The following is a 230,686-nucleotide window of genomic DNA, read 5'->3' on the forward strand; positions in this document are numbered from 1 at the left end:
TTATGTTTTTACAACAAGAATTTATTAATGTTAGTAGTTTTTTACAAACACAAAAAATGGATTTTTATGGGGTATCAATTACGAAAAGTTTTAGGTTTTCAGCATTTCAAACAGAACGATTTTTAAAACACATTAAAGGGGAAACAATTAAACTAATAATTGATGGCGAAGAATATTCTGATGTTAAAATTAGTGTTGATCAATATCAACCAGCCTTATCTATTCAACAAGAAGATAATGTTATTCAAATTATTAATAAAAAAGAAAATCCAATTATTTTAACAGCAACGCAACAAAGTCTCTTTGATACTAAACAAATTTTTTTATTAAACGATAAAGATACTTTTTTATTAGGACCAATTTATCAAACAATGGCATTAACAAAACACAACAAAATTTTCTTTAATCCACAGCAAACTAATGATGTTATTAAAGAAATTGTTTCCTTATTAGATTATCCAGATAATGCAGTTCAAATTGACCCTATAATTTTAAATTCATTAGAAAAAACACCATTAGTTATTGAAAGTTATTTTGATTTTAAAAACAAATAAATTATGTTACGACCTCTTTTTCGCTATGGAAAAATAACATTTGATTTACTAAATAAATCCAATAATGACAATAAAATTGTTTTACGAAATGTTTATCATGAGCAAGAATATTTAACATTTTGTAAACAAATTGGTTTTGTTCAAAAAGGGAATTATTTTGTCTTAAATGAATTGGAACATGTTTTAAAATTATTATCAAAAGATATTTTAACATTAGAAACGCTTTCACAAATTTTTTATACTGATAATTTTAAAAATGTACGTTTAATTGATTTTAAAGTAACAAGTACTACAATTAATGTTAATCAAAAAAATGACTGGTTAGAATTTGATTTTAAACTTTCAAAACTTGATTATTCAGATTTAGGGGAAATTTTAAATGCAATTAATCGTAACCAGAAATATTATCAGGTAACAAATGGTAGCATTATTGATTTGCAAGAACAAACATTACAAAAATTTGCAACTTTAATTAATCAGTTTAATTTTAAACAAGAACAATTTATGCAAGGAAAATTACAAGTTCCAAAATATCATGCTTTAACAGTGTATAATAACTTAACTTTATGAGCTGAGTTTAATTGCTGTTTTAATGTTGATTTTGTGAATTTAATTACAAAAATTAAGCATTTAGAAGAAAATGAATTTAGTGTTCCAGCATCATTAGCATCTATGATGTGTGATTTTCAAAAAAGGTTATTTTTGATAAAAAACCTTAGCTTCGTTAGGGTTTGGCGGCATTTTAGCAGATGAAATGGGATTAGGAAAAACATTACAAACAATTAGCTTTATTTTAAAGGAATATGAATTAAATCGAGAAATGGCACCGGTTTTAATTATTGTTCCAGCAGCATTAATCTATAATTAAAAAAAAGAAATTGATCGGTTTGCACCAATGTTACAAACATTAGTTATTGCTGGTGAACGAAAAACACGGGAAATGTTATTTACCAAAATTAAGCATGGGCAAGTGGTTATTACCTCTTATCCATTATTACGCCGTGATATTCATTATTATCAACAAATTTTTTTAATATTGTTTTTTAGATGAAGCACAACATATTAAAAACCCACAATCAATTAATGCAAAAGTGGTGAATACTTTAAAAACAGGGATTCGGTTTGCCTTAACAGGAACGCCAATTGAAAATAATTTAACTGAATTATGGTCAATTTTTAATTTTATTTTACCTGGCTTTTTATTACAACATCAACAATTTCAAAAGCGATATGAAATTCCAATTGTTCGTGAACAAAACGAAGCAGTTAAAAAAGAATTATTACAAAAAATTGCACCATTTATTTTGCGACGTTTAAAACAAGGGGTAATGAGTGAATTACCACCAAAAATTGAAAATAAAATTTTAGTGGAAATGACAACACGATAAAAAAATTTATGCTGCATATGCTAATGCTGCTCGAGAAGAAATTAATAAAATTTTAACAGCTGGACAATATCAGCAAAATCGTTTAAAAATTTTTACTACCTTAACTAAGTTACGGCAAATTTGTTGTGACCCAAGTATTTTGGATAAAAAATATCAAAATGAAAGTGTTAAATTAGATGCATTACGTGATATTTTTGGTGATCTTGCTGGTAGTAGTCATAAAATATTAATTTTTTCACAATTTACTACTGTTTTAAAACGAATTAAAGCAATTGTTGAAGAAATCGGTTTACAATACTTTTATTTAGATAAGAAAACTCGTTCGGAAAGTCGTGTGCTAATGACACAAAAGTTTAATGAGGATACAACAGAACAGTTAATGTTTTTTTAATTTCTTTAAAAGCTGGTGGGGTTGGTTTAAATTTAACAGCAGCGGATGTTGTTATCCATTTTGATCCATGATGAAATCCTTCCGTAGAAAACCAAGCAACAGATCGTGCTCATCGTTTTGGACAGCAGAATACTGTTCAAGTAATTAAGTTAATTGCAAAAGGAACTATTGAAGAAAAAATTTTAACAATTCAAGATAATAAACAAGCTGTAATTGATGCTGTTTTAAATAATAATTCAGAAAATGCTAATTTTACAAAATTCTCAGAAGCAGAATTACGAAATATTCTTGAGTTATAAAAATAAAGGAAATAACAAAAAAGTATAATAATTTTTAAAAATATTTTTACATAGCAAAAAAGTTGTTAAAAGCACGAAGGTGCTTTTTTTTATTCAATATAATGATAAGTATTTTATTGAAGGAAGGTGACATATTAATGAAAAAGTTATTAACGCTTTTTAGTGCTTTTGTGTTAGGTAGTGGTAGTGTGTTTACGGTGGCTAGTTGTAGAACACGGCCAAAGCACAATATTGATGATGAAGAAGTAAATGATAATAAAGATATTGAAATTTTAAATCAGATCAAAGTCAAAGTACGCCAAACGTTGACAGCATTGTGGGATACAAAGACAACAATTGATATTAATGATTACTCGGATCAAGAAAAACTTAGAAATAGGACACATTGGTGGAATTTTTACTCCCATTTTTTTAATAAGAGAACATCAGATTTACAAGGTACGCTTAAAGGTGCCGACGTTGTGAGCAACAATCTAAAGTATAAAGTTAATTATACTAAGAATGAAAAATCTTTGACTATAAAATTATTACATAAAGGTTGAGTCTACTCATATAATGATATTAGTTTAAGTTACTTCACCTTTATGAATAATGAATTTAACTTTTACTATAGTTTTTTTATCAATGTAATGTGAAAAGATATTAATGTTGATAATAATAAATATTCTTTTTTACAAATAATAGAGTTTCAAGTTATTTAAATATTTAAACTAATTATTTATAGTCTAATCATTACCTTTTTAGAGGTTTTAAAATAATGGCAATTTACAAAAAGGATGTTATCCTATTCTTTGCTTTTTCTAAGATAACAAATAAAGAATATTTGAAAATGTGATATAATAATAAGTGATTTACAACATAATAGAATATGATTGGACTATAGGAAGTATAAACAATGCAAAATGATATGCGCGCTATATATGATGAAATGTGTGATACTTGTAAAAAAACCTTTAAAAAAATTATTTTAGCAATTCGTAGTGACTGAACAAAAGATGTTAATAATTTACTTCTTTTTGTTTGTAAAATTAATCCAACATTTACTCTTAAAGATGATGCAGGAATAATGCCAATTGCATTAATTGTAAGGATAATAAGTATACCTTTTTTGAAAAACTAATTTTTTAGATGTCTCGGGCAATCCAAAAGTTCCTGTTGTTAACCAAACAATTCAATTATCAAAAGAAACAATTGACAAAATTCCAACTCATCGTCGTTCGTTGCCAATTAAGTCTAAACCACCGATTGAAAAAGTTCCTGTAGTTCAAGAAAAGAAAGTTGAAACATTAAAACCAATTCCTGAAGCAACAACTAAATTAGAATTAGAGGCGGCAAGTAAAATTGAAATGCCAGATATAATGATAAAAAAAGGATAATAATGATATTAAAGAAAAACCTATTGATTTGCCAACTGAATTAGTGATACCATCACCTTCAATTGACGGTGAAGCAATTGCTTTGGCAAAAAAATGGAACCCGATTCTATGACATCAATGCGTAAAATTTTACATACTATTAACCGAAAAATGCAATTCAAAATTTGAAGTTTAGTTGTTATTTTAGTAATATCACTTGTTGGTTTTGGCATTGGTGGATGACAATTATGACAACACTTTGCAAACACTGCAAATAATGAAAATAGTGGTGGAGGTGTTAGTGAACGAACTAATATTACTTTATTAGGTGGTGATTTAAGTAAACAAGTTATTGAAATTGAAGATTCAAATAATTGGATGGATTTATACGGTGCTTTATTAACCTTAGAAATTGGTTCCAAAAATGATGGGAAATTAGAGCCACAACTGTTAGAAGCAATTAAAGATCCAGCTACTACTTTAACTTTTAGTAGTGAACGTTTTCACGAAGATAAAACAGTCTATGCAGCTAAAATTATTATTAATGCAGATAAGGGCAACTAATTTTTATGGTATTACTAATATTGCAATCCAAGCTAAGTCAAAACGAATTAATATTATTAATTTGGGTACAAATTTAGCATATACTCCTGCTGATATTTCAAGTGATATACCTAAAGATATTTTATCAGCTATGATAGCAAATTCAGAAATTTCAAATAAGTTATCACCAGAATCATTAGCGTTGTTACAAACGGCGCAAAAAGATGAAAATTTATTTCTATTAGGAATAAATTTTTCTATTTCTGGTGGTATACATTCAATTTGTAAATTATTAAGATTAAGATTATTAAATTGAATTGATGAATAAGCATTTAAAAATTGCGATAAAGTAGTAATTGTTAAGTCAATTTTTTTAAATCAATTTCAATTTCATAATAGACTTCGTAAAATTTATTGTTAAATAAATTATAAAAATTATTTAATCTAATTATTGAAATAGTATTAGTACATTGCACTGGTGCTGTAATTCTTGTTTTTAATGGTTTAATTGTTTTAGCATCTAATATATTTACAGTATAAGGTAAATAAGTAAATGGGTCTGGTGGTAAAACTGCTTTTGGATAAAAGAAAGTTGTATCTTCTGATAAGTCATAGTCTAAGGCACTTGTTTTAATAATACCATTTCATGCTTGTACATTTCCATTTGGTTTAATAAATTTAGCCATTGTTTGTCATTCACCTTGAAAGTTTTGAAATGCAGTAATATTATCATTTAAAGTAAATGGATTTTCACTATAAGTTGTAATCTTAAAATTAGTTTTACCAATAGTTTGTAAATTAATTAAATCAATAACATAACTTTCTAATGTTCCATCAGCAGTAGGATTAAAATCTAATTTATTATCTAAATTAGTTAATGCGGTATCTTTATCTAATGCTTCAAAATCTTGTGAAAGAATTACAATTTCATCAGTTCCACCATTAACATTAATTCTATTTTGCCCTAAATCAATAGTTGAATAAACTTTGGTACCTAAATTTTGACCAGTTGAAGAATAATAATGGGTTCTAATTTTATCTGTTAGTTTTAACATACAACCAAATGTTAATGAATTACTTCCTAATAAACCACCAACTTGGTCTTCTGTTTCATAACGAAACATATCATATGGAATATTACCTTTTCCTTTTGATGTATTACTTCATAAACTATTTTGAATAATTTCATAACTTAAATAATCAATAAAAGCATTTAGTTGTGCTATTTTGGAATTAATTTAGTATTTTTTTGACTCATTAATTTAACTGGTAAACCTAAATCAAAAAATGAAATTATTTTACCTACAATAGGCAAGTTATTAATACTAAATTTAGTAAATTCATTAATATCTCATGGTAATAATGAAATTGATGAATGTGTATAACGATTAGCATTTAAAATATCATGAAATGATGATGATTTTAAAGATGAATAATCAAATGAAGCAACACCAAATGGAACCTTTTTATATTCTGGGTCTTGATAAATAAATTTACGAATTTGTCTAGTATCATATACACCTGATGGTTTAAATTGTAATCCACTATCTCAAAAAGGTATTTTATTTGGATTTGTTTTTCTAGTAGCTTCTAAATTACTTCCTAATACTCCCTCAGCATTTTTCTTTGCTAATGGGTCTGCTAAATTATTAAAAACATTAGTTCATTCACCATATGTTGTTTGATTAACTGGTATTAATCCTTGTAGATTATATAAAACATTAGCAGGGTTTGAATTTGTTAATAAAGTATCAGGCATTCCACTTAATTCATCAGAAAATAATAAATCTCGTGGCTGATATACTCTTGTATTAATTTGTCCTGCTTTTACAGGGCGACCAATAATTGTTAAAGATGTAAATGCTGTTAAACCTAATACTTTTAAATCAATTCATTTAACACCAATATCTTTTGCTAATTCAGGATTATAATCAACAACACCATTAATAATTCTTGGGAAAAAATATCCTTCTCCAATTGCTCCATGTTGTATTTTTTGTCATATTGCCATCCCAGATTTAGATAATTGGTCATTAACACTACTAAATGTAATTTCTTGAAATAAAAACTTTTTATTATCAAATGGGTCATAGTAGTCTGTAATATTAGAAATATATAATCATTAAATAGATTGATTATATTCGTAAGTATTAATAGTTTCTCCACCAATATTTTAATTATTACTATTTAAAACAATATATAAATTTAACTCATCATTTTGATTAAATTGTTTTTCAGTAGATAATAAAGTATATTGTCTTTGAGTTGATATGCCTTGAAATACTGGGTCAGGGTGTACCTTGCAATGAAAAATATGCTCCAGTAGTTGAATTTTGTAAATATGCTTCATACATATCACCACGATTAGTAGGATAATTCATTGGATTAATAATTTTAGTATAAAAATTATCAGCATCTTTAAAATTATTTTCTTTTGTTCCTTTATTAACTTGTTTTAATTTAAATGCATTTCTTCATTGAGCAATAATAGTTGCATTACCAGTAATTGCTAATGTAAAATCTGAATAATCTTTGGGAATACTATTAATTGGTTTATATCCACTTGTAGTCATTGGAATAACTCCGTTTGTAATAACAAAAGGAAAGATAAATCATTTATCTAATTCTTGTATTTTTCTTTTAATAACTTTTGAATCAGTAGAGGCCATTCTCATTGCTGTATGTAATACTTGGTTATTAATTTGTATTGCTTCTTTTGAATTATTTTTGTTTAAATTCATCTTTTATGCCTCCTGTATTATTGTTTTCGTTTTGTTCATCTTCATTTTCTAAATCAAATTTAGAATTAGTTTCTAATTGTTCTTTATCAATTTTTTCAACCTCTTTTATAGCAAATGTCATAGGAATACTATCAACAGTATGAATATATTTAGTACGAGACATAGTTGCATTTTCTAATCTTGTGTTATTAATATCTACTAAACGCATTTGGTCAATAATTCCTGCTTGTTTAAATTTTAATGAGTAGGGGCGTTCACTTTTATCTCAATTGTTATTTTCAACTTTTCAATATTTATGAAATATTCATCAACAATCAAATAAACGATATAAATAATCTAATAAGAACTCTTGTCATACTGCTTGCGATTCAATATCTTCTGCTTGCATAATTAATGTTTGATTTTGATTAGTATAAGTTCCTTGTTCATCTGCTTGTCATGATAAACCAATACCACGAAATACAATTTTTAAAATATGGTCAGTATCTAGATTATAATCACTAGAATTATATTGTCCTTGCGTATAATTAACAGTTGCATTACCACTTTTTTTCATCATAATTATTATTTACATTTTGAATAACAAAATCACTTTCATAATCATCTCAGGTTTTTTTCTTATCTTTTACATTACTAATTTCAGCAGCAGTTGCTTGAATATATCCTCTTGCTCTTGAAAATCTTCTTGTTTTCTTTTTAATAAATAAATTATCTTGTAAATCTTCAATTAATCACATAGTAGGGTAAATATCTGGATAAGCATTTAACATTGTACTACTTGTTTGTCCTTGTTAATTAACACGAATAAAGTTAGGAATTTGTATTAATGGAAAACGACCTAATTTATTAATATATGTTCTTTTTTTAATTCTTAAACTTTCATTTATTTTTCCACTAACTGCTCCTGCTTGGGTATTTTCATCATTAGGATATGAATCAATTTGAATATATTTATCATTAATAATTACATGAAATATATAACCAGTATCATCTTGATTAGGTAATATTCAAATATCTGCTGCTTGTTCTTCTTCATTAATTTTAGATGCAGTACCTAACATAATATCTAAATCACCATCGCGTGTTTCATATATAAACATAACAGCAACACCTAATAATGATTTAGATCATGACATTTTAATTAATTTTTCATAAACTTTTCTTTTATGATATCAATTTTGTCAATGTATTAATGCTTGTTCATTTTCACTATCACATAATAATCCACGACCAATTTTCATTCTTACTTTTCTTTGAGCAACAATTAATGGAACATTTAATTTTCAATTACGATTATTAAATTCTAATCATCTATTAATATTTTTATTCATTTTCATTTACTCCTAATCTAGCAAGATGACAAATTAATAACTTACTTTCTTTTTCTACTTTATTCATTTTTAAGACTCTATATTCATTTTTATACTTATAAACAAAAATATTATTTTTAAAAACATTCTTTTTATATTTTCCAATAATCTTATCTAAATCAATTAAATATATATACATTTTAAATATACTCCCTTATTAATTTGTTATTTGATAATTGAACAATATCTCTAATATATTCACTTAATGCATAATAATCAGCATCAAATTCATCATCATATAAATCAATTATTTCTTCTTTACCACCATTTGGTTTTTCTTTTCACTGAATCATTGGATATTCAGTATTAGTTTCTTCTAAAATTAAATCATGTGTCATTTTTTCACTAATCATAGCACCAATAAATGCATTAACACGGTCAGCAACTAATCACACACTTTTATCAACTTCTTCAAATCTTAATAATTTACCATACCGATATTTTATTTTTTCACTATTAAGAACATCAATAAATGCTCTATCACCAGCACCATAATCAACATTAATAGTTAAACCACATTCAATAAAGATAATACTATTTTTTAAACTAGATAAGTAAAATTGAATAATATCATTTGCCTGTTCAAAAACATCTTTATATTTTATTGTTGCATTTGAATGAGTATATTTACCTATTTTATGTACTTTTTTTAAAGTTGAATTATATACCCATAAACTAGCACTTGTTTTATAATCATTAGGACTATCTGCTTGTGCATAATCAACACCAGCCAGTAATTTGTCAAAATTTCATGTTAATTTAGTAAATTTAAGATATCTAGCAAATACAGCACCTTTTAATTGTCCAGGCAATCCTCAACTTCATACTCTTGATCTAATTGGGTCTAATTTTTCTAACTCTAATTGATTACGAATTACATCATCATCTAAATAAGTATTAAGTCTTCAACTAGAATAATGAATAATAACTGTTTTAGTAAATTTCTTATTCTTTTCATAATAATTAATTTTAAACTTTCCAATTTGATTATATTTTAATCGCATTAATTGTTCATCAAATGGCATTATTTCATTACAATATTTAATAATATATCTTCCTAATGATTCAGGGTTAGATGAATTAATAACAAACTTTCTTTTAGCACCACGAACAGCAAAGGTTAATTCACTAATATCTTCTTTTGTTAACTGGTCTGCTTCTTCTCTTCATTCAATAGCAAATTCATATTTACCTAAATCAGCAAAGGCTTTTAACTTTTCTCTTTTAGCAGCAGAATGTAGTCCTTTATAAATAATATAAGTACCATTATCTAATGTAAAAGAATGTTCTGATAAATTAACTTTATAATTAATATTCATAGCATTAAGAGTATTTTGTATATTTTCAAATACTCCTTTTCTAATATCTTTATTCATTTTCATAACAGCAATAATAAATATTGGTTTATTTACTAATAACGATATAGCACATGATTTACCAATCGGATTATCTTTAATCATAAATGTTTTAGCACTATAACGACTTCCTATTTCATTATATTCATCAGCAGGATTATATTTTTCTTTTCAAGGTGCATTAGGAACATTTTGCTGATAAAATCATCTTGGTATTTCATCAAGATGTAAAAAATGTTTAAGCATCTTTTATCACCTCTTTTATTTTAGGTAAATCAACATTATCAAAATTAATAACAATATTTGCATTATTTATATTTGTATCCTTAACATATTTCTCAACATATATCTTCTTACCCCCGCCATATTGGTCATTTAATAAAGCCAATTCCAATTCTATTTCTAATTTATTTATCGTATCCTTAATAAAATCAGCAGTTTCTGGATTAACTTTATCTTGTCAATTATCAAGTGGGAGTTTTAAATAGTATAAATATGCTCTTTTACTGCTTAATTTGGTGCCTTTTTGTTCCAAAAATGCTGTAGTTTTGTCAATAATTGTTCTATTTTTGGCTATTTTTTACTCCTTTTTGCATATTAAAATTGCTATTATTTAAACAATATGATTAAATAAAAGAGTAAAAAACTGTATTAAAATGTATAAAAGAACTCTCACAAGTTCTTTTTTTATTATCTATATTTTACATAAAAAAAGACTTTTGCAAGTCTATATTTTTGTAATTTTCTAAAACAGGTTAAGAGTAGGAAAATTCTGCCTTTTTAGATTTACAATATTATCTTATCATCATTAAATTTAATGTCAATAATTTACTTTTTTTTATTGTATTATGTAAATATTTTAAGAAAGGGTAGGAAAAAATGAAAAAGTTTAAACATTTAAGTTTTATTGAAAGATGTAATTTAAAAGAAGCGTTAAAATCTGATATTTTTAAGAAAAAAATGGCACTCTTAATATATCAAAAATAGCAAGATATATGAGTCGTAGTAAAAGTACTATTAAATATCACTTAAAGCATTATAAACATATTAAACGATATCATCCTATGCAAGAACATAAACGATATTTAGAAAATCGTAAAAATTGTAAAAAGAAAACTACTTTAACTTTTAAACAATTATTATGATTAGATGAAAAATTTAATAAATTTCATTATACACCTAAACAAATATGTATTATAGGCTGTATGTAATATTTAAGGGTTTTAATTAATATCTTAGAAATTGTGGAATAAAAATACCACTTACTTATATTTACAAAATTATTAACTGAATAATTAATTCTATTTTCTTCTAATGGTTCATTAGTATTAAATAAATTAATTTTATTTTTTAAATTCATCATACTAGTATTTAATTTATTTTTAAGAGTTTTTTCATGATAAGTTGCTTTTTTAACCAAAACACCTTTACAGTAATGTGATATATCACCCTCAATATGACAACCAATATTATTTCATAATGTTTGATTTCTGACACCTTCTTCATTATTTTTAATTAATTTAATTGTCTCTTTTAAGAATTTCATTTTTGATTCTTTTATAAAAGAAGCACTGTTTTCTAAGCGTTCTAATAATTCTTCATATTTACCATTAAAAAAAATCGACTGCTTTATGGTATGTTTCTCTGTTTTCTTTGTTTTTACTTTGATAAGGATATAATTTTTTAAATCTACTTGTAAGGTGAAATTTATCTATCGTGTAATGTATTTTATTTTTAGGAAAATATTTTTGAATAAATTTTGCCATATTTTTAATTCAAGGTGCACCATCTCCTAATACCATAAATTCAATATTGTCATTAATATCATAATAACTTGTAATTAATGTAAGTAATTTACTAACAAAATTAATTAATTTACTATTTTTTTTAATATATTCTGGAATATTATCTAGTTCTATAACTCCTAATTTATTTGCAATTACAGGTCTTTTTTTTTTAGTTGATTTTGTTTTATCAAAACCAGTATGAACAGTTGAAAATATACTATGTTTTTTTATTTTTTCTTTCCCCTTTTTATTTTCATTTCACATTTTTAAATAAGTTCCATCAATTTGAATATATAAAGTATGAGGTACCTTTATTTTTTTATCAGTTTTATTAATATAATATTCTTTATCAATTTTTGCATTTTTCATAATATTTGAAATTGTTTTTATACAAATTTTTACATGTTCCATAGTATCTAAAATATCTTGATATGTTTTTTTATTGCCAATAAATGATAATATTTTTTCTTTAACAGAATTATCTATTCTTTGTCATTTTTTAATTCCTAAAAGTTTATCCAAAGGAAAAATATATTCTTCTTTACCTGTTTTTTGATTAATTTTATAATATTTTCTTCTTTTAAAAGTTATTTTCCCATTTAAAATAGTTAATTTTCTTGGTTTTATTTCTTTTACTTTATAATTTTTAAATTCTTTTAAAGTTTCATCAATTTTATAATTTTTAAAAATTCATTCATCACAATCTTCTAAACTTTGTTGAATAATTTCAATACTTTGTATATTTAATAAATTAATAAAATTCTTTTAAAAATTGTTATCAACATTTATCATTTTTATACCCTCTTTTCTATAGTTTAGGACTTTAGCACAAAAATAATGAAAATGCAAAAAAAGATATTATTTTTTATTTATTGTGTTATAATTAAAGTGTTAATTACTAGCAAATTAATTTAACTGAAAAAAGTAAAATAATTTACTTTTTTTTATTTTGATGTAAAATATAGGTAATAAAAAAAGAACCAAGTTGGTTCTTTTGTTATATTTTCAGGATTAATTACTCTTTTATTTAATCATATTGTTTAAATAATAGCAATTTTAATATGCAAAAAGGAGTAAAAAATGAAAGAATTTAATCCAAAAACAGCAAGTTTGGCAACTTTTTATCGTAAAATAGAGCAATTTTGAGAAAATAAATCACCTAATAAACCCTATACTTTGAATGATTTAACCAATGAATTCAACCTTTCTCGCAAGTGAAGATATGATACTTATGCGAGCGAAAAGATAGTTCCTTTGCTTGAAAAACAAGTTGATAAAATTGAAAGTGAAATAATTAACTTTATGATAAAATCACCAGATGGTGCTAAATTATATTGACAACGAGCATTTAATTATAAATATTCACTACAAGAAAAAGAACTTGAAAAAGAATTAAACTTAAATAATCAACAACCAATAATTGTTAATTTACAAACGGATATTAGAGATATTAAAAAAGAAAATGATAATAATTCTTAATCATTTTACTTATTTGTTAGAAATTCCTTATTGGTTATTTCAAAATAGTAGTATTGGTAAAAAATATCCATTTGCTAAAAATATGAGTTAGTTAATGAAATTAATCAAATTGGGACACGATATAGTGGTAAGACTATTTCAAATATAAAAATGTTTGGTGAATTATTAAAAATTAGTTTATTAATTAAAGAACCAATTTGTATTATTGCTAGTATGTATTGGAGTAAAGATTTAAAAGATAGTGTATTTCAAAATATATGAAATATGTTAGATGAAAATAATATACCTTATACTATTAATTTATCAAATTTTACTTTTACTTTATCAAATGGTAGCAAAATATATTGTAAAGGTTTACATTCACCAAGTCGGAAAGAAAAATTAAAAGCTTTTGCTGATTTGAATAAATATAAATTAGTTATTGATTGAAGAGAAGAATGTGATCAATTTCAACAAAAAGATTTAAGTGATTTAGAATTTGCTATTCGTGGTTATCAAAATAAAATAACAATTAATACATGTAATCCTGAAAGTTTAAAAAGATATATTGTTGGTTATTGTAATGAATTAATGCCTTTTGATGAAGAAATAATGCGTAGTAAATATGAGCAAATTAAGTATATTGAAAAATGAAATATGAAAATTATTATTCATTATTCTAGTTGAAGATTAAATTATGAATTACCACAAGATAAAGTTAATGAACAATTAAGATTAGAACAGTTAAATATTGAAAGAGCAAGAGTATGAAGTTGAGGTTTACCAGGCAATACTAGTGGGTCAATATTTGCAAGATATATTGATATTATGCAAGCAACAGATATTATTCAATTAACTAAATTATTAGGTGGTGTTGATTTAGCAAACTCTACTAGTCCTAAGGGACATACAACAGCAGCGAGTTTTTGAATATATAATTCATTTGATAAAAAAGCATATAAAGTAGCAGAATATACACACTCAAATGCTACACAACAATTTAAAGGACCATTAGAACAAGTAAAAGATATTTTAGAGTTTTACAACAATCAATTAAATCAATATTTTAATTTAATACAGCAAGGTATATCAATCAATGTTGATGATAGTGCTTATGCAACATTAGAAAGTTTAAACCGAGAAAAATATAATTATTCTTTTGGTCAATATATGCATTTTAAACCAGCACAAAAGCAGAAATTTAAAATAAAGCATCGTATTGAAGCATTCACAATGTTAATAAATACTAATCAATTAAAATGATTTTGAGAAAAATGTCCTGTAAGTAAAACTCAATATGAATTAATTCAATGAGAAGATAAACCAGATGCCAGAGAAGAACGAATGTTGGACTTATACGATGATACATTTGATAGTGATTTTTATGCTTTACACTTTGAATTAGTACCAATGGTTAAACATAATAGTTCAGCAGATTATAAATTATGACAACAAAGGGAGTGATTAACTTAATGAAAAAAAAGATATTTATGTAATACATGATGAGCGTGTAATAAATGCAAAAAGACCTTATATGTCTGTTTGTGGACAAGTTAAAAAAAGACTTTGTTAAGAATTAAAAAAAGATAATATCGCAATATGTAATTTAAATTTATATAACGAATATATTAAAAAATATCAAAAAGTTAAAGTATGTGTACAAGTTTTATCAAATGAACCAAATTTATTAACAGTAAATATAATTAATTATGCACTTATCTTAAATTTAAAGGAGCAAAATAACAATGAATAATACTTTCCCTAGTTTACCAAACTTAAATGATATTAATAGTGTTTTAAAATTTTATAATTATGATTGAACAATTAATTTAGCCAATATTATTGCTCGCCATCAAATGCGATTAGTAAATGGTAAAGATATTTTATTTAAGTCTCATCGTAAAGACATTTTAGAAAAATTAAATTGATGATATGAAACTTATAAAATAAAAGAAAAATTAGATAAAAATGAATTAACAGCAAGTTTAATGGGTAAAACTATCTTTGGTTTATTAGAAACTAGTGATAGCAATATTGATTTATGAATTAATCCTTTTAACTTTACATCACGCGTAAGTAAAATAAATGAATTAAAACAATGTGCCGATATTTGATTAAATTATCATCAATCAGATAGTGGTTTTATTTTAAATTTAATTTGTGCCAAAGATAAAATAGTTATTAAAGGTTGACCTAAAAATAATGAAGTAGTTGTTGGGCAAAGTAAAACACAAATTAAAGATGATGTTAAACCTGTTTTAGTACAAGAATTTAAAAATAAATTAGGTATAGTACCTTTTTGATAAATGATAAATGAACCTAATCCTTTATTTTTATCAACATCAACTACATTAAACCCATGACCTACAATGGCAAATTGTTATAAATTACAATTTGATTTAGAAGATAGTTTTAATATTAAATCAAAAGAAAGATATGCAAATCGTACACATTGATATGGAATACTAAGTGATGATTTAATGACTGCTTATAACAAAGGTAATAAAAAAGTACTGCAAGATGTATTCGATGATATTTTTGTTCAATCAAGTTCATCAACAGTAGATGGTCAATTATCTCAATCTTTACAAGTAGTACAAGGGACACCAACCTTAGAAACATATACACAAGACCAAAAAGCAATTATTGAACAAGTATATATAGCATGTAATTTTTCTAGTCCTTTTGGTGATGCCTCAGATAGTGAAGAAAATAAAACCCAATCATTAATAAAAAAACAAAAGACTTAGAAAAACAAGCATATTTACAAGCATATCGTAAACAATATTATACTAAGATGTTTGATACTGTTTTAAAATATTATGGTTTATGAGATGGTGTTGGTGAACGCCCGTATGGTTTTGATTTTGTTAGTGCTAGTTTAATAGACCAAATGCGACAAAATGAATTAATTACTGCTAGATTAGAAAATGGCACAATGGAGCCAATAAGAGCAATAACTGAATATGATAATATTGATGAATTAGAAGCAACCAAATATTTTGAAAAAGTAGAAAAATGACAAGATAAAATGCAAGCCAAAGAAATTGAACATAATAATAAATTACTAGAATATGATGAAACTGGTAATAATCAAAATGCCGTACAAGGTAGAACAGAAATTAAGAAGAATTAACAAATGCAAAAAATTAGTCCAGCGCTATGCAATGATTAAGAACAGGAGCAGGTGCTACTGCAATAGATATAAAAGAAAGTATAAAAGAACATAGACATTGAATGGTATTTCCTTTTAATGTTTATAGTTCATATATTCCTGGTACTGAAACAGGTTGAAAACCTAATAATGCTAAACCAAGTGATTATGGTAGTTATTCAAGAATATTTGATAATATGGAAAGTACGATTGCTCAATGACAAGGCAGTTTAAAAATAGTTCAAAAATATAAAGGTGAAGAAATTAATATATTAACAATTGATGATTTTAAAAATCAACCTATTAATTCCACTATATGAGCCAATAATGAAACACCTTTTGCTATAAAATTAAAAGATGAAAATAATAATGTTTATTGAAAATTAATTGATGGTGAAAACATTTATGATATTAGTGTAACTATTAATAATATTATTAGTACCCAAGCCTTATCATATTTTAGAAGAAAAGATGAATTTGGTAATACTGTTGGTCAAGTTCAAATTGAATATAATAAAATGGGTAAATGTAATGTTTGAGATATTTTAAATATGAATAATTTTATTAATCGCCAAATTACAGTATTACCTTTAAACTATACGCAAAAACTAGTATTTAATCCTTTTACGATACCTGCTATTGGAAAGTTTTTAAACTTTGTTTCGTTTGGTATTCCTTGGGACTGAATTGGTAATTTAACAATTACACAAGATGATAAATGACCTAATTTCCCATGACTTAATGGTTTTATGAGTGCTAATGTTTATAGTTTTTATAATGATGCCTTTTGAGGTGATAAGGCTGTTGGTAAAGGTTATTTACCATTTGAAATATTTAGAGAACAAGGAAATGATAAAATTGGTGCTATGATTGGTGCTAATGCTTCTAGTTTTAGTTTTACTACTTTATTAACTGATAAAATACAAGGCAATGTTTTTGAAAAAGATGGTAAACCAACAGAACGAATAACTTATTCAACTTACAATTTAAAACAATTAAACCCTAAAACTAATCGTATTTATTTAATTAATGAATTAGTAAGAGCAGTTGATGCTCAAACACCAGTTAGTGATAGTGAAAAAGATAATGATTGCGAATTCTTACAAACACCTGATGGGGCAAATTGTAGTTATATAATTGATATGTTTTCAATTCAAGCCTTATATAAAGGTAATTTTGAAATTATCTTTTATGCTGATAACCCATATACTAATAATGAAGAAGATTATTTAAAATTATCAGTATGGAGTTTCAGAGGTAAAACAAAAAGTACTTTAAATAATTATTTACGCGATATGACAACTAATTATAAAACTAGTTTCTTATTACCACATAACTATGAAATACCAACATTTAATTATCCAAAATATGTATTACCACCAGTACCATATAACTATCAACCTTATACCAAAGATATTATGCCTGCTGGTGTAGTACAAACATTAAAAACTAAAATTACAGCACAAGCACAATGTAAAGAAAACTTTCCTTCCGTTAATTTATTTGATAATACAGCAGAATATAAAGGTTATTATGAGATAGAAATTGATTTAAAACAAATTGACCCAACAATTCAAAGTATAAGTAAATTTCAAGATGCTTATAAAACAATTGAAATAAATAATCTAGGTAATTTACAAGTTGAATGTGGTCAACCTGATATAGAGAATTTTATTCCTAATAGAAATGTTGATATTTTAGGTGGTTTAAACTGTAATAGTAATTTAGGTTCATTAGCAAATATAATTTTGCAACAAAGTGGTCGTTCACAAACTGATAAAGTTAATTTTGATAATATAATAACTTTATATACTGATAATATCAGAGTAAATGATATTCAAACATTTTCTACTGGATATACTAATGAATTAACGGGTGATGATTACGAAAATAGATATTTTGCTTCTGATAAAAGAATAGTTTTAAATTTTTTACTTCAAATAACAAAATTATCTAATAATGATAGCGGTAAAATAACAGAAACATATTTACAAGCATATTATACTAATGATTTAAAATTAAAAATTAGAATATCAAAAATTATAAACATAAATTTATTATTAGATAGCACAATGCATTGAAAATATTTTGGTAATAATAAAGAAATTGTATTAGATGTTTCTAACCCAAATGTACTAGGCATTAGAAACAAAAGTGAAAACCCAGTCAAAATTACATTTATACCAAGATAAAAAAAGAGATTTAATAGAATGCACCCATTTTAGTAAGTACTAATAAAAAGTATTTACTTTTTTTTAATTATATCTTTTTCTTTACGATTTGAATATCATGTATTTCATTTTATAACATCTTGTATATATTCTTCATGTGAATTATATATTTTATTATGGATTGTAGCTTTCTTAAGTAATGAATGAAAACTTTCTATAACAATATTATCTGCACAGTGGTAATTTTTTCCCATTTAAATTGTAATACCGTTAGATAAACATTTATCGTGATAAATAGTGGATGTATATTGATATCCGTGATCTGAGTGAATTATTATTCCATTCAGATCTTTTTTTATTAATTTTATTTTATTAATTGCATCATTTAAATTATCCATTACTAATTTATTGTCATTATATTTAGATCACTTTACATCAACTATTTCTTTAGTATATCCATCAATAATTGTTGATTGATAATATCTTTCTCCTTTTCAAATTAAATATGTTACATCAGTATATAGTACTGAAAACCTTGTTTTTATATCATTGAATTTACGATTAATTAAATCAGGATATTGTAATAAGCTTTTTTCTTTATTCTGTTTATATTTCATTTTTCTTTTCATTTTTCTTACATATTCAGGTTGTATTTGATTATCACGCATAATTCTTAAAACTTTTTTTGAATTATATTTTATACCATAATCTTCCTTTAAATATTTAGTAATTCTTCGATAACCAAATTGTTTTAAATTTTCTTCATAGACTTTTACAATATCATTTATTGCTTTTTTATCTTTTTTGCTACTGTCATAATTTTTATATTTATCTCAATAACTATGTTTTAACCCTGTTACTTCTAGTAATAATTTTATTGAATATTCACAAAAATTTTGTTTAATAAAAGAGACAATTCTTAGTTTGCTTAATTGTAAAAGTCATGGAGCTTTTTTAATAATTCATACCTTGTTTTATAATATTCTAAATTTCTTTTGGCAAAAGAAATTTTAGGTCCTTTAGGATTGTTTAATTTTCCTTTTTTATGATTTGCTCATCAAGATTCTACTGTATTTGCATTTATATTATATTGTTTTGCTACTATTCAACAACTTTTTTGTTTAATTTCCTCAATGATTTTTGTTCTAAATTCTGATGTATATTTGTTATATTTTTGTCCTTTTTTTGCCATATAAAAATGCACCCCCTATAAAAATTTAGCAAAATCTTTTTTTATTTTACTTACTTTTTGGGGTGCACTCTATAATAATCTCTTTTTATTATTTATTATTCTTTAACTTTTAAATTACCCTCTTTATCAATTTTAGGTAAATTGGGTTCATCATTACCTAAATATTGATAAATTCCTTTAAAGTTGCTAACTCCTCTTTCTCACGATGAAACATTATTTCAATCTCCATTAGAATTAATAAGTCCTATTGTATAGTATTTTCTTTTAATATCATTTACATTATTTGTTAATCAACATACTATACTTATTTTTGAATTCGATGTTCCAAAAATATAATTTGTCTTAATTTCTTTATTTTGAAATTTAAATATTTCTCAATTATCTTCTAAATTTAATTTAGCAATAATAATATATCACTTATTATCAGCTACATTAAATTTTTCTTCTCTGTAACATATTCTTTCAAAATCACCAATAGTTTCTTTATGACATTGTTCTATATTGGGATTACAACTAATTAAATTAAAAGTTGGTGTTCCTATTAAACTAATTGCACCAATAATACTTAAAATCTTTTTCATTTAATATTTCTTTTTTATTATTATCAATTAAGTGATTCTACTGAAACAATATAATCAACAATTATATATCCTGTATAAGTATTTGTATCAGAAGAATTAATACGTGCTCTGTAATTACTAATACTTTCAACTTTGATTTTTGTGATATCTAACTGTGGATTTAATTGTTTTATTTTTTCTTTGATTTGTTGTTCTGTTGGATTAGATAAATTTTCAGTTATAAATTCACCTAGATTACTATTTGTAATAATTTTATTTAAATTAATATTAGATATAAAATTAAAAACTACTTCACCGCTTAAAATATCTTTTCTTATAAAAGATATTTTTGCATTTCTTGAAGTTATATCTTTAACTTCAAAATCATTTATACTATTTTCTAAATCAGGATTTAATTCTTTTATTTTATCTTTAATTTGTTGTTCTGTTGGTAAATTTAAATCATTAACTCTAATTGAGCCTAATTCAAAATTTTTAAAAATTGATTTTATTGGCCTACTATAAGTAATATTTATTTCACCAGTATAAATACTTGTATCATTTGAATTAACTTTAGCGGTATATGTTGTAATATCTATGACATTAATTTTATTAATATCTAACTGTGGATTTAATTCTAATAATCTAAGATTAATTTGTTCTTTCAAACTATTATTTAATTTTGATCCATCTATTTCTCCTAAATTAGTATTTGTAATAACATTGTTTATTGGTACAGATTTATCAACTGTAAAATTAATTGTTTTTTTACTACTATAACCAGTTATAGTGATTACTGCACTATTTTCAGTAATATTTGTAACATTAATATTATTAATATTTACTTGGGGATTTAATTCCTTTACTTTTTCTTTAATTTGTTGTTTTGTTGGTTTGTTAGACCCATTAGTTTTAAATACATGTTGATATTTATTATTTATTATTGCATTTCTTCTTACTCTATTTATTTTTTCTATACCTAGATTTCCTCAATTTAATTTATTAATATCATTTTCATCATCTTTTTTTATTTTTTTTTCATTATTTTTATTAGTACAAGAACAAGAACTTTCAATCAAAGGTGCACCCCCACTAATTGTTAACAAACTTAATAAACTTACTAATTTTTTCATACTTGTATTTCTCCTTTTCATATCTTGAAACTTTTTATCAAGATTTACTTGCATTATATATATATATATATATATAATCAAGACTAAATTAGTTAATAAAAATAAAAAAGTGCCAATAATAAACACTTTTTTTGATATTTTGATAAATAATTATTCATAGAAAAGATTACTACTAATATTTTACAAGAAGGATAAGTAATTTATTTAATTTAATAAATTACTTAGATGAATTATACAATAAAAAAGAGAACTATAGAGTGCACCCCAAAAAGTAAGTAAAATAAAAAAAGATTTTGCTAAATTTTTATAGGGGGTGCATTTTTATATGGCAAAAAAAGGACAAAAATATAACAAATATACATCAGAATTTAGAACAAAAATCATTGAGGAAATTAAACAAAAAAGTTGTTGAATAGTAGCAAAACAATATAATATAAATGCAAATACAGTAGAATCTTGATGAGCAAATCATAAAAAAGGAAAATTAAACAATCCTAAAGGACCTAAAATTTCTTTTGCCAAAAGAAATTTAGAATATTATAAAACAAGGTATGAATTATTTAAAAAGCTCCATGACTTTTACAATTAAGCAAACTAAGAATTGTCTCTTTTATTAAACAAAATTTTTGTGAATATTCAATAAAATTATTACTAGAAGTAACAGGGTTAAAACGTAGTTATTGAGATAAATATAAAAATTATGACAGTAGCAAAAAAGATAAAAAAGCAATAAATGATATTGTAAAAGTCTATGAAGAAAATTTAAAACAATTTGGTTATCGAAGAATTACTAAATATTTAAAGGAAGATTATGGTATAAAATATAATTCAAAAAAAGTTTTAAGAATTATGCGTGATAATCAAATACAACCTGAATATGTAAGAAAAATGAAAAGAAAAATGAAATATAAACAGAATAAAGAAAAAAGCTTATTGCAATATCCTGATTTAATTAATCGTAAATTCAATGATATAAAAACAAGGTTTTCAGTACTATATACTGATGTAACATATTTAATTTGAAAAGGAGAAAGATATTATCAATCAACAATTATTGATGGATATACTAAAGAAATAGTTGATGTAAAGTGATCTAAATATAATGACAATAAATTAGTAATGGATAATTTAAATGATGCAATTAATAAAATAAAATTAATAAAAAAAGATCTGAATGGAATAATAATTCACTCAGATCACGGATATCAATATACATCCACTATTTATCACGATAAATGTTTATCTAACGGTATTACAATTTAAATGGGAAAAAATTACCACTGTGCAGATAATATTGTTATAGAAAGTTTTCATTCATTACTTAAGAAAGCTACAATCCATAATAAAATATATAATTCACATGAAGAATATATACAAGATGTTATAAAATGAAATACATGATATTCAAATCGTAAAGAAAAAGATATAATTAAAAAAAAGTAAATACTTTTTATTAGTACTTACTAAAATGGGTGCACTCTAAACTGGTGATAATTTTTCAACATTTAATTCTTCTTTTAATCAATTTTTACCTTTTGAAATAATATCTTGTTCTATTTTTGTGTTTGTAATAAAATTTTTAATATTATTGAAATGCTGTTCACTCATTCAATTTGGATTTGAATTGTTAATAATTTCTGTTTGTTCTTTTTCTTGTTTAGAATTAATTTTACTTACTTCACTATTATCGGGGTCTAATTCTTCGGTTGGTAAACCTAATAGTTTGCTTAAAACATATTTAACTCCATAAGTTAATGCTGACCCAATACTTTTAGCGGGGTCAGTATTTTTCCCTGTAAAAGGTCAATAAGTTTTAATTTCTTCTGTTTCTTTACATAAAGTTAATTCCATTTCAAAATATGGTATATCATTAATTACTTTTAAAGTATCTTTCACATAACTCCAAATATATGTAATATGATGCTTTTTAAATTCTTTTTTAACTAATTCTAATACTTGTGCTTCACCAAAATAGTTATAAATTGTTCTACCATTCATTTGCATTGTTTGGTTTTTTTCTAAATATAATGATAAATCGTGTTGTATTTCACCAATACTTGCTATTAATGTTTTTTTAGTTTCTTGTGGCATTTTCTCATTCCTTTCTTTCTTGTCATATTAAAATTGCTTCTTTAATTTGTTCTAAATTTTGTTTAGTAATATCAACTTTTTCTTTAATTACTATTTTTAATTTTGGATTTATAATTATCATTAATATTTTTTTATTATCTATACAAAAGTCTTTTTCTAATAAATAATAAAGTTTTAATTGCCAAATATAGCGTTCAATATCTGTTTTCTCATTAGAACTAGTAATTTTTCAATCACATATTATATATTCATTATCAGTTGTTATTCCAATAAAATCAGTTGTCCCACACATTAAAGGACTATAAAGTGTTTTTTCAGTTTCATAATATTTAAATTTAATATCTTTAAAAGTTTCTTGATATAGTTTTGTAAAATTTTTAAATAATTCACGATGTGATTTTATTTCACAATCAATAAATTTAATTAATTCATCATCAAAATTATTTTTTATTCAAACATCAATCATATTATGTAAACATATTCCACGATTTTGTGCTAATTTTAAAATATTCTCATCAATTTGTGAAAAATCTTTTGGCACTAAAATATTAACAATTTTACTTACACTAGGTATTAAAATACTATACTTATGTAATTCATCATTAAAAATATATAAAGGTTTTAAATCTAATCTCATAAAATTGTTTCATCATTACCAATATTTTGATTATCATTATTAAATAATTCTTTTGTCTCAGATGAATTAAATTCTATTTTTTCTTGTGGTTTATCAGATTTTTTTAAATCATTATTTGTATGTAAAAATTCATAATTAGATACTTGAACTATTCATTCAGTTTTATTATCTTTATTTTTAAAAGATTGTAAAACACCAGTAATTGCTATTTGACTACCTTTTTGACAATATTTTTGTAAAGTAATTGCTTGTTTATTTCAAACTTGACAAGGAATAAAATCAGTTTCTTTTTGTTTTGAATATGGGCGAGTAATTGCTAAATTAAAAATAGTATATTCTTTTCCATTACTTGTTTTCTTAATTTCAATATCTTTTGTTGTTATACCAATTCCAATAAATTTATTCATTATTAAATTTCCTCCAAATTCTTTTCTTCAATTAAACTATCAATATAGTAATAAGCACTTTCTTCTGAATGACATTCTTCTAATGCTTCATTAAATAAATCTTCTTCGGTATAAACTTTGCCATTTTCATCTTTTCACATATTATTCACATCCTTGTCATTTAATATTTTCATTTTCTAAATCAATAATAGTTGTTAATCATTCTTGTTGATTTTCAACATTAGCAGTAGTTTTTGCTTCTTCTAATGTATAAAAACAGCTCGTTTTAAAATCACTATATTTACTTTTCATTACCAATAAGTATCTTTTATTCATAATTTAATTCCTCCTAATTCTTTTTAGTATTTAATGCTCAATGTTCATCTGTAATATCTTCAAATGATACTGAATAACTTTTAAGCATTAATTCACTTAATTTATTTTCTTGATTGCATTCTTTATGAAAACAATAACCTCAATATCTTTGTTTAAGACAAGTTTTATTTAACTTTTTCATATTTATTTAATTTCTTACTATTTTCTATTCTTGCTCTTTCATTAGCACGCTCAATTTTTTTCTTTTGTAATTGCTTTTTACTTAAAAACTTTCAAGGTTTTTTATTTAACTTTTTCATATATACCTCCTAAATTATTCCTTTGATTTTTTTCTCAAATTGCAATATTTTTCAACCATCAGAAGCTAAATCTAAAATATCGTTAATTTTGTAATATTGTATATAAGAAGCAATAACATCTCATTTATCTTTAAATAAATTTAAGTACATTTTGGCTCATTCTAAACATTGCAAATCATAATGTTTTTTATGATGTGAAATACGACAATTAATAGGTTGACAATTAACTCAATAAAATGATGTTGTTATTTCATTTCAAGTTTTATTAATATATTTACTTTTATATTCTGTCATTTATTTTTTCCTCCTAGTTTTAACTCGCTGGCACTCACTCCCAAGTGAAAGTGCCAAGCGAGAATTAGTTATATAAGTATTTATCTATTTATTTACTACGCCATCCGCCTCACTGGGGTGAGCGGTGGCGATATGTTAATTGTTTGAATGTTTAATAATCCACAGTTGTTTTTTAATATTGACGCCAGACATATATATGTCTTCCTTTATCCGTGCCCATTTGTGCTTTTGCTCTGGGATTTGACGTTCAGTTTTTAAATTAAAAATTCACTCGCATTTTAAAGGACCAAATGCTATAAAACTCCAACCAACCACACTTTTCGCAAATTTAATTGTAAAGTCACTATCTCTATTTTTATTGTCGTTTGATATTAACCTTGGACTTATCACGACTATCGCTTAGTTCTAATGAACCAGCGCCGATTTACATTTTTCCTCATACACTATTTCAGTACTTGCCTCGGCCGGCTGTGGAATAAAAACACTTAGTTATTTAAAATAACCGTTCCGCTCTGCATTAAGTTGTTTTATAAAATTTAAGTTTTAATAAACCAGTTTCATAATCAAAGATAATTTTTGAATTTTCTAAGCGTCTATAAAACCGCTTTTGTGTTTTATCTTTTACTTTATTCAATAAATCTTTATGTTTTTCACAAGTTCATAAAACTTTATTTGATAAAAATTCTTCGGTAATGAATGATATTGCTTTATAGCAATTATCAACATCACATATTGTTTGTTGCTTATTAATTTTCATTACCTACTCCTTCCTTTATTAAGTTTTTTTATTAGCAAATTAATTAACTGAAACAGAGAAAGGACAACACCTTAAAATTGGAGAAAAAACAGGTACACTTTATAAAGATTTCTAAGATATTTAATAAATATGTAAACAACTTAAAGAGGGTATCAAAAAGTTGTAATAAAAAGTTTCTATTTTAAGAATTTAAGATGCTGTCCTTTCTCTGAATCAATTAATAATTTTGGTTTTACAAATAAAAAAACCATTTTAGTAAATGGTTTATTATTTTTATTCAATTTTTATGTATTTGTTAAAACCCTTCTTTTTTTTATGCGATCAAATTATATGAAATTGAATTTAATGATAAATTCCCTATGTGTTTTAAAACACTTTATAAATATATTTATTTAGGTTTATTTGGTTTAAATAAACGTAATTTGTATTTTCATAGTAAAAAAAAGATACATAAAGGGAAAAAATATAAACGTGGTAATTTAAGCAATGATTTTAAAACTATTAAACAAGCAAAACATGAAAAAGGTACTTTTGGTTGATTTCAAATGGATACTATTGTTGGTAAAGATAAGAAATCAGCATGTTTAACATTAACAGAAGAATTAACTAAATTTACCTTTTTTTAAAAAAAGAAAAAAATTCAACAGAAGTATTAGAAACTTTAAAACAAATTTTTAAAAATAAACTTTTAAAAAAACATTTAAAGGGAATTATAACTGATCAAGGAAAAGAATTTTGAAATTGAAAAGATATTGAAAAACATCTTAAAACAAATGTATATTTTTGTGATAAAGGTAGTCCTACACAAAAACCAATAATGATAAGATAAGACCTTGTTTAAATTGAGAAACACCAACACAGTTATTTAATAAATATATTAAATAAATTTATTAAATAAAAAAACTTAATAAATTATTTTTTAGTGTGCCCAAATATACTAATTTTAAATAAATTAAAAAAATAATTTAAAAATACTTGCAAACTTATTTTTAAGTGCTATTATTTTAATTAATAAGAGTAGGAAATAACTAATTGCATTTACACTATACAAGTTTGATAATCTTCAATTATTACAATAACTTTATTTAAATAAGAACAAATTTTATTTTTAAACTCATTTAATATTAAATACATATTATTTATTGCTTCTTCTTCATTTTTGGAATTAAAAGTAATATTATTAATTATTTTCTTTTGCAAAACATTATAAATAATAATACCAGTTTGTCCAATTCCAGCAGGGTCAATTGCAATAATATATTTTAATTTATTTGTTTTATTTTTTTGTCAATTTGTAATATTTTTCATCCATCGGATGCTAAATCTAAAATATCGTTAATTTTATAATATTGCATATATGAAACAATAACATCTCACTTGTCTTTAAATAAATTTAAGTACATTTTGGCTCATTCTAAACATTGCAAATCATAATGATTTTTATGATGTGAAATACGACAATTAATAGGTTGACAATTAACTCAATCAAATGACGTTGTTATTTCATTTCAAGTTTTATTAATATACAAACTTTTATATTCTGTCATTTATCTATACTCCTTAATTCTTTTTATTTGTTGCTCAAATTTCATCATTAATATCATTTACTGTTACCAGATAAGCTTGTATCATTAATTCTTGTAATTTATTTTTAATTTTTTTATTTCATTTTTTCATTAAATATTTTCCTTTCTGTAAAAAAACATAATATTCCTTTATTGGTTAATATTTTGATATTTAGTAAATAATTTATTTTAGTATTTAATTACTTCGCCCCCGCTCCACTTTGAAGGCGAGCGGGGGCGGATAGGATATTTTGATAGAGTTTACCCCCATACGGAAATAAACAAAAAACAGTTTACCCAGTTATTAATTACGCTTCATCCATCCCTACACAACTTTATATAAAGAAAATAACCTTTTGGAGTTCCAACCCTCTTGTTTTTTAGTGTCCGATATTGTTTTTTTCGGTTTAACAACACTCTTTTTATGAAAACAAGCCAAAAAACACATGCTCTGACATTTCGCAAGTGATTAATCTTGCCGAGAATTAAAGAAATAAATAGGAGTAGTAAATCCAATCGCTTTCACACTTTTTTTAAGGCTTCGTGCCATAGATGAGTTATCCATCTTTAAGCATCAAAAAATATTAAGTTTTAAAGATTGAATTTTGGATTAATCGTTAGATAGTATCTTTATTTTTTTTATCTCATTATCTTTTTTAATTCTTTGTTTATTAAATATATTTTTTAGTAATTATATTTAACAATTAACTAACAACTAAATAAAACAATTATTCAAAATTTTTTAAGAAAAGAAAGGATGGATTTTTCTGAAAAAACATATTTTATTAAGTGTAAAAGATACTATTTAACGATTAATCCAATAAATATAAGTATTTTTTACAAAATAAAAAGCACTTTATTCTTTTTCAATAAAGTGCTACATTTGCATTTACAATTTACAATTCTTTAAAATTTTTTATTAATTCTAATGGTTCTCTAAAAATATAATCAATTTTTGAAACTACTAATTTTAAATCTTTTAATGATTGTGATTTATATTCTCCATTTATTAATCAAGCTTGTTGTCGATATATAAATTCTGCTAATTCTTGTCCATTTTCATCAATTCATTTTTTAATTGTTAATGCTTTTAAACTTAATTCTTTAAAATCAGAACCTTTTATATAAAACGGAAATGTAATATTATTTACTGTATTTTTTACAATTTCACAGTTTTTTATTAAAATTAATTTTACATTAATTTAGAAATAATGTTATAATAATATGAGCAAAATATAATGAAAGCTATAAAGGTGATGGTAATGAAAATATATGTTCTAAAAAAATATCAAAAATTTATTAATATTTTCTTTATTATTTTTCTTGCTTATATTTTATTTTCATCATCGTTTTCAATTATTGATATTGCTGGTAATTATAGTTTTTTAAATATTACATTTGGGAATTTTAGTTCAAATTTTGATTAATTTTAAACAATTAAAAAAGACAACAATTTCAGCGTGGAAATTAATTTTATTTTCTAATTGACAAATTATTATTTTATGACTTTGTAATATTGTTTTAATTTCATATATATTATTTTTGGTTATACTTCAATAATTTTTCAATTGCAAAATATAATTGCATATGAAACAATATATTCTTTTTTAGTTATTTTATGCTATGTTTTTTATGCAATTTTTACTATTAGTTTTATTGTAATGCTAATATTGTTTCGCTTATATATAGGTTATTTAAAAAAACATTAATGATGTGATTGCTTTTAGTTACTATACATTTTGTAAATGTACTTTAACTAGTATTGTTATTCCCCAACAAAGTCAATTAACAATGTCAATTTTATTAATAATTTATCCAAATTATAATTTTAATCAATGATTTATTAAAAAAACTAGTATTGTTGATAATCTTCGTAAAACAGAATTATTAACACAATTTAAAAAACAAGCAACACCACCTAATCTTTATTTTAACTAAATTCAAATATTAACAAAAGAGAAGAAGAAAGAATGTGGAAAAATGACAGGTTTTAAGTTATTATTTAAAAACAATTTTAAAAACACGGTTAAAAATAAAATTCAATTTTTTGGTTTAGTTGTTTTAGTATTTTTGACTAGTTTTATTTTTTCAATTATTGAAGTTTCTAAACAACGAGTAGAGAATAATTATAATACTTTTATTTCTGAACAATTAAGTAATCAACATGATTTTGTTGTTAGTTTTACTAATACTACTTATGTTAAAAATTCAAATGGGGAACCAGATCAGTTTGAAAAAATTACAGATAGTGGGGTTCGTCAAAATGCAATTTTAGAATATATTAAAGAACAATTAAAAAATCGAAATGAACATTTTATTTATAATCGTGTTGAAGCACGAACATTTAGTTTGGGAAAAAAAAAAGTTATTAAAGCAGTAACATTAAATCCTTATCAAGAAATTGATAAATTTATTGTTGCTAATGGAATGCCGTTAAGTTTTTATATAAAATATTTATTATCAATTAATGAAGAAACAATGCATTGGATTTATTTGACGCCTGAGTTTGCTCGTAAAAATAATATTAAAATTAATGATATTATTCGATTACAACCCGATAGATATGGAACAACAATTAAAGTTGCTGATAGTGAATTAAAAGGTGTTGATTTAATTTCATATGAAAAAGAAGATATTAATAAATGATTGCCCAAATCACCATATTCAAATGAAAATTGGTTTCGAGTGGTTGGATTTGGACAATCAGCGGATTATGTTACACCAATTATTGATGCAGGGCATCCGTTTCCAAATATGAAAAATGAAGGAATTGCATATTTAGATCCGCGATTATTTGGCTTAGTTGAAGATACAGTTGAAGATACAGCTGGTAATAAATATCCTGTAACAAAGTTAGATTTAACAAAACAAATTTTAATTCCAGAAAGTCAATTAGAACGAGAAATTTATTATGTTGGAAAATTTCAACAGACAAAAGTTGACCAAATGCGAAGTAATTATAGCCAAACAATTAATAATTATTTAAATACTGACCAGGGAAAACATATTGGTTTAAATGGATATTATGTTAAAACACTATCAACTGGTTTACCAATTGCTACGTTTCGAACAGATAATCGTTATGAATTTGCAAAACGAATTACATATTTTACGTCAACATTAAGTGCTTTTATTAGTGGTTCTTATATTTTAATTACAATTTTACTAATTATTTCGTTCTTTGTATTAATTCTAGTTGTTCGTCGACAAATTGATGCAACTGGCCCACAAAATGGATTGTTACGAGCATTAGGATATCGTCGTCGTGTATTAACCTTTAGTTATATTTCCTATCCATTAATGATTGCATTAATTGGGGGAATAGTTGGTTATGGAACGGGAATTAGTGGCCAATTTACTGTTAAATATTTATTTGGTTCATATTTTAATTTACCATATGGAAATTTTGTATTTGCACCATTAGCATTAGTAACTTGTGTTTTATTTATTTTCGCTTTACTAACTTGTGTCACAATGATTAGTGGAACAATTATGATGGTTTCAAGAACACCACTACAATTAATTCGTAAAGAAAAAACAGTTTCACATGGTCGTTTTAAAAAAATTGTTTATAAAATGTTTGCAATTCGTAAAACATTTGATGCACGATTTCAAGCAGTACAATTATCTAATTCAATTGGAAAAATGGTAGGAGTATCTTTAACAATGATTATTAGTACCATTATGATTACAATGTCAACAACAATTCCAATTATCTTACAAAATAATATTCGTTATTCATACGAAGGAGATAATTATAAAATCCTAGTTGAATATAATAGTCCGATTTATAATTTACCAACAAGTTTTTTGCGAACATATGATCCAAGTCAAAAACCATGAGATAGTAAAAACAGTCTTTTAACTAAGACAAATATGACAAGAGATGTTAATCAATATCTTACTGATTTTGAAACAGGGCAAATTAATTCTGAAAATTTTGCTCCAACTTATCAAGCAGATGATATGCGATCATTGTTATATCGTAATATTTCAAAAGAATTTTTGCAAAGTAATAAATTAACTTCAAGTGATCCGGGTTTATCCATAGCAATTTGTAGTACGACATGAGGTGATTACAATGATTTTGCTCTAAATCTTTTAAAAAAATCAACCATTGAACAATATTTAAGAACAACAGAAACAGCTCGCGAACATATTGATATTTTAGAAAAATCTCGATTATTTTATTGAAAATATCGGGAAACTGTTGGTTTAAACATTAAACGTGCAGATTATTTTGATTCACGAGGGAATTTAAATTTAAATGATAATTTAAGAAACAATATTTTTACCCAAAGTGATTATAAACGAGATTTTGGAGAAGGAAATCCAACGATTACATTAGCTAATAATCATTTTCGTCCAGCATTAGAACAACCATTGTCTGTATCGTTTTATGATGTTTTAAATTCAGCAACAGGAAATGAGTTTAATACACGTTTTAAAAAACCAATGTATGATTTATATAATTGAATTTATGCTTACTTTGTAGAAAATGTTAATCAATGTTTTATTCAAGGAGTATATTCACGTTCTCCGCAAACTGTTCGGTTAAAAATGCAAAAAGCATTTAATCAAAACAATGGTAATTTTAATTTAACCTTCGGAGTAATTCCGTTTAATCCATTAACAGATGATCGAGGAACAATGATTAATGCTGAATTAAATAGTATTGAGTTTAAGATTTACGGAATTAATCGTACATTTAAAAACCAAGCATTAACTAATAAAAATGGTGCGAATTTAAATGAAAAATTATTTACAGCAAGTAATAATATTGTTTTAAATGAATTATTAGCTAAACGCTTAAATGTTACAGTTGGAAATCAAATTAGTCCATATTTGATTCGCAAAGCATTAGTTGATGGTAATCAAGGTGTTACTTCTGATCAAATTTTACAAGGTTGAGATGGAAGTGATGTAACAGGTGATGATGCTCAAGCACAAGGGCGAGTTGGTAAATTAATGTTTAATGGTGATAATAAATATAAAAATAAGGTTATAGATGAAAATAATGAATATGTTTTAGAAAGTAAAATTGATTCACTTGACCCAAATTTTACAAAACCATCAATTTTAAACGATAAAATTGTTGATGGAAGTTATCGAGTAAGTAATCAAATGAACAATCAAACTTTTACAGTTGTTGGTATTACTAATCAATATGGTTCACCACGAGCTTGAATTAATGAAGATAGGACACAACAATTACTAGGATATGATAAAACACGGAATTATTTATTGCAATTGTTTTTAAATGAATGAATGAATTCATTTATCAGGAAGAATCCTGAATTAACACCATCAAGAAAAGAGAATTTAAACTTGTTAGAAAAATTTATTAAAGATCATTCAAGTACGCCTGTTAATAACTTATGAAATAAGTTTGTTGAATATTGAAGCGTACATCAAAGTGCAGTTAATTGAATTGCTGTCTTTGAAAATGAATATCCGATTTTTAATTATAAAATTTCTAATAGTGCTAAAATTGATGATATTGAAACAGGACTAGGAACAAGTCAATTATTTGGTGACTATAGTTTTTATGGTTTAAATGGTGGTATTAAAAGTGAAATTTCTTATCCACCATATGCAAATAGTACTTTTGGTAGTTTAATGCCAATTGCTGAAGCACAATCAATTTTAGGAAATATTTCAAAAGCAGTTAATGGGATTATCTTCTTTATTATTGGAATTTCGTTTGTATTAAGTTTTATGATTATTATTTTAACAAGTAATATTGTTATTGCAGAAAACCAAACAATTATTGCAACAATGAAAGTATTAGGATATCGAAATCGTTATATCACAAAATTAGTTATTGGAATGTATATTCTTATTATTGTAATAATGACAATTGCCGGTTTTGGCTTTGGATGATTATTCTTAATTATTTCTAATATGATATTAATTCGAATTGGAATAGTTTTACCACTGTTTATGAATGTCATGATTCCATTTATTGCAATTGGAAGTGGATTATTATTATACTTTATTGCATATTTAATTAGTTGATTCAATATGAATCGAATTAATCCATTGATTGCAATTATGAATGCGGATTAAGGAGGAATTAAAATGATAAAATTATTAGCAACTATTGTTGTTGGAATTCTAGTTTCAGGACCAGTAATGTCTGTAGTTAGTTGTACTAAAAATGATAATTGAAATAATATTCCAGTTGATCCACCAGTTTTGCCAGTTGAAGTAACTGGTTTTGTTGGAGTTGATTTTAAAACAATTAATCCACAAAATAATAAACAAACTATTCCTGAATTATTCCAGCAATTAGCGCAATTGTTTCAAGGAACAAAATGAAACTTTGATCAGTTAATAAAAAATTATAAATTTAATAATCAATCAAAACCAATTGATAAAATTGATTTGTATCGTAATGGTCAATATGAATTGAACTTTAGTTATGGAACAAATTTAAATACAATAAAAATTAATAAAACAGTAACAACTTCAAACCATTTAGCTGATAAAGTAAAAAGTATTGATTTAGGACAAATTACTGATGCACGACCAAAAACAATTTTAATTGCCACTATTTTTAACAATATGCAACTTATTTCAGAATTAGATAAGTTTGGTGAGTATTTTATTGGACCACAAACATCAGAAATATGAAACCGACAAATTGATAAAGTTGATAAAATTATGATTGAACCTAATCAAACTGAAGCAACTTTAATTTCAGGAAAAGACCATTGGTCAGAAGATAATAACCCAAGAACAGATTATTATGGTTCAGTTAAAGTGTCTTTTTCTGTTGTCCCACCTGAACCTCCAATAGTAAAAGAGAATTTAAGACAAATGAAGTTAACAACAAATTTAGGTAAATTACCAAAAGTAACTATTTTACAAGTAATGATGATGTTTATTAGTGTTAATTTTGTTAGCCAGTTAAATCGACTAAGTGCTTTATTAAATGATTTATATTTAGAAATTAACCCTGATAACAAAGGTGGAACAATTACTGCTTATCATAAATCAGAATACTATATTGGTAGTGCTAACATAAGTTTTAGTTAATTACATATTAATAAAAACCGCTAATTAGCGGTTTTTATTTGTGATTTTTATTTTAGTGGTTAATAAAAATTATTTGCAGTAATTTTATAATTATACAATATTATTTTAAATTAATTATGTAAGGAGTTTTTATGTTGAAAGATATTTTTTATATTGCCGAAGAAGAAATGTGCAATAAATGTTGAAATCAATTAGCACAAGCAATAAAAGAAGTTAAAAATAATAACTCGCAAGAAATTAATAATTTAATGTTTTTCAAATATTATTTGAAAGATCAAATTACTGCACTTGCTTCAAAGGTTATTATAATTATTAAATGTAATAATAATTTTTATACATTATTTTGAAAACAAGATTTATTAAAATCAGAGATTAATAGTGATAACGTGGAGTCAGAGTATCTTCCACAAGGTTTAATATTAAGTGAAGAAATTGTTGATGATGTTATATTAAGTTTAAGGAATAAGAATAATCAACGTTATAAGTTAAATGATAGTAGTTAAATATTCATTTTTAATAATTAATAAGTATCTTTTAGTCATAATTTATTCCTCCGAATTCTTTTTATTTACAATTAAATTTTCTAATTGATAAATTTTTAATCAATGTTCTTCACATAATATAATTTCTTTTTTATAACCTAAATTTCACTCTAATTTATCACCAATTTTTTCAATATAATTATTTCCAAAATAAGCATTTTTATTATTACAATTAATTTTTTGACATTTCATAGGTTAGTTTCTCCTAATTTTGTTTTCCTAATGCTCAATGCTCATCAGTCATATCTTCAAATGATACTGGATAACTTTTAAGCATTAATTCTTGTAATTTATTTTTTTGATCGCATTTTGAACAATAACCTCAATATCTTTGTTTAAGACAAGTTTTATTTAACTTTTTCATATTTATTTAATTCCTTACTATTTTCTATTCTTGCTCTTTCATTAGCACGCTCATTTTTTTCTTATGTAATTTCTTTTTACTTAAAAACTTTCAAGGTTTTTTATTTAACTTTTTCATATAAACCTCCTAAATTACTCCTTTAATTTTTTGGTCAATTTGTAATATTTTTCATCTATCTGATGCTAAATCTAAAATATCGTTAATTTTATAATATTGCATATATGAAACAATAACATCTCATCTATTTTTAAATAAATTTAAGTACATTTTTGCTCATTCTAAACATTGTAAATCATAATGATTTTTATGATGTGAAATACGACAATTAATAGGTTGACAATTAACTCAATCAAATGATGTTGTTATTTCATTCCAAGTTTTATTAATATATTTACTTTTATATTCTGTCATTATAATTCCTCCTAGTTTTAACTCGCTGGCACTCACTCCCAAGTGAAAGTGCCAAGCGAGAATTAGTTATATAAGTATTTATCTATTTATTTACTACGCCATCCGCTTCACTGGGGTGAGCGGTGGCGGTATGTTAATTATTTGAATGTTTAATAATACACAGTTTTTTTAATATTAACGCCAGACATATATATGTCTTCCTTTATCCGTGCCCATTTGTGCTTTCGCTCTGGGATTTGACGCTCAGTTTTTGAAATTAAATTTACTCGCACCCATGCAAAGGACCGAATGCTAAACGCAAATTTAATTGTTTGTGTCACCATCTCAATATTTATTGTCGTTTGATGTTAGCCTTGTACGCATCACGACTATCGCTTAGTTCTAATGAACCAGCGCCGATTTACATATTTCCTCATACACTGTTTCAGTACTCGCCTCGGCTGGCTGTGGGAATGAGTATAAACTCATGTTCTTATGGAAGCACTTAGTTATTTAAAATAACCGTCCCACTCTGCATTAAGTTGTTTTGTAAAATTTAAGTTTTAAAAACCCAGTTTTTCAATCAAAGATAATTTTTGAATTTTCTAAACGTTTATAAAACCGCTTTTGTGTTTTTTCTTTTACTTTATTCAATAAATCTTTATGTTTTTCACAAGTTCATAAAACTTTATTTGATAAAAATTCTTCGGTAATGAATGATATTACTTTATAACAATCATTAACATCACATATTTTTTGTTGCTTAATTATCATTACCTCCTTTTAGGAGTTGTTTTATTTCAAATAAAAAAACAACCCTTTAATAATAGTTGTTTTGTTCTAATTGGTTTACACTATACATGTTAATAATATTTCAAAAGGAACAATTATTGCTGGTTTAAAGTTTTTAAATGCAAAAGCAAAGCTGGAAACAACATTTTTAGGTTGCTATGACGGAATTAGTCAAACTAGTGCTTTAGCATTTATTTATTTAGTTGCAAATAACATTATTCCACCATTAGCATTTGAAAAAGCAATAACGCATTTTTTAACTAATCATTATGCTTTAATGAAAATAAATCAGGGAATTTATGATTTTTTAAAGCAACATTATTTTTAAAAGAAACTTAATGCATTAACACAGCAAAAGTGAGAGCATTTACATGGCTAATCTTCGACTTGAATTAGGCAATTATACTGTTAAAATGTATTATCGTAGTAAATGTCTTTTTAATAATCCTAATTTAATTGTTTATGATTTGGATACATTATATTATTTATGAATGGGAAATTTTGCACAAGAACAAATGGAAGGAAATTTAAATATTGTTAAAACTCGTTTAATTGAACATAATAAATTAATTTGTTTAAAAAGCTTATTAATTTATTTAAATAATTTAGAATTAGATTTTAGTACAAATCAGATTTCACTTGTTCAAAATTTTGTTTGTAGTGTTTCGGAACGAATAGCAATTATGACTAATTTTCCTAAATTAAAATGAATAACAATTAAGCAACATTATGGTTTATTAGTTCAAAGAAATGATTTTTATGTTGATGTTAAAAGTAAAACAACGATAATTTACCAGCGTAGTACAAAAGACCTTTTTAAATTAAATTATGGTTGGATTAATTGTCAAAATATCTTTCAACAATATCTTAATCATAATTTTAATGTTATGTTATCTGTTTCAGATTTAATAACATTAATTCCAAATTTATGTCAAAGGATATGAACATCATATAAAATAAAAGCACTTTGCCTTGAAAAAGGTCTTTTTTCAGAAGTTGTTATAACAGATTATGAAAAAGCAATGGCAGGATTTCTTTTTTTTATCGCGAAAAATTAAAACAGTTGTCCAAGAAAAATTAACAATCGGGAATAATAATTATGAAATTTTAGGTAGTCGGAAAAAAGTTGAGGTTTTATAAAAATTATAAATAAAGTAATTAAATACAAATTAAAGTAATCGCTTATTAGAGCGATTTTTTTATTTGCATTATTCATCAGATAGTATCTTTAAAATTAAAAATTAACCTATTTTTTCCCTACAAATTAGTTAATTTTTATAATTTCCTTTCTGTGATTTATTATATTTTTTCGGTTTAACAACTAATAATATCATTTTTAATAAAGGTACTATCTGATGAATAATGCAATCTAAAACTTAATATTTTTTGTTGCTTAAAGATGGATAACTCATCTATGGCACGAAGCCTTAAAGAAAGTGTGAAAGCGATTGGATTTACTACTCCTATTTATTTCTTTAATTCTCGGCAAGATTAATCACTTGCGAAATGTCAGAGCATGTGTTTTTTGGCTTGTTTTCATAAAAAAAGTGCTGTTAAACCGAAAAAAACAATATCGGACACTAAAAAAACAAGAGGGTTGGAACTCCAAAAGGTTATTTTCTTTATATAAAGTTGTGTAGGGATGGATGAAGCGTAATTAATAACTGGATAAACTGTTTTTTGTTTATTTCCGTATGGGGGATAAACTCTATCAAAATATCCTATCCGCCCCCGCTCACTCCCCAAAGTGAAGCGGGCGGCGAAGTAATTAAATACTAAAATAAATTATTTACTAAATATCAAAATATTAACCAATAAAGGAATATTATGTTTTTTTACAGAAGGAAAAATATTTGATGAAAAAATGAAATAAAAAAATTAAAAATAAATTACAAGAATTAATGATACGAGCTTATCCAGTAACGGTAAATGATATTAATAATGAAATTTGAGCAACAAATAAAAAGAATTAAGGAGTATAGATAAAATGACAGAATATAAAAGCAAATATATTAATAAAACTTGAAATGAAATAACAACATCATTTGATTGAGTTAATTGTCAACCTATTAATTGTCGTATTTCACATCATAAAAAGCATTATGATTTGCAATGTTTAGAATGAGCCAAAATGTACTTAAATTTATTTAAAAACAAGTGAGATGTTATTGTTTCATATATGCAATATTATAAAATTAACGATATTTTAGATTTAGCATCCGATGGATGAAAAATATTACAAATTGACAAAAAAAATAAAACAAATAAATTAAAATATATTATTGCAATTGACCCTGCTGGAGTTGGTCAAACTGGTATTATTATTTATAATGTTTTGCAAAATAAAATAATTAATAATATTACTTTTAATTCCAAAAATGAAGAAGAAGCAATAAATAATATATATTTAATATTAAATCAATTTAAAAATAAAATTTGTTCTTATTTAAATAAAGTTGTTGTAATAATTGAAGATTATCAACTTCATAAAGGTTTAAAAATAAAAAATCCATTATCTACTCCTAAATTCATTGGTGGTTTAAAAGTTTTATGTAAATATCTATTTAATTTAAATTATGTTTTACAATCGCCAGTTGTTAAAAAAATTATATTTATAAAGGAAATATTAAAATGTCAGAGCACGAATTAGATGCTTGAAAACATTTACAATATTTTTTTAAAAAAGGAAGTGATAAATAATGACTATAACAGAATCAATTAAATTTAACAAAATTAAAGAAGAAAATGAAACACTTAAAAAAGAACTTGCTGAAAAAGATAAAGAAATATCTAAATTAAAACAAGATGTGGCAGATTTAGAATGTAATCAATATACTTTAGAAGCAAAACAATTATATAAAGAAGATTTTTACAAAAATCCATATTCAACAGGTTCTATCGATTGAATATTAGTTGACAGTTCAAAATATGACAAATTATCTAATAAGGATGTTAAATAATGTCTCAAACAAAAAGTAATTTACCTAAAAATTCTAATAACTGTAAACCTAAAATAAAAAATAAAAAAGTTAATAAGTTAGAATTAACTGTTAGATTACATGAAAATCCTATTAAAACAAAAATTAAGGCTCTTGTTGCTGGTGGTGTTGAAGTTGATGCTTGTTCGGCTAAATGTCAGTGAGAAGGATTAAATTACTCAACATTATCAATATATAACCCATCTGTTTTAACTGAGTTTTTGAAATTAAAAAAAGATGATGAGATAAAAATTAAAGGCTCAGTATTTAATCAGTTAAATATAAAAACTAAGCGCTATTTTTTGTCTTTTAGAGTAGATAGTTTTGAAATTATACAAAAAGCAATTAGAAAAAGAATAAATACAAATATTAAAAAATAGGAGGAAAAACAATGGCATTAAAAAATGTAAAATATGTTCTTATTGATGAAAATAATGAACCTATTAAAAATGAAGATGGTAGTTTAGATATTAAAACTGCTGAAATTATTTTAGAAAATACTGCTGAAGTTGAAGAATTTAATGCAAGTAATTTAGAAAATAATAATCAGCAAATCAACGAACTACAAACAAAAAATACTGAATTAACTTCACAAATTGAACAACAAACAATTCAATTAAAACAAATTGAAATAATTGACTTTATTAATTCTTTAACTGATAATGAAGAATTTAAAAATGTTTTATTAAAGTCTTATGATATTACTGATGATATTGAAATCATTAAAGCACAATTGCAAAGTGTTTATGATGAATTAATTAAGGTACAAATAGTTAATACTGGTGGCGTACCAAAAGCAGAAAACAAAGAAAACAATATTTTAGATACAGACAATGTATTTAATAAATAAGAAAGAAGGAGATAATTGTGGCACAAAATCCACAAAGAATTTTCGGAGATATTGCTAATCAAGCAACACAAAGAGACCGAGAAACATTTGAACAATGATATTTACAAACTTATCAACAAAAATTTAGTTGAGAAGCACTATTTGCGTGAAAAGAAGCCAATAAGTTTGGTTTAACATATAAAAGAAAGAAAAATATTAAATACAATGAAGGTCTAGGAAACGAAGGACAAGTATTTAATACTGATGATAACCTACTAAAATATTCAACAGTGGAATTTGAAGATGGAATTGTTGAATTAGATACAATTTTAACTTTTGCTCGTAAATTAGATCCCATAGAAAGTGATTTTAATCCTAATCTTTGAGCAGCTGATATTGAACAAGCAATGGATACTGAAGTTGCTTATAAACGTAATAAAATTTTAGAAATTATTAATAAAGGAACAGTTACAACTATTCAAGGCAAAAAAGCAGATGATACAAATGCTTTACAAATTCATGATGAAATTATGGATAAAATATATGAAAACGGCTTTACTCCATCAGAAACAATTGTTTTAGGTTCGGCTGATTTTATTCGTGGAATTCGTAATAAATTACAGTTACAACTTGGAGCAAACGACCAAATAAATAGTGTAATCACAACAAGTGGAGCAATGAAAACTGTTGAAGGAACAACATACTATATGGTTCCTAAAAAATTACCAATTATTAATAAAGATGGTTCAGAAGGAACAATTGAATTATTACCAAATGGAGTTAATGCAATTGCCTTTAAGTTTAGCAAAAAATATGACCCTCTTATTTTACGCAAAAAAGACCATACTCCGTTAAGAGTTGGTGCTGCTGCGTTAGGTACTGGTATGGGTAATACTTTGATTATGGAAAGAGTTTTATATTTAGGTGGAGCAGTAGTTGAACCTAAGGGAATTATTAAACATATTGTTGCAAAAATTGATATTAGTAAAATTAATAAAATAGATAAACCAACTATACATGTTACAGACCCAACAAAAGCAACAGCCGAACAGTTAAAACCACAATTTAAAGATGTTGTTTTAAAAGCAGTAAAAGCAGTAAATAGTTCTTTAACTGAAAGTGATTTTGATTACTTTATTGAAAGTAAAGGTGAAGACTGACCAATTAATATTACAAATGATAAAACAGTTGCAGTTCAAATTGAAGGTAAAAACAACGCTACTGGTCAAACAAATCCGATTGATGTTAAAATTAAAAATTCTTAATAGTACTAAAAAATAGTACTTTTTCGTTTGATAAATGATATGCCAATTGGAACATCTAAAACAGCCCTTATTTATGCTGTTAAAAAAAATCCAACTAGATTGTCAATCCAACAACAAGAAAAAAGTTTTGGTTTACAGTTATTAGAATTTTTAGGAATTCAAGTTTTAGCTCTTGGTTTATCAGTTTTAACTGGTGGTATTGCTTCGGCTGTTGGTCTTGGTGCGGGATTATCTAATTTTGCCGCAGCATTTATCTCGTTTGGAGTAGAAACAGCAACCGATTTTGCCGTAAATCAAATATATGATAAATTAACATCAGAAGTAACAGCAAAAAGTACCGCCTTAAATTTGTTACCAGCAATTGGTGGAATTGGTAAATTAACGCGTGCTGTTCGAACAACTAGAATTTTAAAATTAGCAAAAGAAACTAAACTACTTGAAAAATTAGGTGTAATAACTGCTAATAATTTAGAAGATGTTGTAAGGCAAGTTACAGATAAAAAGATTTTATCTTCTAAATTAATATTTGATTTTACAAAGCATGCTAATAATGAAACTTTATTATATACAATTGGAAAATTAGCCCGAAATGATTTTTATAAAGGTTTTAAAGTTTCTAATTTAGAAACAATTAATAATTTATTAAAAATTGAGAAAAATATTCAAAAAATAAGTCCTAAATTAGTTCAAAAAATACCACGCGTGAATGAAAAAAATGCTAATAAATGATTGTCTGAATATGGATTAAATATTGATAAAATAAGTAAAATTAATACTAATGAGTGATATAACATTATGACTAATCTTTATAAAAAAGGTGTTGGTAAAAATCTACTATTAAATGCTAATTTAATGAGGGGAAGTAAAATATATAATAATAAATTATTAAATATTTTTCATCAAACACCAATTAAATTAAATAAAATTTTAAATCATTTAAACCCAAATTTTTATATTCAAAAAGTAACTAAAAAATTATTAGCCCCTATTGAAAAACAAATAATTACTATTAAACAAAAAGTAATTAGTAAAATTACTGATAAAACTAAAAAAATATTATCTAAATTTGAAACTAAGGCTATTAAAAAAGGTCAATTATTACCTTTTGCTTATGGTTCTGATGTTTTTTTAGCAGTTAAAATTGTTCCTTTATCAGTTGCGGGTGAAGTTGCTTTAACAATATATTACAAAAATCCTAAATATGCCCCTATTGTCGTTATGACAACTTTAATCAAAGCAGAACAGTTTGTTTTGGCTCCTGAACCGTTTAAATTCTATATGAACAGTGAGTGGTTTATTGGTTGGGGATTTAAAAAAACAAGTTTGTTTAATTTAGTTTCTATTGCCCCACTTGCTTATCAGCAAGTAGTAAAAGATAGTTTTAAAATATATCGGACAATTGCTAAGATATTAAAAATGCAAGAACAATTTAAAAATAACTTTAATAAAGATAAATTGTTAAATACGCTAGAAGATAGTGCAATTACTAGTTTATTGGGTAATGGACTAGTATTTCAAGCATATAAACAACTCAGAACAAAACAAGATTTAAACAAAAAAATTAAAACAAAAACACTATCAAGTAGTAAAAAGTTTATCTTAAATAAAATCAAATCAAAAAGAAATAAATGATAAGGAGATGATTAAATGTTAAATGAATTATGACAAAATGTTACTTTGGAAAATTATAATAATTTTATTCCAATGACAGGTAAAATTACACAAGTTCCAGTTCGTTATAATAAGTTCTTTAAAGGTGATGTAGAATTATGATTTAAAACATTTGCTTTAAGAGCCCAAAATATGATTAATTCTTACTTAAACTATCCATTTTCAAAGCTAAAATTTGAAACATTTAAAGACCCATTATTAAAGAAAATTTGTATTAATATGGTGTTTATTACGATTGAACATTGAACATTTAATCGCATTCCAATTGAATTTTTTACTTCGGCAAATATGAGTGTTGGTGATATTAATTATTCTTCACAAAATGACCCTATGGCAACATGACAAGGTCTATTGCCTAGCTATGCAAAATCATTGGCTAATCTAACAACTTTAAAAAAATGTTTCGTACTTTTCAAAAAGAAGGTATTGATTTAACAATGATAGATTTAGAAGCATATTATACCCAATTTGAAGTTGATGTTTTAATAGAAAAAGAAAAAACTAAGATTGATAATAAAAGTATTATTAAAAATAATAATGGAGAAATTGCGGTTTCAGATTTAAAACAAAATAAAATTACTTTAATGCCAAATGTTAGTAAGCGTAATAATGCTGATTTTAGTGCTGAAACTGGTGAATTAAGAATATGAGACCCAAGCTTCCAAAATAATGACCAAGTTGCAGATTTTAGTGTTGTTAAAACAAACAAAACGCTCGGACTAGAAGCAACAGATGACACATTACCAACCACTAAATACATTAATGAACATTATGCTTTAAAAAAAGTATTGGGCAGTGAAAAGAAGTTGGAGAAAGAGTAAACGAAAAAGTAATTAAATATAAATTTATTTTAGGGAAAAAATATAAAGTTCATTTTATTTGAGAACGACCAACCGCAGATTTTGTTATAACAACTTGTTTTGAATGTAAAAATAATGGTGGTGGTTTGCAAACTATTTCAACTAGTTTGGCCTTGGGAAAAGGCGGGGCAACAAGAATTGGTTTTTTAAATGTAGATAATTCTTCTAATAATCATAAAGTAGTAATTTCAATGACGGGTGATGAATATTCGCCAACAATTCTAAAATTAGAAGAGTTACAATAAATTAACGAAGATAATTATGTTTAATAAAAATATTACAATTAAAAATAATAATGAATTAATTACAAATTAATGCTAATTTATTAAAATAAAAAAATAATTTAGAAAGAAAGTAGAGTGTTATAAATGAATTTAAAAGATTATAAATCAGAAATTTTATTATTAATTCGTAAAATATTTATTTGGGGATTAGGGGCAATTTTAATAATAAGTGCAATTGTGTTATTTTTTTGCAAAGCATTTAAAGTAATTGAAATTTCATGACCAGAATATTTTTATATTGGTTTATCATTACTTATTAGTGGTGTTTTAGTCTATTTAATTGATAAAATTTTTGAATTTTTTAAGAAAGATAAAAAACAAGATAGTATTGAAGATGTTATTAAAAAAGAAGAAACAAAATAAAGAGGTGTTATAAATGGGATTGTTACCAGCCAAAAAGAAATTAAAAAAAGAATATGATATTGATAGTTATTATCTTAATTTAGCATCAACAATTACTAATCGTAAAAATGTTACTGTTCAAAAACATAATGAGATTTTAGAAAAAAGAATTTGTGAAGATAATGCTAATTTTTTAAATCCACGAGATTTAGAAATTAGCATTTATAATTTTATTACTAATCAACAAATAAACTCTAAATTAATTAATATCTTTTTAAAAATGCAAGACTTTACTAATAAGAATTGATATAACAAATATAAAATTAATAAAAATGGTAAGGGTGCATATTTTATTTTTGCTAATAATTCAAAACTTAATTTTATTACTATTGATTTTTACAATGACCATTATGATGAATTAGGTAATTTAGTATCTTGCACTTTTGATTATGACCCTTATATTAAAAATGACCAGAGTATTTTTATTACTGAAAAATTAGAGATTGATTCTGTAACTAAACAAGTTAAAGTTATTAGAAAGTTAAAAACACGATTATATAGTACTATTACCGACTTATATATTGATGATGTTAAATGAAATAACTATACAACTTTACAAAGAAAAGAAATATTGCCACTTAATTTTATTCCAATTGAAATAATTCCTAATAACTCTAATTTTGAACCTTCTGCTCGCTATGGTAAGCAATTTGCTAGTATTTTAGATATTATTGCTGAAAAGATAATGTTAGACCCATTGTTAAATAGTGGTAAATTTACCATTAATACTAATGGAGTTACTGGTGTGGTTGACCAAGAAATTAGTAAAATGCTGACATCATTTATTGAAAATGACTTGTTATTAGTTGAAGGAGACCCTGATAGTAATTTTCAACCAGTAGACTATATCGCTGGTAATTTTAAAGGTGAACAATTAACTAAAATATATGATTGATTGTTAACTAATTACTATAAAATAAATCGCCATCATGTTCCCGCAATCGCTAAGGGAGCACAACAAACGCAAGCAGAAGTTGCTGGTGTAAATATTCAAACAAATGCATCATACGAACAAATGATATACATTAGAGAGATTAAATTAACTGAATTTATTATTAAGTTAATTAAATATGATAATGCTGTTTTAAATAGTAGAACATTCAATATTAAAAATATTGATGAGTTAATTGTTGATGTTCGCTTACCAGTAAATGCTACTTTAAACAAACAATTAAAAAACAACGAAACTATTATCAATATTCCTAATGAAGAAGGAGAACAAGAATAATGTTAAAACCATCTGAAAAAATGTTAGCAAAATTAGCAGAAAATGATGAACCAATTGATTATTCAATTGATAGTATTCCGTTAGATTTTGCTATTCAATCACAGTATAGCGACCCCGATTTAGAACAATTATTTAGTGAAGACCGTGCTAGAACCCTTTATATTTATAAAATTAATAATCTTGTTAAGACAAAGCAAAAACCAATCTTAAACTACTCTCAAAATAGCGTTAAAATAGGTTTTATTGACAAAGATGAATATATTAAAATAACTGGTTATGAAATTAGTGATTTTAATTTTAAATTACAAATTCAACAAAATACCACAGTCCAAGATAATAGCACAAGTTATGTAATGATTGATGAAAAAGATATTTTAATTAATGATATTTCAAAAAAAGACAAAAAATTTTTAGAATCCTATGACTTAAAAATAGTATCTATTAATGAACCAATTACCGAAGACAACAAAAATGAATGTTATATCATTGAAGAATACAAACGCCCTTATTCACCTGATGGTGTTGATATTATTAAATCTACTCATTTAGTTAAAATAACTGACTTTAAATGAAAAAATCAAAATAGTATTCATTTAGTATTACATAAATCATTACCCGAAGATACTGTCTTTACTGGAATTGAAATTAAATATCCTAAATCAATGTTATTTGGAAATATTAAATGCTGAGGCAATGTGAATGGTGTTTATTCTTATCCACAATCAATTATTCAAAATGCTAACTTAGTACCCTTACTATCAATGCCAATTGAAACAAAACCTAATGTACGAATATTTCAATATTGATTAGGATATAGTTTTTTATCATGAGTAATTGCATTAAATTATATTGAGGAAAAGGATTGTTTAATTTTAACTAGTATAGATGATTTACCATCTAATAAACAAAAAAAAGTATTTAATAATGTTAGAATTGCTAGTGGAAAAATAAATTTTGCTGGAACTAGTGCAACATTTCCTTCAGAAGCCCCAAAACCAAACTGACCAGAAGGTAATCAAATAACTATAAAAGATAATGATTATGTTCAAGTAGCAAATTATTCATTAGGTATTGGTATTGGTACTCGTGATGTTGCAAAATGAGTATCAACAATTGGAAATAATAATAATAATAATTATGGTAATGTTGTTTTAGAATTTAAACAAGCACCTGTAAAAGGTAATTTAGCAGATGTATTGAAAAAAATGCTAACTTATAGATATAATTATGATAGAAAATTTGAAGGTGCTAAATATGATGAAAAAAGAAATCCTATAAATAAAATTGCTGAATTACGCCAAAAATTTGAAGGACAAAAACCAGAAAATGTTATTGATGGTTTATTTGAAGAATGAAAATTTAGAAACCCATCTTATCTTAATGATAGGGCAGTAAAAAGATTTAAACAAATTGTATACATGTTGTCAAATTATGTATATAGTAATATGGCAGTAAATAAAGGTTATAATGATGATATTAAATTAATTGCTCCGTATTATTTTGAACTAGTTTCAATATCAAATGAATCAGAAAAAGATTACTGAATATTTGAAGATTGCAGAGTTAAATTAAAATCATCATATTTTAATTTTTCTGATTTAAAAAATATTAATATAGAAAATATAAAATTAAATAATTTAAAAAATATAAATAATAATATTTCAGAAAATAAAGTTTATCAATTAGAAACAAATTTTTTTAATTGATTATCAATAACAAACGAATTAGAAACAAATAATATTCCTTCACTTATTCCGGCAGAAATTAAACTATCAGATGGAGAATATGGCAAATACTTAACTAATTTAATTATTTCTAATAATAAATTAGAAATATGTTTAGAAAAACTATTTGATTTTCATAAAGAAAGCATTATATATTCAAAATCAGAATGATTAAATTTAATTAATAATTTTGTTGAAAATAATATTAAAATACTTTTTTCACAAAATATTAATTTTTTAAGCAAAATTGAAATATCAGGAATATGAGGTTATGGAGATTATGATATTACAATTTTTACTGAAAAAGAACAAATTAATATTAATAATTTAGAATTATTTAATAAAAACAATGAAAAATTATCATTAGTTACAATAGAAATGTAAAAAAAGTCATTTATTAAAATGACTTTTTTAATTTATGAAATAATCATCAGGATATTTTCTATCTCATTCTTTTGAATAAACATCTGAATTTCATGTATCTATATTAAAACTATATAAATTCATTTTTTTTTCAAATTTATTGAAAAATCCTCCTAAGGCAATAGAATATAATTTATCAGGATAACTTCCTTCAACAATTGGATTGTTTGTACAATAAAGTTTTATTGCATATTTTTGTAAATTTTTATTATCTTTTGTTTTGTATCTTATTTTCATTTTTCCAATTTTTTCACCTTTATTACAAACTATTGTAGTATTATCTCTTTCAAAAAAAGTTCTATATTTTTTGTCTTTTTCATGAGTAATTGCAGTAAGTGTAACTAATACAATCATGCATAAAATTAAAATGGTAGATAATATTATATATATTGATATTATTTTATGTTTTTTAACTAATTTCAACAACTTCATAATAATTATCCTTTCAATATTATTTAAAGTTTTTAATCAATCTGGGCTCGCGGGATTTTCATAAGTTTTGCGAAAAATGCCTTAAAGTTTAAAAAAACTTTTGCCGCGCTTTTCAAAATACTTGGGAAAAATTCTAAGCGTTAAGCGAAGAATTTTATAAAGGTTCCCAAATTTATTTGAAAGAATCTCAAAATCTTTTTTAACTTGTAAGTCATTTTATCACAAAAATTTAAGAAAATCAACCGCTCGCCCAATTCCTGCAAATGATTTTTATAGTCTTAATGATATAATTAAAGCATTTAAAGAAAGGAAGTATATTTAATTTTATGTATAAAAAAGGAAATAAAGTTAATGTTAAAATAACAAACATTACACCTTATGGTGCTTTTTGTAGAGCAGAAAAGGCTGGTGGTTTAATTCATATTAGTGAGATTTCAGATTACTTTGTTAGAGATATTAGAGGTTTTTTGATGTTGGTGATGAAATTGAAGTTGAGATACTAGATTTTAATTTAGTTAGAAAACATCTTAAATTAAGTTATAAAAATTGTCATCTTGAACTATTGAAAAATGATGATGGTAATAAAATACAAGAAAAATCACCTAGTTTAGAAAAATCATTAAATACTAATTATTTAATAAATAAAAAGTAAATAAAATTTATAAATTTTAGAAGGTTTTTAAAACCTTTTTTATATTTTCATTTTAAAACGATATGGATAAGAACCATAAAACAAAGCATCATATGGGTCATGGTACATTTTACTATCGGGTGTGTTTGTTTTGGTATCACTAAATCTTAGTTCACTAATGCACTTATCTAAAAATGGAAAATTATTTAAAATGCCATATATTTTGCCTTGGACAAACATTTTTCTTATTCATGTTACACGATTGATTATACCCGCTTCTTTATTCAACGAAGTTTGATGTTTTTTAGCTTTAAACATTTTAATTTTATAACCCAAATAAGGGTAAATATCTTCTTGCAATTTTTGCATAAAATCGTGGGCATTAATATCATAATGAAATGTAGCATATTCAAAACCATAAAATTTATCAAAAGTATTGATTATTCATTGTCCGTAATGTTCAACTATTTCATTTAAATTCATTGCGTTTTTTGGGGGTAACAACATTTTCTTCAATTAAATATTTATCATATTCATTATTTTCATTAATTTTATAACCACTAAATAAAAACACCGTGTGGTCTTCACTACCATTAGCATAATCCACACCAATTGAATAACTATCAAATTGATACTGTTTTGTATTGGAATTATAAAAATCTTGTAAATTATACTCTTTAATATATTTACGATAATTTCGTAAAACATAAATACTGGGGTCATTATCGTTATATTCAAAACCGTAGTATTCAAGTTCAAATAAATCAGGTCGTTCTTGTTTGTTTGTTAAAACAAGTTTTTTAGTAATATTAGGTATTTTATTTCAAACAGCACCCATTGTTAATCGTAAATTAAAAATACCCAAACCATTAAATGCTTTTTTGTTTTCTGAATATACTTGATTGTGTTCTTTTAAAATATTTTTAATTCTTTCATTTAAGGGTAAATATGGGGTTACAAATTTTTCATAAAAGACATGGTACTTATCAAAAGGATTAAAAGTAAATTGATTAGAATATGTTTTATGAAAATATGTTGTTACTGTTATGTATTGTTTTGCTATGTTGTCTCATTCTTGAAATGTCCAAGATAATTCTGTTACTGGAATAGGATTATCTAAATTATATTGTTCATTATCATTTTCGTCTATATATTTTTCATAAGATACTTTTAAACTTTTTGAACGAAACATTGAAACTCTTAAATTATTATATCTTTTATCTAGTTCTTTGTCCGTTAAAATTTCTTTTTCTTCAGCATGTATCATTTCATCTGTTCACGCCGATATAATACCACTACCTTTACCAACTTTTCCCATAATTTTATTACCATTAGCATAACCCGCAAAAGCAATGCGAACACCACTAGGAAAAACAATTTCGCCACCTTCTTTAACATTTTTAGGTCAAACAATGCCATTTTCATTGTTAGGTCCTATATCAATCCCATATTTATCATATAGATAGTTGCAGACATTAATTGTATCGCCAAATGTAGTATCTTCGTGAGTGTTGGCATATCTTCGTAGAATATTAGATGAAGCATTGGTAAAATTACAAGCAAAAAATAATTTTTCTGCTAAATGATTTCATGTTTTATTAGTACCACGCCCCGCTGAAACAAACTTAAAAAAAGTTGGCGAAGTAAAATATCGGGCATAACTATCACCAACAAAATCTTTAAATACTTTTCAATCAAAGCCAAAATTATAGTCACTGAAATTTAAATCATATTTTTTATTTAAATGTTCATAACTAGTAATTCGTTTTTTGTTATTAATTTTTGTAAAATCTTGCATTTTTAATTAGCCTCCTTTTTTTTGATAAGATTATATGAAGTATTAAGTATCAATTAAGTATCATAATTTAAAAAAATTGTTTAATTACGAAAGGAAATTATAAAATGGAATTTAAACAAAATTTATTAGGAAATTATAAAGAAAATAAAAGAATAGAAACAAAAAATGAAACTAAAAATTTCTTGATTGAAAGAGATAATGAGATATTTAAATTATATCAACAAGGACAAATATTACAAGGATATAAGGTTGTATCAAAAATACCAAAAACAATTAGAACAGAAGATGGAGATATACCTTTAAAAAGAAGAAGATATGTTAAATATGATGAAGAAAAAAATGAATATATAAATCGCTATCCTTTGGATGAAGAATTAGGTTTAAAAAAATACCAAAGAAATGAACAAAATTTAATAAATAAAATTACTTCATTTATGGGTGATGGAAAAAGATATAAAGATATTTTAGATACTGTCGAAAACGCTAATATTAGTGAAAGAACAATATCTAATATTTTTAAAAATGCAGATTTAGAAGAAACCGATTACATTAGTAATAAAAATAACAATAAAATTAAAATTCCAAATAATGTTTTATATATTCAAGTTGACGGGGCTTTTGTGCCAATGCGAGAAAATAAAAAAAGAGTTGAAAATAAAATATTTCTTTCAACTATGCATGTTGGTGTTGATGAAGAAAAGTCAACAAAAACCAGAAAAAAAACGAAAAAGAAAAAAGGCGTTTTTCAAATGATGAATAAAAATCATAAGAATAAAAATGATAAATCTAATATTGATAATTTTATTGATAAAATTTTTAAATCAATGGATACTTATGATATTAATGAAGATAATAAAATATTAATATTAAGTGATGGTGAAAAACAAATTAAAAAAATTTATAGAGCAGTAAAAGCAAAATATAAAAATAACACTGTATCATATAGTTTAGATAAATTTCATTTATCAAATAGATTTAAACAATTATTCCCAAATCGAAATAGAATCAAAATTCATAGAATAAAATATAAATTAGCAAAAATATATTTCTTTACTGGAAATTATAAATTATTATTAGATTTTTTAATATGTCATTTACCATATGTTAATGGTAATAAAAAAATATTTTTATTAGAAACTATTGAATTAATTAAAAATAATAAAGAAGGAATTGAAAATCAAGCGTTAGAATATAATATTGGTTGTCATGTTGAAGGTGATGTATCACATTATATTAAGGCTGTTAAAGGGCGTGGCGCGAAAATATATTGTAAAGAAACATTTATCAATATGTTAATTGCTTCTATGTTAAAACTTAATAATCAAATTAATGATGAGAAAGTTGATAAAACTAATAAAAATAATAAAGAAAAAATTGAATTTAATATATTTAATTTAAATCAATCTCAAAATCAATTTTTATCTTTATAAAAAATAAAAAACCTGTTAAAATTACAATTAAACCAAGATAAAAAAGAAAAAAGTGGAGTAGGCTGTAAACCACCGAGCCTATTACTTTTAAAATAGATACCAACTCCACTTTGATTAATTATAATTATAACATTTTTATTTAATTGGTCAATAAATCATATTAATTGTTTTTTCTGTACTATTTTCAAAAGTATTTTTTAGTGTGTCAAAATTTATAATTTTATAAATTATTTCTTCAAATAAAAATTATGCTTTAAAAAAAGTTGAATTTTTTATAAATTTTGTTACAATTTAGTTATAAGCGAAACTTAATTTGTTTCTAATTACTTAATTTTATTAAAAACCTCAAAATAATGTATACTACCAAATTTTAACAAAGGTTAAAAAAAGAATAAAAATATGGTATTAAGTTTAAGATATGGTAGGAAATTTAAAGAAATTAATTAAAATATTTATATTCCAATAAATATTTTAATTTTATGCATACATAAAATTAGAAAAGTTTGTTTTGTTAAAAAAGTGTGATAAGATGATATTGTTAATTTATATAGTTTTAGGAGTTGAAATATTATGGCTACTGTTGTTGTCAAAGCAGGAGAACCGCTAGACAAAGCGTTAAAACGATTTAACAAGGTTTCTTCAGTTAAAAGAAAAGAAGCCCGAAAACGTGAACACTGAATGAGCAAAAAAGAAAAAAGACGTTATAAACAAGAACAATCACGTAGTTTTCGTTAAAAAAATCCCATTTTAAATGGGATTTTTTTTAAAAATTACTATCTTTTAAAATTACATAATCAACTTTTTTAATGGCCGAAAGATCTTTATCACCAGCATATGAAATTGATGATTGTAAATCTTCTGTCATTTCACGTAATGTTTCAAAAATGCTGCCACGAATTTCAATTAACTCTTTTTTACCTTCAACATAACGTTTTTCACCTTTATTATATTCACTTGCTGATCCAAAATATTCTTTATATTTAATACCATTATTTTCAACTTGTTTTCCAGGTGATTCTTGGTGCGCAGCAAATAAACTACCAATCATGCATATTGTTGCGCCCATTCGAATTGATTTCGCAATATCACCGTTAACTCGTAATCCACCATCTGCAATAATTGGTTTTGAACTACCTTTACTACATCATTTAACAGCCGATAATTGTCATCCACCATTACCAAAACCAGTCTTTAATTTAGTAATACAGACTTTTCCGGGTCCAATGCCAACTTTTGTTGCATCAGCGCCTCATTGTTCTAAATCACGAACAGCTTTTGGTGTTCCAACATTACCTGCAATAATAAATGTTTCATGACCTAAATGGCTGCGAATATGTTCAATCATTTTTTTTACACTAAAAGCATGACCGTGAGCAATATCTATTGTGATATAGTCAGGTACTAATTGTTCTTTTTTTAATGTTTCAATTAGTGCAAAATCATCTGGTTTAACACCAACTGAAATTGATGTAACCAAGTTTTTACTTTTCATATGTTTAATAAACTTAACTTGATCTACGTTAAAGCGATGCATAATGTAAAAATAATTTTTTTCTGCTAATTTTTCACATAATTCTTCATTCACTACCGTTGCCATATTTGAAGGTACGACAGGTAAATTAAAAGTATGTTTTCCTAATTTAACGGTTGTATCACATTCTTTTCGAGAATTAACAACACATAATTTTGGAATTAATTGAATGTCTTCATAATCAAATGCTTTCATTTTTTTAATTTCACCTCACTTATTTAATGTACCATAAAATAAGGGAAAAACCCGAGTTTTCTTTTTAAAAAAGAATAAAAAAATATCTTGTAATCATATTAAAACCAGCATATAATTAATTATGTAATTGTAGAAAGGAATAGTGATTATACAAATGATGACAAGAAATTTTGGTTTTACTAGATTTTGAATTGTGTTATCAAGTATTGTGGGTATTGCGGGAATGGCAATAGCAGGAGGGGCTTACTTTTATTACTTAGGCCGATATAACAATGGGACTTTTCCTGGTGATATCAACGCTGCAAATACTTGATTAATGAATTCATATGCTGATTTAACAAGTGTTAAAGTTGTACTTTTACTAGTAGTGATTTTTTCATTTTTCACAACAATAATTTGTAATATTGGATTGATTCGTTATGCAATTAGCAGTACTGATGCCGAATTATGTGCAAACAAATGAAGTTTAGCGGTATTATCGTTATCAATTGGTGGTTTTTTTGCACCATTTGCATTAACATGATTATCAGATACTGATGTTAAAGCAACAAAAAATGCTCGCGTTGTTATTGTCCGTTATTTAGGGACTGCTTGATTAGTATCAGCTCTTGCTAGTATTGTTGCAATTATGATTTTTTATAACAAGGCAACAGATAAAACTTGAGTTGGAGACTCAAAACAAAATTTTTCCATTATGATGGGAGTTTTAGCTGTTGTTAGTGTTTTAAGTTTAATTTTTGTCCCTGGTTTTTATAGTAATAAAGTTGTTGCTAATATGATGGCTGAAACTTCTTATGGAAAATGATTACGTTTCGTTTCAACTGTTTATACTATTTTAGTAACAATAATGTTAGTGATCCAAATTATTACGGCGTTATTAAAACTAATTGAAGCATTTGGACGTATCTTCCAAAAAGGACAAAATGGACTAGCAATTTTCGCTAATATTTTAAATTTTACTGCAACATTAATTGGAACAATCTTTATGATTTATCTAATTACAAAAGTAATTAAAGGATTATGACGTCGTGAAGATGGTTATATGATTAACATTCCACAATATAAAGCATCTGACCATATGCAACGTCGTTATTAATAAGATTTTTAAAATGGATTTTATAATATTAAAATCCATTTTTATTAGTGATTTTAGATAATGTAATCTTCTTAAAAAAAATATTTTAATTGACAAAAATTATTGTTTTATATAAAATTAAAAAGGTTTCAACACAATACTTACATTGTGTCATCGGGTGTTAGCTCAGTTGGGAGAGCGCCTGCCTTACAAGCAGGTGGTCAGCGGTTCAAGTCCGTTACACCCGACCATTAATGATTCCTGCTGGCTTAGCTCAATAGGTAGAGCAACTGACTTGTAATCAGTAGGTTGGGAGTTCGATTCTTCTAGCCAGCACCATTCTTTGGAGGGGTAGTGAAGTGGCCAAACACATCTGACTGTAACTCAGCTCCTTCGGGTTCGGGGGTTCGAATCCCTCCCCCTCCACCATCTTTATGTATATTTTGGGCTATAGCCAAGCGGTAAGGCAAAGGACTTTGACTCCTTCATGCGCTGGTTCAAATCCAGCTAGCCCAGCCATTGTCTCCTGTTAGCTCAGTCGGTAGAGCAACTGGCTTTTAACCAGTGGGTCAAAGGTTCAAGTCCTTTACAGGAGACCATTTATAAAAAATATATGCCCGAGTGGCGGAATAGGTAGACGCAACGGACTTAAAATCCGTCGGTTTTACAACTGTACCGGTTCAAGTCCGGTCTCGGGTACCATTTATTTTATTTTTAAAAAATTGACATTATGTTAAGACAGTGGTATATATATTACTGTAGTTTAGGATAAAATTTAAAATTAAAATGCAGGTGTAGTTTAATGGTAGAACTTCAGCCTTCCAAGCTGACTGTGAGGGTTCGATTCCCTTCACCTGCTCCATGATATTAATTGTTAGTTTAACAATTTTTTTATGTTAAAATAAAAAGGCAAGGAGCAAAAGAGGAGTTAGTGATTGTTATGAAAGTCATTAAAAATGATAATAAAAAAGAATCTACTAGTAATTGAGAACATTTACCACCAGAAATGCAACATGATTTAGAATTTCATGCTTCACGCACAGCATTTTGAAAAAGTCTTCTATTTTTAATCATTGAAGCTGTAGGACCATTTTTATTATTGTTTTTTTTAACTTCGCCTGACTTAAGTTTTGCCTACCATTATGATGTTGGCATTGGAATTGGTTTTGGTTTAACAATGGTTTTTAGTGTTTTTTTATTAACTTGTTTAGGGTTTTATTTTCATTTTTATCAAGCTGACCAGTTTACCTATACTATTGCATTATCTTGAATGTTATATGGAATTTATTTAACTGGATATTGATGAGGATGAGATAAGATTTTATATCGTTGCTTAGTATCATTTCTTTTTCTCTTAATTGCTATTTTTGTTGGTACATTTATGACCGTATGAATGCGTAATCTTCGTGGATATTTTCAAATAAAAAAAAGTAAGAAACAATTAGAGCCACCAGTTATTAATAAAAAAGAAACAATTAGAGTGCACCCAAAAAAGTAAGTAAAATAAAAAAAGATTTTGCTAAATTTTTATAGGGGGTGCATTTTTATATGGCAAAAAAAGGACAAAAATATAACAAATATACATCAGAATTTAGAACAAAAATCATTGAGGAAATTAAACAAAAAAGTTGTTGAATAGTAGCAAAACAATATAATATAAATGCAAATACAGTAGAATCTTGATGAGCAAATCATAAAAAAGGAAAATTAAACAATCCTAAAGGACCTAAAATTTCTTTTGGCAAAAGAAATTTAGAATATTATAAAACAAGGTATGAATTATTAAAAAAGCTCCATGACTTTTACAATTAAGCAAACTAAGAATTGTCTCTTTTATTAAACAAAATTTTTGTGAATATTCAATAAAATTATTACTAGAAGTAACAGGGTTAAAACGTAGTTATTGAGATAAATATAAAAATTATGACAGTAGCAAAAAAGATAAAAAAGCAATAAATGATATTGTAAAAGTCTATGAAGAAAATTTAAAACAATTTGGTTATCGAAGAATTACTAAATATATAATTCACTTAGATCACGGATATCAATATACATCCACTATTTATCACGATAAATGTTTATCTAACGGTATTACAATTTCAATGGGAAAAAATTACCACTGTGCAGATAATATTGTTATAGAAAGTTTTCATTCATTACTTAAGAAAGCTACAATCCATAATAAAATATATAATTCACATGAAGAATATATACAAGATGTTATAAAATGAAATACATGATATTCAAATCGTAAAGAAAAAGATATAATTAAAAAAATAGTAAATACTTTTTTATTAGTACTTACTAAAATGGGTGCACTCTACAATAATTCACCAGTTGATTTATCAGTAACAAAGAAAGAACCTTAATTATTTTTTTGTAAATTAGTTAATTTTAAATTAATAATTGTTAAGAAAATATTTTGTTTTGTCTGTTCATACATGTAATTAGCTCAGTAAATTCATAGAATGTTTTGGTAATACATTCATGCTACTACTTTTTCTTGTTGTTGTGATGTTAAATTAAAAAGATTAAATCAATAAGTTCGTTCAGCTTTTGTTGTTAATGTTTCAGAAGCAAATGAAGCAATATCAAAAAATTTATCATTTAGCATAGCATATTCAAAATCAATTAAATAAAGCTTTTGGTTTAAAAAAACTAAATTACCATGATTTAAGTCATTATGACATAAAACAAGTTCTGTTGGTTGCAATTTTAAATAATCAAGTTTCTCTTCATATGGAGCTAAATTTATCAATTGTTTACAAATTGCTGTTTTTAATGTTATTAAAAATTGCTTAGGATTAAATGTTTTAATTTGATTATTTGGATTAATTTTAGTTTCTCATAATTGTTTAATTATTGTAGCAACTTGGTTTAAGACTTGGTTTGTAAGTTTAACCGTACTAAGTGATTGTAAAGTTGGGTAGTATGGTGTAACCAAAAAGAAATGATCACCATCATAGCCATAATCTACAATTGGTAATGTTAAATCGGCATTTTTAATTTGTTCTAAAACAAAAATTTCATTTTGATGATCAATGAATAAATTAGTAAAAGGATTACTATAACGGATAAAAAGATTATCAATACTTTGATAATTTTGGTTAGTAATACCTAAATTTAATTTTGCTTTAATTTGGTATTTCATCATATTTCTGACTTCCATTCTGTCTGTTATATATTATTAATTTTATTATACAATATATATAGTTAAGAAAAGCGGGGAAATAAAAAAATGAATGAAATTTGAATTGCTACTAGTAATAAGAACAAAGTACGAGAATTTAAAGAAATGTTTGAAGGTATTAATATAATTGTTAAATCATTGTTAGATTTAATAGTACCTGTGCCTGAAATTCCTGAAACAGGAACAACCTTTGAAGAAAATGCATTTTTAAAAGCTGATTATTTAAGCAAAATGTTAAATAAGCCAGTATTAGCGGATGATTCTGGATTAGAAATTATTGGTTTAGGAAATTTTCCTGGTGTTAATACTCGCCGTTGAGCAGAACCAATTACGGATAATAATATTATTAATAATTTATTAATTGAAAAATGTCGTTCACTAGAAGAACGTGATGCACAAGCAGTTTGTGTTTTATGTTATATTAATCCAAGTACAAACGAAACAAGGTATTTTCAAGGAATAACAAAAGGTCTTATTACTGAAAAACCAGTTGGTAATAATGTTTTTGGTTATGATGCAATTTTTTTCTTACCAGAAATTGGTCAAACTTATGCTGAATTAACTGTAGAAGAGAAAAATAAGTATTCGCATCGTTCAAAGGCTTTTCAAATGTTTAAAAAATGATGACTAGGAGGAAAAGATGAAGACAACAAAAAAAATTAACATTATTTTATTTGAACCAGAAATTGCACAAAATGTTGGAGCCATTATGCGAACTTGTGTTGCAATTAATGCTAAGTTTCATTTAATTGAACCATTTGGATTTATTTTTGATGAACGATTTATTGCTCGCAGTAGTGCAAATTATGTTGAGTTTGCTGATTATGAAACATATAATGATTGAAATCATTTTTCACAATTAAATCCAAATCTTAAATTATATTGTGCAACTCGTTATGCACAACAACCACATAGTGCAATTGATTTTACAAAGGAAGAAAAAGTTTTTATTTTATTTGGGCGTGAATCAACTGGTATTCCAACAACAATTTTGAAAGAACATTTATCACGAACTTTTCGTATTCCAATGTCAGAAAAAGTCCGTAGTTTAAATGTTGCTAATACAGTTGGGATTGTTGGTTATGAAATTATGCGACAATGAGATTATCCTGGTTTATCAAAAGTTGAAATTCAAAAAGGGGCTGATTTTTTAAAATAAAAATAACAATGCTTTTTGTGAATTTTTTCTTACTTTTGAAAAAAGTTTTTTATAATTTTTTTAGTATTGAGTTATATTGATTGTTTTTAGAAAGGATGATAAAGAATGAATCAAGTAATATTGGTTGGGCAAGTAGAAGAAACTTATGAAATTATTTATGATAAAAAAGAAGCAGAACGAAAACTAATGAAATTTTTACTAAAGATTCAGCGCCCTTTTAAAAATAAAGATGGTAACTATGATAATGATTTAGTTAATGTTAAAGTATGAACAAATAATATCGATGATTTATATATTAGTTTACGTGATAAAGCAATTATTGCTGTTAAAGGGCGAATTCAATCATTTCGTTTCAATAATTTTGATGAAGAAAATTATTATAACGATATAATTGCTGACCGTGTTACGTATTTAAGCAGTTTTAACTAACATTACTTAATATTATTAACTTAATACCAATTAGCCATTTCTTTTGAAGTGGCTTTTTATATAAATAAATTAAAATTTAATAGCAAGGAAAACAATAATTTTAAGAAAAAGATGTTAAAATAAGGTCTTTTTAAGTAATTATTTTTGGGGAGTGTTGCATATAAATGGATATTATTTAATTTATTTAAAAACAAGAAACTTTTTTCTTTTATAAAAAAATAATAACAAAAAAAAATACAAAAAATAATTTCATATTTTAAAATACTAAAAAATAGTTTAAAAACTAAAATTAAATTATTTTAAATTAACTAAAATTAAATCTCATAATTTTTAAATCTGTAAATTGTACTATGAAGTGTAGCACCCTACTTAATTTTATTATAACACCAATAAAATAAATGTTCAATATAATTTATTTTAAAAAAATTTAGTAGTTTTGTTTTAAATTTATGAATTTTGGCACACTGAAAAATAAAATGATTAAAATTTTTATAGGTAATTATATTAAAAATTAAACATTTGTATAAAAACTTCTTTTGAAGATAGTCAATGTAAAGATTTTTTAAGTTTAGAGTTTATTATATTAGCAACTTCTTGATAATAATTTCTTGAATAAATACTTAAATCAATTCCTTTGGAAAATCAATGTCTAAAATCACGAATTGCTCTTTCAACTTTGGGTTTTTGAGTTGGAGTTCTAGCATCACAAAAATATACTTTAGCATTTGTTATTTTTTCATTTTTTTCTCAATCAGCAAATTCTTTGCCTTGATCTGTTATTATTCCTTTGCATCTATCTTTAAAAAATCTGTTAGAAAAAATTCGTTTTAATGCGTTTGTAACTTCTTTTGTTGTTTTTTCTTTTAATGGTTCAATGATTTTAAATTGGGTTAATTCTTCGATTAAAACTAAACAAACACTATTATTTTTACCAACCATAGTGTCCATTTGAAATCAACCAAATTCATATTTATCATGTTTTGCTTCTTCAATAGTTCTAAAATTTCTTATTTTTCCACGGTTATCAATCCTATTTTTTGTTTTATATTTTCTACCATGAAAATACAAATTATCTTTCTTGAAATTTAAAAATCCCAAATGAATATATTTATATAAAGTTTTAAAACATACCGGAAATTTAATACCAAACTCTTTTTCATATTTTTTACAGATTTGTTCTGGTGAATCATGAAATTTGTTATATTTTTTATCTAGTCATTCTAAAATATTTAGCAATAATGATGATTTTTTAAAACATTTTTGTCGTTTTTGTAAATAATTTTCGTGTGCTAATTTAGCGTCATATTCATTATTTTTTAACCTTTTTATTTCTCGTCTAATTGTATTGCGATTTTTATGCAATATTTTTGCTATTTTAGATATATTGGATTTACCATTTTTTCTTTTTAAAGAATCAAGTTCTAATAAATCTTTTAACATTACTCTTTCTTTAAAAGTAAAATGATGCTTTGTTTTATCCATTTTAAAAAATCTTTTCTTTTATATACAAAGTTAATTATATAGTTTTTTGAGTTTTTGGGCGAGCGATTGATTTTCTTAAATTTTTGTGATAAAATGACTTACAAGTTAAAAAAGTTTTTGAGATTCTTTCAAACAAATTTGGGAACCTTTATAAAATTCTTCGCTTAACGCTTAGAATTTTTCCCAAGTATTTTGAAAAGCGCGGCAAAAGTTTTTTTAAATTTTAAGTAATTTTTCACAAAACTATAGAAAATCACCGCGAGCCCAGATTTAGTACAATATAATCAAAATAATAACCATTATAATTCATCTCCTTTCTAAAATAGACTTCTTGCGATACCTGGTTATTTATGCTTAAAAATTAATTAAAATTTTTAAAAATGCTTATTTTAAAGTTTAATTTAAATTTTTTAATTTGTAATTATCTTTATTTTTGTTAGTATCGCAAGAAGTCTAATATATTTAAAAGCGCTTGTATATATATAATGTCAATAGATCTTGATAAAAATTTTCAAGATGAAAGAAAGGAAATTATGCAAAATGAAAAAACTTTTAAGTTTATTAAGTGTATTAACTATTAGTGGAACTGCTGCACCAACAACAATTGCCGCTAGTCCTTATGAAAAAGAAGAAAAATTAAATAATAACATTGATTATTTACAAATAGATAATTCAGAAAATTTAATTAGAAATAAAAGACAAAATAGATCATTTAAAAATTATAATAATAAATTAACTATTGATAGAAATGATATAAATAAATATAAATTATCTATTAATGAATTAATTATTTAATAAATGAAAATATTATTGAAATCATATTTGAAAGTAACAACAATAATATATATCAAATAAAAAGAAATTATAATAGTAATATTAATAATTATTTAATAATACCTGTTGAAATTATTGACGGTAATGTAACAAGAAATATAGAATTAGTTATAAGATTAAGTAATTTTTATTTAGTTGGATTTATTGTTGGTACTGGAACTTTTCAAGGAAATACTATTAGAAATTATTATTATTTTACAGAAAACAATAATATGGATTTAACACATATAGACAATACTATTGCAGCTGATTTTAGTTTAAATTATAATGGAAATTATAATACCCTTATTAATACAAATAATTTTTCACTTAGTTGAGGTAATATTTTTGATGCATTTATTATTTTATCTAAAACAAATGCAAGTAATCGAAATTGAAATAATTTATGACCACATTTAGCGCGTGTTATTGTAACTACATCTGAGTCAATAAGATTTAGAAGTATATTTAATTTAATTTCAAATGAAATTCAAACTTATAGTAATGAATTATCTTGAAATAATGATATTAGTAATATTGTAACTAATTGACAAAGTAGAAGTAATAATATTATTGATGCAATTAATAATATTCAATCAAGATTTGGTAATAACAACGGGGTTATTAATGAATGATTTTATAATTTATTATCACAATTACCATTAAATACAATTGCTCAAGCTCTTGCAAATACAGATGTTAGAGTTATTCTTGGATTACTTTTACAACCAACATTAAATTGTAATAAAAAAACAAGAAGTATAAATAATAACATAAAAAATGAATATTGTGATGCAATTAAAGATAAAAATGAAGGTTATAATTTAGGTAACAGAAAAGTAACTGTAATTAAAATATTAAATGAAAATACAAAAGTAGGAAAATTACAAGCTGGTGATATTTATATTGGAACTACAAGCGGTGTATTTCTTTGATTTAAAAGAGATAATCAAATTAATGTTCATAAATTTAATGGCTTGGATTCTAATATAGAAGATATGTGATTTGATGGACAGGGAAGTATTTTTGTTAAAACAAATAACTTAAAATATCATTTAAATTTACATGGATGAGATAATCAAGCAGTATGTACAAGTGCTGAAGCACTTGGAATTGTTGGAAAAAATACTGCAAAAGGCGCTATAACAGGAGCTCTTATCGGCGCGTCTGTAGGTACAGCTATTTTTCCAATTATTGGTACTGGAATTGGTACGTTTATTGGTTCTGTTTTTGGATCGGGTGCAGGCGCTAGTTATTCTATTGTAGATAGAATAAGTCATGATAAATGTTATTAAATATTTTAAAAAATAAATATGAAAAAAATATTAAGTCTTTTAAGTTCAAGCGTATTAATTGGAACAAGTACAACCAGTTTAGTTGCTTGTAATACATCACAATATACAGAAAAAGAATTATCAGATTTAAAAGAAAAAAATAATATAAAAACAAACGATGGTATTTTAGAATGAATAGCACCACAAGAAAAACCTTTTAAACAATTAGATAATAAATATTATTTTGTAATATGACGTGGTGATGAAAATTTTGATTGACGTATTATTAAATTTAAAAATGATACAGATGTAGGTTCTTCACAAAAGACAATTGATAATTTAAAAGATCAATATTATTTAATTTTAGGCAGTTATTTAGGTGTACGTGCCGTTAATTTATATATACACCAACCGGGATTTACTGGTTTTACACATTTATGAGTTAAAAATGATAATTATTTTAAATTTGTTTATTGTTGAAATGATGATAAAGAACCAAATACACCACTTATTTCACCTAAAACAGGGCAAATTATAGACTAAAATTTAAAGCAACAAAATAATATTAATGGTAATGATGAAATTAAAGTAACTATTAAAAACAAAGATATTTCAGAAAACCCTATTTATCAATTAGAAACAAATTATTTTAATTGATTATCAATAACAAATGAATTAGAAACAAATAATATTCCTTCTCTTATTCCGGCAGAAATTAAACTATCAGATGGTGAATACGGCAAATATTTAACAAATTTAATTATCTCTAATGACAAAATAGAAGAATATTTAAACTATTTTTCTCAATGATATAGATTACTTTATTCTAAGGCAATTTGAATGCGTATGACTAAAAATTTAGTTGAAGATAATATTAAAATAACTTATGATGAAAAACTTTTTACTTTAAATCAAATTGAAATATCGGGTATATGGGGTTATGGAAATTATGATATTACAATTTTTATTGAAAAACCAAATGAAAAAATTATTGAAGGAAAAGATATTAACTTAGAATTAATTCAAAATACTACTATTGGAACTAAAGTCAGCGGAAAAAATAGAAATACATACTTGCAATCATTTTTAACTCATAAATGTGTAAAACCAGTAAATCCCGGTTGGTGTATATATAAATTAACGGCACGTACACCTAAATAACTGCCTAAAATTAAATAATATTGATCTTTTAAATTATCAATTGTCTTTTGTGAAGAACCTACATCTGTATCATTTTTAAATTTAATAATACGTCAATCAAAATTTTCATCACCACGTCATATTACAAAATAATATTTATTATCTAATTGTTTAAAAGGTTTTTCTTGTGGTGCTATTCATTCTAAAATACCATCGTTTGTTTTTATATTATTTTTTTCTTTTAAATCTGATAATTCTTTTTCTGTATATTGTGATGTATTACAAGCAACTAAACTGGTTGTACTTGTTCCAATTAATACGCTTGAACTTAAAAGACTTAATATTTTTTTCATATTTATTTTTTAAAATATTTAATAACATTTATCATGACTTATTCTATCTACAATAGAATAACTAGCGCCTGCACCCGATCCAAAAACAGAACCAATAAACGTACCAATTCCAGTACCAATAACTGGAAAAATAGCTGTACCTACAGACGCGCCGATAAGAGCTCCTGTTATAGCGCCTTTTGCAGTATTTTTTCCAACAATTCCAAGTGCTTCAGCACTTGTACATACTGCTTGATTATCTCATCCATGTAAATTTAAATGATATTTTAAGTTATTTGTTTTAACAAAAATACTTCCCTGTCCATCAAATCACATATCTTCTATATTAGAATCCAAGCCATTAAATTTATGAACATTAATTTGATTATCTCTTTTAAATCAAAGAAATACACCGCTTGTAGTTCCAATATAAATATCACCAGCTTGTAATTTTCCTACTTTTGTATTTTCATTTAATATTTTAATTACAGTTACTTTTCTGTTACCTAAATTATAACCTTCATTTTTATCTTTAATTGCATCACAATATTCATTTTTTATGTTATTATTTATACTTCTTGTTTTTTTATTACAATTTAATGTTGGTTGTAAAAGTAATCCAAGAATAACTCTAACATCTGTATTTGCAAGAGCTTGAGCAATTGTATTTAATGGTAATTGTGATAATAAATTATAAAATCATTCATTAATAACCCCGTTGTTATTACCAAATCTTGATTGAATATTATTAATTGCATCAATAATATTATTACTTCTACTTTGTCAATTAGTTACAATATTACTAATATCATTATTTCAAGATAATTCATTACTATAAGTTTGAATTTCATTTGAAATTAAATTAAATATACTTCTAAATCTTATTGACTCAGATGTAGTTACAATAACACGCGCTAAATGTGGTCATAAATTATTTCAATTTCGATTACTTGCATTTGTTTTAGATAAAATAATAAATGCATCAAAAATATTACCTCAACTAAGTGAAAAATTATTTGTATTAATAAGGGTATTATAATTTCCATTATAATTTAAACTAAAATCAGCTGCAATAGTATTGTCTATATGTGTTAAATCCATATTATTGTTTTCTGTAAAATAATAATAATTTCTAATAGTATTTCCTTGAAAAGTTCCAGTACCAACAATAAATCCAACTAAATAAAAATTACTTAATCTTATAACTAATTCTATATTTCTTGTTACATTACCGTCAATAATTTCAACAGGTATTATTAAATAATTATTAATATTACTATTATAATTTCTTTTTATTTGATATATATTATTGTTGTTACTTTCAAATATGATTTCAATAATATTTTCATTTATTAAATAATTAATTCATTAATAGATAATTTATATTTATTTATATCATTTCTATCAATAGTTAATTTATTATTATAATTTTTAAATGATCTATTTTGTCTTTTATTTCTAATTAAATTTTCTGAATTATCTATTTGTAAATAATCAATGTTATTATTTAATTTTTCTTCTTTTTCATAAGGACTAGCGGCAATTGTTGTTGGTGCAGCAGTTCCACTAATAGTTAATACACTTAATAAACTTAAAAGTTTTTTCATTTTGCATAATTTCCTTTCTTTCATCTTGAAAATTTTTATCAAGATCTATTGACATTATATATATACAAGCGCTTTTAAATATATTAGACTTCTTGCGATACTAACAAAAATAAAGATAATTACAAATTAAAAAATTTAAATTAAACTTTAAAATAAGCATTTTTAAAAATTTTAATTAATTTTTAAGCATAAATAACCAGGTATCGCAAGAAGTCTATTTTAGAAAGGAGATGAATTATAATGGTTATTATTTTGATTATATTGTACTAAATCTGGGCTCGCGGTGATTTTCTATAGTTTTGTGAAAAATTACTTAAAATTTAAAAAAACTTTTGCCGCGCTTTTCAAAATACTTGGGAAAAATTCTAAGCGTTAAGCGAAGAATTTTATAAAGGTTCCCAAATTTGTTTGAAAGAATCTCAAAAACTTTTTTAACTTGTAAGTCATTTTATCACAAAAATTTAAGAAAATCAATCGCTCGCCCAAAAACTCAAAAAACTATATAATTAACTTTGTATATAAAAGAAAAGATTTTTTAAAATGGATAAAACAAAGCATCATTTTACTTTTAAAGAAAGAGTAATGTTAAAAGATTTATTAGAACTTGATTCTTTAAAAAGAAAAAATGGTAAATCCAATATATCTAAAATAGCAAAAATATTGCATAAAAATCGCAATACAATTAGACGAGAAATAAAAAGGTTAAAAAATAATGAATATGACGCTAAATTAGCACACGAAAATTATTTACAAAAACGACAAAAATGTTTTAAAAAATCATCATTATTGCTAAATATTTTAGAATGACTAGATAAAAAATATAACAAATTTCATGATTCACCAGAACAAATCTGTAAAAAATATGAAAAAGAGTTTGGTATTAAATTTCCGGTATGTTTTAAAACTTTATATAAATATATTCATTTGGGATTTTTAAATTTCAAGAAAGATAATTTGTATTTTCATGGTAGAAAATATAAAACAAAAAATAGGATTGATAACCGTGGAAAAATAAGAAATTTTAGAACTATTGAAGAAGCAAAACATGATAAATATGAATTTGGTTGATTTCAAATGGACACTATGGTTGGTAAAAATAATAGTGTTTGTTTAGTTTTAATCGAAGAATTAACCCAATTTAAAATCATTGAACCATTAAAAGAAAAAACAACAAAAGAAGTTACAAACGCATTAAAACGAATTTTTTCTAACAGATTTTTTAAAGATAGATGCAAAGGAATAATAACAGATCAAGGCAAAGAATTTGCTGATTGAGAAAAAAATGAAAAAATAACAAATGCTAAAGTATATTTTTGTGATGCTAGAACTCCAACTCAAAAACCCAAAGTTGAAAGAGCAATTCGTGATTTTAGACATTGATTTTCCAAAGGAATTGATTTAAGTATTTATTCAAGAAATTATTATCAAGAAGTTGCTAATATAATAAACTCTAAACTTAAAAAATCTTTACATTGACTATCTTCAAAAGAAGTTTTTATACAAATGTTTAATTTTTAATATAATTACCTATAAAAATTTTAATCATTTTATTTTTCAGTGTGCCAAAATTCATAAATTTAAAACAAAACTACTAAATTTTTTTAAAATAAATTATATTGAACATTTATTTTATTGGTGTTATAATAAAATTAAGTAGGGTGCTACACTTCATAGTACAATTTACAACATAAAAGAAAAAACAAGATATAATCTTGTTTTTAACTAACAACCCGTATCTTTGCAACGGTCCTTATTTTTTATAAAAAAAATTAATATTTTTGCTAAAAACACTTGCAAAAAAAATGAGGATTTTATATACTTATAAAGGTGTCAGTTGGTAGTAATTTATTACTTAATTGTAAATAAAATACTTACTTACATTATTAAAAACAATACTAAAAATATGAAAAAAAGAGTCAAAAGTTATTGACAATAAACGCATAATTTTGTATGATTTAAAAGGTGCTTTTCTGACACAAGAACGATCTTTGAAAACTAAACATAACAACAAAAGATAATCATTTAATCAATGAATATCCGTCATTAAAGCTAGGAACAAAAACGATATTTTTTTAATGAGAGTTTGATCCTGGCTCAGGATGAACGCTGGCGGCATGCCTAATACATGCAAGTCGAACGGGGTGCTTGCACCCAGTGGCGAACGGGTGAGTAACACGTATCTAATCTACCCATTAGCGGGGGATAACAGTTGGAAACGACTGCTAATACCGCATACGACATTTTCTGGCATCAGAGAATGTTAAAAGGTCCGTTTGGATCACTAATGGATGAGGATGCGGCGTATTAGTTAGTTGGTGGGGTAATGGCCTACCAAGACAATGATACGTAGCCGAACTGAGAGGTTGATCGGCCACATCGGGACTGAGACACGGCCCGAACTCCTACGGGAGGCAGCAGTAGGGAATTTTTCACAATGGGCGAAAGCCTGATGGAGCAATGCCGCGTGACTGAAGACGGTCTTCGGATTGTAAAGGTCTGTTGTAAGGGAAGAACAGTAAGTATAGGAAATGATACTTATTTGACGGTACCTTACCAGAAAGCCACGGCTAACTATGTGCCAGCAGCCGCGGTAATACATAGGTGGCAAGCGTTATCCGGATTTATTGGGCGTAAAGCGTGCGCAGACGGTTTAACAAGTTTGGGGTCAAATCCTGGAGCTCAACTCCAGTTCGCCTTGAAAACTGTTAAGCTAGAGTGTAGGAGAGGTCGATGGAATTCCATGTGTAGCGGTGAAATGCGTAGATATATGGAGGAACACCAGTGGCGAAGGCGGTCGACTGGCCTATCACTGACGTTTAGGCACGAAAGCGTAGGGAGCAAATAGGATTAGATACCCTAGTAGTCTACGCCGTAAACGATGAGTACTAAGTGTCGGGCTAAGTTCGGTGCTGCAGCTAACGCATTAAGTACTCCGCCTGAGTAGTATGCTCGCAAGAGTGAAACTCAAAGGAATTGACGGGGACCCGCACAAGCGGTGGAGCATGTGGTTTAATTCGAAGCAACGCGAAGAACCTTACCAAGGCTTGACATCCAGTGCAAAGCTGTAGAAATACAGTGGAGGTTAACATTGAGACAGGTGGTGCATGGTTGTCGTCAGCTCGTGCCGTGAGGTGTTTGGTTAAGTCCAGTAACGAGCGCAACCCTTGCCGTTAGTTACTCCATTAAGTTGAGATACTCTAACGGGACTGCTAGTGTAAGCTAGAGGAAGGTGGGGATGACGTCAAATCAGCATGCCCCTTATGTCTTGGGCTACACACGTGCTACAATGGTCGGTACAAACAGTTGCGATCTCGTAAGAGGGAGCTAATCTGAAAAAACCGATCTCAGTTCGGATTGAGGGCTGCAACTCGCCCTCATGAAGCCGGAATCGCTAGTAATCGCGAATCAGCAATGTCGCGGTGAATACGTTCTCGGGTCTTGTACACACCGCCCGTCACACCATGAGAGTTGATAATACCAGAAGTCGGTATTCTAACCGCAAGGAGGAAGCCGCCCAAGGTAGGATTGATGATTAGGGTGAAGTCGTAACAAGGTATCCGTACGAGAACGTGCGGATGGATCACCTCCTTTCTATGGAGTTAATACTTTATAGTAATTAACTAGTTTTAATGACCGTTATGTTTAGTTTTCAGAGATTAGTTTCTCTGACAATAACAAGTAAATGTTATTGGAATTGTTCTTTGAAAACTGGATAATAGACATCTTGTTATTTTAATCACTTGATTAAAATAACAATAATTCAAAATTTCTGTTATTTTTAAAAAATAACTAAAATTTCACAGTTATATTTGTAAATGATTCTCAAAAAACTGATTTAAAATCAGGTCAAATAATTTATAAAACTTTGAAGTTACAAAGGGCGTATGGTGAATGCCTTGGGAATAGGAGACGATGAAGGACGTGACTACCTGCGATAAGGTTCGGGGAGCTGGAAGTAAGCTTTGATCCGGACATGTCCGAATGGGGAAACCCGGTGAGATTAATCTCTCATCATCCTATAATGAATAAATAGTTATAGTGAAGGTATACCTAGGGAATTGAAACATCTTAGTACCTAGAGGAAAAGAAAGCGAAAGCGATTCTCTTAGTAGCGGCGAGCGAACGGGGAACAGCCCAAACCAGATTTATCTGGGGTTGTAGGACCATAATAGTAGAGTTACAAAACTTGTTTATAGTAGAAATGGTTGGGAAACCATGCCACAGAGGGTGATAGCCCCGTATACGAAATAGACAAGACTCGAAATGGTATCCTGAGTACGGCGAGACACGTGAAATCTTGTCGGAATCAACGCGGACCACCGCGTAAGGCTAAATACTACCTATTCACCGATAGTGAACCAGAGTACCGTGAGGGAAAGGTGAAAAGCACCCCGGGAGGGGAGTGAAAGAGTACCTGAAACCATATGCCTACAAGAAGTCGGAGCCCGTTAATGGGTGACGGCGTGCCTTTTGTAGAATGAGCCGGCGAGTTATGATAGCATGCAAGGTTAAGTAGAAAATACGGAGCCGTAGTGAAAGCGAGCCTTAATAGGGCGTTTAGTATGTTGTTATAGACCCGAAACCAGGTGATCTAGCCATGAGCAGGTTGAAGTTGAGGTAAAACTTAATGGAGGACCGAACCGACGTTCGTTGAAAAGACCGCGGATGACTTGTGGCTAGGGGTGAAATTCCAATCGAACCTGGAGATAGCTGGTTCTCCCCGATATAGCTTTAGGGCTAGCGTCGAGGTTAGCAAGTTGGAGGTAGAGCACTAAATGTATGATGGCCCCACCTAGGGGTACTGAATGCAATTAAACTCCGAATGCCAATTTTGTATACTCGGCAGTCAGTACATGGGTGATAAGGTCCATGCACGTAAGGGAAACAGCCCAGATCATCAGCTAAGGTCCCAAAATTTATGCTAAGTGTGTAAGGATGTGAAGTCGCTTAGACAGCTAGGAGGTTGGCTTAGAAGCAGCCACCCTTTAAAGAGTGCGTAACAGCTCACTAGTCGAGTAACTTTGCGCCGAAAATGTACCGGGGCTAAGCATAATACCGAAGCTATGGGTTTTGTATTTATATACAGGGCGGTAGGGGAGCGTTCTAACAGGGATGAAGGTAGACCGTGAGGACTGCTGGACTGGTTAGAAGTGAGAATGCCGGCATGAGTAACGTTTGAGGGTGAGAATCCCTCATGCCGTTTGACCAAGGTTTCCTGGGCAAGGTTCGTCCACCCAGGGTTAGTCAGGACCTAAGGCGAGGCCGAAAGGCGTAGTCGATGGACAACAGGTTGATATTCCTGTACCACCATATAGAGCGATGGAGTGACGGAGAAGGATAGTATATCCCGGTTATTGGATTCCGGGCTAAGCACAAAGAGGGTAAGGTTGGCAAATCCGCCTTGCATAACCTTGAAGCGTGATGGGGAGCGAAAACGGTTCGCCTAGTAGCGAAGTATATGACTCCATGCTTCCAAGAAAAGCTTCTAGTACTATTTATATGGTGCCTGTACCTAGAACGAACACACGTGGTCAAGGAGAGAATCCTAAGGCAAGCGAGATAACTGTAGCTAAGGAACTCTGCAAAATAACCCCGTAAGTTAGCGAGAAGGGGTGCTCATAGTAATATGAGCCGCAGTGAAGAGGAAGGGGCAACTGTTTAGCAAAAACACAGCTCTCTGCAAAGTCGTAAGACGACGTATAGGGGGTGACGCCTGCCCAGTGCTGGAAGGTTAAGGGGATTATAGTTAGCATTAGCGAAGCTTTGAACCGAAGCCCCAGTGAACGGCGGCCGTAACTATAACGGTCCTAAGGTAGCGAAATTCCTTGTCAGGTAAGTTCTGACCCGCACGAAAGGCGTAATGATCCCTTCGCTGTCTCGGCTGCAGACTCGGTGAAATTTTAGTACCTGTGAAGATGCAGGTTACCCGCAACTAGACGGAAAGACCCCATGGAGCTTTACTATAGCTTGATATTGGGTTTTGATATAGCATGTATAGGATAGGTGGGAGACTTTGAAGCAGTAACGCTAGTTGTTGTGGAGTCATCCTTGGAATACCACCCTTGTTATGTCGGAATCCTAACCTAGATCTGTAAGCCAGATCAGAGACAGTGTCAGGTGGGTAGTTTGACTGGGGCGGTCGCCTCCTAAAATGTAACGGAGGCGCCCAAAGGTACCCTCAGTATGGTCGGAAATCATACATAGAGCGCAAAGGTAGAAGGGTGCTTGACTGTGAGACTTACAAGTCGAACAGGAGCGAAAGCTGGGCTTAGTGATCCGGCGGTCCCGTGTGGAAGGGCCGTCGCTCAACGGATAAAAGTTACCCTGGGGATAACAGGCTGATCTCCCCCAAGAGTTCACATCGACGGGGAGGTTTGGCACCTCGATGTCGGCTCATCGCATCCTGGAGCTGAAGTTGGTTCCAAGGGTTGGGCTGTTCGCCCATTAAAGCGGTACGCGAGCTGGGTTCAGAACGTCGTGAGACAGTTTGGTCCCTATCTGTTGTGGGCGTAGGAAATTTGAAGAGATCTGTCCCTAGTACGAGAGGACCGGGATGGACACACCTCTGGTGCTCCAGTTGTCACGCCAGTGGCACAGCTGGGTAGCTATGTGTGGAAATGATAATCGCTGAAGGCATCTAAGCGAGAAGCATACTTTAAGATGAGATTTCCCATCCTTTATGGAGTAAGACCCCTTGAAGACGACAAGGTTGATAGGTTGGATGTGTAAGCACGGCGACGTGTTCAGCTAACCAATACTAATAGGTCGAGGACTTCAAAAAAGCGAGAGCTTATTTACAAATTTTAGACAGTTTATTATCTAGTTTTGAGCGGATAATTTCCCTCAGATATAATCTGGTGCTTATGGCATAGTGGATACACCCGTTCCCATCCCGAACACGGAAGTTAAGCACTATTACGCCGACGATAGCCGCAAGGTGAAAATAGGGCAGTGCCAGGTTGAAAAAAGGTTTTGACCTTTTTTAAAATATTTTTACTTTCTTAGTATTTTACAAATATGTTATAATGAAAAACATCTCACACCCACTATAAATTATTAAATATCTTAAGTGCAGTAACTTTAGTTAGTGCAGGAACAAGTAGCGCTGTTGCTTGTAAAAATAATGATGTTATAAATAAAGTTAATGATATTTCATTAGCCCAAGATTTAATTGATAATTTAGGAAATAGTGTGGCTATTATTGCGATTAATAATTCTAATCAAGATAATATTATTTCAGCCATTAAAAATTATTCTGTATTTACTGATTTTTATGAAATATATGGTAATAATATAAAACAAGTTATTGATTCAGAGATAAAGTTTACTGCGGCTGATTTTAAAATTGGTAAAATTTTCAAAGCGGATAAAAGAACAGTTGCAAGTAATAAAGATTTACAAGATAAAGGGATCTTTTTTGTTGAAGTTAATGGAGTAAATCAATTAGCAGGAACAGTTTTTCTTGAAATTGAAATTATCTAATTTTTATGTGAGTATTCTTTCCAATGTTTTATTGTATATTCGTGAATTTAATCTAAAAAAAATAATATTAATTTAAAATTAATATTATTTTTTTAGATAATTTATAATAATTCTAGTATCAATTTTAACATTTGTTAACTAATATTTCTGGTATAGAACCAGATTTAAGGAGAAGTTTTTATGAAAAAATGATTATCAATGTTAGATTCAATTGGATTATTTACTTCAACAATTTCACCTATTGTAAGTTGTGTTACAAATGAAAATGTTGATAAGCCAATACGTCCTGACATTTTTAGGAATTATGTAAAAACAAATAGTGAATCTAATAATTCACTTAAACAAGCGAAATCATCAGACCAACCATTTAAATGATATACGCACCAAAAAACACAGAAGATGGTAGTTTAAATGCTTGGGCAAATGACCCTTGTACAATTTTGCATGATGATGAAGGAATATACTACAATTGAATTTTATTTAGAAACGGAAAAGATTTTCCAGCCGAATGAGTTGAAATGACATCACCTGATATGAATTCTTGAACTCAAACTGAAATACGTATTAAACGAGGAAGAGAATTTTCTCAAACATCTTATATACCTTCTGCTTTAGGAGGCTCAGTTTGACGAGATGATGAAGGAGATATCGTATTTGTAATTTCAATGCAACCATGTAAGTTAATGGATGGTAGTGAAATAACAAGAGACAGTGGAATTGCATATTTTGTTTTGCATGGTTTGGGGCAACCAATTTATAAAACTGGTGTTCTAGCACCAGAAAAGCCAGCAGGTATAAACGATTGAAGAGATACTTTCATATATCAAACAGATGATGGCTTACATTTTGCAATCTCAACAGGTAATCGTGTTGAATTTTGAAAAATTAACAGTTTTGAAACAAATGATATTGAAAAAGTAGATGAGTTATATGTTCGTGGTTTTGGCGTTGAAGTGCCAAAAGTTATTAGATTTGGTGAAAATAAATGATACATATCTTGTTCGGTTCAAGATGCTCCTGATCCTACAAAGGGGCCCTTTCAATCAAGCTATTGATATTTGTGTAAATTAGTTGATGGCAAATTTGAAGTTTATTCTCAAGGTCAACATGAGTATGGACCTGAGGGTTATGCACAAAGAGTTTCAGATCCTTATCAAACCAAAATTACCAAAAAGGCCTATGTAAGAGCAATGCTGGGTAATTGAAATTACAATACCGATATTTGAGCTTGAAAAGGTGGATGTTATGGTACTGATGAATTATCACTTTCAGAATACTGGGTTGGATTAACACCTAATGATCTATTCACAGATTATTACGATAATGGGACAGCAGTCTATATATTGAAAGGTAAGAATTTGATTAAAGGTTATAAGTTAAGTTTTAATAAGGGAGATATTACTTTTTACTTAGAAGCAGATAAGTTTTTTGGAATAATCAAATTGATACTGGATTGAAAAAGTGAACAGAACAAGGAGGACAAACAGATGTAGAGGATGTTATTTGTATGATTTGAAATAAAACAACATTAACAGTTTATAATATTACTAAAGGTTGAAATGCACATTTCATGTTACTAGAAAAAACAACTCACACTCTAAATAAAGGTGCTAAGTCTCTAGCACTTGATGATGATGTAAAAAAGAATTAGACTAATCTATATTTAAAATAAATATTTGATATTTATGTTATATTATTAGATATATAAAAATATATTAAAAAAGAGCAATATAGAGTGCACCCCAAAAAGTAAGTAAAATAAAAAAAGATTTTGCTAAATTTTTATAGGGGGTGCATTTTTATATAACAAAAAAAAGGACAAAAATATAACAAATATACATCAGAATTTAGAACAAAAATCATTGAGGAAATTAAACAAAAAAGTTGTTGAATAGTAGCAAAACAATATAATATAAATGCAAATACAGTAGAATCTTGATGAGCAAATCATAAAAAAGGAAAATTAAACAATCCTAAAGGACCTAAAATTTCTTTTGGCAAAAGAAATTTAGAATATTATAAAACAAGGTATGAATTATTAAAAAAGCTCCATGACTTTTACAATTAAGCAAACTAAGAATTGTCTCTTTTATTAAACAAAATTTTTGTGAATATTCAATAAAATTATTACTAGAAGTAACAGGGTTAAAACGTAGTTATTGAGATAAATATAAAAATTATGACAGTAGCAAAAAAGATAAAAAAGCAATAAATGATATTGTAAAAGTCTATGAAGAAAATTTAAAACAATTTGGTTATCGAAGAATTACTAAATATTTAAAGGAAGATTATGGTATAAAATATAATTCAAAAAAAGTTTTAAGAATTATGCGTGATAATCAAATACAATCTGAATATGTAAGAAAAATGAGAAGAAAAATGAAATATAAACAGAATAAAGAAAAAAGCTTATTGCAATATCCTGATTTAATTAATCGTAAATTCAATGATATAAAAACAAGGTTTTCAGTACTATATACTGATGTAATATATTTAATTTGAAAAGGAGAAAGATATTATCAATCAACAATTATTGATGGATATACTAAAGAAATAGTTGATGTAAAGTGATCTAAATATAATGACAATAAATTAGTAATGGATAATTTAAATGATGCAATTAATAAAATAAAATTAATAAAAAAAGATCTGAATGGAATAATAATTCACTCAGATCACGGATATCAATATACATCCACTATTTATCACGATAAATGTTTATCTAACGGTATTACAATTTCAATGGGAAAAAATTACCACTGTGCAGATAATATTGTTATAGAAAGTTTTCATTCATTACTTAAGAAAGCTACAATCCATAATAAAATATATAATTCACATGAAGAATATATACAAGATGTTATAAAATGAAATACATGATATTCAAATCGTAAAGAAAAAGATATAATTAAAAAAATAGTAAATACTTTTTTATTAGTACTTACTAAAATGGGTGCACTTTAATTTAACAATGTCAATTTAAAATTGACAAAAAAAAAGAGACAAATATTTTTTGTTATATAATTTTATTGAAAGGATGTTCTTTTCTTATGGCAAAACAATGAAACAAAAATGAAAAACTAGAAATTTTAACATTTGCTGAGTTAAATGGCATTAAACTAACAGTTCAAAAATATAACATAGCCAAATCTATTATACAAAGATGACGTGTAGACGCACAAAACAATTTTGATAACCTAGAATGATGTCATGGATCTCAAAGTAAACAAAAAACAAAAAAAGAATTAGTATTTCAGCAATTGACTCAAATGATGCCCAAAAAATGTCACGTTCTGAATTAGAAGAGATTGCTAAATTATATTTTGCATTAAAATTTTGTCAGACCTAAAGTTAAACAAAGAAAAACTCTATTCGAACAACGAATGGAGTTTCAAAATAAAAATGTCTCTTTTTTTGTCAATTTTAAATTGACATTGTTAAATTAAAGTGCACCCATTTTAGTAAGTACTAATAAAAAAGTATTTACTATTTTTTTAATTATATCTTTTTCTTTACGATTTGAATATCATGTATTTCATTTTATAACATCTTGTATATATTCTTCATGTGAATTATATATTTTATTATGGATTGTAGCTTTCTTAAGTAATGAATGAAAACTTTCTATAACAATATTATCTGCACAGTGGTAATTTTTTCCCATTGAAATTGTAATACCGTTAGATAAACATTTATCGTGATAAATAGTGGATGTATATTGATATCCGTGATCTGAGTGAATTATTATTCCATTCAGATCTTTTTTTATTAATTTTATTTTATTAATTGCATCATTTAAATTATCCATTACTAATTTATTGTCATTATATTTAGATCACTTTACATCAACTATTTCTTTAGTATATCCATCAATAATTGTTGATTGATAATATCTTTCTCCTTTTCAAATTAAATATGTTACATCAGTATATAGTACTGAAAACCTTGTTTTTATATCATTGAATTTACGATTAATTAAATCAGGATATTGCAATAAGCTTTTTTCTTTATTCTGTTTATATTTCATTTTTCTTCTCATTTTTCTTACATATTCAGATTGTATTTGATTATCACGCATAATTCTTAAAACTTTTTTTGAATTATATTTTATACCATAATCTTCCTTTAAATATTTAGTAATTCTTCGATAACCAAATTGTTTTAAATTTTCTTCATAGACTTTTACAATATCATTTATTGCTTTTTTATCTTTTTTGCTACTGTCATAATTTTTATATTTATCTCAATAACTACGTTTTAACCTTGTTACTTCTAGTAATAATTTTATTGAATATTCACAAAAATTTTGTTTAATAAAAGAGACAATTCTTAGTTTGCTTAATTGTAAAAGTCATGGAGCTTTTTTAATAATTCATACCTTGTTTTATAATATTCTAAATTTCTTTTGCCAAAAGAAATTTTAGGTCCTTTAGGATTGTTTAATTTTCCTTTTTTATGATTTGCTCATCAAGATTCTACTGTATTTGCATTTATATTATATTGTTTTGCTACTATTCAACAACTTTTTTGTTTAATTTCCTCAATGATTTTTGTTCTAAATTCTGATGTATATTTGTTATATTTTTGTCCTTTTTTTTGTTATATAAAAATGCACCCCCTATAAAAATTTAGCAAAATCTTTTTTTATTTTACTTACTTTTTGGGGTGCACTCTAAATTGCTCTTTTTCTTTTTAGCATTCGTTAAGTTTATACTTCTAATAGAATAAAAAAATTAAATGTGAAAATTGTAATAAAAAGCAAATTCCATTTAAGAAAAAAATCTTTTTCTTTTTGTCCTAACTGTCTAAATAATATTGCTGAAAATTATATAAATTATGTAAATAAGTTATATAAAAATTTATAGAATTTATAAAAGATTAAATAAATATAATAATATTTTATGTTATTACTTAATTAATAGATTTGTTGCACTTGTATTTACAAATTACAATATGATAAAAAATAATTTTCTTTTAATACAAGATATAATATTAATTAATAAAAAAGAAAGGAATTTTTAAAAATGAAAAAATTTTTAGTTTTCTTAGGGATAAGTTCATTTTTCCCTAATATCACATGTGGTATAACTGGAATTACCGAATATAACAACTTAAAACAAAATAGTAGTTTAGTGAACAATTCAACAATGAGAATACAAACAAAGCAGCCAGTTATTGCATTTCAGAATGAAATAAAAGTTTATCAAATTACAACTGATGTCCTACCAAATGAAGAAAAATTTGATATTATTATTAAAACTAAACCTAACTTATGAAAAGAAATTAAAAATTTATGAGAAACTGCTAATAATAGTAGCTTTACCAACGAAAATGATAAAAAGAATAAATTTATCCATGATGTAAAAACTAAACTATTGGATTCTATGACGATTGATTCATCAATTGAAACAGAGTCATTTCTTTTGATGTTAGTTAATCAAATTTGAAGTGGTTGAGATTTAATTAATGATTTTTGAGTTGAATATCTTCAAGAAAACTACCGTATGTTTATGCATTTTACATTAAAATATGAACCAACAAATATTGAACGATATAGCAATATTGAAGTTAAACTTTGTTCAATATATTCAGATCATAAATCATAAATAGGATAACAAAAAAATGCATTATTATTTTGAATAATGCATTGTGTAAACAATAAAATATAGTTGTTGTGATTCAAATCCCAGTTTCTTATATAAAGGTAAACCATCTGGTGTTGCAACTAAACCAGCATAGTGGTAATTTGCTTTTTTTGCTTGGTTTAATAAATGAATTAACATTTCCTTAGCATAACCTTGTTTTTGATGTTCAGGATGAGTAGCAATGTCGTCAATAATTGCTAATTCTGACTCAAAATATAAGTTTCCTGTTGAAACAGGGACTTGATTTTTCATTAAAGTTGTAAAATAACTAATTTTTTGTTCTTGATTTAATTCTCAAATTGATTGATATTTTGCTAAATCAATTAATGATAAATCAAAGGCTTTTTTAATGATTTCAACAACATTAAGAACATTTGTTTTTGTTGTTACTTCTTGAAATTGCTCATTATCACTTGCCCGATTAGCAATGTTAAAAGTTGTTAAGTCAATTAGCATTCCAATGGCTGTTTCAAAATGTTGAAGGTCAGTTTTTTCAAAAAATGTTTTTTCAAATTGATTATTATCATTGGTAATAGTACATCAAGTAAAAGGTGTTTTAGTTTGATGATATTGTTCAATAATTTCACTAGCTTTTGCAAATTGTTCAGCTGTTATGAGATGTGAACTAATAACAACATTTAAATTACTCTTTGAATTACGTGAATCAATATGATGAAAAAAATTCTTATAATCACTTTCAATTAGATGTTTACCATTGTCATGTTTAGGGTCAACCATATAATGAATAAAGTTTGCAACCAATTGATCTAATTTTTTATTGTTAAATGTTAGCATGATATTACTCCTTTTTACCACTTTTTAATTTTACCATTTTTTTGCCTTTGAATCAAAATATATGGAATACACAAAAGGAATATTTTAATTTTTTTTGATATAATGACAATAGTCTATGCAGAAATATCAATAAATATTCTTATATAAGAAACGAAACATAAAAAGATGAGGAGTTTATTTATGGCAATAAAAAAGAAAATTGTTATGCAAGAAGAATTATCAGTAGTTAATTTAATAAATCAAATTATTGAGGAAGGAAAAGAGTTAACTACTAAAACTGATATAAAAGCAGCAAAAAAAACTAATGCATGAAGAATGAATTAAAAAAAATAATGAAGCATGTGCTATTGCAGCAAAAAAATGAGAAGAAAAAATTAAATTAGCAAAGGAAAAAGAACTTAAAGCAGCATCAAAACTTAAAGATGTTGATAAGATTGAACAAGAAAAAATTGCTTTATTAGAACAAAAACGGAAAGAAGAAATTGCTAAAAATAATGCTTTATATGAAGAACGTGTTAAAAAACAAGCTCGTTTGACAAATATTTCACGTGTTAAAAAAGCAATGCGTGAGCGAAAAATGATTTTATCAAAAGAATCATGAGAAAAAGAGTCACAAAAATGACAAAAATTATTAGATCAAGTTTCACGTTAATTAAATAACTTGCACTGATGTTTATCAGTGTTTTTTTAATTTAAAATAAAATTGTTAAGTCACTTAATTTAGTTTTAAATAAAAATAAAATTATCTTAAACTTGGCAAATAAAAAGTTAAAAACTCATGTCAAAATTCTCATGCTTTGGTTTTTAATGTATCATTTGTTAAAAATCAGTATGAAAATCCTTCGGCAAAAAAATTCAAAAGAACTTTTAAAAGAATATTCGCTAAGATGAAATAATTGAAAATTTTTTCTCTATCCAAATTGTGGGAATTTTTTTACTAAAAATTGGGAGTGTTGCATATAAACGGGTATTATTTAATTTATTTAAAAACAAGAAACTTTTTTCTTTTATAAAAAGGCGTCCTGTATGATGAACCGGCAAAAAACAATTCTTGTGAGATTGTTTTTTTATTTTTATATTAAAAACATAAATTTATTTGCATTATTCATCGGATAGTATCTTTAAATTTAGAATTTTTATCATAAAAACAGATGTTATTCTGTTTTCCCTACACAAAATAAACGATATTTTTTTATAAATTTCCTTTCAAATAAAGGTATTATCCGATGAATAATGCAACCCCTAAAACTTAATATTTTTTGATGCTTAAAGATGGATAACTCATCTATGGCACAAAAGCTTTAAAGAAAGTGTGAAAGCGATTGGATTTACTACTCCTATTTATTTTTTTAATTCTCGGCAAGATTAATCACTTGTGAAATGTCAGAGCATGTGTTTTTTGGCTTGTTTTCATAAAAAAAGTGCTGTTAAACCAAAAAAACAATATCGGACACTAAAAAAACAAGAGGGTTGGAACTCCAAAAGGTTATTTTCTTTATATAAAGTTGTCTAGGGATGAATGAAGCGTAATTAATAACTGGGTAAATTTGTTTTACTTCCGTCGGGGGATAAACTCTGTCAAAATATCCTACCGCCACCCGCTTCACTTCGGGGGTGAAATAAATAAATACTAAAATACAATACATTATTTACTAAATATCAAAATATTAACCAACAAAGGATTTTTCTGTTTATTTAAAAAATATAAATAAAAAGAAAGGAAAAAAATATTATGCAAGAATATAAAAGTAAATATATCAATAAAACTTGAAATGAAATAACAACATCATTTGATTGAGTTAATTGTAAGCCCGTTGATTGTCGTATTTCGCACCATAAAAATCATTATGATTTACAGTGTTTAGAATGAGCAAAAATGTATTTAAATTTATTTGAAGATAAATGAGATGTTATTAATTCATATATGCAACATTACAAAATTAATAATATTTTAGATTTGGCTAAAGATGGTTGAAAGATATTACAAATTGAGAAAAAAATAAAACAAATAAATTAAAATATATTATTGCAATTGACTCTGCTGGAATTGGACAAACTGGTATTATTATCTATAATGTTTTGCAAAAGAAAATAATTAATAATATTACTTTTAATTCCAAAAATGAAGAAGAAGCAATAAATAATGTGTATTTAATATTAAATCAATTTAAAAATAAAATTTGTTATTATTTAAATAAAGTTATTGTAATAATTGAAGATTATCAACTTCACAAAGGTTTAAAAATAAAAAATCCATTATCTACCCCTAAATTCATTGGTGGTTTAAAAGTTTTATGCAAATATCTATTTAATTTAAATTATGTTTTACAATCGCCAGTTGTTAAGAAAAATTATGTTTATAAAGGAAATATCAAAATGACAGAGCACGAATTAGATGCTTGAAAACATTTGCAATATTTTTTTAAAAAAGGAAGTGATAAATAATGGTAAAAACAAAAAGTAATTTATCTAAAACAACAATCACTACTAATAAGACAAAAATAAAAAATAAAAGAGTTAATAAGTTAGAATTAACTGTTAGATTACATGAAAATCCTATTAAAACAAAAATTAAGGCTCTGGTTGCTGGTGGTGTTGAAGTTGATGCTTGTTCGGCTAAATGTCAGTGAGAAGGATTAAATTACTCAACATTATCAATATATAACCCATCTGTTTTAACTGAGTTTTTGAAATTAAAAAAAGATGATGAGATAAAAATTAAAGGCTCAGTATTTAATCAGTTAAATATAAAAACTAAACGCTATTTTTTGTCTTTTAGAGTAGATAGTTTTGAAATTATACAAAAAGCGATTAGAAAAAGAACAAATACAAATATTAAAAAATAGGAGGAAAAACAATGGCATTAAAAAATGTAAAATATGTTCTTATAAATGAAAATAATGAACCTATTAAAAATGAAGATGGTAGTTTAGATATTAAAACTGCTGAAGTTGAAGAATTTAATGCAAGTAATTTAGAAAATAATAATCAGCAAATCAACGAACTACAAGCAAAAAATACTGAGTTAACTTCACAAATTGAACAACAAACAATTCAACTAAAACAAATTGAAGTAATTGACTTTATTAATTCTTTAACTGATAATGAAGAATTTAAAAATGTTTTATTAAAATCTTATGATATTACTGATGATATTGAAATCATTAAAACACAATTGCAAAGTGTTTATGATGAATTAATTAAGGTACAAACAGTTAATACTGGGGGCGTACCAAAAGTAGTAAACAAAGAAAACAATATTTTAGATGCAGACAATGTATTTAATAAATAGAAAGAAGGAAGTAAATTATGGTACAAAACCCACAAAGAATTTTCGGAGATATTGCTAATCAAGCAACAAAACGAGATCGAGAAACATTTGAACAATGATATTTACAAACTTATCAACAAAAATTTAGTTGAGAAGCATTATTTGCATAAAAAGATGCAAGTAAATTTAGTTTAGCATATAAAAGAAAGAAAAATATTAAATATAATGAAGGTTCTGGTAAAGATGGGAAAGTATTTAATACTGATGATAAATTATTAAATTATTCAGAAGTAGAATTTGATGATGGAATTGTTGAATTAGATACAATTTTAACTTTTGCTCGTAAATTAGACCCTGTAGAAAGTGATTTTAACCCTAATCTTTGGGCTGCTGATATTGAACAAGCAATGGAGTTAAAAATATGGAAAATTTAAGTAAGCATAATGATGGTTGTATTCAAGAATTTAGTAAAGATGAAAATTTAACTTATGAATATGGTAAAGGTTGATTTTATAATAATGAAAAAATAAGTAATCATTTACGCGATGCAATTATTATTGCTCATTATAAGGGTTAATATTATGAAACATTCATTTAATCAAAAAACAGGAAAATATTATTCTAAATTAATTCGTAATGTTAATATTTACTTAAATGAAAATGAAGAAAAAGTTTGAAATGAATTTAATGACTTTACTTATTCACAAAAAATAGAATATCTTATTAATTTTTATATAAAACACAATAAAAAAGACAAGGAAAAACATGAATAAATATATTTTATGTTATAAAACACAACAAGGTAATCATCCATGCAAAACTGTCCTTGGTGAATATATAACTGGTAATGATACAGAAGATGTAAATATAAATTCAACTTGAGACTGAGAATATTTAATCAATAAATATGGTGAAAATAATTTAATTATTTTAAAAATAAAGGAGAAATATAATGGAAAAAACAGTTAAAGAATTAATTGTAAAAATAAAACAAGAAATTAAATTATGTAATAGTGTTTTATCACTAAGAACATTAGAAGATTTAATAAATAAATATGAAGATTCACTTGCTGAAAAAGATAGAAAAATTGATTTGTTATTAACAGCAAATAAACAAATTACTTATTCAAGTAAAAGTAAAGAATATAATCAACCAAAATTATATAAAGAAGATTTAAAAGTAATTAGTCAAACAAGAACAAAGATTTTAGTACAAATGAATTTAGATAAATATAATCAATTAAATAAAAAATAACCTTAATGGGTTATTTTTTTTAAATACTATTCGTTAGTTGTCTAATAGCATCTTTTTGTGCTTGTTTTTTGTTGTTTACTTTAACTTGTTTTTTAACATTTTTAATTTGACCTGTTTTTAATGCTAATTCTGTTGCATATTCAGATCCTCGTAAATGTTTTTCATGAGAAATAACAGCAGTTCTTAATTCTCTAATTTCTGCTTTATATTTTTTTAGCAGATAAGCCTAGAATACCAAGACTACCCATTCCACCTGCACCTGCTAAAACAAGTAAAGTAATCATTAATGTTTCATTCATTTTATTTAATTCCTTTCTTATCCTTACTCAAACAGTGGCCATCCATCCTTTCAGAACAAAATAATTTATAAATTAAACTATATAACCACCCAAAAATATCAACCGCCCCTAATAATATAGTTTATTTTAAATTTAATTCTTTGTTAATTTCATTTTGTATATTTTTTAATTTTTCTTCTGTTATACCATCTAAATTATTTCATTGTTTTGCTACTCTTGGTTGAATAACACGCGGATTAATCCGACAATCTAAACAATGTCGTAAATGGTCTTTTTTTTCATTTTGATTTATCAATCCAAATAATAATTAAAGAAATTATTAAAGTAATTAAAGGTAATATTGTAAATACTAATCCTATTTTAGATATTTTTAACCTTGGTATATCAATTTTCATATCTACCTTTGGTTTACTACTAGCAACAAATATACCCTGAATTCCATGAGTAAATAAAGGTGTTAATAATATAGCAATTCCATTACCTCAATATTGACCATAATTATATCAATTAATTTCATCTTTAATGCCATTAATCATCCCATATTCTAACCAACCATTAATTAATAAAAATAATATTGTATAAAAACTAACTATTCAACTACGAATTTTATATTTTCTTTCTCATTCTCTAATATCTTTATGAGTTCAATTATAAGTCGGAATAGGGTCTTTTTTAAATCAATTTCAAGGTAAAGCACCCTTTAATCAAGTTGTTTTATCTTGTTTCATAATTATTTACCTCATTTAATTTTTTATTCATTTTTATTTAATTCTAATTATTTTTTATTGAATAGTTTTTTAATATCATTTCTATTATTTAAAATAATTCTTCATATTGGATGTTTTTCAAGTAAATTTAATTCATTAATAGTTGTTGCACTATTTATTTTTCTTATCAATATATCATAAGAATCCGATGTTTCTTTTGGTAAATCAATATCCATATCACGATTATAAATAGAATGTGGTTCATTTGACATTAATTCGCTATTATTTATTAATTTTCTTTTAATTGTTGGTCGCATGGAAAAAAGAAGGGTTTTAACAAATACATAGAAATTGAATAGAAATAATAAATTAAACCATTTACTAAAATGGTTTTTTTATTTGTTAAACCAAAATTATTAATTGATTCAGAGAAAGGACAGCATCTTAAATTCTTAAAATAGAAACTTTTATTACAACTTTTTGATACCCTCTTTAAGTTGTTTACACATTTATTAAATATCTTAGAAATCTTTATAAAGTGTACCTGTTTTTTCTCCAATTTTAAGGTGTTGTCCTTTCTCTGTTTCAGTTAATTAATTTGCTAATAAAAAAACTTAATAAAGGAAGGAGTAGGTAATGAAAATTAATAAGCAACAAACAATATGTGATGTTGATAATTGCTATAAAGCAATATCATTCATTATCGAAGAATTTTTATCAAATAAAGTTTTATGAACTTGTGAAAAACATAAAGATTTATTGAATAAAGTAAAAGATAAAACACAAAAGCGGTTTTATAAACGCTTAGAAAATTCAAAAATTATCTTTGATTATGAAACTGGTTTATTAAAACTTAAATTTTATAAAACAACTTAATGCAGAGCGGAACGGTTATTTTAAATAACTAAGTGTTTTTATTCCACCGCCGGCCGAGGCAAGTACTGAAATAGTGTATGAGGAAAAATGTAAATCGGCGCTGGTTCATTAGAACTAAGCGATAGTCGTGATAAGTCCAAGGTTAATATCAAACGACAATAAAAATAGAGATAGTGACTTTACAATTAAATTTGCGAAAAGTGTGGTTGGTTGGAGTTTTATAGCATTTGGTCCTTTAAAATGCGAGTGAATTTTTAATTTAAAAACTGAACGTCAAATCCCAGAGCAAAAGCACAAATGGGCACGGATAAAGGAAGACATATATATGTCTGGCGTCAATATTAAAAAACAACTGTGGATTATTAAACATTCAAACAATTAACATATCGCCACCGCTCACCCCCAGTGAGGCGGATGGCGTAGTAAGTAAATAGATAAATACTTATATAACTAATTCTCGCTTGGCACTTTCACTTGGTAGTGAGTGCCAGCGAGTTAAAACTAGGAGGAATTATAATGACAGAATATAAAAGTAAATATATTAATAAAACTTGAAATGAAATAACAACATCATTTTATTGAGTTAATTGTCAACCTATTAATTGTCGTATTTCACATCATAAAAAACATTATGATTTGCAATGTTTAGAATGAGCCAAAATGTACTTAAATTTATTTAAAGATAAATGAGATGTTATTGCTTCTTATATGCAATATTACAAAATTAACGATATTTTAGATTTAGCTTCTGATGGTTGAAAAATATTGCAAATTGACCAAAAAATCAAAGGAATAATTTAGGAGGTATATATGAAAAAGTTAAATAAAACTTGTATTAAAAAAAGATATTGAGGTTATTGTTTTCATAAAGAATGCAATCAAGAAAATAAATTAAGTGAATTAATGCTTAAAAGTTATTCAGTATCATTTGAAAATATTGCAGATGAACATTGAGCATTAAATACTAAAAAGAATTAGGAGGAATTAAATTATGAATAAAAGATACTTATTGGTAATGAAAAGTAAATATAGTGATTTTAAAACGAGCTGTTTTTATACATTAAAAGAAGCAAAAACTACTGCTAATGTTGAAAATCAACAAGAATGATTAACAACTATTATTGATTTAGAAAATGAAAATATTAAATGACAAGGATGTGAATAATATGTGAAAAGATGAAAATGGCAAAGTTTATACCGAAGAAGATTTATTTAATGAAGCATTAGAAGAATGTCATTCAGAAGAAAGTGCTTATGAATATATTGATACTTTAATTATGGAAAAGAATTTGGAGGAAATTTAATAATGAATAAATTTATTGGAATTGGTATAACAACAAAAGATATTGAAATTAAGAAAACAAGTAATGGAAAAGAATATACTATTTTTAATTTAGCAATTACTCGCCCATATTCAAAACAAAAAGAAACTGATTTTATTCCTTGTCAAGTTTGAAATAAACAAGCAATTACTTTACAAAAATATTGTCAAAAAGGTAGTCAAATAGCAATTACTGGTGTTTTAAAATCTTTTAAAAATAAAGATAATAAAACTGAATGAATAGTTCAAGTATCTAATTATAAATTTTTACATACAAATAATGATTTAAAAAAATCTGATAAACCACAAGAAAAAATAGAATTTAATTCATCTGAGACAAAAGAATTATTTAATAATGATAATCAAAATATTGGTAATGATGAAACAATTTTATGAGATTAGATTTAAAACCTTTATATATTTTTAATGATGAATTACATAAGTATAGTATTTTAATACCTAGTGTAAGTAAAATTGTTAATATTTTAGTGCCAAAAGATTTTTCACAAATTGATGAGAATATTTTAAAATTAGCACAAAATCGTGGAATATGTTTACATAATATGATTGATGTTTGAATAAAAAATAATTTTGATGATGAATTAATTGAATTTATTGATTGTGAAATAAAATCACATCGTGAATTATTTAAAAATTTTACAAAACTATATCAAGAAACTTTAAAAGATATTAAATTTAAATATTATGAAACTGAAAAAACACTTTATAGTCCTTTAATGTGTGGGACAACTGATTTTATTGGAATAACAACTGATAATGAATATATAATATGTGATTGAAAAATTACTAGTTCTAATGAGAAAACAGATATTGAACGCTATATTTGGCAATTAAAACTTTATTATTTATTAGAAAAAGACTTTTGTATAGATAATAAAAAAATATTAATGATAATTATAAATCCAAAATTAAAAATAGTAATTAAAGAAAAAGTTGATATTACTAAACAAAATTTAGAACAAATTAAAGAAGCAATTTTAATATGACAAGAAAGAGAGGAATGAGAAAATGCCACAAGAAACTAAAAAAACATTAATAGCAAGTATTGGTGAAATACAACACGATTTATCATTATATTTAGAAAAAAACCAAACAATGCAAATGAATGGTAGAACAATTTATAACTATTTTGGTGAAGCACAAGTATTAGAATTAGTTAAAAAAGAATTTAAAAAGCATCATATTACATATATTTGGAGTTATGTGAAAGATACTTTAAAAGTAATTAATGATATACCATATTTTGAAATGGAATTAACTTTATGTAAAGAAACAGAAGAAATTAAAACTTATTGACCTTTTACAGGGAAAAATACTGACCCCGCTAAAAGTATTGGGTCAGCATTAACTTATGGAGTTAAATATGTTTTAAGCAAACTATTAGGTTTACCAACCGAAGAATTAGACCCCGATAATAGTGAAATAAGTAAAATTAATTCTAAACAAGAAAAAGAACAAACAGAAATTATTAACAACTCAAATCCAAATTGAATGAGTGAACAGCATTTCAATAATATTAAAAATTTTATTACAAATACAAAAATAGAACAAGATATTATTTCAAAAGGTAAAAATTGATTAAAAGAAGAATTAAATGTTGAAAAATTATCACCAGTTCTGATTAGAAAACAAAGCGAAGATTTTTATTATCAATTTAAAGAAAGATTTTTAAGATAATGATAAAAATAGGTATTGACCCATCAGGAACTGGTACTACCGCTATTGTTGTTTATGAAGATAATAAATTAAAGGAAAAATTAGAATTTACTAATTATTTATGAATAAAACAAGTTGATTTTATTAAAGATATATTATTTAAACACTGCAATAGTGTTTGTCTTGTAAACATTGAAAATTGCTTATATACAAATGCTAATGGTTCAAAAGACCGTGATGATTTATTAAAAATAATTGGAGTAATTAAATATGATACACACGAATTAAATAATGTTAATTGAATATCACCCCGTTATACTAAATCAGTGGTTAAAAATATGGAAAATTTAAGTAAATATAATGATAGTTATTTATGAAAATTTGATAAAGATACTAATTTAACTTATCAATATGGTAAGGGTTGATTTTATAATAATGATAAAATAAGTAATCATTTACGCGATGCAATTATTATTGCTCATTATGAGAGGTAATATATTATGAAACAATCATACAATCAAAAAACAAGAAAATATTATTCTTGTAAAATTCGTAATATAAATGTTTACTTAAATGAAAATGAAGAAAAAGTTTGAAATAAATTAAATTTTGATACTTATTCACAACGAATCGAACATCTTATTAATTTTTATATAAAACACAATAAAGAAAAATAAAAAATAACCAATTAAGGTTATTTTTTAAAATACTATTTGTTAGTTGTCTAATAGCATCTTTTTGTTCTTGTTTTTTGTTGTTTACTTTAACTTGTTTTTTAACATTTTTAATTTGACCTGTTTTAAGTGCTAATTCTGTTGCATATTCAGGTCCTCGTAAATGTTTTTCGTGTGCAATAACAGCTGTTCTTAATTCTCTAATTTCTGCTTTATATTTTTTAATTTTCTTAGCAGATAATCCAAGAATACCAAGACTACCCATTCCACCAGCACCCGCTAATACAAGTAAAGCAATCATTAATGTATCATTTAACATTTTTTTACTTCCTTTCTCATCCTTACTCAAACAGTGGCCATCCATCCTTTCAGAACAAAATAATTTATAAATTAAACTATATAACCACCCAAAAATATCAACCACCCCTATAAATATAGTCTATTTTAATAAAATTTAATTATTTGTTTATATTTAATTCTTGTTTATTTTCTTCTTGTTTTTGTTTTTTAATATTTTCATTTTGTATATTTTTTAATTTTTCTTCTGTTATGCCATCTAAATTATTTCATTGTTTAGCTATTCGTGGTTGAACGACACGCGGATTAATACGGCAGTCAAAACAATGTCTTAAATGGTCTTTTTTTCATTTTGATTTATCAATTCAAATAATAATTAAAGAAATTATTAAAGTAATTAAAGGTAATATTGTAAATACTAATCCCATTTTAGATATTTTTAATCTTGGTATATCAATTTTCATATCTACTTTTGGTTTACTACTAGCAACAAATATACCTTGAATTCCGTGTGTAAATAAAGGTGTTATCAAAATAGCAATTCCATTACCTCAATATTGTCCATAATTATACCAATTAATTTGGTCTTTAATGCCATTAATCATCCCATACTCTAATCAACAATTTAATGCTAAAAATATCAATGTATAAAAACTAACTACTCAACTACGAATTTTATATTTTCTTTCTCATTCTCTAATATCTTTATGAGTTCAATTATAAGTCGGAATAGGGTCTTTTTTAAATCAATTTCAAGGTAAGGCACCCTTTAATCAAGTTGTTTTATCTTGTTTCATAATTATTTACCTCATTTAATTTTTTATTCATTTTTATTTAATTCTAATCATTTTTTATTGAATAATTCTTTAATATCATTTCTATTATTTGAAATAATTCTTCATATTGGATGTTTTTCAAATAAATTTAATTCATTAATAGTTGTTGCACTATTTATTTTTCTTATCACTATATCATAAGAGTCCGATGTTTCTTCTTGATACTTGGGTAAATCAATATCCATATCACGATTATAAATAGAATGTGGTTCATTTGACATTAATTCGCTATTATTTATTAATTTTCTTTTAATTGTTAAATCTTTAATAACAATATTATTTGTTTCATTTTTAATTGATCCATCTTGCTTAATTATTATGCTTTCATAAGAATTAGCTGCTAAAAATGAAAAAATTGATTTTTGTGATATTGTTTCAAAATAATGTGTTACAAATTTATTAGCAGATGCATAATCTGTTATTGAAATTGATATTTTATAGTAATATTTTGTTAAATCATAATCTGGAATTTTAAATGTTAATTTTTCGTTTGCTTCTGGATAATTAATTAATTCTCAATCATTGCCACCACTAATAGATATATCACCACTGCCTAATAATGAAGAACCATTAATAGTTTTAATATTTGTACCGCTTACTAATTTATCTTGTTTAGTATTAATATCTTGTGATGTTTTTACAATATATTTATCATCAACTTTTTCAATATAATTTTTATTTAAATAACTATCTTTAATAACATCCGATGGAATTTCATTACTTTGTTTTGCTTTTCAAACACCATTTTCTTCATAAATAGTATCATTATCAAACGGAACGACTAATTTAATATATTCATTATAATCAATTTTACTAAAATCATTTTTTGTAGGATAACTAATATTAATACTATTATCTTTAACAATTCTATCTTTTAATCAAAATAATAATGTTGGATAAAAAGTTTTTTTACTAATATGTTTATATTCTTCTTCTCATGGATGAGCATAATTATCTAAACTATAATTATAAGGTCTAGATACTGTTTTACTAGATATAATATCAATTATTTCACCGGCTAATTTTAAAGCATTTTTAACATCACGAGTAATATTTTCATTTGCCTCAGGATCATTAGTTTGTGAATAAGCAACACCACCTTGTGAAAATGAAGCACTACCAGTTAAATCATTAACTCCTTTTGGTAAATATCAATTTATAACTGCTAATAAACAAGCAGATTGAATATAACTTAATCATTTATCATTTTCAATTAAACCAGTATTATCTTTTTTTACTCATGGAAATAAATCTTTTTTATTTATTTTATTGGAAATTGTCCCACCTGATAATCTATCCATTCATAAACTAGTTTTTAAAATAGCATTATAAATTAAATTATCATTATAAGCAGATTGTTTTCTATCATTAATAGGCTGTCAAAGTTTACTTTCTTTAACATCTTCAACTGTTATAAATAACAAATTACTTAAATTATTTTCCATATAAAACACCTCTTAATTGATTACGATATTTTTTTTTAAAATTACTTGGCTTATAACTATTAACTTTTGTTTTTGTTTTCTTAATTGTTTTAATAGTTTGATTAGTTTTGTAAAACATATTTTTAACTGGTGTTTTATATAAATTCTTAATATTTTTAACATCACTTCGGCGTTCACAATATCATTTTTTATTATTAATTTCACCAGCAAAATTAAAATTAAAATGTCCAATTTTTAAATTATTAATAAACTTTTTAATTTGTTGTAATTTTTGAACTGTTGGTAATGTTAATTTAGTAGTTCCTTTGGGATATTTTTCTTTTAATGCTTGTGGTAATCGTTTTTTAATATAATTTCTTAAATGACTAGGTAATCATTTTCTTAATCAATAACGCCAAAATAAAGTTCCTGCATTAGATACAGCATTACTTAATAATTTTCAAATTTCAACTGGAACACTAGGATAAACATATGGACCATAAAATTTCGGATGTTTTGCTGTTTTTGTATATATTAAAATAGTTAAATTACCTGTTAAAGTTAACTTATTTGTAATATTAAACATACCACTATCAAGCCAACTACTATTTAAAGGTTGTCAATTAGTATTTAAATAATTTTCATTTTTAAATTGTTCTCTATTTTTAATATTATAGAGTGCACCCATTTTAGTAAGTACTAATAAAAAGTATTTACTTTTTTTAAATTATATCTTTTTCTTTACGATTTGAATATCATGTATTTCATTTTATAACATCTTGTATATATTCTTCATGTGAATTATATATTTTATTATGGATTGTAGCTTTCTTAAGTAATGAATGAAAACTTTCTATAACAATATTATCTGCACAGTGGTAATTTTTTCCCATTGAAATTGTAATACCGTTAGATAAACATTTATCGTGATAAATAGTGGATGTATATTGATATCCGTGATCTGAGTGAATTATTATTCCATTCAGATCTTTTTTTATTAATTTTATTTTATTAATTGCATCATTTAAATTATCCATTACTAATTTATTGTCATTATATTTAGATCACTTTACATCAACTATTTCTTTAGTATATCCATCAATAATTGTTGATTGATAATATCTTTCTCCTTTTCAAATTAAATATGTTACATCAGTATATAGTACTGAAAACCTTGTTTTTATATCATTGAATTTACGATTAATTAAATCAGGATATTGCAATAAGCTTTTTTCTTTATTCTGTTTATATTTCATTTTTCTTCTCATTTTTCTTACATATTCAGGTTGTATTTGATTATCACGCATAATTCTTAAAACTTTTTTTGAATTATATTTTATACCATAATCTTCCTTTAAATATTTAGTAATTCTTCGATAACCAAATTGTTTTAAATTTTCTTCATAGACTTTTACAATATCATTTATTGCTTTTTTATCTTTTTTGCTACTGTCATAATTTTTATATTTATTTCAATAACTACGTTTTAACCCTGTTACTTCTAGTAATAATTTTATTGAATATTCACAAAAATTTTGTTTAATAAAAGAGACAATTCTTAGTTTGCTTAATTGTAAAAGTCATGGAGCTTTTTTAATAATTCATACCTTGTTTTATAATATTCTAAATTTCTTTTGCCAAAAGAAATTTTAGGTCCTTTAGGATTGTTTAATTTTCCTTTTTTATGATTTGCTCATCAAGATTCTACTGTATTTGCATTTATATTATATTGTTTTGCTACTATTCAACAACTTTTTTGTTTAATTTCCTCAATGATTTTTGTTCTAAATTCTGATGTATATTTGTTATATTTTTGTCCTTTTTTTGCCATATAAAAATGCACCCCCTATAAAAATTTAGCAAAATCTTTTTTTATTTTACTTACTTTTTGGGGTGCACTCTATTATTATCTTTTTCTAATTGACTTAATATTTGTTGTATTTCTTTTTTATGACCTTTTTTAATTAAATCTAAATAAGTAAATGGATTTAATCACTGATAAATATCTTCAACTTTATTTGTAATTTTATTATATTTATCACTAATATAATTAATTGGCTTTAATATTTTATTTTTAACTTGATTAACTCTATTAATTAAATTTACAAATTTACTTATTAAAGGTTTATTTTCTAAATTAGATACTAATAAAGTTAAAACGCGTAATATTAGTAAATTCATTTTATATTAACCTTGATTATTTGGTTTTGATTCTGGTTTTGATGCTGAAATTAGATAATCAACTGGAACTCTAAAAGTTTTATTTAGATTACTTTTAGCGGCAGTAATTTCATCTTGGCTTGGTTGTTTTTCCAAAATAATTTTACATGTTTTTGGATATAAAATTGTTGGTGTTGCATATTGTACTTTACCAATTCATTTAGGATTAGCAGTATCATTATCTAAAACTTGTTGAATAGTATCCATATTAATTGGATATGCTCATACTTGTTTATTAATAATTAAACCATTTACATTAGTAAAATTATAACCTTTATCACGGTTAACTTGTCCTTTTGTATATGTTTTTTCTAAATGAAAGCTTTTTGATACTGGAATACCCATTGCAGTATTTTCATATAATTCACCATTAACCATTGCTTTTAATTGAGCTTGTGAACCAATTACTTTTAAATAAGCAGGTGTTAATCCTAAATATGCTCTTCGTCCTAAAACCATAAACATTTTATCTGTTGGTAAACCAAAATATAAATTACTAATTTGATTTGTTAATTCAATCAAAGTTTCATTTAATGTAAAGAATGCTTTATTTGCATCATCAGCATTTTCAGCTGTATAACTCCGAAATGGAATTACTTCATATTGACCATCTGCTAAACAATAATCATAAATACCCTGAATTAATTCACATTCTAAATTAACAAATTTATTCTGCACAACACTAGAAATAGCATCAGCAATAACACCATTTTTAATATTTTGTTCTATTAATGCTAAATCAAAAGCCTCATTCATTAATTTTAAATTAAATCTTTTATCAATAGGAACTGGAATTCTTGTTAATCCCATTGTTTGAGTTGTCCCACCATTTGGTAATGAATAATCATCTTGTCATACTACACGATGAGTTAAATTATATAGTGCTTGTCCTGCATTTGGTAATCAAGCAACTTGTTCTGCAGTTGCAGTAGCATACTGCATAATACTTGCATATTCACTATATAAAGGTCCACGCAATAAAGCATTAACCATATCAACATAGGCTTTTTGTCCTGTTGTATTACCTTGTAATATAAAAGGTACTTGTGGCAAATTAATTGTTGCCATAATTTTCACTCCTTATTATCTAAGTTTTTTAAGTGTATAATCAGTTATTTTTTTAATTTCATCAGGAGTATATGCTCCTTTTTCTTTAATATTTTCAATTTCATCATTCTTATTTTCACTAGACTTTTCAATCATATCTTTAATAAAATTAGTTGGTGAAACTGATGGTTGTTCTTCAACAAACAAATCAGGTTTTAATTCTTTTAAAGTTTGCATTTTTTCAGATAAAGAACTACCACTAACTTTATTTAAATTAGTTTTAATATCTTCAATTTTAGTAGATGGAACATTTTTAAATGCTTTTAATTCATCTAATTCATTAGATAATTTAATAAAGTCTTCTTTTTATATAACATCTTCGCGTTTTTGCACACTTTCTCTAATTTGCTTTGCTTCATTATTAAACTGATTTAAGATATTTTCTGCAATCTCTTCACTTAAACCTTGTTCGATTAATTGTTCTTTTGTAAGTGCCATTTTATAAACCTCTCTTTTTTTATTCTTGTCCGATTAACAAGTCAGCATATAGAGTGCACCCCAAAAAAGTAAGTAAAATAAAAAAAGATTTTGCTAAATTTTTATAGGGGGTGCATTTTTATATGGCAAAAAAAGGACAAAAATATAACAAATATACATCAGAATTTAGAACAAAAATCATTGAGGAAATTAAACAAAAAAGTTGTTGAATAGTAGCAAAACAATATAATATAAATGCAAATACAGTAGAATCTTGATGAGCAAATCATAAAAAAGGAAAATTAAACAATCCTAAAGGACCTAAAATTTCTTTTGGCAAAAGAAATTTAGAATATTATAAAACAAGGTATGAATTATTAAAAAAGCTCCATGACTTTTACAATTAAGCAAACTAAGAATTGTCTCTTTTATTAAACAAAATTTTTGTGAATATTCAATAAAATTATTACTAGAAGTAACAGGGTTAAAACGTAGTTATTGAGATAAATATAAAAATTATGACAGTAGCAAAAAAGATAAAAAAGCAATAAATGATATTGTAAAAGTCTATGAAGAAAATTTAAAACAATTTGGTTATCGAAGAATTACTAAATATTTAAAGGAAGATTATGGTATAAAATATAATTCAAAAAAAGTTTTAAGAATTATGCGTGATAATCAAATACAATCTGAATATGTAAGAAAAATGAGAAGAAAAATGAAATATAAACAGAATAAAGAAAAAAGCTTATTGCAATATCCTGATTTAATTAATCGTAAATTCAATGATATAAAAACAAGGTTTTCAGTACTATATACTGATGTAACATATTTAATTTGAAAAGGAGAAAGATATTATCAATCAACAATTATTGATGGATATACTAAAGAAATAGTTGATGTAAAGTGATCTAAATATAATGACAATAAATTAGTAATGGATAATTTAAATGATGCAATTAATAAAATAAAATTAATAAAAAAAGATCTGAATGGAATAATAATTCACTCAGATCACGGATATCAATATACATCCACTATTTATCACGATAAATGTTTATCTAACGGTATTACAATTTCAATGGGAAAAAATTACCACTGTGCAGATAATATTGTTATAGAAAGTTTTCATTCATTACTTAAGAAAGCTACAATCCATAATAAAATATATAATTCACATGAAGAATATATACAAGATGTTATAAAATGAAATACATGATATTCAAATCGTAAAGAAAAAGATATAATTAAAAAAAAGTAAATACTTTTTATTAGTACTTACTAAAATGGGTGCACTCTAATAAACTCTTTTTTAATATAAAAAGATTAAAACATAATTTAATTATATATCAATAGTTAACAATTACAATATATTTTGTATACAAATACTAAACAAATAATATAAAAATGTTATAATGAAATTGAAATAATTATTTATTAATATATAATAGTCAGTAAGAATGATGTCGGGTCATTCTCTTTTTTATTTAATTGAAATAATAATATAATACTATTTTACCAATAAAATACTTTTATATATTTATATAAACTTAATATATTTCATTGCTAATTTAGCCCTTAAAACGCGTAATAATGTGTATTTAACAAGATAAATTATTAAAATAATTTCTAATTTTGCTTGTGTATATATATATATATATATATAATGAGGATAAATCTTGATAAAAAGTTTCGAGATTTAGAAAAGGAGAAATACAAGTAATGAAAAAATTGTTAAGTTTATTAAGTGTACTAACAATTAGTGGAACTGCTGTACCAACAATTGTTGCAAATAAACCATATGTAATAACAGCTTATACTAATGATGTTATAAATTTAAATAACCTAAAAGTAAAAAATTTAAGTATTGATCTTAATTATTTATATAATAAAAATCCAGCACCAACCGAAGATGATATTAAAGAAGCTATTTTAATTGCAATAGCATCAAATAATGATAGTACAATTTATGAAGTTATAATATCAATATTGACAGAAATAGAAAAATGAAAAATATCTGGTATAAATTTTGAAATTCCAAAATTAGGAGAATCATCAACTTATGATTCTAAATTTTTATCATTAGATAGCTCAAAATATATTGGAGTATTATCTGCAAAAGTTACAGTATCTAATTTAAATAATATAAAAGACTTAAATGATGTTATTACAAATAAAAATCTAAATACTATTGTAAATCCAGATAAAAATGAAATATTAAAAGTTTTAAAAGAAAAAAATTCTGATTTAGATATTAGTGAAATAGATATACAAGATTGAACTTATAAAAATGCCAATATTAAAGCTAAAGAAAATTCTTCAAAATATTTTAGTTCAGTTATAGTTAGTTTTACTTCTGTAATACAATTAAACGGTGCTAATTGAGAAAGTGAATACATATCATTAAGCAGCTATAGTGGTCCAGAAACCAAAACCTCAGAGCATGAATTTAATTATAAACTTACATTTGGAAAAGAAGAATTTATAAAAAGTTTTAATAAAATAAATATTATATTTAGTGGTGATGCAATTACATCTAGACCTCAATGAGTAGAAAAATATTTTAAAGATGAAACTAAATCATTTAGTATACCTTCAGATTCTAATAAAGAAAACTTTTGATATGAAGAGCAACAATGATATGGAAATTATGATGCTTCTGCTGCGTGATTAGAAACATATTGAAAAGATGATAATACTTTTGTTTTAAAAGCAGTAGCTTACGTTAAAGTTGATTCTTCTGCTATATCAACTGATCACAGTAGGGCAAAGACTCAATTAATAATAAAGGGAATTAGTTTTAAATAAAACCAATAAATTATTATTTGGAATAAATTTAAATTTATTCCTTTTTGTTTAAAAAATAGAAAGGATATAAATACATGAAAAAAATATTAACTATTTTAGGCACAATCACTTTAATAGGAACAAGTACAACAAGTTTAGTGGCTTGTAATACACTACAAGAATATTCACCAGAAAAATTAAAAGAACTTAAAGAAAAGAAAAAAATAGATACTAAAAACCAAGAAATCAGAGATAACCTAGAATGAATAACACCACAAGAAAAACCATTCAAAGAAGTAAACAATAAGTATTTTTATATTGTTTGTAGAAATAGTTTAAATAATGCATGAAAAGTATTTAAATTAAAAAACGATGGTAAAAAAGGCAGCGGTTTAAAAATAGATTGAGGTGAAAGACCTGTTGGTTTTATTTTTGCTACTAATAATGAAATTTTATTAGCAACTGGTAATTTATTAGATTCTTCAACAGAATATATATGAGGAAAAGGAAAATATTATGAAGACTATATTAAATCAGTTTATCGTTGAAATGGCGAAGAACAAAAATTACCTGACTTAATTGCTGATAATGATGGTAATGTAAAAGTTAAAGAAGAATAAAAAAGAGATTTTTAGAGTGCACCCCAAAAAGTAAGTAAAATAAAAAAAGATTTTGCTAAATTTTTATAGGGGGTGCATTTTTATATGGCAAAAAAAGGACAAAAATATAACAAATATACATCAGAATTTAGAACAAAAATCATTGAGGAAATTAAACAAAAAAGTTGTTGAATAGTAGCAAAACAATATAATATAAATGCAAATACAGTAGAATCTTGATGAGCAAATCATAAAAAAGGAAAATTAAACAATCCTAAAGGACCTAAAATTTCTTTTGGCAAAAGAAATTTAGAATATTATAAAACAAGGTATGAATTATTAAAAAAGCTCCATGACTTTTACAATTAAGCAAACTAAGAATTGTCTCTTTTATTAAACAAAATTTTTGTAAATATTCAATAAAATTATTACTAGAAGTAACAGGGTTAAAACGTAGTTATTGAGATAAATATAAAAATTATGACAGTAGCAAAAAAGATAAAAAAGCAATAAATGATATTGTAAAAGTCTATAAAGAAAATTTAAAACAATTTGGTTATCGAAGAATTACTAAATATTTAAAGGAAGATTATGGTATAAAATATAATTCAAAAAAAGTTTTAAGAATTATGCGTGATAATCAAATACAACCTGAATATGTAAGAAAAATGAGAAGAAAAATGAAATATAAACAGAATAAAGAAAAAAGCTTATTGCAATATCCTGATTTAATTAATCGTAAATTCAATGATATAAAAACAAGGTTTTCAGTACTATATACTGATGTAACATATTTAATTTGAAAAGGAGAAAGATATTATCAATCAACAATTATTGATGGATATACTAAAGAAATAGTTGATGTAAAGTGATCTAAATATAATGACAATAAATTAGTAATGGATAATTTAAATGATGCAATTAATAAAATAAAATTAATAAAAAAAGATCTGAATGGAATAATAATTCACTCAGATCACGGATATCAATATACATCCACTATTTATCACGATAAATGTTTATCTAACGGTATTACAATTTCAATGGGAAAAAATTACCACTGTGCAGATAATATTGTTATAGAAAGTTTTCATTCATTACTTAAGAAAGCTACAATCCATAATAAAATATATAATTCACATGAAGAATATATACAAGATGTTATAAAATGAAATACATGATATTCAAATCGTAAAGAAAAAGATATAATTAAAAAAAGTAAATACTTTTTTATTAGTACTTACTAAAATGGGTGCACTCTATTTACATCTCTTTTTATTTTTATCTTGGTTTAATTGTAATTTTAACTGGACTATCGCCTTTATTTCTAATTCCTAAAACATTCGGATTATTAACATCTATTGTTATGTTTTTATCATTGCTAAGATGTGTCCATTTTGAAGGTTCTAATCCTTTACCTGATAATATTGCAAGAAATGTTTTTGAAAATCCAATTTTTAATTTTACATCATTAGTATAATATGCTTGTAAATAAATTTCTTTAATTTTATCATTAACTTTATTAGATAATGATGTTATTTGAAGTAAAAATATAATATTTGCTTCTTTATTATTAATTTTATAATTACTTTGATAATTTCCAATAGGCAAACCATTAGTAAAAGCAGTAGCAAATGTTTTAATTTCATTATTTATATTATCAGTATATAAAGTTATTGTATTATCAAAATTAACTTTATCAGTTTGTGAACGACCACTTTCTTTCAAAGTCACATTAGATAATGAACCTATATTAAATTCACAATTTTTACCCTCTGATAAATTAACATTTCTATCAGGAATAAAATTTTCTATATTTGGTGGTACACATTCAACTTGTAAATTATCTAGATTGCTTATTTCTATTGTTTTATATGAACTAATAAATTTATCAATACTTTGAATTGTGGAGTCAATTAATTTTAAATCAATTTCAGTTTCATAATAACCAGCATTAAATTTATTAGAAAATAAAGTTGCTGGATATTCAATTATATTTTTACACTGTGATGGTGCAGTAATTTTAGTTTTTAATGGGTAAATTGTATCAGCATCTCATATATCTTTGGTATAAGGTTTATAGTTATATGGTACTGGTGGGAGAACATATTGCGGGTAATTAAAGGTTGGTATTTCATAATCATGTGGTAATAGAAAACTTGTTTTATAATTAGTTGTCATATCTCGTAAATAGTTGTTTAATACACTTTTTGTTTTACCACGAAAACTTCATACTGATAATTTTAAATAATCTTCTTCATTGTTAGTATATGGGTTATCAGCATAAAAGATAATTTCAAAATTACCTTTATATAATGCTTGTATTGAAAACATATCAATTATATAACTACAATTTGTCCCATCAGGTGTTTGTAAGAATTCGCAATCATTATCTTTTTCACTATCACTAACTGGTGTTTGTGCATCAACTGCTCTTACTAATTCATTAATTAAATATATACGATTAGTTTTAGGGTTTAATTGTTTTAAATTATAAGTTGAATAAGTTATTCGTTCTGTTGGTTTACCATCTTTTTCTAAAACATTACCTTGTATTTTATCAGTTAATAAAGTTGTAAACCCTAAACTAGTAGCATTTGCTCCAAATATAGCACCAACTTTATCATTTCCTTGTTCTCTAAATATTTCAAATGGTAAATAACCTTTACCTTTTGCATTATCACCTCAAAATGCATCATTATAAAAACTATAAACATTAGCACTCATAAAACCATTAAGTCATTGAAAATTAGGTCAAGTTTTTTCATCTTGGTTAATTACTCAACCCCAAGGAATACCAAAACTAATTTGATTTAAAAATTTACCAAGAACAGGAATTGTAAAAGGATTAAATACTAGTTTTTGCGTATAGTTTAAAGGTAATATGGTAATTTGACGATTAATAAAATTATTCATATTTAAAATATCTCAAACATTACATGCACCCATTTTATTATATTCAATTTGAACTTGTCCTACGGTATTGCCAAATTCATCTTTTCTTTTAAAATATGATGATGCTTGGGTACTAATTATATTATTAACTGTGCCGCCATTTGTTTTTATTTTTGCTGGGGGTGTTATTTTTCAATCTTTAGACCAGTAAAATTTAGAATCTTTATCTTCTTTATAAATATTTCGACCAACAGTAGAATTGGATGATGATGTGGTAGTGGGGTCAGTTATAACAATGCCCTCACTATTTTTCTGTTTTCAAAAGTCGTATCTACTTTCCATATCTTTTTTTCAATCTTCATAACCCGTTATCATTGTTGGTTGAATACCTTGAATGTTATATCAACTTACTTCGGGTGAAGCATAAGTATTTATTTTATCAGGTGGTGCAGGAAACATGTTATACATTAATAAATCTCTTGAATTCATTACTTTTTTATTAAATTCACCTTTAATAATTGGTCGCCCAATAACAGGCATATCAAAAAAGATAGGATTACCATAAAATTTAACTGCCATTGCTCTAACACCTGGGTCTTTTAATAAAATCTCATCTAATTCAACAATACCTTTATTTAGTTTTTCATCATAAGTTATTTTTGGAAAACAATAACCTTCACCTGGGGCACTTGTTTGAATAAATTGTCGTACTGATAAACCACTATTACTAATTTTGTCATTAATACTTGAAAAAGTAATTTCTTGTCATAAGAAATCACCATCTTCTACGGAATAATAATTAATAACATTTGATGGATATAATCATTGTCTATCTTGGGGTGCAGAATTAATATTACCACCACCAATATTTAAACCACGGTCATTAAATACAGTATAAAAATTATAATAATCATTAATATTTAATTTAGTAATATCTTCATCTAAAATTAATAAAGTATATTGTCGTTCTGTTGATTGTTGAGTAAATACTTGTTCAAATTTAGCATCACCAAATTTAATAGAACTTACATCATCAACCATATAAGCATCTCAATATTTACCAACTTTAACCTCTTTTGTATAAAAGTTATCAGCTTTATTATCATTATTAATAAAATAACTTAATTTATATTGATTTAAGTATTCTAACATTCTATTAATATCATAAATGTTTTCACCATCAATTAATTTTCAATAAACATTATTATTTTCATCTTTTAATTTTATAGCAAAAGGTGTTTTATTATTGGCTCATATAGTGGAATTAATAGGTTGATTTTTAAAATCATCAATTGTTAATATATTAATTTCTTCACCTTTATATTTTTGAACTATTTTTAAACTGCCTTGTCATTGAGCAATCGTACTTTCCATATTATCAAATATTCTTGAATAACTACCATAATCACTTGGTTTAGCATTATTAGGTTTTCAACCTGTTTCAGTATCAGGAATATATGAACTATAAACATTAAAAGGAAATACCATTCAATGTCTATGTTCTTTTATACTTTCTCTTATATCTATTGCAGTAGCACCTGCTCCTGTTCTTAATCATTGCATAGCTGCTGGACTAATTTTTTGCATTTGTTAATTCTCCTTAATTTCTGTTCTACCTTGTAAGGCATTTTGGTTATTACCAGTTTCATCATATTCTAGTAATTTATTATTATGTTCGATTTCTTTATTTTGCATTTTATCTTGTCATTTTTCTACTTTTTCAAAATATTTGGTTGCTTCTAATTCATCAATATTATCATATTCAGTTATTGCTCTTATTGGCTCCATTGTGCCATTTTCTAATCTAGCAGTAATTAATTCATTTTGTCGCATTTGGTCAACTAAACTAGCACTAATAAAATCAAATCCATAAGGACGTTCACCAGTACCATCTCATAAACCATAATATTTTAAAACAGTATCAAACATCTTGGTATAATATTGTTTACGATATGTCTGTAAATATGCTTGTTTTTCTAAGTCTTTTGTTTTAGTTAATAATGACTGTGTTTTATTTTGATCATTATCTGATTTATCACCAAAAGGACTAGAAAAATGACATGCTAAATATACTTGTTCAATAATAGATTTTTGGTCTTCAGTATATGTTTCTAAGGTTGGTGTACCTTGTACTACTTGTAAAGATTGAGATAATTGACCATCAACCGCCGATTGACCTGATTGAATAAAAATATCATCAAAAGCATCTTGTAATACTTTTTTATTGCCTTTGTTATAAGCAGTCATTAAATCATCATCTAATACCCCATATCAATGTGTACGATTTGCTCATCGTTCTTTTGATTTAATATTAAAACTATCTTCTAAATCAAATTGTAATTTATAACAATTTGACATAGTAGGTCATGGATTTAATGTGGTTGATGTTGATAAAAATAAAGGATTAGGTTCATTTATCATTTCTCAAAAAGGTACTATACCTAATTTATTTTTAAATTCTTGTATTAAAATAGGTTTAACATCATCTTTAATTTGTGTTTTACTTTGTCCAACAACTACTTCATTATTTTTAGGTCAACCTTTAATAACTATTTTATCTTTGGTACAAATTAAATTTAAAATAAATTCACTATCTGATTGATGATAATTTAATCAAATATCAGCACCTTGTTCAATTTCATTTATTTTACTTACGCGTGATGTAAAGTTAAAAGGGTTAATTCATAAATCAATATTTCCATCACTAGTTTCTAATAAACCAAAGATAGTTTTACCCATTAAACTTGCTGTTAATTCATTTTTATCTAATTTTTCTTTTATTTTATAAGTTTCATATCATCAATTTAATTTTTCTAAAATATCTTTACGATGCGACTTAAATAAAATATCTTTACCATTTATTAATCGCATTTGATGACGAGCGATAATATTTGCTAAATTAATAGTTCAATCATAATTATAAAATTTTAAAACACTATTAATATCATTTAAGTTTGGTAAACTAGGGAAAGTATTATTCATTGTTATTTTGCTCCTTTAATTTTAAAATAAGTGCATAATTAATTATATTTACAGTTAATAAATTTGGTTCATTTGATAAAACTTGAACACATACTTTAACTTTTTGATATCTTTTAATATATTCGTTATATAAATTTAATTTACATATTGCGATATTATCTTTTTTTAATTCTTGACAAAGTCTTTTTTTAACTTGTCCACAAACAGACATATAAGGTCTTTTTGCATTTATTACACGCTCATCATGTATTACATAAATATCTTTTTTCATTAAGTTAATCACTCCCTTTGTTGTCATAATTTATAATCTGCTGAACTATTATGTTTAACCATTGGTACTAATTCAAAGTGTAAAGCATAAAAATCACTATCAAATGTATCATCGTATAAGTCCAACATTCGTTCTTCTCTGGCATCTGGTTTATCTTCTCATTGAATTAATTCATATTGAGTTTTACTTACAGGACATTTTTCTCATAATCATTTTAATTGATTAGTATTTATTAACATTGTGAATGCTTCAATACGATGCTTTATTTTAAATTTCTGCTTTTGTGCTGGTTTAAAATGCATATATTGACCAAAAGAATAATTATATTTTTCTCGGTTTAAACTTTCTAATGTTGCATAAGCACTATCATCAACATTGATTGATATACCTTGCTGTATTAAATTAAAATATTGATTTAATTGATTGTTGTAAAACTCTAAAATATCTTTTACTTGTTCTAATGGTCCTTTAAATTGTTGTGTAGCATTTGAGTGTGTATATTCTGCTACTTTATATGCTTTTTTATCAAATGAATTATATATTCAAAAACTCGCTGCTGTTGTATGTCCCTTAGGACTAGTAGAGTTTGCTAAATCAACTCCACCTAATAATTTAGTTGGTTGAATAATATCTGTTGCTTGCATAATATCAATATATCTTGCAAATATTGACCCACTAGTATTGCCTGGTAAACCTCAACTCCATACTCTTGCTCTTTCAATATCTAACTGTTCTAATCTTAATTGTTCATTAACTTTATCTTGTGGTAATTCATAATTTAATCTTCAACTAGAATAATGAATAATAATTTTCATATTTCATTTTTCAATATACTTAATTTGCTCATATTTACTACGCATTATTTTTTCATCAAAAAGCATTAATTCATTACAATAACCAACAATATATCTTTTTAAACTTTCAGGATTACATGTATTAATTGTTATTTTATTTTGATAACCACGAATAGCAAATTCTAAATCACTTAAATCTTTTTGTTGAAATTGATCACATTCTTCTCTTCAATCAATAACTAATTTATATTTATTTAAATCAGCAAAGGCTTTTAATTTTTCTTTTCGACTTGGTGAATGTAAACCTTTACAATATATTTTGCTACCATTTGATAAAGTAAAAGTAAAATTTGATAAATTAATAGTATAAGGAATATGATTTTCATCTAACATATTTCATATATTTTGAAATACACTATCTTTTAAATCTTTACTCCAATACATACTAGCAATAATACAAATTGGTTCTTTAATTAATAAACTAATTTTTAATAATTCACCAAACATTTTTATATTTGAAATAGTCTTACCACTATATCGTGCCCCAATTTGATTAATTTCATTAACTAACTCATATTTTTTAGCAAATAGATATTTATTACCAATACTACTATTTTGTAATAACCAATAAGGAGTTTCTAACAAATAAGTAAAATGATTAAGCATTATTATCACTTTCTTTTTTAATATCTCTAATATCCGTTTGTAAATTAACTATTATTGGTTGTTGATTATTTAAGTTTAATTCTTGTTCTAACTGTTTTTCTTGTAGTGAATATTTATAATTAAATGCTCGTTGTCAATATAATTTAGCACCATCTGGTGATTTCATCATAAAGTTAATTATTTCACTTTCAATTTTATTAACTTGTTTTTCAAGCAAAGGAACTATCTTTTCGCTCGCATAAGTATCATATCTTCACTTACGAGAAAGGTTGAATTCATTGGTTAAATCATTCAAAGTATAGGGTTTATTAGGTGATTTATTTTCTCAAAATTGCTCTATTTTACGATAAAAAGTTGCCAAACTTGCTGTTTTTGGATTAAATTTAGAGTGCACCCATTTTAGTAAGTACTAATAAAAAAGTATTTACTATTTTTTTAATTATATCTTTTTCTTTACGATTTGAATATCATGTATTTCATTTTATAACATCTTGTATATATTCTTCATGTGAATTATATATTTTATTATGGATTGTAGCTTTCTTAAGTAATGAATGAAAACTTTCTATAACAATATTATCTGCACAGTGGTAATTTTTTCCCATTGAAATTGTAATACCGTTAGATAAACATTTATCGTGATAAATAGTGGATGTATATTGATATCCGTGATCTGAGTGAATTATTATTCCATTCAGATCTTTTTTTATTAATTTTATTTTATTAATTGCATCATTTAAATTATCCATTACTAATTTATTGTCATTATATTTAGATCACTTTACATCAACTATTTCTTTAGTATATCCATCAATAATTGTTGATTGATAATATCTTTCTCCTTTTCAAATTAAATATGTTACATCAGTATATAGTACTGAAAACCTTGTTTTTATATCATTGAATTTACGATTAATTAAATCAGGATATTGCAATAAGCTTTTTTCTTTATTCTGTTTATATTTCATTTTTCTTCTCATTTTTCTTACATATTCAGGTTGTATTTGATTATCACGCATAATTCTTAAAACTTTTTTTGAATTATATTTTATACCATAATCTTCCTTTAAATATTTAGTAATTCTTCGATAACCAAATTGTTTTAAATTTTCTTCATAGACTTTTACAATATCATTTATTGCTTTTTTATCTTTTTTGCTACTGTCATAATTTTTATATTTATCTCAATAACTACGTTTTAACCCTGTTACTTCTAGTAATAATTTTATTGAATATTCACAAAAATTTTGTTTAATAAAAGAGACAATTCTTAGTTTGCTTAATTGTAAAAGTCATGGAGCTTTTTTAATAATTCATACCTTGTTTTATAATATTCTAAATTTCTTTTGCCAAAAGAAATTTTAGGTCCTTTAGGATTGTTTAATTTTCCTTTTTTATGATTTGCTCATCAAGATTCTACTGTATTTGCATTTATATTATATTGTTTTGCTACTATTCAACAACTTTTTTGTTTAATTTCCTCAATGATTTTTGTTCTAAATTCTGATGTATATTTGTTATATTTTTGTCCTTTTTTTGCCATATAAAAATGCACCCCCTATAAAAATTTAGCAAAATCTTTTTTTATTTTACTTACTTTTTGGGGTGCACTCTAATTCTTTCATTTTTTACTCCTTTTTGCATATTAAAATTGCTATTATTTAATAAATATGATTAAATAAAAGAGTAAAAAAGTCCTGTTAAATATACAAAAGAACTCTCACAAGTTCTTTTTTATTATTTATATTTTACATCAAAATAAAAAAAGTAAAGTAATTTACTTTTTTCAGTTAAATTAATTTGCTAATAATTAACACTTAAATTATAACATACTAAATAAAAAGTGCTATCTTTTTTGCATTTTTATTATTTTTATGTTAATGTGTGAAATTAAGAAAGAGGGTAAAAAATGATAAATATTGATGAAAACTTTTTTAACAACTTTAATATTTTATTAGATAAACAAAGTATTGAAATTATTCAACAAAATTTAGAAAATTCTGATGAATGAATTTTTAAAAATTATAAAATTGATGAAACTTTAAAAGAATTTAAAGATTATAAAGTAAAAGAAATAAAACCAAGAACATTAACTATTTTAAATGGAAAAGTAACTTTTAAAAGAAGAAAATATTATAAAATTAATCCAGAAACAGGTAAAAAAGAATATATTTTTCCTTTGGATAAACTTTTAGGCATTGAAAAATGACAAAGAATAGATAATACTGTTAAAGAAAAAATATTATCATTTATTGGTAATAAAAAAACATATCAAGATATTTTAGATACTATGGAACATGTAAAAATTTGTATAAAAACAATTTCAAATATTATGAAAAATGCAAAAACTGATAAAGAATATTACCTTAATAAAACTGATAAAAAAATAAAGATACCTCATACTTTATATATTCAAATTGATGGAACTTATTTAAAAATGTGAAATGAAAAGAAAAAAGGAAAAGAAAAAATAAAAAAACATAGTATATTTTCAACTGTTCATACTGGTTTTGATAAAACAAAATCAACTAAAAAAAGACCTGGTATAGAGTGCACCCCAAAAAGTAAGTAAAATAAAAAAAGATTTTGCTAAATTTTTATAGGGGGTGCATTTTTATATGGCAAAAAAAGGACAAAAATATAACAAATATACATCAGAATTTAGAACAAAAATCATTGAGGAAATTAAACAAAAAAGTTGTTGAATAGTAGCAAAACAATATAATATAAATGCAAATACAGTAGAATCTTGATGAGCAAATCATAAAAAAGGAAAATTAAACAATCCTAAAGGACCTAAAATTTCTTTTGCCAAAAGAAATTTAGAATATTATAAAACAAGGTATGAATTATTAAAAAAGCTCCATGACTTTTACAATTAAGCAAACTAAGAATTGTCTCTTTTATTAAACAAAATTTTTGTGAATATTCAATAAAATTATTACTAGAAGTAACAGGGTTAAAACGTAGTTATTGAGATAAATATAAAAATTATGACAGTAGCAAAAAAGATAAAAAAGCAATAAATGATATTGTAAAAGTCTATGAAGAAAATTTAAAACAATTTGGTTATCGAAGAATTACTAAATATTTAAAGGAAGATTATGGTATAAAATATAATTCAAAAAAAGTTTTAAGAATTATGCGTGATAATCAAATACAATCTGAATATGTAAGAAAAATGAGAAGAAAAATGAAATATAAACAGAATAAAGAAAAAAGCTTATTGCAATATCTTGATTTAATTAATCGTAAATTCAATGATATAAAAACAAGGTTTTCAGTACTATATACTGATGTAACATATTTAATTTGAAAAGGAGAAAGATATTATCAATCAACAATTATTGATGGATATACTAAAGAAATAGTTGATGTAAAGTGATCTAAATATAATGACAATAAATTAGTAATGGATAATTTAAATGATGCAATTAATAAAATAAAATTAATAAAAAAAGATCTGAATGGAATAATAATTCACTCAGATCACGGATATCAATATACATCCACTATTTATCACGATAAATGTTTATCTAACGGTATTACAATTTCAATGGGAAAAAATTACCACTGTGCAGATAATATTGTTATAGAAAGTTTTCATTCATTACTTAAGAAAGCTACAATCCATAATAAAATATATAATTCACATGAAGAATATATACAAGATGTTATAAAATGAAATACATGATATTCAAATCGTAAAGAAAAAGATATAATTAAAAAAAGTAAATACTTTTTATTAGTACTTACTAAAATGGGTGCACTCTAGTAATTGCAAATAAATTAGGAGTTATAGAACTAGATAATATTCCAGAATATATTAAAAAAATAGTAAATTAATTAATTTTGTTAGTAAATTACTTACATTAATTACAAGTTATTATGATATTAATGACAATATTGAATTTATGGTATTAGGAGATGGTGCACCTTGAATTAAAAATATGGCAAAATTTATTCAAGAATATTTTCCTAAAAATAAAGTACATTACACGATAGATAAATTTCATTTTACAAGTAGATTTAAAAAATTATATCCTTATCAAAGTAAAAACAAAGAAAACAGAGAAACGTATTATAAAGCAATCGATTATTTTTTTAATGCTAAATATGAAGAATTATTAGAATGTTTAGAAAACAGTGCTTCTTTTATAAAAGAAGCAAAAATGAAATTCTTAAAAGAGACAATTAAATTAATTAAAAATAATGAAGAAGGTGTCAGAAATCAAACATTATGAAATAATATTGGTTGTCATATTGAGGGTGATATATCACATTACTGTAAAGGTGTTTTGGCTAAAAAAGCAACTTATCATGAAAAAACCCTTAAAAATAAATTAAATACTAGTATGATGAATTTTAAAAATACAATTAATTTATTTAATACTAATGAACCTTCCAAAGAAAGAATTAATTATTCAGTTAATAATTTTGCAAATAATAATTTACAACCAAACTTATATTTTTATTAATTTTATCTAATAAATTAAATAACTTTAATAAAAATGTATTTTTGTCGTGAAAAAATTTTAAAAAAATATAAAAATATATTGACATTAAAATTAAAAGTAATAAAATTTAAAAAAGTAAGTGGTATTTTTATTCCACAATTTCTAAGATATTAATTAAAACCCTTAAATAATACATACAGCCTAATTGTTAAATCTTTAATAACAATATTATTTGTTTCATTTTTAATTGATTCATCTTGCTTAATTGTTATGCTTTCATAAGAATTAGCTGCTAAAAATGAAAAAATTGATTTTTGTGATATTATTTCAAAATATAATGTGTTACAAATTTATTAGCAGATGCATAATCTGTTATTGAAATTGATATTTTATAGTAATATTTTGTTAAATCATAATCTGGAATTTTAAATGTTAATTTTTCGTTTGCTTCTGGATAATTAATTAATTCTCAATCATTGCCACTACTAATAGATATATCACCACTACCAAATAATGAATTACCATTAATAGTTTTAATATTTGTTCCACTTATTAATTTATCTTGTTTATTTCCTAGAAAATTATCAACTGCATTTTTATTATAATAATTACTTTTTAAATCTTGTGATGTTTTTACAATATATTTACCATCAACTTTTTCAATATAATCTTTATTTAAATCACTATCTTTAATAACATCTGATGGAATTTCACCACTTTGTTTTGCTTTTCAAACATTATTTTCATAATAAATAGTGTCATTATCAAACGGAACAATAATTTTAATATATTCGTTATAATCAATTTTAGAAAAATCATTAACAGTTGGATAAAAAATATTTATTGAATTATCTGTTTGTAATCGTTCTTTTAATCAAAATAATAATGTTGGATAAAAAGTTTTTTTACTAATATGCTTATATTCTTCTTCTCATGGATGAGCATAATTATCTAAACTATAATTATATGGTCTAGATACTGTTTTACTAGATATAATATCAATTATTTCACCGGCTAATTTTAAAGCATTTTTAACATCTCTGGTAATATTTTCATTTGCTTCAGGGTCATTAGTTTGTGAATAAGCAACTCCACCTTGTGAAAATGAAGCACTACCAGTTAAATCATTAACTCCTTTTGGTAAATATCAATTTATAACTGCTAATAAACAAGCAGATTGAATATAACTTAATCATTTATCATATTCAATTAAACCAGTATTATCTTTTTTTACTCATAGAAGTAAATCTTTTTTATTAATTTTATCGGAAATTGTCCCACCTGATAATCTATCCATTCATAAACTAGTTTTTAAAATAGCATTATAAATTAAATTATCATTATAAGCAGATTGTTTTCTATCATTAATAGGTTGTCAAAGTTTACTTTCTTTAACATCTTCAACTGTTATAAATAACAAATTACTTAAATTATTTTCCATATAAAACACCTCTTAATTGATTACGATATTTTTTTTAAATTACTTGGCTTATAACTATTAACTCTTGTTTTTGTTTTCTTAATTGTTTTAATAGTTTGATTAGTTTTGTAAAACATATTTTTAACTGGTGTTTTATATAAATTCTTAATATTTTTAACATCACTTCGACGTTCACGATACCATTTTTTATTATTAATTTCACCAGCAAAATTAAAATTAAAATGTCCAATTTTTAAATTATTAATAAACTTTTTAATTTGTTGTAATTTTTGAACTGTTGGTAATGTTAATTTAGTAGTTCCTTTGGGATATTTTTCTTTTAATGCTTGTGGTAATCGTTTTTTAATATAATCTCTTAAATGACTAGGTAATCATTTTCTTAATCAATAACGCCAAAATAAAGTTCCTGCATTAGATACAGCATTACTTAATAATTTTCAAATTTCAACTGGAACACTAGGATAAACATATGGACCATAAAATTTTGGATGTTTTGCTGTTTTTGTATATATTAAAATAGTTAAATTATCTGTTAAAGTTAACTTATTTGTAATATTAAACATACCACTATCAAGTCAACTACTATTTAAAGGTTGTCAATTAGTATTTAAATAATTTTCATTTTTAAATTGTTCTCTATTTTTAATATTATTATCTTTTTCTAATTGACTTAATATTTGTTGTATTTCTTTTTTATGACCTTTTTTAATTAAATCTAAATAAGTAAATGGATTTAATCACTGATAAATATCTTCAACTTTATTTGTAATTTTATTATATTTATCACTAATATAATTAATTGGCTTTAATATTTTATTTTTAACTTGATTAACTCTATTAATTAAATTTACAAATTTACTTATTAAAGGTTTATTTTTTAAATTAGATACTAATAAAGTTAAAACGCGTAATATTAGTAAATTCATTTTATATTAACCTTGATTATTTGGTTTTGATTCTGGTTTTGATGCTGAAATTAGATAATCAACTGGAACTCTAAAAGTTTTATTTAGATTACTTTTAGCGGCAGTAATTTCATCTTGGCTTGGTTGTTTTTCCAAAATAATTTTACATGTTTTTGGATATAAAATAGTTGGTGTTGCATATTGAACTTTACCAATTCATTTAGGGTTAGCAGTATCATTATCTAAAACTTGTTGAATAATATCCATATTAATTGGATATGCTCATACTTGTTTATTTAAAAATAAACCATTTACATTAGTAAAATTATAACCTTTATCACGGTTAACTTGTCCTTTTGTATATGTTTTTTCTAAATGAAAACTTTTTGATACAGGAATACCCATTGCTGTATTTTCATATAATTCACCATTAACCATTGCTTTTAATTGAGCTTGTGAACCAATTACTTTTAAATAAGCAGGTGTTAATCCTAAATATGATCTTCGACCTAAAACCATAAACATTTTATCTGTTGGTAAACCAAAATATAAATTACTAATTTGATTTGTTAATTCAATCAAAGTTTCATTTAATGTAAAGAATGCTTTATTTGCATCATCTGCATTTTCGGCTGTATAACTACGAAATGGAATTACTTCATATTGACCATCTGCTAAACAATAATCATAAATAGCCTGAATTAATTCACATTCTAAATTAACAAATTTATTTTGCACAACACTAGAAATAGCATCAGCAATAACGCCATTTCAAAAAAGCAGATACAACTGACGGATTATAAATTGATAATGTTGAGTAATTTAATCCTTCTCACTGACATTTAGCCGAACAAGCATCAACTTCAACACCCCCAGCAACCAGTGCCTTAATTTTAGTTTTAATTGGGTTTTCATGTAATCTAACAGTTAATTCTAATTTATTAACTTTTTTATTTTAGATTTATTAGTTATTGATTTTTTAAGTAAATTACTTTTTGTTTGTGCCATTTTTATCAACTCCTTCTGTTATAAAATATTGTAAATGTTTTCAAGCATCGTGTTCGTGCTCTGTCATTTTAATATTTCCTTTATAAATATAATTTTTCTTAACAACTGGCGATTGTAAAACATAATTTAAATTAAATAGATATTTACATAAAACTTTTAAACCACCAATAAATTTAGGAGTAGATAATGGATTTTTTATTTTTAAACCCTTATGAAGTTGATAATCTTCAATTATTACAATAACTTTATTTAAATAAGAACAAATTTTATTTTTAAACTCATTTAATATTAAATACATATTATTTATTGCTTCTTCTTCATTTTTAGAATTAAAAGTAATATTATTAATTATTTTCTTTTGCAAAACATTATAAATAATCATACCAGTTTGTCCAATTCCAGCAGGGTCAATTGCAATAATATATTTTAATTTATTTGTTTTATTTTTTTGTCAATTTGTAATATTTTTCATCCATCGGATGCTAAATCTAAAATATCGTTAATTTTGTAATGTTGCATATAAGAAGCAATTACATCTCAATTGTTTTCAAATAAAATTAAGTACATTTTGGCTCATTCTAAACATTGCAAATCATAATGCTTTTTATGATGTGAAATACGACAATTAACAGGCTGACAATTAACTCAATCAAATGACGTTGTTATTTCATTTCAAGTTTTATTAATATACAAACTTTTATATTCTGTCATTTATCTATACTCCTTAATTATTTTTATTTGTTGCTCAAATTTCATCATTAATATCATTTACCGTTACTAGATAAGCTCGTATCATTAATTCTTGTAATTTATTTTTAATTTTTTTATTTCATTTTTTCATCAAATATTTTCCTTTTTGTAAAAAAACATAATATTCCTTTATTGGTTAATATTTTGATATTTAGTAAATAATTTATTTTAGTATTTAATTACTTCGCCGCCCGCTTCACTTTGAAGGTGAGCGGGGGCGGGATAAGATATTTTGATAGAGTTTACCCCATACGGAAATAAACAAAGAAACAGTTTGCCCAGTTATTAATTACGCTTCATCCATCCCTAGACAACTTTATATAAAGAAAATAACCTTTTGGAGTTCCAACCCTCTTGTTTTTTTAGTGTCCGATATTATTTTTTTCGGTTTAACAGCACTCTTTTTATGAAAACAAGCAAAAAACACGCGCTCTGACATTTCGCAAGTGATTAATCTTGCCGAGAATTAAAGAAATAAATAGGAGTAGTAAATCCAATCGCTTTCACACTTTCTTTAAGGATTCGTGCCATAGATGAGTTATTCATCTTTAAGCATCAAAATATTAAATTTTAAGTGCCGCATTATTCATCGGATAATACCTTTATTGAAAGGATTTATAAAAATATCGTTTATTTTGTGTAGGGAAAACAGAATTTAATCTGTTTTTTTATGATAAAAGTTCTAAATTTAAAGATACTATCCGATGAATAATGCAAATAAATTTATGTTTTTTAATATAAAATAAAAAAAACAATCTCACAAGAGTTGTTTTTTGCCGGTTCATCGTACAGGACGCCATACAATTGGAGCAATTGCAATTAATGTCTTATTTTCTTCTTGTTTTTGTAAAATATGGTCGAATGTTGTTAGAAGGTACAATGTTAGGAACAATTATTTCATGAATTTTTATTATTGTTTCATTAATTTGTATTTATTATAATAAAAATTCTTATTTACGATTTCATTGGCGTGATCTTTTTTATTTACATAAAACAACAATTAAAGAAATTTTTCGATTAGGTTTTTCATCTTTTATTAATAATTTAGGTGCTGTTTTAGTTTCAATTTTATCATCAACAATTATTTCATCATTACCAGGACAATTTATTCAACGCTAGCAATATGGTTTAGCATCCTTCCAATTATTTGATAGTGCGATAAGTCCTTGAATTGCTTTTTTTACTGCAATTGCATTAGGGATTGCACAAGGGATGAAAACAATTATTGGGTATAATTATGGAGCAAAAAAATATTTACGAATGTATCAAACTTGTTGATATGGATTAGTAATTATTAGTGGTTGATTACTTTTTACTTTATTATTATTTATTGCTCTTGGGCCACAATTGTTAATGGCTTTTGCTTTTCCTGCTGATTTAGTTGATGAATATCGGTGAATAGCAGTTTTAATGTTAATGAGTTATCCTTGTGCTGCTATTTCATTTTTAGGTGTTTCGTTATTTCAAGGGATGAATAACGCACGAAAAGCAGCATTATGCTCTTAATTTCGTGCTTTTATTGTGTTACCAATTTTAATGTTATGTGGATATTTTTTAGCACATGAATTATCGGATGGCACAGGCCAAAGTAATATTTATTATTTTATATTATTTAGGGTTAAATGATTTAATTTCAGCTATCATTGTAGGTATTATTTTATATTTATTTTGATACAAACATCGTTATCATATTTTTAATGAAGTTGATGAAAAAGATCAAGAATATTTGCAAAGTAAAAAACAACAAACAAGGTATTAAACTTAAATAAAATGGTAAACAATTATATACCTTTCTAATAATTATGACAATAGTTTATTTTAATTTTACTTAAATATGTGATATAATTTATCTATAAGAAAAGTGGGCATATTGATATGGAGGGGTATAGCATGAATAATAATGATCCAAAATTTAGTGGTGGAAATGAAAATCATTTTAATTCGTTTGAAAATAACAATAGTTTTGGCAATGATAATTTATTAAACCAAAATGCACCAGTAACACCACTAACAAAACCAATTAGAGTTTCTGGTAATCCAAACGATTTTAAAACAAAAACTAATCCACCTTTTAATTCTTCTTACATTTCAAAAGCTTTGGGAATTAATGGAACAGAAGTTAAACCGCAACATAATAAACCAATTTATCAACCAATTATTTATCAACCATTTGTTATGCCTATTATGCCTAATCCAATGAATGCGATGGGAATGGGGGCATATAATCCGATGATGGGTTATCCGCAAATGTTCCTTTATCCAATGATGCCACAATTTCCAATGATGATGGGTTATCCGCAAATGTCACAATATCCCGGAATGTTAACTTATCCTCCAATGGCAGGACCAGAAGTAGAACAACAATTTGCTGGTCAAGATTCTAATTTTAATAAAAGACAGTATTCGCAAGATTCAGGTCGTCATTACGCAATTATGAATCCAGATTTGATGAAACAACAACAGGGAATCAATAACGATTTTGATGATAATTTTGATGATACGTTTAATGAGGAAACTCCTTTTGGGGCAAACCATGATTTTAATCAAACAAATGACTTTGGTAGTGCTAATTTTTCTGGTCAAAATGATTTTGGCCAAGGAAATTCAAATTTTGGACCAACACCAGATTTTAATGCAGCACCAAGCTTTAGTTCATCACCTGATTTTGCTCCATCAGATGGTTTTAATAATAGCAATGTTTTGGGTAAAATTGATGCAACAAAAATGCCATTTCAATATGATGAAGAAACAAGCAAGCGAAAATTACCAGTTTGAGCAATAGTTTTAATTGTTGTGCTAGTACTTTTAGTTTTAGCAGTTATAACAATTGCAATGTTGTATTTTAATATAGAAGCAGTTCATGACTTAATTAATGGTTGATTTGGCTTTGATGTACCATTTGAGCCGTGGTTTTAAAAATGTTATTTAATAACATTTTTTATTTATTTTAATAAAATAAAAAAAATCTAGACAAGGGTTAAAATCTAGATTTTTAACTATTATTTAAAATTTGAAAGGTTTTTTAAAACGATTAATTTTTTTAATAATTTGTTTATCATATTGACAATTATTATCTTTTTCTTTTAATATAATTTTAGTTTTATCAATAACATTTTGTTGATGAATTGAATTGCTTAAAATATATGCATAATCAAATTCGGCTTCATTTTCATATTTGCTTCGTAGAGGATTAAATGTGCCAGGAATAAATAAACTTAATGAAAATTTAATTTTTTTAATTATTTTTTTAAAAAATTTATTCATTACTGCTCACCTCTTTTAATTAGTAATATGATAACATAAAAAAATAATCTTGTTAAGATTTTTTTTTGATGATTTTATTTTTAAATAAGGTAAGATTTAAGTATATGAGAATAGAAAATAGGGTGAAAATGATGGAACAATATCTTAATATGGCTCGTTTTATTTTAGAACACGGGCAAGAAAAAAATGATCGAACAAATACGGGAACAATTTCTTTTTTTGGTTATCAAATGCGTTTTAATTTAAGCAAAGGATTTCCACTTTTAACAACAAAAAAAGTTCATTTTAAGTCAGTAGTTTATGAATTATTATGATTTATTAAAGGCGATACTAATATTAAATATTTAGTAGATCATGATGTTCGAATTTGAAATGAATGATCATATGAAAAATATCAAGCATCAGCAAAATATAATAATGAAACATTAGCTAAATTTGTTGAAAAAATTAAAACTGATGCAAATTTTGCTGCTGAATTTGGTGATTTAGGACCAGTATATGGGAAACAATGACGAAACTTTAACGGAGTTGATCAGTTAGCAAAATTATTAGAAAATTTAAAAAAGAATCCATATTCACGTCGTCATATTATTAGTGCCTGAAATCCAGCAGAAGTTGATGAGATGGTTTTACCACCATGTCATACTTTAATTCAGTTTTATGTTTCAAAAGATAAAAAATTAAGTTGTCAATTATATCAACGTAGTGCGGATGTTTTTTTAGGAGTCCCTTTTAATATAGCAAGTTATGCTTTATTAACCCATTTAATTGCCCAAGTTGTTGGTTTAGATGTTGGCGATTTTGTCCATACTTTAGGAGATTGTCATATTTATAAAAATCATTTTAATCAAATTAAAGAACAATTAACACGTTCTCCGCGAAAATTACCAACTTTGAAGTTAAATCAAACCATTACTTCGTTATTTGATTTTAAATTTGAAGATATTATGTTGGAAAATTATGACTCAGCCCCATTAATTAAAGGAACTGTCGCAGTATAATGATTAAGTTATTATGAGCAATGGATGAAAATAATTTAATTGGTCAAAATAACCAATTACCATGACATTTAAGAGAAGAATTACAGCATTTTAAAGAAACAACATTAGGGCAAACAATTTTATTTGGTCGATTAACTTATAAAGGAATTGGACGACCATTATCGAAACGAAAAACATTAGTTTTAACAAGACAACTTGATTATCAAATTAATCATCCGGATGTGGAAGTAGTAACTGATTTAACAGCAATTATTAATTTTTATCATCAAAATCCAAACGAAGATATTTATATTTGTGGGGGGAAAAAAATTTATGAGGCAACATTACCATATGCTGATGAATTAATCATTAGTTATATTAAGGGAAAATATCAAGGTGATACTTATTTTCCTTCGTTTGATTTAAACCAATTTACTTTAATTAAATCAAACGAATATCAGCAATTTGTAATAAAATATTATAAAAGAAAGGAACAAAGTTAAAATGTTAAATATTTGAAAAATTCTTCTGACATGACCACGATTTTTACGAACAATTACTAAGGCAAGGAGTATTAGTAAAAAAATTAAACGAGATCCAAATATTGTTTCAGAAGAATATCGTTATCATTGATTTCAAAAACAAACACGCTATATGTTATGAGTGCACGATGTTAAAATAATTGTTCATGATCGTGATAATTGAATTGATAAGGGTTGTTTAATGATTGCAAATCATCAATCGAATGTGGATCCGGCATTATTATTTGCTCTAAATGATTTTAATAAAACGGCACCTTGTGCATTTATTGCTAAAAAAGAATTACAAGATAACCGAACATATCGAAATTTCTTAACATTAATTGATGTTTTATTTTTAGATCGGGAAAACCCTCGCCAGGCCTTAGAAATTATTAAAGAGGCAAATGATTTAATTCGTGTACCACGAACAATGGTTGTTTTTCCGGAAGGAACACGAAGTCGCAGGCAAGAAATGGGAGAATTTCATGCTGGAAGTTTTAAAATTGCCCAGAAAGCACATGTTCCAATTATTCCTGTTTCAATTGTTAACTCTTATCCAATTTTTAATAAAGAATTTAAAAAAAGAGGGAAAAAGTATGTTCATGTTGTGTTTCATAAGCCAATTAAGCCAGATACGTTTATGACCAAATCAACTGAATTAATTGCAAATAATGTTAAACAAATTATTCAAAAAGGAATTGATCAATATCAAGATGTTGATCATAAAAAAGATTATGAAGAATATAAAACTTCATTAAAGAAAAAAACGACTTAAAAAAGGAAGGTATCGAATAGTGAATATTTTAAAATTAATTGATAAAAAGAAAAATGGACAAGAGTTATCACGAGAAGAAATTAACTTTATTGTCAAAGGATATACATCGGGGATTATTCCAGATTATCAAATGTCAGCTTTTTTAATGGCAATTTATTTTCAATCAATGTCAGTTACAGAAATTTCGTTTTTAACTGAAGCAATGATTAATTCAGGGAAAGTATATGATTTAACTACGATTCCTGGTTTTAAAGTTGATAAACATTCTTCTGGTGGAGTTGGTGATAAGGTTAGTTTAATTTATGTGCCTTTAGTTGCTTCATTTGGTTTAAAAGTGGCAAAAATGTCAGGACGAGGATTAGGCCAAACAGGAGGAACAATTGATAAGCTGGAAAGTATTCCCGGTTTTAAAGTTGAACTTTCTTTTAATGAATTTAAGGATGTTATTAATAAAACAAATTTATCAATTATGGCTCAATCTGATAATCTTGTTCCTGCTGATAAAAAGATTTATGCCTTACGGGATGTGACGGCAACAGTTGATTCATTACCATTAGTGGCAGCAAGTATTATGTGTAAAAAAATTGCGACTGGTAGTGATGGAATTGTGTTAGATGTTAAATGTGGTAGTGGCGCTTTTATGAAAACAATATCTGATGCACGGAAATTAGCACAAATTATGGTTGAACTTGGAATTAAATTTAATAAGAAGATTGCTGCTGAAATTACTAATATGACAGAACCATTAGGCCGTACTATCGGTAATGCAATTGAAATTTATGAAGCATTACAAACATTACGAGGGAAAGGACCTGATGATTTGACTTACATTGTATGTGAAGCAGCAGCTTTAAGTTTATGCCAAGCAGGGCTTTTTAAAGATTTAGCAATGGCAGTTAAATCTTGTGAAGAAAAATTACAAACGGAAGAACCGTTAAATTACTTCCGTGCTTTTGTGAACGAGCAAGGTGGAGATTTAAGTTTTATTGATAATGATTTAACTTTAAAAGAAGTATTAAAAGTAAAAAATATAGTTGAAATTAAAGCAACCCAAGCGGGATTTATGGAAATTATTGATACTAATGAGTTAGGATTATTAGCTGTTCGTTTAGGAGCTGGCCGTAATACAAAAGATGAAACAATTGATTATCATGCTGGTATTTATTTAAACAAAAAAACTGGTGAAAAAGTTGCAAAAAATGATGTTGTAATGACTTTATATACTAACCGTTATGTTACTGCCCCAGTTTATGATTGAGCACAACGAACTTTTCGAATTGTTTCAACAAAACCACCACAAGAAAAATTAGTTTATGAGATAATTCAATAAAAGTGATGCTTTAAGTTAGAGTGCACCCATTTTAGTAAGTACTAATAAAAAAGTATTTACTATTTTTTTAATTATATCTTTTTCTTTACGATTTGAATATCATGTATTTCATTTTATAACATCTTGTATATATTCTTCATGTGAATTATATATTTTATTATGGATTGTAGCTTTCTTAAGTAATGAATGAAAACTTTCTATAACAATATTATCTGCACAGTGGTAATTTTTTCCCATTGAAATTGTAATACCGTTAGATAAACATTTATCGTGATAAATAGTGGATGTATATTGATATCCGTGATCTGAGTGAATTATTATTCCATTCAGATCTTTTTTTATTAATTTTATTTTATTAATTGCATCATTTAAATTATCTATTACTAATTTATTGTCATTATATTTAGATCACTTTACATCAACTATTTCTTTAGTATATCCATCAATAATTGTTGATTGATAATATCTTTCTCCTTTTCAAATTAAATATGTTACATCAGTATATAGTAGGTTGTATGTATTATTTAAGGGTTTTAATTAATATCTTAAAAATTGTGGAATAAAAATACCACTTACTTATTTAAATTTTATTACTTTTAATTTTAATGTCAATATATTTTTATATTTTTTTTAAATTTTTTCACGACAAAAATACATTTTTATTAAAGTTATTTAATTTATTAGATAAAATTAATAAAAATATAAGTTTGGTTGTAAATTATTATTTGCAAAATTATTAACTGAATAATTAATTCTTTCTTTGGAAGGTTCATTGGTATTAAATAAATTAATTTTATTTTTAAAATTCATCATACTAGTATTTAATTTATTTTTAAGAGTTTTTTCATGATAAGTTGCTTTTTTAACCAAAACACCTTTACAGTAATGTGATATATCACCCTCAATATGACAACCAATATTATTTCATAATGTTTGATTTCTGACACCTTCTTCATTATTTTTAATTAATTTAATTGTCTCTTTTAAGAATTTCATTTTTGATTCTTTTATAAAAGAAGCACTGTTTTCTAAACATTCTAATAATTCTTCATATTTAGCATTAAAAAAATAATCGATTGCTTTATGGTACGTTTCTCTGTTTTCTTTGTTTTTACTTTGATAAGGATATAATTTTTTAAATCTACTTGTAAGGTGAAATTTATCTATCGTGTAATGTACTTTATTTTTAGGAAAATATTCTTGAATAAATTTTACAATATTTTTAATTCAAGGTGCGCCATCGCCTAATACCATAAATTCAATATTGTCATTAATATCATAATAACTGGTAATTAATGTAAATAATTTATTAACAAAATTAGTTAATTTACTATTTTTTTTAATATATTTTGGAATATTATCAAGTTCTATAACACCTAATTTATTTGCAATTACAGGTCTTTTTTTCGTTGATTTTACCTTATCAAAACCAGTATGAACAGTTGAAAATATACTATGTTTTTTTATTTTTTCTTTTCCTTTTTTTCTTTTCATTTCACATTTTTAAATAAGTTCCATCAATTTGAATATATAAAGTATGAGGTATCTTTATTTTTTTATCAGTTTTATTAAGATAATATTCTTTATCAGTTTTTGCATTTTTCATAATATTTGAAATTGTTTTTATACAAATTTTTACATGTTCCATAGTATCTAAAATATCTTGATATGTTTTTTTCTTGCCAATAAATGATAATATTTTTTCTTTAACAGAATTATTTATTCTTTGTCATTTTTCAATTCCTAAAAGTTTATCCAAAGGAAAAATATATTCTTCTTTACCTGTTTCTGGATTAATTTTATAATATTTTCTTCTTTTAAAAGTTATTTTCCCATTTAAAATAGTTAATGTTCTTGGTTTTATTTCTTTTACTTTATAATCTTTAAATTCTTTTAAAGTTTCATCAATTTTATAATTTTTAAAAATTCATTCATCAGAATTTTCTAAATTTTGTTGAATAATTTCAATACTTTGTATATATAACAAATTATTAAAATTCTTAAAAAAGTTGTTATCAATATTTATCATTTTTTACCCCCTTTTCTTAGTTCTACACATTAACACAAAAATAATAAAAATGCAAAAAAAAAAAAAGATATTATTTTTTATTTATTGTGCGTAAGGTCGCATGGAAAAAAGAAGGGTTTTAACAAATACATAAAAATTGAATAGAAATAATAAATTAAACCATTTACTAAAATGGTTTTTTTATTTGTTAAACCAAAATTATTAATTGATTCAGAGAAAGGACAGCATCTTAAATTCTTAAAATAGAAACTTTTATTACAACTTTTTGATACCCTCTTTAAGTTGTTTACACATTTATTAAATATCTTAGAAATCTTTATAAAGTGTACCTGTTTTTTCTCCAATTTTAAGGTGTTGTCCTTTCTCTGTTTCAGTTAATTAATTTGCTAATAAAAAAACTTAATAAAGGAAGGAGTAGGTAATGAAAATTAATAAGCAACAAACAATATGTGATGTTGATAATTGCTATAAAGCAATATCATTCATTATCGAAGAATTTTTATCAAATAAAGTTTTATGAACTTGTGAAAAACATAAAGATTTATTGAATAAAGTAAAAGATAAAACACAAAAGCGGTTTTATAAACGCTTAGAAAATTCAAAAATTATCTTTGATTATGAAACTGGTTTATTAAAACTTAAATTTTATAAAACAACTTAATGCAGAGCGGAACGGTTATTTTAAATAACTAAGTGTTTTTATTCCACCGCCGGCCGAGGCAAGTACTGAAATAGTGTATGAGGAAAAATGTAAATCGGCGCTGGTTCATTAGAACTAAGCGATAGTCGTGATAAGTCCAAGGTTAATATCAAACGACAATAAAAATAGAGATAGTGACTTTACAATTAAATTTGCGAAAAGTGTGGTTGGTTGGAGTTTTATAGCATTTGGTCCTTTAAAATGCGAGTGAATTTTTAATTTAAAAACTGAACGTCAAATCCCAGAGCAAAAGCACAAATGGGCACGGATAAAGGAAGACATATATGTCTGGCGTCAATATTAAAAAACAACTGTGGATTATTAAACATTCAAACAATTAACATATCGCCACCGCTCACCCCCAGTGAGGCGGATGACGTAGTAAGTAAATAGATAAATACTTATATAACTAATTCTCGCTTGGCACTTTCACTTGGGAGTGAGTGCCAGCGAGTTAAAACTAGGAGGAAAAAATAAATGACAGAATATAAAAGTAAATATATTAATAAAACTTGAAATGAAATAACAACATCATTTTATTGAGTTAATTGTCAACCTATTAATTGTCGTATTTCACATGGCGCTGTGTATATATAAACGGCAAATTTATATCTTGTTAAGTTAATAATAAAATATTTTTAATAAATTGCAACAACTTTTTCAGAAAAAATTAAATTTTTGTAATTTTATCTTATTTTATTCATATTTAAGCGCACTAAAAATAATTTATTAAATTTTAACTAATAAATTTATTTAAAATTTTGTAAAAACATTGTCTTTGCACTTAATCAATTTAAACATGGTCGGAGTTTATCATTTATAACATTAACTACTCAATCTATCATTTTTTGACTAATATTATTAAAATCAATTCCCTTAGAAAGGCAATATCTAAATTCACCGTTCATATGCTCAATTAATGGTTTTTGTTGTGGTTTACCGGGGTCACAAAAATAAACTTGTGTTTCAGCAAATATTTTCATTTCTCTTCATTTACTAAATTCTTTTCCTCTATCAGTTATTATTCCTTTAATTTTCCCAATTAAATTATTATTTTTAACAATATCTTTAAATTTTTCTAAAACTTCATTAGCAGTATTATTTTTTAATTTCATTACAAAATAATTTTTACTTGATTGTTCTACTAAAACTAAATTACTAGATTGATGGTCTTTTCCTACAACAGTATCCATTTCAAATCATCCAACATTAGAAACTTTATTTTCAATATCTCAAATTGATTTAAAGTTAGTTAATTTACCACGATTATCAGTTTTTCCTTTTGTTTTGTATTTTTTACCACGATGGGGTAAATTTTCTTTTTTTAATCCAAATTCACCTAAGCGAATTCATTTATACAATGTTTTAACACAAACAGGAAATTTAACACCAAATTCCAAGAAATAACGATAAATTAATTGTTCGGGTGTATCGTGGTATTTATTAAATCTTATTTTAATAAAATCTAACTGCTCTTTTGTAAATTTAGGTAGTTTTTTAATGAATTTTTTACGTTTTTGTTTATAATCTTTTTGTGCTTGATATGGATTATAATATTGTATATTTTTAAATCGCTTAATTTCTCTTTTAACAGTATTAACTCCACGACCCGTTTGTCGTGATATTTCAGATAAATTAATTGTGCCATTTTTCTTTTTACAAGTATCAGATAATAATAAATCTTTAAATAAATCTCGTTCATCAAATGTTAAATGTTTAAATTTTCTCATTTTTATACAAATTCCTTTCATTTTTTCTTATAATGTATTATATATAAAATAAAGAGGTCAATAAATATGCAAGAATTTAGTAAAATTAATAATAAAAAACGAATTACTAGTTATGAACATTTAAATAAAAAATATAATTTAAATTTTAGTGACTATAATTTTGGTTTTGATTGAGAAGTATTTAAAGATTTTGTTGGTGATAGTTATGCCCGATATTTTACTTCGCCATGTTTTTTTAAGTTTGTCTCAGCGGGGCGTGGTACTAATAAGACATGAAATCACCTAGCAGAAAAATTATTTTTTGCTTGTAATTTTACCGATGCTTCATCTAACATTTTACGAAGATATGCCAATACCCACGAAGATACTACATTTGGCGATACAATTAATGTCTGCAACTATCTATATGATAAATATGGGATTGATATAGGGTATGACAATGAAAATGGTATTGTTTGACCTAAAAATGTTAAAGAAGGTGGCGAAATTGTTTTTCCTAGTGGTGTTCGCATTGCTTTTGCTAGTTATGCTAATGGTAATAAAATTATGGGGAAAGTTGGTAAAGGTAGTGGTATTATATCAGCATGAACTGACGAAATGATACATGCTGAAGAAAAAGAAATCTTAACTGATAAAGAACTAGATAAAAGATATAATAATTTAAGAGTTTCAATGTTTCGTTCTAAAAGTTTAAAAGTGTCTTACGAAAAATACACGGATGAAAATGATAATGAACAATATAATTTAGATAATCCTATTCCAGTAAAAGAATTATCTTGGACATTTCAAGAATGAGACAACATAGCAAAACAATATATAACAGTTACAACATATTTTTATAAAACATATTCTAATCAATTTACCTTTAATCCTTTTGATAAATACCATATCTTTTATGAAAAATTTGTAACGCCATATTTACCTTTAAATGAAAGAATTAAAAATATTTTAAAAGAACACAATCAGGTATATTCAGAAAACAAACAAGCATTTAATGGTTTGGGTATTTTTAATTTGCGTTTAACTATGGGGGCTGTTTGAAATAAAATACCTGATATTACCAAAAAAATTGTTTTAGCAAATAAAGAAGAACGACCCGATTTATTTGAACTTGAATATTACGGTTTTGAATATAACGATAATGACCCCAGTATTTATGTTTTACGAAATTATCGTAAATATATTAAAGAGTATAATTTACAAGATTTTTATAATACAAATACAAAACAATATCAATTTGATAGTTATTCAATTGGTGTTGATTATGCTAATGGTAGTGAAGACCATACAGTATTTTTATTTAGTGGTTATAAAATTAATGAAAATAATGAATATGATAAATATTTAATTAAAGAAAATGTTGTTACCCCAAAAAACGCAATGAATTTAAATGAAATAGTTGAACATTACGGACAATGAATAATTAACTGTTTTGATAAATTTGATGGTTTTGAATATGCTACATTTTATTATGATATTAATGCTCATGACTTTATGCAAAAATTACAAGAAGATATTTACCCTTATTTAGGTTATAAAATTAAGATGTTTAAAGCCAAAAAACATCAGACATCCCTTAATAAAGAAGCGGGAATAATTAATCGTGTAACATGAATAAGAAAAATGTTTGTTCAAGGCAAAATATATGGTATATTATATAACTTCCCATTTTTAGATAAGTGTATTAGTGAATTAAGATTTAGCGATACCAAAACAAACACACCCGACAGTAAAATGTACCACGATCCATATGATGCTTTGTTTTATGGTTCTTATCCGTATCGCTTTAAAATGGGTATATAAAATGTATTATAATATTATTGAAATAAAATTAGAGAATATTTCAATTAATTTTTATCTATATTTTTATTAAATCTGTAATAGCAGATTTTTTAGGTTTTGGGCGAGCGGTTGATTTTCTTAAATTTTTGTGATAGAATGACTTACAAGTTAAAAAAGATTTTGAGGTTCTTTCAAACAAATTTGGGAACCTTTATAAAATTCTTCGCTTAACGCTTAGAATTTTTCCAAGTATTTTGAAAAGCGCGGCAAAAGTTTTTTTAAACTTTAAGGCATTTTTCGCAAGACTTATGAAAATCACCGCGAGCCCAGATTAGTACAATATAATCACAATAATAATCATTAAAATAACTTCCTTTCTCAAATATGTTTAAAAAGTGCTTGTATATATATATATATATATAATGTCAATAGATCTTGATAAAAATTTTCAAGATAAAAGAAAGGAAATAATAAAATGAAAAAACTTTTAAGTTTATTAAGTCTATTAACTATTGGTGGAACCGCTGTACCAACAACAATTGCTGCTAGCCCCTATCAAAAAGAAGAAACTAAATTAGAAATTAGTAAAGTTAATTATTCACAAAAAAATAATTTAGAAAAATTAAATAGAGTAAAAAGACAAGATAATAAAAAAAATAATATTGTTGGAATTTCAGAAATTGTTATTATAACAAATAAAAGTATTATTTCTTCCGGTGTAGTTTTAAATAATAAATTATACTTTGGTTCTTTTGATCATAATGTTTATGAATATAATCCTGAAACTGAACAACAAAAAGTTGTAATTACAACAAATGGAAGTATTTTATCTTCTGGAGTAGCTTTAAATAATAAATTATACTTTGGTTCAGAAGATAATAAAGTTTATGAATATAATCCTGAAACTGGACAACAAAAAGTTGTAATTACAACAAATGGTGGTATTTGATCTTCTGGGGTAGCTTTAAATAACAAATTATACTTTGGTTCAAAAGATAATAAAGTTTATGAATATGATACATTGCAATTAATTGAATCTAAAATTATTAATATGAGAGATCAAGTAAAAAGAGGGTTATATTTATATCATAAAAAACAAAATCCTAATTCTGAAATTAAACAGATTTTAAATATTAATTTAAAAAATTTAACAGAATCTGAACTTGTTTTAGAAGAAACACAAAAAAATAAATCATATAATTTAGAACAAGATCTTAATGATATTTGTAAAGATTCTAACTCAACATTTATAAATAATAGTAGTATTGAACAAATTCAAAATACAGTTTCTTGTTCTAAACAATTAACAGAAACAAATACATTTCAAAAAATAAATGGATTTTCTAAATCAGAAACAACATCAAATACTGATAATTGAAGTACAAATGTAAATACTAAAGTTACAGCAAAAGCTAGTAGTAATGCTGGTGTCCCTGTTGTTTTTGGTGCAAAACTTGAAGTTGCAGTTGAAGCTGGTGGTGGTTATACATGAGGGAAGTCAAAAACTTATACTATAACAGATACTTCAAATTCTTCTGAAACAGAAATTAAAACAACCACAAACACTACAACAATAACTGTTCCATCTCAACCAGTAAAGGTGCCACCACATAGTAAAATTTCAGTTTATGTTACTTCTTTACAAAATAATATAGAGCTTATTTTAAATTATTATCAAAAAATTGAAGGTATGGTTAGTGCAAAATTAATTGATAAAAATAATAATGAAATAATAGTTAATATTTCAATTAAAGATGCTATGCTTAGTTTATTTGAAAATGAAATTTTACCCTCAAAAATAAAAATAAATAATGATAATAGTATAAATTTTTACTATGATATTAAAAGTAAAAAAGAAATAATTATGCATCAGACTGAGATTGGGGAAGCTATTCCCTTAAATTCGGAAGAAAAAAATGTAACATTTAAAAATAAAAAAACAGATATAGTGGTAGTAAAGAATTAATTATAAACACGATATGAAAAAGAAATTAAGTCTTTTGGGAACAATCACTTTAATAGGAACAAGTACAGCCAGTTTAGTTGCCTGTAATACACCACAATATATCGAGGAACAATTAAATAAACTAAAAGAAAAAAATAATATAAAAACAAAAAATGGTATTTTAGAATGAATAGCATATCAAGAAAAACCATTTAATCAAGTGGATAATAAATGATATTTTGCTATATGGAAACCTAATAATTCTATTTATTGAAAAATATCAAAATTTAAACACGATACAAATAAAGGAAAAAAATGAGGATTGAGATCCATTAAAACCATATTATATTGATCTCTTTTTATGGGTTTTTGAAACAAAAGAACAAGATTTATTAATAGATGATCAATCAGAAGGTAAAATAGAACGAATTTTTTGAAATGAAGATAAGGGACGAAATTTTAAAGCAGTTTATCGTTGAAATTTAGAAGATACTAATGTACCTAATTTAATTATTGATAAAACCGGTAATGTAAAAGTTAATGAATAATAAAAAGTCATTTTAATAAATGACTTTTTATATTTCTAATATAATTAATGATAATTTTTCATTATTTTTATTAAATAGTTGTAAATTATTAATATTAATTTGTTCTTTTTCAGTAAAAATTGTAATTTCATAATTACCATAACCTCATATACCTGATATTTCAATTTGATTTAAATTAAATAGTTTTTTATCAAAAGTTATTTTAATACTTGTAAATTGTAAATGCAAATGTAGCACTTTATTGAAAAAGAATAAAGTGCTTTTTATTTTGTAAAAAATACTTATATTTATTGGATTAATCGTTAGATAGTATCTTTTACACTTAATAAAATATGTTTTTTCAGAAAAATCCATCCTTTCTTTTCTTAAAAAATTTTGAATAATTGTTTTATTTAGTTGTTAGTTAATTGTTAAATATAATTACTAAAAAATATATTTAATAAACAAAGAATTAAAAAAGATAATGAGATAAAAAAATAAAGATACTATCTAACGATTAATCCAAAATTCAATCTTTAAAACTTAATATTTTTTGATGCTTAAAGATGGATAACTCATCTATGGCACGAAGCCTTAAAGAAAGTGTGAAAGCGATTGGATTTACTACTCCTATTTATTTCTTTAATTCTCGGCAAGATTAATCACTTGCGAAATGTCAGAGCATGTGTTTTTTGGCTTGTTTTCATAAAAAGAGTGTTGTTAAACCGAAAAAAACAATATCGGACACTAAAAAAACAAGAGGGTTGGAACTCCAAAAGGTTATTTTCTTTATATAAAGTTGTGTAGGGATGGATGAAGCGTAATTAATAACTGGGTAAACTGTTTTTGTTTATTTCCGTATGGGGGTAAACTCTATCAAAATATCCTATCCGCCCCCGCTCACCTTCAAAGTGGAGCGGGCGGCGAAGTAATTAAATATTAAAATAAATTATTTACTAAATATCAAAATATTAACCAATAAAGGAATATTATGTTTTTTTACAGAAAGGAAATATTTGATGAAAAAATGAAATAAAAAAATTAAAAATAAATTACAAGAATTAATGATACGAGCTTATCTGGTAACAGTAAATGATATTAATGATGAAATTTGAGCAACAAATAAAAAGAATTAAGGAGTATAGATAAATGACAGAATATAAAAGTAAATATATTAATAAAACTTGAAATGAAATAACAACATCATTTGATTGAGTTAATTGTCAACCTATTAATTGTCGTATTTCACATCATAAAAAGCATTATGATTTGCAATGTTTAGAATGAGCCAAAATGTACTTAAATTTATTTAAAGACAAGTGAGATGTTATTGTTTCATATATGCAATATTATAAAATTAACGATATTTTAGATTTAGCATCCGATGGATGAAAAATATTACAAATTGACAAAAAAATAAAACAAATAAATTAAAATATATTATTGCAATTGACCCTGCTGGAATTGGACAAACTGGTATTATTATTTATAATGTTTTGCAAAAGAAAATAATTAATAATATTACTTTTAATTCCAAAAATGAAGAAGAAGCAATAAATAATATGTATTTAATATTAAATGAGTTTAAAAATAAAATTTGTTCTTATTTAAATAAAGTTATTGTAATAATTGAAGATTATCAACTTCATAAGGGTTTAAAAATAAAAAATCCATTATCTACTCCTAAATTTATTGGTGGTTTAAAAGTTTTATGCAAATATCTATTTAATTTAAAATATATTTTACAATCACCAGTCATTAAGAAAAATTATATTTATAAAGGAAATATTAAAATGTCAGAGCACGAACACGATGCTTGAAAACATTTACAGTATTTTTTAGCAAAAGGAGTTGATAAAAATGGCACAAACAAAAAGTAATTTACCTAAAAAATCAATAACTAATAAACCTAAAATAAAAAATAAAAAAGTTAATAAGTTAGAATTAACTGTTAGATTACATGAAAATCCGATTAAAACTAAGATTAAGGCACTGGTTGCTGGTGGTGTTGAAGTTGATGCTTGTTCGGCTAAATGTCAGTGAGAAGGATTAAATTACTCAACATTATCAATATATAACCCATCTATTTTAACTGAGTTTTTGAAATTAAAAAAAGATGATGAGATAAAAATTAAAGGCTCAGTATTTAATCAGTTAAATATAAAAACTAAACGCTATTTTTTGTCTTTTAGAGTAGACAGTTTTGAAATTATACAAAAAGCGATTAGAAAAAGAACAAATACAAATATTAAAAAATAGGAGGAAAAACAATGGCATTAAAAAATGTAAAATATGTTCTTATTAATGAAAATAGTGAACCTATTAAAAATGAAGATGGTAGTTTAGATATTAAAACTGCTGAAATTATTTTAGAAAATACTGCTGAAGTTGAAGAATTTAATGCAATTAATTTAGAAAATAGTAATCAGCAAATCAACGAACTACAAACAAAAAATACTGAATTAACTTCACAAATTGAACAACAAACAATTCAATTAAAACAAATTGAAGTAATTGACTTTATTAATTCTTTAACTGATAATGAAGAATTTAAAAATGTTTTATTAAAGTCTTATGATATTACTGATGATATTGAAATCATTAAAACACAATTGCAAAGTGTTTATGATGAATTAATTAAGGTACAAACAGTTAATACTGGTGGCGTACCAAAAGTAGAAAACAAAGAAAACAATATTTTAGATACAGACAATGTATTTAATAAATAGAAAGAAGGAAGTAAATTATGGCACAAAACCCACAAAGAATTTTCGGAGATATTGCTAATCAAGCAACAAAACGAGATCGAGAAACATTTGAACAATGATATTTACAAACTTATCAACAAAAATTTAGTTGAGAAGCATTATTTGCATGAAAAGATGCAAGTAAATTTAGTTTAGCATATAAAAGAAAGAAAAATATTAAATATAATGAAGGTTCTGGTAAAGATGGGAAAGTATTTAATACTGATGATAAATTATTAAATTATTCAGAAGTAGAATTTGATGATGGAATTGTTGAATTAGATACAATTTTAACTTTTGCTCGTAAATTAGACCCTGTAGAAAGTGATTTTAACCCTAATCTTTGGGCTGCTGATATTGAACAAGCAATGGATACTGAGGTTGCTTATAAACGTAATAAAATTTTAGAAATTATTAATAAAGGAGTAGTTACAACCATTCAAGGCCAAAAAGCAGATGATACTAATGCTTTACAAATTCACGATGAAATTATGGATAAAATATATGAAAATGGATTTACCCCATCAGAAACAGTTGTCTTGGGCTCGGCTGATTTTATTCGTGGAATTCGTAATAAATTACAGTTACAACTTGGAGCAAATGACCAAATAAACAATGTAATTGAAACAAGCGGAGCAATGAAAACTGTTGAAGGAACAACATATTATATGGTTCCTAAAAAATTACCAATTATTAATAAAGATGGTTCAGAAGGAACAATTACTCTATTACCAGATGGTGTTAATGCAATTGCCTTTAAATTTAGTAAAAAATATGACCCTCTTATCTTACGCAAAAAAGACCATACTCCATTAAGAGTTGGTGCAGCTGCATTGGGTACTGGAATGGGTAATACTTTGATTATGGAAAGAGTTTTATATTTAGGTGGGGCAGTAGTTGAACCTAAGGGAATTATTAAACATATTGTTTCAAAAATTGATATTAGTAAAATTAATAAAATAGATAAACCAAATATTCATGTTACAGACCCAACAAAAGCAACAGCCGAACAGTTAAAATCACAATTTAAAGATGTTGTTTTAAAAGCAGTAAAAGCAGTAAATAGTTCTTTAACTGAAAGTGATTTTGATTACTTTATTGAAAGTAAAGGTGAAGACTGACCAATTAATATTACAAATGATAAAACTGTTGAAGTTCAAATTGAAGGTAAAAACAACGCTACTGGTCAAACAAATCCGATTGATGTTAAAATTAAAAATTCTTAATAGTACTAAAAAATAGTACTTTTTCGTTTGATATATATGCCAATTGGAACATCTAAAACAGCCCTTATTTATGCTGTTAAAAAAAATCCAACTAGATTGTCAATCCAACAACAAGAAAAAAATTTTGGTTTACAGTTATTAGAATTTTTAGGAATTCAAGTTTTAGCACTTGGTTTATCAGTTTTAACTGGTGGTATTGCTTCGGCTGTTGGTCTTGGTGCGGGATTATCTAATTTTGCCGCAGCATTTATCTCATTTGGAGTAGAAACAGCAACCGATTTTGCCGTAAATCAAATATACGATAAATTAACATCAGAAGTGACAGTAAAAAGTACTGCCTTAAATTTGCTACCAGCAATTGGTGGTATTGGAAAATTAACGCGTGCTGCTCGAACAACTAAAATTTTAAAATTAGCGAAAGAAACTAAACTACTTGAAAAATTAGGTGTAATAACTGCTAATAATTTAGAAGATGTTGTAAGGCAAGTTACAGGTAAAAAGATTTTATCTGATAAATTAATATTTGATTTTACAAAACAAGCTAATAATGAAACTTTATTATATACAATTGGAAAATTAGCCCGAAATGATTTTTATAAGGGTTTTAAAGTTTCTAAATTAGAAACAATTAATAATTTATTAAAAATTGAAAAAAATATTCAAAAAATAAGTCCTACATTAGTTCAAAAAATACCACGCATAAATGAAATAAATGCTAATAAATGATTGTCTGAATATGGATTAAATATTGATAAAATAAGCAAAATTAATACTAATGAGTGATATAACATAATGACTAATCTTCATAAAAAAGGTGTTGGTAAAAACCTAATATTAAATGCTAATTTAATGCGGGGCAGTAAAATATATAATAATAAATTATTAAATATTTTTCATCAAACACCAATTAAATTAAATAAAATTTTAAATCATTTAAACCCAAATTTTTATATTCAAAAAGTAACTAAAAAATTATTAGCCCCAATTGAAAAACAAATAATTACTATTAAACAAAAAGTAATTAGTAAAATTACTGATAAAACTAAAAAAATATTATCTAAATTTGAAACTAAGGCTATTAAAAAAGGTCAATTATTACCTTTTGCTTATGGTTCTGATGTTTTTTTAACAGTTAAAATTGTTCCATTATCAGTTGCGGGTGAAGTTGCTTTAACAATATATTATAAAAATCCTAAATATGCCCCTATTGTCGTTATGACAACTTTAATCAAAGCAGAACAGTTTGTTTTAGCTCCTGAACCGTTTAAATTCTATATGAACAGTGAATGGTTTATTGGTTGGGGATTTAAAAAAACAAGTTTGTTTAATTTAGTTTCTTTTGCCCCACTTGTTTATCAGCAAGTAGTAAAAGATAGTTTTAAAATATATCGGACAATTGCTAAGATATTAAAAATGCAAGAACAATTTAAAAATAACTTTAATAAATATAAATTGTTAAATACGCTAGAAGATAGTGCGGTTACTAGTTTGTTAGGTAATGGACTAGTATTTCAAGCATATAAACAACTCAGAACAAAACAAGATTTAAACAAAACAATTAAAACAAAAACATTACTAAATAGTAAAAAATTTATATTAAAGAAAATATATTCTAAAAAAAGTAAATGATAAGGAGATGATTAAATGTTAAATGAATTATGACAAAATGTTACTTTGGAAAATTATAATAATTTTATTCCAATGACAGGTAAAATTACACAAGCTCCAGTTCGTTATAATAAGTTTTTTAAAGGTGATGTAGAATTATGATTTAAAACATTTGCTTTAAGAGCCCAAAATATGATTAATTCTTACTTAAACTATCCATTTTCAAAACTAAAGTTTGAAACATTTAAAGATCCATTATTAAAGAAAATTTGTATTAATATGGTGTTTATTACGATTGAGCATTGAACATTTAACCGCATTCCAATTGAATTTTTTACTTCGGCAAATATGAGTGTTGGTGATATTAATTATTCATCGCAAAATGACCCTATGATTACTTGACAAGGTCTATTGCCTACCTATGCAAAATCATTGGCTAATTTAACAACTTTAAAGAAAATGTTTCGTACTTTTCAAGAAGAAGGTATTGATTTAACAATGATTGATTTAGAAGCATATTATACTCAATTAGAAGTTGATGCTTTAATAGAAAAAGAAAAAACTAAGATTGACAATAAAACTATTGTTAAAAATAACAATAATGAAATAAATGTTCCCTTTGATAATGATACTATTTATGAAAAAAATGGTGTCTGAAAAGCAAAACAAAGTGGCGGTAGTGATATTAAAATTGATAATAAAACAATTATTAAAAATACTGCTGATGAATTAATGGTTTCAGATTTAAAACAAAATAAAATAACTTTATTACCTAATAGTAGTGGTCGTGTTAATGCTGATTTTAATGCTGAAAACGGGGAATTAAGAATTTGAGACCCTAGTTTTGAAGGTGGTAAAAATACTGCTGATTATATGATTATTGATAGTACAGTTGCGGGAATTGAAAGTACTGATGATACATTTGGTACTACTAAATATTTAGATAAATTTTATTTACAGAAAAAAGATTTACCTAAAATATCAAATGATTGAAAAGTTGTTGATACTAGTGATTTTGTTCAAGATTCTAAAGGATATAAAATTAAAAATTTTAATAAGTCAGAATATTATTATCGTTTATGGTGTTATACAACGCTTGAGATAGAACTATATATAATTACGCATATAAACTTTAAAGGTCAATTAGCAAGTGGAATATCATATGGAAATAATCCAAGTCGTTGAATTACCATTCAATTATTTTCCAACGGTGAGTTTAAATTATCATCAATATCAAATAGTGTTGAAATTAAAGGATTGTATATTGAAAGAAAAAAAGTAAGTTAGGAAGGAGATGGTATTATGCCAAAAGTAACTATTAAAGATATGATTATGTTTTTGAAAATCTTTGGAGTTTCATCATTGTTTTTTATTTCCGGAATTATTATTTGTTTTATCGGAGAAAAAACATTGGGTATTTCTTGACCAGCATATGTTATTGTTTCAGCAATGCTTATTGGAGCAGGAATTATAGTTTTAATTATTGAAACTATTAGATTTATCAAAACTCATAACAAACAACAAAAACAAGATAGTATTGAAGATGTTATTAAAAAAGAAGATACGAAATAAAGAGGTGATATAAATGGGATTGTTACCAGCAAAAAAGAAATTAAAAAAAGAATATGATATTGATAGTTATTATCTTAATTTAGCATCAACGATTACTAATCGTAAAAATGTTACTGTTCAAAAACATAATGAAATTTTAGAAAAAAGAATTTGTGAAGATAATGCTAATTTTTTAAATCCACGTGATTTAGAAATTAGCATTTATAATCCAATTAATAATAAACAGATAGATACTAAATTAATTAATAACTTTTTAAAAATGCAAGACTTTACTAATAAGAATTGATATAACGAATATAAAATTAATAAGAATGGTAAAGGTGCATATTTTATTTTTGCTAATAATTCAAAACTTAATTTTATTACGATTGATTTTTACAATGACCAATATGACGAATTAGGTAATTTAGTTTCGTGTACTTTTGATTATGACCCTTATCTTAAAAATGACCAGAGTGTTTTTATTACTGAAAAATTAGAAATTAATTATGTAACTAAACAAGTAAAAAAGTTATTAGAAAGTTAAAAACACGATTATACAGTACTATTACCGACTTATATATTGATGATACTAAATGAAATAACTATACAACATTACAAAGAGAGGAAATATTGCCACTTAATTTTATTCCGATTGAAATTATTCCTAATAACCCTAATTTTGAACCTTCTGCTCGTTATGGTAAACAATTTGCTAGTATTTTAGATATTATTGCGGAAAAGATTATGTTAGACCCATTATTAAATAGTGGTAAATTTACCATTAATACTAATGGAGTTACTGGTGTTGTTGACCAAGAAATTAGTAAAATGTTAGCTTCGTTTATTGAAAATGACTTGTTATTAGTTGAAGGAGACCCCGATAGTAATTTTCAACCAGTAGACTATATTGCTGGTAATTTTAAAGGTGAACAATTAACCAAAATATATGATTGATTATTAACTAATTACTATAAAATAAATCGCCACCATGTTCCCGCAATCGCTAAGGGGGCTCAACAAACACAAGCGGAAGTTGCTGGTGTTAATATTCAAACAAACGCTTCGTATGAACAAATGATATATATCAGAGAAATTAAATTAACTGAATTCATTATTAAGTTAATTAAATATGATAATGCTATTTTAAATAGTAGAACATTTAATATTAAAAATATTGATGATTTAATTGTTGATGTTCGCTTACCAGTAAATGCTACTTTAAACAGACAATTAAATAACAATGAAACTATTATAAATATGCCTAATGAAGAACAAGGAGAACAAAAATAATGTTAAAACCATCAGAAAAAATGTTAGCACAATTAGCAGAAAATGATGAACCAATTGATTATTCAATTGATAGTATTCCGCTAGATTTTGCTAATCAATCACAATATAGCGACCCTGATTTAGAACAATTATTTACCGAAGACCGTGCAAGAACCTTATATATTTATAAAATTAATAATCTTGTTAAGACAAAACAAAAACCAACCTTAAACTACTCTCAAAATAGTGTTAAAATAGGTTTTGTTGACAAAGATGAATATATTAAGATTATTGGTTATGAAATCAGTGATTTTAATTTTAAATTACAAATTCAACAAAATACCACAGTTCAAGATAATAGTACAAGTTATGTAATGATTGATGAAAAAGATATTTTAATTAATGATATTTCAAAACAAGACAAAGAATTTTTAGAAACATTAGACTTAAAAATAGTATCTATTAATGAACAAATTACAGAAGACAATAAAAATGAATGTTACATCATTGAAGAATATAAACGCCCTTATTCACCCGATGGTGTTAATATTATTAAATCTATGCATTTAGTTAAAATAACTGATTTTAAGTGAAAAAACCAAAATAGTATTCATTTAGTATTGCAAAAATCATTACCCGAAGACACAGTATTTACTGGGATTGAAATTAAATACCCTAAATCAATGTTATTTGGAAATATTAAGTGTTGAGGCAATGTTAATGGTGTTTATTCTTATCCATCATCAATAGTTGAAAACGCTAGTTTAGTACCTTTACTATCAATGCCAATAGAAACCAACCCTAATGTACGAATATTTCAATATTGATTTACGGAAAGTTTTTTGCCATGAAGTATCGCTAAAAACTATATTCAAGGTGCTGATATTTTAGGTTTAATAAATAAAAATGGTTTAGAAAAAGTTTTATTAAATTTTTTAACATATCGTTATAATTATGATCGAAAATTTCAAGGGGCAAAATACGATGAAAAAGGTAACCCTACAAATAAAGTGGCTGAATTACGCCAAAAATTCGAAGGACAAAAACCAGAAGATGTTATTGATGGTCTATTTGAAGAATGAAAATTCAAAAACCCAACTCTTATTAATGATAAAGTTATAAAAATATTTAAACAAATTATTTATATGCTTTCAAATTATACATATAGCAAATATGCAATTAATAAAGGCTATAATGATGATATTAAGTTAATTGCCCCCTATTATTTTGAATTATTATCAATACCTGAACCTGATAAAAAAGATGAAAATTATTGAAAATTTAAAAAATGTATAATTGAGTTAAATTCATTGTATTTTAATTTTTCTGGTGGTCCAATTCCACCATCGCCATTAAATTATTGAGAAAAAGTTTATGCAGATGGTAAACCGTTTAATGAAGTTGATAATAAATATTATTTTGTTGTGTGAAAGGGCAAAACAGAATGATATATAACAAAGTTTCTTAATAATGAAAAAATAAATCAACATGGCAGAAAAGTATTAAAAGAAGAAGACGGATATGAGATTGGTTTATATCATTATAGTAATTTTAAATATGAAGTTGATTTATTTAATTATGAACCATCTAAAATGACAAACTGACCTTGAAGAATTGACAAAGGAACTTATTTTAAATCTGTTTATCGTTGTGAAATAAAGGGTGAACCAAATATACCAAGTATTGACCCAACAACAGGACAAATTATAGAATGAAATTTAAAACATCAGAATAATAACAACAAAAATGATGAAATTAAAGCAATTATAAAAAATAAAGATATTTCAGAAAACTCCATTTATCAATTAGAAGCAAATTATTTTAATTGACTATCAATAACAAGTGAATTAGAAACAAATAACATTCCGTCTTTAATTCCTGCTGAAATTAAACTATCAGATGGAGAATATGGTAAGTATTTAACTAATTTAATTGTTTCTAATCAAAAAATAGAAGATTATTTAAATTATTTTTCACAATGATATAAATTGCTTTATTCTAAGGCAGATTGAGGGGGAATAACTAAAAAATTAGTTGTAGATAATATTAAAATAACTTTTGATAAGCATCCAAAACTATTTAATTTAAATGAAATTGAAATATCTGGTATATGGGGTTATGGAAATTATGATATAAATATTTATGTTGATAAATCAAATGAAAAAACTATTGAAGGAAAAGATATAAATTTAAAATTAATTAAAAGTTGTCCTATTGGAACCAAAGTTAGTGGAGTTAAGGATAGAAATACATATCTTATATTAATTGAAAATGATGTCTGATATCTTTAAAAAAATGGTGTTGAAGATGAAAAATCTTATTCAAATATTGCGGTTGCTGATTTTTTAAAAAAATCAAATAATATAATATTTTTTTATCCACCCATAAAAGAAGAAATTAATATTAATAATTTAGAATTATTTAATAAAAACAATGAAAAACTATCATTAATTACATTAGAAATATAAAAAGTCATTTTAATAAATGACTTTTTATTATTAATTAACTTTTATATTACCATCATTATTAACAACTAAATCAGGTAAATTTTGTTCATCACCATTTCAACGATAAACAGATTTAAAATAAGTTCCTTTGTCAATTCTTCAAGGTCAGTTTGTCATTTTAGATGGTTCATAATTAAATAAATCAACTTCATATTTAAAATTACTATAACGATATAAACCAATCTCATATCCGTCTTCTTCTTTTAATACTTTTCTGCCATGTTGATTTATTTTTTCATTATTAAGAAACTTTGTTATATATCATTCTGTTTTGCCCTTTCACACAACAAAATAATATTTATTATCAACTTCATTAAACGGTTTTTCTTGTGGTACCATTCATTCTAAGTTGTTTTTAATTTCTTGGTTATCAGTATTTATTTTGTTTTTTTCTTTTAATTTTGTTAATTCTTCAGTTGTATATTCTTTTTCTTGTGGTGTATTACTATTACAAGCAACTAAACTTGTTGTACTTGTTCCAATTAAAGTGATTGTTCCTAAAATACCTAATATCTTTTTCATATTTTAATTCTATTATACTATAGCTGCCATTAGTTCTGGTTCTGCCATTTCTCAAATTGATGAAAAAATACTAATAGCTTTTTCACAAAATAATTGAAAAACATCTTCATGTATTAATAATTCACCGTTTTCTATTTGATTAAATAAAATATTAAAAATTTTTTCCCCCGTAATTGAAATTTCTGTAGTTTGATCTGGAATAAATTCACCTTCACTGTCTCTTCATGGATCTCTAACATAATAAATATCTTCAAGTATATTTTCTTTATTTGGTTTGATTCCAACAATTAATGCAGAATGAGAAGAGTTATTAAATATTTGGCCATAATGTTCTAATTCAAAAAAACCACCAAACATAACAGGAGATTGTCTAGAAAGAGATTCCCATATTAAATGTCTTATCCACATTCTTTTTTCTATATCATTTAATCTATTTCAAAATAATCGAGTTAAATCAATTTCCTTTAAATTATATCCCAAACTTTCTTTAATTATCGGGTTTGTGTTAAATAATTCAATTACATTTGATAACGAAACACCCCCATCATTTATAATGTCTGAAAAAAAACTTATAATTTCTTCTTGTTCCATTTCTTTAAGATCTTTATTATTAAGAATATTATTATCAAATATATTTTTTAAAACTGCAATAACACATCATGAATTAGTTGTTTGAAATTGCATTGGTTTTTTCATGCTAGTTTTTCTTAAATCAATTAACACATCTTCTAATATTGGATATGTTATTTCTTGTCTTTTAACTCTATTTAAATTTTTTAAATTATTTATTTGTTGAAAATTAATATCACTATTTAACGTTTCTTCTTTTTGATAAGGACTAGCGGCAATTGTTGTTGGGACAGCAGTTCCACTAATAATTAATACACTTAATAAACTTAAAAGTTTTTTCATTTTGTATAATTTCCTTTCTTTTATCTTGAAATTTTTTATCAAGATCTATTGACATTATATATATATATATATATATATACAAGCGCTTTTAAATATATTTTAGAAAGGAGATGAATTATAATGGTTATTATTTTGATTATATTGTACTAAATCTGGGCTCGCGGTAATTTTCATAAGTTTGTGAAAAATGCCTTAAAGTTTAAAAAAACTTTTGCCGCGCTTTTCAAAATACTTGGGAAAAATTCTAAGCGTTAAGCGAAGAATTTTATAAAGGTTCCCAAATTTGTTTGAAAGAACCTCAAAACTTTTTTTAACTTGTAAGTTATTTTATCACAAAAATTTAAGAAAATCAACCGCTCGCCCAAAACCTCAAAAAACTATATAATTAACTTTGTATATAAAAGAAAGGATTTTTTAAAATGGATAAAACAAAGCATCATTTTACTTTTAAAGAAAGAGTAATGTTAAAAGATTTATTAGAACTTGATTCTTTAAAAAGAAAAAATGGTAAACCCAATATATCTAAAATAGCAAAAATATTGCATAAAAATCGCAATACAATTAGACGAGAAATAAAAAGGTTAAAAGATAATGAATATGACGCTAAATTAGCACACGAAGATTATTTACAAAAACAACAAAAATGTTTTAAAAAATCATCATTATTGCTAAATATTTTAGAATGACTAGATGAAAAATATAACAAATTTCATGATTCACCAGAACAAATCTGTAAAAAATATGAAAAAGAGTTTGGTATTAAATTTCCAGTATGTTTTAAAACTTTATATAAATATATTCATTTGGGATTTTTAAATTTCAAGAAATATAATTTGTATTTTCATGGTAGAAAATATAAAACAAAAAATAGGATTGATAATCGCGGTAAAATAAGAAATTTTAGAACTATTGAAGAAGCAAAACATGATAAATATGAATTTGGTTGATTTCAAATGGACACTATGGTTGGTAAAAATAATAGTGTTTGTTTAGTTTTAATCGAAGAATTAACGCAATTTAAAATCATTGAACCATTAAAAGAAAAAACAACAAAAGAAGTTACAAACGCATTAAAACGAATTTTTTCTAACAGATTTTTTAAAGATAGATGCAAAGGAATAATAACAGATCAAGGCAAAGAATTTGCTGATTGAGAAAAAATTGAAAAAATAACAAATGCTAAAGTATATTTTTGTGACGCTGGAACTCCAACACAAAAACCCAAAGTTGAAAGAGCAATTCGTGATTTTAGACATTGATTTTCCAAAGGAATTGATTTAAGTATTTATTCAAGAAATTATTATCAAGAAGTTGCCAATATAATAAACTCTAAACTTAAAAAATCTTTACATTGACTATCTTCAAAAGAAGTTTTTATACAAATGTTTAATTTTTAATATAATTACTTATAAAATTTTAATCATTTTATTTTTCGGTGTGTCAAAATTCATAAATTTAAGACAAAACTACTAAATTTTTTTAAAATAAATTATATTGAACATTTATTTTATTGATGTTATAATGAAATCAAATAAAGTGCTACACTTCATAGTACAATTTACAACTATAATCAATTAAATCTTCGATTGTACTAATTCAATCTATTTTAGAATAAAGTAATTTATATCATTCAGAAAAATAATTTAAATAGTTTTCTATTTTGTCATTAAAAACAATTAAATTAGTTAAATATTTCCCATATTCACCATCAGATAATTTAATTTCTGATGGAATAAGAGAAGGAATGTTATTTGTTTCTAATTCATTTGTTACGGATAATCAATTAAAAAAATTTGCTTCTAATCGATAAATAGGATTTTCTGAAATATCTTTGTTTTTAACACTTACTTTAATTTCATTATCTTTGTTATTATTAACATTTATTTGTTGTTTTAAATTTCAATCAATAATTTTTCCAGTACTTGAATCAATTAAAGGTTTAAGAGGTTCACCACCACCATTTCAACGATAAACTGCTTTAAAATTTCGTCCCTTATCTTCATTTCAAAAAATTCGTTCTATTTTACCTTCTGATTGATCATCTATTAATAAATCTTGTTCTTTTGTTTCAAAAACCCATAAAAAGAGATCAATATAATATGGTTTTAATGGATCCCAATCCTCATTTTTTTCCTTTATTTGTATCGTGTTTAAATTTTGATATTTTTCAATAAATAGAATTATTAGGTTTCCATATAGCAAAATATCATTTATTATCCACTTGATTAAATGGTTTTTCTTGTGCTTTAATTTCTTTTCAATAATTTACTGTAATTGGTGGATTAGAACCAATAAAATCAAAATATAATGAATATATTTGTACTTGACAATCTGAAAAATAAAAATATCCTTCTTCTAATCTATTTGGTTTTGAAATTAGTTTAAAATAATAAGGAGCAATTAATTTAATATCATCATTATAGCCTTTATTAATTGCATACTTGCTATATGTATAATTTGATAACATATAAATAATTTGTTTAAATCTTTTGACAACATTTTCATTAAGAAATGTGGAATTATCTAATTTTCAATTTTCAAATAAACCATCAATTACATCTTCTGGTTTTTGTCCTTCAAATTTTTGGCGCAGTTCAGCCGCTTTATTGGTAGGATTACCTTTTTCATCGTATTTTGCTCCTTGAAATTTACGGTCATAATTATAACGATATGTTAAATAATTTAATAAAACTTTTTCTAAACCATTTTTATTTACCAAATCTAAAATATCTTTTCCTTGAATATAGTTTTTGGCTATACTTCATGGTAAAAAACTTTCAGTAAATCAATACTGAAATATTCTTACATTAGGGTTTGTTTCAATTGGCATTGATAGTAAAGGTACTAAACTAGCGTTTTCAACTATTGATTGTGGATAAGAATAAACACCATTAACATTGCCTCAACACTTAATATTTCCAAATAACATTGATTTAGGGTATTTAATTTCAATCCCAGTAAATACTGTGTCTTCGGGTAATGATTTTTGTAATACTAAATGAATACTATTTTGGTTTTTTCATTTAAAATCAGTTATTTTAACTAAATGCATAGATTTAATAATATTAACACCATCGGGTGAATAAGGGCCTTTGTATTCTTCAATGATATAACATTCATTTTTGTTATCTTCACTAATTGGCTCATTAATAGATACTATTTTTAAGTCATAGGATTCTAAAAATTCTTTGTCTTGTTTTGAAATATCATTAATTAAAATATCTTTTTCATCAATCATAACATAACTTGTGCTATTATCTTGGACTGTGGTATTTTGTTGAATTTGTAATTTAAAGTTAAAATCACTAATTTCATAACCAGTTATTTTAATATATTCATCTTTGTCAATAAAACCTATTTTAACGCTATTTTGAGAGTAATTTAAGATTGGTTTTTGCTTTGTCTTAACAATATTATTAATTTTATAAATATATAAGGTTCTTGCACGGTCTTCAGTAAATAATTGTTCTAAGTCAGGGTTGCTGTACTGCGATTGAGCAGCAAAATCTAACGGAATACTATCGATTGAATAGTCAATTGGTTCATCATTTTCCGCTAATTGTGCTAACATTTTTTCAGATGGTTTTAACATTATTCTTGTTCTCCTTCTTCATTAGGCATATTGATAATAGTTTCGTTGTTTTTTAATTGTCTGTTTAAAGTAGCATTTACTGGTAAGCGAACATCAACAATTAACTCATCAATATTTTTAATATTGAATGTTCTACTGTTTAAAATCGCATTATCATATTTAATTAACTTAATAATGAATTCAGTTAATTTAATTTCTCTAATATATATCATTTGTTCATATGATGCGTTTGTTTGAATATTTACTCCCGCAACTTCTGCTTGTGTTTGTTGGGCTCCCTTGGCGATTGCGGGAACATGATGGCGATTTATTTTATAGTAATTAGTTAATAATCAATCATATATTTTGGTTAATTGTTCACCTTTAAAATTACCCGCAATATAATCTACTGGTTGAAAATTACTATCAGGGTCTCCTTCAACTAATAACAAGTCATTTTCAATAAATGAAGCTAGCATTTTACTAATTTCTTGGTCAACTACACCAGTCACGCCGTTAGTATTAATAGTAAATTTACCACTATTTAATAATGGATCTAACATTATCTTTTCAGCAATAATATCTAAAATACTAGCAAATTGTTTACCATAACGAGCAGAAGGCTCAAAATTAGGGTTATTAGGAATAATTTGAATTGGAATAAAATTAAGTGGTAATATTTCTTCTCTTTGTAAAGTTGTATAGTTATTTCATTTAGCATCATCAATATATAAGTCGGTAATAGTACTATATAATCGTGTTTTTAACTTTCTAATAACTTTAACTTGTTTAGTTACAGCATCAATCTCTAATTTTTCAGTAATAAAAATACTCTGGTCATTTTTAATATAAGAGTCATAATCAAAAGTACAAGATACTAAATTACCTAATTCATCATATTGGTCATTGTAAAAATCAATAGTAATAAAATTAAGTTTTGAATTATTAACAAAAATAAAGTATGTACCCCTACCATTCTTATTAATTTTATATTCGTTATATCAATTTTTATTAGTAAAGTCTTGCATCTTTAAAAAGTTATTAATTAATTTAGTATCTAATTGTTGATTAGTAAGTGGATTATAAATGCTAATTTCTAAATCTCGTGGATTTAAAAAATTAGCATTATCTTCACAAATTCTTTTTTTTTAAAATCTCATTATGTTTTTGAACAGTAACATTTTTACGATTAGTAATAGTTGATGCTAAATTAAGATAATAACTATCAATATCATAATCTTTTTTTATTTTCTTTTTTGCTGGTAACAATCCCATTTATAACTTCCCCTTTATTTTGTTTCTTCTTTTTTAATAACATCTTCAATACTATCTTCTTTTTGTTTTTTGTTATGTGTTTTGATAAATCTAATTGTTTCAATAATCAAAACTATAATTCCAGCTCCGATAAGCATTGCTGAAACAATAACATATGCCGGTCAAGAAATACCTAATGTTTTTTCTCCTATAAAACAAATAATAATTCCTGCGATAAAAAACAATGATGAAACTCCAAAGATTTTCAAAAACATAATTACATCTTTAATATTTACTTTTGACATAATAACATCTCCTTTCTAATTTACCTTTTTTCTTTCAATAAACACAAATCCCAAAGGTCTAAATGTTGCTGGACCATTAACTCCAATATTAATCAATCCATCAGGATTAATAGATAATGCTAAACATGCACTATTAACACCTATTTGATCATATATAACACCTATTGTTTGTCTAAAACTATGCCTTGTTTGCAACATCCCTTGACTTTTTAAATCTCCTTTGATATTTTTTCCTGAGGCTCAAATTCTATAAATATAATTTTCTTTATCAAAATTAGGAATAGTATATCCTTTTTGTCCAACTTTAAAATCACTAGTATCAACAATTTCTCAATCTGGAACTTTTGGTATAACAATTGATTTTTTTAATTCATCTAAAATTTCTTCTTTTATTTTTGCAAGTTTTTCATCTTTAATTTTTTCTATAACAAGTTTATCTAATAAAGCATCAACTTCTAATTGAGTATAATATGCTTCTAAATCAATCATTGTTAAATCAATACCTTCTTCTTGAAAAGTACGAAACATTTTCTTTAAAGTTGTTAAATTAGCCAATGATTTTGCATAGGTAGGCAATAGACCTTGTTAAGTAATCATAGGGTCATTTTGCGATGAATAATTAATATCACCAACACTCATATTTGCCAAAGTAAAAAATTCAATTGGAATGCGGTTAAATGTTCAATGCTCAATCGTAATAAACACCATATTAATACAAATTTTCTTTAATAATGGATCTTTAAATGTTTCAAACTTTAGTTTTGAAAATGGATAGTTTAAGTAAGAATTAATCATATTTTTGGCTCTTAAAGCAAATGTTTTAAATCATAATTCTACATCACCTTTAAAGAACTTATTATAACGAACTGGAACTTGTGTAATTTTACCTGTCATTGGAATAAAATTATTATAATTTTCCAAAGTAACATTTTGTCATAATTCATTTAACATTTAATCATCTCCTTATCATTTACTTTTTTTAAAATATATTTTCTTTAATATAAATTTTTTACTATTTAGTAATGTTTTTGTTTTAATTGTTTTGTTTAAATCTTGTTTTGTTCTGAGTTGTTTATATGCTTGAAATACTAGTCCATTACCTAACAAACTAGTAACCACACTATCTTCTAGCGTATTTAACAATTTATCTTTATTAAAGTTATTTTTAAATTGTTCTTGCATTTTTAATATCTTAGCAATTATCCGATATATTTTAAAACTATCTTTTACTACTTGCTGATAAACAAGTGGGGCAAAAGAAACTAAATTAAACAAACTTGTTTTTTTAAATCCCCAACCAATAAACCACTCACTGTTCATATAGAATTTAAACGGTTCAGGAGCCAAAACAAACTGTTCTGCTTTGATTAAAGTTGTCATAACGACAATAGGGACATATTTAGGATTTTTATAATATATTGTTAAAGCAACTTCTCCCGCAACTGATAATGGAACAATTTTTACTGCTAAAAAAACATCAGAACCATAAGCAAAGGGTAATAATTGGCCTTTTTTAATAGCTTTAGTTTCAAATTTAGAGAATATTTTTTTAGTTTTATCAGTAATTTTATTAATTACTTTTTGTTTAATTGTAATTATTTGTTTTTCAATTGGAGCTAATAATTTTTTAGTTACTTTTTGAATATAAAAATTTGGGTTTAAATGATTTAAAATTTTATTTAATTTAATTGGTGTTTGGTGAAAAATATTTAATAATTTATTATTATATATTTTACTGCTCCGCATTAAATTAGCATTTAATAGTAGATTTTTACCAACACCTTTTTTATGAAGATTAGTCATAATGTTATATCACTCATTAGTATTAATTTTGCTTATTTTATCAATATTTAATCCATATTCATATAACAATTTATTAGCATTTTTTTTCATTTACGCACGGTATTTTTTGAACTAATGTAGGGCTTATTTTTTGAATATTTTTCTCAATTTTTAATAAATTATTAATTGTTTCTAAATTAGAAACTTTAAAACCTTTATAAAAATCATTTCGGGCCAATTTACCAAATGTATATAATAAAGTTTCATTATTAGCCTGCTTTTAAAAATCAAATATTAATTTATCAGATAAAATCTTTTTGCCTGTAACTTGTTTTACAACATCTTCTAAATTATTAGCAGTTATTACACCTAATTTTTCAAGTAATTTAGTTTCTTTTGCTAATTTTAAAATTCTAGTTGTTCGAGCAGCACGCGTTAATTTACCAACACCGCCAATTGCTGGTAACAAATTTAAGGCGGTACTTTTTGCTGTTACTTCTGATGTTAATTTATCATATATTTGATTTACGGCAAAATCGGTTGCTGTTTCTACTCCAAACGAGATAAATGCTGCGGCAAAATTAGATAATCCCGTACCAAGACCAACAGCCGAAGCAATACCACCAGTTAAAACTGATAAACCAAGAGCTAAAACTTGAATTCCTAAAAATTCTAATAACTGTAAACCAAAATTTTTTTCTTGTTGTTGGATTGACAATCTAGTTGGATTTTTTTAACAGCATAAATAAGAGCTGTTTTAGATGTTCTAATTGGCATATCTATCAAACGAAAAAGTACTATTTTTTAGTACTATTAAGAATTTTTAATTTTAACATCAATCGGAGATGTTTGACCAGTAGCGTTGTTTTTACCTTCAATTTGAACAGAAACAGTTTTATCATTTGTAATATTAATTGGTCAATCTTCACCTTTACTTTCAATAAAGTAATCAAAATCACTTTCAGTTAAAGAACTATTTACGGCTTTAACTGCTTTTAAAACAACATCTTTAAATTGTGGTTTTAACTGTTCTGCTGTTGTTTGTGTTGGATTTACAACATGAATAGTTGGTTTATCTAATTTATTAATTTTACTAATATCAATTTTTGTAACAATATGTTTAATAATTCCTTTAGGTTCAACTACTGCTCCACCTAAATATAAAACTCTTTCCATAATTAAAGTATTACCCATTCCAGTACCTAACGCAGCAGCACCAACCCTTAGCGGAGTATGGTCTTTTTTGCGTAAAATAAGAGGATCATATTTTTTACTAAATTTAAAGGCAATTGCATTAACTCCGTTTGGTAATAATTCAATTGTTCCTTCTAAACCATCTTTATTAATAATTGGTAATTTTTTAGGAACCATATAATATGTTGTTCCTTCAACAGTTTTCATTGCTCCACTTGTTTCAATTACGCTATTTATTTGGTCATTTGCGCCAAGTTGTAACTGTAATTTATTACGAATTCCACGAATAAAATCAGCCGAATCCAAGACAACTGTTTCTGATGGGGTAAAGCCATTTTCATATATTTTATCCATAATTTCATCGTGGATTTGTAAAGCATTTGTATCATCTGATTTTTGTCCTTGAATAGTTGTAACAGTTCCTTTATTAATAATTTCTAAAATTTTATTGCGTTTATAAGCAACTTCAGTATCCATTGCTTGCTCAATATCAGCCGCCCAAAGATTGGGATTAAAATCACTTTCTACGGGGTCTAATTTACGAGCAAAAGTTAAAATTGTATCTAATTCAACTGTTCCATCTTCAAACTTTACTTCAGTATAGTTTAAAAGACTGTCATCAGTATTAAATACTTTTTTATCTTTTCCTATACCTTCATTATATTTAATATTTTTCTTTCTTTTATATGTTAAACCAAACTTATTTGCTTCTTTTCACGCAAATAATGCCTCTCAGCTAAATTTTTGTTGATAAGCTTGTAAATATCATTGGTCAAATGATTCACAATCTTTTTGTGTTGCTTGATTAACAATATCGCCGAATATTCTTTGTGGATTTTGTGCCATAATTTTATACCTTCTTTCTTATTTATTAAATACATTGTCTGTATCTAAAATATTGTTTTCTTTATTTTCTGATTTTGGTACGCCACCAGTATTAACTGTTTGTACCTTAATTAATTCATCATAAACACTCTGCAATTGTACTTTAATGATTTCAATATCATCAGTAATATCATAAGATTTTAATAAAACATTTTTAAAATCTTCATTATCAGTTAAAGAATTAATAAAATCAATTACTTCAATTTGTTTTAATTGAATTGTTTGTTCTTCAATTTGTGAAGTTAATTCAGTATTTTTTGTTTGTAGTTCGTTGATTTGTTGATTACTATTTTCTAAATTACTTGCATTAAATTCTTTAACTTCAACAGTATTTTCTAAAATAATTTCAGCAGTTTTAATATCTAAACTACCATCTTCATTTTTAATAGGTTCATTATTTTTATCAATAAGAACAAATTTTACATTTTTTAATGCCATTGTTTTTCCTCCTATTTTTTAATATTTGTATTTGTTCTTTTTCTAATCGCTTTTTGTATAATTTCGAAACTATCGACTCGAAAAGATAAAAAATAGCGTTTAGTTTTTATATTTAACTGATTAAATACTGAGCCTTTAATTTTTATCTCATCATCTTTTTTTAATTTCAAAAAAGCAGATACAACTGACGGATTATAAATTGATAATGTTGAGTAATTTAATCCTTCTCACTGACATTTCGCAGAACAAGCATCAACTTCAACACCAGCAGCAACCAGTGCCTTAATTTTAGTTTTAATTGGGTTTTCATGTAATCTAACAGTTAATTCTAATTTATTAACTTTTTTATTTTAGATTTATTAGTTATTGATTTTTTAAGTAAATTACTTTTTGTTTGTGCCATTTTTATCAACTCCTTCTGTTATAAAATATTGTAAATGTTTTCAAGCATCGTGTTCGTGCTCTGTCATTTTAATATTTCCTTTATAAATATAATTTTTCTTAACAACTGGCGATTGTAAAACATAATTTAAATTAAATAGATATTTACATAAAACTTTTAAACCACCAATGAATTTAGGAGTAGCTAATGGATTTTTTATTTTTAAACCTTTATTAAGTTGATAATCTTCAATTATTACAATAACTTTATTTAAATAAGAACAAATTTTATTTTTAAACTCATTTAATATTAAATACATATTATTTATTGCTTCTTCTTCATTTTTAGAATTAAAAGTAATATTATTAATTATTTTCTTTTGCAAAACATTATAAATAATCATACCAGTTTGTCCAATTCCAACAGGGTCAATTGCAATAATATATTTTAATTTATTTGTTTTATTTTTTTTGTCAATTTGTAATATTTTTCATCCATCGGATGCTAAATCTAAAATATCGTTAATTTTGTAATGTTGCATATAAGAAGCAATTACATCTCAATTGTTTTTAAATAAAATTAAGTACATTTTGGCTCATTCTAAACATTGCAAATCATAATGCTTTTTATGATGTGAAATACGACAATTAACAGGCTGACAATTAACTCAATCAAATGACGTTGTTATTTCATTTCAAGTTTTATTAATATACAAACTTTTATATTCTGTCATTTATCTATACTCCTTAATTATTTTTATTTGTTGCTCAAATTTCATCATTAATATCATTTACCGTTACTAGATAAGCTCGTATCATTAATTCTTGTAATTTATTTTTAATTTTTTTATTTCATTTTTTCATCAAATATTTTCCTTTCTGTAAAAAACATAATATTCCTTTATTGGTTAATATTTTGATATTTAGTAAATAATTTATTTTAGTATTTAATTACTTCGCCCCCGCTTCACTTTGAAGGTGAGCGGGGGCGGGATAAGATATTTTGATAGAGTTTACCCCCATACGGAAATAAACAAAGAAACAGTTTACCCAGTTATTAATTACGCTTCATCCATCCCTAGACAACTTTATATAAAGAAAATAACCTTTTGGAGTTCCAACCCTCTTGTTTTTTTAGTGTCCGATATTGTTTTTTCGGTTTAACAGCACTCTTTTTATGAAAACAAGCAAAAAACACGCGCTCTGACATTTCGCAAGTGATTAATCTTGCCGAGAATTAAAGAAATAAATAGGAGTAGTAAATCCAATCGCTTTCACACTTTCTTTAAGGCTTCGTGCCATAGATGAGTTATTCATCTTTAAGCATCAAAATATTAAATTTTAAGTGCCGCATTATTCATCGGATAATACCTTTATTGAAAGGATTTATAAAAATATTGTTTATTTTGTGTAGGGAAAACAGAATTTAATCTGTTTTTTTATGATAAAAGTTCTAAATTTAAAGATACTATCCGATGAATAATGCAAATAAATTTATGTTTTTTAATATAAAAATAAAAAAAAAACAATCTCACAAGAGTTGTTTTTTGCCGGTTCATCGTACAGGACGCCATATTATTATCTTTTTCTAATTGACTTAATATTTGTTGTATTTCTTTTTTATGACCTTTTTTAATTAAATCTAAATAAGTAAATGGATTTAATCACTGATAAATATCTTCAACTTTATTTGTAATTTTATTATATTTATCACTAATATAATTAATTGGCTTTAATATTTTATTTTTAACTTGATTAACTCTATTAATTAAATTTACAAATTTACTTATTAAAGGTTTATTTTCTAAATTAGATACTAATAAAGTTAAAACGCGTAATATTAGTAAATTCATTTTATATTAACCTTGATTATTTGGTTTTGATTCTGGTTTTGATGCTGAAATTAGATAATCAACTGGAACTCTAAAAGTTTTATTTAGATTACTTTTAGCGGCAGTAATTTCATCTTGGCTTGGTTGTTTTTCCAAAATAATTTTACATGTTTTTGGATATAAAATTGTTGGTGTTGCATATTGTACTTTACCAATTCATTTAGGATTAGCAGTATCATTATCTAAAACTTGTTGAATAGTATCCATATTAATTGGATATGCTCATACTTGTTTATTAATAATTAAACCATTTACATTAGTAAAATTATAACCTTTATCACGATTAACTTGTCCTTTTGTCTATATTTTTTCTAAATGAAAACTTTTAGACACAGGAATACCCATTGCAGTATTTTCATATAATTCACCATTAACCATTGCTTTTAATTGAGCTTGTGAACCAATTACTTTTAAATAAGCAGGTGTTAATCCTAAATATGCTCTTCGTCCTAAAACCATAAACATTTTATCTGTTGGTAAACCAAAATATAAATTACTAATTTGATTTGTTAATTCAATCAAAGTTTCATTTAATGTAAAGAATGCTTTATTTGCATCATCAGCATTTTCAGCTGTATAACTACGAAATGGAATTACTTCATATTGAGCATTTGCTAAACAATAATCATAAATAGCCTGAATTAATTCACATTCTAAATTAACAAATTTATTCTGTACAACACTAGAAATAGCATCAGCAATAACGCCATTTTTAATATTTTGTTCTATTAATGCTAAGTCAAAAGCTTCATTCATTAATTTTAAATTAAATCTTTTATCAATCGGAACTGGAATTCTTGTTAATCCCATTGTTTGAGTTGTCCCACCATTTGGTAATGAATAATCATCTTGTCATACTACACGATGAGTTAAATTATATAGTGCTTGTCCTGCATTTGGTAATCAAGCAACTTGTTCTGCGGTTGCAGTAGCATACTGCATAATACTTGCATATTCATTATATAAAGGTCCACGCAATAAAGCATTAACCATATCAACATACGCTTTTTGGTCTGTTGTATTATCTTGTAATATAAAAGGTACTTGTGGCAAATTAATTGTTGCCATAATATTTCACTCCCTTATTATCTAAGGTTTTTAAGTGTATAATCAGTTATTTTTTTAATTTCATCAGGAGTATATGCTCCTTTTTCTTTAATAGTTTCAATTTCATCATTCTTATTTTCAGTAGACTTTTCAATCATTTCTTTAATAATATTAGTTGGTGAAACTGATGGTTGTTCGTGTACAAACAAATCAGGTTTTAATTCTTTTAAAGTTTGCATTTTTTCAAATAAAGAATTACCACTAACTTTATCTAAATTAGCTTTAATATCTTCAATTTTAGTGGGTGGGACATCTTTAAATGCTTTTAATTCATCTAATTCATTAGCAACTTTTAAATAATCTTCTTTTGAAATAGTATCTTTTCGTTTTTGTATACCTTCAATAATTTGTTTTGTTTCATTATGAAATTCATTTAAAATATTATCTGCAATTTCTTCACTTAAACCTTGTTCGATTAATTGTTCTTTTGTAAGTGCCATTTTTTAAAACTAGAGTGCACCCAAAAAAGTAAGTAAAATAAAAAAAGATTTTGCTAAATTTTTATAGGGGGTGCATTTTTATATGGCAAAAAAAGGACAAAAATATAACAAATATACATCAGAATTTAGAACAAAAATCATTGAGGAAATTAAACAAAAAAGTTGTTGAATAGTAGCAAAACAATATAATATAAATGCAAATACAGTAGAATCTTGATGAGCAAATCATAAAAAAGGAAAATTAAACAATCCTAAAGGACCTAAAATTTCTTTTGCCAAAAGAAATTTAGAATATTATAAAACAAGGTATGAATTATTAAAAAAGCTCCATGACTTTTACAATTAAGCAAACTAAGAATTGTCTCTTTTATTAAACAAAATTTTTGTGAATATTCAATAAAATTATTACTAGAAGTAACAGGGTTAAAACGTAGTTATTGAGATAAATATAAAAATTATGACAGTAGCAAAAAAGATAAAAAAGCAATAAATGATATTGTAAAAGTCTATGAAGAAAATTTAAAACAATTTGGTTATCGAAGAATTACTAAATATTTAAAGGAAGATTATGGTATAAAATATAATTCAAAAAAAGTTTTAAGAATTATGCGTGATAATCAAATACAATCTGAATATGTAAGAAAAATGAGAAGAAAAATGAAATATAAACAGAATAAAGAAAAAAGCTTATTGCAATATCCTGATTTAATTAATCGTAAATTCAATGATATAAAAACAAGGTTTTCAGTACTATATACTGATGTAACATATTTAATTTGAAAAGGAGAAAGATATTATCAATCAACAATTATTGATGGATATACTAAAGAAATAGTTGATGTAAAGTGATCTAAATATAATGACAATAAATTAGTAATGGATAATTTAAATGATGCAATTAATAAAATAAAATTAATAAAAAAAGATCTGAATGGAATAATAATTCACTCAGATCACGGATATCAATATACATCCACTATTTATCACGATAAATGTTTATCTAACGGTATTACAATTTCAATGGGAAAAAATTACCACTGTGCAGATAATATTGTTATAGAAAGTTTTCATTCATTACTTAAGAAAGCTACAATCCATAATAAAATATATAATTCACATGAAGAATATATACAAGATATTATAAAATGAAATACATGATATTCAAATCGTAAAGAAAAAAATATAATTAAGAAATAGTAAATACTTTTTTATTAGTACTTACTAAAATGGGTGCACTCTAAACCTCTCTTTTTTTATTCTTGTTCGAATAACAAGTCAGCATAAGTCTTTTTAAGGCGGAAAGCATAAACCGTAAATTACTTTTTTGTTAAAAGGATAAACTGTTAACATTATTTTACACTATTATTTTAATAATACAACTATTAATATAGAGAAGAATTAAAATATAACTTAATATATTTCATTGCTAATATACCCCTTAAAACGCGTAATAAGAGTTATTTAAAAAGATAAAATTTTTAAAATAAGCGCTAATTTTGCTTGTATATATATAATACTGGTAAATCTTGATAAAAGGTTTCAAGATAAAAAAAGGAGAAAAACAAGTATGAAAAAATTGCTTAGTTTATTAAGTGTATTAACAATTAGTGGAACTGCTGTACCAACAACAATTGCCGCTAGTCCTTTTCAAAAAGAAGAAACTAAATTAGAAAATAATGAAATTAGTTATTTACAAACAAATAATTTAAAAAATTTAAATAGAGTTAAAAGACAAGAAATAACATATCCAATATTAGAAGATGTGTTAATTGATTTAAGAAAAACTAGCATGAAAAAACCAATGGAATTTCAAATAACTAATTCATGATGTGTTATTGCAGTTTTAAAAAATATATTTGATAATAATATGTTTAATAATAAAGATCTTAAAGAAATGAAACAAGAAGAAATTGCAAGTTTTTTTCCAGAAAATGCAAATAAGGGTGTTAAAATATCAGAAATAATTAAACTATTAAACTCAAACTCGATAATTAAAGAAAATTTGGGATTTAATTTAAAGAATATTAATTTAAATCGATTATTTTGAAATAGATTAAATGAAATAGAAAAAGCAATGTGGATAAGACATTTAATATGAGAATCTCTTTCTAGACAAGCTCCTGTTATGTTTGGCGGTTTATTTGATGAAAAATATGATGGTGAAAGTGATAACCACCATATACACGCTGCATTAATTGTTGGAATCAAACCAAATAAAGAAAATATACTTGAAGATACTTATTATGTTAGAGATCCATGAAAAGACAGTGAAGATGAATTTATTCTAGATGATCAAACTACAGAAGTTTCAATGACAGGGGAACAAATTTTTAATATTTTATTTAATCAAACAAAAAACGGTAGCGTATTCGGTAAAGTATTAATACACGAAGATGTTTTTCAATTATTTTGTGAAAAAGCTATTAGTATTTTTTCATCAATTTGAGAAATGACAGAACCAGAATTAATAGCAGCTATAGTATAGTGGAATTAAAATATGAAAAAAATATTAAGTATCATAGGAACAATCACTTTAATTGGAACAAGTACAACCAGTTTAGTTGCTTGTAATACAAATATAGCACTACAATACACCGAAGAACAATTAAAAGAACTAAAAGAAAAGAATAAAATAAATACAAAAGATGGTATTTTTAGAATGAATAGCACCACAAGAAAAACCATTTAATGAGGTTGATAATAAATATTATTATGTAGTATGGCGTGGTGATAAAAATGATAGTTGATATTTAACTAAATTTAATAATAATACATACGATACAATAATTATTAGAGGTTATAAAGATGATCATAGTTTAATGTATAGAGTTAATGGGTATTTTGGAATACATAGTAAAAAAATAATTTTGAAGGAAAAGAGTCTTATTTCCATTATTGAAAAAATAAAAATGATAATTATTTTAAAACAGTTTATCGTTGAAATTTAAATACACAAGAACCTAATTTAATTATTGATAATGATGGAAATGTAAAAGTTAATGGTGAATAAAAAAGAGAATTATTAGAGTGCACCCATTTTAGTATGTACTAATAAAAAAGTATTTACTATTTTTTTAATTATATCTTTTTCTTTACGATTTGAATATCATGTATTTCATTTTATAACATCTTGTATATATTCTTCATGTGAATTATATATTTTATTATGGATTGTAGCTTTCTTAAGTAATGAATGAAAACTTTCTATAACAATATTATCTGCACAGTGGTAATTTTTTCCCATTGAAATTGTAATACCGTTAGATAAACATTTATCGTGATAAATAGTGGATGTATATTGATATCCGTGATCTGAGTGAATTATTATTCCATTCAGATCTTTTTTTATTAATTTTATTTTATTAATTGCATCATTTAAATTATCCATTACTAATTTATTGCTATTATATTTAGATCACTTTACATCAACTATTTCTTTAGTATATCCATCAATAATTGTTGATTAATAATATCTTTCTCCTTTTCAAATTAAATATGTTACATCAGTATATAGTACTGAAAACCTTGTTTTTATATCATTGAATTTACGATTAATTAAATCAGGATATTGCAATAAGCTTTTTTCTTTATTCTGTTTATATTTCATTTTTCTTCTCATTTTTCTTACATATTCAGATTGTATTTGATTATCACGCATAATTCTTAAAACTTTTTTTGAATTATATTTTATACCATAATCTTCCTTTAAATATTTAGTAATTCTTCGATAACCAAATTGTTTTAAATTTTCTTCATAGACTTTTACAATATCATTTATTGCTTTTTTATCTTTTTTGCTACTGTCATAATTTTTATATTTATCTCAATAACTACGTTTTAACCCTGTTACTTCTAGTAATAATTTTATTGAATATTCACAAAAATTTTGTTTAATAAAAGAGACAATTCTTAGTTTGCTTAATTGTAAAAGTCATGGAGCTTTTTTAATAATTCATACCTTGTTTTATAATATTCTAAATTTCTTTTGGCAAAAGAAATTTTAGGTCCTTTAGGATTGTTTAATTTTCCTTTTTTATGATTTGCTCATCAAGATTCTACTGTATTTGCATTTATATTATATTGTTTTGCTACTATTCAACAACTTTTTTGTTTAATTTCCTCAATGATTTTTGTTCTAAATTCTGATGTATATTTGTTATATTTTTGTCCTTTTTTTGCCATATAAAAATGCACCCCCTATAAAAATTTAGCAAAATCTTTTTTTATTTTACTTACTTTTTGGGGTGCACTCTAAGTTAATCACTTTTTTGTTTTAATGTCTTTAATTTTTTAAAAAATAGCGGTATTATTAACTAAGAAAATAAACATGGGAGAGAAAGAATGTTACATTTGCCGCGCTATGAAGTAAAACTTAATAATTTTTCAGGACCATTAGATTTGTTGTTGCATTTAGTTAAAGAAAAGGAAATGGACCTTTTTGCAATTAAATTGACAGAAATTACTGATCAATTTTTAGCATATATTAGAGAAATGGAACAATTAAATATTGAAATTGCATCAGAATATTTAACAATGGCAAGTTATTTAGTTGAGACAAAAACAAAATTAGTGTTACCAAAAGAAGAAGTTGAAATTGATGATAATTATGAAAAAGATGCTCGTGATGAACTAATTAATCGTTTACTAGAATATAAAAAAATTAAAGAAGTTAGTCAATATTTTAAAGATCAACATCAAGAGGGAATTCGTTATTTGTCAAAACCACGAACAATTATTAAAGGAAATCCAATTAAAGAAGAAGATTTACCATTGTCGCCAAAAATTAATATTGATAAATTAACTAATAGTTTTTTAAAAATGTTAGAACGAATTAATGCAGCAAAACCATTAGAATCAAATGTTGTTATTACTGAAGTTTCTCCAGAAGAAATGGCGGAGCGAATTATGGCATTATTAGCGCAAGATGATAAAGAATGAACATTAGAAGAATTGCTAGGTAATTTTACTTTATCATTACAAGTTTTTGTTGCTTGTTTTATTGCTTTGTTAGATTTAGCTCGTCATCAAAAAATTGAAATTGAGCAATACCAACATTTAAAAGCAATTTACATTAGACCATACTTACAGAAATAGGGGAATTAAATTAGATGAATTTAAATAAAAAAATGGCTGTTTTAGAAGGGCTATTATTTATCAGTGGTGATGAAGGAATTAATTTAAAAGAAATTGCTCATATTCTTGAAATTTCTGTTCCTGAGTGTGAGGAGGTTTTAGCAAAATTAAAACTAGAATATCAAACTAATAATAATCGTGGGTTAACAATAACATCTTTTGCTGATAAATATCGCTTAGCAACAAAGCAAGAATATTATCAATTTTATTTAAAATTAGCTAATAATAAAATAGAAGCACGTTTATCACAAGCAGCATTAGAAACATTAGCAATTATTGCCTATCGTGGGCCAATTAGTAAACCAGAAATTGAAGAGTTACGAGGAGTTAATTCTGACAGTGTTATTAACAAATTACGCGCACGTGATTTAATTGATGAAGTTGGTAAAAGCGAATTACCAGGGAAACCAATGACATATCATATTACTGAAGAATTTTTAAAAGTTTTTAATTTAACTTCTTTAGCAGATTTACCACAAATTAAGGAAACTGTGATAGAAAAAGAGCAGGATTTATTTAAATAATGGAACGCTTACAAAAAGTTATTGCAGCAAAAGGTTATTGTTCACGACGAAAAGCAGAAGAATTAATTATTCAAGGACGAGTTAAAGTTAATAATATTGTGGTAACAACGTTAGGTACTAAAGTTAGCAAAAATGATCAAATACAGATAAACAATCAAATCCTTACGAATGAAAATGCAAATAAGGTTTATTTGATGTTGAATAAACCACGAAATTGTGTTTCAACAATTATGACCCGCAACATCGCAAAACAGTTTTAAATAAACTATGTTAAAGGTGTAGGTGTTTCAGAGCGAATTTATCCGGTGGGTCGTTTATAGACTATGATACTAGTGGGCTTTTGCTATTGACTAATGATGGAGAATTTACTAATATTATTACACGCCCAAGTCATATTATTAATAAGACATATCATGTTTTGGTTTCTGGTTATCTTTCAAAACAACAATTACAACAATTAGCAACAGGACTTGAAAATGAACCAGGAATTATAACAAGCAAAGCGCAAGCAAAATTAGTAAAATATGAAGAAGCAAAAAATGTTTCGATTCTTTTATTAACAATTCATGAAGGCAGAAAACATCAAGTTAAAAAAATGATACAAGCATTAGGACATGAAGTTATTAAATTAAAACAAATTGCAATTGGTTTTTTCAATTAGATGAAACATTAAAGCCTGGTGAATGACGTTATTTAAAACCCAAAGAAATTAAACGTTTTTTTGGAATAGCATCACACTTAAAAACAAAATAAAGGAGAAAAAAACAATGCGGATTACGTTAGCAGGAGTTGTTGGAGTAGGGAAATCAACTGTTAGTAAGCTATTGGGAGAAAAACATCATTATATGGTAATGGATGAGCCAGTTGAGGAAAATCCATATTTAGATCAGTATTATGCTGATCCAAAAGATATGGCTTTTAAAATGCAAGTATATATGGTAATGGCGCGTAGTAAACAATTAAAACAAGCAAAAATAACATCTAATATTATTTTTGACCGTAGTATTTTAGAGGATCCAATTTTTGTTGATGTCTTATATGAACTAGGATATATGAATACAACAGATTATAAAGTTTATAAAGAATTTTATGATGTTGTTGTTTTACAAAGTTTATATTTAGATGAAAACATTAAACCAGAATTAGTTGTTTATTTACGAGTTGATCCAGAAATAGCAATGGAACGAATTACCAAAAGAGGCCGAGCTAGTGAACAAAATATTGGCAGTGCTTATTGAACATTATTAAACCGAAAATATGAGGAATGATATGAACGCTCAAAAGATAAGTTTAATTTTTTAGTTATTGATGCCAATCATAAAACACCAGAAGAAATTGTTACCATAATTTCAGAAAAATTAATTGAAAAGAAATAAGACAATAAAAAACTAGTGTCAACACTAGTTTTTATTTGTTTAAATTTGCCCTAATCCTTTTTCTTTTCAAATTTTCATTACAGTATCTTTTCCTTTTGTTTCTAAAATATCTTTGTATTCTAAATAACGTTCTTGACATTCTTTAATTTCTTTTAAAGCTTGGTCTAAGCCACTTCAACCATTAATTTTAACTTCTTTTTTTTGCAAAGTTTTATATTGTAAAAAGAAAGTTTCAATTTCATTTCGTATTGCTAATGGAACATCTTCTAAAGTTTGAATATGATTAAAACGCGGATCATCAGCCATCACAGCCATTAATTTTGTGTCAATTTCCCCGTTATCAATCATATTAATTGTTCCCAAAATACGAACATTGATTTGACAACCAGGAATTGTGGGGTAAGTGCTTAATGAAATTACATCAAGGGGATCACCATCTCAATCTAATGTGTTTTCAATAAAACCATATTCTCCTGGATAAAAATTAGCACCATATAAAACCCGGTCTAAAACAATTCGCCCTGTTTTAAGATCATATTCATATTTATGACCAGACCCCTTAGGGATTTCAACGATAATTGGTAAAACATTATTTTTACTCATTATTTTTCTTCCTTTCTTTACTTTCCTAATTATTAATATAGCATAGAAAGGCAAATAATGTTATGTCTTTTTAATTCTTTTTATTTTTTTGCAGTAAGATCAAAAAAAAGTATTGTGTTATATTCAAAAAAAAAGATAATTATTATTTTTATATAAGTTATAAATTTAAAAAACAAATGCATTATATTATATATTAACATATTTTTAATAGAATTAATAAATTATTTTTTATTTATTATTTTTTTAAAAAAATGAAAAATTTTGGTAATTTTATCAATTTTAGGTATACAATGAAAGTAAGAAAGGTGGCTATGAAGAAACAAAAAATTGTATTAAAATGTATCAATTGTATTAAATTACCAAATTACCAATTTATCAACCTTATAAAAAAATTGATAAATTAGGAGGCCAATTACTATGAATACATTATTAAAATACATTACATTAGCAGGACTTGCAGCAGTACCTGTTGCAACTGCAACTTCATTACCAATCTTAGAAACCAATAGCAATACTGCTATTTCATCAAGTAGTTTGTTACAAGATGCAGCTACTATTGAAAAAAAGCTGCTAAAGCTATTGCTAATCAACTTCGTCTTGAACCAGCAGATGGATCATCATTAACAGAACGTGAAGTAATCAATAGCGCAAAAGATTTAATATATAATAAAATTGATGAAGTAAAATTTGATGCAATCGCTTCGATAACTGATGACATGGATGCTAGAGAAATTACAGAAGTAATTAATGATATTAAAGCAGAAGATTTAATAATTCCAAGTGGAGATACTAAACTTTTAAAAGCTGGATATCAAAAAATAACAATTAATTTAAAAATTAAAGAAACAAATAATATTATGTCTGTAATCTTAGTTAATGTTAAAGCACTTGAAGTTTAATAAACAGTAAAAAATCATTAGAATAAAATTAATACTAAAATTGCTTCATATAAATAAATTGTATGAAGCAATTTATTTAATTATGTAAATTGTAAATTCAAATGTAGCACTTTATTAAAAAAGAATAAAGTGCTTTTTATTTTGTAAAAAATACTTATATTTATTGGATTAATCGTTAGATAGTATCTTTTACACTTAAAAAAATATGTTTTTTCAGAAAAATCCATCCTTTCTTTTCTTAAAAAATTTTGAATAATTGTTTTATTTAGTTGTTAGTTAATTGTTAAATATAATTACTAAAAAATATATTTAATGATAAATTATTAAATTATTCAGAAGTAGAATTTGATGATGGAATTGTTGAATTAGATACAATTTTAACTTTTGCTCGTAAATTAGACCCTGTAGAAAGTGATTTTAACCCTAATCTTTGGGCTGTTGATATTGAACAAGCAATGGATACTGAGGTTGCTTATAAACGTAATAAAATTTTAGAAATTATTAATAAAGGAGTAGTTACAACCATTCAAGGCCAAAAAGCAGATGATACTAATGCTTTACAAATTCACGATGAAATTATGGATAAAATATATGAAAATGGCTTTACCCCATCAGAAACAGTTGTCTTGGGTTCGGCTGATTTTATTCGTGGAATTCGTAATAAATTACAGTTACAACTTGGAGCAAATGATTAAATAAACAATGTAATTGAAACAAGCGGAGCAATGAAAACTGTTAAAGGAACAACATATTATATGGTTCCTAAAAAATTACCAATTATTAATAAAGATGGTTCAGAAGGAACAATTACTCTATTACCAGATGGTGTTAATGCAATTGCCTTTAAATTTAGTAAAAAATATGACCCTCTTATCTTACGCAAAAAAGACCATACTCCATTAAGAGTTGGTGCAGCTGCATTGGGTACTGGTATGGGTAATACTTTGATTATGGAAAGAGTTTTATATTTAGGTGGGGCAGTAGTTGAACCTAAGGGAATTATTAAACATATTGTTTCAAAAATTGATATTAGTAAAATTAATAAAATAGATAAACCAAATATTTATGTTACAGACCCAACAAAAGCAACAGCCGAACAGTTAAAATCACAATTTAAAGATGTTGTTTTAAAAGCAGTAAAAGCAGTAAATAGTTCTTTAACTGAAAGTGATTTTGATTACTTTATTGAAAGTAAAGGTGAAGACTGACCAATTAATATTACAAATGATAAAACTGTTGAAGTTCAAATTGAAGGTAAAAACAACGCTACTGGTCAAACAAATCCGATTGATGTTAAAATTAAAAATTCTTAATAGTACTAAAAAATAGTACTTTTTCGTTTGATATATATGCCAATTGGAACATCTAAAACAGCCCTTATTTATGCTGTTAAAAAAATCCAACTAGATTGTCAATCCAACAACAAGAAAAAAATTTTGGTTTACAGTTATTAGAATTTTTAGGAATTCAAGTTTTAGCACTTGGTTTATCAGTTTTAACTGGTGGTATTGCTTCGGCTGTTGGTCTTGGTGCGGGATTATCTAATTTTGCCGCAGCATTTATCTCATTTGGAGTAGAAACAGCAACCGATTTTTCCGTAAATCAAATATACGATAAATTAACATCAGAAGTAACAGCAAAAAGTACCGCCTTAAATTTGTTACCAGCAATTGGCGATGTTGGTAAATTAACGCGTGCTGCTCGAACAACTAGAATTTTAAAATTAGCAAAAGAAACTAAATTACTTGAAAAATTAGGTGTAATAACTGCTAATAATTTAGAAGATGTTGTAAAACAAGTTACAGGTAAAAAGATTTTATCTGATAAATTAATATTTGATTTTACAAAACAAGCTAATAATGAAACTTTATTATATACAATTGGAAAATTAGCCCAAAATGATTTTATAAGGGTTTTAAAGTTTCTAAATTAGAAACAATTAATAATTTATTAAAAATTGAAAAAAATATTCAAAAAATAAGTCCTACATTAGTTCAAAAAATACCACGCATAAATGAAATAAATGCTAATAAATGATTGTCTGAATATGGATTAAATATTGATAAAATAAGCAAAATTAATACTAATGAGTGATATAACATAATGACTAATCTTCATAAAAAAGGTGTTGGTAAAAACCTAATAGCAGTAAAATATATAATAATAAATTATTAAATATTTTTCATCAAGCACCAATTAAATTAAATAAAATTTTAAATCATTTAAACCCAAATTTTTATATTCAAAAAGTAACTAAAAAATTATTAGCCCCAATTGAAAAACAAATAATTACTATTAAACAAAAAGTAATTAGTAAAATTACTGATAAAACTAAAAAAATATTATCTAAATTTGAAACTAAGGCTATTAAAAAAGGTCAATTATTACCTTTTGCTTATGGTTCTGATGTTTTTTTAGCAGTTAAAATTGTTCCTTTATCAGTTGCGGGTGAAGTTGCTTTAACAATATATTATAAAAATCCTAAATATGCCCCTATTGTCGTTATGACAACTTTAATCAAAGCAGAACAGTTTGTTTTAGCTCCTGAACCGTTTAAATTTTATATGAACAGTGAGTGGTTTATTGGTTGGGGATTTAAAAAAACAAGTTTGTTTAATTTAGTTTCTTTTGCCCCACTTGTTTATCAGCAAGTAGTAAAAGATAGTTTTAAAATATATCGGATAATTGCTAAGATATTAAAAATGCAAGAACAATTTAAAAATAACTTTAATAAAGATAAATTGTTAAATACGCTAGAAGATAGTGTGGTTACTAGTTTGTTAGGTAATGGACTAGTATTTCAAGCATATAAACAACTCAGAACAAAACAAGATTTAAACAAAACAATTAAAACAAAAACATTACTAAATAGTAAAAAATTTATATTAAAGAAAATATATTCTAAAAAAAAGTAAATGATAAGGAGATGATTAAATGTTAAATGAATTATGACAAAATGTTACTTTGGAAAATTATAATAATTTTATTCCAATGACAGGTAAAATTACACAAGTTCCAGTTCGTTATAATAAGTTTTTTAAAGGTGATGTAGAATTATGATTTAAAACATTTGCTTTAAGAGCCCAAAATATGATTAATTCTTACTTAAACTATCCATTTTCAAAACTAAAGTTTGAAACATTTAAAAATCCATTATTAAAGAAAATTTGTATTAATATGGTGTTTATTACGATTGAGCATTGAACATTTAACCGCATTCCAATTGAATTTTTTACTTCGGTAAATATGAGTGTTGGTGATATTAATTATTCATCGCAAAATGACCCTATGATTACTTGACAAGGTCTATTGCCTACCTATGCAAAATCATTGGCTAATTTAACAACTTTAAAGAAAATGTTTCGTACTTTTCAAGAAGAAGGTATTGATTTAACAATGATTGATTTAGAAGCATATTATACTCAATTAGAAGTTGATGCTTTAATAGAAAAAGAAAAAACTAAAATTGACAATAAAACTATTGTTAAAAATAACAATAATGAAATAAATGTTCCCTTTGATAATGATACTATTTTTTATGATAAAACTAATAAAGTTTGAAAATCTAATACTGCTAATATTATTAATCCAGATTCTATAATGAAAACATTAAATCATAATGATTTTGTTATTACTGAGGGTGGTAATAATAAAGGTAAAATATCTGTAACAAACGGTTACAATGATGAATTAGCAATTGATGATCCAACTAGTGGCGGTGAGTTTGTTAATTATATGAGAACACGACAAATTGGAATTAAATTAATGCCTACTCAAAGTGGTAAAGCGAATGCTTCATTTAATCAAAAAACAGGTGAATTAGAAATTTGAGACCCTTCATTTAAAAATAATGATATAACTGCTAACTTTGAAATTATTAAAAAAAGTACAACATCAGAATTAAAAATAACTGATGACACATTACCAACTACAAAATATATTAATGAACATTATCAAATTAAAAGTAGTGATTGAGAAATTGTAGATATTACTGATTGAACTCCTAATGTTAATGAATATCAAATAAAAGATTGAGATAAAAATAAATATAAATATAAAGTATGAGTTAATAATCAATTTTTAAATAGTTTTTATTTATCAACTTATAAAGGATTTACAGGAAATATATCAAGTGGAATAACAACTACTGGTAATGAAAAACAAATTGCACAATTAAGAAATAATGGAAAAATTATAATATATTCAAAAAATGCTGCTGCTAAAATGACTAAATTATATATTGAAAGAAAAAAAGTAAGTTAGAAAGGAGATGATTTTATGCCAAAAGTAAATATTAAAGATGTAATTATGTTTTTGAAAATCTTTGGAGTTTCATCATTGTTTTTTATCGCAGGAATTATTATTTGTTTTATAGGAGAAAAAACATTAGGTATTTCTTGACCAGCATATGTTATTGTTTCAGCAATGCTTATCGGAGCTGGAATTATAGTTTTGATTATTGAAACAATTAGATTTATCAAAACACATAACAAAAAACAAAAAGAAGATAGTATTGAAGATGTTATTAAAAAAGAAGATACAAAATAAAGAGGTGATATAAATGGGATTATTACCAGCAAAAAAGAAATTAAAAAAAGAATATGATAGAGTGCACCCATTTTAGTAAGTACTAATAAAAAAGTATTTACTATTTTTTAATTATATCTTTTTCTTTACGATTTGAATATCATGTATTTCATTTTATAACATCTTGTATATATTCTTTATGTGAATTATATATTTTATTATGGATTGTAGCTTTCTTAAGTAATGAATGAAAACTTTCTATAACAATATTATCTGCACAGTGGTAATTTTTTCCCATTGAAATTGTAATACCGTTAGATAAACATTTATCGTGATAAATAGTGGATGTATATTGATATCCGTGATCTGAGTGAATTATTATTCCATTCAGATCTTTTTTTATTAATTTTATTTTATTAATTGCATCATTTAAATTATCCATTACTAATTTATTGTCATTATATTTAGATCACTTTACATCAACTATTTCTTTAGTATATCCATCAATAATTGTTGATTGATAATATCTTTCTCCTTTTCAAATTAAATATGTTACATCAGTATATAGTACTGAAAACCTTGTTTTTATATCATTGAATTTACGATTAATTAAATCAGGATATTGCAATAAGCTTTTTTCTTTATTCTGTTTATATTTCATTTTTCTTCTCATTTTTCTTACATATTCAGATTGTATTTGATTATCACGCATAATTCTTAAAACTTTTTTTGAATTATATTTTATACCATAATCTTCCTTTAAATATTTAGTAATTCTTCGATAACCAAATTGTTTTAAATTTTCTTCATAGACTTTTACAATATCATTTATTGCTTTTTTATCTTTTTTGCTACTGTCATAATTTTTATATTTATCTCAATAACTACGTTTTAACCCTGTTACTTCTAGTAATAATTTTATTGAATATTCACAAAAATTTTGTTTAATAAAAGAGACAATTCTTAGTTTGCTTAATTGTAAAAGTCATGGAGCTTTTTTAATAATTCATACCTTGTTTTATAATATTCTAAATTTCTTTTGGCAAAAGAAATTTTAGGTCCTTTAGGATTGTTTAATTTTCCTTTTTTATGATTTGCTCATCAAGATTCTACTGTATTTGCATTTATATTATATTGTTTTGCTACTATTCAACAACTTTTTTGTTTAATTTCCTCAATGATTTTTGTTCTAAATTCTGATGTATATTTGTTATATTTTTGTCCTTTTTTTGCCATATAAAAATGCACCCCCTATAAAAATTTAGCAAAATCTTTTTTTATTTTACTTACTTTTTTGGGTGCACTCTATAATAATTCTCTTTTTTATTCACCATTAACTTTTACATTTCCATCATTATCAATAATTAAATTAGGTTCTTGTGTATTTAAATTTCAACGATAAACTGTTTTAAAATAATTATCATTTTTATTTTTTCAATAATGGAAATAAGACTCTTTTCCTTCAAAATTATTTTTTTACTATGTATTCCAAAATACCCATTAACTCTATACATTAAACTATAATCATCTTTATAACCTCTAATAATTATTGTATCGTATGTATTATTATTAAATTTAGTTAAATATCAACTATCATTTTTATCACCACGCCATACTACATAATAATATTTATTATCAACCTCATTAAATGGTTTTTCTTGTGGTGCTATTCATTCTAAAATACCATCTTTTGTATTTATTTTATTCTTTTCTTTTAGTTCTTTTAATTGTTCTTTGGTGTATTGTAGTGCTATATTTGTATTACAAGCAACTAAACTGGTTGTACTTGTTCCAATTAAAGTGATTGTTCCTATGATACTTAATATTTTTTTCATATTTTAATTCCACTATACTATAGCTGCTATTAATTCTGGTTCTGTCATTTCTCAAATTGATGAAAAAATACTAATAGCTTTTTCACAAAATAATTGAAAAACATCTTCGTGTATTAATACTTTACCGAATACGCTACCGTTTTTTGTTTGATTAAATAAAATATTAAAAATTTGTTCCCCTTTCATTGAAACTTCTGTAGTTTGATCATCTAGAATAAATTCATCTTCACTGTCTTTTCATGGATCTCTAACATAATAAGTATCTTCAAGTATATTTTCTTTATTTGGTTTGATTCCAACAATTAATGCAGCGTGTATATGGTGGTTATCACTTTCACCATCATATTTTTCATCAAATAAACCGCCAAACATAACAGGAGCTTGTCTAGAAAGAGATTCTCATATTAAATGTCTTATCCACATTGCTTTTTCTATTTCATTTAATCTATTTCAAAATAATCGATTTAAATTAATATTCTTTAAATTAAATCCCAAATTTTCTTTAATTATCGAGTTTGAGTTTAATAGTTTAATTATTTCTGATATTTTAACACCCTTATTTGCATTTTCTGGAAAAAAACTTGCAATTTCTTCTTGTTTCATTTCTTTAAGATCTTTATTATTAAACATATTATTATCAAATATATTTTTTAAAACTGCAATAACACATCATGAATTAGTTATTTGAAATTCCATTGGTTTTTTCATGCTAGTTTTTCTTAAATCAATTAACACATCTTCTAATATTGGATATGTTATTTCTTGTCTTTTAACTCTATTTAAATTTTTTAAATTATTTGTTTTTGAATAATTAATATCACTATTTAATTTTTCTTCTTTTTGATAAGGACTAGCAGCAATTGTTGTTGGTACAGCAGTTCCACTAATTGTTAATACACTTAATAAACTTAACAGTTTTTTCATAATTGTATTTCTCCTTTTCTTAATCTTGAAACTTTTTATCAAGATATGCTTGCATTATATATATAATGCAAGTCAAGTATTTTAATATATTTATTTTAGAAAGGAGATGAATTATAATGATTATTATTGTAGCATCAATCTGGGCTCGAGGTGATTTTCATAATTTTATAAAAAATTACTTAAAGTTTAAAAAAACTTTTGCCGCGCTTTTCAAAATACTTGGGAAAAATTCTAAGCGTTAAGCGAAGAATTTTATAAAGGTTCCCAAATTTGTTTGAAAGAACCTTAAAATCTTTTTTAACTTGTAAGTCATTTTATCACAAAAATTTAAGAAAATCAACCGCTCGCCCAAAACCTTAAAAAACTATATAATTAACTTTGTATATAAAAGAAAGGATTTTTAAAAATGGATAAAACAAAGCATCATTTTACTTTTAAAGAAAGAGTAATGTTAAAAGATTTATTAGAACTTGATTCTTTAAAAAGAAAAAATGGTAAATCCAATATATCTAAAATAGCAAAAATATTGCATAAAAATCGCAATACAATTAGACAAGAAATAAAAAGGTTAAAAGATAATGAATATGACGCTAAATTAGCACACGAAGATTATTTACAAAAACGACAAAAATGTTTTTAAAAATCATCATTATTGCTAAATATTTTAGAATGACTAGATGAAAAATATAACAAATTTCATGATTCACCAGAACAAATCTGTAAAAAATATGAAAAAGAGTTTGGTATTAAATTTCCGGTATGTTTTAAAACTTTATATAAATATATTCATTTGGGATTTTTAAATTTCAAGAAAGATAATTTGTATTTTCATGGTAGAAAATATAAAGCAAAAAATCGAATTGATAACCGTGGAAAAATAAGAAATTTTAGAACTATTGAAGAAGCAAAACATGATAAAAATGAATTTGGTTGATTTCAGATGGATACTATGGTTGGTAAAAATAATAGTGTTTGTTTAGTTTTAATCGAAGAATTAACCCAATTTAAAATTATTGAACCATTAAAAGAAAAAACAACAAAAGAAGTTACAAACGCATTAAAACGAACTTTTTCTAACAGATTTTTTAAAGATAATAAACTCTAAACTTAAAAAATCTTTACATTGACTATCTTCAAAAGAAGTTTTTATACAAATGTTTAATTTTTAATATAATTACCTATAAAAATTATTGAACATTTATTTTATTGGTGTTATAATAAAATTAAGTAGGGTGCTACACTTCATAGTACAATTTACATTATTAAAAAATAAAAAAAGAGATGAATTACTATGTATAAATTAATTAAATGCCTTACATTAGCAGGATTTTTAACTGGACCAATTGTTACAACAACTTCATTACCAAGTTTTAACTCAAATCAAGATGTTTTAAGAGATTCTGATTGTAACTGTGGATTAGAAGCAATTGCTTTAACTTACATTAAAGAAGCAATTGGTGAAATTGAATCAGTTGATGGATCAACTTTATATGCAGGACAAACTTATAATACTGCTTTCCAATTATTATGAGTTGCCATTGAGCAATCTAAAATTAAAGCAGTAGAAAAAGCGAACAATATTAGTGATAAAAACGTTAGAGAAGAGATTATTAAATTAATAAATAGCTTGAAAAATAGTGATGCAAAAATCACTGAAGAAAATGCTGTTTTAAGAACAGAAAATAATGAGATCTTAATTGATTTACAACTTGGTTCTGCAAAAGATACAATACATATTATATTAGATAGTGTTCGATTGTCACAAGACCCTGATACATTAGAATATACTGCATATGCAATTTTAGTTCAAATTCTAAACAAAGGAATAGCTGATGGTTCAGAATTGAATGCAAAACAAAAATTAGAAGTAGCATTGCCTTATATATGAAACTTTATTGATAAAAACAAAAAAGATACGATAGAGGCAATAACAAACAGAGAAGATATTAAAAATATTAAAATTAAAGAAAAACTTGTTAACTTAGTAAAATAGTTAACTAGTGAAAATATATCAATTGCAAAAACTAATAAAACTACAATTTTAACTGAAGGATTTAATCGCATTATAGTTACTATAAGTTTTTCTAAAAATGAATACAATGCAACAATTGGTTTAGGAAATGTTAAACCTGAAACAGAATAAATTGTTGGATATAAAATGCTTTGTATATGATTCATACAAAGCATTTTATATCCAACTGAATAATTTTTACAATTAGTTTTTACTTTGCTATATTTTAAAAATAATTTATAATTAAACAAGGTGATAATATGCAAACAAAAATAAAAAATTTATTTTACTTAGATACAAAAAGAATTGTGGCAATGGCAATTGTGATTGCTTTATATGTTTTATTGTCATGATTAAGTAAAATAATGAATTTAACAGTTTTTCCCGTTGCTCCATTTTTAAAAATTGAGTTAACTGATTTTTTAATGTTATTATCTCTTCGTTTGTTTGGTATTATTTATGCTAGTTTTTTAACTATTAGTGTTAGTTGATTACGAATGGTTTATTTAGGTGATACTCTTATTGATGTATTTGCTTTAATGTTAGCAGATTTAATTTTTTTATTAGTTTTTTGATTAGGCGATAATTTTTTACGAAAAGGATTTAATCACTTGTTTAAAAATAATTTTTCAAAAAAAGCTGATTATTTAATTACAACAATAAATGTTAGTTTAGCAACAATTATTGCTTCATTTGTAATGACATTATTTAATTGATTATTTATTTATGACATGTATGCTCATTTCTTACATCTTCCCCGCGAAACAGTACAATGATTTAAAAGTATTTTAGTACCGATAGTTATTCCTTTTAATTTATTGAAATTTACAATTAATAGTATTGTTTTTATCTTAATTTATCGTGCAGTAACTCACCTTCAAAAGCAATTTATAATAATAAAACCAACAAAAAAAGTAACAGAAGTATTACATGATTATAATATTATTGATGAAATTTATTTTTAAAAAAGCAAACTTATTTTCTTGAAAATATTCTTTAATTTATGTTATTATTTGTATGGTATGCCCACGTAGCTCAGTAGGAGAGAGCATGCGCCTTCTAAGCGTAGGGTCGGGAGTTCGAATCTCTTCGTGGGCGCCATTTTTTAAATTGTAATTAAATTAAAAACCTTATTTAAATGATTAAATAAGGTTTTATTTTTTAAAAATTGTTATAATAATATAAAAGATTGTTTTATCTAAGGAGGATTTATTAAATGCAAACACCATTAAATTATTATGATGAATTAATTAATGAAATTAAAGAATTAATTAGTAATCATAATTACAATGGTGCACTTATCAAAATTAATGATGAATTGCTGATGCCTTATATTCCTCAACAAGTTGAGAAAGTATTAACAACATTATTACAAGAAGTTAATGAAAAAATTCGAGAACAAAAGCCAAGTGAAACAACAGTTTGAACATTAGCAAAAATTAGTGATATTTTAGCGAATCCATCTGATGAGGAAACTCAATTATTAGCTTTTCAATATTTAAAAGACCAAAATTTACGACAAATTTTACCAGTAATTCGTCAATATTTTCTGAATAAAAAAGTCACTGATTTTGCAAAGATTTATTTATTATACTTATTAAAAAAACAAGAAATTACAGAAATATTTGAAGTGAAAAAAACAAATGGTATTTTTCACTTGAATCCAAGTCAAATAATACCATATAAAGAAAATGAACAAGTTAAAACCATAATGAAATTACTAGACCAATGAGTTTATAATTATAATCCTAGTTTATACCATACTTGTTTATATTTGTTAGAAACATATTATTATAACTTATATCCTTATTTTTTAGAAAATAATGAAGAAAAAGCATTAACAATTGCAATTATATATCAAGGTCATCGGATGTATGGTGAAAAAATAGTAATCCAAGATCTGGCAGAACAATTTACAGTTCAAGTTGAAATAGTAAAAAAATATCTTCCTTACTTAGCCCAACAAGAAATATAAAATAAATTATTATTTAGAATTAGACCAAAAAAGCAAAATAAATTGGGGAAAAAAGTTATTTAAAGTCATTCTTTTTGTTATAATAAATTATGTGCAATAATTAGTTAAGGAGTAAAATATGAAATTTAAAGCGGAAAAAATACAAGATAAAGGAATTGGAAAATGATATGTAACCATTGATGGTACAGAATGGACAGATTATATTAAAAAAGCTGAAAAAAAAGCAGCAGAACAATTAGAGGTTCCTGGCTTTCGAAAAGGGAAAGTACCTACTGATTTAATTAAAAAACATCTAACTGAAGCAAAAATTTTAGATGCGGCACATCATTTAGTTGTTAATAAAGCTTATAAGTTTGCGTTTGATCAAAAATCAGATATTGAACCATTTTCATCACCAGTTCCAAGTGTACAAAAAATTAGTAAAACAGAGTATATCTTACAATTAGAATTTGATTTAAAACCAGAAGTTAAAATTAGTAAGTATACTGGTTTTACTGATAAAGAATTAAAAAAGACAAAAATTGAAGTTAAAAAAGCAGATATTGACGATAATATTAATCAATTGCGTAATCGTTTTGCAATTTTTAAACCAAAAACAACAGAAATTACAACTGGCGATACAGTAATTTTTGATTTTGAAGGTTTTGTTGATGGAAAACCATTTAAGGGTGGTAAAGCAACAGATTTTACTTTAGAAATTGGGAGTGATCAATTTATTCCCGGTTTTGAAGAAGCCATGATTGGTTTAAAAACAGGTGATAAAAAAGAAATTGATGTTACTTTCCCAGCTGATTATTATGTTGAAGAATTAAAATCAACTCCGGCTATTTTTAAGTTAAATATTAAGGAAGTTAAAACAAAAGAATTACCAGAATTAAATGATGAATTAGCAAAAGATGTTAATTTAAAAGGTATTGATACGTTAGCTAAATTGGAGGCGCATGTTAAAAATAATATTTATGAGCAATTATTAAAACAAGAATATGATCATTTTATTGGCCATTTATTCCGCTTAATTGCAGAAGATTCAAAGATTGCTTTACCAGAATCAATTATTCGTAAAGAAGCAAATCAATTAAAACATGAGTTTGAACAAAAATTACAAGGTCAACAAATGGATATAAAAACGTATAAAAAACGAACAGGAATGTCAGAAGAAGATATTTTTAATGAGTTATTTAAAGACGCTAAGAATCGTTTAGAAAATGTTGTTATTGTTGATGCAGTTGTTCAAAATGAAAATATTACTGCAACTGATGCAGAAATTGATGAACAATATGAAAAGTTAGGAAAACAATTTGGAATTGATGGTAAAGCATTAAAAGAAACAAAATTAGTATCCGACCAACAAGTAAAAGAACAAGTTATGCATGATAAGGTATTTGCCTTTTTATATCAAAATAATGGTGAATAGAATAAAAACTAACATTATTGTTAGTTTTTATTATATAGGAGGATAATCTGGATTAGCATGAAAAGTGCTGAATTTTCTTTCTTTTTATGATATAATAAGAATATTATTAAGTATTAAACTGGTATTCCTTAATTTTGGGGTAAAGATATAATAAACAATAGGTGAGATGATTTTTTTGTTATAATTTTTGTGTAACTTAAATTTATATTGCGATATTTTTTAAAATAAGATAAGATATTGTCAATATAAGTGAAAAAAAAGAAACAGGAGGTGTTTTGAAGATGGATTCAAAAATAACACAATTAAAAAATGTACCCATTCTTGTAACACGGGGTAGTTATATTTTTCCAGGCTTTGAACAAGTATTAGAGGTAGGACGAGATAAATCAATTTTAGCGGTGAATACAGCTAGCAAGGATTTTGATAATCATATTGTGTTAGTTAGTCAAAAAAAACCGTTAGAAGATAATCCAAAATTATCTGAAATTTATCGAATTGGGATTTTAGCAGAGTTAAAAATTCGTAAAGTATGGGAAGATGGTAGTTTAACAGTTAATTTTAAAGCAGTTGATCGAGTAAAAATTTTAGATTTACGCGAAGGAGAATTTTATGCTGCTGATATTGATATTTTAAAATCATTTGTTAAATCAGAAGATAAAATTGTTGAAAAATTAACAGCGAATATTAAAGAATTAATGGAATTACAAGATATTTTGCCAGAAGATTTATTAGATCAAATTGGTAATTCAGTTGATGGGAATGAAGTTGTTGATACAATTGCCCAATTTTTACCATTTATTCCAGTGGCAAAAAAACAAGAAATTATTGAAGAATTAGATGTTGAAAAAAGACTTCAAATTATTTTTGATCATTTAGTTAATAAACAACAAGCCAATGATATTGATAATAAAATTAGCAAAAAAATTAAAGAACGAGTTGATGAACAACAACGTGAATATTACTTACGAGAAAAATTAAAAGCAATTAAAGATGAACTAGATGAATTTGATGGCGCCGCTGACGAAATGAAATTATATAAAGAACGATTAGCAAAAGAACCATTTCCAAAAAATATTAAAGAACGAATTGAACAAGAAATCACTCGTTACGAAGCATTACCACAAGCATCAAGTGAATCAAATATTATTCGAACTTATATTGATTGAATGATGCAAATTCCATGATGGGAAAAAACAGAAGAAAAAAATGATTTAAAATTTGCAAAAGAAGTGTTAGATAAATATCATTTTGGTTTAGATAAAGTTAAGGAAAGAATTATTGAATACTTAGCCGTTAAAACAATGACTAAATCTTTAAAAGGACAAATTATTTGTTTAGTAGGACCACCAGGGGTTGGGAAAACAAGTTTAGCAAAATCAATTGCTGAAGCAACAGGACGAAAATTTGTTAAAATGGCCTTGGGAGGCGTAAAAGATGAATCAGAAATTCGCGGGCATCGTAAAACATATATTGGAGCGATGCCAGGGCGCATTATTCAGTCAATGAAACGTGCTGGTTCAATAAATCCATTATTTTTATTAGATGAAATTGACAAAATAGCATCAGATTATCGTGGTGACCCCGCTAGTGCAATGTTAGAAGTATTAGATCCAGAACAAAATTCAACCTTTTCTGACCACTACTTAGAAGAAACATATGATTTAAGTGATGTTATGTTTATTGCAACAGCCAATTATTATGATAATATTCCAGAAGCTTTAATTGACCGAATGGAAATTATTCAATTATCATCATATACTGAATTGGAAAAATTCAATATTGCAAAAGATTATTTAGTTCCAAAAGTATTAAGTAATAATGGTTTAGCAGATGGACAATTAATAATTACCGATGATGCAATTAATGAAATAATTAAATATTATACGCGTGAAGCAGGAGTTCGTCAGTTAGAACGAGATTTAAATGCTGTTGCACGGAAATTTATTGTTAAGTTCTTAAATAAAGAAATGGTTAATTTAACAGTTAAACCAGATACTGTTAATGATTTATTAGGTAAACGTCGTTTTGAACATACCGAAAAAGAAAAAGAATCACAAGTTGGAGTTGTAACAGGATTAGCATATACTCAATTTGGTGGTGATATTTTACCAATTGAAGTTAATAGTTTCTTAGGAAAAGATTCATTAGTGTTAACTGGAAAATTAGGTGACATAATGAAAGAATCAGCATCAATTGCGTTAGACTATGTAAAAGCAAATTCTGGCAAATTTAACATTGATCCAAAATTCTTTGAAACACATGATATTCATATTCATGTTCCAGAAGGAGCAGTGCCAAAAGATGGACCATCAGCTGGAATTACCTTAACAACAGCAATTATCAGTGCTTTAAGTAATCGTCCAGTATCGAAAGATATTGGAATGACTGGTGAAATTACTTTACGAGGACAAGTCTTACCAATTGGTGGTTTACGAGAAAAATCAATTTCTGCCAACCGTAGTGGTTTAAAAACAATTTTAATTCCACATAAAAATATTAAAGATATTGAAGATATTCCAAAAGAAGTGCAAGAAACATTGAATATTATTCCAGTTGAAACATATGATGAAGTTTTCAAAAATGTTTTTGGCACAAACTAATTTTTAAAATGTATCAATTTGATACATTTTTATTTTCTTTGTTTTAACTCTAAATTGACAAAATAATTTAAGTATAGTAGTATCTTGTTGTATATGATTTAAAAAATAGTTTTTTAAAGTACATGGCTTATATTTGTTAGTTTTTAATAAATATAATAATGATAAAGGGTAAAAACTATGCGTGCTATGGTAAAAGTTGAAAAATTAGTAAAAAAAATTCTAAAAAATACAAGAAAACAAATTAAAAAACTTGCAAGAGCATTAGGTTTTAGTAAAAAGCAATCAGTACAAATTGCAACAAAAAACACACATAATTTAATAGAAACAATGGAAAGTTATCGAAAAATTACTGATTCAGAGCAAAATTTAAATTTTGAACCAGGTTTTTTAACTAATATATCTTGAACTTTTTTAAATAATGATAGTACTAAAGATGAAGATGGTTATGAAATTCCGATTAAATTAAATGATGAGCCAATTTATGAGGCAATTCCTGAGCCAATTTATGATAATATTCCATCTTCTAAAAATGAACCAATCTATGATTATTTACCACCAGCAAAACCAGTTCCAGAATTAAGAAAAGTAACAATTATTACAGTTCCAAAGTTAGATTCAATAAAAGTTAGCGATGTGTATAAAAATATCAAAGATAAAATGATAAACTAAGGTAAAATCTTTGAATAATATTATTTTTATTTTAGCCATTTAATAACAATGTTTTAAAATAATTTTATTTAAAAGATTTTTTATTTTTTATGTTAAAAATAAAAAAATTCTGATATAACTATTAGAAGGGTATTTTTAACAATCTATAATATATATTTAAAGACAAAATGATTTAGAATTACCAAAGGGGTTTAATTTTAAAATTGTTGCTAAATTAATATAAATATGATAGAGTGAAAATGTATATGATTTAAAAATATAAATATTGATATTTTTAAAATAAATGACTTTAATTAATTATTTCTGAAAAAATCAGAATAGTATTCATTTAGTTTTACAAAAATCATTGCCAGAAGATACAGTATTTACTGGCATTGAAATTAAATACCCTAAATCAATGTTATTTGGAAATATTAAGTGTTGAGGCAATATCAATGGTGTTTATTCTTATCCATCATCAAATATCGAAAATGCTAGTTTAGTACCATTATTATCAATGCCAATTGAAACAAACCCTAATTTAAGAGTATTTCAATATTAATTTACCGAAAGTTTTTTTATCATGAAGTATTGCAAAAAACTATATTCAAGGTAAAGATATTTTAGATTTAATAAATAAAAATGGTTTAGATAAAGTTTTATTGAATTATTTAACATATCGTTATAATTATGACCGTAAATTTCAAGGAGGTAAAATACGATGAAAAAAGTAATCCTACTAATAAAGCGGCTGAATTACGCCAAAAATTTGAAGGACAAAAACCCGAAGATGTAATTGATGGTTTGTTTGAAAATTGAAAATTAGATAATCCAACCCTTATTAAGGATAAAATTATTAAAATATTTAAACAAATTATCTATATGCTTTCAAATTACACATATAGCAAATATGCTATTAACAAAGGTTATAATGATGATATTAAATTATTTTTTCCTTATTATTTCAAACTAATTTCAAAACCAAATAGATTAGAAGAAGGATATTTTTATTTTTCAGATTGTCAAGTACAAATATATTCATTATATTTTGATTTTATTGGTTCTAATCCACCAATTCCAGTAAATTATTGAAAAGAAATTAAAGCACAAGAAAAACCATTTAATCAAGTGGATAATAAATGATATTTTGCTATATGGAAACCTAATAATTCTATTTATTGAAAAATATCAAAATTTAAACACGATACAAATAAAGGAAAAAAATTGAGGCTTGAGATCCATTAAAACCATATTATATTGATCTCTTTTTATGGGTTTTTGAAACAAAAGAACAAGATTTATTAATAGATGATCAATCAGAAGGTAAAATAGAACGAATTTTTGAAATGAAGATAAGGGACAAAATTTTAAGGCAGTTTATCGTTGAAATGGTGGTGGTGAACTTCTTAAACCTTTAATTGATTCAAGTACTGGAAAAATTATTGATTGAAATTTAAAACAACAACCAAATGTTAATAATAACAAAGATAATGAAATTAAAGTAAGTGTTAAAAACAAAGATATTTCAGAAAATCCTTTTTATCAATTAGAAACAAATTTTTTTAATTGATTATCATTAACAAATAAATTAGAAACAAATAGCATTCCTTCTCTTATTCCTGCTGAAATTAAATTATCTGATGGTGAATATGGTAAATATTTAACTAATTTAATTGTTTCTAATGACAAAATAGAAGACTATTTAAATTATTTTTCTGAATGATATAAATTACTTTATTCTAAAATAGATTGAATTAGTACAATCGAAGATTTAATTGATTATAGTATTAAAATAACTTTTGAAAAAAAACTATTTAATTTAAATCAAATTGAAATATCAGGTATATGAGGTTATGGTAATTATGAAATTACAATTTTTACCGAAAAAGTACAAATTAATATTAATAATTTACAACTATTTAATAAAAATAATGAAAAATTATCATTAATTATATTAGAAATATAAAAAGTCATTTTAATAAATGACTTTTTATTATTCATTAACTTTTACATTACCGGTTTTATCAATAATTAAATTAGGTACATTAGTATCTTCTAAATTTCAACGATAAACTGCCTTAAAATTTTGTCCCTTATCTTCATTTCAAAAAATTCGTTCTATTTTACCTTCTGATTGATCATCTATTAATAAATCTTGTTCTTTTGTTTCAAAAACCCATAAAAAGAGATCAATATAATATGGTTTTAATGGATCTCAAGCCTCAATTTTTTTCCTTTATTTGTATCGTGTTTAAATTTTGATATTTTTCAATAAATAGAATTATTAGGTTTCCATATAGCAAAATATCATTTATTATCCACTTGATTAAATGGTTTTTCTTGTGGTGCTATTCATTCTAAAATACCATCTTTTGTATTTATTTTATTCTTTTCTTTTAAATCTGCTAATTCTTTTTTGCTATATTGTGGTTTATTACAAGCAACTAAATTTGTTGTACTTGTTCCAATTAAAGTGATTGTACCTAAAAGACTTAATATCTTTTTCATTATTATAATTCCTTTCGCTAAATCTTTTTACAATCACAATTATATATACAAGGACTATTTAAGAGTTTGAAAGGAAATTATTTAATTTATTATATGGAAAGGGTCAATCTGGGCTTGCGGTGATTTCCATAAGTTTTGCGAAAAATTACTTAAAGTTTAAAAAATTTTTTGCCGCGCTTTTCAAAATACTTTGGAAAAATTCTAAGCGTTAAACGAAGAATTTTATAAAGGTTCCCAAATTTGTTTGAAAGAACCTCAAAACTTTTTTTAACTTGTAAGTCATTTTATCACAAAAATTTAAGAAAATCAACCGCCCGCCCAATTCCTGCAAATGATTTTTATAGTCTTAATGATATAATTAAAGCATTTAAAGAAAGGAAGTATATTTAATTTTATGTATAAAAAAGGAAATAAAGTTAATGTTAAAATAACAAACATTATACCTTATGGTGCTTTTTGCAGAGCAGAAAAGGCTGATGGTTTAATTCATATTAGTGATATTTCAGATTACTTTGTTAGAGATATTAGAGATTTTTTGATGTTGGTGATGAAATTGAAGTTGAGATACTAGATTTTAATTCAGTTAGAAAACATCTTAAATTAAGTTATAAAAATTGTCATCCTGAACTATTGAAAAATGATGATAATAATAAAATACAAAAAAAATCACCTAGTTTAGAAAAATCATTAAATACTAATTATTTAATAAATAAAAAGTAAATAAAATTTATAAATTTTAGAAGGTTTTAAAACCTTTTTTATATTCCCATTTTAAAACGATATGGATAAGAACCATAAAACAAAGCATCATATGGGTCATGGTACATTTTACTATCGGGTGTGTTTGTTTTGGTATCACTAAATCTTAGTTCATTAATGCACTTATCTAAAAATGGGAAGTTATCTAATATGCCATATATTTTACCTTGAACAAACATTTTTCTTATTCAGGTTACGCGATTGATTATACCTGCTTCTTTATTAAGAGATGTCTGATGTTTTTTGGCTTTAAACATCTTAATTTTATAGCCTAAATAAGGGTAAATATCTTCTTGTAATTTTTGCATAAAGTCGTGTGCATTAATATCATAATGAAATGTAGCATATTCAAAACCATCAAATTTATGAAATGTATTAATTATTCATTGCCCATAATGTTCAACTATTTCATTTAAATTCATTGCGTTTTTTGGTGTAACAACATTTTCTTCAATTAAATATTTATCATATTCATTATTTTCATTAATTTTATAACCACTAAATAAAAACACCGTGTGGTCTTCACTACCATTAGCATAATCCACACCAATTGAATAACTATCAAATTGATACTGTTTTGTATTGGAATTATAAAAATCTTGTAAATTATACTCTTTAATATATTTACGATAATTTCGTAAAACATAAATACTGGGGTCATTATCGTTATATTCAAATCCGTAGTATTCAAGTTCAAATAAATCAGGTCGCTCTTGTTTGTTTGTTAAAACAAGTTTTTTAGTAATATCAGGTATTTTATTTCAAACAGCTCCCATTGTTAATCGTAAATTAAAAATACCCAAACCATTAAATGCTTGTTTGTTTTCTGAATATACTTGATTGTGTTCTTTTAAAATATTTTTAATTCTTTTATTTAAGGGTAAATATGGGGTTACAAATTTTTCATAAAAGACATGGTATTTATCAAAAGGATTAAAAGTAAATTGATTAGAATATGTTTTATGAAAATATGTTATTACTGTTATGTATTGTTTTGCTATGTTGTCTCATTCTTGAAATGTCCAAGATAATTCTTTTACTGGAATAGGATTATCTAAATTATATTGTTCATTATCATTTTCATCAGTATATTTTTCATAAGATACTTTTAAGCTTTTTGATTTAAACATGGAAATTCGCAAATTATTATAACGTTTATCTAATTCTTTATCAGTTAAAATTTCTTTTTCTTCAGCATGTATCATTTCATCTGTTCACGCTGATATAATACCACTACCTTTACCAACTTTTCCCATAATTTTATTACCATTAGCATAACCCGCAAAAGCAATTCTCACACCACTAGGAAAAACAATTTCGCCACCTTCTTTAACATTTTTAGGTCAAACAATGCCATTTTCATTGTCGGGTCTTATATTAATCCCATATTTATCGTATAAATAATTACATACATTAATTATATCGCCAAATGTAGTATTTTCATGGGTATTGGTATATCTTCGTAAAATGTTAGATGAAGCATCAGTAAAATTACAAGCAAAAAATAATTTTTCTGCTATGTGATTTCATGTCTTATTAGTATCACGCCCCGTTGAAACAAACTTAAAAAAAGTTGGTGAAGTAAAATATCGGGCATAACTATCACCAACAAAGTCTTTAAATACTTCTCAATCAAAACCAAAATTATAGTCACTAAAATTCAAATTATATTTTTTATTTAAATATTTATAACTAGTAATCCGTTTTTTGTTATTAATTTTGGTAAAATCCTGCATTTTTAAATAGCCTCCTTTTTTTGATAAGATTATGTGAAGTATTGAGTATCATATTTTAAAATAATTTGTTTATATGAAAGGAAATTATAAAATGGAATTAAAACAAAATTTATTAGAAGATTATAAAAAAGATAAAATAATAGAAACAAACAATGAAACTAAAAATTTCTTGATTGAAAGAGATAATGAGATATTTAAATTATATCAACAAGGACAAATATTACAAGGATATAAGGTGATATCAAAATTGCCAAAAACAATTAAAACAGAATATGGAGATATTCCTATTAAAAGAAAATTATATGTTAAATATGATGAAGAAAAAAAAGAAAATATAAATCGTTATCCTTTAGATGAAGAATTAGGTTTAAAAAAATACAAAAGAATTGAAATAAATTTAAAAAATAAATATATGTCTTTTATAGGTGATGGAAAAAGATATAAAGATATTTTACATACAACAGAGAATGCAAATATTAGTGAAAGAACAATATCTAATATTTTTAAAAATGCCGATTTAGAAGAAATCGATTACATTAGTAATAAAAATAATAATAAAATTAAAATTCCAAATAATGTTTTATATATTCAAATTGACGGAGCTTTTGAACCAATGCGAGAAAATAAAAAAAATTGAAAATAAAATATTTCTTGCGACTATGCATGTTGGTGTTGATCAAGAAAAGTCAACAAAAACCAGAATAAAAATGAAAAAGAAAAAAGGCGTTTTTCAAATGATGAATAAAAATCATAAGAATAAAAATAATAAATCTAATATTGATAATTTTATTGATAAATTTTTTAAATCAATGGATACTTATGATATTAATCAAAATACTAAAATATTAATATTAAGTGATGGTGAAAAACAAATTAAAAAAATTTATAGAGCAGTAAAAGCAAAATATAAAAATAACACTGTATCATATAGTTTAGATAAATTTCATTTATCAAATAGATTTAAACAATTATTCCCAAATCGAAATAGAATCAAAATTCATAGAATAAAATAAAAATTAGCAAAAATATATTTCTTTACTGGAAATTATAAATTATTATTAGATTTTTTAATATGTCATTTACCATATGTTAATGGTAATAAAAAAATATTTTTATTAGAAACCATTGAATTAATTAAAAGTAATGAAGAAGGTATTGTAAATCAATCATTAGAATATAATATTGGTTGTCATGTTGAGGGTGATGTATCGCATTATATTAAGGCTGTTAAAGGGCGTGGCGCAAAAATATATTGTAAAGAAACATTTATCAATATGTTAATTGCTTCTATGTTAAGACTTAATAATCAAATTAATGATGAGAAAGTTGATAAAACTAATAAAAATAATAAAGAAAAAATTGAATTTAATATATTTAATTTAAATCAATTTCAAAATCAATTTTTATCTTTATAAAAAATAAAAACCTTTTAAAATTAGCAATAACTTTAAAAAGTATTTTTTAGTGTGTCAAAATTCATAAATTTATAAATTATTTTTTCAACTAAAAATTATATTTTTAAAAAAAGTTGAATTTTTTATAAATTTTGTTATCATTCAATTATAAGCGAAACTTAATTTGTTTCTAATTACTTAATTTTATTAAAAACCTAAGAATAATGAATATTACCCAAAATTTTAGGTTTATTGTACCAGCAGAAGTAAATGTAGATGCTTTTACAAGGTTAAATATATTAAGAACAAATATTGAAAATAAGTTAAAAGAAGCAAATCTTTTGTTTAATAATATTAATTTTTTATTCTTTGACTTTGAATCAGTTTCTAATTCTTTTACAAAGAGATCTAATCGTCTTCCTTTTCGCAAATCGGATTCTACCTTGATGTGAGCGGGAGAGGGGTATAACCCTGATAAATTGACACCAGAAAACTTTTTAAAATTTTATATAAAAAAAGCAGCGATATTAAGTGAAGAAAAGTATTATTATTTTGGAAACATAAAAAGCATTATTCCAGTTAATTTTACAATTGAAAATTTATTATTTAAATGTAATTTTTCTAGAATAAAACTAAAATCACCAGTTAAAATATTAAAGGAAAAAGATAAAGTTCACGAAAAGTTAGAAGAATTTGCTAAGGTGATAATGGCTTTTTGACATTATTATAAATTAGAAACATATAATGAGTATCATCGCCTTGTTTTTAAAATACGGCAAAATGAGTTTGATGCATTAGTTAAAAGTGCTAGTGTTTTATAAAAAAAATTAAACATAATAAGCCTTCAACCAATTTTTCAACCAATTTTTAATTTTTTTAAAAGCACATTAGATTCATCAGAAAAACCGTATTTTAGTCCTTTCATATCAAATCCTGGTAAAAAAATATAAAGTTAATTTAATTAAAAATAATGTTTTTACTATTAAATTATTTCATCCCGAAATAGAATTATACGATAATGAAATATATAACTCGTACCAAGAGTGGTTAAACACCAGGCCTCAACACTATTATGCAAACTTTTATTATAGTTTTGGCTATAGTTTCTTTTTTCATTCTAATGATGATGAAAGGAATATTAATGATAGTGACTTTAGATTTTTACAGATACTAGAATTTAAGGTTGGTTAATTTTTATAAAAATAAATTAAATAGTAAAAAAGATAATTACTGAAGAAATTAATAATATTCCAGCAATGATTAATAATATTTTTCGTGTTTTTTTAATTATTGCTTCTTCGTCAGTTAAAGTGGGTTGGTAACTGCGACGATGATCATTAAAGTAAGCTGCGGCTTGCTTATTTTTATATCAGCCTAAAATTAATCAGATTAATAAAATTAAAACAAAGAAGCTAACAACAATTCATTCTGTTTTTTTGATATCTTTAAAGGCAAAAATTCCTAATAAAAAACTAATTCAAAGTAAAAATGCACTAGTTAAAATAGCAATTAAATAATGGTATCAAGTAATTTTTTTTAGTTTTTGATAAGTTTCTAATTTTATTGTTTGATTATGGTATGTTTCTTCAACAATTTCTTTAACTTCTTTTTCATGAATTTCTTTTTCTTCACGTTTTAATTGATGTAATTCTTTAAAAATATTTTTCTTTTTTGCCATTATTTCCCTCACATTAATATTTTTAAAATTTATTATTAAATTATATTGTATTTTTACAAAAAGTAAAATATAATTACATGATATAAAATTATATTTTGTATCAAGTACATTATTTTGAATAAGTTATTTTAAGCACATTATTTTATTAAAATTTGATAAAAGGGACATTTTATTTTTCCTTAGAACTAGGGAGGGAAAAAATATATGAAAAATATTAAAAAAGAGAAAGATATTTCTAAAACCAATTTTGATATTAGTAAAGAATATGATAACAAGTTTGTTAATGTTGATTTAGATTATCAACAAGCAAATAAACGAACATCACTTTTTACTGAAATGAAATATAAAATGGCAATTTTTAATCATCACCGTCGGGAGTTTTTTGTTCGTTTTCCATTAATAGGTTATTCATTAAAAAGAATCTTTTTTGTAATTATTACTTTATTGCTAGCAATTTGTGTAATTTTTATTTTATTGCGATTAGTAACTCCCGATGATATTTATATTAAAGACATTAATATTAATAAATTAAATATTTTACCAGGTACACCAGAATATAATGCTTTATTGGAGCAAAGAATGAAAATTTTTGGAGTATATGGTTCAATTTGAAGTCAATTAGGAACATATTTACGAAATATTATGCCTTTTATTAAAAAAACAATAATTATTAATAGTGCTTTTGATCCAATAACTGGTGAATTAGTTGGTGAAAAAGTTACAACATGATTTTACTTAGGAGTTGTTTTTTCAACAGCAGTAGCACAACCAGGAGAATTAGTGTCATATATCTTTGCACGAGCAATTCCGTATTCATTTGGTTTTGGGTCAGTTGCAGTGTTATTAGCTTATTTAATTGGTGTTCCATTAGGAATCATTGCGGCAAAAAATAAAGAACGTGGTGTTGATAATACCATTAATGCTGGGTCAATTATCTTTTTAGCAATTCCACCGGTTGTTTTAGTCGTAGGGATTTATTTAATTTCAATTAATGTTTTTTATGCTCATGGTTTATTTAGTTCGGGAACTTTTGATACTAAATTTTGACCAGTATTTGCATTTTTTTAATGATAACACCACCAATTGTTATTAAAACAAGACGATATGTTATTGATGAAATGACAGCTGATTATACTAAGTTTGCCCTATCAAAAGGAGTGACTAATCGTTATATTTTCTATATTCATATTTTCCGCAATGCGGGGATTCGAATTTTTCGTTTATTACCAGCAGCTTTTATAACAACAATTTTTGGGGCAAGTATCTTTGCTGAACAAAATTGAGCAATTCCAGGGATGAGTAAATTTATTGTCTCGGGCGTTGGAAACAAGGATTCCTTTGTTGTTATGGGATATATTCTATTAACAGCAACGGCTGGAATTGTTACTAGTTTAATAGCCGATATTATGATGGCGATATTAGACCCATGAGTAAAATTAACAAAATAAAGAGAGGAGTAAGATGATGCGAAGAGTTACAGATGAAGAGTTACTTGATTTTCAAAGTTATGATATTAATAATTTAGATCCAAGTTTATTTGAAATTGTTGGTCCTCAACTAGAAGAAAATGAACGAATTTCAACGAAATCATATCGTTATTGAAAAGTAGTTGGTCAAATTTTAATTACTAAAAAAACATTTATTGTTTGTTTATTATTACTTGCAATTATCTTATTAACAGCGATTGTCCCAATTGGTAAAGTTGCGAACCCATTACCTGCTAATTTACCAATTCCTAATTATCAACAACCTTTAGCTCCAAATGCAACTTATTTATTTGGACTGGGGATGAATGGTGAGAATTATTGAGATAAAATTTGAATTGGAATGCGAACAACCTTATTATTTACATTAATAATTGCCTTAATTCAAATTTTAATTGGTGTTATTGTTGGTTCAATTTGAGAATTTTATAAAAAATTTGATATTTTATTTATTGAAATTACACGCTTTTTAAATTTAGTACCAACACTAATTTTATGATTAATTATTATTTTTGCTTTAGGTAAAACAATGCCCGTGATTATTTTTGCCGTATCACTTACTAGTTGAATTACTTTGGCAGAGGTTATCCGAGTCCAAATTATTTTAGTCCGAAATACCGAATATAATCTTGCTTCAAAAATGTTAGGAACATCTGGACCAAAAATTGTGACAAAAAATATTATGCCACGAATTTTACCATTAATTATTCAAACAGCATCCTTTGCTGTGCCAAAGGCTATTGCAATTGATACAACATTAAATTACTTTAACTTTGGTTTTGCCCAAGGACGTGAAAATACAACATTAGGATTTATTTTAAATGAAGTATTAGCATCTAGTAAGTGACAAGATTATCCACATTTATTAATTATTCCTATTTGTTTTATTGCTGGAACATCGGTTTTATTTTTCTTATTCGGAAAAGTATTTGCTGACTCATTAGACCCCAAAAACCATTATAAATAAAAATAACGTATTAAAAGGAGATATTGCTTTATGGAAAAAGAAATTGTTATTTCAATTAAAAAATTAATAATAAAATTTAAAACTCGTGCCAATGTTTTAACTGCTATTCAAAATATTTCTTTTGATATTTATGATAATGAAACATTAGCAATTGTTGGTGAGTCGGGAAGTGGTAAGTCAGTTATGACCAAAACATTTACTAATATGTTAGAAAGTAATGGCTGAATTAGTAATAATTCAATTGTTTATTCGCCTTCAAAAAATATTTTAGCGGATGATTTAGCGTATTTTCGAAAACCAGTTCATTTAGTTGATTTCCATAAAATTTTATTAGATAATAACTTACAAAAAAATATTATTAAGTATAATAAAAAACGAATTATTAGAACAACACAAAAAAATGATTAATAATTTGGAATTAACTAATTTGCAAACAGCAATTATTGATTTACAAAATAAAATTGAAGTGTTTAAAAAACAAATTAGTTTTAGTCATTCAAACCGAATTAATAATAAAATAGGAAAACTTAATGCACAATTAAAGGAATATAAAAATCAACAAGAGATGTTGTTAAATCCTGAATTAAAACAAAAAAAGATTAAATTTTTACAAAATCGAATTGTTGGTTATAAGAATGAAATTGACAAAATTAAAAAATTAACTTGAAGTGAAAAACGATTATTAGGGAAAAATATTCAGTTTTTAAAAAAATATTTTGAACAAAAAATTATTCCTTTGCCAACAGAATTTAGTAAAATTCAAACTTATTTTAGTAAAAAAACTTATACCGATGGGATTCGCTATCGGATTAACAAATTAAATCAGTTAATGGCGAGTGGAAAACCATTGGATGCAGCTAATTTTGCTAATGTATATGAAGAATGAAATTTAATTAAAAATTTTGAATTTATCAATAAATTAAAAGCAGCAAAACAAATTAGTAAATTACGTGGTCCAACAATAGCAACAATTTTCCAAGATCCAATGACATCGTTAAATCCATTATTATCAGTTGGTTTTCAAATTTCAGAAGTATTACGAAAACATCGTAAAATGTCACGAGCAATGAGCAAAAGAACAGCAATTGAATTACTAGAAAAAGTTGGAATTCCAAAGGCTAAAAAGCGTTATCATGATATCCCAGGAATGTATTCGGGTGGAATGCGCCAACGGGTAGTTATTGCAATTGCTTTAGCTTGTCAACCAAAAGTTTTAATTTGTGATGAACCAACGACAGCCTTAGATGTTACAATTCAAGCACAAATTCTGGATTTAATTAAATCATTACAAAAAGAATATAAATTTACTGTTATTTTTATTACCCATGATTTAGGCGTTGTCGCAAATATTGCTGATCGGGTTGCTGTAATGTATGCTGGTCAGATTATTGAGTATGGAACAGTAAATGATATCTTTTTTTGATCCAAAGCACCCTTATACTTGATCGTTATTATCTTCTTTGCCACAATTTGGTCAAAAAGGGGAAGACCTTTATTCAATTCCTGGTTCACTATCATCATTATATGCAAAAGTATATGGAGATCCATTTGCTCCTCGTAATCAACATGTGATGAAAATTGATTATTTATTAGAACCACCAATGTTTAAAGTAAGTGAAACACATTATGCAAAAACATGACTATTAGATCCACGAGCTGTAAAAGTAACAAAACAAAAGCAATTACAACAGTTAGAACAAATTAAAAATGATACAAAGGTAGGTGATTAAGATGAACAAAAACGAACAAGAACAGTTTATTATGGTTCGCGATTTGTTAATTCAATTTCGCCAAAAAAATAAAAAAGTAAATGCAGTTAAAAGGGCAAGTTTTGATATTTACCGTGGAGAAATTTTTAGTATTGTTGGTGAGTCGGGAAGTGGTAAAACAACGATTGGCCGTGCCATTGCTGGTGTAAAACCAATTAAAGATGGAACCATTTATATGGATAAGCACTTGATTCGGGGAAGACCACCACAATTATATAAAATTAATTTAGATATTAATGAAAAATTGCGATTACTACGAAATAATAATATGTTATTAAATAAAAATTTAAGTAACTATATTAATAATTTAAAAATTAGTTATTATCGTTATTTTGAAAATAAAAAATATGTTGTTAATACGAAAGAATTAATACCCTATACAAATAAGCAATATTTAATAACAACTGACCTTGAATTAAAGAAAGTTGATTTACTAAATTTTAATCATAGTAACAATCATTTTACATTAGTAAAAGAAATGTATGAACATAATTTAATTTTATTAAAAGATATGTTAAAAGCTTATCAACGAATTTTTCGTTTTATGGATAATTTGCATGAATGAATTCCATCATTATCTCTTGCCCTAGAAGAAGAAATCAAAGGTCGTGTCCGCGGAAATATTGAAATTATTGAAGGAAATATTTTATTAGGGCATCAAATTTATAAAGTTCTTTTAAAATTAGAAGAAAATCGTAATGCTCTAAAAGAAAACCTTGTATTAGAACAAGCACAAAAATATTATGATGCTTCTTTTGAACAATTAGCAAATTTATTATCAATTCATATTAAATTGTTAAATGAGATTCATTTTTTACATAAAAATCAACGGGCAGTTTTTTTTCTTTTTGTTCCGAAGGGAAAACGAAAAAAATATATTTTAAGTTATAATAAACGTTTTAATGTTTTTAAAAATGATTTTGAAAAGGCATATTTACAGGAATTACAAAAATTGGAATTAAAATCGCAAACAAATCCACAAGCAATTATTGCCTTACAGCAAGCATATCAAACCAGTGCTTTAATGATAAAAATTGCAACAACAGATATGGCAAAGACATTAAATGAATTAGCAACCACATCTAATTTGAAAACAAGTTTAGCAGCATTACCAGATAATGAATGAAAAGAAGGATTAATGACTTTGATTAAGAAAAGTGCAACAGTAGAACAGCAACAAATGATGCTTGCTGATTTATCATATTTAGCACGACATGGGGTTTTTCGTGATCAAACAACAATTAAATTATATTATCAATGAGTAGATAAGAAGTATAAAACTTCAGAATCGGACATTATTGCTTCTAATCGTTTACAAAAGAAAAAAATTCAAATGATTTTTCAAGATCCATCTTCGTCATTAAACGATCGAATTTCAGTTGAAGAAATTATTGAAGAAGGGTTAACAAATTTTCCTGAATTATATCAAAATAATACTGCTCGCCAGTTATATTTAACTTATTATAATAATAATTTAGGAAAAAATGAAAAACCATTAAAGTTAGAGCAAATTAAAGATCGTGATGTTAAACATTTCTTAATTTTAAACATTTTAAAAAAGGTTGGATTATTACCAGAACATTTATCACGTTATTCACATGAATTTTCAGGAGAACAACGACAACGAATTGGTATTGCTCGGGCATTAATTATGAAACCACAATTTATTATTGCTGATGAACCAATTTCAGCATTAGATGTTTCAATTAGAGCCCAAGTTTTAAACTTATTAAAAAAATTTCAACAACAATATAATTTAACTTATATTTTTGTTGCCCATGATTTATCGGTTGTTCGGTTTATTGCTGACCGAATTGCTGTTATTTATCATGGTCAACTTGTTGAATTAGCAAACGCTGAAGAGTTATTTACTAATCCATTACATCCATATACGCGTGCATTATTATCAGCAATTCCGTTACCTAATCCAAATTATGAAAAAGAAAAAGTTCATTTTATCTATGAACCAGAAAAAGAACATTGAGATTACTTATTTGATTTACCAGAGTTTACTGAAATTAAAACGGGGCACTATTTATTTGGGAATTCACGTGAAATTGCTGCAGCAAAAGCTAAACTTGCTATGGCAGTTGGCAGAAAGGAAGGGTAACGATGTTTAAAAAGAAATTGGCATTTTTTGCTAGTTTTACGGCAATAACAACAGTAACACCATTAGTTGTTTCGTGTGGAATTAGTTTAGATTTGTTAGCAAATCGTTTAATTACCGATAATGTTTTTCGTTCTATTTTTAAATTCCCCCTTAACATCATGGTCAAGTGCATCAACAATGTTAGTTGATGATAATAAAATTTTAGCTGATGTTCTTGGAACATTAGTAGCAACTGATAAATATAATCGTAGTTTCGGTGATCTTGCTGAGCAAAAAGATAAAACATCAAAATATGTTGGAATTCCTAATGCTGATCAAAGTGAATGAAAATATAAAATTTCACCACAAGCAAAATAATTTGATTATCAAGGTAATTTTCAACGGCAAGTTAAAGCTAGTGATATGATTAATACTGCTAAGTTTGTTTTATTTCCAAAGAATTTATCGGCAACATCAGGATTATGACGAACTTTTATTAGTGGGGCACAAGAAATTTGAGAGTATTTTCAGGCAGGTAATTATCAACCAGATTATTATAATGATTCAATTTGAAAAAAATTAGAAATGACAATTAATGAGGCTGATGATGAAATTACCATTAAATTAACAAAGTCAGCAGAATATTTTGATACTTTAATGACTTATTTATCTTTTGTACCATTACCAGAAAAGGCGTTACGACAAGGTTATAATTATGGGACCAATTATAAAAATATTTGGTATTCAGGAGCATATTTAGTTGAAAAATATAGTTCAACTTCACAAATTTTATTGCGAAAAAACCCTGCTTATCGACATGCCAAATTAACATACATTGATAAATTAAATTATACTTATTTAGCAAATAATGATGTTTCGCATGAACGTGTTTTATTTGAATCAGGTGATGTTAATGATTTTCTAGTTGAACCAACAGATAGTAATGGTTGAAAGAAATATGTTGGTTCTAATCCTGCTAATCCAATTTTTAGTGGTGCATCAAGTATTATTAATCCTGATCCAACAACATATACAATTATTCATAATTATGCGAATAGTGATATTTTAAATTCAAACCCAGTTCGTGCTAAGCAAGCATTAAATGCAAGTAAGGCGTTACAATATGATAAAGTTCGAAAATATTTATCAACCCAACTAGACCGTAGTAAATTTGTTAAATATTATTCCGAAGCCCTAGATGATTCACCAACTTCCAAGTTTTTACGAAATGTTTATACTGCACGTTATTTTGTTTATAATGGGGATGTTGATTATGCATCATATGTTGAAGAAGCATATGCAAACCATTTTTTAGATGGTAATGCAATGGCTGCCAGTCAACTATTAAAAGATGGTAGTGATGCTTTATATCGTAACAAAGATTTATTAAAAAATGATGATAATATTTTAAATGATATTCGCACTTGATTACAAACAAATATTGGTGCTTCACAAGTTGAATTTCGCTTTTTAATGAATGGAGCATACACATTAACAATTAATAAATTTTTATTAAATATGATTGACTCATTTAACGCTGAAAATGATGTAATTAAAATTATTCCAGATATTACTGTTGACGCTACAGAATATGAAACCCGTTGTAAAAAAGCAGATTGAGATATGCAAGAAGGAGGATGGTCACCAGATTATGCTGATCCATATACTTACTTACATACCTTTTCCTTAGGTGGTGATTTACAATATTATTTTGGAACTTCACGGATTTTTAGTGACCTAAAATTAACGAATAATCTTGCACCAGACTATGCAACAGTTAAGGATCAATTGAATAATCCATATTGAAATCTTTTAAAAAATACAACAGCAATTGAAAATTTTTATAATGTTTTTAAAAATTATACTAACCAAGTTGCGGCAAGTGATGAAATTACTGATCCCGTTCGCTTAGCTGATCGTTATCGAGGCTTTGCCGAAGTTGAATTTAATGCTATTTATACTAATTTTATGTTTATTCCAGTTTATGTTCCAAATGGATCATATCAAATTCGAATTTCATATGTAACACCACGAACACAAGTTACAATTGGGTATGGTAGTTCAAAATATAAACATTGAGGAATGGTTTTAAATCCGTACTTACTGATGACACAAGAACGGCAAATTATTGAAAAACGTTATTAACAACAATTAGCAATTATTCAAACTGATTATGCGGCGTTTAGGAAGGATTATTAATATGAAAAAGTTGTTAACATCTTTTACGGCTTTAATGGTTATTAGTGTTCCTGCGACTGTTGTCAGTTGTGCTAGAATGGAAACGCGTGATCGTAGTAAAATTTCGTTATCTTTATTTAAAAGTGAATTAGCTTTAATTCCTGTTTTTGAAACACAACAACCAACCACAAAAGTAACTGAAACGATATTTCAAAATGCAGTTTATGATGCATTAGAAACAAACGAATATCATGGTGAAATTCCAAATGCGGAATTAAAATTTATTTATTATGACAAGGATGGAATTTCAAAATCGTGAACTGATTTACCATGACAACCACTAGCAAGTGGCGGAGCAAAGACAGCATTATTATGAGTACAAATTATTGCTAATAAGAATAGTATCCATTTTGCAGATAAAACTGATATTATTTCGATAACATTATATCAAACCCAACCACTTGCATTAGATACCATTACATTTAATTATGAAGCAAAAGTGTTAAAAGCCTTACCAGTTGAGGATATGATGACTTATTTTGCTATCTTAAATCCAACATTTTATTTCTCACCCCGTCATTTTGCAATTACTAAAACAACTGATTATGTTATTATTAAGGCGTTATCAACCTCAAATCGATATCGTGGTGAAAATCGTATTAATATTTAGGTTACCTTACAATTTTATAAAATTAAAATATTTGGAGAAAATTTGTTTAAAAGAAATTTTCTCCTTTTTATTGATTTTAATAACTATCTGTTTAAAATTACGATATAATTAAACTACGAACAATAGAAAAGGAAAAAGAAGATGATTAGTGTAAACGATTTCCGCCCAGGATTAACGTTTCAATATGAGGGTAATATTTACGTAGTAATTGAAGCACAACATTCAAAATCTGGTCGTGGGCAAGCACATGTTAAAACAAAAGTTAAAAATTTGCGTAACAATGCAACAACAAATATTACTTTCACTGGTGGTGATAAAGTTGAAAAAGCAATGATTGATAAGGTTGAAATGCAATATTTATATGATGATGGTACGAATGTCATTTTTATGGATACGCAAACTTATGAGCAATTAGAAATTCCCTCAACTAATTTAGTTTGAGAAAAAAACTTTTTAAAAGAAGGAGTAATGGCTTCTGTTACCAAATATGATGATGAAATATTGGGAATTATTTTACCAGATAAGGTCGATCTAACAGTTACTGAGGCAGAAGCAGCAGTAAAAGGTGATACTAGTTCTGGTGCAATGAAAAAAGCAGTGCTAGAAACTGGCTGAGGATTACAGGTTCCGTTGTTTATTAAAGAAGGCGAAGTTATTACTGTTTCAACTAGTGAAGGAAAATATTCCGGACGAGCTTAATTTTAACAATTCATAAAAGGAGAGATTGAAGATGAATAATAATTTTAATGAATTAACATTTGAAAATAATCATCGTGGGACAATTGTTGTTAGTTTATTAACAATTAAAAAGATTATTTTATATGCAATCCGTGATATGACTCACCAATATTTTGCAGATAAAGTTGAATGTCGTATGATTGATAATTCATTATTGCACATTTATATTAGTGGAAAAGTAATGGTAAAAGAAAACCTAAATGATTTAACAGTTGAAATTAATGAAGCAATTATGAAAGAATTAAGTTATTCGGTACAAATTAAACCAAAAAATATTAGTATCGCTTTTCATCATTAATAATTTAATAGCGAAGTAACTATAGAAAAAAGAAAAATATTATGAATTTGGTAATACCTTGCAAAGTTATTACCAAATTTTTATTTATTCTGATTGCTTTCAATGATAGTATTATTTTATATTGTAAATTGTACTATGAAGTGTAGCACCCTACTTAATTTTATTATAACACCAATAAAATAAATGTTCAATATAATTTATTTTAAAAAAATTTAGTAGTTTTGTTTTAAATTTATGAATTTTGGCACACTGAAAAATAAAATGATTAAAATTTTTATAGGTAATTATATTAAAAATTAAACATTTGTATAAAAACTTCTTTTGAAGATAGTCAATGTAAAGATTTTTTAAGTTTAGAGTTTATTATATTAGCAACTTCTTGATAATAATTTTTTGAATAAATACTTAAATCAATTCCTTTGGAAAATCAATGTCTAAAATCGCGGATTGCTCTTTCAACTTTGGGTTTTTGAGTTGGAGTTCCAGCATCACAAAAATATACTTTAGCATTTGTTATTTTTTCAATTTTTTCTCAATCAGCAAATTCTTTGCCTTGATCTGTTATTATTCCTTTGCATCTATCTTTAAAAAATTTGTTAGAAAAAATTCGTTTTAATGCGTTTGTAACTTCTTTTGTTGTTTTTTCTTTTAATGGTTCAATAATTTTAAATTGGGTTAATTCTTCGATTAAAACTAAACAAACACTATTATTTTTACCAACCATAGTATCCATTTGAAATCAACCAAATTCATTTTTATCATGTTTTGCTTCTTCAATAGTTCTAAAATTTCTTATTTTTCCACGGTTATCAATTCGATTTTTTGTTTTATATTTTCTACCATGAAAATACAAATTATCTTTCTTGAAATTTAAAAATCCCAAATGAATATATTTATATAAAGTTTTAAAACATACCGGAAATTTAATACCAAACTCTTTTTCATATTTTTTACAGATTTGTTCTGGTGAATCATGAAATTTGTTATATTTTTCATCTAGTCATTCTAAAATATTTAGAAATAATGATGATTTTTTAAAACATTTTTGTCGTTTTTGTAAATAATCTTCGTGTGCTAATTTAGCGTCATATTCATTATCTTTTAACCTTTTTATTTCTTGTCTAATTGTATTGCGATTTTTATGCAATATTTTTGCTATTTTAGATATATTGGATTTACCATTTTTTCTTTTTAAAGAATCAAGTTCTAATAAATCTTTTAACATTAGAGTGCACCCATTTTAGTAAGTACTAATAAAAAAGTATTTACTATTTTTTTAATTATATCTTTTTCTTTACGATTTGAATATCATGTATTTCATTTTATAACATCTTGTATATATTCTTCATGTGAATTATATATTTTATTATGGATTGTAGCTTTCTATTGTAATACCGTTAGATAAACATTTATCGTGATAAATAGTGGATGTATATTGATATCCGTGATCTGAGTGAATTATTATTCCATTCAGATCTTTTTTTATTAATTTTATTTTATTAATTGCATCATTTAAATTATCCATTACTAATTTATTGTCATTATATTTAGATCACTTTACATCAACTATTTCTTTAGTATATCCATCAATAATTGTTGATTGATAATATCTTTCTCCTTTTCAAATTAAATATGTTACATCAGTATATAGTACTGAAAACCTTGTTTTTATATCATTGAATTTACGATTAATTAAATCAGGATATTGCAATAAGCTTTTTTCTTTATTCTGTTTATATTTTATTTTTCTTCTCATTTTTCTTACATATTCAGGTTGTATTTGATTATCACGCATAATTCTTAAAACTTTTTTTGAATTATATTTTATACCATAATCTTCCTTTAAATATTTAGTAATTCTTCGATAACCAAATTGTTTTAAATTTTCTTCATAGACTTTTACAATATCATTTATTGCTTTTTTATCTTTTTTGCTACTGTCATAATTTTTATATTTATCTCAATAACTACGTTTTAACCCTGTTACTTCTAGTAATAATTTTATTGAATATTCACAAAAATTTTGTTTAATAAAAGAGACAATTCTTAGTTTGCTTAATTGTAAAAGTCATGGAGCTTTTTTAATAATTCATACCTTGTTTTATAATATTCTAAATTTCTTTTGCCAAAAGAAATTTTAGGTCCTTTAGGATTGTTTAATTTTCCTTTTTTATGATTTGCTCATCAAGATTCTACTGTATTTGCATTTATATTATATTGTTTTGCTACTATTCAACAACTTTTTTGTTTAATTTCCTCAATGATTTTTGTTCTAAATTCTGATGTATATTTGTTATATTTTTGTCCTTTTTTTGCCATATAAAAATGCACCCCCTATAAAAATTTAGCAAAATCTTTTTTTATTTTACTTACTTTTTTGGGTGCACTCTAACCCACTCTTTTTCTATTAATTTTTTCATTTTAATTTTTTTAATTATAAATGAATAATCCAAAAAAAGTAAGAATTAATGGAATATTTTTCAAATTATTAAATTCTTTCTTTTAATTCGTTGTACAATGATATTATGAGTATTAATTTATTAGTGTATAAAAAGGAGATAAATAAAATGAAAAAATCAATTGATACAATCAAAATGTTGGGAATTGAAGCAATTAATAAAGCAAATTCAGGCCATCCAGGAATTGTTCTTGGTGCTGCGCCAATGGCATATACTTTATTCACAAGACACTTAGTTGTTAACCCACAAGTGGATAAATGAACAAATCGTGATCGTTTTGTTTTAGCAGCAGGACATGGTAGTGCTTTATTATATTCGTTATTGCATTTATCAGGATTTGATCTTAATATTGATGATTTACGAAATTTTCGTCAAGTTGATTCAATTACGCCTGGTCATCCGGAATCACATTTAACGCCCGGAGTGGATGTGACAACGGGTCCTCTTGGCCAAGGACTTGCAGCAGCAGTTGGTTTAGCGTTAGCAGAAACGCATTTAGCAGCAAAATACAATACCAATAAATATCCTCTTTATGATCATTATACTTATGTTTTATGTGGTGATGGTGATTTACAAGAAGGAGTTACACAAGAAGCAATATCTTTAGCAGGACATTGAAAACTAAATAAATTAATTGTATTATTTGATTCTAATGATGTGCAATTAGATAATATGGTTAATGTTGCACAAAGTGAAAACATTGCTGATCGTTTTAAAGCAGCAAATTGAAATTATTTTTTTGTTAAAGATGGTAATGATATTGAAGCAATTGATCAAGCTATTATAAAAGCAAAAAAAAGTGATAAACCAACATTAATCGAAGTAAAAACAATAATTGGTGATGGGGCAACAAAACAAGGTACACCAGCAGTACATGGTGCGCCGTTAGGAAGTGATATTGAAACAGTTCGTAAAATGTTAAAATGAGATTATAAATCATTTGAAGTTCCTAATGAAGTTTATAAGGATTTTGAAATCAATGTTAAACAACGAGGAATTAAAAAATATCAGAAATGATTAGAAATGTATCAAGGTTTTTGCAAAGAAAATTCTACTTTAGCAAAAGAACTTGATGATGCCGTTTATGGTAATTTTAATTTTAATCCACAAGATTTTCGTGATTTAAAACCAATTAAGCCACAAGCAACACGAATTAGTAGCGGGGCAATCCTTGACCGTCTTTCTAATATTATTCCAGCTTTAATTGGTGGTAGTGCTGATTTAAGTAGTAGTACAAAAGCAAAGGGAACTGATGGTGTTTATAGTCCTGAAAATCGATTAGGCCGAAATTTAGGTTATGGAGTGCGTGAATTTGCAATGGCAGCCATTAATAATGGAATTTGTTTACACCGTGGATTAGTTTCTTTTGCAAGTGGTTTCTTTGTTTTTGCTGATTATATGAAGCCAGCTATTCGTTTAAGTTCATTAATGGAAATTCCAGCTATTTATATTTTATCGCATGATTCAATTGCTGTTGGTGAAGATGGCCCAACGCACCAACCAATTGAACAATTAGCAATGTTACGTAGTCAGCCAAACTTAAATGTTTTTCGTCCAGCTGATTTTAATGAAACATTAGGAGCTTATTATATCACTTTACAGTCAAAACATATTCCAAGTGTTATTTTAATTACACGACAAGATTTACCAGAATTAGAACATTCAAATGTTGAGGCAGTGAAAAAAGGAGCTTATCAAGTTTATGGACAAGAAGATAATAATGATGTTGTATTGTTAGCAACTGGTAGTGAAGTTAGCATGGCAATTGCTGTTGCAAACAAATTAGAACATGAAAAAAAAATTAAAGTAAAAGTAGTATCAATGCCTTGTTGAGAATTATTTGAGCAGCAAGATGCTGCCTATAAACAAAAATTGTTAGAACCAACAGCTTTAATTGCGTCAATTGAATTAGGAGCAACCTTTGGTTGAGAACGTTATACTTCAAATAATGGTTTGAATTTTGGAATTAACACTTTTGGACAATCAGGACCATTTCAAGATGTATTAGAATATTTTGGTTTTAATGTAGAAAACATTGTTAATGCTATTAATAAAAAAATGCAATCATCATAAAAATGATAATTGCATTTTTTATTGTTCTCTTGTTTATTTAACTATCATATTTTAAATAACGTTGTCAAAAAATGGGAGCTAAACTACGTAAAATAAAAGGAACAACAATTTGGATAATTGGATATGTAAAAAGAAAACTATGAATAAAGTTATAAACAATGGCATATAATCAATTACTATAACCTGGTCAAACTGAATCAGGGAATAAAGTTGTTCAAATTAAAACACCAACTAATACTTGTGACAAGTAAATAAGAGTAATAATACTAAAACAAATAATAATATAATTAACATAAGTAATATATTTTTTGTCATTATTAACTTTAAAACGCATAAAACCCGCAATTGTTGGAATAATCATTGGAACAAAATAATCTAATAAATATGATCATGGTGAAAGAATAAAATTTGAAGCAATAAATAGCAATGACATCAGGGCACTAATACTCCCAGTTATAAAACCAGCGATTGCTGAGTGTAAAAAAGCAATAACGATAAGTGGAAGATATTTTAAACCAATGCCACCACCATATGGTAAGTTAGGCAATAATGTTTCTAAATATGCTAAAGCTAAGGTTACTGCTACAAACATCGCAATAATAACAATATCAAATGTTTTTCATTTTCAAATTCCTAAATTAATTAAAAATTGTTTTCGTTTCATAGTATTAGTAAATAATAAATCACTAACCTTTATTTCATAACTATAAATAATAATATTACTAATTAAATTAAGAACATTCAAACTAATAATATTTAAAATAATAAACTGAAACTTATAATTAATATATTCTTCATAATTTGTTAATCAAACACTTATTGCAGATATGATACTAAATATTAAACCAAGTCCACAAGTCGTTAAACAAAAAACTCATATATTTTTAAAATATTGGTCATTATTTAAATGAAATAGTTTACTTAATCTTGATAGTGGTAAAATACTAAGCGTTATTAAAATACCAAGGTATAAACTTATGACAATAAAAATTGTTGCTTTATTGTATCATAAAATAATGTTTTGTTGGTTTAACTTAACCTTAAAAGATGGGGCTGTAACCATATAAAAAATCTCCTTACACAAATAATTTTGTAATTAACTTCTGTGAAAGTGAGCATCAAATTAAATTTATTAAATTAAATAAATAACAAATTTGAACTCCCTACGCTAGTGTTAACTAGATCAGGTTCGAAGAGTATTTCTCAAACTTATGTTTTATAAGTTACCTCTGTCAATTACAATATTATCTTAACATTGTTGGAAAAAACTGCAAGAAATTTTAATAATTTATTATATAATAATGTATATGGAATTAGAGGCAAAGATATGTTTAAATGATGAAGACGAAAAAAAACTAAACAAAAAATAGTAAATTTAGAAACAGCTAGTGCTTTTGATGATGAAATTGAAGCATTTAGTGGGGTTAATTTTAGTGATGAAACAATTGACTTTAAAGTGCTACAATCAACACAAGTGATGGTAAATAACTCAGAAAATTCTAAAATTAGAAATACTGAAAAACACATCAAACCATCGAACCAAGAGAATGTTAATAATATTCATAGCCTTGTTCAAAATGCACGTCATCAAATTAATAAATACAAAGAAGAATATAATGTTAATGAACATGAAAATGTTTTAGAACGTTTAGAACAATTAAAAAAATTACGTGATAGTTCACAAGTTCAATCAAATGAATTTCAACAAATGCTAAATCAAATTAAAGAACGGAATTTTAATGATCGAATGGCATATATTATGGATCGCATTAAAATTTCTCATCGTGATGATGATAAGTTAGAGTTAGACCATAATGGTGAACCATTAAAAGAGAATCTCCCCAAAGGGGTAAAAAAAAATAAAGTTACAATTACTGGTAATAAAAATGAAATTAATACTTTTAAACAAAACTTACCAAAAAAAATTGCTAATGATTTAAGTGAAAAAGAAAATGTTACCATTACATTATCTATTAAACAATTTCAAGAAGTTGTGCGTGATACTGTCGAAGATGTTTTAGTTGAATTAGGAATTAAAAATAAAGATGAATAATTTTTATTTTGTTTGAATTTGTTGTTATTTTTGGATTGGGAGAAAGAATAAATGAAGATAGCATTATTTGGTGGTAGTTTTGACCCATTTCATACTGACCATTTAGCAATGATTAATCTTGTTAAAACAAAAACAGATATTGATGAAATTTGAATTATTCCAACAAATCAGAATCCTTTTAAAACACGAAAATTATCTTCCCCTACGGATCGTGTCGCAATGATTAATTTAGCAATCGCTGATTTAGTGGATGTTAAAATTAATTTAATTGAATTAGAAAATGCAAAGCCTAGTACAACATATGAAACTGTTTTAAAATTGCAACAGCAATTTCCTCATCATCAGTTTTATTTTATGATTGGTTCTGATCAACTAGCATCATTAAATAAATGAAACAATATTAATGAATTAGCAAGAATGCAAACTTTTATTGTTTTCCAACGAAATGAACCAATTGATCAAACAATTTTAAAACAATATCAAGCAATGTTACTTCCATTTCATAATAATTTACATTTATCATCAACAATGTTACGAGAAGGAAAAAACATTGCATTACAATTGCAAAATATTACGAATTATATTAATAATAATTTATTATATTTGCCAGAACGACTAGATCAAAATATGGATAAGGAACGCTATCAACATTGTTTAAATGTTGGCCAAAAAGCGCGGGAATTAGCATTAGTTCATAAGTTAAATCCGCAAAAAGCTTTAATTGCTGGGACTTATCATGATATTACAAAACAATGATTAGAACAAAAACAAAAAGCATATCTAACAAAATATTTACCAACGTTTTTATCAGAGCCAATTGCTACTTGGCATGCTTATACTGGTTATTGCCATTTAAAATATGATTTATTATTTAATGATAAAGATATTTTATCAGCAATTAAATGGCATACTGTTGGTCGACCAGAAATGACTTTATTTGAAATGCTAATTTTTGTTGCGGATAAAATTAGTAGTGAACGAAATTATTCAAAAGTTGATTATTATCGAACATTAGCCCAAAAAGATTTAGTAAAGGCATTTCAAAAATTATTAATAGTTCAATTTGAACGAGCAGTCGTGAAGCAAGGCCTTGAGCATTTAGGAAAAAATATACAATTGACTTATCAGCAATGAAAAGAGGATAAATAACGTTATGAATTTAATTATTAGTGCAATGAAAGAGGAATTGGCAGCAACTTTAAATGTTTTAAAACCAACAATAGTTGATAAATATACCCAGATTGAAGTATATCAAAAAGATAATTGATTATTTGCAATTAGCAAAATTGGGTTAGTTAATGCTGCTATGACTTTAACAACCTTACTTAAAGATTATGCAATTAAAACAGTTTATAATCTTGGAACAGTTGGGACTTTAAAACCAAATTTTAAACCATTATCAGTTTTAGCAATTACGGAAGCTTACTATGCTTTTGCTGATGCCCAAAAGTTTGGTTATGCAATGGGGCAAATCCCTGGCGAATTACCTAGTTATTATAGTGATAAAAAATTAATAGCTACAATTACAACAAAAATGCCACACATTCAAACAGCAGTTTTAGGCAGTAGTGATATTTTTATTGATAAAATAGAATATTTTGAGCATATTAAAACTAAATTTAAAAATAAGATTGATGTAGTTGATATGGAAGGTTGTGCTTTTTTTCAAGTTGCTTTAAATTATCAGATTCCAATTGTTAGTATTAAAATTGTTACAGATTATTTACAAGCAAATAAGAAAAGTTCAACAATACAATTTAAACAAAATTTATCACAAGCAGGAATTTTAATTTGTGAATTAATTTCAGCAGAATTATTTAATAATCAAGAATAAAAAAATAAAAATTAAGATATAATTTAAACAATGTTATCAAATAGAAAGAGGGATTAAATGTCGTGACTGACGGTTTTGATTCAAAATAATTATTGCATTAGTTGCTTTATTTGGATTACTAACTAATTATTTAACTAATTTACTGCATTTAGACAAAATGATTGTGACGGACAGTAATAACCAAGCAACATATTTATGAGCTGTTTATGATCAAACATGCGCAATTAGTCATTGAAATTATGCTGGTTACACAATATGATGAATTTCATTTTTTACAACACAATCAAATTTTTTAGTATTAATTTGATTTGTAATTGCAATTATTTGCCATCGGCAAGAAGGAATTATTAAACCATTAAAAACATATTTCTCATTATCAGTTGCTGTGTATATTACCGTTACTTGTTTAATTTACAATTTCGTATTATTACCAGCAATCTTAAAAAAAGATTTAATGTGAGGGCCTCTACAGTGAACAGAGCAAATTATTCTGCATGCTGTTGTACCAGTATTAACAATTATTTATATTGTTATCTTTGCTAAGCAGTCACCATTAGTTTCAACAAAACAATTTTATCGACAAAAATTAGGGTGATATTTTATTTATCCAATTTTATATGGTGTTTATGGAGTTATTAAAGGAATATTATGTGAATATAGTGAAATGCATCTAAAGATTGCATATCAATATTTCTTTTTACAAATTTTTACAAATCCAAAAGTACAAGGTCTACCTGGTATTGTTTGATTTATAATTGCTATTATTTTAATTTCATTATTATGGTTTTCTCTCCTCACAAATCAAAAAGGAGAGTGATAAAAATTAAGAAAATTTTAAAAATAATTTTAATATTATTGCCTATTATTAAAATTATAAACTTTTTAATTAATCCTATTGGAGGCTTATATCGTTTTAGTATGTTAAAAGTTACAAAACGTTATCAACAAGCAAAAAATTTTGGGAGTGTTGCAAAAATACGGGTTGTTAGTTAAAAACAAGATATAATCTTGTTTTTTCTTTTATGTATAGAAAATTTAATTTAAGGAGTTGAAATTATGCAAACAAAACATTATTTTATTTTGCGGTCCTTAGTAATTAAGTATGGAAAAGATAATGTTATTAATACTGTTAATAAGATAGTAACTAATAATGTAAAAGAAAATGAATAAATTATCCGCGTAATTTATTAGCGGTAATTTATTCAATATTGTTTATTTTTGAGCGTAGCGAACACGCGGAGCGTGCCGCGCAAGCTAAATTTTTAGGAGGAATTAAATTATGCCAGTATGGTTAACATGAATATTTAGTATTGTTATTATTTTAGGAATTTTTGCTTGAATTGGTTTAACGATTTATCAAAAAATTCGTCAAATTCGAGGTAAGAAAAAAGATAAAAAAGAAATTGAAAACAAGGAGAATAAAGAATAATGTTAGGTATGTATTTAACAACAGCTGTTAATTTTCTAGCTACAGATACTCCTACTATTTCAGGTGGAATGGATTCTATTTGAAGCGGTTTGGGACAAGCAATGATGAAAGTTAAAGATGCTGTTTATGCTGTGTTACCACAATTAATGACCTTTTTAGGTGATGCTTGAATTATTTTAATTCCATTTGGAATTTGAGTAATTATTAAAATATTAAACTTTTTCCGTGTCATGGTTAAAGGCTTTTAATATTTATTATAACTGATCCATTATGGCACACTAGCTTTTATGTGAGTTGATTAATTATAAACGTATAATTTTATATTTTAATAGCTATTAGTTAAAACTAAGTAGTTATTTTCAGTGTGCCTTAATTTTTAATTTTATATATTTAACAATGTTTATTACAATACATATACATTATTTAAACATTTTATAGTAAAGGAGGATTAGAATGAAATTTATTAGTCCGTTGTCTTGGCCAAATGGAAAAGCAAAACACTTTGATAAAATTAAAGCATTATTACCGGCTAAATTTGATAAATTTATAGATTTATTTTGTGGCGGTGCTTCAGTTGGCTTAAATGTGTTAGACCAGCAGTTATGTAACAAAGTAGTTTTTAATGATTTGCATACTAGTTTAATTGAATTTTGACAATATGGTATTCATTTAATTGAATTGGATTATTTGAAAAAATTAGTATATCCTAATTCAAAAACTATTAATGAATTGAAAGAAAAAATGTTTGATGATTATTGTTTAAATTTTGGTGAAGAATTTTTAATTAAGAACGCATTACCATTTAATGGTGAAAAATGAGGTACTTGAACAGATAAAAGATTACAACAAAATTTTAATGTTAATAAATTATTGAGAATTCAAAATGTTAGAAAACTATTAGTTGATCCTAAAAATAATATTGAGTTCTATAATTTGGATTATAAAAATATTATTAATAAATATTATATGGATAAAAATATTGTTTGATATTTAGATCCACCATATTATTATAATAAAGGAAAAGTTTATAAACATTCAAAAATGAACTTTTATGAACTAAAAGATAATATTTTAAAGATTAAAGGTAAATGAATTTTAAGTATTGATAATTCTGAATTTATTAAAGACTTGTTTAAAGAATTTAATATTAATAAATTTGAATAAGTGTATAGTTCTACTAATTGTCATAATAAAAAGCCAAAACTTGGCCAAGAATTAATTATTACAAATTTTAGGTAGTGTGATTAATTATTAAACTTAAATGTCAAATTTGTCATTCTATTTTGAAAAAAATTTGTTGGTAGTTTGTTTTGAGTAATGTATCATAAACCAAGTTATAAAAGTGGTTTTAATACGGCATTGTGTAAATATAATATGGAAAGTAAGGTGTTTTTATGAGTTTTTATAAAAAGAATATTAACGTACAAAATTATTTTATTCGAACAGAATTTATAGTTTTTCAAACTGATAAAGCTTCGTTTATAAATTTACCTAACCACAATAAACATATTGGTTTTTGATTAAATAATAAGTTTATTTATTCTAGTGAAAAACATTCTGATCAAGTAGCTATTGGCTTGATTTATGATAATTCTTATCCTATTGTAAAATATGATGAAAATTTAAAACGACATATTTGAAAATATTTAACTGGAACACAAATAATTAATTTGTATAATCAATATAAACAAAATTATTTTACACAAATGAAAAAAGCATTATTCCCTGCTGAACCACAAAAATTAAAAACAACTAAAAATAATTTAACAAATTGAACTGTTGAAAAACAACAAGAATTGATTAATGATTTGAAAGATTTAAATTAAATGAGTTTATATAATTATTGAGTTCAATTTGTAAGTTATATTATTGGTTCAAATGTCCCTGAGTTTTTATATGTTATATCGTTTGTATTATTTATCGTTTTATTTTTTGGTATGTTTTTTAAACTTATTCAAAAAATGTGGAGTTTTTAAATATGCAAAATGATTGAGAAAAATTAAAACAGTTTTTTATTCATGTATTTTTATTTATTGATAAATCTAATGTTGAAAGTATTATAAACTGAACTTTGACTCAAAATGAATATTTAACTTTGATGGTTGGTATTTGAATTGTTATTTTATTTTTAACTTGGTTTTTATTGTGAATGGTTTTTAAAATAGTTAGTTATTTTAAATAATTAAGTTTTGTTATTATTATGGTTTTCTCTCCCCACAAAATTTTAAAATCTTTTTTTGAATATAATATATATTTTCATTATGAATGCAGTAATTATTAATATAAAAAATGTTGTAAAAAATATTTCTTTTGCATTTATTTGACTAATATTTTTAAATATTCATTCTACAAAATTAATTGTAGTAATTAATTTTCCGATAGGATTAATTAAAAAGTTTATAATTTTAATAATAGGCAATAATATTAAAATTATTTTTAAAATTTTCTTAATTTTTATCACTCTCCTTTTTTTGATTTGTGAGGAGAGAAAACCATAATAATATTAGTTTAAAAGAGCAAAACATAAATCAGATGTTGGTTTAGGAATTCAGTTTTTTAAGATAATTATTCCGCTTGAATTTGCCAATAAATATGATAGTTATTGATTAAGTTTTGTTCGTGATTTAAAAAATGATGAAGTTATTAATAAAAAAGAATATTTTTGAAAAGATATATCAAAATTAAACAATAAACAAAGCTTAGAATTGTTTGATATTGATATTTTGAAAGAAAATTTAAAAGCAAAAAAGGGAAAGGAAAAATAAAAAATGAGTAATTTATTAAGTGAAAGCGTTAATAATAATAATTGAAATAAGATTTTTAGTTTTATTTTTGATACTTTTTTATTTGTTTTTGATGTTATTTGAAATACTAAATTGCCAATGACAAATATAACTATTGCTTATTTTTTAATCTTTTTTATAGTTATTAAATTATCAATTTATGCTATTCACGGAACATCAACTAATTATAACGATTTAGGTTCAACAGTTAAAAGTGGTGTTATTAATAGTTCTAAACTATATGGTGCTACTGTTCGGGGTGTTTCTAGTACTAAACAAGGTTTGCAAAAACATCTTAAAAAATGTATATTTTTGTGATAAAGGTAGTCCTACACAAAAACCAATTGTAGAAGGAATGAATAGAGATATAAGGCGAGAATTACCAAAAAGTACTGATTTTAGAATTATTAAACAAGATAAAATAGATTGAATAATTAATACAATTAATGATAAGATAAGACCTTGTTTAAATTGAGAAACACCAACACAGTTATTTAATAAATATATTAAATAAATTTATTAAATAAAAAAACTTAATAAATTATTTTTTAGTGTGCCCAAATATACTAATTTTAAATAAATTTAAAAAATAATTTAAAAATACTTGCAAACTTATTTTTAAGTGCTATTATTTTAATTAATAAGAGTAGGAAATAACTAATTGCATTTACACTATACATGTTGATAAAAAACAATTTTTAAAAGAATTAACAAATTTTTCGTATTCATTTGCAAAATATTTTAATACTGTTGAAATTATAAATAAATTAGAAAAAAGTGTTGATAATTTGCAACAAGTTAATTTAAAGTTTAAAAATTGAAAATTAATTAGTTATAATAATTTAGAAAATGAATTTAAAAAACAAAATAATAAATGATATATATTAAAATATAAAAATCAAATAATTTTAAAAGAAAAATATACTCAAAAAGATAAAATTAGAATTAATAATTTTGAAAACTATAAAATGATAAAATTTGGAAAAAGAATGATACAACAAATAGAATTAATATTTTATCGTTGAGATGGAGTTAATGAACCACAAACACCCGAAATTGATACAGATACTGGTAGTGTTTTTTTGGACTGATACTAATTATCAAAATACTCGTTCTTTTTTTAAAAATATATTAATGCTATTGTGCAAGAAAATATTCGAGTTCAACAAGGTGGTAATTTAGATTATGATGATCTAAATTTAGGTAGTCAAAGAATTATTTTTGATTTTGAAATTATTAATAATTTGAATAAGTCTAGTATTGGTACTATTTTAACTAAAAAATCAATTTATCGAATGATTTTAACGATTTATGAACGAAAAAATATTATTGCTGGGAGTTTAGAGTTAACACATCTTAAACAATATTGAAATGGATATGATTATAATAATTATCGGTATACTGATGATTTAGGTTTTTTATTTTCTTTTATGAAAAATAAGGAAAATACATTTAATTTTAGTGCTGAAACATATAATTATTATCAGGATAATACTCCTAATACTGGTAAAGAGATTTTTGAACAGATGAAAGGTCAAATTGATATTAATAAATTTTTAAAAGCATTTTTTGCTCATGCTTTAGTTCCAGTATTTCAAAATCGTAGTAATTTTATTGAAAGTGGATATATTGATAATTTACAATATGATACGGTTTTAATTAACTTTTTTGGTTTAAAATTAGTTAATTTTACAGATGTATTAATTGAGGAAAGCAATATTAATAAAACTCAATTTGAAAAATTATTAAATAGTATGTTTACGGTTTCTCAAAATTTTTATAAAGATTATTTACGAACAATTTTTGATTTAGAAAATAATACTTATGTGCAAGGATATAATAAAAAATATGGTTTATTAGCGAATAATGGTTTTAAAATTTATCCACGTTATTTTTATTTTTCTGATAAATACAAACAATTAGATATTAAATTGTATTCAGCGTTTAAAAATCGGTTTTATAATACAAATTATGGTAATGTGTTTAACTGTGTTTTTTCAGTTTCAAATGATTATAATATTAATCAAAATGAAGGTTATGTTTTTGAAGGTGCTTTAAAAGATAAATATGGTTTAAAATATAAAAAAATTGAAGAACAAAAAATTGGTTATAATGTTTTTGAATTACAAGCACAAAAAGAAAATGATATGTATTGTTATTATGATTTTAATTTTGGTATTTATAACTGACAAGAAATAAATAATGGTGGATTATTTCCCGATGGTCAATGATGACAAGCACAATATGAAAGTTGTAGTTGATATAACTTAGCATGTCATATTCGTAATGCGGCAATTTGAATTGTTAATAATATTCCGGGTGTAAAACAAGTTAATGAATTAGCGAGTGGAGTTGGAAAAATTTTTGAAACAATATATAGTTTTTTTAATCAAACATTTGAGGTATGAAAATTTAGTCCAGCATTATATAATATTATTTTTATGAAATTTGTACGATTAATATAAAAAGGACTAATAAAGTCCTTTTATTATTTTCAATCTGTAATTTTGCCAGTATCCTTATCAATTTCGGGTGTTTGTGGTTCATTAACTCCATCTCAACGATAAAATATTAATTCTATTGGTTTATTATTAAATTGTTGTATCATTCTTTTTCCAAATTTTATCATTTTATAGTTTTCAAAATTATTAATTCTAATTTTATCTTTTTGAGTATATTTTTCTTTTAAAATTATTTGATTTTTATATTTTAATATATATCATTTAATATTTTGTTTTTTAAATTCATTTTCTAAATTATTATAATTAATTAATTTTCAATTACTATTTTCTGGTTGTTGTTGTGGATTATATCTATAAAGAAAGGAAATAATAAAATGTTTAATTTTAATAAATTTAGTGCAAATATTTATGAAAATGCTTTAAATCAGTTAAAAGAAAAGATAGAAAGAATTGATAATATAATTTTAAAAAAACGAGATAAAATAAAATATTTTGTAAAAGAAATAAAAACTAGAAAAATTAAAACAGAATTTGGAATATTAATTTATAAGAGAAGAATTTACAAATATCTTTATAAGGGTAAGTGAAAATATGTTCCTCTTGTTGATAAACAATTTGGAGTTGAAAAATGACAAAGAATAATTAATGATTTAAAATTAAAAATAATTGATGAAATAGTAAAAAATAAAAGATATAGTAATATATTAGATATGTTTAATTGTAAATTGCATTTTTCATCTGTTTCGCGTATTTTACGAAAAGCATTAATAAAAAGAAAAGATAAAAAAATAGATTTAAAAAATTGAGAAAATTTATATAAAAATAAAAATAATAAATCTTATTTGCAAACTGTTAGAATAATTTCATTTAATACTGGAAAAGAAAATAATAAATCTTTAAATAAAAAATATTGTTATTTTTTTCTTAATAAGAAAACTCGAGGAGCAGAATTTAATGATTTATTTATTAAAAAACAAATTCAAAAATTTTTTAAAAATTATGAAAATATTAAATTAATTATTGGTGGGGATAGTGCTAAATGAATTAAAAAAACTGCTAAAATTTTAGATGGTATGTTTATATTTGATAGATTTCATGCAATAAGAGAATTAAAGAATAATATATATTGTGGTAATCGTAGTAAAGAATCCTTTAAAAATTATTTACACGCAAAGGAATTATTTTTACAAGGAAAATACGACGAATTTATAACTTTTTTTAAATCACTACAGAATGAAAGAATTAAATTAAGGTATTTTATTAATTTAAAAAATGGTATTTTAAATCAAAATAAAGAGTGAAATATTGGCGTATCTGCTGAAAGTGATGTTTCAAGAGTTGTAAAATCTTGTTTGGGATATGGGAATAAAACATTTTCATTTTCAACATTTAAAAATATTTTGGATTGTAAATTGTATTATGAAGTGTAGCACTCTACTTAATTTTATTATAACACCAATAAAATAAATGTTCAATATAATTTATTTTAAAAAAATTTAGTAGTTTTGTTTTAAATTTATGAATTTTGGCACACTGAAAAATAAAATGATTAAAATTTTTATAGGTAATTATATTAAAAATTAAACATTTGTATAAAAACTTCTTTTAAAGATAGTCAATGTAAAGATTTTTTAAGTTTAGAGTTTATTATATTAGCAACTTCTTGATAATAATTTCTTGAATAAATACTTAAATCAATTCCTTTGGAAAATCAATGTCTAAAATCACGAATTGCTCTTTCAACTTTGGGTTTTTGAGTTGGAGTTCCAGCATCACAAAAATATACTTTAGCAGTTGTTATTTTTTCAATTTTTTCTCAATCAGCAAATTCTTTGCCTTGATCTGTTATTATTCCTTTTCATCTATCTTTTAAAAATCTGTTAAAAAAATTCGTTTTAATGCGTTTGTAACTTCTTTTGTTGTTTTTTCTTTTAATGGTTCAATGATTTTAAATTGCGTTAATTTTTCGATTAAAACTAAACAAACACTATTATTTTTACCAACCATAGTGTCCATTTGAAATCAACCAAATTCATATTTATCATGTTTTGTTTCTTCAATAGTTCTAAAATTTCTTATTTTACCGCGATTATCAATCCTATTTTTTGTTTTATATTTTCTACCATGAAAATACAAATTATATTTTTTGAAATTTAAAAATCCCAAATGAATATATTTATATAAAGTTTTAAAACATACTGGAAATTTAATACCAAACTCTTTTTCATATTTTTTACAGATTTGTTCTGGTGAATCATGAAATTTGTTATATTTTTCATCTAGTCATTCTAAAATATTTAGCAATAATGATGATTTTTTAAAACATTTTTGTCATTTTTGTAAATAATCTTCGTGTGCTAATTTAGCGTCATATTCATTATCTTTTAACCTTTTTATTTCTCGTCTAATTGTATTGCGATTTTTATGCAATATTTTTACTATTTTAGATATATTGGGTTGACCATTTGTTCTTTTTAAAGAATCAAGTTCTAATAAATCTTTTAACATTACTCTTTCTTTAAAAGTAAAATGATGCTTTGTTTTATCCATTTTAAAAAATCCTTTCTTTTATATACAAAGTTAATTATATAGTTTTTTGAAATTTTGGGCGAGCGGTTGATTTTCTTAAATTTTTGTGATAAAATGACTTACAAGTTAAAAAAGATTTTGAGGTTCTTTCAAACAAATTTGGGAACCTTTATAAAATTCTTCGCTTAACGCTTAGAATTTTTCCCAAGTATTTTGAAAAGCGCGGCAAAAGTTTTTTTAAACTTTAAGGCATTTTTCACAAACTTATGAAAATAACCGCGAGCCCAGATTAGTAATAAAATATAATTACAATAACAATCATTCTAAACAATCTCCTTTTTAAAACATATTTAAAAATGCTTGACTTGCATATATATATATATAAAGTTTCAAGATGAAAGAAAGGAAATTATATAAAATGAAAAAACTTTTAAGTTTATTAAGTGTATTAACAATTAGTGGAACTGCTGTACCAACAACGGTTGCCGCTAGTTCTTATCAACAAAAAGAAAATAATTTAGAAAATTTGATAATTAGAAATAAAAGACAAAATAATAAACAAAATATTACTCTGGAATTTCACAGGTTGTTATTACTGCAGGTGGAGTCATTTGATCTTCAGGAGTTGTGTTAAATAATAAATTATATATTGGTTCAGATGATAATAATGTTTATGAATATGATCCTTTAGAATTAATTGAATCTGAAATCATTAATATTCAAGAACAAATAAAAAGAGGATTATATTTATACTATAAAAAACAAAATCCTAGTTATGAAATTAAAAAAATTTACAATATTAATTTAGAAAATTTAACATTATCTGATGTTACTTTAAAACAAACACAAAAAAATAAATCATCTAACTTAGAACAAGATATTAATGATTTTTGTAAAGATTCTGACTCAACATTTATAAATAATAGTAGTATCGAACAAACACAAAATACAGTTTCTTGTTCTAAACAATTAACAGAAACAAATACATTTCAAAAAATGAATGGATTTTCTAAATCAGAATTAACATCAAATACTGAAAATTGAAATTGAAATGTAAATGGTAAAGTTACAGTAAAAACTAGTAGTAATGCTGGTGTTCCACTTGTTTTTGGTGCAAAACTTGAAGTTTCGGTTGAAGTTGGAGCGGGTAAAACATGAGGGGGATCAAAAAATTATACTATAGGAGAAGTTACAAATTCTTCTAATACAGAAATTAAAACAACTACTGAAACTATGACAATAAATGTCCCTTCTCAACCAGTAAAAATACCACCACATAGTAAAATTTCAATTTCTGTTAATGCCTGAAAGAATAATATAGTACTTATTTTAAGTTATTATCAAAAAGTTCAAGGTATGGTTAGTGCCGATTTCCTTGATAAAAACAATAATAGAACAACAGTTTCTATTTCAATAAAAGATGCTATGTCTAGCTTACTAGAAAATAATATTTTACCTTCAAAAATTATAATAAATAATGATAATAGCATAAAATTTTCTTATGATATTAAAAGTCAAAAAGAAATAATTATGCATCAGACTGAAATTGGAGAAGCTATTCCATTAAATTCATATGAACAAAATGAAACATTTAAAGATAACACAATGGGCGTAGGGTTATAAAAAATTAATTATAAACATAGTATAAAAAAATATTAAATCTTTTAGGAATAATAACTTTAATTGGAACAAGTACAACAAGTTTAGTTGCTTGTAACACATCACAATATACTTATACTGAAAAAGAATTAACAGATTTAAAAGAAAAAAATAATATAAATACAAAAGACGGTATTTTAGAATGAATAGCACCACAAGAAAAACCATTTAATGAAATTGAAAATAAGTGATATTTTGTTATATGACATGGTTTGTTTAATAATGAATGAAAAATTAGTATGTTTAATAATAATGCTATACAAATAAGAATTGATACCACTAGCGATTGATTAATGAAGAATTTTGGTGATTTACAAGTTGGATATGGTAAAAGTTGAAAAGATTGAACAAATTATCCAAATTATTTTAAATCAGTTTATCTTTGAAATTTATTAAATAAGCCAGCCTTTAATTTAATTGTTGATAATGATGGGAATATAAAAGTTAATGAATAATAAAAAGTCAGTTATTAAACTGACTTTTTATATTTCTAATGTAATTAAGGATAGTTTTTCATTGTTCTTATTAAATAATTCTAAATTATTAATATTAATTTGCTCTTTTTCTGTATGAATTGTAATATCATAATTTCCATAACCTCAAATACCAGATATTTCAATTTGATTTAAATTAAATAATTTTTCATCAAAAGTTATTTTAATATTATATTCAACTAAATTTTTAGTCATGCTCATTCAAACTGCTTTAGAATAAAGTAAAATATATCATTGCGAAAAATAGTTTAAATAATCTTCTATTTTGTTATTAGAAACAATTAAATTAGTTAAATACTTACCATATTCTCCATCGGACAATTTAATTTCAGCAGGAATTAAAGAAGGAATATTGTTTGTTTCTAATTCGTTTGTTAATGATAATCAATTAAAATAATTTGCTTCTAATTGATAAATGGGGTTTTTTGAAATATCTTTGTTTTTAACAGTTACATTATTGTTATTGTCTTTGTTTTTTTCACCAATACTTTGTTGTTTTAAATTTCAATCTGTAATTTGCCCTGTTTTAGGGTCAATAATTGGTGTATTTGGATAATTATTTTTGTTTCAAAGATAAACTGATTTAAAATAATTTGGATAATTTGTTCAATCTTTTCAACTTTTACCATATCCAACTTGTAAATCACCAAAATTCTTCATTAATCAATCGCTAGTGGTATCAATTCTTATTTGTATAGCATTATTATTAAACATACTAATTTTTCATTCATTATTAAACAAACCATGTCATATAACAAAATATCACTTATTTTCAATTTCATTAAATGGTTTTTCATTTGCATAAACTTCTTTTCAATAATTTATTGGTTCAGGTGGAACGGGTCCACTATTAGTAAAATTAAAATACGATGAATTTAATTCAACTACACAATTTTTAAATTCTCAATAACCAACTTCTCCTATCTCTGTAGGTTTAGATATTAATTTAAAATAGTATGGAGCAATTAACTTAACATCATCATTATAACCTTTATTAATAGTATACTTGCTATATGCGTAATTTGACAACATATAGATAATTTGTTTAAATATTTTGACAATCTTATCACTAATAAGAGTTGGATTATCTAATTTTCAATTTTCAATTAAACCATCAATTACATCTTCTGGTTTTTGTCCTTCGAATTTTTGACGTAATTCAGCCGTTTTATTAGTAGGATTACCTTTTTCATCGTATTTTGCTTCTTGAAATTTTCTATCATAATTATAACGATATGTTAAATAATTTAATAAAACCAATTTTAAACTATCTTTGTCTATTAAATCTAAAATATCCTCTCCTTGAATATAGTTTTTGGCAATACTTCAAGGCAAAAAACTTTCCGTAAATCAATACTGAAATATTCTTAAATTAGGTTCTGTTTCAATCGGCATTGATAATAAAGGTACTAAGTTAGCGTTTTGAATAATTGACTGTGGATAAGAATAAACACCATTAACATTGCCTCAACACTTAATATTTCCAAATAACATAGATTTAGGATATTTAATTTCAATCCCAGTAAATAATGTATCTTCTGGCAATGATTTTTGTAAAACTAAGTGAATACTATTCTGATTTTTTCATTTAAAGTCAGTTATTTTAACGCTATTTTGAGAATAGTTTAAGGTTGGTTTTTGTTTTGTCTTAACAAGATTATTAATTTTATAAATATATAAGGTTCTTGCACGGGCTTCTGTAAATAATTGTTCTAAATCAGGGTCGCTGTACTGCAATTGATTAGCAAAATCTAACGGAATACTATCAATTGAATAGTCAATTGGTTCATCATTTTCTGCTAATTGTGATAACATTTTTTCAGATGGTTTTAACATTATTCTTGTTCTCCTTCTTCATTAGGCATATTGATAATAGTTTCGTTGTTTTTTAATTGTCTGTTTAAAGTAGCATTTACTGGTAAGCGAACATCAACAATTAACTCGTCAATATTTTTAATATTGAATGTTCTACTGTTTAAAATAGCATTATCATATTTAATTAACTTAATAATAAATTCAGTTAATTTAATTTCTCTAATATATATCATTTGTTCGTATGATGTGTTTGTTTGAATATTTACACCAGCAACTTCTGCCTGAGTTTGTTGGGCTCCCTTAGCAATGGCGGGAACATGATGTCGATTTATTTTATAGTAATTTGTTAATAATCAATCATATATTTTTGTTAATTGCTCACCTTTAAAATTACCAGCAATATAGTCTACTGGTTGAAAATTACTATCGGGGTCTCCTTCAACTAATAACAAGTCATTTTCAATAAATGATGCCAGCATTTTACTAATTTCTTGGTCAACCACACCAGTAACTCCATTAGTATTAATAGTAAATTTACCACTATTTAATAATGGATCTAACATTATCTTTTCAGCAATAATATCTAAAATACTAGCAAATTGTTTTCCATAACGAGCAGAAGGCTCAAAATTAGGGTTATTAGGAATTATTTCAATTGGAATAAAATTAAGTGGCAATATTTCTTCTCTTTGTAAAGTTGTATAGTTATTTCATTTAACATCATCAATATATAAGTCGGTAATAGTACTATATAATCGTGTTTTTAACTTTCTAATAACTTTAACTTGTTTAGTTACAGAATCAATCTCTAATTTTTCAGTAATAAAAATATTCTGGTCATTTTTAATATAAGGGTCATAATCAAAAGTGCAAGATACTAAATTACCTAATTCATCATATTGGTCATTGTAAAAATCAATAGTAATAAAATTAAGTTTTGAATTATTAGCAAAAATAAAATATGCACCTTTACCATTCTTATTAATTTTATATTCGTTATATCAATTCTTATTGGTAAAGTCCTGCATTTTTTAAAAGCTATTAATTAATTTAGTATCTATTTTTTGATTAGTAAGTGGATTATAAATGCTAATTTCTAAATCTCGCGGATTTAAAAAATTAGCATTATCTTCACAAATTCTTTTTTCTAAAATCTCATTATGTTTTTGAACAGTAACATTTTTACGATTAGTAATCGTTGATGCTAAATTAAGATAATAACTATCAATATCATATTCTTTTTTTAATTTCTTTTTTGCTGGTAATAATCCCATTTATATCACCTCTTTATTTTGTATCTTCTTTTTGTTTTTTGTTATGTGTTTTGATAAATCTAATTGTTTCAATAATCAAAACTATAATTCCAGCTCCGATAAGCATTGCTGAAACAATAACATATGCTGGTCAAGAAATACCTAATGTTTTTTCTCCTATAAAACAAATAATAATTCCGGCGATAAAAAACAATGATGAAACTCCAAAGATTTTCAAAAACATAATTACATCTTTAATATTTACTTTTGACATAAAATCGTCTCCTTCCTAACTTACTTTTTTTCTTTTAATATACAATCCTTTAATTTCGACACTATTTGATATTGATGATAATTTAAACTCACCGCCGGAAAATAATTGAATGGTAATTCAACGACTTGGATTATTTCCATATGATATTTCACTTGCTAATTGACCTTTAAAGTTTATATGCGTAATTATATATAGTTCTATCTCAAGCGTTGTATAACACCATAAACGATAATAATATTCTGACTTATTAAAATTTTTAATTTTATATCCTTTAGAATCTTGAACAAAATCACTAGTATTAACAACTCTTCAATCATTTGATATTTTAGGTAAATCTTTTTTTGTAAATAAAATTTATCTAAATATTTAGTAGTACCAAATGTATCATCAGTACTTTCAATTCCCGCAACTGTACTATCAATAATCATATAATCAGCAGTATTTTTAATAATTGTTTTATTATCAATTTTAATATCACTACCGCCACTTTGTTTTGCTTTTCAGACACCATTTTTTTCATAAATAGTATCATTATCAAAGGGAACATTTATTTCATTATTGTTATTTTTAACAATAGTTTTATTGTCAATCTTAGTTTTTTCTTTTTCTATTAAAGCATCAACTTCTAATTGAGTATAATATGCTTCTAAATCAATCATTGTTAAATCAATACCTTCTTCTTGAAAAGTACGAAACATTTTCTTTAAAGTTGTTAAATTAGCCAATGATTTTGCATAGGTAGGCAATAGACCTTGTCAAGTAATCATAGGGTCATTTTGCGATGAATAATTAATATCACCAACACTCATATTTGCCGAAGTAAAAAATTCAATTGGAATGCGGTTAAATGTTCAATGCTCAATCGTAATAAACACCATATTAATACAAATTTTCTTTAATAATGGATCTTTAAATGTTTCAAACTTTAGTTTTGAAAATGGATAGTTTAAGTAAGAATTAATCATATTTTGGGCTCTTAAAGCAAATGTTTTAAATCATAATTCTACATCACCTTTAAAAAACTTATTATAACGAACTGGAACTTGTGTAATTTTACCTGTCATTGGAATAAAATTATTATAATTTTCCAAAGTAACATTTTGTCATAATTCATTTAACATTTAATCATCTCCTTATCATTTACTTTTTTAAAATATATTTTCTTTAATATAATTTTTTTACTATTTAGTAATGTTTTTGTTTTAATTGTTTTGTTTAAATCTTGTTTTGTTCTGAGTTGTTTATATGCTTGAAATATTAGTCCATTACCTAACAAACTAGTAACCGTACTATCTTCTAGCGTATTTAATAATTTATCTTTATTAAAGTTATTTTTAAATTGTTCTTGCATTTTTAATATCTTAGCAATTGTCCGATATATTTTAAAACTATCTTTTACTACTTGCTAATAAACAAGTGGGGCAAAAGAAACTAAATTAAACAAACTTGTTTTTTTAAATCCCCAACCAATAAACCATTCACTGTTCATATAGAATTTAAACGGTTCAGAAGCTAAAACAAACTGTTCTGCTTTGATTAAAGTTGTCATAACGACAATAGGGGCATATTTAGGATTTTTATAATATATTGTTAAAGCAACTTCACCCGCAACTGATAATGAAACAATTTTAACTGCTAAAAAAAAACATCAAAACCATAAGCAAAAGGTAATAATTGACCTTTTTTAATAGCCTTAGTTTCAAATTTAGATAATATTTTTTTAGTTTTATCAGTAATTTTACTAATTACTTTTTGTTTAATAGTAATTATTTGTTTTTCAATTGGGGCTAATAATTTTTTAGTTACTTTTTGAATATAAAAATTTGGGTTTAAATGATTTAAAATTTTATTTAATTTAATTGGTGTTTGATGAAAAATATTTAATAATTTATTATTATATATTTTACTGCCCCGCATTAAATTAGCATTTAATATTAGGTTTTTACCAACACCTTTTTTATGAAGATTAGTCATTATGTTATATCACTCATTAGTATTAATTTTGCTTATTTTATCAATATTTAATCCATATTCAGACAATCATTTATTAGCATTTATTTCATTTATGCGTGGTATTTTTTAAACTAATGTAGGACTTATTTTTTGAATATTTTTTTCAATTTTTAATAAATTATTAATTGTTTCTAATTTAGAAACTTTAAAACCCTTATAAAAATCATTTCGGGCTAATTTTCCAATTGTATATAATAAAGTTTCATTAACAACATCTTCTAAATTATTAGCAGTTATTACACCTAATTTTTCAAGTAGTTTAGTTTCTTTCGCTAATTTTAAAATTTTAGTTGTTCGAGCAGCACGCGTTAATTTTCCAATACCACCAATTGCTGGTAGCAAATTTAAGGCAGTACTTTTTACTGTCACTTCTAATGTTAATTTATCGTATATTTGATTTACGGCAAAATCGGTTGCTGTTTCTACTTCAAACGAGATAAATGCTGCGGCAAAATTAGATAATCCCGCACCAAGACCAACAGCCGAAGCAATACCACCAGTTAAAACTGATAAACCAAGAGCTAAAACTTGAATTCCTAAAAATTCTAATAACTGTAAACCAAAACTTTTTTCTTGTTGTTGGATTGACAATCTAGTTGGATTTTTTTAACAGCATAAATAAGGGCTGTTTTAGATGTTCCAATTGGCATATCATTTATCAAACGAAAAAGTACTATTTTTTAGTACTATTAAGAATTTTTAATTTTAACATCAATCGGATTTGTTTGACCAGTAGCGTTGTTTTTACCTTCAATTTGAACTGCAACTGTTTTATCATTTGTAATATTAATTGGTCAGTCTTCACCTTTACTTTCAATAAAGTAATCAAAATCACTTTCAGTTAAAGAACTATTTACTGCTTTTACTGCTTTTAAAACAACATCTTTAAATTGTGGTTTTAACTGTTCGGCTGTTGCTTTTGTTGGGTCTGTAACATGTATAGTTGGTTTATCTATTTTATTAATTTTACTAATATCAATTTTTGCAACAATATGTTTAATAATTCCCTTAGGTTCAACTACTGCTCCACCTAAATATAAAACTCTTTCCATAATCAAAGTATTACCCATACCAGTACCTAACGCAGCAGCACCAACTCTTAACGGAGTATGGTCTTTTTTGCGTAAAATAAGAGGGTCATATTTTTTGCTAAACTTAAAGGCAATTGCATTAACTCCATTTGGTAATAATTCAATTGTTCCTTCTGAACCATCTTTATTAATAATTGGTAATTTTTTAGGAACCATATAGTATGTTGTTCCTTCAACAGTTTTCATTGCTCCACTTGTTGTGATTACACTATTTATTTGGTCGTTTGCTCCAAGTTGTAACTGTAATTTATTACGAATTCCACGAATAAAATCAGCCGAACCTAAAACAATTGTTTCTGATGGAGTAAAGCCGTTTTCATATATTTTATCCATAATTTCATCATGAATTTGTAAAGCATTTGTATCATCTGCTTTTTTGCCTTGAATAGTTGTAACTGTTCCTTTATTAATAATTTCTAAAATTTTATTACGTTTATAAGCAACTTCAGTATCCATTGCTTGTTCAATATCAGCTGCTCAAAGATTAGGATTAAAATCACTTTCTATGGGATCTAATTTACGAGCAAAAGTTAAAATTGTATCTAATTCAACAATTCCATCTTCAAATTCCACTGTTGAATATTTTAGTAGGTTATCATCAGTATTAAATACTTGTCCTTCGTTTCCTAGACCTTCATTGTATTTAATATTTTTCTTTCTTTTATATGTTAAACCAAACTTATTGGCTTCTTTTCACGCAAATAGTGCTTCTCAACTAAATTTTTGTTGATAAGTTTGTAAATATCATTGTTCAAATGTTTCTCGGTCTCTTTGTGTTGCTTGATTAGCAATATCGCCAAAAATTGTTTTTGGATCCATTTTTTTATACCTTCTTTCTTATTTATTAAATACATTGTCTGTATCTAAAATATTGTTTTCTTTATTTTCTGATTTTGGTACGCCACCAGTATTAACTATTTGTACCTTAATTAATTCATCATAAACACTTTGCAATTGTGCTTTAATGATTTCAATATCATCAGTAATATCATAAGACTTTAATAAAACATTTTTAAATTCTTCATTATCAGTTAAAGAATTAATAAAGTCAATTATTTCAATTTGTTTTAATTGAATTGTTTGTTGTTCAATTTGTGAAGTTAATTCAGTATTTTTTGTTTGTAGTTCGTTGATTTGCTGATTATTATTTTCTAAATTACTTGCATTAAATTCTTCAACTTCAGCAGTATTTTCTAAAATAATTTCAGCAGTTTTAATATCTAAACTACCATCTTCATTTTTAATAGGTTCATTATTTTCATCAATAAGAACATATTTTACATTTTTTAATGCCATTGTTTTTCCTCCTATTTTTTAATATTTGTATTTATTCTTTTTCTAATTGCTTTTTGTATAATTTCAAAACTATCTACTCTAAAAGACAAAAAATAGCGCTTAGTTTTTATATTTAACTGATTAAATACTGAGCCTTTAATTTTTATCTCATCATCTTTTTTTAATTTCAAAAACTCAGTTAAAACAGATGGGTTATATATTGATAATGTTGAGTAATTTAATCCTTCTCACTGACATTTAGCCGAACAAGCATCAACTTCAACACCACCAGCAACAAGAGCCTTAATTTTTGTTTTAATAGGATTTTCATGTAATCTAACAGTTAATTCTAACTTATTAACTTTTTTATTTTTTATTTTAGGTTTACAGTTATTAGAATTTTTAGGTAAATTACTTTTTGTTTGAGACATTATTTAACATCCTTATTAGATAATTTGTCATATTTTGAACTGTCAACTAATATTCAATCGATAGAACCTGTTGAATATGGATTTTTGTAAAAATCTTCTTTATATAATTGTTTTGCTTCTAAAGTATATTGATTACATTCTAAATCTGCCACATCTTGTTTTAATTTAGATATTTCTTTATCTTTTTCAGCAAGTTCTTTTTTAAGTGTTTCATTTTCTTCTTTAAGTTTGTTAAATTTAATTGATTCTGTTATTGTCATTATTTATCACTTCCTTTTTTAAAAAAATATTGTAAATGTTTTCAAGCATCTAATTCGTGCTCTGACATTTTAATATTTCCTTTATAAATATAATTTTTTTAACAACTGGCGATTGTAAAACATAATTTAAATTAAATAGATATTTACATAAAACTTTTAAACCACCAATGAATTTAGGAGTAGATAATGGATTTTTTATTTTTAAACCTTTATGAAGTTGATAATCTTCAATTATTACAACAACTTTATTTAAATAAGAACAAATTTTATTTTTAAATTGATTTAATATTAAATATATATTATTTATTGCTTCTTCTTCATTTTTGGAATTAAAAGTAATATTATTAATTATTTTCTTTTGCAAAACATTATAAATAATAATACCAGTTTGACCAACTCCAGCAGGGTCAATTGCAATAATATATTTTAATTTATTTGTTTTATTTTTTTGTCAATTTGTAATATTTTTCATCCATCGGATGCTAAATCTAAAATATCGTTAATTTTATAATATTGCATATATGAAACAATAACATCTCACTTGTTTTTAAATAAATTTAAGTACATTTTGGCTCATTCTAAACATTGCAAATCATAATGCTTTTTATGATGTGAAATACGACAATTAATAGGTTGACAATTAACTCAATCAAATGATGTTGTTATTTCATTTCAAGTTTTATTAATATATTTGCTTTTATATTCTGTCATTTTATCTATACTCCTTAATTCTTTTTATTTGTTGCTCAAATTTCATTATTAATATCATTTACCGTTACTGGATAAGCTCGTATCATTAATTCTTGTAATTTATTTTTAATTTTTTTATTTCATTTTTTCATCAAATATTTTTCCTTCTGTAAAAAAACATAATATTCCTTTATTGGTTAATATTTTGATATTTAGTAAATAATTTATTTTAGTATTTAATTACTTCGCCGCCCGCTTCACTTTGGGGAGTGAGCGGGGGCGGATAGGATATTTTGATAGAGTTTATCCCCCATACGGAAATAAACAAAAAACAGTTTACCCAGTTATTAATTACGCTTCATCCATCCCTACACAACTTTATATAAAGAAAATAACCTTTTGGAGTTCCAACCCTCTTGTTTTTTTAGTGTCCGATATTGTTTTTTTCGGTTTAACAGCACTTTTTTTATGAAAACAAGCCAAAAAACACATGCTTTGACATTTCGCAAGTGATTAATCTTGCCGAGAATTAAAGAAATAAATAGGAGTAGTAAATCCAATCGCTTTCACACTTTCTTTAAGGCTTCGTGCCATAGATGAGTTATCCATCTTTAAGCATCAAAAAATATTAAGTTTTAGATTGCATTATTCATCAGATAGTACCTTTATTAAAAATGATATTATTAGCTGTTAAACCGAAAAAATATAATAAATCACAGAAAGGAAATTATAAAAATTAACTAATTTGTAGGGAAAAAATAGGTTAATTTTTAATTTTAAAGATACTATCTGATGAATAATGCAAATAAAAAAATCGCTCTAATAAGCGATTACTTTAATTTGTATTTAATTACTTTATTTATAATTTTTATAAAACCTCAACTTTTTTCCGACTACCAAATTATTACTA

General features: G+C 25.1%; 294 protein-coding genes, 8 tRNA genes, 3 rRNA genes, 9 pseudogenes and 1 riboswitch. Of the genes and pseudogenes, 188 read left to right on the forward strand and 126 right to left on the reverse strand.

Features of this window, described 5'->3' with window-relative positions:
• Window positions 1-56: 56 nt before the first annotated feature.
• The 11 genes and pseudogenes from AACL22_RS11715 to AACL22_RS11755 all read left to right on the forward strand — a co-directional run bounded on the left by AACL22_RS11715 (window position 57) and on the right by AACL22_RS11755 (window position 4,858).
• A pseudogene (locus AACL22_RS11715) lies at window positions 57-1,340 on the forward strand (SNF2 helicase associated domain-containing protein).
• Window positions 1,309-1,422 (forward strand): SNF2-related protein, encoded by a 114-nt coding sequence (locus AACL22_RS13945; RefSeq protein WP_422397467.1) that lies wholly within the window; start codon window positions 1,309-1,311, stop codon window positions 1,420-1,422. Before AACL22_RS11715 ends, AACL22_RS13945 begins: the two are co-directional and overlap by 32 nt.
• A 27-nt stretch (window positions 1,423-1,449) precedes the next feature.
• Window positions 1,450-1,620, forward strand: coding sequence for a hypothetical protein (locus tag AACL22_RS11720; RefSeq protein ID WP_338988607.1), 171 nt, complete (start codon window positions 1,450-1,452; stop codon window positions 1,618-1,620).
• Window positions 1,621-1,648: 28 nt separating this feature from the next.
• Window positions 1,649-1,942, forward strand: coding sequence for an SNF2-related protein (locus AACL22_RS11725; protein WP_338988608.1), 294 nt, complete (start codon window positions 1,649-1,651; stop codon window positions 1,940-1,942).
• Window positions 1,943-2,081: 139 nt separating this feature from the next.
• Entirely contained in the window at window positions 2,082-2,333 is a 252-nt protein-coding gene (locus tag AACL22_RS11730; RefSeq protein WP_338988609.1) for a C-terminal helicase domain-containing protein, read from the forward strand.
• A 32-nt stretch (window positions 2,334-2,365) separates the two neighbouring features.
• The gene (locus AACL22_RS13950; protein WP_422397495.1) at window positions 2,366-2,632 is read left to right on the forward strand and encodes a helicase-related protein; all 267 of its coding nucleotides are present in this window, start codon (window positions 2,366-2,368) and stop codon (window positions 2,630-2,632) included.
• A gap of 137 nt (window positions 2,633-2,769) precedes the next feature.
• On the forward strand, window positions 2,770-3,333 hold the full coding sequence (locus tag AACL22_RS11735; protein ID WP_338992349.1) for a hypothetical protein: 564 nt from the start codon (window positions 2,770-2,772) through the stop codon (window positions 3,331-3,333).
• Window positions 3,334-3,527: 194 nt separating this feature from the next.
• Window positions 3,528-3,752, forward strand: a complete 225-nt coding sequence (locus tag AACL22_RS11740) for a hypothetical protein (RefSeq protein WP_338988613.1) — start codon at window positions 3,528-3,530, stop codon at window positions 3,750-3,752.
• 100 nt (window positions 3,753-3,852) lie between these two features.
• Window positions 3,853-4,008 carry a hypothetical protein gene (locus AACL22_RS11745; protein WP_338992351.1) on the forward strand — a complete coding sequence of 52 codons (156 nt, stop codon included), beginning with the start codon at window positions 3,853-3,855 and terminating at the stop codon, window positions 4,006-4,008.
• Between the two features lie 117 nt (window positions 4,009-4,125).
• Window positions 4,126-4,551, forward strand: a complete 426-nt coding sequence (locus tag AACL22_RS11750; protein WP_338992353.1) for a hypothetical protein — start codon at window positions 4,126-4,128, stop codon at window positions 4,549-4,551.
• Window positions 4,532-4,858, forward strand: coding sequence for a hypothetical protein (locus AACL22_RS11755; RefSeq protein WP_338992355.1), 327 nt, complete (start codon window positions 4,532-4,534; stop codon window positions 4,856-4,858). Before AACL22_RS11750 ends, AACL22_RS11755 begins: the two co-directional genes overlap by 20 nt.
• A gap of 31 nt (window positions 4,859-4,889) precedes the next feature.
• On the opposite strand, the gene AACL22_RS11760 is transcribed toward AACL22_RS11755, so the two are convergent.
• From AACL22_RS11760 to AACL22_RS11800, 9 genes are all read right to left on the reverse strand, one after another.
• On the reverse strand, window positions 4,890-5,654 hold the full coding sequence (locus AACL22_RS11760) for a hypothetical protein (protein WP_338992357.1): 765 nt from the start codon (window positions 5,652-5,654) through the stop codon (window positions 4,890-4,892).
• A gap of 98 nt (window positions 5,655-5,752) precedes the next feature.
• Window positions 5,753-6,541 (reverse strand): hypothetical protein, encoded by a 789-nt coding sequence (locus tag AACL22_RS11765; protein ID WP_338992359.1) that lies wholly within the window; start codon window positions 6,539-6,541, stop codon window positions 5,753-5,755.
• Window positions 6,542-6,752: 211 nt separating this feature from the next.
• A complete protein-coding gene (locus tag AACL22_RS11770) occupies window positions 6,753-7,271 on the reverse strand; it encodes a hypothetical protein (protein ID WP_338988622.1) in 519 nt (172 codons plus the stop codon).
• Window positions 7,252-7,830, reverse strand: a complete 579-nt coding sequence (locus AACL22_RS11775; protein ID WP_338992364.1) for a hypothetical protein — start codon at window positions 7,828-7,830, stop codon at window positions 7,252-7,254. The genes AACL22_RS11770 and AACL22_RS11775 overlap by 20 nt, the downstream gene beginning before the upstream one ends.
• Complete coding sequence (locus AACL22_RS11780; protein ID WP_338992365.1) at window positions 7,811-8,008, reverse strand: hypothetical protein; 198 nt, start codon at window positions 8,006-8,008, stop codon at window positions 7,811-7,813. Before AACL22_RS11780 ends, AACL22_RS11775 begins: the two co-directional genes overlap by 20 nt.
• Before the next feature lie 54 nt (window positions 8,009-8,062).
• Window positions 8,063-8,602, reverse strand: a complete 540-nt coding sequence (locus AACL22_RS11785; protein ID WP_338992366.1) for a hypothetical protein — start codon at window positions 8,600-8,602, stop codon at window positions 8,063-8,065.
• Window positions 8,595-8,780, reverse strand: coding sequence for a hypothetical protein (locus AACL22_RS11790; RefSeq protein ID WP_338992368.1), 186 nt, complete (start codon window positions 8,778-8,780; stop codon window positions 8,595-8,597). Before AACL22_RS11790 ends, AACL22_RS11785 begins: the two co-directional genes overlap by 8 nt.
• Before the next feature lies 1 nt (window position 8,781).
• On the reverse strand, window positions 8,782-10,242 hold the full coding sequence (locus tag AACL22_RS11795; RefSeq protein WP_338992371.1) for a PBSX family phage terminase large subunit: 1,461 nt from the start codon (window positions 10,240-10,242) through the stop codon (window positions 8,782-8,784).
• Window positions 10,235-10,531 carry a hypothetical protein gene (locus tag AACL22_RS11800; protein ID WP_338992373.1) on the reverse strand — a complete coding sequence of 99 codons (297 nt, stop codon included), beginning with the start codon at window positions 10,529-10,531 and terminating at the stop codon, window positions 10,235-10,237. Before AACL22_RS11800 ends, AACL22_RS11795 begins: the two co-directional genes overlap by 8 nt.
• Window positions 10,532-10,991: 460 nt before the next feature.
• On the opposite strand from AACL22_RS11800, the gene AACL22_RS11805 reads away from it, so the two are divergent.
• Complete coding sequence (locus AACL22_RS11805; RefSeq protein ID WP_338992375.1) at window positions 10,992-11,207, forward strand: hypothetical protein; 216 nt, start codon at window positions 10,992-10,994, stop codon at window positions 11,205-11,207.
• Here the strand turns inward: AACL22_RS11805 and AACL22_RS11810 are convergent.
• Window positions 11,168-11,542, reverse strand: a complete 375-nt coding sequence (locus AACL22_RS11810) for a hypothetical protein (RefSeq protein WP_338992377.1) — start codon at window positions 11,540-11,542, stop codon at window positions 11,168-11,170. The genes AACL22_RS11805 and AACL22_RS11810 overlap by 40 nt on opposite strands.
• A 64-nt stretch (window positions 11,543-11,606) precedes the next feature.
• Window positions 11,607-12,539: an Mbov_0401 family ICE element transposase-like protein gene (locus AACL22_RS11815; protein WP_338993097.1), complete on the reverse strand. Its 933-nt coding sequence runs from the start codon at window positions 12,537-12,539 to the stop codon at window positions 11,607-11,609.
• 324 nt (window positions 12,540-12,863) lie between these two features.
• On the opposite strand from AACL22_RS11815, the gene AACL22_RS11820 reads away from it, so the two are divergent.
• From AACL22_RS11820 to AACL22_RS11845, 6 genes are all read left to right on the forward strand, one after another.
• Entirely contained in the window at window positions 12,864-13,262 is a 399-nt protein-coding gene (locus tag AACL22_RS11820) for a hypothetical protein (RefSeq protein WP_338992379.1), read from the forward strand.
• Window positions 13,263-13,361: 99 nt separating this feature from the next.
• Window positions 13,362-14,714 carry a PBSX family phage terminase large subunit gene (locus tag AACL22_RS11825; RefSeq protein WP_338993099.1) on the forward strand — a complete coding sequence of 451 codons (1,353 nt, stop codon included), beginning with the start codon at window positions 13,362-13,364 and terminating at the stop codon, window positions 14,712-14,714.
• A gap of 272 nt (window positions 14,715-14,986) precedes the next feature.
• On the forward strand, window positions 14,987-15,547 hold the full coding sequence (locus AACL22_RS11830; RefSeq protein ID WP_338992381.1) for a hypothetical protein: 561 nt from the start codon (window positions 14,987-14,989) through the stop codon (window positions 15,545-15,547).
• Window positions 15,548-15,991: a hypothetical protein gene (locus tag AACL22_RS11835; RefSeq protein ID WP_338992383.1), complete on the forward strand. Its 444-nt coding sequence runs from the start codon at window positions 15,548-15,550 to the stop codon at window positions 15,989-15,991.
• A gap of 47 nt (window positions 15,992-16,038) precedes the next feature.
• Window positions 16,039-16,377: a hypothetical protein gene (locus AACL22_RS11840; protein ID WP_338992385.1), complete on the forward strand. Its 339-nt coding sequence runs from the start codon at window positions 16,039-16,041 to the stop codon at window positions 16,375-16,377.
• 26 nt (window positions 16,378-16,403) lie between these two features.
• The gene (locus AACL22_RS11845) at window positions 16,404-18,587 is read left to right on the forward strand and encodes a hypothetical protein (RefSeq protein WP_338992387.1); all 2,184 of its coding nucleotides are present in this window, start codon (window positions 16,404-16,406) and stop codon (window positions 18,585-18,587) included.
• Window positions 18,588-18,640: 53 nt separating this feature from the next.
• On the opposite strand, the gene AACL22_RS11850 is transcribed toward AACL22_RS11845, so the two are convergent.
• The 5 genes from AACL22_RS11850 to AACL22_RS11870 all read right to left on the reverse strand — a co-directional run bounded on the left by AACL22_RS11850 (window position 18,641) and on the right by AACL22_RS11870 (window position 21,451).
• Window positions 18,641-18,820, reverse strand: a complete 180-nt coding sequence (locus AACL22_RS11850) for a hypothetical protein (protein WP_338988734.1) — start codon at window positions 18,818-18,820, stop codon at window positions 18,641-18,643.
• A complete protein-coding gene (locus AACL22_RS11855; RefSeq protein WP_338993100.1) occupies window positions 18,821-19,528 on the reverse strand; it encodes a DDE-type integrase/transposase/recombinase in 708 nt (235 codons plus the stop codon).
• Window positions 19,495-19,758 carry a hypothetical protein gene (locus AACL22_RS11860; RefSeq protein WP_338988774.1) on the reverse strand — a complete coding sequence of 88 codons (264 nt, stop codon included), beginning with the start codon at window positions 19,756-19,758 and terminating at the stop codon, window positions 19,495-19,497. Before AACL22_RS11860 ends, AACL22_RS11855 begins: the two co-directional genes overlap by 34 nt.
• A 95-nt stretch (window positions 19,759-19,853) precedes the next feature.
• Entirely contained in the window at window positions 19,854-20,339 is a 486-nt protein-coding gene (locus AACL22_RS11865; protein ID WP_338988942.1) for a lipoprotein, read from the reverse strand.
• Between the two features lie 20 nt (window positions 20,340-20,359).
• Complete coding sequence (locus tag AACL22_RS11870; RefSeq protein ID WP_338992389.1) at window positions 20,360-21,451, reverse strand: hypothetical protein; 1,092 nt, start codon at window positions 21,449-21,451, stop codon at window positions 20,360-20,362.
• 325 nt (window positions 21,452-21,776) lie between these two features.
• Here AACL22_RS11870 and AACL22_RS11875 point away from each other — a divergent pair, with 325 nt between their 5' ends.
• From AACL22_RS11875 to AACL22_RS11885, 3 genes are all read left to right on the forward strand, one after another.
• Window positions 21,777-22,040, forward strand: coding sequence for a hypothetical protein (locus tag AACL22_RS11875; protein WP_338992392.1), 264 nt, complete (start codon window positions 21,777-21,779; stop codon window positions 22,038-22,040).
• Between the two features lie 140 nt (window positions 22,041-22,180).
• Complete coding sequence (locus AACL22_RS11880; RefSeq protein ID WP_338993102.1) at window positions 22,181-22,714, forward strand: DDE-type integrase/transposase/recombinase; 534 nt, start codon at window positions 22,181-22,183, stop codon at window positions 22,712-22,714.
• Window positions 22,715-22,894 carry a hypothetical protein gene (locus AACL22_RS11885; protein WP_338988734.1) on the forward strand — a complete coding sequence of 60 codons (180 nt, stop codon included), beginning with the start codon at window positions 22,715-22,717 and terminating at the stop codon, window positions 22,892-22,894. It begins immediately after the preceding gene.
• 36 nt (window positions 22,895-22,930) lie between these two features.
• Here the strand turns inward: AACL22_RS11885 and AACL22_RS11890 are convergent, their stop codons facing one another.
• From AACL22_RS11890 to AACL22_RS11930, 9 genes are all read right to left on the reverse strand, one after another.
• The gene (locus AACL22_RS11890) at window positions 22,931-23,542 is read right to left on the reverse strand and encodes an ERF family protein (RefSeq protein ID WP_338992394.1); all 612 of its coding nucleotides are present in this window, start codon (window positions 23,540-23,542) and stop codon (window positions 22,931-22,933) included.
• Complete coding sequence (locus AACL22_RS11895) at window positions 23,526-24,179, reverse strand: hypothetical protein (RefSeq protein WP_338992396.1); 654 nt, start codon at window positions 24,177-24,179, stop codon at window positions 23,526-23,528. The genes AACL22_RS11890 and AACL22_RS11895 overlap by 17 nt, the downstream gene beginning before the upstream one ends.
• A complete protein-coding gene (locus AACL22_RS11900) occupies window positions 24,170-24,586 on the reverse strand; it encodes a single-stranded DNA-binding protein (RefSeq protein WP_338989096.1) in 417 nt (138 codons plus the stop codon). The genes AACL22_RS11895 and AACL22_RS11900 overlap by 10 nt, the downstream gene beginning before the upstream one ends.
• 2 nt (window positions 24,587-24,588) lie before the next feature.
• Window positions 24,589-24,726: a hypothetical protein gene (locus AACL22_RS11905; protein WP_338988877.1), complete on the reverse strand. Its 138-nt coding sequence runs from the start codon at window positions 24,724-24,726 to the stop codon at window positions 24,589-24,591.
• 1 nt (window position 24,727) lies between these two features.
• Window positions 24,728-24,901, reverse strand: a complete 174-nt coding sequence (locus AACL22_RS11910) for a hypothetical protein (RefSeq protein ID WP_338988935.1) — start codon at window positions 24,899-24,901, stop codon at window positions 24,728-24,730.
• Window positions 24,902-24,914: 13 nt separating this feature from the next.
• A complete protein-coding gene (locus tag AACL22_RS11915) occupies window positions 24,915-25,082 on the reverse strand; it encodes a hypothetical protein (RefSeq protein WP_338988934.1) in 168 nt (55 codons plus the stop codon).
• Window positions 25,066-25,200 (reverse strand): hypothetical protein, encoded by a 135-nt coding sequence (locus AACL22_RS11920; RefSeq protein ID WP_338988933.1) that lies wholly within the window; start codon window positions 25,198-25,200, stop codon window positions 25,066-25,068. Before AACL22_RS11920 ends, AACL22_RS11915 begins: the two co-directional genes overlap by 17 nt.
• A 9-nt stretch (window positions 25,201-25,209) precedes the next feature.
• Window positions 25,210-25,494, reverse strand: a complete 285-nt coding sequence (locus AACL22_RS11925) for a hypothetical protein (RefSeq protein WP_338988932.1) — start codon at window positions 25,492-25,494, stop codon at window positions 25,210-25,212.
• Window positions 25,495-26,011: 517 nt separating this feature from the next.
• Entirely contained in the window at window positions 26,012-26,251 is a 240-nt protein-coding gene (locus AACL22_RS11930) for a hypothetical protein (protein WP_338992399.1), read from the reverse strand.
• A gap of 329 nt (window positions 26,252-26,580) precedes the next feature.
• Between AACL22_RS11930 and AACL22_RS13955 the strand changes: the two are divergent.
• Window positions 26,581-27,077, forward strand: a pseudogene (locus AACL22_RS13955) (IS30 family transposase); the annotation flags it as partial.
• A gap of 212 nt (window positions 27,078-27,289) precedes the next feature.
• Here the strand turns inward: AACL22_RS13955 and AACL22_RS11940 are convergent.
• Entirely contained in the window at window positions 27,290-27,559 is a 270-nt protein-coding gene (locus AACL22_RS11940) for a hypothetical protein (RefSeq protein WP_338992404.1), read from the reverse strand.
• Complete coding sequence (locus AACL22_RS11945) at window positions 27,514-27,798, reverse strand: hypothetical protein (RefSeq protein ID WP_338992405.1); 285 nt, start codon at window positions 27,796-27,798, stop codon at window positions 27,514-27,516. The genes AACL22_RS11940 and AACL22_RS11945 overlap by 46 nt, the downstream gene beginning before the upstream one ends.
• A 1,256-nt stretch (window positions 27,799-29,054) precedes the next feature.
• On the opposite strand from AACL22_RS11945, the gene AACL22_RS11950 reads away from it, so the two are divergent.
• From AACL22_RS11950 to AACL22_RS11970, 5 genes are all read left to right on the forward strand, one after another.
• Window positions 29,055-29,243, forward strand: a complete 189-nt coding sequence (locus AACL22_RS11950; protein ID WP_338992407.1) for a hypothetical protein — start codon at window positions 29,055-29,057, stop codon at window positions 29,241-29,243.
• 286 nt (window positions 29,244-29,529) lie between these two features.
• Window positions 29,530-29,754, forward strand: a complete 225-nt coding sequence (locus AACL22_RS11955; RefSeq protein ID WP_338992409.1) for a hypothetical protein — start codon at window positions 29,530-29,532, stop codon at window positions 29,752-29,754.
• Window positions 29,755-29,796: 42 nt separating this feature from the next.
• Window positions 29,797-33,885 (forward strand): ABC transporter permease, encoded by a 4,089-nt coding sequence (locus tag AACL22_RS11960; RefSeq protein WP_338992412.1) that lies wholly within the window; start codon window positions 29,797-29,799, stop codon window positions 33,883-33,885.
• Window positions 33,886-33,897: 12 nt separating this feature from the next.
• On the forward strand, window positions 33,898-34,857 hold the full coding sequence (locus AACL22_RS11965) for a hypothetical protein (protein WP_338992415.1): 960 nt from the start codon (window positions 33,898-33,900) through the stop codon (window positions 34,855-34,857).
• Between the two features lie 131 nt (window positions 34,858-34,988).
• Entirely contained in the window at window positions 34,989-35,360 is a 372-nt protein-coding gene (locus AACL22_RS11970; protein WP_338992418.1) for a hypothetical protein, read from the forward strand.
• A gap of 42 nt (window positions 35,361-35,402) precedes the next feature.
• Here the strand turns inward: AACL22_RS11970 and AACL22_RS11975 are convergent, their stop codons facing one another.
• The 4 genes from AACL22_RS11975 to AACL22_RS11990 all read right to left on the reverse strand — a co-directional run bounded on the left by AACL22_RS11975 (window position 35,403) and on the right by AACL22_RS11990 (window position 36,927).
• Window positions 35,403-35,591, reverse strand: coding sequence for a hypothetical protein (locus AACL22_RS11975; protein ID WP_338988976.1), 189 nt, complete (start codon window positions 35,589-35,591; stop codon window positions 35,403-35,405).
• Between the two features lie 13 nt (window positions 35,592-35,604).
• Complete coding sequence (locus AACL22_RS11980; protein WP_158613866.1) at window positions 35,605-35,763, reverse strand: hypothetical protein; 159 nt, start codon at window positions 35,761-35,763, stop codon at window positions 35,605-35,607.
• A gap of 126 nt (window positions 35,764-35,889) precedes the next feature.
• Window positions 35,890-36,174 (reverse strand): hypothetical protein, encoded by a 285-nt coding sequence (locus AACL22_RS11985; RefSeq protein ID WP_338992420.1) that lies wholly within the window; start codon window positions 36,172-36,174, stop codon window positions 35,890-35,892.
• A 516-nt stretch (window positions 36,175-36,690) separates the two neighbouring features.
• On the reverse strand, window positions 36,691-36,927 hold the full coding sequence (locus AACL22_RS11990; RefSeq protein WP_338992422.1) for a hypothetical protein: 237 nt from the start codon (window positions 36,925-36,927) through the stop codon (window positions 36,691-36,693).
• 70 nt (window positions 36,928-36,997) lie between these two features.
• Here AACL22_RS11990 and AACL22_RS11995 point away from each other — a divergent pair, with 70 nt between their 5' ends.
• The 14 genes from AACL22_RS11995 to AACL22_RS12060 all read left to right on the forward strand — a co-directional run bounded on the left by AACL22_RS11995 (window position 36,998) and on the right by AACL22_RS12060 (window position 48,570).
• Window positions 36,998-37,273 carry a hypothetical protein gene (locus AACL22_RS11995; protein WP_338992425.1) on the forward strand — a complete coding sequence of 92 codons (276 nt, stop codon included), beginning with the start codon at window positions 36,998-37,000 and terminating at the stop codon, window positions 37,271-37,273.
• A gap of 43 nt (window positions 37,274-37,316) precedes the next feature.
• Window positions 37,317-38,003 (forward strand): hypothetical protein, encoded by a 687-nt coding sequence (locus AACL22_RS12000; protein ID WP_338992428.1) that lies wholly within the window; start codon window positions 37,317-37,319, stop codon window positions 38,001-38,003.
• A 929-nt stretch (window positions 38,004-38,932) separates the two neighbouring features.
• Window positions 38,933-39,595 carry a hypothetical protein gene (locus AACL22_RS12005; protein ID WP_338992431.1) on the forward strand — a complete coding sequence of 221 codons (663 nt, stop codon included), beginning with the start codon at window positions 38,933-38,935 and terminating at the stop codon, window positions 39,593-39,595.
• A 49-nt stretch (window positions 39,596-39,644) separates the two neighbouring features.
• Entirely contained in the window at window positions 39,645-39,905 is a 261-nt protein-coding gene (locus AACL22_RS12010; protein ID WP_338989308.1) for a hypothetical protein, read from the forward strand.
• A complete protein-coding gene (locus AACL22_RS12015) occupies window positions 39,905-40,303 on the forward strand; it encodes a hypothetical protein (RefSeq protein ID WP_338989310.1) in 399 nt (132 codons plus the stop codon). The genes AACL22_RS12010 and AACL22_RS12015 overlap by 1 nt, the downstream gene beginning before the upstream one ends.
• A gap of 11 nt (window positions 40,304-40,314) precedes the next feature.
• The gene (locus AACL22_RS12020; RefSeq protein WP_338989312.1) at window positions 40,315-40,773 is read left to right on the forward strand and encodes a hypothetical protein; all 459 of its coding nucleotides are present in this window, start codon (window positions 40,315-40,317) and stop codon (window positions 40,771-40,773) included.
• Window positions 40,774-40,790: 17 nt separating this feature from the next.
• Window positions 40,791-42,017: a hypothetical protein gene (locus tag AACL22_RS12025; RefSeq protein ID WP_338989314.1), complete on the forward strand. Its 1,227-nt coding sequence runs from the start codon at window positions 40,791-40,793 to the stop codon at window positions 42,015-42,017.
• 39 nt (window positions 42,018-42,056) lie between these two features.
• Window positions 42,057-43,652, forward strand: a complete 1,596-nt coding sequence (locus tag AACL22_RS12030) for a hypothetical protein (protein ID WP_338992434.1) — start codon at window positions 42,057-42,059, stop codon at window positions 43,650-43,652.
• A 12-nt stretch (window positions 43,653-43,664) separates the two neighbouring features.
• Entirely contained in the window at window positions 43,665-44,123 is a 459-nt protein-coding gene (locus AACL22_RS12035; RefSeq protein ID WP_338989084.1) for a hypothetical protein, read from the forward strand.
• Window positions 44,087-44,509 (forward strand): hypothetical protein, encoded by a 423-nt coding sequence (locus AACL22_RS12040; RefSeq protein WP_338992437.1) that lies wholly within the window; start codon window positions 44,087-44,089, stop codon window positions 44,507-44,509. The genes AACL22_RS12035 and AACL22_RS12040 overlap by 37 nt, the downstream gene beginning before the upstream one ends.
• A 146-nt stretch (window positions 44,510-44,655) precedes the next feature.
• Window positions 44,656-44,793: a hypothetical protein gene (locus tag AACL22_RS12045; protein WP_338989081.1), complete on the forward strand. Its 138-nt coding sequence runs from the start codon at window positions 44,656-44,658 to the stop codon at window positions 44,791-44,793.
• A gap of 123 nt (window positions 44,794-44,916) precedes the next feature.
• Window positions 44,917-45,195, forward strand: coding sequence for a hypothetical protein (locus AACL22_RS12050; RefSeq protein ID WP_338989080.1), 279 nt, complete (start codon window positions 44,917-44,919; stop codon window positions 45,193-45,195).
• Window positions 45,196-45,208: 13 nt separating this feature from the next.
• The gene (locus AACL22_RS12055) at window positions 45,209-46,462 is read left to right on the forward strand and encodes a hypothetical protein (RefSeq protein WP_338992441.1); all 1,254 of its coding nucleotides are present in this window, start codon (window positions 45,209-45,211) and stop codon (window positions 46,460-46,462) included.
• Window positions 46,462-48,570 carry a hypothetical protein gene (locus tag AACL22_RS12060; RefSeq protein WP_338989322.1) on the forward strand — a complete coding sequence of 703 codons (2,109 nt, stop codon included), beginning with the start codon at window positions 46,462-46,464 and terminating at the stop codon, window positions 48,568-48,570. The genes AACL22_RS12055 and AACL22_RS12060 overlap by 1 nt, the downstream gene beginning before the upstream one ends.
• A 27-nt stretch (window positions 48,571-48,597) precedes the next feature.
• Here the strand turns inward: AACL22_RS12060 and AACL22_RS12065 are convergent, their stop codons facing one another.
• Window positions 48,598-49,041: a hypothetical protein gene (locus AACL22_RS12065; protein WP_338989074.1), complete on the reverse strand. Its 444-nt coding sequence runs from the start codon at window positions 49,039-49,041 to the stop codon at window positions 48,598-48,600.
• A gap of 326 nt (window positions 49,042-49,367) precedes the next feature.
• Between AACL22_RS12065 and AACL22_RS12070 the strand changes: the two genes are divergently transcribed.
• Entirely contained in the window at window positions 49,368-49,544 is a 177-nt protein-coding gene (locus AACL22_RS12070) for a S1 RNA-binding domain-containing protein (RefSeq protein WP_338992444.1), read from the forward strand.
• Between the two features lie 188 nt (window positions 49,545-49,732).
• Here AACL22_RS12070 and AACL22_RS12075 read toward each other — a convergent pair whose 3' ends face one another.
• A complete protein-coding gene (locus tag AACL22_RS12075; RefSeq protein WP_338991775.1) occupies window positions 49,733-50,155 on the reverse strand; it encodes a hypothetical protein in 423 nt (140 codons plus the stop codon).
• Entirely contained in the window at window positions 50,097-51,470 is a 1,374-nt protein-coding gene (locus tag AACL22_RS12080) for a hypothetical protein (RefSeq protein ID WP_338992447.1), read from the reverse strand. The genes AACL22_RS12075 and AACL22_RS12080 overlap by 59 nt, the downstream gene beginning before the upstream one ends.
• A gap of 104 nt (window positions 51,471-51,574) precedes the next feature.
• Here AACL22_RS12080 and AACL22_RS12085 point away from each other — a divergent pair, with 104 nt between their 5' ends.
• Both AACL22_RS12085 and rpsU read left to right on the forward strand, forming a co-directional pair.
• Entirely contained in the window at window positions 51,575-52,900 is a 1,326-nt protein-coding gene (locus AACL22_RS12085) for an Mbov_0401 family ICE element transposase-like protein (RefSeq protein ID WP_338992450.1), read from the forward strand.
• A gap of 570 nt (window positions 52,901-53,470) precedes the next feature.
• Window positions 53,471-53,635, forward strand: a complete 165-nt coding sequence (rpsU, locus tag AACL22_RS12090) for a 30S ribosomal protein S21 (protein WP_004028656.1) — start codon at window positions 53,471-53,473, stop codon at window positions 53,633-53,635.
• Window positions 53,636-53,663: 28 nt separating this feature from the next.
• Here the strand turns inward: rpsU and AACL22_RS12095 are convergent, their stop codons facing one another.
• Window positions 53,664-54,626, reverse strand: coding sequence for a GMP reductase (locus tag AACL22_RS12095; protein ID WP_338992453.1), 963 nt, complete (start codon window positions 54,624-54,626; stop codon window positions 53,664-53,666).
• 154 nt (window positions 54,627-54,780) lie between these two features.
• Here AACL22_RS12095 and AACL22_RS12100 point away from each other — a divergent pair, with 154 nt between their 5' ends.
• From AACL22_RS12100 to AACL22_RS12150, 11 genes are all read left to right on the forward strand, one after another.
• Window positions 54,781-55,722 (forward strand): hypothetical protein, encoded by a 942-nt coding sequence (locus tag AACL22_RS12100; RefSeq protein WP_338992455.1) that lies wholly within the window; start codon window positions 54,781-54,783, stop codon window positions 55,720-55,722.
• Window positions 55,723-55,876: 154 nt separating this feature from the next.
• Window positions 55,877-55,952, forward strand: a tRNA-Val gene (locus tag AACL22_RS12105).
• A gap of 12 nt (window positions 55,953-55,964) precedes the next feature.
• A tRNA-Thr gene (locus AACL22_RS12110) sits at window positions 55,965-56,040 on the forward strand.
• 6 nt (window positions 56,041-56,046) lie between these two features.
• Window positions 56,047-56,130 (forward strand) — tRNA-Tyr (locus AACL22_RS12115).
• Between the two features lie 15 nt (window positions 56,131-56,145).
• A tRNA-Gln gene (locus tag AACL22_RS12120) sits at window positions 56,146-56,220 on the forward strand.
• Window positions 56,221-56,224: 4 nt separating this feature from the next.
• A tRNA-Lys gene (locus tag AACL22_RS12125) sits at window positions 56,225-56,300 on the forward strand.
• A 16-nt stretch (window positions 56,301-56,316) separates the two neighbouring features.
• Window positions 56,317-56,403: transfer RNA gene (locus AACL22_RS12130), tRNA-Leu, on the forward strand.
• A gap of 86 nt (window positions 56,404-56,489) precedes the next feature.
• Window positions 56,490-56,563, forward strand: a tRNA-Gly gene (locus AACL22_RS12135).
• Window positions 56,564-56,641: 78 nt separating this feature from the next.
• Window positions 56,642-57,199 carry a DxFTY motif-containing membrane protein gene (locus AACL22_RS12140; protein ID WP_338992458.1) on the forward strand — a complete coding sequence of 186 codons (558 nt, stop codon included), beginning with the start codon at window positions 56,642-56,644 and terminating at the stop codon, window positions 57,197-57,199.
• Between the two features lie 50 nt (window positions 57,200-57,249).
• The gene (locus AACL22_RS12145; protein WP_338988671.1) at window positions 57,250-57,513 is read left to right on the forward strand and encodes a hypothetical protein; all 264 of its coding nucleotides are present in this window, start codon (window positions 57,250-57,252) and stop codon (window positions 57,511-57,513) included.
• Between the two features lie 290 nt (window positions 57,514-57,803).
• Window positions 57,804-58,070 (forward strand): hypothetical protein, encoded by a 267-nt coding sequence (locus AACL22_RS12150; RefSeq protein ID WP_338992460.1) that lies wholly within the window; start codon window positions 57,804-57,806, stop codon window positions 58,068-58,070.
• On the opposite strand, the gene AACL22_RS12155 is transcribed toward AACL22_RS12150, so the two are convergent.
• A complete protein-coding gene (locus AACL22_RS12155; protein WP_338992463.1) occupies window positions 58,067-58,870 on the reverse strand; it encodes a phosphotransferase in 804 nt (267 codons plus the stop codon). The genes AACL22_RS12150 and AACL22_RS12155 overlap by 4 nt on opposite strands.
• Before the next feature lie 69 nt (window positions 58,871-58,939).
• On the opposite strand from AACL22_RS12155, the gene rdgB reads away from it, so the two are divergent.
• From rdgB to AACL22_RS12170, 3 genes are all read left to right on the forward strand, one after another.
• Window positions 58,940-59,554, forward strand: a complete 615-nt coding sequence (gene rdgB, locus AACL22_RS12160; RefSeq protein ID WP_338992464.1) for an RdgB/HAM1 family non-canonical purine NTP pyrophosphatase — start codon at window positions 58,940-58,942, stop codon at window positions 59,552-59,554.
• A complete protein-coding gene (locus AACL22_RS12165; RefSeq protein ID WP_338992467.1) occupies window positions 59,532-60,050 on the forward strand; it encodes a tRNA (cytidine(34)-2'-O)-methyltransferase in 519 nt (172 codons plus the stop codon). Before rdgB ends, AACL22_RS12165 begins: the two co-directional genes overlap by 23 nt.
• A 105-nt stretch (window positions 60,051-60,155) precedes the next feature.
• The gene (locus AACL22_RS12170) at window positions 60,156-60,479 is read left to right on the forward strand and encodes a single-stranded DNA-binding protein (protein WP_338992469.1); all 324 of its coding nucleotides are present in this window, start codon (window positions 60,156-60,158) and stop codon (window positions 60,477-60,479) included.
• A 504-nt stretch (window positions 60,480-60,983) separates the two neighbouring features.
• Here AACL22_RS12170 and AACL22_RS12175 read toward each other — a convergent pair.
• On the reverse strand, window positions 60,984-61,961 hold the full coding sequence (locus tag AACL22_RS12175; protein WP_338992471.1) for an IS30 family transposase: 978 nt from the start codon (window positions 61,959-61,961) through the stop codon (window positions 60,984-60,986).
• Window positions 61,962-62,501: 540 nt separating this feature from the next.
• Here AACL22_RS12175 and AACL22_RS12180 point away from each other — a divergent pair.
• The 3 genes from AACL22_RS12180 (at window position 62,502) to AACL22_RS12190 (ending at window position 64,591) form a co-directional block, all read left to right on the forward strand.
• Window positions 62,502-62,756: a hypothetical protein gene (locus AACL22_RS12180; RefSeq protein WP_338992474.1), complete on the forward strand. Its 255-nt coding sequence runs from the start codon at window positions 62,502-62,504 to the stop codon at window positions 62,754-62,756.
• Between the two features lie 251 nt (window positions 62,757-63,007).
• Window positions 63,008-64,069 carry a ribosome-inactivating family protein gene (locus AACL22_RS12185; RefSeq protein WP_338992477.1) on the forward strand — a complete coding sequence of 354 codons (1,062 nt, stop codon included), beginning with the start codon at window positions 63,008-63,010 and terminating at the stop codon, window positions 64,067-64,069.
• An 18-nt stretch (window positions 64,070-64,087) separates the two neighbouring features.
• The gene (locus tag AACL22_RS12190) at window positions 64,088-64,591 is read left to right on the forward strand and encodes a lipoprotein (RefSeq protein ID WP_338992480.1); all 504 of its coding nucleotides are present in this window, start codon (window positions 64,088-64,090) and stop codon (window positions 64,589-64,591) included.
• A gap of 404 nt (window positions 64,592-64,995) precedes the next feature.
• Here the strand turns inward: AACL22_RS12190 and AACL22_RS12195 are convergent, their stop codons facing one another.
• The 3 genes from AACL22_RS12195 to AACL22_RS12205 all read right to left on the reverse strand — a co-directional run bounded on the left by AACL22_RS12195 (window position 64,996) and on the right by AACL22_RS12205 (window position 67,127).
• Complete coding sequence (locus tag AACL22_RS12195) at window positions 64,996-65,541, reverse strand: lipoprotein (RefSeq protein WP_338992481.1); 546 nt, start codon at window positions 65,539-65,541, stop codon at window positions 64,996-64,998.
• Window positions 65,542-65,559: 18 nt separating this feature from the next.
• Window positions 65,560-66,621 carry a ribosome-inactivating family protein gene (locus tag AACL22_RS12200; protein ID WP_338992484.1) on the reverse strand — a complete coding sequence of 354 codons (1,062 nt, stop codon included), beginning with the start codon at window positions 66,619-66,621 and terminating at the stop codon, window positions 65,560-65,562.
• A gap of 251 nt (window positions 66,622-66,872) precedes the next feature.
• Window positions 66,873-67,127 carry a hypothetical protein gene (locus tag AACL22_RS12205; RefSeq protein ID WP_338992474.1) on the reverse strand — a complete coding sequence of 85 codons (255 nt, stop codon included), beginning with the start codon at window positions 67,125-67,127 and terminating at the stop codon, window positions 66,873-66,875.
• Window positions 67,128-67,667: 540 nt separating this feature from the next.
• On the opposite strand from AACL22_RS12205, the gene AACL22_RS12210 reads away from it, so the two are divergent.
• From AACL22_RS12210 to AACL22_RS12250, 9 genes are all read left to right on the forward strand, one after another.
• Window positions 67,668-68,645 (forward strand): IS30 family transposase, encoded by a 978-nt coding sequence (locus AACL22_RS12210; RefSeq protein WP_338992471.1) that lies wholly within the window; start codon window positions 67,668-67,670, stop codon window positions 68,643-68,645.
• 553 nt (window positions 68,646-69,198) lie between these two features.
• Window positions 69,199-70,718, forward strand: a 16S ribosomal RNA gene (locus tag AACL22_RS12215).
• Window positions 70,719-70,991: 273 nt separating this feature from the next.
• A 23S ribosomal RNA gene (locus AACL22_RS12220) occupies window positions 70,992-73,908 on the forward strand.
• A gap of 72 nt (window positions 73,909-73,980) precedes the next feature.
• Window positions 73,981-74,087 (forward strand): 5S ribosomal RNA (gene rrf / locus AACL22_RS12225).
• The 16S, 23S and 5S rRNA genes sit together here, the layout of an rRNA operon.
• A gap of 231 nt (window positions 74,088-74,318) precedes the next feature.
• On the forward strand, window positions 74,319-74,609 hold the full coding sequence (locus AACL22_RS12230) for a hypothetical protein (RefSeq protein WP_338992487.1): 291 nt from the start codon (window positions 74,319-74,321) through the stop codon (window positions 74,607-74,609).
• Between the two features lie 180 nt (window positions 74,610-74,789).
• Entirely contained in the window at window positions 74,790-75,020 is a 231-nt protein-coding gene (locus AACL22_RS12235) for a hypothetical protein (RefSeq protein WP_338992490.1), read from the forward strand.
• A gap of 29 nt (window positions 75,021-75,049) precedes the next feature.
• Complete coding sequence (locus AACL22_RS12240; protein ID WP_338992493.1) at window positions 75,050-76,102, forward strand: hypothetical protein; 1,053 nt, start codon at window positions 75,050-75,052, stop codon at window positions 76,100-76,102.
• Between the two features lie 715 nt (window positions 76,103-76,817).
• The gene (locus AACL22_RS12245; RefSeq protein WP_338993104.1) at window positions 76,818-77,573 is read left to right on the forward strand and encodes an IS3 family transposase; all 756 of its coding nucleotides are present in this window, start codon (window positions 76,818-76,820) and stop codon (window positions 77,571-77,573) included.
• A gap of 86 nt (window positions 77,574-77,659) precedes the next feature.
• Window positions 77,660-77,911, forward strand: coding sequence for a hypothetical protein (locus AACL22_RS12250; protein WP_338992496.1), 252 nt, complete (start codon window positions 77,660-77,662; stop codon window positions 77,909-77,911).
• Window positions 77,912-78,051: 140 nt separating this feature from the next.
• Here AACL22_RS12250 and AACL22_RS12255 read toward each other — a convergent pair whose 3' ends face one another.
• The gene (locus AACL22_RS12255; RefSeq protein WP_338993106.1) at window positions 78,052-78,981 is read right to left on the reverse strand and encodes an IS3 family transposase; all 930 of its coding nucleotides are present in this window, start codon (window positions 78,979-78,981) and stop codon (window positions 78,052-78,054) included.
• A 652-nt stretch (window positions 78,982-79,633) separates the two neighbouring features.
• Here AACL22_RS12255 and AACL22_RS12260 point away from each other — a divergent pair.
• Entirely contained in the window at window positions 79,634-80,215 is a 582-nt protein-coding gene (locus tag AACL22_RS12260) for a hypothetical protein (RefSeq protein ID WP_338992499.1), read from the forward strand.
• Window positions 80,216-80,239: 24 nt separating this feature from the next.
• Here AACL22_RS12260 and AACL22_RS12265 read toward each other — a convergent pair whose 3' ends face one another.
• Window positions 80,240-81,049, reverse strand: a complete 810-nt coding sequence (locus tag AACL22_RS12265; RefSeq protein WP_338992502.1) for a GNAT family N-acetyltransferase — start codon at window positions 81,047-81,049, stop codon at window positions 80,240-80,242.
• A gap of 180 nt (window positions 81,050-81,229) precedes the next feature.
• Here AACL22_RS12265 and AACL22_RS12270 point away from each other — a divergent pair, with 180 nt between their 5' ends.
• From AACL22_RS12270 to AACL22_RS12320, 11 genes are all read left to right on the forward strand, one after another.
• Window positions 81,230-81,373 carry a hypothetical protein gene (locus AACL22_RS12270; RefSeq protein ID WP_338992505.1) on the forward strand — a complete coding sequence of 48 codons (144 nt, stop codon included), beginning with the start codon at window positions 81,230-81,232 and terminating at the stop codon, window positions 81,371-81,373.
• Entirely contained in the window at window positions 81,354-81,701 is a 348-nt protein-coding gene (locus AACL22_RS12275; protein WP_338992509.1) for a hypothetical protein, read from the forward strand. Before AACL22_RS12270 ends, AACL22_RS12275 begins: the two co-directional genes overlap by 20 nt.
• 1,080 nt (window positions 81,702-82,781) lie before the next feature.
• Window positions 82,782-83,066 (forward strand): hypothetical protein, encoded by a 285-nt coding sequence (locus AACL22_RS12280; protein WP_338992511.1) that lies wholly within the window; start codon window positions 82,782-82,784, stop codon window positions 83,064-83,066.
• Complete coding sequence (locus tag AACL22_RS12285; RefSeq protein WP_338992514.1) at window positions 83,021-83,494, forward strand: hypothetical protein; 474 nt, start codon at window positions 83,021-83,023, stop codon at window positions 83,492-83,494. Before AACL22_RS12280 ends, AACL22_RS12285 begins: the two co-directional genes overlap by 46 nt.
• Window positions 83,494-83,895: a hypothetical protein gene (locus AACL22_RS12290; protein WP_338992517.1), complete on the forward strand. Its 402-nt coding sequence runs from the start codon at window positions 83,494-83,496 to the stop codon at window positions 83,893-83,895. Before AACL22_RS12285 ends, AACL22_RS12290 begins: the two co-directional genes overlap by 1 nt.
• Before the next feature lie 11 nt (window positions 83,896-83,906).
• Window positions 83,907-84,341 carry a hypothetical protein gene (locus tag AACL22_RS12295; RefSeq protein WP_338992520.1) on the forward strand — a complete coding sequence of 145 codons (435 nt, stop codon included), beginning with the start codon at window positions 83,907-83,909 and terminating at the stop codon, window positions 84,339-84,341.
• 17 nt (window positions 84,342-84,358) lie between these two features.
• The gene (locus tag AACL22_RS12300) at window positions 84,359-84,490 is read left to right on the forward strand and encodes a hypothetical protein (protein WP_338992523.1); all 132 of its coding nucleotides are present in this window, start codon (window positions 84,359-84,361) and stop codon (window positions 84,488-84,490) included.
• A 251-nt stretch (window positions 84,491-84,741) separates the two neighbouring features.
• Window positions 84,742-84,897: a hypothetical protein gene (locus AACL22_RS12305; protein WP_338992527.1), complete on the forward strand. Its 156-nt coding sequence runs from the start codon at window positions 84,742-84,744 to the stop codon at window positions 84,895-84,897.
• 4 nt (window positions 84,898-84,901) lie between these two features.
• Complete coding sequence (locus tag AACL22_RS12310) at window positions 84,902-85,093, forward strand: hypothetical protein (protein WP_338992530.1); 192 nt, start codon at window positions 84,902-84,904, stop codon at window positions 85,091-85,093.
• On the forward strand, window positions 85,086-85,289 hold the full coding sequence (locus AACL22_RS12315; protein WP_338992532.1) for a hypothetical protein: 204 nt from the start codon (window positions 85,086-85,088) through the stop codon (window positions 85,287-85,289). Before AACL22_RS12310 ends, AACL22_RS12315 begins: the two co-directional genes overlap by 8 nt.
• The gene (locus AACL22_RS12320) at window positions 85,273-85,575 is read left to right on the forward strand and encodes a hypothetical protein (RefSeq protein ID WP_338992534.1); all 303 of its coding nucleotides are present in this window, start codon (window positions 85,273-85,275) and stop codon (window positions 85,573-85,575) included. Before AACL22_RS12315 ends, AACL22_RS12320 begins: the two co-directional genes overlap by 17 nt.
• 420 nt (window positions 85,576-85,995) lie before the next feature.
• On the opposite strand, the gene AACL22_RS12325 is transcribed toward AACL22_RS12320, so the two are convergent.
• Genes AACL22_RS12325 through AACL22_RS12335 form a run of 3 tightly spaced genes read right to left on the reverse strand, consistent with a single transcriptional unit; the run spans window position 85,996 to window position 86,898 of the window.
• Window positions 85,996-86,169: a hypothetical protein gene (locus AACL22_RS12325; RefSeq protein ID WP_338992536.1), complete on the reverse strand. Its 174-nt coding sequence runs from the start codon at window positions 86,167-86,169 to the stop codon at window positions 85,996-85,998.
• Entirely contained in the window at window positions 86,111-86,602 is a 492-nt protein-coding gene (locus tag AACL22_RS12330) for a hypothetical protein (protein WP_338992539.1), read from the reverse strand. The genes AACL22_RS12325 and AACL22_RS12330 overlap by 59 nt, the downstream gene beginning before the upstream one ends.
• A gap of 47 nt (window positions 86,603-86,649) precedes the next feature.
• Entirely contained in the window at window positions 86,650-86,898 is a 249-nt protein-coding gene (locus AACL22_RS12335) for a hypothetical protein (RefSeq protein WP_338992541.1), read from the reverse strand.
• Between the two features lie 319 nt (window positions 86,899-87,217).
• Between AACL22_RS12335 and AACL22_RS12340 the strand changes: the two genes are divergently transcribed.
• The 10 genes from AACL22_RS12340 to AACL22_RS12385 all read left to right on the forward strand — a co-directional run bounded on the left by AACL22_RS12340 (window position 87,218) and on the right by AACL22_RS12385 (window position 91,132).
• Window positions 87,218-87,457, forward strand: coding sequence for a hypothetical protein (locus tag AACL22_RS12340; protein ID WP_338991075.1), 240 nt, complete (start codon window positions 87,218-87,220; stop codon window positions 87,455-87,457).
• Window positions 87,458-87,973: 516 nt separating this feature from the next.
• Complete coding sequence (locus AACL22_RS12345; RefSeq protein WP_338991147.1) at window positions 87,974-88,258, forward strand: hypothetical protein; 285 nt, start codon at window positions 87,974-87,976, stop codon at window positions 88,256-88,258.
• A gap of 9 nt (window positions 88,259-88,267) precedes the next feature.
• Window positions 88,268-88,435 (forward strand): hypothetical protein, encoded by a 168-nt coding sequence (locus AACL22_RS12350; protein ID WP_338992544.1) that lies wholly within the window; start codon window positions 88,268-88,270, stop codon window positions 88,433-88,435.
• 13 nt (window positions 88,436-88,448) lie between these two features.
• Complete coding sequence (locus tag AACL22_RS12355; RefSeq protein WP_338992547.1) at window positions 88,449-88,622, forward strand: hypothetical protein; 174 nt, start codon at window positions 88,449-88,451, stop codon at window positions 88,620-88,622.
• A gap of 1 nt (window position 88,623) precedes the next feature.
• The gene (locus AACL22_RS12360) at window positions 88,624-88,761 is read left to right on the forward strand and encodes a hypothetical protein (protein ID WP_338988699.1); all 138 of its coding nucleotides are present in this window, start codon (window positions 88,624-88,626) and stop codon (window positions 88,759-88,761) included.
• A gap of 2 nt (window positions 88,762-88,763) precedes the next feature.
• A complete protein-coding gene (locus AACL22_RS12365; RefSeq protein ID WP_338992550.1) occupies window positions 88,764-89,180 on the forward strand; it encodes a single-stranded DNA-binding protein in 417 nt (138 codons plus the stop codon).
• Complete coding sequence (locus AACL22_RS12370; protein WP_338991149.1) at window positions 89,171-89,824, forward strand: hypothetical protein; 654 nt, start codon at window positions 89,171-89,173, stop codon at window positions 89,822-89,824. Before AACL22_RS12365 ends, AACL22_RS12370 begins: the two co-directional genes overlap by 10 nt.
• Window positions 89,808-90,476, forward strand: a complete 669-nt coding sequence (locus AACL22_RS12375; protein WP_338991151.1) for an ERF family protein — start codon at window positions 89,808-89,810, stop codon at window positions 90,474-90,476. The genes AACL22_RS12370 and AACL22_RS12375 overlap by 17 nt, the downstream gene beginning before the upstream one ends.
• A complete protein-coding gene (locus AACL22_RS12380) occupies window positions 90,476-90,949 on the forward strand; it encodes a hypothetical protein (RefSeq protein WP_338988706.1) in 474 nt (157 codons plus the stop codon). Before AACL22_RS12375 ends, AACL22_RS12380 begins: the two co-directional genes overlap by 1 nt.
• 6 nt (window positions 90,950-90,955) lie before the next feature.
• A complete protein-coding gene (locus AACL22_RS12385; RefSeq protein ID WP_338988709.1) occupies window positions 90,956-91,132 on the forward strand; it encodes a hypothetical protein in 177 nt (58 codons plus the stop codon).
• Here the strand turns inward: AACL22_RS12385 and AACL22_RS12390 are convergent.
• The 10 genes from AACL22_RS12390 to AACL22_RS12435 form a co-directional block, all read right to left on the reverse strand.
• A complete protein-coding gene (locus tag AACL22_RS12390; RefSeq protein ID WP_338992553.1) occupies window positions 91,098-91,493 on the reverse strand; it encodes a hypothetical protein in 396 nt (131 codons plus the stop codon). The genes AACL22_RS12385 and AACL22_RS12390 overlap by 35 nt on opposite strands.
• Window positions 91,494-91,587: 94 nt before the next feature.
• Entirely contained in the window at window positions 91,588-92,223 is a 636-nt protein-coding gene (locus AACL22_RS12395) for a hypothetical protein (protein WP_338988713.1), read from the reverse strand.
• Window positions 92,224-92,246: 23 nt separating this feature from the next.
• Window positions 92,247-93,707: a hypothetical protein gene (locus AACL22_RS12400; protein ID WP_338988714.1), complete on the reverse strand. Its 1,461-nt coding sequence runs from the start codon at window positions 93,705-93,707 to the stop codon at window positions 92,247-92,249.
• Complete coding sequence (locus AACL22_RS12405) at window positions 93,697-94,374, reverse strand: hypothetical protein (protein WP_338992555.1); 678 nt, start codon at window positions 94,372-94,374, stop codon at window positions 93,697-93,699. The genes AACL22_RS12400 and AACL22_RS12405 overlap by 11 nt, the downstream gene beginning before the upstream one ends.
• A gap of 34 nt (window positions 94,375-94,408) precedes the next feature.
• Window positions 94,409-95,287 (reverse strand): IS3 family transposase, encoded by an 879-nt coding sequence (locus AACL22_RS12410; protein ID WP_338993108.1) that lies wholly within the window; start codon window positions 95,285-95,287, stop codon window positions 94,409-94,411.
• Window positions 95,254-95,517 carry a hypothetical protein gene (locus AACL22_RS12415; protein WP_338988671.1) on the reverse strand — a complete coding sequence of 88 codons (264 nt, stop codon included), beginning with the start codon at window positions 95,515-95,517 and terminating at the stop codon, window positions 95,254-95,256. The genes AACL22_RS12410 and AACL22_RS12415 overlap by 34 nt, the downstream gene beginning before the upstream one ends.
• A gap of 50 nt (window positions 95,518-95,567) precedes the next feature.
• Window positions 95,568-95,867 carry a hypothetical protein gene (locus AACL22_RS12420; protein WP_338992557.1) on the reverse strand — a complete coding sequence of 100 codons (300 nt, stop codon included), beginning with the start codon at window positions 95,865-95,867 and terminating at the stop codon, window positions 95,568-95,570.
• 6 nt (window positions 95,868-95,873) lie between these two features.
• Window positions 95,874-96,974: a hypothetical protein gene (locus AACL22_RS12425; RefSeq protein ID WP_338992560.1), complete on the reverse strand. Its 1,101-nt coding sequence runs from the start codon at window positions 96,972-96,974 to the stop codon at window positions 95,874-95,876.
• 15 nt (window positions 96,975-96,989) lie between these two features.
• A complete protein-coding gene (locus AACL22_RS12430; protein ID WP_338992563.1) occupies window positions 96,990-97,190 on the reverse strand; it encodes a hypothetical protein in 201 nt (66 codons plus the stop codon).
• 129 nt (window positions 97,191-97,319) lie between these two features.
• Window positions 97,320-97,451 (reverse strand): hypothetical protein, encoded by a 132-nt coding sequence (locus AACL22_RS12435; RefSeq protein ID WP_338992566.1) that lies wholly within the window; start codon window positions 97,449-97,451, stop codon window positions 97,320-97,322.
• A 122-nt stretch (window positions 97,452-97,573) separates the two neighbouring features.
• On the opposite strand from AACL22_RS12435, the gene AACL22_RS12440 reads away from it, so the two are divergent.
• The 6 genes from AACL22_RS12440 to AACL22_RS12465 all read left to right on the forward strand — a co-directional run bounded on the left by AACL22_RS12440 (window position 97,574) and on the right by AACL22_RS12465 (window position 102,063).
• Window positions 97,574-97,837: a hypothetical protein gene (locus AACL22_RS12440; RefSeq protein WP_338988671.1), complete on the forward strand. Its 264-nt coding sequence runs from the start codon at window positions 97,574-97,576 to the stop codon at window positions 97,835-97,837.
• Between the two features lie 140 nt (window positions 97,838-97,977).
• Window positions 97,978-98,691, forward strand: a complete 714-nt coding sequence (locus tag AACL22_RS12445) for an IS3 family transposase (protein ID WP_338992935.1) — start codon at window positions 97,978-97,980, stop codon at window positions 98,689-98,691.
• A gap of 461 nt (window positions 98,692-99,152) precedes the next feature.
• The gene (locus tag AACL22_RS12450) at window positions 99,153-100,238 is read left to right on the forward strand and encodes a hypothetical protein (protein WP_338992568.1); all 1,086 of its coding nucleotides are present in this window, start codon (window positions 99,153-99,155) and stop codon (window positions 100,236-100,238) included.
• Between the two features lie 74 nt (window positions 100,239-100,312).
• A complete protein-coding gene (locus AACL22_RS12455; RefSeq protein WP_338992570.1) occupies window positions 100,313-100,837 on the forward strand; it encodes a lipoprotein in 525 nt (174 codons plus the stop codon).
• Between the two features lie 84 nt (window positions 100,838-100,921).
• Window positions 100,922-101,185: a hypothetical protein gene (locus AACL22_RS12460; RefSeq protein ID WP_338988671.1), complete on the forward strand. Its 264-nt coding sequence runs from the start codon at window positions 100,922-100,924 to the stop codon at window positions 101,183-101,185.
• A 140-nt stretch (window positions 101,186-101,325) separates the two neighbouring features.
• Window positions 101,326-102,063, forward strand: a complete 738-nt coding sequence (locus AACL22_RS12465; protein ID WP_338993110.1) for an IS3 family transposase — start codon at window positions 101,326-101,328, stop codon at window positions 102,061-102,063.
• A 34-nt stretch (window positions 102,064-102,097) separates the two neighbouring features.
• On the opposite strand, the gene AACL22_RS12470 is transcribed toward AACL22_RS12465, so the two are convergent.
• From AACL22_RS12470 to AACL22_RS12500, 7 genes are read right to left on the reverse strand one after another with little or no spacing between them, the layout of a single operon-like run.
• Window positions 102,098-105,298 carry a hypothetical protein gene (locus tag AACL22_RS12470; protein WP_338992572.1) on the reverse strand — a complete coding sequence of 1,067 codons (3,201 nt, stop codon included), beginning with the start codon at window positions 105,296-105,298 and terminating at the stop codon, window positions 102,098-102,100.
• Window positions 105,299-105,301: 3 nt separating this feature from the next.
• Window positions 105,302-106,693 carry a hypothetical protein gene (locus AACL22_RS12475; RefSeq protein WP_338992574.1) on the reverse strand — a complete coding sequence of 464 codons (1,392 nt, stop codon included), beginning with the start codon at window positions 106,691-106,693 and terminating at the stop codon, window positions 105,302-105,304.
• The gene (locus AACL22_RS12480; protein WP_338991181.1) at window positions 106,686-106,964 is read right to left on the reverse strand and encodes a hypothetical protein; all 279 of its coding nucleotides are present in this window, start codon (window positions 106,962-106,964) and stop codon (window positions 106,686-106,688) included. Before AACL22_RS12480 ends, AACL22_RS12475 begins: the two co-directional genes overlap by 8 nt.
• Window positions 106,964-108,424 (reverse strand): PBSX family phage terminase large subunit, encoded by a 1,461-nt coding sequence (locus tag AACL22_RS12485; RefSeq protein ID WP_338992576.1) that lies wholly within the window; start codon window positions 108,422-108,424, stop codon window positions 106,964-106,966. Before AACL22_RS12485 ends, AACL22_RS12480 begins: the two co-directional genes overlap by 1 nt.
• Window positions 108,417-108,785: a hypothetical protein gene (locus tag AACL22_RS12490; protein WP_338992579.1), complete on the reverse strand. Its 369-nt coding sequence runs from the start codon at window positions 108,783-108,785 to the stop codon at window positions 108,417-108,419. Before AACL22_RS12490 ends, AACL22_RS12485 begins: the two co-directional genes overlap by 8 nt.
• A 22-nt stretch (window positions 108,786-108,807) precedes the next feature.
• Complete coding sequence (locus AACL22_RS12495) at window positions 108,808-109,737, reverse strand: IS3 family transposase (RefSeq protein WP_338993112.1); 930 nt, start codon at window positions 109,735-109,737, stop codon at window positions 108,808-108,810.
• Window positions 109,704-109,967, reverse strand: a complete 264-nt coding sequence (locus tag AACL22_RS12500; protein ID WP_338988671.1) for a hypothetical protein — start codon at window positions 109,965-109,967, stop codon at window positions 109,704-109,706. Before AACL22_RS12500 ends, AACL22_RS12495 begins: the two co-directional genes overlap by 34 nt.
• A gap of 366 nt (window positions 109,968-110,333) precedes the next feature.
• On the opposite strand from AACL22_RS12500, the gene AACL22_RS12505 reads away from it, so the two are divergent.
• The 4 genes from AACL22_RS12505 to AACL22_RS12520 all read left to right on the forward strand — a co-directional run bounded on the left by AACL22_RS12505 (window position 110,334) and on the right by AACL22_RS12520 (window position 112,902).
• The gene (locus AACL22_RS12505; protein ID WP_338992581.1) at window positions 110,334-110,996 is read left to right on the forward strand and encodes a UPF0236 family transposase-like protein; all 663 of its coding nucleotides are present in this window, start codon (window positions 110,334-110,336) and stop codon (window positions 110,994-110,996) included.
• A 46-nt stretch (window positions 110,997-111,042) separates the two neighbouring features.
• Window positions 111,043-111,306 carry a hypothetical protein gene (locus tag AACL22_RS12510; RefSeq protein ID WP_338988774.1) on the forward strand — a complete coding sequence of 88 codons (264 nt, stop codon included), beginning with the start codon at window positions 111,043-111,045 and terminating at the stop codon, window positions 111,304-111,306.
• A gap of 140 nt (window positions 111,307-111,446) precedes the next feature.
• The gene (locus AACL22_RS12515; protein WP_338993114.1) at window positions 111,447-112,199 is read left to right on the forward strand and encodes an IS3 family transposase; all 753 of its coding nucleotides are present in this window, start codon (window positions 111,447-111,449) and stop codon (window positions 112,197-112,199) included.
• 175 nt (window positions 112,200-112,374) lie between these two features.
• The gene (locus AACL22_RS12520; RefSeq protein WP_338992583.1) at window positions 112,375-112,902 is read left to right on the forward strand and encodes a hypothetical protein; all 528 of its coding nucleotides are present in this window, start codon (window positions 112,375-112,377) and stop codon (window positions 112,900-112,902) included.
• 301 nt (window positions 112,903-113,203) lie between these two features.
• Here AACL22_RS12520 and AACL22_RS12525 read toward each other — a convergent pair whose 3' ends face one another.
• The 5 genes from AACL22_RS12525 to AACL22_RS12545 form a co-directional block, all read right to left on the reverse strand.
• Complete coding sequence (locus AACL22_RS12525) at window positions 113,204-114,322, reverse strand: hypothetical protein (RefSeq protein ID WP_338992585.1); 1,119 nt, start codon at window positions 114,320-114,322, stop codon at window positions 113,204-113,206.
• A gap of 20 nt (window positions 114,323-114,342) precedes the next feature.
• Window positions 114,343-115,248 carry a hypothetical protein gene (locus AACL22_RS12530; RefSeq protein ID WP_338992588.1) on the reverse strand — a complete coding sequence of 302 codons (906 nt, stop codon included), beginning with the start codon at window positions 115,246-115,248 and terminating at the stop codon, window positions 114,343-114,345.
• Window positions 115,249-115,254: 6 nt separating this feature from the next.
• Window positions 115,255-116,016: a hypothetical protein gene (locus AACL22_RS12535; RefSeq protein ID WP_338992591.1), complete on the reverse strand. Its 762-nt coding sequence runs from the start codon at window positions 116,014-116,016 to the stop codon at window positions 115,255-115,257.
• A 199-nt stretch (window positions 116,017-116,215) separates the two neighbouring features.
• Window positions 116,216-116,707 carry a hypothetical protein gene (locus AACL22_RS12540; protein WP_338992593.1) on the reverse strand — a complete coding sequence of 164 codons (492 nt, stop codon included), beginning with the start codon at window positions 116,705-116,707 and terminating at the stop codon, window positions 116,216-116,218.
• Complete coding sequence (locus AACL22_RS12545) at window positions 116,662-116,946, reverse strand: hypothetical protein (protein ID WP_338989094.1); 285 nt, start codon at window positions 116,944-116,946, stop codon at window positions 116,662-116,664. Before AACL22_RS12545 ends, AACL22_RS12540 begins: the two co-directional genes overlap by 46 nt.
• An 839-nt stretch (window positions 116,947-117,785) precedes the next feature.
• Here AACL22_RS12545 and AACL22_RS13960 point away from each other — a divergent pair.
• A pseudogene (locus tag AACL22_RS13960) lies at window positions 117,786-118,744 on the forward strand (MATE family efflux transporter); the annotation flags it as partial.
• Window positions 118,745-118,875: 131 nt separating this feature from the next.
• A complete protein-coding gene (locus AACL22_RS12565; protein ID WP_338992601.1) occupies window positions 118,876-119,901 on the forward strand; it encodes a hypothetical protein in 1,026 nt (341 codons plus the stop codon).
• 87 nt (window positions 119,902-119,988) lie between these two features.
• On the opposite strand, the gene AACL22_RS12570 is transcribed toward AACL22_RS12565, so the two are convergent.
• Window positions 119,989-120,249, reverse strand: a complete 261-nt coding sequence (locus AACL22_RS12570; RefSeq protein ID WP_338992604.1) for a hypothetical protein — start codon at window positions 120,247-120,249, stop codon at window positions 119,989-119,991.
• A 131-nt stretch (window positions 120,250-120,380) separates the two neighbouring features.
• Here AACL22_RS12570 and thyA point away from each other — a divergent pair, with 131 nt between their 5' ends.
• Genes thyA through AACL22_RS12590 form a run of 4 tightly spaced genes read left to right on the forward strand, consistent with a single transcriptional unit; the run spans window position 120,381 to window position 123,855 of the window.
• Window positions 120,381-121,250, forward strand: a complete 870-nt coding sequence (gene thyA / locus AACL22_RS12575) for a thymidylate synthase (protein ID WP_338993116.1) — start codon at window positions 120,381-120,383, stop codon at window positions 121,248-121,250.
• Window positions 121,250-121,732, forward strand: a complete 483-nt coding sequence (locus AACL22_RS12580; RefSeq protein ID WP_338992606.1) for a dihydrofolate reductase — start codon at window positions 121,250-121,252, stop codon at window positions 121,730-121,732. Before thyA ends, AACL22_RS12580 begins: the two co-directional genes overlap by 1 nt.
• A 1-nt stretch (window position 121,733) precedes the next feature.
• Complete coding sequence (locus AACL22_RS12585; protein WP_338992608.1) at window positions 121,734-122,525, forward strand: lysophospholipid acyltransferase family protein; 792 nt, start codon at window positions 121,734-121,736, stop codon at window positions 122,523-122,525.
• A gap of 19 nt (window positions 122,526-122,544) precedes the next feature.
• Window positions 122,545-123,855, forward strand: a complete 1,311-nt coding sequence (locus tag AACL22_RS12590) for a thymidine phosphorylase (protein ID WP_338992610.1) — start codon at window positions 122,545-122,547, stop codon at window positions 123,853-123,855.
• A 15-nt stretch (window positions 123,856-123,870) separates the two neighbouring features.
• On the opposite strand, the gene AACL22_RS12595 is transcribed toward AACL22_RS12590, so the two are convergent.
• The 3 genes from AACL22_RS12595 to AACL22_RS12605 all read right to left on the reverse strand — a co-directional run bounded on the left by AACL22_RS12595 (window position 123,871) and on the right by AACL22_RS12605 (window position 125,884).
• Window positions 123,871-124,392 carry a DDE-type integrase/transposase/recombinase gene (locus AACL22_RS12595; RefSeq protein WP_338993118.1) on the reverse strand — a complete coding sequence of 174 codons (522 nt, stop codon included), beginning with the start codon at window positions 124,390-124,392 and terminating at the stop codon, window positions 123,871-123,873.
• A gap of 153 nt (window positions 124,393-124,545) precedes the next feature.
• Window positions 124,546-125,349 (reverse strand): Mbov_0401 family ICE element transposase-like protein, encoded by an 804-nt coding sequence (locus AACL22_RS12600; protein WP_338992612.1) that lies wholly within the window; start codon window positions 125,347-125,349, stop codon window positions 124,546-124,548.
• Complete coding sequence (locus tag AACL22_RS12605; protein WP_338992614.1) at window positions 125,309-125,884, reverse strand: UPF0236 family transposase-like protein; 576 nt, start codon at window positions 125,882-125,884, stop codon at window positions 125,309-125,311. The genes AACL22_RS12600 and AACL22_RS12605 overlap by 41 nt, the downstream gene beginning before the upstream one ends.
• A 421-nt stretch (window positions 125,885-126,305) precedes the next feature.
• On the opposite strand from AACL22_RS12605, the gene AACL22_RS12610 reads away from it, so the two are divergent.
• On the forward strand, window positions 126,306-126,545 hold the full coding sequence (locus tag AACL22_RS12610; protein ID WP_338991075.1) for a hypothetical protein: 240 nt from the start codon (window positions 126,306-126,308) through the stop codon (window positions 126,543-126,545).
• A 788-nt stretch (window positions 126,546-127,333) separates the two neighbouring features.
• Here AACL22_RS12610 and AACL22_RS12615 read toward each other — a convergent pair.
• Window positions 127,334-128,314, reverse strand: coding sequence for an IS30 family transposase (locus AACL22_RS12615; protein WP_338993120.1), 981 nt, complete (start codon window positions 128,312-128,314; stop codon window positions 127,334-127,336).
• A 66-nt stretch (window positions 128,315-128,380) separates the two neighbouring features.
• Between AACL22_RS12615 and AACL22_RS12620 the strand changes: the two genes are divergently transcribed.
• The 4 genes and pseudogenes from AACL22_RS12620 (at window position 128,381) to AACL22_RS12630 (ending at window position 132,589) form a co-directional block, all read left to right on the forward strand.
• Window positions 128,381-130,117, forward strand: coding sequence for a hypothetical protein (locus AACL22_RS12620; protein WP_338992616.1), 1,737 nt, complete (start codon window positions 128,381-128,383; stop codon window positions 130,115-130,117).
• 454 nt (window positions 130,118-130,571) lie between these two features.
• The gene (locus AACL22_RS12625) at window positions 130,572-132,062 is read left to right on the forward strand and encodes a hypothetical protein (protein ID WP_338992619.1); all 1,491 of its coding nucleotides are present in this window, start codon (window positions 130,572-130,574) and stop codon (window positions 132,060-132,062) included.
• Between the two features lie 13 nt (window positions 132,063-132,075).
• Window positions 132,076-132,138: pseudogene (locus AACL22_RS13965) on the forward strand (hypothetical protein); the annotation flags it as partial.
• Between the two features lie 142 nt (window positions 132,139-132,280).
• A complete protein-coding gene (locus tag AACL22_RS12630) occupies window positions 132,281-132,589 on the forward strand; it encodes a hypothetical protein (RefSeq protein WP_338988777.1) in 309 nt (102 codons plus the stop codon).
• Between the two features lie 27 nt (window positions 132,590-132,616).
• Here the strand turns inward: AACL22_RS12630 and AACL22_RS12635 are convergent, their stop codons facing one another.
• Window positions 132,617-132,817, reverse strand: a complete 201-nt coding sequence (locus AACL22_RS12635) for a hypothetical protein (RefSeq protein ID WP_338992622.1) — start codon at window positions 132,815-132,817, stop codon at window positions 132,617-132,619.
• A 900-nt stretch (window positions 132,818-133,717) separates the two neighbouring features.
• On the opposite strand from AACL22_RS12635, the gene AACL22_RS12640 reads away from it, so the two are divergent.
• The 11 genes from AACL22_RS12640 to AACL22_RS12690 all read left to right on the forward strand — a co-directional run bounded on the left by AACL22_RS12640 (window position 133,718) and on the right by AACL22_RS12690 (window position 143,263).
• On the forward strand, window positions 133,718-134,002 hold the full coding sequence (locus AACL22_RS12640; protein WP_338988664.1) for a hypothetical protein: 285 nt from the start codon (window positions 133,718-133,720) through the stop codon (window positions 134,000-134,002).
• Window positions 133,957-134,448 (forward strand): hypothetical protein, encoded by a 492-nt coding sequence (locus tag AACL22_RS12645; protein ID WP_338992625.1) that lies wholly within the window; start codon window positions 133,957-133,959, stop codon window positions 134,446-134,448. Before AACL22_RS12640 ends, AACL22_RS12645 begins: the two co-directional genes overlap by 46 nt.
• Entirely contained in the window at window positions 134,429-134,827 is a 399-nt protein-coding gene (locus AACL22_RS12650) for a hypothetical protein (RefSeq protein WP_338991212.1), read from the forward strand. Before AACL22_RS12645 ends, AACL22_RS12650 begins: the two co-directional genes overlap by 20 nt.
• 11 nt (window positions 134,828-134,838) lie before the next feature.
• Window positions 134,839-135,297 (forward strand): hypothetical protein, encoded by a 459-nt coding sequence (locus tag AACL22_RS12655; protein WP_338990294.1) that lies wholly within the window; start codon window positions 134,839-134,841, stop codon window positions 135,295-135,297.
• A gap of 17 nt (window positions 135,298-135,314) precedes the next feature.
• Window positions 135,315-136,541: a hypothetical protein gene (locus AACL22_RS12660; protein WP_338992628.1), complete on the forward strand. Its 1,227-nt coding sequence runs from the start codon at window positions 135,315-135,317 to the stop codon at window positions 136,539-136,541.
• A 36-nt stretch (window positions 136,542-136,577) separates the two neighbouring features.
• Window positions 136,578-138,173, forward strand: coding sequence for a hypothetical protein (locus tag AACL22_RS12665; RefSeq protein ID WP_338992630.1), 1,596 nt, complete (start codon window positions 136,578-136,580; stop codon window positions 138,171-138,173).
• 12 nt (window positions 138,174-138,185) lie between these two features.
• Window positions 138,186-139,436, forward strand: a complete 1,251-nt coding sequence (locus AACL22_RS12670) for a hypothetical protein (protein WP_338992633.1) — start codon at window positions 138,186-138,188, stop codon at window positions 139,434-139,436.
• Window positions 139,437-139,451: 15 nt separating this feature from the next.
• Window positions 139,452-139,721 carry a hypothetical protein gene (locus AACL22_RS12675; RefSeq protein ID WP_338992636.1) on the forward strand — a complete coding sequence of 90 codons (270 nt, stop codon included), beginning with the start codon at window positions 139,452-139,454 and terminating at the stop codon, window positions 139,719-139,721.
• 13 nt (window positions 139,722-139,734) lie between these two features.
• Window positions 139,735-140,247 (forward strand): hypothetical protein, encoded by a 513-nt coding sequence (locus AACL22_RS12680; protein WP_338992639.1) that lies wholly within the window; start codon window positions 139,735-139,737, stop codon window positions 140,245-140,247.
• Between the two features lie 86 nt (window positions 140,248-140,333).
• Window positions 140,334-140,993 (forward strand): hypothetical protein, encoded by a 660-nt coding sequence (locus AACL22_RS12685; RefSeq protein ID WP_338992642.1) that lies wholly within the window; start codon window positions 140,334-140,336, stop codon window positions 140,991-140,993.
• Window positions 140,993-143,263, forward strand: coding sequence for a hypothetical protein (locus AACL22_RS12690; protein WP_338992645.1), 2,271 nt, complete (start codon window positions 140,993-140,995; stop codon window positions 143,261-143,263). The genes AACL22_RS12685 and AACL22_RS12690 overlap by 1 nt, the downstream gene beginning before the upstream one ends.
• 207 nt (window positions 143,264-143,470) lie before the next feature.
• Here AACL22_RS12690 and AACL22_RS12695 read toward each other — a convergent pair whose 3' ends face one another.
• Both AACL22_RS12695 and AACL22_RS12700 read right to left on the reverse strand, forming a co-directional pair.
• Complete coding sequence (locus AACL22_RS12695; RefSeq protein ID WP_338992647.1) at window positions 143,471-144,001, reverse strand: lipoprotein; 531 nt, start codon at window positions 143,999-144,001, stop codon at window positions 143,471-143,473.
• Window positions 144,002-144,013: 12 nt separating this feature from the next.
• Window positions 144,014-144,913 carry a hypothetical protein gene (locus AACL22_RS12700; protein WP_338992650.1) on the reverse strand — a complete coding sequence of 300 codons (900 nt, stop codon included), beginning with the start codon at window positions 144,911-144,913 and terminating at the stop codon, window positions 144,014-144,016.
• A gap of 419 nt (window positions 144,914-145,332) precedes the next feature.
• Between AACL22_RS12700 and AACL22_RS12705 the strand changes: the two genes are divergently transcribed.
• Window positions 145,333-146,310 carry an IS30 family transposase gene (locus AACL22_RS12705; protein ID WP_338992653.1) on the forward strand — a complete coding sequence of 326 codons (978 nt, stop codon included), beginning with the start codon at window positions 145,333-145,335 and terminating at the stop codon, window positions 146,308-146,310.
• A 626-nt stretch (window positions 146,311-146,936) separates the two neighbouring features.
• On the opposite strand, the gene AACL22_RS12710 is transcribed toward AACL22_RS12705, so the two are convergent.
• The 17 genes from AACL22_RS12710 to AACL22_RS12790 all read right to left on the reverse strand — a co-directional run bounded on the left by AACL22_RS12710 (window position 146,937) and on the right by AACL22_RS12790 (window position 158,162).
• Entirely contained in the window at window positions 146,937-148,505 is a 1,569-nt protein-coding gene (locus tag AACL22_RS12710; RefSeq protein ID WP_338992656.1) for a hypothetical protein, read from the reverse strand.
• Window positions 148,505-149,512 carry a hypothetical protein gene (locus tag AACL22_RS12715; RefSeq protein WP_338992659.1) on the reverse strand — a complete coding sequence of 336 codons (1,008 nt, stop codon included), beginning with the start codon at window positions 149,510-149,512 and terminating at the stop codon, window positions 148,505-148,507. Before AACL22_RS12715 ends, AACL22_RS12710 begins: the two co-directional genes overlap by 1 nt.
• Before the next feature lie 97 nt (window positions 149,513-149,609).
• Window positions 149,610-149,759 (reverse strand): hypothetical protein, encoded by a 150-nt coding sequence (locus tag AACL22_RS12720; protein ID WP_338992661.1) that lies wholly within the window; start codon window positions 149,757-149,759, stop codon window positions 149,610-149,612.
• A 14-nt stretch (window positions 149,760-149,773) separates the two neighbouring features.
• On the reverse strand, window positions 149,774-150,043 hold the full coding sequence (locus AACL22_RS12725; RefSeq protein WP_338988785.1) for a hypothetical protein: 270 nt from the start codon (window positions 150,041-150,043) through the stop codon (window positions 149,774-149,776).
• A 15-nt stretch (window positions 150,044-150,058) separates the two neighbouring features.
• On the reverse strand, window positions 150,059-150,619 hold the full coding sequence (locus AACL22_RS12730; protein WP_338988787.1) for a hypothetical protein: 561 nt from the start codon (window positions 150,617-150,619) through the stop codon (window positions 150,059-150,061).
• A 9-nt stretch (window positions 150,620-150,628) separates the two neighbouring features.
• Entirely contained in the window at window positions 150,629-150,994 is a 366-nt protein-coding gene (locus AACL22_RS12735) for a hypothetical protein (RefSeq protein WP_338989348.1), read from the reverse strand.
• Between the two features lie 12 nt (window positions 150,995-151,006).
• On the reverse strand, window positions 151,007-151,936 hold the full coding sequence (locus AACL22_RS12740) for a hypothetical protein (RefSeq protein WP_338989349.1): 930 nt from the start codon (window positions 151,934-151,936) through the stop codon (window positions 151,007-151,009).
• Entirely contained in the window at window positions 151,920-152,063 is a 144-nt protein-coding gene (locus AACL22_RS12745; protein ID WP_338992664.1) for a hypothetical protein, read from the reverse strand. The genes AACL22_RS12740 and AACL22_RS12745 overlap by 17 nt, the downstream gene beginning before the upstream one ends.
• Before the next feature lie 42 nt (window positions 152,064-152,105).
• Complete coding sequence (locus AACL22_RS12750) at window positions 152,106-152,543, reverse strand: hypothetical protein (protein ID WP_338989874.1); 438 nt, start codon at window positions 152,541-152,543, stop codon at window positions 152,106-152,108.
• 95 nt (window positions 152,544-152,638) lie between these two features.
• Window positions 152,639-153,865, reverse strand: coding sequence for a hypothetical protein (locus tag AACL22_RS12755; protein WP_338992667.1), 1,227 nt, complete (start codon window positions 153,863-153,865; stop codon window positions 152,639-152,641).
• An 18-nt stretch (window positions 153,866-153,883) separates the two neighbouring features.
• Window positions 153,884-154,342: a hypothetical protein gene (locus AACL22_RS12760; protein ID WP_338992670.1), complete on the reverse strand. Its 459-nt coding sequence runs from the start codon at window positions 154,340-154,342 to the stop codon at window positions 153,884-153,886.
• Between the two features lie 11 nt (window positions 154,343-154,353).
• Window positions 154,354-154,512, reverse strand: a complete 159-nt coding sequence (locus tag AACL22_RS12765) for a hypothetical protein (RefSeq protein WP_338989005.1) — start codon at window positions 154,510-154,512, stop codon at window positions 154,354-154,356.
• Between the two features lie 213 nt (window positions 154,513-154,725).
• Window positions 154,726-155,457, reverse strand: a complete 732-nt coding sequence (locus tag AACL22_RS12770) for a hypothetical protein (RefSeq protein ID WP_338992673.1) — start codon at window positions 155,455-155,457, stop codon at window positions 154,726-154,728.
• Window positions 155,458-156,162: 705 nt separating this feature from the next.
• Entirely contained in the window at window positions 156,163-156,576 is a 414-nt protein-coding gene (locus AACL22_RS12775) for a hypothetical protein (protein WP_338992675.1), read from the reverse strand.
• 6 nt (window positions 156,577-156,582) lie between these two features.
• On the reverse strand, window positions 156,583-156,822 hold the full coding sequence (locus AACL22_RS12780) for a hypothetical protein (protein WP_338992678.1): 240 nt from the start codon (window positions 156,820-156,822) through the stop codon (window positions 156,583-156,585).
• A gap of 93 nt (window positions 156,823-156,915) precedes the next feature.
• On the reverse strand, window positions 156,916-157,683 hold the full coding sequence (locus tag AACL22_RS12785) for a hypothetical protein (protein WP_338992681.1): 768 nt from the start codon (window positions 157,681-157,683) through the stop codon (window positions 156,916-156,918).
• Window positions 157,684-157,700: 17 nt separating this feature from the next.
• Window positions 157,701-158,162, reverse strand: coding sequence for a hypothetical protein (locus tag AACL22_RS12790; RefSeq protein ID WP_338992684.1), 462 nt, complete (start codon window positions 158,160-158,162; stop codon window positions 157,701-157,703).
• Window positions 158,163-158,244: 82 nt separating this feature from the next.
• Between AACL22_RS12790 and AACL22_RS12795 the strand changes: the two genes are divergently transcribed.
• The 5 genes from AACL22_RS12795 to AACL22_RS12815 all read left to right on the forward strand — a co-directional run bounded on the left by AACL22_RS12795 (window position 158,245) and on the right by AACL22_RS12815 (window position 161,110).
• Complete coding sequence (locus AACL22_RS12795; RefSeq protein ID WP_338988774.1) at window positions 158,245-158,508, forward strand: hypothetical protein; 264 nt, start codon at window positions 158,245-158,247, stop codon at window positions 158,506-158,508.
• Between the two features lie 140 nt (window positions 158,509-158,648).
• Complete coding sequence (locus tag AACL22_RS12800; protein WP_338993122.1) at window positions 158,649-159,359, forward strand: IS3 family transposase; 711 nt, start codon at window positions 158,649-158,651, stop codon at window positions 159,357-159,359.
• A gap of 370 nt (window positions 159,360-159,729) precedes the next feature.
• Window positions 159,730-160,647, forward strand: coding sequence for a hypothetical protein (locus AACL22_RS12805; RefSeq protein ID WP_338992687.1), 918 nt, complete (start codon window positions 159,730-159,732; stop codon window positions 160,645-160,647).
• A 12-nt stretch (window positions 160,648-160,659) separates the two neighbouring features.
• Entirely contained in the window at window positions 160,660-160,851 is a 192-nt protein-coding gene (locus tag AACL22_RS12810; RefSeq protein ID WP_338992690.1) for a lipoprotein, read from the forward strand.
• Window positions 160,808-161,110 (forward strand): hypothetical protein, encoded by a 303-nt coding sequence (locus AACL22_RS12815; protein ID WP_338992691.1) that lies wholly within the window; start codon window positions 160,808-160,810, stop codon window positions 161,108-161,110. Before AACL22_RS12810 ends, AACL22_RS12815 begins: the two co-directional genes overlap by 44 nt.
• Window positions 161,111-161,184: 74 nt before the next feature.
• Here the strand turns inward: AACL22_RS12815 and AACL22_RS12820 are convergent, their stop codons facing one another.
• The 3 genes from AACL22_RS12820 to AACL22_RS12830 form a co-directional block, all read right to left on the reverse strand.
• Window positions 161,185-161,550, reverse strand: coding sequence for an integrase core domain-containing protein (locus tag AACL22_RS12820; protein ID WP_338992693.1), 366 nt, complete (start codon window positions 161,548-161,550; stop codon window positions 161,185-161,187).
• A gap of 75 nt (window positions 161,551-161,625) precedes the next feature.
• Window positions 161,626-162,114: an IS3 family transposase gene (locus tag AACL22_RS12825; RefSeq protein WP_338993124.1), complete on the reverse strand. Its 489-nt coding sequence runs from the start codon at window positions 162,112-162,114 to the stop codon at window positions 161,626-161,628.
• Window positions 162,081-162,344 carry a hypothetical protein gene (locus tag AACL22_RS12830; RefSeq protein WP_338988774.1) on the reverse strand — a complete coding sequence of 88 codons (264 nt, stop codon included), beginning with the start codon at window positions 162,342-162,344 and terminating at the stop codon, window positions 162,081-162,083. The genes AACL22_RS12825 and AACL22_RS12830 overlap by 34 nt, the downstream gene beginning before the upstream one ends.
• A 159-nt stretch (window positions 162,345-162,503) precedes the next feature.
• Between AACL22_RS12830 and AACL22_RS12835 the strand changes: the two genes are divergently transcribed.
• The 5 genes from AACL22_RS12835 to AACL22_RS12855 all read left to right on the forward strand — a co-directional run bounded on the left by AACL22_RS12835 (window position 162,504) and on the right by AACL22_RS12855 (window position 165,195).
• Window positions 162,504-163,256, forward strand: coding sequence for a segregation and condensation protein A (locus tag AACL22_RS12835; protein ID WP_338992696.1), 753 nt, complete (start codon window positions 162,504-162,506; stop codon window positions 163,254-163,256).
• A gap of 14 nt (window positions 163,257-163,270) precedes the next feature.
• Complete coding sequence (gene scpB, locus AACL22_RS12840; protein ID WP_338992699.1) at window positions 163,271-163,819, forward strand: SMC-Scp complex subunit ScpB; 549 nt, start codon at window positions 163,271-163,273, stop codon at window positions 163,817-163,819.
• Window positions 163,819-164,079 (forward strand): S4 domain-containing protein, encoded by a 261-nt coding sequence (locus tag AACL22_RS12845; RefSeq protein WP_338992701.1) that lies wholly within the window; start codon window positions 163,819-163,821, stop codon window positions 164,077-164,079. The genes scpB and AACL22_RS12845 overlap by 1 nt, the downstream gene beginning before the upstream one ends.
• An 86-nt stretch (window positions 164,080-164,165) precedes the next feature.
• Window positions 164,166-164,480 (forward strand): pseudouridine synthase, encoded by a 315-nt coding sequence (locus AACL22_RS12850; protein WP_338992704.1) that lies wholly within the window; start codon window positions 164,166-164,168, stop codon window positions 164,478-164,480.
• A 106-nt stretch (window positions 164,481-164,586) separates the two neighbouring features.
• A complete protein-coding gene (locus AACL22_RS12855; RefSeq protein ID WP_338992707.1) occupies window positions 164,587-165,195 on the forward strand; it encodes a deoxynucleoside kinase in 609 nt (202 codons plus the stop codon).
• 39 nt (window positions 165,196-165,234) lie between these two features.
• Here AACL22_RS12855 and AACL22_RS12860 read toward each other — a convergent pair whose 3' ends face one another.
• Together AACL22_RS12860 and AACL22_RS12865 are read right to left on the reverse strand one after the other, a co-directional pair.
• Window positions 165,235-165,798: an inorganic diphosphatase gene (locus AACL22_RS12860; protein ID WP_338992710.1), complete on the reverse strand. Its 564-nt coding sequence runs from the start codon at window positions 165,796-165,798 to the stop codon at window positions 165,235-165,237.
• Window positions 165,799-166,351: 553 nt separating this feature from the next.
• Window positions 166,352-166,516 carry a hypothetical protein gene (locus AACL22_RS12865; RefSeq protein WP_338992713.1) on the reverse strand — a complete coding sequence of 55 codons (165 nt, stop codon included), beginning with the start codon at window positions 166,514-166,516 and terminating at the stop codon, window positions 166,352-166,354.
• Here AACL22_RS12865 and AACL22_RS12870 point away from each other — a divergent pair.
• The 8 genes from AACL22_RS12870 (at window position 166,515) to AACL22_RS12905 (ending at window position 171,245) form a co-directional block, all read left to right on the forward strand.
• Window positions 166,515-166,697: a hypothetical protein gene (locus AACL22_RS12870; RefSeq protein ID WP_338992716.1), complete on the forward strand. Its 183-nt coding sequence runs from the start codon at window positions 166,515-166,517 to the stop codon at window positions 166,695-166,697. The two genes, AACL22_RS12865 and AACL22_RS12870, sit on opposite strands and share 2 nt — an antisense overlap.
• 455 nt (window positions 166,698-167,152) lie before the next feature.
• A complete protein-coding gene (locus AACL22_RS12875) occupies window positions 167,153-167,392 on the forward strand; it encodes a hypothetical protein (protein WP_338992719.1) in 240 nt (79 codons plus the stop codon).
• Between the two features lie 30 nt (window positions 167,393-167,422).
• Window positions 167,423-168,010, forward strand: a complete 588-nt coding sequence (locus tag AACL22_RS12880) for a hypothetical protein (protein ID WP_338992720.1) — start codon at window positions 167,423-167,425, stop codon at window positions 168,008-168,010.
• Between the two features lie 95 nt (window positions 168,011-168,105).
• Window positions 168,106-168,630 (forward strand): hypothetical protein, encoded by a 525-nt coding sequence (locus AACL22_RS12885; RefSeq protein WP_338992722.1) that lies wholly within the window; start codon window positions 168,106-168,108, stop codon window positions 168,628-168,630.
• Window positions 168,631-168,734: 104 nt separating this feature from the next.
• Entirely contained in the window at window positions 168,735-168,872 is a 138-nt protein-coding gene (locus tag AACL22_RS12890) for a hypothetical protein (protein WP_338992723.1), read from the forward strand.
• 329 nt (window positions 168,873-169,201) lie between these two features.
• Window positions 169,202-169,612, forward strand: a complete 411-nt coding sequence (locus tag AACL22_RS12895; RefSeq protein ID WP_338992726.1) for a hypothetical protein — start codon at window positions 169,202-169,204, stop codon at window positions 169,610-169,612.
• 19 nt (window positions 169,613-169,631) lie between these two features.
• Window positions 169,632-170,960, forward strand: coding sequence for a hypothetical protein (locus tag AACL22_RS12900; protein WP_338992727.1), 1,329 nt, complete (start codon window positions 169,632-169,634; stop codon window positions 170,958-170,960).
• A 15-nt stretch (window positions 170,961-170,975) separates the two neighbouring features.
• A complete protein-coding gene (locus AACL22_RS12905) occupies window positions 170,976-171,245 on the forward strand; it encodes a hypothetical protein (protein ID WP_338992729.1) in 270 nt (89 codons plus the stop codon).
• 100 nt (window positions 171,246-171,345) lie between these two features.
• Here the strand turns inward: AACL22_RS12905 and AACL22_RS12910 are convergent, their stop codons facing one another.
• The 4 genes from AACL22_RS12910 to AACL22_RS12925 all read right to left on the reverse strand — a co-directional run bounded on the left by AACL22_RS12910 (window position 171,346) and on the right by AACL22_RS12925 (window position 173,983).
• Entirely contained in the window at window positions 171,346-172,230 is an 885-nt protein-coding gene (locus AACL22_RS12910) for an IS3 family transposase (protein WP_338993126.1), read from the reverse strand.
• Window positions 172,197-172,460, reverse strand: a complete 264-nt coding sequence (locus tag AACL22_RS12915; protein WP_338988774.1) for a hypothetical protein — start codon at window positions 172,458-172,460, stop codon at window positions 172,197-172,199. The genes AACL22_RS12910 and AACL22_RS12915 overlap by 34 nt, the downstream gene beginning before the upstream one ends.
• Window positions 172,461-172,609: 149 nt before the next feature.
• Window positions 172,610-173,059, reverse strand: coding sequence for a lipoprotein (locus AACL22_RS12920; protein ID WP_338992731.1), 450 nt, complete (start codon window positions 173,057-173,059; stop codon window positions 172,610-172,612).
• A gap of 12 nt (window positions 173,060-173,071) precedes the next feature.
• Complete coding sequence (locus AACL22_RS12925) at window positions 173,072-173,983, reverse strand: hypothetical protein (RefSeq protein WP_338992734.1); 912 nt, start codon at window positions 173,981-173,983, stop codon at window positions 173,072-173,074.
• Window positions 173,984-174,389: 406 nt separating this feature from the next.
• On the opposite strand from AACL22_RS12925, the pseudogene AACL22_RS13970 reads away from it, so the two are divergent.
• The 10 genes and pseudogenes from AACL22_RS13970 to AACL22_RS12980 all read left to right on the forward strand — a co-directional run bounded on the left by AACL22_RS13970 (window position 174,390) and on the right by AACL22_RS12980 (window position 183,876).
• Window positions 174,390-175,152, forward strand: a pseudogene (locus AACL22_RS13970) (IS30 family transposase).
• Between the two features lie 122 nt (window positions 175,153-175,274).
• The gene (locus AACL22_RS12940; protein WP_338992742.1) at window positions 175,275-175,976 is read left to right on the forward strand and encodes a hypothetical protein; all 702 of its coding nucleotides are present in this window, start codon (window positions 175,275-175,277) and stop codon (window positions 175,974-175,976) included.
• A gap of 278 nt (window positions 175,977-176,254) precedes the next feature.
• Window positions 176,255-176,959 (forward strand): ECF transporter S component, encoded by a 705-nt coding sequence (locus AACL22_RS12945; RefSeq protein ID WP_338992745.1) that lies wholly within the window; start codon window positions 176,255-176,257, stop codon window positions 176,957-176,959.
• Between the two features lie 59 nt (window positions 176,960-177,018).
• Window positions 177,019-177,095: transfer RNA gene (locus AACL22_RS12950), tRNA-Arg, on the forward strand.
• Window positions 177,096-177,210: 115 nt separating this feature from the next.
• On the forward strand, window positions 177,211-177,969 hold the full coding sequence (locus tag AACL22_RS12955; protein WP_338992748.1) for a DUF3196 family protein: 759 nt from the start codon (window positions 177,211-177,213) through the stop codon (window positions 177,967-177,969).
• A gap of 118 nt (window positions 177,970-178,087) precedes the next feature.
• On the forward strand, window positions 178,088-179,383 hold the full coding sequence (gene tig / locus AACL22_RS12960; protein ID WP_338992750.1) for a trigger factor: 1,296 nt from the start codon (window positions 178,088-178,090) through the stop codon (window positions 179,381-179,383).
• A gap of 281 nt (window positions 179,384-179,664) precedes the next feature.
• On the forward strand, window positions 179,665-181,983 hold the full coding sequence (lon, locus tag AACL22_RS12965) for an endopeptidase La (protein WP_338992752.1): 2,319 nt from the start codon (window positions 179,665-179,667) through the stop codon (window positions 181,981-181,983).
• Between the two features lie 177 nt (window positions 181,984-182,160).
• A complete protein-coding gene (locus tag AACL22_RS12970; RefSeq protein WP_338992755.1) occupies window positions 182,161-182,652 on the forward strand; it encodes a hypothetical protein in 492 nt (163 codons plus the stop codon).
• Window positions 182,653-182,935: 283 nt separating this feature from the next.
• Entirely contained in the window at window positions 182,936-183,193 is a 258-nt protein-coding gene (locus AACL22_RS12975) for a hypothetical protein (protein ID WP_338992758.1), read from the forward strand.
• 128 nt (window positions 183,194-183,321) lie between these two features.
• A complete protein-coding gene (locus AACL22_RS12980; RefSeq protein ID WP_338992761.1) occupies window positions 183,322-183,876 on the forward strand; it encodes a hypothetical protein in 555 nt (184 codons plus the stop codon).
• 294 nt (window positions 183,877-184,170) lie between these two features.
• Here AACL22_RS12980 and AACL22_RS12985 read toward each other — a convergent pair whose 3' ends face one another.
• Both AACL22_RS12985 and AACL22_RS12990 read right to left on the reverse strand, forming a co-directional pair.
• Window positions 184,171-184,320 (reverse strand): hypothetical protein, encoded by a 150-nt coding sequence (locus AACL22_RS12985; RefSeq protein ID WP_338992764.1) that lies wholly within the window; start codon window positions 184,318-184,320, stop codon window positions 184,171-184,173.
• A gap of 516 nt (window positions 184,321-184,836) precedes the next feature.
• Window positions 184,837-185,139, reverse strand: a complete 303-nt coding sequence (locus AACL22_RS12990) for a lipoprotein (RefSeq protein ID WP_338992767.1) — start codon at window positions 185,137-185,139, stop codon at window positions 184,837-184,839.
• 394 nt (window positions 185,140-185,533) lie between these two features.
• On the opposite strand from AACL22_RS12990, the gene AACL22_RS12995 reads away from it, so the two are divergent.
• Complete coding sequence (locus tag AACL22_RS12995; RefSeq protein WP_338992769.1) at window positions 185,534-185,710, forward strand: S1 RNA-binding domain-containing protein; 177 nt, start codon at window positions 185,534-185,536, stop codon at window positions 185,708-185,710.
• Window positions 185,711-185,897: 187 nt separating this feature from the next.
• On the opposite strand, the gene AACL22_RS13000 is transcribed toward AACL22_RS12995, so the two are convergent.
• Window positions 185,898-187,634, reverse strand: coding sequence for a hypothetical protein (locus AACL22_RS13000; RefSeq protein ID WP_338992771.1), 1,737 nt, complete (start codon window positions 187,632-187,634; stop codon window positions 185,898-185,900).
• A 91-nt stretch (window positions 187,635-187,725) separates the two neighbouring features.
• Here AACL22_RS13000 and AACL22_RS13005 point away from each other — a divergent pair, with 91 nt between their 5' ends.
• The 4 genes from AACL22_RS13005 (at window position 187,726) to AACL22_RS13020 (ending at window position 189,849) form a co-directional block, all read left to right on the forward strand.
• Complete coding sequence (locus AACL22_RS13005; protein ID WP_338992772.1) at window positions 187,726-188,277, forward strand: UPF0236 family transposase-like protein; 552 nt, start codon at window positions 187,726-187,728, stop codon at window positions 188,275-188,277.
• A 64-nt stretch (window positions 188,278-188,341) separates the two neighbouring features.
• Window positions 188,342-188,647: a hypothetical protein gene (locus AACL22_RS13010; RefSeq protein WP_338992775.1), complete on the forward strand. Its 306-nt coding sequence runs from the start codon at window positions 188,342-188,344 to the stop codon at window positions 188,645-188,647.
• A gap of 276 nt (window positions 188,648-188,923) precedes the next feature.
• Window positions 188,924-189,049 (forward strand): hypothetical protein, encoded by a 126-nt coding sequence (locus AACL22_RS13015; protein WP_338989615.1) that lies wholly within the window; start codon window positions 188,924-188,926, stop codon window positions 189,047-189,049.
• Between the two features lie 203 nt (window positions 189,050-189,252).
• Window positions 189,253-189,849, forward strand: coding sequence for a hypothetical protein (locus tag AACL22_RS13020; RefSeq protein WP_338992777.1), 597 nt, complete (start codon window positions 189,253-189,255; stop codon window positions 189,847-189,849).
• A 386-nt stretch (window positions 189,850-190,235) separates the two neighbouring features.
• Here AACL22_RS13020 and AACL22_RS13025 read toward each other — a convergent pair whose 3' ends face one another.
• On the reverse strand, window positions 190,236-190,706 hold the full coding sequence (locus AACL22_RS13025) for a hypothetical protein (protein ID WP_338992780.1): 471 nt from the start codon (window positions 190,704-190,706) through the stop codon (window positions 190,236-190,238).
• 204 nt (window positions 190,707-190,910) lie between these two features.
• On the opposite strand from AACL22_RS13025, the gene AACL22_RS13030 reads away from it, so the two are divergent.
• The 12 genes and pseudogenes from AACL22_RS13030 (at window position 190,911) to AACL22_RS13090 (ending at window position 200,899) form a co-directional block, all read left to right on the forward strand.
• On the forward strand, window positions 190,911-191,774 hold the full coding sequence (locus AACL22_RS13030) for a hypothetical protein (RefSeq protein WP_338992782.1): 864 nt from the start codon (window positions 190,911-190,913) through the stop codon (window positions 191,772-191,774).
• The gene (locus AACL22_RS13035) at window positions 191,774-192,154 is read left to right on the forward strand and encodes an ABC transporter permease subunit (protein ID WP_338992784.1); all 381 of its coding nucleotides are present in this window, start codon (window positions 191,774-191,776) and stop codon (window positions 192,152-192,154) included. The genes AACL22_RS13030 and AACL22_RS13035 overlap by 1 nt, the downstream gene beginning before the upstream one ends.
• A gap of 13 nt (window positions 192,155-192,167) precedes the next feature.
• Complete coding sequence (gene oppC, locus AACL22_RS13040; protein WP_338992786.1) at window positions 192,168-193,157, forward strand: oligopeptide ABC transporter permease OppC; 990 nt, start codon at window positions 192,168-192,170, stop codon at window positions 193,155-193,157.
• Between the two features lie 30 nt (window positions 193,158-193,187).
• Entirely contained in the window at window positions 193,188-193,565 is a 378-nt protein-coding gene (locus AACL22_RS13045) for an ATP-binding cassette domain-containing protein (RefSeq protein WP_338992789.1), read from the forward strand.
• Between the two features lie 541 nt (window positions 193,566-194,106).
• Window positions 194,107-194,887: pseudogene (locus AACL22_RS13975) on the forward strand (ABC transporter ATP-binding protein); the annotation flags it as partial.
• Between the two features lies 1 nt (window position 194,888).
• A complete protein-coding gene (gene oppF / locus AACL22_RS13060) occupies window positions 194,889-197,036 on the forward strand; it encodes an oligopeptide ABC transporter ATP-binding protein OppF (protein ID WP_338992796.1) in 2,148 nt (715 codons plus the stop codon).
• A 2-nt stretch (window positions 197,037-197,038) separates the two neighbouring features.
• Window positions 197,039-197,230, forward strand: a complete 192-nt coding sequence (locus AACL22_RS13065) for a hypothetical protein (RefSeq protein ID WP_338992799.1) — start codon at window positions 197,039-197,041, stop codon at window positions 197,228-197,230.
• A complete protein-coding gene (locus AACL22_RS13070; protein ID WP_338992802.1) occupies window positions 197,214-197,393 on the forward strand; it encodes a hypothetical protein in 180 nt (59 codons plus the stop codon). Before AACL22_RS13065 ends, AACL22_RS13070 begins: the two co-directional genes overlap by 17 nt.
• Window positions 197,394-197,438: 45 nt before the next feature.
• Entirely contained in the window at window positions 197,439-199,160 is a 1,722-nt protein-coding gene (locus AACL22_RS13075; protein WP_338992805.1) for an ABC transporter substrate-binding protein, read from the forward strand.
• A 55-nt stretch (window positions 199,161-199,215) separates the two neighbouring features.
• Window positions 199,216-199,863, forward strand: coding sequence for a hypothetical protein (locus AACL22_RS13080; RefSeq protein ID WP_338992808.1), 648 nt, complete (start codon window positions 199,216-199,218; stop codon window positions 199,861-199,863).
• Between the two features lie 141 nt (window positions 199,864-200,004).
• A complete protein-coding gene (efp, locus tag AACL22_RS13085; RefSeq protein ID WP_338992811.1) occupies window positions 200,005-200,562 on the forward strand; it encodes an elongation factor P in 558 nt (185 codons plus the stop codon).
• 31 nt (window positions 200,563-200,593) lie between these two features.
• On the forward strand, window positions 200,594-200,899 hold the full coding sequence (locus AACL22_RS13090) for an MMB_0454 family protein (RefSeq protein ID WP_338992814.1): 306 nt from the start codon (window positions 200,594-200,596) through the stop codon (window positions 200,897-200,899).
• Between the two features lie 289 nt (window positions 200,900-201,188).
• Here AACL22_RS13090 and AACL22_RS13095 read toward each other — a convergent pair whose 3' ends face one another.
• The 3 genes from AACL22_RS13095 to AACL22_RS13105 all read right to left on the reverse strand — a co-directional run bounded on the left by AACL22_RS13095 (window position 201,189) and on the right by AACL22_RS13105 (window position 203,218).
• Window positions 201,189-202,124 (reverse strand): IS30 family transposase, encoded by a 936-nt coding sequence (locus AACL22_RS13095; protein WP_338992817.1) that lies wholly within the window; start codon window positions 202,122-202,124, stop codon window positions 201,189-201,191.
• A 141-nt stretch (window positions 202,125-202,265) separates the two neighbouring features.
• Window positions 202,266-202,988, reverse strand: coding sequence for a DDE-type integrase/transposase/recombinase (locus AACL22_RS13100; RefSeq protein ID WP_338993128.1), 723 nt, complete (start codon window positions 202,986-202,988; stop codon window positions 202,266-202,268).
• Window positions 202,955-203,218: a hypothetical protein gene (locus AACL22_RS13105; protein WP_338988671.1), complete on the reverse strand. Its 264-nt coding sequence runs from the start codon at window positions 203,216-203,218 to the stop codon at window positions 202,955-202,957. The genes AACL22_RS13100 and AACL22_RS13105 overlap by 34 nt, the downstream gene beginning before the upstream one ends.
• A 248-nt stretch (window positions 203,219-203,466) precedes the next feature.
• On the opposite strand from AACL22_RS13105, the gene tkt reads away from it, so the two are divergent.
• Entirely contained in the window at window positions 203,467-205,431 is a 1,965-nt protein-coding gene (gene tkt / locus AACL22_RS13110; protein WP_338992820.1) for a transketolase, read from the forward strand.
• A gap of 37 nt (window positions 205,432-205,468) precedes the next feature.
• Here the strand turns inward: tkt and AACL22_RS13115 are convergent, their stop codons facing one another.
• Complete coding sequence (locus tag AACL22_RS13115) at window positions 205,469-206,494, reverse strand: energy-coupled thiamine transporter ThiT (RefSeq protein WP_338992823.1); 1,026 nt, start codon at window positions 206,492-206,494, stop codon at window positions 205,469-205,471.
• Between the two features lie 79 nt (window positions 206,495-206,573).
• Window positions 206,574-206,672: riboswitch (TPP riboswitch) on the reverse strand.
• Between the two features lie 17 nt (window positions 206,673-206,689).
• Here AACL22_RS13115 and AACL22_RS13120 point away from each other — a divergent pair.
• The 13 genes and pseudogenes from AACL22_RS13120 to AACL22_RS13185 form a co-directional block, all read left to right on the forward strand.
• Window positions 206,690-207,484 carry a hypothetical protein gene (locus tag AACL22_RS13120; protein WP_338992824.1) on the forward strand — a complete coding sequence of 265 codons (795 nt, stop codon included), beginning with the start codon at window positions 206,690-206,692 and terminating at the stop codon, window positions 207,482-207,484.
• A gap of 51 nt (window positions 207,485-207,535) precedes the next feature.
• Complete coding sequence (locus AACL22_RS13125; protein ID WP_338992826.1) at window positions 207,536-208,633, forward strand: nicotinate-nucleotide adenylyltransferase; 1,098 nt, start codon at window positions 207,536-207,538, stop codon at window positions 208,631-208,633.
• 4 nt (window positions 208,634-208,637) lie between these two features.
• Complete coding sequence (gene mtnN / locus AACL22_RS13130) at window positions 208,638-209,318, forward strand: 5'-methylthioadenosine/S-adenosylhomocysteine nucleosidase (protein ID WP_338992827.1); 681 nt, start codon at window positions 208,638-208,640, stop codon at window positions 209,316-209,318.
• A gap of 163 nt (window positions 209,319-209,481) precedes the next feature.
• Entirely contained in the window at window positions 209,482-210,138 is a 657-nt protein-coding gene (locus AACL22_RS13135) for a Pr6Pr family membrane protein (protein ID WP_338992830.1), read from the forward strand.
• The gene (locus AACL22_RS13140; RefSeq protein WP_338992832.1) at window positions 210,132-210,311 is read left to right on the forward strand and encodes a hypothetical protein; all 180 of its coding nucleotides are present in this window, start codon (window positions 210,132-210,134) and stop codon (window positions 210,309-210,311) included. Before AACL22_RS13135 ends, AACL22_RS13140 begins: the two co-directional genes overlap by 7 nt.
• A 286-nt stretch (window positions 210,312-210,597) precedes the next feature.
• Window positions 210,598-210,747: a hypothetical protein gene (locus tag AACL22_RS13145; RefSeq protein ID WP_338992835.1), complete on the forward strand. Its 150-nt coding sequence runs from the start codon at window positions 210,598-210,600 to the stop codon at window positions 210,745-210,747.
• The gene (locus AACL22_RS13150) at window positions 210,747-210,995 is read left to right on the forward strand and encodes a hypothetical protein (protein ID WP_338990511.1); all 249 of its coding nucleotides are present in this window, start codon (window positions 210,747-210,749) and stop codon (window positions 210,993-210,995) included. The genes AACL22_RS13145 and AACL22_RS13150 overlap by 1 nt, the downstream gene beginning before the upstream one ends.
• A gap of 205 nt (window positions 210,996-211,200) precedes the next feature.
• Window positions 211,201-211,911 (forward strand): DNA adenine methylase, encoded by a 711-nt coding sequence (locus tag AACL22_RS13155; RefSeq protein ID WP_338992836.1) that lies wholly within the window; start codon window positions 211,201-211,203, stop codon window positions 211,909-211,911.
• A 230-nt stretch (window positions 211,912-212,141) separates the two neighbouring features.
• Window positions 212,142-212,573, forward strand: coding sequence for a DUF3627 domain-containing protein (locus tag AACL22_RS13160; protein ID WP_338992839.1), 432 nt, complete (start codon window positions 212,142-212,144; stop codon window positions 212,571-212,573).
• A gap of 152 nt (window positions 212,574-212,725) precedes the next feature.
• Window positions 212,726-212,929, forward strand: coding sequence for a DUF2649 family protein (locus AACL22_RS13165; protein WP_338992842.1), 204 nt, complete (start codon window positions 212,726-212,728; stop codon window positions 212,927-212,929).
• Between the two features lie 586 nt (window positions 212,930-213,515).
• Window positions 213,516-213,851 (forward strand): hypothetical protein, encoded by a 336-nt coding sequence (locus AACL22_RS13170; RefSeq protein WP_422397494.1) that lies wholly within the window; start codon window positions 213,516-213,518, stop codon window positions 213,849-213,851.
• A pseudogene (locus AACL22_RS13175) lies at window positions 213,835-214,044 on the forward strand (IS30 family transposase); the annotation flags it as partial. The gene AACL22_RS13170 and the pseudogene AACL22_RS13175, both read left to right, overlap by 17 nt.
• Before the next feature lie 166 nt (window positions 214,045-214,210).
• A pseudogene (locus tag AACL22_RS13185) lies at window positions 214,211-215,995 on the forward strand (spiroplasma phage ORF1-like family protein); the annotation flags it as partial.
• Between the two features lie 23 nt (window positions 215,996-216,018).
• On the opposite strand, the gene AACL22_RS13190 reads toward AACL22_RS13185, so the two are convergent.
• Complete coding sequence (locus AACL22_RS13190) at window positions 216,019-216,159, reverse strand: hypothetical protein (protein ID WP_338992849.1); 141 nt, start codon at window positions 216,157-216,159, stop codon at window positions 216,019-216,021.
• Window positions 216,160-216,366: 207 nt separating this feature from the next.
• Between AACL22_RS13190 and AACL22_RS13195 the strand changes: the two genes are divergently transcribed.
• Complete coding sequence (locus AACL22_RS13195; protein ID WP_338992850.1) at window positions 216,367-217,422, forward strand: Mbov_0401 family ICE element transposase-like protein; 1,056 nt, start codon at window positions 216,367-216,369, stop codon at window positions 217,420-217,422.
• Window positions 217,423-217,565: 143 nt separating this feature from the next.
• Here the strand turns inward: AACL22_RS13195 and AACL22_RS13200 are convergent.
• Window positions 217,566-218,542 (reverse strand): annotated as a pseudogene (locus AACL22_RS13200) (IS30 family transposase).
• 397 nt (window positions 218,543-218,939) lie between these two features.
• Between AACL22_RS13200 and AACL22_RS13205 the strand changes: the two are divergent.
• The 3 genes from AACL22_RS13205 (at window position 218,940) to AACL22_RS13215 (ending at window position 220,635) form a co-directional block, all read left to right on the forward strand.
• Window positions 218,940-219,155, forward strand: coding sequence for a hypothetical protein (locus AACL22_RS13205; protein ID WP_338992856.1), 216 nt, complete (start codon window positions 218,940-218,942; stop codon window positions 219,153-219,155).
• On the forward strand, window positions 219,149-220,144 hold the full coding sequence (locus AACL22_RS13210) for an ETX/MTX2 family pore-forming toxin (protein ID WP_338992857.1): 996 nt from the start codon (window positions 219,149-219,151) through the stop codon (window positions 220,142-220,144). Before AACL22_RS13205 ends, AACL22_RS13210 begins: the two co-directional genes overlap by 7 nt.
• Before the next feature lie 248 nt (window positions 220,145-220,392).
• Complete coding sequence (locus tag AACL22_RS13215) at window positions 220,393-220,635, forward strand: hypothetical protein (RefSeq protein ID WP_338992858.1); 243 nt, start codon at window positions 220,393-220,395, stop codon at window positions 220,633-220,635.
• 27 nt (window positions 220,636-220,662) lie between these two features.
• On the opposite strand, the gene AACL22_RS13220 is transcribed toward AACL22_RS13215, so the two are convergent.
• The 15 genes from AACL22_RS13220 to AACL22_RS13290 all read right to left on the reverse strand — a co-directional run bounded on the left by AACL22_RS13220 (window position 220,663) and on the right by AACL22_RS13290 (window position 229,797).
• Window positions 220,663-222,510, reverse strand: a complete 1,848-nt coding sequence (locus AACL22_RS13220) for a hypothetical protein (protein ID WP_338992860.1) — start codon at window positions 222,508-222,510, stop codon at window positions 220,663-220,665.
• Entirely contained in the window at window positions 222,510-223,517 is a 1,008-nt protein-coding gene (locus AACL22_RS13225) for a hypothetical protein (RefSeq protein WP_338992862.1), read from the reverse strand. The genes AACL22_RS13220 and AACL22_RS13225 overlap by 1 nt, the downstream gene beginning before the upstream one ends.
• Window positions 223,518-223,520: 3 nt before the next feature.
• Window positions 223,521-223,763: a hypothetical protein gene (locus tag AACL22_RS13230; RefSeq protein ID WP_338992864.1), complete on the reverse strand. Its 243-nt coding sequence runs from the start codon at window positions 223,761-223,763 to the stop codon at window positions 223,521-223,523.
• A gap of 13 nt (window positions 223,764-223,776) precedes the next feature.
• On the reverse strand, window positions 223,777-224,016 hold the full coding sequence (locus tag AACL22_RS13235) for a hypothetical protein (RefSeq protein WP_338992866.1): 240 nt from the start codon (window positions 224,014-224,016) through the stop codon (window positions 223,777-223,779).
• A 197-nt stretch (window positions 224,017-224,213) separates the two neighbouring features.
• Complete coding sequence (locus AACL22_RS13240) at window positions 224,214-225,137, reverse strand: hypothetical protein (protein ID WP_338992867.1); 924 nt, start codon at window positions 225,135-225,137, stop codon at window positions 224,214-224,216.
• Window positions 225,131-225,367, reverse strand: a complete 237-nt coding sequence (locus tag AACL22_RS13245) for a hypothetical protein (RefSeq protein ID WP_338992868.1) — start codon at window positions 225,365-225,367, stop codon at window positions 225,131-225,133. Before AACL22_RS13245 ends, AACL22_RS13240 begins: the two co-directional genes overlap by 7 nt.
• Window positions 225,368-225,421: 54 nt before the next feature.
• Window positions 225,422-225,565: a hypothetical protein gene (locus tag AACL22_RS13250; RefSeq protein ID WP_338992869.1), complete on the reverse strand. Its 144-nt coding sequence runs from the start codon at window positions 225,563-225,565 to the stop codon at window positions 225,422-225,424.
• A gap of 86 nt (window positions 225,566-225,651) precedes the next feature.
• A complete protein-coding gene (locus tag AACL22_RS13255; protein WP_338992871.1) occupies window positions 225,652-226,056 on the reverse strand; it encodes a hypothetical protein in 405 nt (134 codons plus the stop codon).
• A 39-nt stretch (window positions 226,057-226,095) separates the two neighbouring features.
• On the reverse strand, window positions 226,096-226,620 hold the full coding sequence (locus tag AACL22_RS13260; RefSeq protein WP_338992873.1) for a hypothetical protein: 525 nt from the start codon (window positions 226,618-226,620) through the stop codon (window positions 226,096-226,098).
• 98 nt (window positions 226,621-226,718) lie between these two features.
• The gene (locus AACL22_RS13265) at window positions 226,719-227,939 is read right to left on the reverse strand and encodes a hypothetical protein (RefSeq protein ID WP_338992875.1); all 1,221 of its coding nucleotides are present in this window, start codon (window positions 227,937-227,939) and stop codon (window positions 226,719-226,721) included.
• Window positions 227,940-227,957: 18 nt separating this feature from the next.
• Window positions 227,958-228,416 carry a hypothetical protein gene (locus AACL22_RS13270; protein WP_338992876.1) on the reverse strand — a complete coding sequence of 153 codons (459 nt, stop codon included), beginning with the start codon at window positions 228,414-228,416 and terminating at the stop codon, window positions 227,958-227,960.
• An 11-nt stretch (window positions 228,417-228,427) separates the two neighbouring features.
• Entirely contained in the window at window positions 228,428-228,826 is a 399-nt protein-coding gene (locus tag AACL22_RS13275; protein ID WP_338989310.1) for a hypothetical protein, read from the reverse strand.
• Window positions 228,826-229,086, reverse strand: a complete 261-nt coding sequence (locus AACL22_RS13280; protein ID WP_338992877.1) for a hypothetical protein — start codon at window positions 229,084-229,086, stop codon at window positions 228,826-228,828. The genes AACL22_RS13275 and AACL22_RS13280 overlap by 1 nt, the downstream gene beginning before the upstream one ends.
• A 49-nt stretch (window positions 229,087-229,135) precedes the next feature.
• Window positions 229,136-229,558: a hypothetical protein gene (locus AACL22_RS13285; protein WP_338989306.1), complete on the reverse strand. Its 423-nt coding sequence runs from the start codon at window positions 229,556-229,558 to the stop codon at window positions 229,136-229,138.
• The gene (locus tag AACL22_RS13290; protein WP_338992878.1) at window positions 229,513-229,797 is read right to left on the reverse strand and encodes a hypothetical protein; all 285 of its coding nucleotides are present in this window, start codon (window positions 229,795-229,797) and stop codon (window positions 229,513-229,515) included. The genes AACL22_RS13285 and AACL22_RS13290 overlap by 46 nt, the downstream gene beginning before the upstream one ends.
• Between the last annotated feature and the right edge of the window lie 889 nt (window positions 229,798-230,686).

The sequence above is a fragment of the Spiroplasma endosymbiont of Seladonia tumulorum genome (assembly GCF_964020235.1).
Taxonomy (GTDB): Bacteria; Bacillota_I; Bacilli_A; order Mycoplasmatales; family Mycoplasmataceae; genus Spiroplasma.